At 57.4% G+C, this 225,791-nt stretch carries 212 protein-coding genes and 11 pseudogenes (1 of these 223 running past the window's edge); 127 read left to right on the top strand and 96 right to left on the bottom strand.

All coding sequences use genetic code 11. The features are described 5' to 3' along the window. The 4 genes from ACQZ45_RS18835 to ACQZ45_RS18820 form a co-directional block, all read left to right on the top strand. Positions 1 to 280, top strand: the 3' portion of a protein-coding gene (locus ACQZ45_RS18835; RefSeq protein WP_065689041.1) for a hypothetical protein. Its footprint begins 38 nt before the window's first position; the window shows 280 of its 318 coding nt (coding positions 39–318); its start codon lies beyond the left edge, outside the window; its stop codon occupies positions 278 to 280. Positions 281 to 744: 464 nt separating this feature from the next. Beyond that, positions 745 to 2,310 carry a PAS domain-containing sensor histidine kinase gene (locus ACQZ45_RS18830; RefSeq protein ID WP_065689187.1) on the top strand — a complete coding sequence of 522 codons (1,566 nt, stop codon included), beginning with the start codon at positions 745 to 747 and terminating at the stop codon, positions 2,308 to 2,310. Continuing rightward, complete coding sequence (locus ACQZ45_RS18825; RefSeq protein ID WP_065689042.1) at positions 2,303 to 2,980, top strand: response regulator transcription factor; 678 nt, start codon at positions 2,303 to 2,305, stop codon at positions 2,978 to 2,980. The genes ACQZ45_RS18830 and ACQZ45_RS18825 overlap by 8 nt, the downstream gene beginning before the upstream one ends. Before the next feature lie 34 nt (positions 2,981 to 3,014). Beyond that, positions 3,015 to 3,395 carry a response regulator transcription factor gene (locus ACQZ45_RS18820; protein WP_065689043.1) on the top strand — a complete coding sequence of 127 codons (381 nt, stop codon included), beginning with the start codon at positions 3,015 to 3,017 and terminating at the stop codon, positions 3,393 to 3,395. A gap of 124 nt (positions 3,396 to 3,519) precedes the next feature. Here ACQZ45_RS18820 and moaA read toward each other — a convergent pair whose 3' ends face one another. The 3 genes from moaA to ACQZ45_RS18805 all read right to left on the bottom strand — a co-directional run bounded on the left by moaA (position 3,520) and on the right by ACQZ45_RS18805 (position 6,594). Next, entirely contained in the window at positions 3,520 to 4,563 is a 1,044-nt protein-coding gene (gene moaA / locus ACQZ45_RS18815; RefSeq protein WP_448742430.1) for a GTP 3',8-cyclase MoaA, read from the bottom strand. A gap of 134 nt (positions 4,564 to 4,697) precedes the next feature. Beyond that, positions 4,698 to 5,567, bottom strand: coding sequence for a hypothetical protein (locus ACQZ45_RS18810; protein ID WP_448742429.1), 870 nt, complete (start codon positions 5,565 to 5,567; stop codon positions 4,698 to 4,700). Between the two features lie 112 nt (positions 5,568 to 5,679). Beyond that, complete coding sequence (locus ACQZ45_RS18805) at positions 5,680 to 6,594, bottom strand: LysR family transcriptional regulator (protein WP_448742428.1); 915 nt, start codon at positions 6,592 to 6,594, stop codon at positions 5,680 to 5,682. Positions 6,595 to 6,938: 344 nt separating this feature from the next. Here ACQZ45_RS18805 and ACQZ45_RS18800 point away from each other — a divergent pair, with 344 nt between their 5' ends. The 4 genes from ACQZ45_RS18800 to ACQZ45_RS18785 all read left to right on the top strand — a co-directional run bounded on the left by ACQZ45_RS18800 (position 6,939) and on the right by ACQZ45_RS18785 (position 11,227). After that, positions 6,939 to 7,502: a hypothetical protein gene (locus tag ACQZ45_RS18800; RefSeq protein WP_112495572.1), complete on the top strand. Its 564-nt coding sequence runs from the start codon at positions 6,939 to 6,941 to the stop codon at positions 7,500 to 7,502. Then, positions 7,499 to 8,491 carry an NAD(P)H-quinone oxidoreductase gene (locus ACQZ45_RS18795; protein WP_448742427.1) on the top strand — a complete coding sequence of 331 codons (993 nt, stop codon included), beginning with the start codon at positions 7,499 to 7,501 and terminating at the stop codon, positions 8,489 to 8,491. The genes ACQZ45_RS18800 and ACQZ45_RS18795 overlap by 4 nt, the downstream gene beginning before the upstream one ends. Before the next feature lie 31 nt (positions 8,492 to 8,522). Beyond that, positions 8,523 to 9,362 (top strand): nitroreductase family protein, encoded by an 840-nt coding sequence (locus ACQZ45_RS18790; protein WP_448742426.1) that lies wholly within the window; start codon positions 8,523 to 8,525, stop codon positions 9,360 to 9,362. A 269-nt stretch (positions 9,363 to 9,631) separates the two neighbouring features. Beyond that, complete coding sequence (locus tag ACQZ45_RS18785) at positions 9,632 to 11,227, top strand: Na+/H+ antiporter (protein ID WP_065689190.1); 1,596 nt, start codon at positions 9,632 to 9,634, stop codon at positions 11,225 to 11,227. A gap of 79 nt (positions 11,228 to 11,306) precedes the next feature. On the opposite strand, the gene ACQZ45_RS18780 is transcribed toward ACQZ45_RS18785, so the two are convergent. Continuing rightward, the gene (locus tag ACQZ45_RS18780) at positions 11,307 to 12,356 is read right to left on the bottom strand and encodes an MsnO8 family LLM class oxidoreductase (protein WP_448742425.1); all 1,050 of its coding nucleotides are present in this window, start codon (positions 12,354 to 12,356) and stop codon (positions 11,307 to 11,309) included. Next, positions 12,356 to 13,333: an LLM class flavin-dependent oxidoreductase gene (locus ACQZ45_RS18775; RefSeq protein WP_448742424.1), complete on the bottom strand. Its 978-nt coding sequence runs from the start codon at positions 13,331 to 13,333 to the stop codon at positions 12,356 to 12,358. Before ACQZ45_RS18775 ends, ACQZ45_RS18780 begins: the two co-directional genes overlap by 1 nt. 367 nt (positions 13,334 to 13,700) lie before the next feature. Here ACQZ45_RS18775 and ACQZ45_RS18770 point away from each other — a divergent pair, with 367 nt between their 5' ends. Together ACQZ45_RS18770 and fdhD are read left to right on the top strand one after the other, a co-directional pair. Further along, positions 13,701 to 14,282 carry a response regulator transcription factor gene (locus ACQZ45_RS18770; RefSeq protein ID WP_065689049.1) on the top strand — a complete coding sequence of 194 codons (582 nt, stop codon included), beginning with the start codon at positions 13,701 to 13,703 and terminating at the stop codon, positions 14,280 to 14,282. Next, the gene (gene fdhD, locus ACQZ45_RS18765) at positions 14,279 to 15,094 is read left to right on the top strand and encodes a formate dehydrogenase accessory sulfurtransferase FdhD (RefSeq protein WP_448742423.1); all 816 of its coding nucleotides are present in this window, start codon (positions 14,279 to 14,281) and stop codon (positions 15,092 to 15,094) included. Before ACQZ45_RS18770 ends, fdhD begins: the two co-directional genes overlap by 4 nt. A gap of 45 nt (positions 15,095 to 15,139) precedes the next feature. Here fdhD and ACQZ45_RS18760 read toward each other — a convergent pair whose 3' ends face one another. The 4 genes from ACQZ45_RS18760 to ACQZ45_RS18745 form a co-directional block, all read right to left on the bottom strand. Beyond that, complete coding sequence (locus ACQZ45_RS18760) at positions 15,140 to 15,784, bottom strand: response regulator transcription factor (protein WP_065689051.1); 645 nt, start codon at positions 15,782 to 15,784, stop codon at positions 15,140 to 15,142. Positions 15,785 to 15,837: 53 nt separating this feature from the next. Further along, complete coding sequence (locus tag ACQZ45_RS18755) at positions 15,838 to 18,129, bottom strand: FdhF/YdeP family oxidoreductase (protein WP_065689052.1); 2,292 nt, start codon at positions 18,127 to 18,129, stop codon at positions 15,838 to 15,840. A gap of 123 nt (positions 18,130 to 18,252) precedes the next feature. Next, positions 18,253 to 21,366 (bottom strand): efflux RND transporter permease subunit, encoded by a 3,114-nt coding sequence (locus ACQZ45_RS18750; RefSeq protein ID WP_065689053.1) that lies wholly within the window; start codon positions 21,364 to 21,366, stop codon positions 18,253 to 18,255. Positions 21,367 to 21,369: 3 nt separating this feature from the next. Next, entirely contained in the window at positions 21,370 to 22,557 is a 1,188-nt protein-coding gene (locus ACQZ45_RS18745; protein WP_236736266.1) for an efflux RND transporter periplasmic adaptor subunit, read from the bottom strand. Positions 22,558 to 22,834: 277 nt separating this feature from the next. Between ACQZ45_RS18745 and ACQZ45_RS18740 the strand changes: the two genes are divergently transcribed. From ACQZ45_RS18740 to ACQZ45_RS18695, 10 genes are all read left to right on the top strand, one after another. Next, a complete protein-coding gene (locus ACQZ45_RS18740) occupies positions 22,835 to 23,341 on the top strand; it encodes a DUF992 domain-containing protein (protein ID WP_448742422.1) in 507 nt (168 codons plus the stop codon). A gap of 108 nt (positions 23,342 to 23,449) precedes the next feature. Then, complete coding sequence (locus tag ACQZ45_RS18735; protein WP_198927939.1) at positions 23,450 to 23,902, top strand: hypothetical protein; 453 nt, start codon at positions 23,450 to 23,452, stop codon at positions 23,900 to 23,902. 380 nt (positions 23,903 to 24,282) lie between these two features. Beyond that, positions 24,283 to 24,639 carry a hypothetical protein gene (locus tag ACQZ45_RS18730; RefSeq protein WP_065689055.1) on the top strand — a complete coding sequence of 119 codons (357 nt, stop codon included), beginning with the start codon at positions 24,283 to 24,285 and terminating at the stop codon, positions 24,637 to 24,639. Positions 24,640 to 24,791: 152 nt separating this feature from the next. Then, complete coding sequence (locus ACQZ45_RS18725; RefSeq protein WP_065689194.1) at positions 24,792 to 25,268, top strand: DUF992 domain-containing protein; 477 nt, start codon at positions 24,792 to 24,794, stop codon at positions 25,266 to 25,268. Positions 25,269 to 25,361: 93 nt separating this feature from the next. After that, positions 25,362 to 26,192, top strand: coding sequence for a DUF1003 domain-containing protein (locus ACQZ45_RS18720; protein WP_139104393.1), 831 nt, complete (start codon positions 25,362 to 25,364; stop codon positions 26,190 to 26,192). Positions 26,193 to 26,283: 91 nt separating this feature from the next. After that, complete coding sequence (locus ACQZ45_RS18715; protein WP_448742421.1) at positions 26,284 to 26,853, top strand: HdeD family acid-resistance protein; 570 nt, start codon at positions 26,284 to 26,286, stop codon at positions 26,851 to 26,853. A gap of 75 nt (positions 26,854 to 26,928) precedes the next feature. Next, positions 26,929 to 28,284: a chloride channel protein gene (locus tag ACQZ45_RS18710; RefSeq protein WP_448742420.1), complete on the top strand. Its 1,356-nt coding sequence runs from the start codon at positions 26,929 to 26,931 to the stop codon at positions 28,282 to 28,284. Positions 28,285 to 28,544: 260 nt separating this feature from the next. Next, complete coding sequence (locus tag ACQZ45_RS18705; protein ID WP_065689057.1) at positions 28,545 to 29,060, top strand: Dps family protein; 516 nt, start codon at positions 28,545 to 28,547, stop codon at positions 29,058 to 29,060. 15 nt (positions 29,061 to 29,075) lie between these two features. Continuing rightward, the gene (locus ACQZ45_RS18700) at positions 29,076 to 30,047 is read left to right on the top strand and encodes an alpha/beta fold hydrolase (RefSeq protein WP_065689058.1); all 972 of its coding nucleotides are present in this window, start codon (positions 29,076 to 29,078) and stop codon (positions 30,045 to 30,047) included. 233 nt (positions 30,048 to 30,280) lie between these two features. Continuing rightward, positions 30,281 to 30,571: a hypothetical protein gene (locus ACQZ45_RS18695; protein WP_139104394.1), complete on the top strand. Its 291-nt coding sequence runs from the start codon at positions 30,281 to 30,283 to the stop codon at positions 30,569 to 30,571. Between the two features lie 41 nt (positions 30,572 to 30,612). Here ACQZ45_RS18695 and ACQZ45_RS18690 read toward each other — a convergent pair whose 3' ends face one another. From ACQZ45_RS18690 to ACQZ45_RS18660, 7 genes are all read right to left on the bottom strand, one after another. Then, positions 30,613 to 31,848, bottom strand: coding sequence for a molybdopterin molybdotransferase MoeA (locus ACQZ45_RS18690; protein WP_448742419.1), 1,236 nt, complete (start codon positions 31,846 to 31,848; stop codon positions 30,613 to 30,615). 108 nt (positions 31,849 to 31,956) lie between these two features. After that, positions 31,957 to 33,558, bottom strand: coding sequence for an MFS transporter (locus ACQZ45_RS18685; RefSeq protein WP_065689061.1), 1,602 nt, complete (start codon positions 33,556 to 33,558; stop codon positions 31,957 to 31,959). Further along, the gene (locus tag ACQZ45_RS18680; protein ID WP_065689062.1) at positions 33,555 to 34,667 is read right to left on the bottom strand and encodes an HlyD family secretion protein; all 1,113 of its coding nucleotides are present in this window, start codon (positions 34,665 to 34,667) and stop codon (positions 33,555 to 33,557) included. Before ACQZ45_RS18680 ends, ACQZ45_RS18685 begins: the two co-directional genes overlap by 4 nt. A 118-nt stretch (positions 34,668 to 34,785) precedes the next feature. Then, entirely contained in the window at positions 34,786 to 35,160 is a 375-nt protein-coding gene (locus ACQZ45_RS18675; RefSeq protein WP_448742418.1) for a helix-turn-helix domain-containing protein, read from the bottom strand. A 245-nt stretch (positions 35,161 to 35,405) separates the two neighbouring features. Then, complete coding sequence (locus ACQZ45_RS18670) at positions 35,406 to 36,173, bottom strand: helix-turn-helix domain-containing protein (RefSeq protein WP_236736267.1); 768 nt, start codon at positions 36,171 to 36,173, stop codon at positions 35,406 to 35,408. 295 nt (positions 36,174 to 36,468) lie between these two features. Continuing rightward, on the bottom strand, positions 36,469 to 37,704 hold the full coding sequence (locus ACQZ45_RS18665; protein ID WP_065689064.1) for a sensor histidine kinase: 1,236 nt from the start codon (positions 37,702 to 37,704) through the stop codon (positions 36,469 to 36,471). A 276-nt stretch (positions 37,705 to 37,980) separates the two neighbouring features. Then, the gene (locus ACQZ45_RS18660; RefSeq protein ID WP_065689065.1) at positions 37,981 to 38,832 is read right to left on the bottom strand and encodes a LysR family transcriptional regulator; all 852 of its coding nucleotides are present in this window, start codon (positions 38,830 to 38,832) and stop codon (positions 37,981 to 37,983) included. Positions 38,833 to 38,937: 105 nt separating this feature from the next. Here ACQZ45_RS18660 and ACQZ45_RS18655 point away from each other — a divergent pair, with 105 nt between their 5' ends. From ACQZ45_RS18655 to ACQZ45_RS18615, 9 genes are all read left to right on the top strand, one after another. After that, entirely contained in the window at positions 38,938 to 40,113 is a 1,176-nt protein-coding gene (locus ACQZ45_RS18655; protein ID WP_065689066.1) for an MFS transporter, read from the top strand. Between the two features lie 230 nt (positions 40,114 to 40,343). Next, positions 40,344 to 40,787, top strand: a complete 444-nt coding sequence (locus ACQZ45_RS18650) for a (2Fe-2S)-binding protein (protein ID WP_112495554.1) — start codon at positions 40,344 to 40,346, stop codon at positions 40,785 to 40,787. A 1-nt stretch (position 40,788) separates the two neighbouring features. Then, positions 40,789 to 43,065 carry a xanthine dehydrogenase family protein molybdopterin-binding subunit gene (locus ACQZ45_RS18645; RefSeq protein WP_065689068.1) on the top strand — a complete coding sequence of 759 codons (2,277 nt, stop codon included), beginning with the start codon at positions 40,789 to 40,791 and terminating at the stop codon, positions 43,063 to 43,065. Then, complete coding sequence (locus ACQZ45_RS18640) at positions 43,062 to 44,360, top strand: c-type cytochrome (RefSeq protein WP_065689069.1); 1,299 nt, start codon at positions 43,062 to 43,064, stop codon at positions 44,358 to 44,360. Before ACQZ45_RS18645 ends, ACQZ45_RS18640 begins: the two co-directional genes overlap by 4 nt. Positions 44,361 to 44,659: 299 nt before the next feature. Beyond that, positions 44,660 to 46,096: a cytochrome ubiquinol oxidase subunit I gene (locus ACQZ45_RS18635; RefSeq protein WP_065689070.1), complete on the top strand. Its 1,437-nt coding sequence runs from the start codon at positions 44,660 to 44,662 to the stop codon at positions 46,094 to 46,096. A gap of 1 nt (position 46,097) precedes the next feature. Continuing rightward, a complete protein-coding gene (gene cydB, locus ACQZ45_RS18630; protein ID WP_065689071.1) occupies positions 46,098 to 47,108 on the top strand; it encodes a cytochrome d ubiquinol oxidase subunit II in 1,011 nt (336 codons plus the stop codon). Then, the gene (locus ACQZ45_RS18625; protein ID WP_081308668.1) at positions 47,108 to 47,248 is read left to right on the top strand and encodes a DUF2474 domain-containing protein; all 141 of its coding nucleotides are present in this window, start codon (positions 47,108 to 47,110) and stop codon (positions 47,246 to 47,248) included. Before cydB ends, ACQZ45_RS18625 begins: the two co-directional genes overlap by 1 nt. Positions 47,249 to 47,353: 105 nt before the next feature. Next, on the top strand, positions 47,354 to 49,084 hold the full coding sequence (gene poxB / locus ACQZ45_RS18620; RefSeq protein ID WP_421721648.1) for a ubiquinone-dependent pyruvate dehydrogenase: 1,731 nt from the start codon (positions 47,354 to 47,356) through the stop codon (positions 49,082 to 49,084). Position 49,085: 1 nt separating this feature from the next. Further along, positions 49,086 to 50,438 carry a class I SAM-dependent methyltransferase gene (locus ACQZ45_RS18615; RefSeq protein ID WP_448742417.1) on the top strand — a complete coding sequence of 451 codons (1,353 nt, stop codon included), beginning with the start codon at positions 49,086 to 49,088 and terminating at the stop codon, positions 50,436 to 50,438. A 409-nt stretch (positions 50,439 to 50,847) separates the two neighbouring features. Here ACQZ45_RS18615 and ACQZ45_RS18610 read toward each other — a convergent pair whose 3' ends face one another. The 7 genes from ACQZ45_RS18610 to ACQZ45_RS18580 form a co-directional block, all read right to left on the bottom strand. Next, positions 50,848 to 51,693, bottom strand: a complete 846-nt coding sequence (locus ACQZ45_RS18610) for an NADPH-dependent oxidoreductase (protein WP_139104395.1) — start codon at positions 51,691 to 51,693, stop codon at positions 50,848 to 50,850. Positions 51,694 to 51,739: 46 nt separating this feature from the next. Beyond that, positions 51,740 to 53,548 (bottom strand): ABC transporter ATP-binding protein, encoded by a 1,809-nt coding sequence (locus ACQZ45_RS18605; RefSeq protein ID WP_065689074.1) that lies wholly within the window; start codon positions 53,546 to 53,548, stop codon positions 51,740 to 51,742. 55 nt (positions 53,549 to 53,603) lie between these two features. Further along, complete coding sequence (locus ACQZ45_RS18600; protein WP_065689075.1) at positions 53,604 to 54,455, bottom strand: ABC transporter permease; 852 nt, start codon at positions 54,453 to 54,455, stop codon at positions 53,604 to 53,606. 23 nt (positions 54,456 to 54,478) lie between these two features. Continuing rightward, entirely contained in the window at positions 54,479 to 55,420 is a 942-nt protein-coding gene (locus tag ACQZ45_RS18595) for an ABC transporter permease (protein WP_065689076.1), read from the bottom strand. An 87-nt stretch (positions 55,421 to 55,507) separates the two neighbouring features. Further along, a complete protein-coding gene (locus ACQZ45_RS18590) occupies positions 55,508 to 57,073 on the bottom strand; it encodes an ABC transporter substrate-binding protein (RefSeq protein ID WP_448742416.1) in 1,566 nt (521 codons plus the stop codon). Positions 57,074 to 57,142: 69 nt separating this feature from the next. After that, complete coding sequence (locus ACQZ45_RS18585; protein WP_139104396.1) at positions 57,143 to 57,592, bottom strand: nuclear transport factor 2 family protein; 450 nt, start codon at positions 57,590 to 57,592, stop codon at positions 57,143 to 57,145. Then, complete coding sequence (locus ACQZ45_RS18580; protein ID WP_065689079.1) at positions 57,589 to 59,031, bottom strand: NAD-dependent succinate-semialdehyde dehydrogenase; 1,443 nt, start codon at positions 59,029 to 59,031, stop codon at positions 57,589 to 57,591. The genes ACQZ45_RS18585 and ACQZ45_RS18580 overlap by 4 nt, the downstream gene beginning before the upstream one ends. A gap of 391 nt (positions 59,032 to 59,422) precedes the next feature. Here ACQZ45_RS18580 and ACQZ45_RS18575 point away from each other — a divergent pair, with 391 nt between their 5' ends. Continuing rightward, positions 59,423 to 60,208, top strand: coding sequence for an IclR family transcriptional regulator domain-containing protein (locus tag ACQZ45_RS18575; RefSeq protein ID WP_065689080.1), 786 nt, complete (start codon positions 59,423 to 59,425; stop codon positions 60,206 to 60,208). A 243-nt stretch (positions 60,209 to 60,451) separates the two neighbouring features. Here ACQZ45_RS18575 and ACQZ45_RS18570 read toward each other — a convergent pair whose 3' ends face one another. From ACQZ45_RS18570 to ACQZ45_RS18540, 7 genes are all read right to left on the bottom strand, one after another. Beyond that, positions 60,452 to 64,483 (bottom strand): trifunctional serine/threonine-protein kinase/ATP-binding protein/sensor histidine kinase, encoded by a 4,032-nt coding sequence (locus ACQZ45_RS18570; RefSeq protein WP_448742415.1) that lies wholly within the window; start codon positions 64,481 to 64,483, stop codon positions 60,452 to 60,454. A gap of 124 nt (positions 64,484 to 64,607) precedes the next feature. Beyond that, positions 64,608 to 65,234: a nucleotidyltransferase family protein gene (locus tag ACQZ45_RS18565; RefSeq protein WP_448742414.1), complete on the bottom strand. Its 627-nt coding sequence runs from the start codon at positions 65,232 to 65,234 to the stop codon at positions 64,608 to 64,610. Between the two features lie 31 nt (positions 65,235 to 65,265). After that, entirely contained in the window at positions 65,266 to 66,189 is a 924-nt protein-coding gene (locus ACQZ45_RS18560) for an XdhC family protein (protein WP_065689083.1), read from the bottom strand. A gap of 13 nt (positions 66,190 to 66,202) precedes the next feature. Beyond that, positions 66,203 to 67,420: an MFS transporter gene (locus ACQZ45_RS18555; protein ID WP_448742413.1), complete on the bottom strand. Its 1,218-nt coding sequence runs from the start codon at positions 67,418 to 67,420 to the stop codon at positions 66,203 to 66,205. Next, positions 67,417 to 68,274, bottom strand: a complete 858-nt coding sequence (locus tag ACQZ45_RS18550; RefSeq protein ID WP_448742412.1) for an MBL fold metallo-hydrolase — start codon at positions 68,272 to 68,274, stop codon at positions 67,417 to 67,419. Before ACQZ45_RS18550 ends, ACQZ45_RS18555 begins: the two co-directional genes overlap by 4 nt. 122 nt (positions 68,275 to 68,396) lie before the next feature. Further along, positions 68,397 to 68,723, bottom strand: a complete 327-nt coding sequence (locus ACQZ45_RS18545) for a carboxymuconolactone decarboxylase family protein (protein ID WP_448742411.1) — start codon at positions 68,721 to 68,723, stop codon at positions 68,397 to 68,399. 131 nt (positions 68,724 to 68,854) lie between these two features. Next, entirely contained in the window at positions 68,855 to 69,487 is a 633-nt protein-coding gene (locus ACQZ45_RS18540) for a TetR/AcrR family transcriptional regulator (RefSeq protein ID WP_065689087.1), read from the bottom strand. 159 nt (positions 69,488 to 69,646) lie between these two features. Between ACQZ45_RS18540 and ACQZ45_RS18535 the strand changes: the two genes are divergently transcribed. Further along, positions 69,647 to 69,922, top strand: a complete 276-nt coding sequence (locus ACQZ45_RS18535; protein WP_065689088.1) for a hypothetical protein — start codon at positions 69,647 to 69,649, stop codon at positions 69,920 to 69,922. 388 nt (positions 69,923 to 70,310) lie between these two features. Here the strand turns inward: ACQZ45_RS18535 and ACQZ45_RS18530 are convergent, their stop codons facing one another. After that, positions 70,311 to 71,264 (bottom strand): LysR family transcriptional regulator, encoded by a 954-nt coding sequence (locus ACQZ45_RS18530; protein WP_065689089.1) that lies wholly within the window; start codon positions 71,262 to 71,264, stop codon positions 70,311 to 70,313. 93 nt (positions 71,265 to 71,357) lie between these two features. Between ACQZ45_RS18530 and ACQZ45_RS18525 the strand changes: the two genes are divergently transcribed. Further along, positions 71,358 to 72,317: an MBL fold metallo-hydrolase gene (locus ACQZ45_RS18525; RefSeq protein ID WP_448742410.1), complete on the top strand. Its 960-nt coding sequence runs from the start codon at positions 71,358 to 71,360 to the stop codon at positions 72,315 to 72,317. Positions 72,318 to 72,575: 258 nt separating this feature from the next. Here ACQZ45_RS18525 and ACQZ45_RS18520 read toward each other — a convergent pair. Together ACQZ45_RS18520 and ACQZ45_RS18515 are read right to left on the bottom strand one after the other, a co-directional pair. Further along, positions 72,576 to 72,650, bottom strand: a pseudogene (locus ACQZ45_RS18520) (IS6 family transposase); the annotation flags it as partial. A 45-nt stretch (positions 72,651 to 72,695) separates the two neighbouring features. Further along, positions 72,696 to 73,595, bottom strand: coding sequence for an AraC family transcriptional regulator (locus tag ACQZ45_RS18515; protein ID WP_065689091.1), 900 nt, complete (start codon positions 73,593 to 73,595; stop codon positions 72,696 to 72,698). Positions 73,596 to 73,693: 98 nt separating this feature from the next. Here ACQZ45_RS18515 and ACQZ45_RS18510 point away from each other — a divergent pair, with 98 nt between their 5' ends. From ACQZ45_RS18510 to ACQZ45_RS18500, 3 genes are all read left to right on the top strand, one after another. Further along, positions 73,694 to 74,452: an SDR family oxidoreductase gene (locus ACQZ45_RS18510; protein WP_065689092.1), complete on the top strand. Its 759-nt coding sequence runs from the start codon at positions 73,694 to 73,696 to the stop codon at positions 74,450 to 74,452. 37 nt (positions 74,453 to 74,489) lie between these two features. Then, positions 74,490 to 75,434: an alpha/beta hydrolase family protein gene (locus tag ACQZ45_RS18505; RefSeq protein WP_448742409.1), complete on the top strand. Its 945-nt coding sequence runs from the start codon at positions 74,490 to 74,492 to the stop codon at positions 75,432 to 75,434. A gap of 506 nt (positions 75,435 to 75,940) precedes the next feature. Further along, the gene (locus ACQZ45_RS18500; protein ID WP_065689094.1) at positions 75,941 to 76,192 is read left to right on the top strand and encodes an antitoxin; all 252 of its coding nucleotides are present in this window, start codon (positions 75,941 to 75,943) and stop codon (positions 76,190 to 76,192) included. Between the two features lie 461 nt (positions 76,193 to 76,653). Here ACQZ45_RS18500 and ACQZ45_RS18495 read toward each other — a convergent pair whose 3' ends face one another. After that, positions 76,654 to 77,562, bottom strand: a complete 909-nt coding sequence (locus ACQZ45_RS18495; protein WP_065689096.1) for a nucleotidyltransferase and HEPN domain-containing protein — start codon at positions 77,560 to 77,562, stop codon at positions 76,654 to 76,656. Positions 77,563 to 77,812: 250 nt separating this feature from the next. Here ACQZ45_RS18495 and ACQZ45_RS18490 point away from each other — a divergent pair, with 250 nt between their 5' ends. After that, positions 77,813 to 78,799, top strand: a complete 987-nt coding sequence (locus ACQZ45_RS18490) for an alpha/beta hydrolase (protein ID WP_065689097.1) — start codon at positions 77,813 to 77,815, stop codon at positions 78,797 to 78,799. A 45-nt stretch (positions 78,800 to 78,844) separates the two neighbouring features. Here ACQZ45_RS18490 and ACQZ45_RS18485 read toward each other — a convergent pair whose 3' ends face one another. Further along, positions 78,845 to 79,654, bottom strand: coding sequence for an SDR family NAD(P)-dependent oxidoreductase (locus ACQZ45_RS18485; RefSeq protein WP_065689098.1), 810 nt, complete (start codon positions 79,652 to 79,654; stop codon positions 78,845 to 78,847). Between the two features lie 46 nt (positions 79,655 to 79,700). Between ACQZ45_RS18485 and ACQZ45_RS18480 the strand changes: the two genes are divergently transcribed. The 5 genes from ACQZ45_RS18480 to ACQZ45_RS18460 all read left to right on the top strand — a co-directional run bounded on the left by ACQZ45_RS18480 (position 79,701) and on the right by ACQZ45_RS18460 (position 84,073). Further along, positions 79,701 to 80,081 carry a winged helix-turn-helix transcriptional regulator gene (locus tag ACQZ45_RS18480; RefSeq protein WP_065689099.1) on the top strand — a complete coding sequence of 127 codons (381 nt, stop codon included), beginning with the start codon at positions 79,701 to 79,703 and terminating at the stop codon, positions 80,079 to 80,081. A 9-nt stretch (positions 80,082 to 80,090) separates the two neighbouring features. After that, positions 80,091 to 80,774, top strand: a complete 684-nt coding sequence (locus ACQZ45_RS18475; protein WP_244561990.1) for a TetR/AcrR family transcriptional regulator — start codon at positions 80,091 to 80,093, stop codon at positions 80,772 to 80,774. A gap of 80 nt (positions 80,775 to 80,854) precedes the next feature. After that, positions 80,855 to 82,273, top strand: coding sequence for an MFS transporter (locus ACQZ45_RS18470; RefSeq protein WP_080850540.1), 1,419 nt, complete (start codon positions 80,855 to 80,857; stop codon positions 82,271 to 82,273). Between the two features lie 88 nt (positions 82,274 to 82,361). After that, entirely contained in the window at positions 82,362 to 83,117 is a 756-nt protein-coding gene (locus tag ACQZ45_RS18465; protein WP_448742408.1) for an SDR family oxidoreductase, read from the top strand. Positions 83,118 to 83,383: 266 nt separating this feature from the next. Beyond that, positions 83,384 to 84,073, top strand: coding sequence for an aspartate/glutamate racemase family protein (locus ACQZ45_RS18460; protein WP_065689103.1), 690 nt, complete (start codon positions 83,384 to 83,386; stop codon positions 84,071 to 84,073). Positions 84,074 to 84,124: 51 nt separating this feature from the next. Here ACQZ45_RS18460 and ACQZ45_RS18455 read toward each other — a convergent pair whose 3' ends face one another. Continuing rightward, a complete protein-coding gene (locus ACQZ45_RS18455; RefSeq protein ID WP_065689104.1) occupies positions 84,125 to 85,036 on the bottom strand; it encodes an AraC family transcriptional regulator in 912 nt (303 codons plus the stop codon). Between the two features lie 93 nt (positions 85,037 to 85,129). On the opposite strand from ACQZ45_RS18455, the gene ACQZ45_RS18450 reads away from it, so the two are divergent. From ACQZ45_RS18450 to ACQZ45_RS18415, 8 genes are all read left to right on the top strand, one after another. Next, on the top strand, positions 85,130 to 85,957 hold the full coding sequence (locus ACQZ45_RS18450) for an oxidoreductase (RefSeq protein ID WP_065689105.1): 828 nt from the start codon (positions 85,130 to 85,132) through the stop codon (positions 85,955 to 85,957). A gap of 55 nt (positions 85,958 to 86,012) precedes the next feature. Beyond that, on the top strand, positions 86,013 to 86,603 hold the full coding sequence (locus ACQZ45_RS18445; RefSeq protein WP_003519161.1) for a TetR/AcrR family transcriptional regulator: 591 nt from the start codon (positions 86,013 to 86,015) through the stop codon (positions 86,601 to 86,603). A gap of 76 nt (positions 86,604 to 86,679) precedes the next feature. Next, positions 86,680 to 87,306, top strand: coding sequence for a hypothetical protein (locus tag ACQZ45_RS18440; protein ID WP_065689106.1), 627 nt, complete (start codon positions 86,680 to 86,682; stop codon positions 87,304 to 87,306). A 108-nt stretch (positions 87,307 to 87,414) separates the two neighbouring features. Then, positions 87,415 to 88,269 (top strand): cytochrome b/b6 domain-containing protein, encoded by an 855-nt coding sequence (locus ACQZ45_RS18435; RefSeq protein WP_080850538.1) that lies wholly within the window; start codon positions 87,415 to 87,417, stop codon positions 88,267 to 88,269. Beyond that, positions 88,266 to 89,042 carry a molybdopterin-binding protein gene (locus ACQZ45_RS18430; RefSeq protein WP_013637168.1) on the top strand — a complete coding sequence of 259 codons (777 nt, stop codon included), beginning with the start codon at positions 88,266 to 88,268 and terminating at the stop codon, positions 89,040 to 89,042. Before ACQZ45_RS18435 ends, ACQZ45_RS18430 begins: the two co-directional genes overlap by 4 nt. A 34-nt stretch (positions 89,043 to 89,076) precedes the next feature. Further along, positions 89,077 to 89,406 carry a hypothetical protein gene (locus tag ACQZ45_RS18425; protein ID WP_080850536.1) on the top strand — a complete coding sequence of 110 codons (330 nt, stop codon included), beginning with the start codon at positions 89,077 to 89,079 and terminating at the stop codon, positions 89,404 to 89,406. A gap of 51 nt (positions 89,407 to 89,457) precedes the next feature. Continuing rightward, complete coding sequence (locus ACQZ45_RS18420) at positions 89,458 to 90,042, top strand: DUF308 domain-containing protein (RefSeq protein ID WP_173998372.1); 585 nt, start codon at positions 89,458 to 89,460, stop codon at positions 90,040 to 90,042. 41 nt (positions 90,043 to 90,083) lie between these two features. Continuing rightward, on the top strand, positions 90,084 to 90,380 hold the full coding sequence (locus ACQZ45_RS18415; RefSeq protein ID WP_080850532.1) for a chorismate mutase: 297 nt from the start codon (positions 90,084 to 90,086) through the stop codon (positions 90,378 to 90,380). A gap of 67 nt (positions 90,381 to 90,447) precedes the next feature. Here ACQZ45_RS18415 and ACQZ45_RS18410 read toward each other — a convergent pair whose 3' ends face one another. Further along, positions 90,448 to 91,311 (bottom strand): LysR family transcriptional regulator, encoded by an 864-nt coding sequence (locus tag ACQZ45_RS18410; protein WP_080850762.1) that lies wholly within the window; start codon positions 91,309 to 91,311, stop codon positions 90,448 to 90,450. Between the two features lie 108 nt (positions 91,312 to 91,419). Here ACQZ45_RS18410 and ACQZ45_RS18405 point away from each other — a divergent pair, with 108 nt between their 5' ends. The 8 genes and pseudogenes from ACQZ45_RS18405 (at position 91,420) to ACQZ45_RS18370 (ending at position 96,506) form a co-directional block, all read left to right on the top strand. Next, positions 91,420 to 92,244, top strand: coding sequence for an oxidoreductase (locus ACQZ45_RS18405; protein ID WP_448742407.1), 825 nt, complete (start codon positions 91,420 to 91,422; stop codon positions 92,242 to 92,244). A gap of 46 nt (positions 92,245 to 92,290) precedes the next feature. Continuing rightward, positions 92,291 to 93,139, top strand: coding sequence for an alpha/beta fold hydrolase (locus ACQZ45_RS18400; RefSeq protein WP_448742406.1), 849 nt, complete (start codon positions 92,291 to 92,293; stop codon positions 93,137 to 93,139). A 65-nt stretch (positions 93,140 to 93,204) separates the two neighbouring features. Beyond that, positions 93,205 to 93,735, top strand: coding sequence for a VOC family protein (locus ACQZ45_RS18395; protein WP_448742405.1), 531 nt, complete (start codon positions 93,205 to 93,207; stop codon positions 93,733 to 93,735). Further along, positions 93,732 to 94,466 carry a L,D-transpeptidase gene (locus ACQZ45_RS18390; RefSeq protein ID WP_448742404.1) on the top strand — a complete coding sequence of 245 codons (735 nt, stop codon included), beginning with the start codon at positions 93,732 to 93,734 and terminating at the stop codon, positions 94,464 to 94,466. Before ACQZ45_RS18395 ends, ACQZ45_RS18390 begins: the two co-directional genes overlap by 4 nt. A 107-nt stretch (positions 94,467 to 94,573) precedes the next feature. Further along, positions 94,574 to 95,332: an alpha/beta fold hydrolase gene (locus tag ACQZ45_RS18385; protein WP_333723474.1), complete on the top strand. Its 759-nt coding sequence runs from the start codon at positions 94,574 to 94,576 to the stop codon at positions 95,330 to 95,332. A gap of 241 nt (positions 95,333 to 95,573) precedes the next feature. Further along, positions 95,574 to 95,963: a RidA family protein gene (locus ACQZ45_RS18380; RefSeq protein ID WP_013637179.1), complete on the top strand. Its 390-nt coding sequence runs from the start codon at positions 95,574 to 95,576 to the stop codon at positions 95,961 to 95,963. A 46-nt stretch (positions 95,964 to 96,009) separates the two neighbouring features. After that, positions 96,010 to 96,213, top strand: a pseudogene (locus ACQZ45_RS18375) (ribbon-helix-helix domain-containing protein); the annotation flags it as partial. Beyond that, entirely contained in the window at positions 96,213 to 96,506 is a 294-nt protein-coding gene (locus ACQZ45_RS18370) for a type II toxin-antitoxin system RelE/ParE family toxin (protein WP_081308669.1), read from the top strand. The pseudogene ACQZ45_RS18375 and the gene ACQZ45_RS18370, both read left to right, overlap by 1 nt. A 203-nt stretch (positions 96,507 to 96,709) precedes the next feature. On the opposite strand, the gene ACQZ45_RS18365 is transcribed toward ACQZ45_RS18370, so the two are convergent. From ACQZ45_RS18365 to ACQZ45_RS18355, 3 genes are all read right to left on the bottom strand, one after another. After that, complete coding sequence (locus tag ACQZ45_RS18365; protein WP_313595313.1) at positions 96,710 to 97,540, bottom strand: aldo/keto reductase; 831 nt, start codon at positions 97,538 to 97,540, stop codon at positions 96,710 to 96,712. Positions 97,541 to 97,614: 74 nt separating this feature from the next. Next, complete coding sequence (locus ACQZ45_RS18360; RefSeq protein WP_173998382.1) at positions 97,615 to 98,496, bottom strand: NmrA family NAD(P)-binding protein; 882 nt, start codon at positions 98,494 to 98,496, stop codon at positions 97,615 to 97,617. A gap of 34 nt (positions 98,497 to 98,530) precedes the next feature. Beyond that, entirely contained in the window at positions 98,531 to 99,814 is a 1,284-nt protein-coding gene (locus ACQZ45_RS18355) for a serine hydrolase domain-containing protein (RefSeq protein WP_173998384.1), read from the bottom strand. 190 nt (positions 99,815 to 100,004) lie between these two features. Between ACQZ45_RS18355 and ACQZ45_RS18350 the strand changes: the two genes are divergently transcribed. Further along, positions 100,005 to 100,904, top strand: coding sequence for a LysR family transcriptional regulator (locus ACQZ45_RS18350; RefSeq protein WP_421459920.1), 900 nt, complete (start codon positions 100,005 to 100,007; stop codon positions 100,902 to 100,904). A 460-nt stretch (positions 100,905 to 101,364) separates the two neighbouring features. Here ACQZ45_RS18350 and ACQZ45_RS18345 read toward each other — a convergent pair whose 3' ends face one another. Beyond that, entirely contained in the window at positions 101,365 to 101,796 is a 432-nt protein-coding gene (locus tag ACQZ45_RS18345; protein ID WP_421459922.1) for a winged helix-turn-helix transcriptional regulator, read from the bottom strand. A 127-nt stretch (positions 101,797 to 101,923) separates the two neighbouring features. Between ACQZ45_RS18345 and ACQZ45_RS18340 the strand changes: the two genes are divergently transcribed. The 3 genes from ACQZ45_RS18340 to ACQZ45_RS18330 all read left to right on the top strand — a co-directional run bounded on the left by ACQZ45_RS18340 (position 101,924) and on the right by ACQZ45_RS18330 (position 103,964). Next, entirely contained in the window at positions 101,924 to 102,220 is a 297-nt protein-coding gene (locus ACQZ45_RS18340; protein WP_003519127.1) for a YciI family protein, read from the top strand. 69 nt (positions 102,221 to 102,289) lie between these two features. After that, complete coding sequence (locus ACQZ45_RS18335) at positions 102,290 to 103,069, top strand: SDR family NAD(P)-dependent oxidoreductase (protein ID WP_003519125.1); 780 nt, start codon at positions 102,290 to 102,292, stop codon at positions 103,067 to 103,069. Between the two features lie 79 nt (positions 103,070 to 103,148). Further along, entirely contained in the window at positions 103,149 to 103,964 is an 816-nt protein-coding gene (locus ACQZ45_RS18330) for an oxidoreductase (RefSeq protein ID WP_025591179.1), read from the top strand. Between the two features lie 808 nt (positions 103,965 to 104,772). Here ACQZ45_RS18330 and ACQZ45_RS18325 read toward each other — a convergent pair. Continuing rightward, a complete protein-coding gene (locus ACQZ45_RS18325; protein WP_003519121.1) occupies positions 104,773 to 104,997 on the bottom strand; it encodes an NAD(P)-binding domain-containing protein in 225 nt (74 codons plus the stop codon). Between the two features lie 246 nt (positions 104,998 to 105,243). On the opposite strand from ACQZ45_RS18325, the gene ACQZ45_RS18320 reads away from it, so the two are divergent. After that, positions 105,244 to 105,555, top strand: coding sequence for a helix-turn-helix domain-containing protein (locus ACQZ45_RS18320; RefSeq protein WP_003519119.1), 312 nt, complete (start codon positions 105,244 to 105,246; stop codon positions 105,553 to 105,555). After that, the gene (locus ACQZ45_RS18315; RefSeq protein ID WP_112949178.1) at positions 105,548 to 106,801 is read left to right on the top strand and encodes a type II toxin-antitoxin system HipA family toxin; all 1,254 of its coding nucleotides are present in this window, start codon (positions 105,548 to 105,550) and stop codon (positions 106,799 to 106,801) included. Before ACQZ45_RS18320 ends, ACQZ45_RS18315 begins: the two co-directional genes overlap by 8 nt. Positions 106,802 to 106,877: 76 nt before the next feature. Here ACQZ45_RS18315 and ACQZ45_RS18310 read toward each other — a convergent pair whose 3' ends face one another. Then, positions 106,878 to 107,909, bottom strand: coding sequence for a LacI family DNA-binding transcriptional regulator (locus tag ACQZ45_RS18310; protein ID WP_111799466.1), 1,032 nt, complete (start codon positions 107,907 to 107,909; stop codon positions 106,878 to 106,880). A gap of 164 nt (positions 107,910 to 108,073) precedes the next feature. Between ACQZ45_RS18310 and ACQZ45_RS18305 the strand changes: the two genes are divergently transcribed. The 5 genes from ACQZ45_RS18305 to ACQZ45_RS18285 all read left to right on the top strand — a co-directional run bounded on the left by ACQZ45_RS18305 (position 108,074) and on the right by ACQZ45_RS18285 (position 112,991). Continuing rightward, positions 108,074 to 109,021, top strand: a complete 948-nt coding sequence (locus ACQZ45_RS18305) for a dihydrodipicolinate synthase family protein (protein WP_003519114.1) — start codon at positions 108,074 to 108,076, stop codon at positions 109,019 to 109,021. A gap of 227 nt (positions 109,022 to 109,248) precedes the next feature. After that, positions 109,249 to 110,631 (top strand): MFS transporter, encoded by a 1,383-nt coding sequence (locus ACQZ45_RS18300; protein ID WP_174041379.1) that lies wholly within the window; start codon positions 109,249 to 109,251, stop codon positions 110,629 to 110,631. Between the two features lie 540 nt (positions 110,632 to 111,171). Beyond that, on the top strand, positions 111,172 to 112,248 hold the full coding sequence (locus ACQZ45_RS18295) for a Fic family protein (RefSeq protein WP_236772270.1): 1,077 nt from the start codon (positions 111,172 to 111,174) through the stop codon (positions 112,246 to 112,248). Between the two features lie 195 nt (positions 112,249 to 112,443). Beyond that, the gene (locus ACQZ45_RS18290) at positions 112,444 to 112,698 is read left to right on the top strand and encodes a type II toxin-antitoxin system ParD family antitoxin (RefSeq protein ID WP_013637268.1); all 255 of its coding nucleotides are present in this window, start codon (positions 112,444 to 112,446) and stop codon (positions 112,696 to 112,698) included. Further along, a complete protein-coding gene (locus ACQZ45_RS18285) occupies positions 112,698 to 112,991 on the top strand; it encodes a type II toxin-antitoxin system RelE/ParE family toxin (protein ID WP_080670353.1) in 294 nt (97 codons plus the stop codon). Before ACQZ45_RS18290 ends, ACQZ45_RS18285 begins: the two co-directional genes overlap by 1 nt. Before the next feature lie 137 nt (positions 112,992 to 113,128). On the opposite strand, the gene ACQZ45_RS18280 is transcribed toward ACQZ45_RS18285, so the two are convergent. From ACQZ45_RS18280 to ACQZ45_RS18245, 8 genes are all read right to left on the bottom strand, one after another. Next, positions 113,129 to 113,971: a Pnap_2097 family protein gene (locus ACQZ45_RS18280; protein WP_448742403.1), complete on the bottom strand. Its 843-nt coding sequence runs from the start codon at positions 113,969 to 113,971 to the stop codon at positions 113,129 to 113,131. Then, positions 113,968 to 115,224: an MSMEG_0569 family flavin-dependent oxidoreductase gene (locus ACQZ45_RS18275; RefSeq protein WP_174041381.1), complete on the bottom strand. Its 1,257-nt coding sequence runs from the start codon at positions 115,222 to 115,224 to the stop codon at positions 113,968 to 113,970. Before ACQZ45_RS18275 ends, ACQZ45_RS18280 begins: the two co-directional genes overlap by 4 nt. An 11-nt stretch (positions 115,225 to 115,235) precedes the next feature. Then, positions 115,236 to 115,514 carry an MSMEG_0570 family nitrogen starvation response protein gene (locus ACQZ45_RS18270; RefSeq protein ID WP_013637307.1) on the bottom strand — a complete coding sequence of 93 codons (279 nt, stop codon included), beginning with the start codon at positions 115,512 to 115,514 and terminating at the stop codon, positions 115,236 to 115,238. Further along, the gene (locus tag ACQZ45_RS18265) at positions 115,507 to 116,478 is read right to left on the bottom strand and encodes a sll0787 family AIR synthase-like protein (RefSeq protein ID WP_013637306.1); all 972 of its coding nucleotides are present in this window, start codon (positions 116,476 to 116,478) and stop codon (positions 115,507 to 115,509) included. The genes ACQZ45_RS18270 and ACQZ45_RS18265 overlap by 8 nt, the downstream gene beginning before the upstream one ends. Continuing rightward, on the bottom strand, positions 116,478 to 117,017 hold the full coding sequence (locus tag ACQZ45_RS18260; protein WP_112179042.1) for an MSMEG_0567/Sll0786 family nitrogen starvation N-acetyltransferase: 540 nt from the start codon (positions 117,015 to 117,017) through the stop codon (positions 116,478 to 116,480). The genes ACQZ45_RS18265 and ACQZ45_RS18260 overlap by 1 nt, the downstream gene beginning before the upstream one ends. Further along, positions 117,014 to 118,132: an MSMEG_0568 family radical SAM protein gene (locus ACQZ45_RS18255; protein ID WP_112179040.1), complete on the bottom strand. Its 1,119-nt coding sequence runs from the start codon at positions 118,130 to 118,132 to the stop codon at positions 117,014 to 117,016. The genes ACQZ45_RS18260 and ACQZ45_RS18255 overlap by 4 nt, the downstream gene beginning before the upstream one ends. Next, positions 118,125 to 119,114, bottom strand: coding sequence for a Nit6803 family nitrilase (locus ACQZ45_RS18250; protein ID WP_421415385.1), 990 nt, complete (start codon positions 119,112 to 119,114; stop codon positions 118,125 to 118,127). The genes ACQZ45_RS18255 and ACQZ45_RS18250 overlap by 8 nt, the downstream gene beginning before the upstream one ends. A 68-nt stretch (positions 119,115 to 119,182) precedes the next feature. Beyond that, a complete protein-coding gene (locus ACQZ45_RS18245) occupies positions 119,183 to 119,665 on the bottom strand; it encodes an MSMEG_0572/Sll0783 family nitrogen starvation response protein (RefSeq protein ID WP_013637302.1) in 483 nt (160 codons plus the stop codon). A 260-nt stretch (positions 119,666 to 119,925) separates the two neighbouring features. Between ACQZ45_RS18245 and ACQZ45_RS18240 the strand changes: the two genes are divergently transcribed. Further along, complete coding sequence (locus ACQZ45_RS18240; protein ID WP_013637301.1) at positions 119,926 to 121,296, top strand: aminotransferase-like domain-containing protein; 1,371 nt, start codon at positions 119,926 to 119,928, stop codon at positions 121,294 to 121,296. Between the two features lie 201 nt (positions 121,297 to 121,497). After that, positions 121,498 to 121,965 carry a hypothetical protein gene (locus ACQZ45_RS18235; protein WP_448742402.1) on the top strand — a complete coding sequence of 156 codons (468 nt, stop codon included), beginning with the start codon at positions 121,498 to 121,500 and terminating at the stop codon, positions 121,963 to 121,965. Here ACQZ45_RS18235 and ACQZ45_RS18230 read toward each other — a convergent pair. From ACQZ45_RS18230 to ACQZ45_RS18200, 7 genes are all read right to left on the bottom strand, one after another. Further along, positions 121,852 to 123,135, bottom strand: coding sequence for a putative bifunctional diguanylate cyclase/phosphodiesterase (locus ACQZ45_RS18230; RefSeq protein WP_313593950.1), 1,284 nt, complete (start codon positions 123,133 to 123,135; stop codon positions 121,852 to 121,854). The genes ACQZ45_RS18235 and ACQZ45_RS18230 overlap by 114 nt on opposite strands. A 699-nt stretch (positions 123,136 to 123,834) precedes the next feature. Then, a complete protein-coding gene (locus ACQZ45_RS18225) occupies positions 123,835 to 125,049 on the bottom strand; it encodes a GGDEF domain-containing protein (RefSeq protein WP_111799477.1) in 1,215 nt (404 codons plus the stop codon). Positions 125,050 to 125,112: 63 nt separating this feature from the next. Beyond that, the gene (locus tag ACQZ45_RS18220) at positions 125,113 to 125,295 is read right to left on the bottom strand and encodes an SDR family NAD(P)-dependent oxidoreductase (protein ID WP_041694748.1); all 183 of its coding nucleotides are present in this window, start codon (positions 125,293 to 125,295) and stop codon (positions 125,113 to 125,115) included. A 24-nt stretch (positions 125,296 to 125,319) separates the two neighbouring features. Then, on the bottom strand, positions 125,320 to 126,042 hold the full coding sequence (locus ACQZ45_RS18215) for a PA1136 family autoinducer-binding transcriptional regulator (protein WP_013637296.1): 723 nt from the start codon (positions 126,040 to 126,042) through the stop codon (positions 125,320 to 125,322). Further along, complete coding sequence (hchA, locus tag ACQZ45_RS18210) at positions 126,042 to 126,884, bottom strand: glyoxalase III HchA (protein WP_013637295.1); 843 nt, start codon at positions 126,882 to 126,884, stop codon at positions 126,042 to 126,044. The genes ACQZ45_RS18215 and hchA overlap by 1 nt, the downstream gene beginning before the upstream one ends. A 220-nt stretch (positions 126,885 to 127,104) precedes the next feature. Next, positions 127,105 to 127,740, bottom strand: coding sequence for a DUF1062 domain-containing protein (locus ACQZ45_RS18205; RefSeq protein WP_013637294.1), 636 nt, complete (start codon positions 127,738 to 127,740; stop codon positions 127,105 to 127,107). Between the two features lie 379 nt (positions 127,741 to 128,119). After that, positions 128,120 to 128,452: a recombinase family protein gene (locus ACQZ45_RS18200; RefSeq protein WP_436628394.1), complete on the bottom strand. Its 333-nt coding sequence runs from the start codon at positions 128,450 to 128,452 to the stop codon at positions 128,120 to 128,122. Here ACQZ45_RS18200 and ACQZ45_RS18195 point away from each other — a divergent pair. From ACQZ45_RS18195 to ACQZ45_RS18180, 4 genes and pseudogenes are all read left to right on the top strand, one after another. Then, positions 128,384 to 129,093: pseudogene (locus tag ACQZ45_RS18195) on the top strand (IS6 family transposase). The gene ACQZ45_RS18200 and the pseudogene ACQZ45_RS18195 sit on opposite strands and share 69 nt — an antisense overlap. 250 nt (positions 129,094 to 129,343) lie before the next feature. Continuing rightward, positions 129,344 to 129,955 carry a type IV toxin-antitoxin system AbiEi family antitoxin domain-containing protein gene (locus ACQZ45_RS18190; RefSeq protein ID WP_113292415.1) on the top strand — a complete coding sequence of 204 codons (612 nt, stop codon included), beginning with the start codon at positions 129,344 to 129,346 and terminating at the stop codon, positions 129,953 to 129,955. Beyond that, positions 129,948 to 130,151: pseudogene (locus ACQZ45_RS18185) on the top strand (nucleotidyl transferase AbiEii/AbiGii toxin family protein); the annotation flags it as partial. The gene ACQZ45_RS18190 and the pseudogene ACQZ45_RS18185, both read left to right, overlap by 8 nt. 145 nt (positions 130,152 to 130,296) lie before the next feature. Next, a complete protein-coding gene (locus ACQZ45_RS18180; protein WP_013637289.1) occupies positions 130,297 to 130,536 on the top strand; it encodes a nucleotidyl transferase AbiEii/AbiGii toxin family protein in 240 nt (79 codons plus the stop codon). 176 nt (positions 130,537 to 130,712) lie between these two features. Here ACQZ45_RS18180 and ACQZ45_RS18175 read toward each other — a convergent pair. The 3 genes and pseudogenes from ACQZ45_RS18175 to ACQZ45_RS18165 all read right to left on the bottom strand — a co-directional run. Next, positions 130,713 to 131,255, bottom strand: a pseudogene (locus ACQZ45_RS18175) (IS6 family transposase); the annotation flags it as partial. 102 nt (positions 131,256 to 131,357) lie between these two features. Continuing rightward, positions 131,358 to 132,254: a transglutaminase family protein gene (locus ACQZ45_RS18170; protein WP_025591211.1), complete on the bottom strand. Its 897-nt coding sequence runs from the start codon at positions 132,252 to 132,254 to the stop codon at positions 131,358 to 131,360. Between the two features lie 471 nt (positions 132,255 to 132,725). After that, entirely contained in the window at positions 132,726 to 133,394 is a 669-nt protein-coding gene (locus ACQZ45_RS18165; RefSeq protein ID WP_025591213.1) for a GntR family transcriptional regulator, read from the bottom strand. A gap of 83 nt (positions 133,395 to 133,477) precedes the next feature. Here ACQZ45_RS18165 and ACQZ45_RS18160 point away from each other — a divergent pair, with 83 nt between their 5' ends. From ACQZ45_RS18160 to ACQZ45_RS18145, 4 genes are all read left to right on the top strand, one after another. Then, positions 133,478 to 134,098, top strand: a complete 621-nt coding sequence (locus tag ACQZ45_RS18160; RefSeq protein WP_421415388.1) for a C39 family peptidase — start codon at positions 133,478 to 133,480, stop codon at positions 134,096 to 134,098. A gap of 45 nt (positions 134,099 to 134,143) precedes the next feature. Then, complete coding sequence (locus ACQZ45_RS18155) at positions 134,144 to 135,211, top strand: D-alanine--D-alanine ligase family protein (protein ID WP_025591217.1); 1,068 nt, start codon at positions 134,144 to 134,146, stop codon at positions 135,209 to 135,211. A 189-nt stretch (positions 135,212 to 135,400) separates the two neighbouring features. Further along, entirely contained in the window at positions 135,401 to 135,664 is a 264-nt protein-coding gene (locus ACQZ45_RS18150; RefSeq protein WP_013637284.1) for a hypothetical protein, read from the top strand. An 11-nt stretch (positions 135,665 to 135,675) separates the two neighbouring features. Beyond that, on the top strand, positions 135,676 to 136,374 hold the full coding sequence (locus ACQZ45_RS18145; RefSeq protein ID WP_003519101.1) for a nucleotidyl transferase AbiEii/AbiGii toxin family protein: 699 nt from the start codon (positions 135,676 to 135,678) through the stop codon (positions 136,372 to 136,374). Between the two features lie 215 nt (positions 136,375 to 136,589). Here ACQZ45_RS18145 and ACQZ45_RS18140 read toward each other — a convergent pair whose 3' ends face one another. The 3 genes from ACQZ45_RS18140 to ACQZ45_RS18130 all read right to left on the bottom strand — a co-directional run bounded on the left by ACQZ45_RS18140 (position 136,590) and on the right by ACQZ45_RS18130 (position 138,373). Continuing rightward, positions 136,590 to 136,973 carry a type II toxin-antitoxin system VapC family toxin gene (locus tag ACQZ45_RS18140; protein WP_060642074.1) on the bottom strand — a complete coding sequence of 128 codons (384 nt, stop codon included), beginning with the start codon at positions 136,971 to 136,973 and terminating at the stop codon, positions 136,590 to 136,592. Next, complete coding sequence (locus ACQZ45_RS18135; protein ID WP_013637280.1) at positions 136,970 to 137,170, bottom strand: type II toxin-antitoxin system VapB family antitoxin; 201 nt, start codon at positions 137,168 to 137,170, stop codon at positions 136,970 to 136,972. The genes ACQZ45_RS18140 and ACQZ45_RS18135 overlap by 4 nt, the downstream gene beginning before the upstream one ends. A gap of 399 nt (positions 137,171 to 137,569) precedes the next feature. Then, the gene (locus ACQZ45_RS18130) at positions 137,570 to 138,373 is read right to left on the bottom strand and encodes an AraC family transcriptional regulator (RefSeq protein ID WP_013637278.1); all 804 of its coding nucleotides are present in this window, start codon (positions 138,371 to 138,373) and stop codon (positions 137,570 to 137,572) included. Between the two features lie 74 nt (positions 138,374 to 138,447). Here ACQZ45_RS18130 and ACQZ45_RS18125 point away from each other — a divergent pair, with 74 nt between their 5' ends. After that, positions 138,448 to 139,389, top strand: coding sequence for an NmrA family NAD(P)-binding protein (locus ACQZ45_RS18125; protein WP_111790980.1), 942 nt, complete (start codon positions 138,448 to 138,450; stop codon positions 139,387 to 139,389). A gap of 188 nt (positions 139,390 to 139,577) precedes the next feature. Here the strand turns inward: ACQZ45_RS18125 and ACQZ45_RS18120 are convergent, their stop codons facing one another. Genes ACQZ45_RS18120 through ACQZ45_RS18110 form a run of 3 tightly spaced genes read right to left on the bottom strand, consistent with a single transcriptional unit; the run spans position 139,578 to position 142,707 of the window. Beyond that, positions 139,578 to 140,609: an ankyrin repeat domain-containing protein gene (locus tag ACQZ45_RS18120; RefSeq protein ID WP_013637276.1), complete on the bottom strand. Its 1,032-nt coding sequence runs from the start codon at positions 140,607 to 140,609 to the stop codon at positions 139,578 to 139,580. A gap of 21 nt (positions 140,610 to 140,630) precedes the next feature. Continuing rightward, on the bottom strand, positions 140,631 to 141,641 hold the full coding sequence (locus tag ACQZ45_RS18115) for an alpha/beta fold hydrolase (RefSeq protein ID WP_013637275.1): 1,011 nt from the start codon (positions 141,639 to 141,641) through the stop codon (positions 140,631 to 140,633). A gap of 13 nt (positions 141,642 to 141,654) precedes the next feature. Further along, positions 141,655 to 142,707, bottom strand: coding sequence for a hypothetical protein (locus ACQZ45_RS18110; protein ID WP_013637274.1), 1,053 nt, complete (start codon positions 142,705 to 142,707; stop codon positions 141,655 to 141,657). 54 nt (positions 142,708 to 142,761) lie between these two features. On the opposite strand from ACQZ45_RS18110, the gene ACQZ45_RS18105 reads away from it, so the two are divergent. Further along, positions 142,762 to 143,379: a TetR/AcrR family transcriptional regulator gene (locus tag ACQZ45_RS18105; protein ID WP_013637273.1), complete on the top strand. Its 618-nt coding sequence runs from the start codon at positions 142,762 to 142,764 to the stop codon at positions 143,377 to 143,379. 528 nt (positions 143,380 to 143,907) lie between these two features. On the opposite strand, the gene ACQZ45_RS18100 is transcribed toward ACQZ45_RS18105, so the two are convergent. Further along, positions 143,908 to 144,519, bottom strand: a complete 612-nt coding sequence (locus ACQZ45_RS18100; RefSeq protein WP_013637271.1) for a TetR/AcrR family transcriptional regulator — start codon at positions 144,517 to 144,519, stop codon at positions 143,908 to 143,910. A gap of 148 nt (positions 144,520 to 144,667) precedes the next feature. On the opposite strand from ACQZ45_RS18100, the gene ACQZ45_RS18095 reads away from it, so the two are divergent. From ACQZ45_RS18095 to ACQZ45_RS18080, 4 genes are all read left to right on the top strand, one after another. Beyond that, on the top strand, positions 144,668 to 144,934 hold the full coding sequence (locus tag ACQZ45_RS18095) for a hypothetical protein (protein ID WP_041694747.1): 267 nt from the start codon (positions 144,668 to 144,670) through the stop codon (positions 144,932 to 144,934). Between the two features lie 437 nt (positions 144,935 to 145,371). Next, positions 145,372 to 147,321, top strand: a complete 1,950-nt coding sequence (locus ACQZ45_RS18090) for a methyl-accepting chemotaxis protein (RefSeq protein ID WP_448742401.1) — start codon at positions 145,372 to 145,374, stop codon at positions 147,319 to 147,321. A 773-nt stretch (positions 147,322 to 148,094) separates the two neighbouring features. Beyond that, complete coding sequence (locus ACQZ45_RS18085) at positions 148,095 to 148,682, top strand: DUF1349 domain-containing protein (RefSeq protein ID WP_013637312.1); 588 nt, start codon at positions 148,095 to 148,097, stop codon at positions 148,680 to 148,682. 26 nt (positions 148,683 to 148,708) lie between these two features. Then, positions 148,709 to 149,467, top strand: coding sequence for an SDR family oxidoreductase (locus tag ACQZ45_RS18080; protein WP_111783695.1), 759 nt, complete (start codon positions 148,709 to 148,711; stop codon positions 149,465 to 149,467). A gap of 28 nt (positions 149,468 to 149,495) precedes the next feature. Here the strand turns inward: ACQZ45_RS18080 and ACQZ45_RS18075 are convergent, their stop codons facing one another. Both ACQZ45_RS18075 and ligD read right to left on the bottom strand, forming a co-directional pair. Further along, complete coding sequence (locus ACQZ45_RS18075) at positions 149,496 to 150,260, bottom strand: SOS response-associated peptidase (RefSeq protein ID WP_013637314.1); 765 nt, start codon at positions 150,258 to 150,260, stop codon at positions 149,496 to 149,498. A gap of 59 nt (positions 150,261 to 150,319) precedes the next feature. Further along, entirely contained in the window at positions 150,320 to 151,372 is a 1,053-nt protein-coding gene (gene ligD / locus ACQZ45_RS18070; RefSeq protein WP_142851341.1) for a non-homologous end-joining DNA ligase, read from the bottom strand. Between the two features lie 282 nt (positions 151,373 to 151,654). Here ligD and ACQZ45_RS18065 point away from each other — a divergent pair, with 282 nt between their 5' ends. The 11 genes and pseudogenes from ACQZ45_RS18065 (at position 151,655) to ACQZ45_RS18015 (ending at position 167,277) form a co-directional block, all read left to right on the top strand. After that, complete coding sequence (locus ACQZ45_RS18065; protein ID WP_060642157.1) at positions 151,655 to 152,407, top strand: ImuA family protein; 753 nt, start codon at positions 151,655 to 151,657, stop codon at positions 152,405 to 152,407. Beyond that, complete coding sequence (locus ACQZ45_RS18060; protein ID WP_161986929.1) at positions 152,328 to 153,839, top strand: Y-family DNA polymerase; 1,512 nt, start codon at positions 152,328 to 152,330, stop codon at positions 153,837 to 153,839. The genes ACQZ45_RS18065 and ACQZ45_RS18060 overlap by 80 nt, the downstream gene beginning before the upstream one ends. Further along, complete coding sequence (locus ACQZ45_RS18055; RefSeq protein WP_448742400.1) at positions 153,836 to 157,093, top strand: error-prone DNA polymerase; 3,258 nt, start codon at positions 153,836 to 153,838, stop codon at positions 157,091 to 157,093. The genes ACQZ45_RS18060 and ACQZ45_RS18055 overlap by 4 nt, the downstream gene beginning before the upstream one ends. A 136-nt stretch (positions 157,094 to 157,229) precedes the next feature. Further along, positions 157,230 to 157,574: pseudogene (locus ACQZ45_RS18050) on the top strand (DUF1419 domain-containing protein); the annotation flags it as partial. A 511-nt stretch (positions 157,575 to 158,085) separates the two neighbouring features. Next, positions 158,086 to 158,685 (top strand): hypothetical protein, encoded by a 600-nt coding sequence (locus ACQZ45_RS18045; protein WP_076846236.1) that lies wholly within the window; start codon positions 158,086 to 158,088, stop codon positions 158,683 to 158,685. A gap of 432 nt (positions 158,686 to 159,117) precedes the next feature. Further along, on the top strand, positions 159,118 to 160,050 hold the full coding sequence (locus ACQZ45_RS18040) for an ArdC family protein (RefSeq protein WP_313593961.1): 933 nt from the start codon (positions 159,118 to 159,120) through the stop codon (positions 160,048 to 160,050). 590 nt (positions 160,051 to 160,640) lie between these two features. Then, positions 160,641 to 160,952 carry a DUF736 domain-containing protein gene (locus ACQZ45_RS18035; protein ID WP_003517402.1) on the top strand — a complete coding sequence of 104 codons (312 nt, stop codon included), beginning with the start codon at positions 160,641 to 160,643 and terminating at the stop codon, positions 160,950 to 160,952. 547 nt (positions 160,953 to 161,499) lie between these two features. Then, positions 161,500 to 162,909, top strand: a complete 1,410-nt coding sequence (locus ACQZ45_RS18030; protein ID WP_013637330.1) for a tyrosine-type recombinase/integrase — start codon at positions 161,500 to 161,502, stop codon at positions 162,907 to 162,909. Next, entirely contained in the window at positions 162,906 to 164,708 is a 1,803-nt protein-coding gene (locus tag ACQZ45_RS18025) for a hypothetical protein (RefSeq protein WP_111791067.1), read from the top strand. Before ACQZ45_RS18030 ends, ACQZ45_RS18025 begins: the two co-directional genes overlap by 4 nt. Then, on the top strand, positions 164,705 to 166,855 hold the full coding sequence (locus tag ACQZ45_RS18020; RefSeq protein ID WP_060642150.1) for a hypothetical protein: 2,151 nt from the start codon (positions 164,705 to 164,707) through the stop codon (positions 166,853 to 166,855). Before ACQZ45_RS18025 ends, ACQZ45_RS18020 begins: the two co-directional genes overlap by 4 nt. Before the next feature lie 248 nt (positions 166,856 to 167,103). Beyond that, positions 167,104 to 167,277: a hypothetical protein gene (locus ACQZ45_RS18015; protein WP_013637334.1), complete on the top strand. Its 174-nt coding sequence runs from the start codon at positions 167,104 to 167,106 to the stop codon at positions 167,275 to 167,277. A gap of 52 nt (positions 167,278 to 167,329) precedes the next feature. Here ACQZ45_RS18015 and ACQZ45_RS18010 read toward each other — a convergent pair whose 3' ends face one another. After that, the gene (locus ACQZ45_RS18010) at positions 167,330 to 167,542 is read right to left on the bottom strand and encodes a hypothetical protein (RefSeq protein WP_025591413.1); all 213 of its coding nucleotides are present in this window, start codon (positions 167,540 to 167,542) and stop codon (positions 167,330 to 167,332) included. A gap of 86 nt (positions 167,543 to 167,628) precedes the next feature. On the opposite strand from ACQZ45_RS18010, the gene ACQZ45_RS18005 reads away from it, so the two are divergent. Next, a complete protein-coding gene (locus tag ACQZ45_RS18005) occupies positions 167,629 to 168,054 on the top strand; it encodes a winged helix-turn-helix transcriptional regulator (RefSeq protein ID WP_012478128.1) in 426 nt (141 codons plus the stop codon). 145 nt (positions 168,055 to 168,199) lie between these two features. Here ACQZ45_RS18005 and ACQZ45_RS18000 read toward each other — a convergent pair whose 3' ends face one another. The 7 genes from ACQZ45_RS18000 to ACQZ45_RS17970 all read right to left on the bottom strand — a co-directional run bounded on the left by ACQZ45_RS18000 (position 168,200) and on the right by ACQZ45_RS17970 (position 173,178). Then, positions 168,200 to 169,144: an aromatic alcohol reductase gene (locus ACQZ45_RS18000; protein WP_448742399.1), complete on the bottom strand. Its 945-nt coding sequence runs from the start codon at positions 169,142 to 169,144 to the stop codon at positions 168,200 to 168,202. 175 nt (positions 169,145 to 169,319) lie between these two features. Next, complete coding sequence (locus tag ACQZ45_RS17995) at positions 169,320 to 169,613, bottom strand: hypothetical protein (RefSeq protein WP_168165010.1); 294 nt, start codon at positions 169,611 to 169,613, stop codon at positions 169,320 to 169,322. Next, positions 169,610 to 169,888, bottom strand: coding sequence for an HU family DNA-binding protein (locus tag ACQZ45_RS17990; RefSeq protein WP_013637337.1), 279 nt, complete (start codon positions 169,886 to 169,888; stop codon positions 169,610 to 169,612). Before ACQZ45_RS17990 ends, ACQZ45_RS17995 begins: the two co-directional genes overlap by 4 nt. Positions 169,889 to 169,921: 33 nt before the next feature. Beyond that, positions 169,922 to 170,233: a WGR domain-containing protein gene (locus tag ACQZ45_RS17985; protein WP_448742481.1), complete on the bottom strand. Its 312-nt coding sequence runs from the start codon at positions 170,231 to 170,233 to the stop codon at positions 169,922 to 169,924. A gap of 518 nt (positions 170,234 to 170,751) precedes the next feature. Further along, the gene (gene traG, locus ACQZ45_RS17980; RefSeq protein ID WP_448742398.1) at positions 170,752 to 172,671 is read right to left on the bottom strand and encodes a Ti-type conjugative transfer system protein TraG; all 1,920 of its coding nucleotides are present in this window, start codon (positions 172,669 to 172,671) and stop codon (positions 170,752 to 170,754) included. Then, positions 172,668 to 172,901 carry a conjugal transfer protein TraD gene (locus tag ACQZ45_RS17975; RefSeq protein WP_013637342.1) on the bottom strand — a complete coding sequence of 78 codons (234 nt, stop codon included), beginning with the start codon at positions 172,899 to 172,901 and terminating at the stop codon, positions 172,668 to 172,670. The genes traG and ACQZ45_RS17975 overlap by 4 nt, the downstream gene beginning before the upstream one ends. Beyond that, positions 172,891 to 173,178, bottom strand: a complete 288-nt coding sequence (locus ACQZ45_RS17970) for a TraC family protein (RefSeq protein WP_013637343.1) — start codon at positions 173,176 to 173,178, stop codon at positions 172,891 to 172,893. Before ACQZ45_RS17970 ends, ACQZ45_RS17975 begins: the two co-directional genes overlap by 11 nt. A gap of 222 nt (positions 173,179 to 173,400) precedes the next feature. On the opposite strand from ACQZ45_RS17970, the gene traA reads away from it, so the two are divergent. From traA to ACQZ45_RS17945, 5 genes and pseudogenes are all read left to right on the top strand, one after another. Beyond that, entirely contained in the window at positions 173,401 to 178,020 is a 4,620-nt protein-coding gene (gene traA / locus ACQZ45_RS17965; protein ID WP_448742397.1) for a Ti-type conjugative transfer relaxase TraA, read from the top strand. A gap of 733 nt (positions 178,021 to 178,753) precedes the next feature. After that, positions 178,754 to 180,076: a type II toxin-antitoxin system HipA family toxin gene (locus ACQZ45_RS17960; RefSeq protein ID WP_448742396.1), complete on the top strand. Its 1,323-nt coding sequence runs from the start codon at positions 178,754 to 178,756 to the stop codon at positions 180,074 to 180,076. A gap of 17 nt (positions 180,077 to 180,093) precedes the next feature. Further along, the gene (locus tag ACQZ45_RS17955; RefSeq protein ID WP_003517384.1) at positions 180,094 to 180,372 is read left to right on the top strand and encodes a helix-turn-helix transcriptional regulator; all 279 of its coding nucleotides are present in this window, start codon (positions 180,094 to 180,096) and stop codon (positions 180,370 to 180,372) included. 219 nt (positions 180,373 to 180,591) lie between these two features. Further along, positions 180,592 to 180,767 (top strand): annotated as a pseudogene (locus ACQZ45_RS17950) (DUF4158 domain-containing protein); the annotation flags it as partial. 250 nt (positions 180,768 to 181,017) lie between these two features. Beyond that, positions 181,018 to 182,343 (top strand): alpha/beta hydrolase, encoded by a 1,326-nt coding sequence (locus ACQZ45_RS17945; protein ID WP_448742395.1) that lies wholly within the window; start codon positions 181,018 to 181,020, stop codon positions 182,341 to 182,343. Between the two features lie 210 nt (positions 182,344 to 182,553). Here the strand turns inward: ACQZ45_RS17945 and ACQZ45_RS17940 are convergent, their stop codons facing one another. Beyond that, the gene (locus ACQZ45_RS17940) at positions 182,554 to 183,393 is read right to left on the bottom strand and encodes a helix-turn-helix domain-containing protein (protein ID WP_258114836.1); all 840 of its coding nucleotides are present in this window, start codon (positions 183,391 to 183,393) and stop codon (positions 182,554 to 182,556) included. A 383-nt stretch (positions 183,394 to 183,776) separates the two neighbouring features. Here ACQZ45_RS17940 and ACQZ45_RS17935 point away from each other — a divergent pair, with 383 nt between their 5' ends. From ACQZ45_RS17935 to ACQZ45_RS17895, 9 genes are all read left to right on the top strand, one after another. Beyond that, positions 183,777 to 184,247: a hypothetical protein gene (locus ACQZ45_RS17935; protein ID WP_236769031.1), complete on the top strand. Its 471-nt coding sequence runs from the start codon at positions 183,777 to 183,779 to the stop codon at positions 184,245 to 184,247. Between the two features lie 194 nt (positions 184,248 to 184,441). Continuing rightward, a complete protein-coding gene (locus ACQZ45_RS17930; protein WP_060642143.1) occupies positions 184,442 to 185,059 on the top strand; it encodes a DUF3011 domain-containing protein in 618 nt (205 codons plus the stop codon). Between the two features lie 206 nt (positions 185,060 to 185,265). Next, positions 185,266 to 187,044 (top strand): monovalent cation:proton antiporter-2 (CPA2) family protein, encoded by a 1,779-nt coding sequence (locus tag ACQZ45_RS17925; RefSeq protein WP_448742394.1) that lies wholly within the window; start codon positions 185,266 to 185,268, stop codon positions 187,042 to 187,044. Between the two features lie 216 nt (positions 187,045 to 187,260). Continuing rightward, entirely contained in the window at positions 187,261 to 187,674 is a 414-nt protein-coding gene (locus tag ACQZ45_RS17920) for a lysozyme inhibitor LprI family protein (protein ID WP_060642141.1), read from the top strand. A gap of 52 nt (positions 187,675 to 187,726) precedes the next feature. Next, entirely contained in the window at positions 187,727 to 188,116 is a 390-nt protein-coding gene (locus ACQZ45_RS17915; protein ID WP_156390019.1) for a hypothetical protein, read from the top strand. 70 nt (positions 188,117 to 188,186) lie between these two features. Then, the gene (locus ACQZ45_RS17910) at positions 188,187 to 189,404 is read left to right on the top strand and encodes a transporter substrate-binding domain-containing protein (protein WP_236761982.1); all 1,218 of its coding nucleotides are present in this window, start codon (positions 188,187 to 188,189) and stop codon (positions 189,402 to 189,404) included. Positions 189,405 to 189,441: 37 nt separating this feature from the next. Further along, the gene (locus ACQZ45_RS17905) at positions 189,442 to 190,794 is read left to right on the top strand and encodes an HdeD family acid-resistance protein (RefSeq protein WP_082546172.1); all 1,353 of its coding nucleotides are present in this window, start codon (positions 189,442 to 189,444) and stop codon (positions 190,792 to 190,794) included. Beyond that, positions 190,791 to 191,948: an MFS transporter gene (locus ACQZ45_RS17900; RefSeq protein ID WP_060642139.1), complete on the top strand. Its 1,158-nt coding sequence runs from the start codon at positions 190,791 to 190,793 to the stop codon at positions 191,946 to 191,948. The genes ACQZ45_RS17905 and ACQZ45_RS17900 overlap by 4 nt, the downstream gene beginning before the upstream one ends. Before the next feature lie 20 nt (positions 191,949 to 191,968). Then, positions 191,969 to 192,559 carry a hypothetical protein gene (locus tag ACQZ45_RS17895; protein ID WP_060642138.1) on the top strand — a complete coding sequence of 197 codons (591 nt, stop codon included), beginning with the start codon at positions 191,969 to 191,971 and terminating at the stop codon, positions 192,557 to 192,559. A gap of 13 nt (positions 192,560 to 192,572) precedes the next feature. On the opposite strand, the gene ACQZ45_RS17890 is transcribed toward ACQZ45_RS17895, so the two are convergent. Next, the gene (locus ACQZ45_RS17890; protein WP_236761981.1) at positions 192,573 to 192,779 is read right to left on the bottom strand and encodes a transposase; all 207 of its coding nucleotides are present in this window, start codon (positions 192,777 to 192,779) and stop codon (positions 192,573 to 192,575) included. 59 nt (positions 192,780 to 192,838) lie between these two features. Between ACQZ45_RS17890 and ACQZ45_RS17885 the strand changes: the two genes are divergently transcribed. Continuing rightward, positions 192,839 to 192,982, top strand: a complete 144-nt coding sequence (locus tag ACQZ45_RS17885) for a hypothetical protein (protein WP_236769040.1) — start codon at positions 192,839 to 192,841, stop codon at positions 192,980 to 192,982. A gap of 111 nt (positions 192,983 to 193,093) precedes the next feature. On the opposite strand, the gene ACQZ45_RS17880 is transcribed toward ACQZ45_RS17885, so the two are convergent. From ACQZ45_RS17880 to tnpA, 4 genes and pseudogenes are all read right to left on the bottom strand, one after another. Then, positions 193,094 to 193,975, bottom strand: a complete 882-nt coding sequence (locus ACQZ45_RS17880; RefSeq protein WP_168475430.1) for an AraC family transcriptional regulator — start codon at positions 193,973 to 193,975, stop codon at positions 193,094 to 193,096. A gap of 156 nt (positions 193,976 to 194,131) precedes the next feature. Further along, positions 194,132 to 195,787: pseudogene (tnpC, locus tag ACQZ45_RS17875) on the bottom strand (IS66 family transposase). Positions 195,788 to 195,832: 45 nt separating this feature from the next. Next, positions 195,833 to 196,180, bottom strand: a complete 348-nt coding sequence (tnpB, locus tag ACQZ45_RS17870; RefSeq protein WP_173995491.1) for an IS66 family insertion sequence element accessory protein TnpB — start codon at positions 196,178 to 196,180, stop codon at positions 195,833 to 195,835. Next, positions 196,177 to 196,587, bottom strand: coding sequence for an IS66-like element accessory protein TnpA (tnpA, locus tag ACQZ45_RS17865; RefSeq protein WP_173995492.1), 411 nt, complete (start codon positions 196,585 to 196,587; stop codon positions 196,177 to 196,179). Before tnpA ends, tnpB begins: the two co-directional genes overlap by 4 nt. Here tnpA and ACQZ45_RS17860 point away from each other — a divergent pair. Both ACQZ45_RS17860 and ACQZ45_RS17855 read left to right on the top strand, forming a co-directional pair. Beyond that, positions 196,576 to 196,857, top strand: a pseudogene (locus tag ACQZ45_RS17860) (transposase); the annotation flags it as partial. The gene tnpA and the pseudogene ACQZ45_RS17860 sit on opposite strands and share 12 nt — an antisense overlap. Positions 196,858 to 197,074: 217 nt before the next feature. Then, positions 197,075 to 198,006 (top strand): annotated as a pseudogene (locus ACQZ45_RS17855) (IS110 family RNA-guided transposase). A 98-nt stretch (positions 198,007 to 198,104) separates the two neighbouring features. Here the strand turns inward: ACQZ45_RS17855 and rctB are convergent. From rctB to ACQZ45_RS17835, 4 genes are all read right to left on the bottom strand, one after another. Next, entirely contained in the window at positions 198,105 to 198,416 is a 312-nt protein-coding gene (gene rctB / locus ACQZ45_RS17850) for an SMa0974 family conjugal transfer regulator (RefSeq protein WP_060642137.1), read from the bottom strand. Between the two features lie 316 nt (positions 198,417 to 198,732). Then, positions 198,733 to 199,671 (bottom strand): nucleotidyltransferase and HEPN domain-containing protein, encoded by a 939-nt coding sequence (locus ACQZ45_RS17845; RefSeq protein ID WP_448742393.1) that lies wholly within the window; start codon positions 199,669 to 199,671, stop codon positions 198,733 to 198,735. A 161-nt stretch (positions 199,672 to 199,832) separates the two neighbouring features. After that, on the bottom strand, positions 199,833 to 201,074 hold the full coding sequence (locus tag ACQZ45_RS17840) for an 8-amino-7-oxononanoate synthase family protein (protein WP_448742392.1): 1,242 nt from the start codon (positions 201,072 to 201,074) through the stop codon (positions 199,833 to 199,835). 125 nt (positions 201,075 to 201,199) lie between these two features. Continuing rightward, positions 201,200 to 201,925, bottom strand: a complete 726-nt coding sequence (locus ACQZ45_RS17835; protein ID WP_111783709.1) for a response regulator transcription factor — start codon at positions 201,923 to 201,925, stop codon at positions 201,200 to 201,202. A gap of 320 nt (positions 201,926 to 202,245) precedes the next feature. Here ACQZ45_RS17835 and ACQZ45_RS17830 point away from each other — a divergent pair, with 320 nt between their 5' ends. Beyond that, complete coding sequence (locus tag ACQZ45_RS17830; protein WP_041694754.1) at positions 202,246 to 202,461, top strand: hypothetical protein; 216 nt, start codon at positions 202,246 to 202,248, stop codon at positions 202,459 to 202,461. A gap of 13 nt (positions 202,462 to 202,474) precedes the next feature. Here the strand turns inward: ACQZ45_RS17830 and ACQZ45_RS17825 are convergent, their stop codons facing one another. The 5 genes from ACQZ45_RS17825 to ACQZ45_RS17805 form a co-directional block, all read right to left on the bottom strand. Further along, a complete protein-coding gene (locus ACQZ45_RS17825) occupies positions 202,475 to 203,152 on the bottom strand; it encodes a response regulator transcription factor (protein ID WP_111783710.1) in 678 nt (225 codons plus the stop codon). Positions 203,153 to 203,191: 39 nt separating this feature from the next. Continuing rightward, complete coding sequence (locus tag ACQZ45_RS17820; protein ID WP_111795136.1) at positions 203,192 to 203,971, bottom strand: SDR family oxidoreductase; 780 nt, start codon at positions 203,969 to 203,971, stop codon at positions 203,192 to 203,194. Further along, positions 203,968 to 205,683 (bottom strand): acetolactate synthase catalytic subunit, encoded by a 1,716-nt coding sequence (locus tag ACQZ45_RS17815; RefSeq protein ID WP_013637369.1) that lies wholly within the window; start codon positions 205,681 to 205,683, stop codon positions 203,968 to 203,970. The genes ACQZ45_RS17820 and ACQZ45_RS17815 overlap by 4 nt, the downstream gene beginning before the upstream one ends. Next, positions 205,683 to 207,017 (bottom strand): aspartate aminotransferase family protein, encoded by a 1,335-nt coding sequence (locus ACQZ45_RS17810; protein WP_013637370.1) that lies wholly within the window; start codon positions 207,015 to 207,017, stop codon positions 205,683 to 205,685. Before ACQZ45_RS17810 ends, ACQZ45_RS17815 begins: the two co-directional genes overlap by 1 nt. 120 nt (positions 207,018 to 207,137) lie before the next feature. After that, positions 207,138 to 207,821 (bottom strand): GntR family transcriptional regulator, encoded by a 684-nt coding sequence (locus ACQZ45_RS17805; RefSeq protein ID WP_448742391.1) that lies wholly within the window; start codon positions 207,819 to 207,821, stop codon positions 207,138 to 207,140. A 204-nt stretch (positions 207,822 to 208,025) separates the two neighbouring features. Between ACQZ45_RS17805 and ACQZ45_RS17800 the strand changes: the two genes are divergently transcribed. The 7 genes from ACQZ45_RS17800 to ACQZ45_RS17770 all read left to right on the top strand — a co-directional run bounded on the left by ACQZ45_RS17800 (position 208,026) and on the right by ACQZ45_RS17770 (position 216,618). After that, a complete protein-coding gene (locus ACQZ45_RS17800) occupies positions 208,026 to 209,138 on the top strand; it encodes an ABC transporter ATP-binding protein (RefSeq protein WP_013637371.1) in 1,113 nt (370 codons plus the stop codon). Further along, a complete protein-coding gene (locus ACQZ45_RS17795) occupies positions 209,135 to 210,037 on the top strand; it encodes an ABC transporter permease (RefSeq protein ID WP_448742390.1) in 903 nt (300 codons plus the stop codon). The genes ACQZ45_RS17800 and ACQZ45_RS17795 overlap by 4 nt, the downstream gene beginning before the upstream one ends. Further along, positions 210,027 to 210,884 (top strand): ABC transporter permease, encoded by an 858-nt coding sequence (locus tag ACQZ45_RS17790; RefSeq protein WP_013637373.1) that lies wholly within the window; start codon positions 210,027 to 210,029, stop codon positions 210,882 to 210,884. Before ACQZ45_RS17795 ends, ACQZ45_RS17790 begins: the two co-directional genes overlap by 11 nt. A 27-nt stretch (positions 210,885 to 210,911) precedes the next feature. Beyond that, positions 210,912 to 211,994 carry an ABC transporter substrate-binding protein gene (locus tag ACQZ45_RS17785; RefSeq protein WP_060642125.1) on the top strand — a complete coding sequence of 361 codons (1,083 nt, stop codon included), beginning with the start codon at positions 210,912 to 210,914 and terminating at the stop codon, positions 211,992 to 211,994. Positions 211,995 to 212,496: 502 nt separating this feature from the next. Next, a complete protein-coding gene (locus tag ACQZ45_RS17780; RefSeq protein ID WP_019565700.1) occupies positions 212,497 to 213,156 on the top strand; it encodes an ABC transporter ATP-binding protein in 660 nt (219 codons plus the stop codon). Next, positions 213,153 to 215,561, top strand: a complete 2,409-nt coding sequence (locus ACQZ45_RS17775; RefSeq protein ID WP_162688317.1) for an ABC transporter permease — start codon at positions 213,153 to 213,155, stop codon at positions 215,559 to 215,561. Before ACQZ45_RS17780 ends, ACQZ45_RS17775 begins: the two co-directional genes overlap by 4 nt. Continuing rightward, positions 215,551 to 216,618 (top strand): lipocalin-like domain-containing protein, encoded by a 1,068-nt coding sequence (locus tag ACQZ45_RS17770; RefSeq protein ID WP_111808670.1) that lies wholly within the window; start codon positions 215,551 to 215,553, stop codon positions 216,616 to 216,618. The genes ACQZ45_RS17775 and ACQZ45_RS17770 overlap by 11 nt, the downstream gene beginning before the upstream one ends. 355 nt (positions 216,619 to 216,973) lie before the next feature. Here the strand turns inward: ACQZ45_RS17770 and blcR are convergent, their stop codons facing one another. Beyond that, positions 216,974 to 217,801, bottom strand: coding sequence for an IclR family transcriptional regulator BlcR (gene blcR / locus ACQZ45_RS17765; protein WP_111808668.1), 828 nt, complete (start codon positions 217,799 to 217,801; stop codon positions 216,974 to 216,976). A gap of 55 nt (positions 217,802 to 217,856) precedes the next feature. Here blcR and ACQZ45_RS17760 point away from each other — a divergent pair, with 55 nt between their 5' ends. From ACQZ45_RS17760 to attM, 3 genes are read left to right on the top strand one after another with little or no spacing between them, the layout of a single operon-like run. After that, positions 217,857 to 219,311 (top strand): NAD-dependent succinate-semialdehyde dehydrogenase, encoded by a 1,455-nt coding sequence (locus ACQZ45_RS17760; protein WP_111795140.1) that lies wholly within the window; start codon positions 217,857 to 217,859, stop codon positions 219,309 to 219,311. 20 nt (positions 219,312 to 219,331) lie between these two features. Then, positions 219,332 to 220,492, top strand: coding sequence for an iron-containing alcohol dehydrogenase (locus tag ACQZ45_RS17755; protein WP_019565705.1), 1,161 nt, complete (start codon positions 219,332 to 219,334; stop codon positions 220,490 to 220,492). A gap of 45 nt (positions 220,493 to 220,537) precedes the next feature. Beyond that, complete coding sequence (attM, locus tag ACQZ45_RS17750; RefSeq protein WP_003517310.1) at positions 220,538 to 221,329, top strand: AttM family quorum-quenching N-acyl homoserine lactonase; 792 nt, start codon at positions 220,538 to 220,540, stop codon at positions 221,327 to 221,329. Between the two features lie 335 nt (positions 221,330 to 221,664). On the opposite strand, the gene ACQZ45_RS17745 is transcribed toward attM, so the two are convergent. After that, on the bottom strand, positions 221,665 to 222,381 hold the full coding sequence (locus ACQZ45_RS17745) for a class I SAM-dependent methyltransferase (protein WP_111791112.1): 717 nt from the start codon (positions 222,379 to 222,381) through the stop codon (positions 221,665 to 221,667). 83 nt (positions 222,382 to 222,464) lie between these two features. On the opposite strand from ACQZ45_RS17745, the gene ACQZ45_RS17740 reads away from it, so the two are divergent. The 3 genes from ACQZ45_RS17740 to ACQZ45_RS17730 all read left to right on the top strand — a co-directional run bounded on the left by ACQZ45_RS17740 (position 222,465) and on the right by ACQZ45_RS17730 (position 225,621). Continuing rightward, positions 222,465 to 223,229, top strand: a complete 765-nt coding sequence (locus ACQZ45_RS17740; protein ID WP_060642116.1) for an AraC family transcriptional regulator — start codon at positions 222,465 to 222,467, stop codon at positions 223,227 to 223,229. Positions 223,230 to 224,102: 873 nt separating this feature from the next. After that, complete coding sequence (locus ACQZ45_RS17735; protein ID WP_448742389.1) at positions 224,103 to 224,735, top strand: CatB-related O-acetyltransferase; 633 nt, start codon at positions 224,103 to 224,105, stop codon at positions 224,733 to 224,735. A gap of 130 nt (positions 224,736 to 224,865) precedes the next feature. Continuing rightward, the gene (locus tag ACQZ45_RS17730; RefSeq protein WP_111795143.1) at positions 224,866 to 225,621 is read left to right on the top strand and encodes an alpha/beta hydrolase family protein; all 756 of its coding nucleotides are present in this window, start codon (positions 224,866 to 224,868) and stop codon (positions 225,619 to 225,621) included. A gap of 69 nt (positions 225,622 to 225,690) precedes the next feature. Here ACQZ45_RS17730 and ACQZ45_RS17725 read toward each other — a convergent pair. Next, positions 225,691 to 225,791, bottom strand: a pseudogene (locus ACQZ45_RS17725) (GNAT family N-acetyltransferase); the annotation flags it as partial.

The raw sequence follows: 225,791 nt of genomic DNA, 5'->3' as shown, positions 1-225,791 counted from the left end.
CAATGTCCAAAGGCCGATCCCATTGCCTTCAAAGGACCATCTGCGGTCGCTGACGGTCCACGCACGGGAAACCATCGTCCTCGATCTTTCGCTGAAGCTTGAAGGAATGGCGTCGCTCGCTGACGAGCAGAATCGGCAAGATCTCAAACTGATGTTGGTTGACCTTTCTGCTTCGTTTCGTGGCTCGGCCGCTGAGCTCGCGAACGCGAGTTACGGTCCATTCATGATTGAACGGATGTCAGCGTCCGTGGGCCGGATCGCGCAGAGTTTTGCTATTTGATCAAATCCTGGTCGGTAAGCCTTTACGAGGCGCGCCTGTCCATTTCCCGTCAGGCTCTGCGATTTTGTCGCGGGGCCTTTTTCCTGTCTTGTGGCTGATTTTCTCATGGACTGCGAACGTCTATATTAAACAACACCTAAGTATAGTTCCGCCGCAGCGCCGGCGGCAGTAATCTCCATCTCGTACCTTAGTCGCCGCCCCCAACGACGAGGTCTGTAGCAAAAGCGCTACACGTCCGAGCTTCCCCTCCCCTCGGACGACCTGCGGACCACCGCGATCCGCAATAGGCCGTCTTCCTCCGCCGGAAGGCGGCCTCTTTTTTAAACATGACTTTCCCGGAAATGCAGGCTGCCGCGCGCGGCAGCCGGCCAATCCACTAGACCATTGTATAGGTCCGGCCGAAGGCGCGAACCGATATCGTCAATCTCGAATATTTGGAACCATCCATTTCACAGGTGCTGGAAGTGAGATTCGCAAGGCAGGACGCAGGTCGCCACGACTTTATATTCGCCGGAGGGGCGCTGTTCGTCGCGTTGGCGGTGTTCGCTGTGGATACGTTCACGGGGATTGAGGGCGCGATTGCTGTTCTGTACGCGATCGCACTGTTGCTAGCGGCCGAAGCGGTCAACCGACTTGGCTTGATCTTGCTGACTGCACTATTCATGGTCTTTTCCTTGGCGTCGTTCTTCTTCACACACGCACCCGATCCCGATTTTGCAACCTTCCTGCGTCTTTGCGTAGCGCTTGCTGCTCTTGCCGTGACGACGGCACTGCTCCTGCGCAACGAGCGTGCTCGCAGCGCCTTGCTTCGCACCAACGCGGCATTGCGCGAAAGCGAAGAGCGCTACCGTTCGATCTTCGATCGCACCCGGGTCGCTCTATGGGAGCGCGATTACTCGAAACTGCTCGACTACATCACCGGCCTGAAGTCTGCCGGCGTCACCGACATGAAGGCCTATGTCCAGGATCACCCGCACGTGCTTGGCGAATGTGTTAGCAAAATCGAAGTCGTCGATGCCAATGAAGCGGCAGTCGAGCTTCTCGGGTCATTCACTGCGGACGTTCATGGTGGCGTTATGCACCGCATCATCCCGACGGACAGCTGCACGTTCGCTTCCCTGCTGCAGGCCATTATGGATGGGGCAACCTACTTCGAGGACAATGCCGAGGTGTTCAACGAGGCCGGCGAGCGTCGGCTCGTTCTCCTGGGTATCAGTTTCCCGACAGATCCGTCGGCGTTCAATCGCGTCGTCGTGAGTATGGTTGATGTGACGCAGCGAGAAGAGGCGCGCATGGCCTTGGCCGAGGCGCAGGCGGAGTTGAGCAGGGCTTCCAAGGCCGCAACGGTCGGTGCCCTGTCCGCATCGCTTGCCCACGAGCTCAATCAGCCCCTCGGTGCGATCACGGTAAATTCGCAGACCCTCGTGAGGTGGCTCGAACGCGATCCGCCGGACATCGATGCAGCCAAAAGGTCAGCGGAACGCATTTTGCGGGACAGCAATCGTGCTAGCGATATTTTCAAGAGCACCCGCTCGATGATGCTCTCAACGCCCAAAGAGAGCGAGACGATCGATTTGGAGAGATTGATCACTGATACTCTCACGTTGATGGATCATGATCTGCAGCGCGACCGGACCGAGGTGGAGATCATCCATAAGACGAAGATCCCGCGCTTCAAAGCCGTACGCCTCGAGATGCAGCAGGTCCTGATCAATCTGATTTCCAATGCGGCCCAATCGATGAGTGCGTCGCAATCTCAAAAGCGGCTTGTGACGATTAGTCTCGATTCTCCAGGAGAGGCGGATCACATCCTCATCGCGGTGAGGGACACAGGTGATGGCTTGGGTGACGACGCACAGCAGAATTTGTTCAAGCCGTTCTTCACAACCAAGGATAATGGCATGGGGATCGGCCTTTCAATTTGCAGAAGTACAATAGAAGCCAGAGGCGGTACGCTCGATGGGAACAATCATCCGGACGGCGGCGCTATATTTGAGATCAAGTTACCGAAGGAGACAGCCAATGCTTGAACTGAAATCCAGCAAGCGGAACCCGGACTCCCCCGTCATCTACATTCTTGACGACGATCTCTCGATGCGTGAGTCCTTGGTCGATCTCTTTCTCTCGATGAAGTTCGAAGCGCAGGCTTTCGCAAACCCGAACGAGTTCATGGGTCTGGCCGACCTTAATCGTCCCGGGTGCATCGTCCTCGATGTCCGGCTGCCCGGCATCAATGGTCTCGATTTCCAGGCACAGCTTGAACGCTCGGGCAGTCTGCTTCCGATCGTTTTCATGACTGGTTATGGCGATATTTCGATGAGCGTGCGGGCGATGAAGGCGGGGGCCGTCGATTTCCTTGCCAAGCCATTCCGCGATCAGGATATCCTTGACGCGGTGCTTGCCGCCGTCGAACGCGATGCCACCCGCCGTCGTGAAATGCGGCGCCATCTAGAGGTAACGACGCGCTTTGAAACATTGACCGTAAGAGAGCGGGAAGTCATGGAGGCAGTGGTCGAAGGCTTGATGAACAAGCAGATCGCATTCAGGCTCGGGATTAGCGAGATCACCGTAAAGCTGCATCGAGGCAATGTCATGCGCAAGATGCAGGTCAAGTCGGTCGCGGAACTGGTGCGTGCCACCGAGCAAGCCAACGAACATCTCATACGTGCAGCAAAGCCTGCAATGGTGCGCGTGGCTTAAGGCCGTGGTTAGATATATATGAAAGACGGAATAAGTGCCCCATACCCCTTTAATAGCCATCGTTGATGACGATCTGGCAATTCGTGAAGCACTTGATGACTTAGTGAAGTCACTAGGTCATGAAAGCAAGCTGTTCGATTCTGCGGAAGCATTCCTCGCATTCAAGCCACGTACAGCGATCGATTGCATGGTCGTCGACGTCAAGATGGCAGGCCTGAGCGGCATTGAGCTTCAGGGCCGATTGAACCAGGATGGGGATCGTCCACCGATGATATTCATGACGTCTTATCACGACGAACGAACTCGCACGGCCGCTCTTGACGGAGGGGCCTTAGCGTTCCTCGGGAAACCGGTCGACCTACCGAAGCTGATTGAATTTATCGACGTCGCACTGGCCTTGCCGAAGGCGTCGTGAAAGCTGGCGATCGATTGCTTTAGATCGGCAAGCCGCCAGTGCTCATCGCATCTTCTTGTTTTAGGCAATCGGGATGAAATCCACGGTGTGTCAGCACACGTGGATCCGGCGAGTTTGACAATCTTCAGCCGCCCGTGACACTCATGTGTCGCCCGACGCTCGGTCGATTGCTCGCGCGATCGATGATGAAGTCGTGGCCTTTGGGCTTGCGAGCGATTGCGGCTTCAATGGCGGCCTCCAGGCTCTGAGCGCTCTCGCTTGATCGTAGCACCGACCGCAGGTCGGCCGCATCCTCTTGGCCCAGGCACATATAAAGCGTGCCCGTGCAGGTGAGGCGTACACGATTGCAGCTCTCGCAGAAATTATGGGTCATCGGGGTGATGAAACCGAGCCGGCCGCCGGTCTCGGCGACGGTGACATAGCGCGCTGGGCCGCCGGTGCGATAGGCCAGATCGTGCAAGGTAAACTGCTTCTCAAGATCTGCGCGCAGCTTGGAAAGAGGCAGGTAGCGATCGGTTCGGTCTTCGTCGATTTCCCCCATCGGCATGGTCTCAATCAGGGTCAGATCCATACCCCGGCCATGAGCAAATCGAATGAGTGCCGGGGTTTCCACCTCGTTGAAATCCTTCAGGGCGACGGCGTTGAGCTTGATCGCGATCCCTGCCTTTTGGGCAGCGTCGAGCCCCTCCATCACCTTCGAAAAGTCACCCCAGCGCGTAATGGTGCGAAACTTTTCCGGGTCGAGCGTGTCCAGCGAAACGTTGATGCGGCGAATGCCACAATCGAAGAGTTCATCCGCATGGCGCGCCAGCTGCGACCCGTTGGTCGTCAAGGTCAACTCGTCCAGGCCCTGGCCTATCTGCCGGCCGAGCTGTCGCACGAGATGCATGATGTTCTTGCGGACAAGCGGTTCACCGCCGGTCAAGCGCAGCTTTCGGACACCTCTTTTGATAAAGGCCGAGCACAGACGGTTCAGTTCGTCGAGTGTCAGGAGGTCCTTCTTTGGAAGGAACTGCATGTTCTCTGCCATGCAATAGGTGCAGCGGAAATCGCAACGGTCGGTCACCGATACCCTCAAATAGGTCACCGCGCGGCCGAATGGGTCGACGAGACCGCTATCTGCCGGCGCTTCCCACGACTGACCTGGGTTTTGGACCGTCATCTGCATCGCTTTTCCTTCCGCTTTGGCTCATCAATCCCGCAGACGTAGCGATAGGACAACCATACTGTTGTATAGGTTGGGGTGCTGGGTACAATTGACTTTGCCTGAGAATGGCAATCCGAACTTCTGGCCTGCCCCGGTTATACGAACTTTTCGACGAGCTGAGCTTTAGGCTTTCCAACCACTACCAAGTGTTCCGGGCTCCGGATGCTGGGAGAGAGCTGAATACGGACGACGACATAGGGTCCTGTCGGGCCTCCGGCAGCTTCGCCTGCGGATATCTGAAGAGTATGCGAGGGGTCGCGAGCGAATGGGCCAATCCCCGGCATGTCGCCGACATAAGTTTCCAGGTCATCTGAACGGTTCAAGATTATATCCGTCAGCAGAGGCTCGAATGAATCAACACCGCACTCTGCCACGGCGTAGGCATGCGCCGTCTTTGCAAGAGCGCGGAGATAGTGGTTTCGATTCACGTCTCCTACATGCATTGCTATGCCATTTCGAGCGCCGGTCTCCTTCGCGACCTGGCGGCAAAGTGCTTCAACAGCTGCCTGATCGGTAAAAGTCCAGGGCTTGCTGGGGCGACCATGCGTTTCCTGAAGGATCGCAGGTGGTGGCGATTGCCAGAGATTTATCATCACCGGCGTCTTTTCGATTGGGATTGACCTCACACCCAGGTCTCTGGTGAGGCGCCCGTCGTCGTCTACTTCAGCAAAGTGAATGGGTATAAGCTCGGGACGATCTTTCTTGTTGCGCGTCGGCGCATCGACCTGCGCTCTAAAGACGCCCAGCTGGTGCTTCGGGACCGCCTGCTCATATCGGGTGATCTCTCTGGCTTTGCAACAGGACTTTCCGAGGATCATAGCGTTTGCAGCGAGCGCATAAGGAACGACGTGCTCGTCGGTTAGATCCTCGTTGGGGTAGACCTCATAACAATAAATGCATTTTCCCGGAGCCGGCATACGAGGCAGAGTTTCAGGCTTTGCCAAGTCAATCTCAGTAAGCTGCATTCACTAGCCCTTCGGATCTGCAAGTGGATCAATACATCACAGTCGCACCACCCCAAGCCCTTGATCTAACCACTGAGGAGGATCGTTTTCCCACAGATAGGCGACGGGCTTCTTATCGCTTCTGTTCCCAGTTCGGCGGGTTTCCAATCGAGGCAATGAGCGCCTTCGAGAACGCCTGAACCTTGGCACTCGGCCGGGGTAGAGCGCGAAGCAGGTAGATGCCCGCCGGGTCGTCGTTCCAGCGATCGTGACCGAAAAGGACCTCGACCAGCTTGCCCTGCTTGATGTCTGGACCCACGACCCATGTCGACAAAAATGCTACTCCCATCCCAGCTTCGGCAGCACCGCGCAATGCCTCGAAATCATCCGAGCGGAATGTTACTTGTCCGCGTTCGCCTTCTCCTGCCGGCGAGCCGAGCACCTCGTTCCAGCCTAGGAGATCGGCGCCGTGGAGCTTGTCGAGAAGACGGTGGCCGTGCAAGTCCTCGACGGTTTTGGGCACACCCGCCTTTTCCAGATATACCGGGCTTGCCACAAGAAGCCGACGGAAAGGAGCGAGCTTCGTTCCGATCAATGTGCTGTTGGGCAAAATGCCCATCCGAATGACCAGATCGAGGCGCTCCTGCACCGGATCGGCAAGGCGCTCGGTGAGCTCAAGCTCAATCTTCAAGGCGGGATGCTCGGCCTGCAGAGCGGCAACGACCGGCAGGACATAACGCTTGCCAAACGTTGGGAAACAGGCGACCCGCAGCGTCCCTGAAACCGACCCACCAAAGGCGGCCACTTCGGCACGCGTATCGGCGAGATCGTCGAGAAGCCGCAAGGCACGCTCGTGCAGCTTTTCTCCGGCGTCCGTCAGGGTCAAAGCCCTGGTGGAGCGGATCAGAAGCGCAACCCCAAGATCTTCCTCAAGCAGGTCGATCTGACGCACGACCGCGGACGGGGTAACGGCTCTCTTGCGGGCAGCCCCGGAGAAACTCCCAGCCTGGACAACGTCGACAAAGGTCGAGAGAGATTCTGCTTTCATCTTTGCATTCCGGACAAAGCCGTTTCGAGGAGATCTGGGCTTATACCTCAAGTCCATCTGGTGCAATTTCTTCCACCTCGTTGCGTCATCTTGGGCAAGAGCAAGGATCCTTGCCCCGCCCATGCCGCAGAAGCGCATTCAATCGCATGGCTCCAGCGTGCAAACCAAGACCAAGGTGTAGGGTGGAAACCTATCCGTATAATTGAGGCCGACCGCCCCTGATGGCAATTTCACCCCAGAGCAGACGACGGTTTGCTCTTGACGACCACCCACAGAGCGCCACGAACACTGCCAGCAAGGTTCTGGTTTTCAAGGTGCCGAAATCAGACCGAAAGGAAAAGATCATGAAAGTTCTCACCGACAAGCTGCTCTCGTTCTCGGCTTATTCGCATGAAGTCGACGTACCGTTGGCACAGATTGATATCGCCGATTGGCTCTTCAATCTTCCGGAAGCAGAATATCAGCGTTGCTGCGCGCCGGATCACGTTTCCTGCGGCGCAACCTTTACCGACGACGGACGCAAGATGTCCATCAATGTCGAGAAAATCGGGACCGGCCTGGTCATCCAGCACTATGTCGCCGAGGAAGCCACGCCATCCTATTGCAAGATGAACTCCATCTCCGACGTCTTCACCCCGACCGGCGAACGCACGCAGGTCAACGTGATCTGGGAGCTGAAGGCTGAAGCGATCGACGGCAACCGTACCCGCTACACCAACCAGGTTACGTGCCATCCGACCGATGCTTTCATGGCTTTCATCGAGCAGCACGGCCAGTCCTTCGAAGACGCTGCCGCCGCGCGCCAGGCGGCAGGCGGTGACCACAATCACCGCGAGACACCGCTCTTTGCCGAAAGCATCGCGCGCAAGGCTCTTGCCAAGGCAGCAGCCAAGGTTGCCGCAGAGTGAAGGCGATCATCTATGATCAGTTCGGTAAGGCGGATGTTCTCCGCCTTGCCGACGTTTCGCAGCCCGAGCTGCGCCCGGGAGACATTCTCGTTGGGGTGAAGGCGCTTGGCGTCAATCGCGCCGACCTCCTTCAGCGCCAAGGCTATTACGGCACCCAAACCTACGGAGAAAGTCCTTTGTTGGGATTAGAGCTGTCGGGTGAAGTCATCGCAGTCGGTTCCGATGTCTCGGACGTCGAGCCAGGTGATAGGATCATGGCCATCGTAGGCGGTGGCGCATATGCAGAGTTCGCGCGTGTCGATCGCCGCATGGCCGTCGCGGTGCCAGAAGGTTTCGGCTTTATCGAAGCTGCGGCGATCATGGAATCCTTCGTGACCGCCTGGGAAGCCCTCGTTCATCTGGGCGAGATCGCGCCGGGCAATTCGGTTCTTATCCATGCTGCTGCCGGTGGAATCGGCTCCGCCGCCGTCCAGATCGGAAATGCGATCGGAACACGTGTCTTCGCAACCGCTTCGGCGTCTCGGCGCGATGAGGTTCAGGCGCTCGGCGCCGAACGCGTTTTCGACTATAATTCGGAAGACTTCGAAGCGGGCATCCGAGAAGCGACGGACGGGCAGGGTGTCGATGTTATCGTCGACTTCGTCGGCGGACCCTATCTCGGCCGCAACCTCCGCAGCCTGCGCCCCGGCGGCCGGCTTGTTCAGGTCGGTCTCCTTAGCGGCCAGGACAATACCGACATCTCGCTCGGGCTCGTTCTTCACAACCACCTGAAGATCATCGGCACCGTGATGAAGTCTCGCACGGCCGAGGAAAAGCGGGCGATGGTGCAGCGGTTTGCCGAAGATGGCCTTCCGATGTTCCGCGATGGGCGCCTGCGGCCGGTTATCAGCCAGATCTTCCCGCTTGCGCGCGCAGCGGAAGCCCACAGCTCGATGGAGGCCGGCGGCGGTTTCGGCAAGATCATTCTGACTATCGAGAACGAGGACTGATTTCATCGGCTATATCTCGGGTGATGTGCCCTTGTCGCTCTGGGTGTTCCCGGACGGCAATGGTCATCGCATGAGGATCAATGAGGTTCGATATGGCGAAACCGATGCCACCGTGCGGACCGGCAATGCCGTGGTCGATCACATGCTCATGCATCGGACTATCAGACGCTTCACATCCGACCCGGTGGCGGAAGCCGACATCAGGACCGCCATTGCGGCCGCCCAGTCTGCTGCAACGTCGTCGAACCTGCAAAGCTGGAGCGTGATCAAGATCACCGACCCGGCACACAAGCGCGAAGTCAACCGGCTTTGCGGCAACCAGGGTCAGATCGAGGAGGCGCCAGTGATGCTCGTGTGGCTCGCCGACCAGAGCCGCAACTATGCGATCGGACAAGCCTACGACACGCCGCTTGAGGCGTTCGACTATTTCGAATCAATGATGCTGGGGACGGTCGATACCTGCATTGCCGCGCAGAACTCCGCCCTTGCGTTTGAGGCGTTGGGATATGGCACCTGCTTTATCGGTGCGGTGCGCGACAATGCAGCGGTCCTCTCATCTCTCCTGAAACTGCCGGCCCGCTGCGCCCCTGTCACCGGTTTGGTCGTCGGACGTCCGCATCCAAGACACGATACTGATATCAAGCCGCGTCTGGCCCAGGAGGTTGTCGTCCATGACGAATTCTATCGGATGGCCGGGCGGCAGGAGATCGCGGCCTATGACCACGTCATGAGCCAGTTTCAGGACAAGCAGGGCATGGTGCCCGTCGGCTGGTCGAGCGCTGTTGCGGCTCGCCTCGGAACCAAAGGCGTTCTCCACGGTCGCGACCGCTATATGGAGTTTCTCCGCGCCGCCTACATGGGTGTTCGCTGACGGGGCGTCCTCGGTCTTCCACCGCCAGAAGCAAGCTACCCGCCCCGGGAGACGCGCAAGCATAGTAAACCCCGCGGGCGGTCGGTGCGCGCATATAGGTCGCGTCAGGCAGATCGCACCCGATGCCAGCAATGATAATAAAGGGTCGTGCTTGCGCACCGTCGGCAGGGCAATCCATGCTGTTCGGCCGAAGCCATGATCAGTCTGTGCTTCAACCGTTTCCGCGACGATCGCTCCGTCAGCGCCTTTTGATCTGCGAGACTGCCGACATGTCCATCGAACTCGAATATGACTTCCTGGTTGGCTTGCTCATGGCTGTTCTCGGCCTGGCGCTTGCAGCCCGCCGTCTCAGGCTGCCGCCGGCAGCTGCGCTGATCGGCGGCGGGATCGCTATCGCCTTTATCCCCGGCATTCCAGTCGTGGCGATGGATCCCAACCTCGTCATGGTCGTTTTCCTGCCACCGCTTTTGCTCAGCAGCGCCTATCAGACGGTCTGGCTCGACTTCAAGCAGTATTTCGCAGCGATCTCTTCGCTCGCCGTCGGCGCCGTCGCCTTCACCACGCTGGCTGTCGGTTGCGTCGTCCACTGGCTGCAGCCGAATCTTCCCTGGTCTGCCGCCTTTGCGCTGGGAGCAATCGTGTCGCCGCCCGATGCCGTCGCCGCCAAGGCGGTCCTCGATCGTCTGCGTCTACCGAACCGCGTCACGACCGTGTTGACGGGCGAAAGCCTCGTAAATGATGCAAGTGGCCTCGTCCTTTTCCATTACGCAGTTTCGTCAGCGCGCAGCGGGGTGTTTGATGCACCTGTCGGCGTCGAGACTTTTTTTGCCGTTTCCGTCGGTGGGGTCACGGTCGGGTTCTGTCTCGGCTGGGTCGCGCTGCGATTGTTGCGCCAGTTCGGAAATAGCGAGCTCATCATCACCGGAACACTATTGCTGGCCGCCGTTTCCTACATGACCGCAGATCGGCTGGGTTTCTCCGGCGTGCTTGCAACGGTCACCACCGGTCTGATGCTGGGCTGGCAACAGCACGAGATCTTTTCCGCAGCAACCAGGATTCGCGCCCAGGCCTTCTGGCGTGTCCTGGTCTTCCTTCTTGAATCCCTTCTCTTCATCCTGATCGGCCTTTCGCTACGCCATGCACTCCATCACTTCGAAAGCGTCGGGGATGGCCTTCAAACGCTTGCTCTGCCAGTCGCCGCAGTCGTTGTGACGGTCATCTGTGCGCGCTTTGTCTGGCTCGTCGGTTCGGACCTCGTTTGGACCGTCCTGTCGCGGTTCGGGATCCACCCCAGGCATCTGCCCTCACTGCCGATGACGGTTATCGTCAGCTGGGCCGGGATGAGAGGTGTCGTTACGCTGGCGGCGGCGCTGTCCTTGCCCGTTGACTTCCCAGGGCGCGACCTTATTCTCGCGTCGGCTTTCGGCGTCATCCTCGTCACCGTTCTCGTTCAGGGAACCACGCTCCCGCTCTTGGTCAAGATGTTCCCGTCCGTCAGCCTGAAGAGCAATTCCCAGCTCGCTAGAGATGAAGTGAATGTCCGCAAGAAGGTGGCTGTGATCCAGTATCAGGCAATGCTCGATCATTGCCATGCGACACGGACACGCCGCCGGCCGCGCGTGTCCGACCGGGACCTGTTCAGTGTCGAGGCAGGCCCCCACTTCGATACCGCCCCGGAGCGCCGTCGGCCATTGTCGGCCGATCACTTCGACGCCATTCTCTGCGCCATCCGCGTCGGTCGCGCTGAGGTCCTCAAAATGTATCGTGGGGGTTATGTGTCGGACAGGATCATGAAGAATATCGAGCAGGATCTCGATCTTCAGGAAATCGCCGCGGAACGGCGACGAGACGATCGCGTTCCATAAGCATCGCGGCCATACAACAGAAATACCCCGCCTTGTGCAGGCGGGGTGTTGTGCGTTCAGCCCGAATGTTTGCCTGTTGCTATTGCGGGATACGCTCGGCAAGTGCGGCCAAGGTAAACTCGCGGTTCGGTGCCCGATCGGCCGGCTGCGAGGCATAGGCCGCCACGACAGGGTTGATCATCATTTCCGTGACGCCGAGATCGGCGGCGAGGGTAGCAACGGCCTCTGCGGCACGATCCGGAGAGCCGACGATCCATGAGCGCCGGAACATCTGGACGAGCCCTTCGTGGCGGGTGGGAAACCCCATGCTGTCGGCCTCTTCGACAAGCATCTGAGACTGGACGGGCTCGCCTGAACGGAACGAGGACATGAAGAACAGCTGCGGCCTGGCCAGTCGTTCGGCTTCCGCATCCGTTTCTCCGATGACGACGATGGCCGAAACGAGCACGCGCGGCTCGGCGAGATAGGCGCTTGGCCTGAAGCGCTCCCGGTAGAGCGCAATGGCTTCCTTCGCGCCTTCCGCGCGAATGTGATAGCCGAACGCGTATGGAAGACCGAGCTCGGCCGCCAATTGCGCGGAGTACCAGGACGTTCCAAGGATCCAAGGGCTGGGGGCGCTTGCCGCATTCGGCACCGATCTGAAGGTGAACTCCCGGCCGTCCTCTTCGATCGTCAGTCCTTCTGGCCGATTGAGCGCAAGCAGATTGGTCAAATCCCGGATCATGACCTCGTCCGACTTTTGATCCATGCCGCCGCGCAGCAAAGAACTGGTCGCCCAATCCGCACCGGCCGATCGGCCAATGCCCAGATCGACCCGGCCCGGATAACAGGCCTCGACAAGCCCCATTTGCTCCGCCACCAGGAGCGGCGGATAATGCGCCAGCAAGACGCAGCCACCGATCCTGATTCTTTTCGTGTGAGCGCCGATAACCGGTGCCAAGGTCGCTGTGTGACTGGCGGCGACAGCAGCGACATTGTGATGCTCGGCCAACCAGTAACGGTTGTAGCCAAGCGCCTCGCCATATTTTGCGAGCTCGATCATGGAGGTGAAGCAGTCGGTTGCCGTCTGGTTCGATCGGATAGGGCCGATATCAAGGACGGAAAGTGTCAGTTTTTCGCTCATAGCCATCAGCTCACGATCCTGTCGGCGACCTGGTGGAAGGCGCGGATCTTGTCTTCGATATCGAAACACATGGTTGTCAACATGACCTCGTCGGCATCGTATGCGGCTGCACGCTCACGGATCTGCTTGATCGCATCATCAATCAGGCCGATGACCTCGCGATTGGCGATCTGTTTCAGATAGGCCTGCTGGCTCGGCGAGAATTCCACCTGATCCAACGTTTCGGGTGAGGGCACAGCCTTCGGATAATTGCCGCTGTCGCGCATCAGCCGGAAATAATCCGACGCCTTTTTCAGCTGCGCGAGTTTCTCGGAAGTGTCGGCCGCGATGAAGTTCAGAGCGATCAAAACGCGCGGCTCGGGAAATTCCGGCGAAGGCTTGAAGTTTCGACGGTACTGTTCCACGGCTTCGCGGGTCGCTGCGGGATTGATGAACAGGGCAACCGCAAGGCCCATGCCCTTCTCGGCGGCCATGCTGCCGCTGTCAGGATGTGAAACGGCCGACAACAGCCACAGGGGCGGGGCGCCGCTTACCTTGGGCATCGCGATCGCCCTTTGATGTTCGTCATGGAAGAAACGTTCAAGCTGCCCAACCTGCTGGCTGAATTCTATCCCTTCAGGGGGATTGAGGAGCGCCGTCGAGTAGGGATCGCCGCCGCTGGCGCGGCCGATACCGCAATCGACACGCCCGGGGAACAGAGCCTCGAGAACGCGGAAGTTCTCGGCCACCTTGTAGGCGGAATGGTTGGGCAGCATCACGCCCCCTGAGCCAAGCCGGATCCGATCCGTCTTCGATCCGACGGCTGCAAGCAGCACTTCCGGCGACGATCCCTGCAGGATGCTCATATTGTGATGTTCGGACAGCCAAAGCCGTTCATAGCCGAGATAATCGGCTTCGCGCGCCAGCCAGACGGTGTTCTGGATGGCATCCGATGGCGACCCGTTTTCCGACACGGTCGATTGTTCAAGAATAGAGATTTTCACCGCGGCTCCTTTATATGAACGGTGGCGACTTTCTCCATGCCGGCGGGGTACTCGCCGGTATTTTTTGCAGAGATTGAGTACGCCGGCGCAAATGTTCGCAAGCTGAAGAAATCGGACTCCCGCCAAGGGGCGCTCGGCGGTTCGATTGTCGGAAAGCTAGACGATGCAATGGGGCGCCGTAACTATACGAGAGTGTAGGAATGGCGGAGAGGGGCGCATTGCCCCAAAGTTTGGCCAAGCCGGCGACGCCGGTGTTCTCGTGCGCGGCAACCGAACTGACGACTCGTATGGGCAGACCTACTCCAATGTATAGTTTAGAAACCGCATGGATATTCGTAGCCTTCGATCACCAACTGGAGATCGATTCATGGCAGATAGATTTGATGAAAGAGAGACATCGGGCGGTCGAAGGCGGCCGGCTATTCTGCTTGCAGATCCATCGCTGTCTGCGGACTCGGCATTGGTCCAGACGCTTCTCCACGGCGACTACCAGGTATTAATCGCGTCGGACATAGACACTGCAGCCGAGCACATCATGTCGAGCGACATCCATTTTTGCATCACCGAGCTCAAGTTCGCAGAAGGGACGGGGATCGATATCCTGCGGATGCTGTCGATCCGTCATCCCCGCTGCAGGACCGTCGTCCACAGCGCTCATTGCGACATCGCGACGGCCGTTTCGGTAACGCGAGCCGGCGCTGCTGACGTATTGCCTAAACCTCTTTCAGCAGAGTTCGTCCTCGCAATCCTCATGGAAAAAGATATGGGCTCTTCACTGCAATTGGCGTGCGTGGAAGGTCCAAACGTCGTCCGTGATGAACACATACGACAGACTCTCCTTTCGTGCGGGGCCAATATCACTCGGACTGCTCGCCGACTATCGATGCACAGGCGTACTCTCCAACGGATGGTGGAAAAGTCGCCGTCACTGAGGGCGCTCGTTCGATGACATTTGTGCGGCCGACCCTGCAATCGACACCGACGCGTTCGATCCACGACATCTGGTCTGAGCAAAACAGCATCCGTCTCGTGCCGGAGGAAGTGCCGATCGCGATCTCTTATGGCGGGTCTTCGCATGCCGTGCTGATGGCAACACCAGACGACCTCATCGATTTCGGGATCGGCTTCAGCATGACGGAAGGGGTCATCGACAAACTCTCTCAGATACGGTCGATCGATGTGGTCGAGCAGGACCAGGGCATAGACCTGCAGATCTCGCTCGTCGAGGACGTCAACGATCTCTTGCGGGCTCGAAAGCGTAGCATGGCCGGTCCGGTCGGCTGCGGCCTTTGCGGGATCGAATCCATCGATCAGGCAATGCGAAGCTTGCCGGACCTGTCTTCGGTCGGCACCCGGATCTCCCACACGTCCGTGGTCGCCGCAACCGCCAAACTATACGGCGCGCAAAAGCTTCATCGCGAAACCAGAGCCGTTCACGCCGCCGGTCTCTACATGCCGGACACAGGCCTCGTCGCGGCACGCGAAGACGTCGGCCGGCACAATGCGCTCGACAAACTTTGCGGATTTGCACTTCGCTCTTCCGTCCAATGCGACGAGGGAGCCATTGTCGTGACCAGCCGCATTTCCGTCGAGATGGTGCAAAAGACCGCGATGCTCGGATGCGCCGTCCTGATAGCGGTGTCGGCACCGACAGCGCTTGCGATCCGCACCGCCGAGGCCGCCGGCGTCACACTGATCGCTCTCGCCCGAGGCGAGGATTTCGAGATATTCTCCCATCCGCAGCGTGTTGTTCCGCACTGACCAGTATCTGCACCTGCTCACCCGCGTCATTGGCGGAGGGACCGCCTATGGCTGTTTGCCGTAGCCAAGAGCCTCGCCGACCCGGACAAGGTCGGCCAGCGAGCGGACATCCATCTTTCGCATGACATTGCCGCGGTGCAGTTTGACGGTGACTTCCGTGATGCCGAGCTCGAAAGCGATCTGCTTGTTCATGAGGCCGCTAACGACGAGCTGCATGACTTCTTGCTCGCGTGCGGTCAGCGTCTCATAAAGGCTTGCCGCTGCCTCAAGCACCGTGTCACCCTTGCGGATCTCGGCATCACGTTCGAGCGCGACATTGACTGCATCCAACAGTTCCTTGTCACCGAAGGGTTTGGTCAGGAAATCGGACGCACCGGCCTTTATCGCCTTCACAGTCAAGGGGATGTCGCCATAGCCGGTCATGAAGATGATCGGCATCTTGTTTCCCTTGGCATTGAGATGCGCCTGCAGTTCCAACCCACCGAGATCCGGCAATCGCATATCCAGCAGAATGCATCCCGCCCCGGGCCGGGCGGCTGCGAGGAAGGATGCCGTATCTTCAAAGGCTATGGCGTTCATCGACAGCGACCGGAAAAGGTCGATGAGCGACTCCCGCATCGATTCATCATCGTCGACGATATAAACGATCGGGCCGGGTGGCGAGGCAGGTGGCTTTCGAGAGGCAATCATGGGCTCAGTTTTTCCATTGCCTCCTCAGGCCATGTCAAGGTCGCGTCGAGTTTTCATGCGGCCTGCGAACGCACGATCTTCACCGGCACGCCCTTGTAGGCCGGCGTTCCGGATTTCCGGTCATAGTGACTGAGGGCGACGATCGCGTTCATTTCCGGATAGTAACCGCCGACCGAGCCCTGGGGGAGATCATAGGCCACGGCTGTATATCCGCGGACCGACCGTTCTGGTCCGCTCGTGACGGCATGAACATCGATGAGATCGCCATCCTGCAGGCCGCGCGATTTAAGATCGGCAGCGCTGACGAAGATGACGTCGCGCCGGCCGAACACACCGCGATAGCGATCGTCCAAGCCATAGACCGTCGTGTTGTATTGGTCGTGGCTGCGCATCGTTGCCATCACAAGCGTCTCGGGGTCGTTCAGCCTCGGGTCCTCGTCCAGGCCGCAGGAGATCAGGAAATTCGCCTTACCCGTCTTTGTGCGCCATTCGCGATGGGACGCCGGAACACTCAGTCTAAAGCCGCCACGGACGCGTACCCGCTTATTGAAGTCCTTGAAGTCGGGAAAGACGATTTCGATCTTGTCGCGGATGCGGTCGTAATTGTCGATCATGCCGGCCCAGTCGATTCCGTATTTACCGCCGAGCGTCGCCTGCGCAATGCCGGCCAGGATGGCAGGTTCTGATTTGAGGAAAGGGCTCGGCGGATTGAGAAAGCCACGCGAGGCATGAACCATCGACATGGAATCCTCGACCGTTATCGATTGCGGGCCGGATGCCTGCGTATCGAGGTCGGTTCGGCCGAAGCATGGCAGAACGATACAGGTCTTACCCGTCAGCAGGTGCGACCGGTTGAGCTTCGTGGAGATGTGAACGGCAAGGTCGAGCTTGCGCATGCCTGCGAAGGTTACGGTAGGGTCCGACATTGCCACTGCAAGGTTACCCCCAAGGCAGATTAGCGCTTTGGAGCGTCCGTCAGCAATTGCCTCAATTGCCTCGACCGCATTATGGCCCTTGTCGCCAGTCGGTCGAAAGCCAAAAGCCCGCTCCATGCCGTCCAGAAGTGGTGCATTGGGGATCTCGGTAATCCCGACAGTCCGGTCGCCCTGGACGTTCGAATGGCCGCGGACCGGGCAGATGCCGGCGCCTTCGCGCCCCAGATTGCCACGCAACATCAGGAGATTTGCGGCTTGCTGGACATTATGCGTGCCGTTTGCATGCTGGGTCAGGCCCATGCCGTAGCAGAGGATGACGTTTTTGGCCTTCAGATACACATCAACTGCGCTTTCAATCGAGGCGTGCGACAGTCCGGAATAATGGATGATGTCGTCCCAGCTCGTTTCTTCGATATCACGACGCAGCTCGGCGATGCCCAGCGTGTGTTCCGCGATAAAGGCGCGATCGAGGACGCCGGCTCCGCCATTGGCCAGATCATCTGCATCCCTTTCGAAGATCAGCTTCATCATCCCCTTGAGCGCGGCAAGATCGCCGCCGGTACGAACCTGATGATAAGCGGATGCGATCTCTGTTGAGGAGAAGGTCGCCATCTCGATTGGATCCTGCGGGGCAGCAAATTTTTCGAGCGCCCGTTCCTTGAACGGATTGAAGACGACGATTGGTGTGCCACGGCGCGAGGCCTCATGCAAAGTCGTCATCATACGCGGATGGTTCGTCCCCGGGTTATGACCGAAGCTGAAGATCGCATCGCAATGATCGAAGTCCTCAAGCGTGACTGTCCCTTTGCCGACGCCAATCGATTCCGGCAGGCCTACGCTGGTCGCCTCGTGGCACATATTCGAGCAATCGGGAAAATTGTTCGTGCCGAAAGCGCGCACGAACGCCTGATAGACGAAGGCCGCTTCGTTCGACGCCCGGCCGGACGTATAGAACTCGGCTTCATGCGGGCTCCCGAGCGCATTGAGTTCCTTGCCGATGAGAGCAAACGCTTCGTCCCATTCAATCGGCTGGTAGCGGTCGCTGCCGGCATCATAGATCATCGGGTGGGTCAGGCGGCCCTCATTCTCCAGTTCGTGATCGGTCCATTTCCAAAGTTCGGCAACCGTATGGTTGGCAAAGAAATCAGGACTGACGCGCTTGGCGGTAGATTCCCAGGTGATAGCCTTGGCGCCGTTTTCGCAAAACTCGAAAGAGGAGGTATGCTTCGGGTCGGGCCAGGCGCAGCCGGGACAATCGAAACCTTCGGGCTGGTTCGCCTTTAAAAGTGTAGCTGTCCCCTGAGCGACGACCTGCTGTCTTGTGAGAGTTTCGGCGACTGCTTTCAATGCTCCCCAGCCACCAGCCGGTTCGTTATATGCCTTGATGCCGTCCGGGCGCTTCTTTGTCATTGGGGGTCTCCGCTGTTGTTCGATTGCAAGCCTACCAGCGCAAGGAGATGTCCGAAGCTATACAGAAGCATAGGTCAGACATACACGCCTCATACGGCATGACGTTTGCCGTGTCGGCTTATGTCATGATGGTTTGTTGGATCGCTGTTCTTCTTCCGCATGTGCCTGTCTGGAGAAAGCCTGGCTCAGGCGCTCGAGATAAAGATAGACGACCGGCGTGGTGTAGAGTGTCATCAGCTGGCTGATGATGAGGCCACCGACGACCGTATAACCGAGAGGCTGGCGCAACTCGGATCCAGTGCCGTGACCAAGCATGAGCGGGACGCCTGCGAAGAGCGCCGCACAGGTTGTCATCAGGATCGGCCGGAAACGCTGAAGACAAGAATGCCGGATCGCTTCTTGCGGCGACATTCCAAGGTCCAGCTGGGCTTCCAGCGCGAAGTCGACGATCAGAATGCCGTTTTTCTTCACGATGCCAATCAGCAGGATCACCCCGATCAGCGCGATGATCGTGAAGTCAAAGCCGAAGCCCCAAAGCATCGCAAGTGCTCCAAGTCCGGCCGACGGCAGGGTCGATAGAATGGTGACCGGATGGACGTAGCTTTCGTAAAGCACGCCCAAAATGAGATAGATGACACACAAAGCGGCCAAGACGAGGAGCGGTTCACTCGCCAGTGACGATTGGAAGGCCTGCGCATTTCCCTGAAACGTGCCGTTAAGCGTTGCCGGTGTGCCGAGCTCGTGCTGTGCGGCATTGATGGCAGCGACCGCCTGGCTGAGCGCAACACCCTTCGCAAGGTTGAAGGACAGTGTGACGGAGGGGAACTGGCTTTGGTGGGTGACGGCGAGAACCGCGGTCGGTTCCGTCGACTGCTTCACCAGGAGGTTCAGCGGCACTTGTTCACCGGTCAGCGGTGACTTGATGTAGAGGCTATCAATCGCCGACGGACTGTCCTTGAAGCCGGGACTGACCTCCAGCACGACATGGTAACTGTTTACGTCGGTGAAGAACTGGGCAACCTGTCTCTGACCGAATGCGTCATAAAGCGTGTTATCGATGGTCTGCGCTTCGATGCCGAAACGTGCCGCCTGATCGCGGTCGATCGCAAGGGTAATCGTCGCGCCGCCGTTTTGCTGATCGGAAGCGACGTCTGCTAGTTCCGGGAGCGCCTTGAATTTTTCAAGAAGCTTGCTCGCCCACTGGTCGAGCTCCGCACCGTTCCCGTCCTGCAGCGTATACTGATACTGGGTCGCCGATGCGCGGCCGCCGACATTGATATCCTGGGCCGCCTGGAGAAAGAGTTGGGCTCCACTTATCTCTTCCAGCTTGGGATTGAGCCGGCGGATGATGTCGGTGGCCGATGCGGTCCGCTGGTCGTGAGGCTTCAGCGTGATAAACATGCGGGTGATATTGACCGTCTGTCCGGCGCCGCCGCCCACGGCCATGCCGATCGTCGACACGTCCGGGTCACTTTGAATGATGGCGCCGGCCTGCTTCTGTAGTCGTACCATCTGCGCAAAGGAGATGCCCTGGGAAGCTTCGAGTTGGCCAATCAAAAGCCCAGTATCTTGGGTCGGGAAGAAACCTTTTGGAATTTCGATGAAAAGGAACGCTGTTGCAGCCATAGATGCCAGAAATACCGAGAAGGTCACGGCATGGAATCTCAAGGCCTGATCCAGCGTTCGACGATAGCCGGCAAGGAGAGCATCGAAACCGCGCTCGAAAATCATGAAAACGCGTCCATGACTTGCTTGAGCCTCGGGTTTCAGAAAACGTGCAGCCAGCATAGGGGTGATTGTCAGCGAAACGATTGCCGACACGACAATCGTCATCGTCACGGTGATAGCAAATTCCTGGAACAGCCGGCCTACCAGGCCGCCCATCAGCAGGAGCGGTGTGAAGACCGCAACAAGCGAGGCGCTGATCGAGACGATCGTGAAGCCGATTTCTCCAGCACCGTCGATTGCCGCGTCGCGGGGAGATTTGCCCATCTCGATATGACGCTGGATATTCTCGATCATGACGATTGCATCGTCGACGACGAAGCCGATCGCTATACTGAGTGCCATCAAGGAAAGATTATCCAGGCTGAAACCTGCAACATACATCAGCGCGAGTGTGGCCATCAGCGCCAGCGGTACGGTGACACTCGGAATGGCGGTCGACCAAAAGCTCCTCAGGAAGACGAAAATGACCATGACAACGAGGCCGATCGTGATCGCAAGTGTCGTCTCGACGTCGAGCACTGATGCCTGGATCGTCTCAGTCCGGTCACTGAGGATCGAAATATCGACCGCACCGGGCGAAATTGCTTTTAATTGAGGCATGGCAGCCTTGATGGCGGCCACGGTGTCTATCACGTTGGCGCCCGGCAGTTTGAAAATGGGAAGCAATATCGCCGGCTTGCCATTCGCCCATGCCGCTAGCTGCGTATTCTCGGGCGCGCTGATTGCCTGGCCGATATCCTTGATCCGGACAGGCGCGCCGTTTTTGTAGGCGACGATGGCGTCGTTCCACCCTTCGGCGTCGAGCAACTGATCGTTGTCATAGATCGTGTAGGTGCGGGCAACGCCCTGGATCGTCCCTTTCGGCGCATCGGTAGAGAGGCTGGTGATCGCGCTTCGAATATCCTCCAGCCCGAGATTGCGAGCAGCTATTTCGGACGGATTGACCTGTACCCGGATCGCCGGCTTCTGTTGACCAAAGACCACGACCTGGGAGACACCATCGAGCTGACTGATATGCTGGGCCAATACGTTTTCGGCATAGTCGTCGACGCCAGTCAGCGGGATCACATCAGATGTCAGGGCAAGGATCATGATCGGTGGATCGGCCGGATTGACCTTCCTGTAGGTCGGAGGTGATGGAAGGCCGGTCGGAAGTTGGCCACCGGCTGCATTAATCGCCGTCTGAACGTCCTGGGCAGCGCTATCGATATCGCGAGAAAGGTCGAACTGAAGAATGATCGAGCTGCTTCCCAACGTGCTGGTGGACGTTATTTGCGAGACGCCGGGAATTTGTGCGAACTGGCGTTCCAGTGGCTGCGTCACCGATGTCGCCATGGTGCGTGGGTCGGCGCCGGGGAGTTGCGCGGAGACTTGTATCGTCGGGAAATCGACCTGTGGCAGAGCTGCCACCGGAAGGAATGGATAGGCTGCAATGCCGACGGCAAAAAGTGCGACCATAAAAAGCGAGCTGGCGATCGGTCGCTTGATGAACCACGAGGAGATAGACATTGGCTACTCCTTTGCAGCGGCAATAGCCGCAACTGGCGTGGCATCGACGGTAGCGCCGGGCGAAAGCCGATACTGCCCCGTTATTACAACATTGTCGGTGGCGGCGAGCCCGTTGGCGATCACCGCCGAATGCCCTTCTATCGGGCCGATGGCAACGTTCTTCACCTGCGCTTTGCCATCGGGATCGACGACATAGAGGAAATACCCCTCGGGCCCGCGTTGCAGCGCCGCGGATGGAACGGTCAGGGCGTCAGGAAGGTACTTTTGCAGGATACGCAGAGAGACGGATTGACCCGGCCAGAGGTTTCCTTGCGGATTTGCGAAGGTCGATTTGATCTTTATCGTCCCGGTATCCTGATCGATCTCGTTGTCGATCACCAGAATTTCACCCGTCCCGAGCTCGGTCGTCAGATCGACCGATGAGGCGGTAACCGTGACGGGCCCTGTGGCCAAAGCGCTTTTGACCTTCTCGAGATCGCTCTCGCGCAATGTCGAAATCACCGAGATTGGATCCGTTTGGGTGATTGTGACGATCGGGACGGCACCAGTGGGGGAGACCTGATTGCCGGGATCGATCTGCCGAATGCCGGTTCGGCCGTCGATTGGAGAGCGGATCTGTGTGTATGTCAGCGATATGTCGGCGCTCTCCTTGGCACTCTGGTCCTGCTGCAGCTGAGCGCTCAGCGCATTCACCTGAGCGCGCTGCTGCTCCAGTTCCTCCTGGGTGACGATCTGCTGGCCCGCCAGCTTCGTATCTTTCTCCAGAAGATATTGGCCATTGGCGAGATTGGCCTGATCCTGCGCAATCTTGGCCGCGGCTTCGTTGACTGTCGCCTGAAACGGGCGCGGGTCGATCTCGGCCAAAAGATCGCCCTTGCGAACCTGCTGTCCCTCGACAAAGCTGACGCTCTGAAGCTGTCCGCTAATCTGAGGCGTGATGTTGACGGTGTTTTCCGCCTGAACGAAGCCGAGCCCGTTGAGAAATACCGGCACGTTCTCCCGTTTAGGACTGGTGACCTCTACCGGAACACCGGCAGGCGGCGTGTCTAGGGCGAAAGCGGGCAGGGGGAGAAATTCCAGCGCAACGGCAGAAATAGCGGCAACTCCGACGGAAGCACTTAAGATTCCGAGCAAAGCCATCGTCCGGTTCATTTTGACTTTCTGCCGGCTGCCGCCTTGCGAGGACTTCATCTTGCGCTCCGATTTATTGGGACAGGGGCGCAGTCGGCAAACGGTTGACGAGCCGATGCCGTAATGCGCGTTGGATTTGAAGATACCGAGAGCGTGACCGACCGTAATCTATGCGCAAGTCTAGCTATCCTGTCTGTAGGTAGGGATAAACTCAATCTCTCTCGCAGGCCCTCGGTTGGTTTCGCCAACGAACCAACACCCATGTAGGGGGAGAGGATCTTTAGGGATGATAGTCGCGCAGACGCCTTGATCTTAGGCTTTCGGGACGCGCTTCCACATGCGCGCGTTCAAACATCAGACATTGGAGAGCTCGATGAGCCAAATATCCGTGCGTGTTGCCATTGCTTTATTGTCGGCAGCATCCTTTGCATCTGCCAGCCAGGCGCAGGCATCCGGTAGCCAACCGGTCGGCACTTTGCGTTGTGCAGTCAAGTCGAACGGTGACACCCCCGTTATCGCGAAGGAAGAAGTGGTTTGCGATTTCTTCTCGGCCGCGGACGGCACCGCAACACGCTATGACGGCCGGATCGCGGATGTCGATATTGATGCAGCGGAGGTCGATGATGGCCACATGACCTGGCTCGTAATCGGGGGAACCCCGACCGCTGACTTTGCTGGCTCATACAGCGCCTCTCCCGCCGACCCCGAGCTCAATATGCCAGGACATGCTATCGTATTGAAGAAGACCGATGGAAGCGGTGTTATCCTCCGTCCATATCTCCTCCAGGGTCATGGCCTTAATTTCGCCGTGGGCGTCAAAGGACTGTCGCTCGTCAGCGGGTGAACCGGCAGCGCCCCATACGAACGGATAGGCTGATTGAACACGGGTATGATTTTCACCGTGCTCATAAAGTTCGAACCTCTCCCCGTTCAATTCAAACCGGAGAGAGAAATGCCATTGAAGAAATTTGCCGCGAACAACCGCAGTGCCGGTTTTGCCATCATTGCGACGACTGCGCTGTCACTGGCGCTTGCGTCGTGCCAGACCTCGGCCGAAAGCGTCCAGTATGAGAATGACCTCGCGGCCGCGGGCTTCGTTGCACGGCCAGCAAACACGCCGGCGCGCGCAGCGATGCTGAAACGCCTTCCGCCAAACAAGTTCCTGATGCGTAGCAAGGGCAATACCGTTAGTTACGTCTATGCCGATCCGGTCAATTGCAATTGCCTTTATGTTGGAACGCAGAAGGCTTACGGCGCATATCAGGAAACCAAGAAGCAGGAGCAGATCGCAGATCGCCAACTTCTCGCCGCGCAGACCTATCGTGACGCAAGCTGGGATTGGTCCGGTTGGGGCCCAGATTTCCCGGATTTCTACGGCCCGTTCGGACCCGGCTACGGCTGGTGAGCAATCACAACCCAGCTTGGCTTTGAGGCACCGCTTACCACCGCCGACTTGAGGGCAACGTGGCAGCTACGCCCCACACAGGGGGCTCAGATTCAAGGGCGTGGTTAGAAATGCGCGATCCCAAACGGGGTCGCGCATTTTCTTTTGTCTGGAGCACTTGGGCGAAAGCGATGTCTGGCTGGGCGGTCTGCCATGACAATTATCCGGCAATACATTCGTTGGTCCCGACGCACCAAACCTTGGTCTAGGTCTCAGAGACTTGTGTGTGATTTCGCCGACGCGCCTCACATCATAGTTTTTCCTCACCGCTCACGAGGCGGTCGGGATGCCGCCAGTCAAACCCATCGCGGCTTCCACGATCCACACCGAAAGGAAAAGCTATGAACCGCGTCTCGAAACTTGCAGCTGCTGCAATCCTCTCCTCGATTTCGTTTGCCGGCGTCTCTTACGCCGCTGACAGCGTTGGCATGAACTTGGCTCCGGAACTCGAAAAAACTCTGACGACCTTCAACCAGCCCTTCAATATTGAATACACCAACGACTACAGCGCCAGCGACAGTGACAACAGGAACCCAAATGCTGTCCCTCTGCCGGCGGCGGAAGTCCAGAAGCTCCAAGCTGCGATCGAATCCAATAAGGCGCTTGCCCGTCGCCTCGTGCGCCGTGGTGCGATCCTTGACGATATCGTCAATGCTCAGCAGGCCGCAGACGGCAGCGTTACATTCTGGCTGCGTTAATGGAGCCAGCCTGGTCCAGATCTATGGGCCAGGCCCCCCTCCCTTTGGTCTACCGCGCAACACTCACGATCCAAATTTCGCGGTGGATCCCTTCGCGTTCCTTTCAAAGGATCGCTTTTTATCGACTGATCCATATTCGAAAGGACGATCTTATGCGTAAGACCCTGATCTATTCCGTCACGACCGCCGCACTGCTTGGCCTTGGTCTGACCACTGCCTTTGCTGCAGCCCATGTCGAAGCCGGGCGTCTCGATTGCGACGTCTCCGCCGGCATCGGTGTTATCGTCGGATCGCAGCAGGAAATGAGCTGCGTTTTCACACCGGGCGATGGCGCCGCCAAGGAAGACTACACCGGCAAGATCACTGAATTCGGTCTGGATATTGGCGAAATCAGCAAAGCAAAGCTTTCTTGGCTCGTCTTTGCGCCGGCCTCGCGCGACAGGGCAGCCTTATCTGGAACCTATACCGGTATCGCCGCTGACGCCGCTCTCGGCGTGGGCGTCGGCGCCAAGGTGCTCGGCGGTGGACTGCACGGCACCATCGCGCTGCAGCCGATCGCCCTTCAAGCCGAAGAAGGCGTCAACATCGCTGCGGGCATCACCGCCCTGACGCTGCATTCCGCCCAGTAAAGCGCCCGGGCGTGCGAAAAAAATGTCGCACGCCCGTTTGCCAGCGGCGCCAGGACGGTGCCGGCACCCTTGAGCAATGTTGAGGAACTCAAATTGTCCGCCTTGTCCATGTCCGAAAGCGACGATCTGAAACGGCTGGCTGCGCCAGCAACTGGACAACCGGATACGGTCAGGCCGATCGATGCGGTGACCGGCGTGTTGCTCGAGCCAGGTCAGGAATGCCGGATCGAAGAGCTCAGGCCCGGCGTGGCCGACTATCTGCGCCGGAAATATCCGTCGTTAAAGCCGGACGACACGATCGACAGGGGCAGGATCGAAGAGCTGCGCCGCCAGTCGATACTCGACCTGCTTCGCGAGGACCGGGGTGAACTGACGCCGATCGAAAACGAGGTTGCCAATAGCATAGCGTCTCGCGAGACGCTGGCCGAAAACACCGAACTCGAATTTGATGATACCGAAACGCTCGGAAGCCGCGTTGCCGACCTGGTTGCGGATTTCGGCGGCAGCTGGATTTTCATCATCGGATTTGCCAGCCTTCTGGCAGTCTGGATGGCTTACAACACCTTTGTCGTAGCGAGCGATGCGTTCGACACCTATCCTTTCGTCCTTTTGAACCTCGTCCTTTCGACGATCGCAGCGTTCCAGGCGCCGGTGATCATGATGAGCCAGAGGCGGCAGGAGGCGAAGGATCGGCTCCGCTCGACCAATGACTATAAGGTCAATCTGAAGGCCGAACTGGAGATTCGTAGACTGCACGAGAAGGTGGATCATCTCATCACTCGAGATCGACGGTCGTCCGAAGAGACTGGTGACGGCAAGAACGAGCTTCTCCGTCGGCCCAAACAGCCACGACTGAAGGAGGCTCGGCAGCGTTCCGCGCAACGCAGATCGTCAGCGCTTACTCCGGGCGTAACTGTAAGATGACGGCATCCGCTGCCATCCTCAAAAACTACGTCGGTTGCGAACTCATCACGAGGCCGCCGCATATCTCACCTTTCCCTTCAAGGAGCCTGTCATGACCACTATCACTGCAAACGCCAATCCCGGTATCGCTCTGAAAAGGGCACGCGCCAACTGGGGCTGGTATGTCGCCCTTGGCCTCGGACTGATCGTCGCCGGTTTCGTCGCCAGCATCAACCTTTTCGCCACCACACTCGCATCGGTCATCTACATCGCCGCAATGATGCTGGTCGGCGCGGTATTCCAGATCGTGCATGCATTCTCCGCTGGCGGTTGGCGTCGCCAGACAATCGATCTTTTCAGCGGGCTTTTTTACGGCGTGGCAAGCGCGTTCCTGATCTTCGATCCGATCCTGTCAGCGGTCGATATATCGCTCGTAATCGGCGTCCTTTTGATTGCTGCGGGCGTCTTCAAAATTGCGACCGGCCTGCGGGCTCGTACCAATCGGGGCTGGTGCTGGATCTTGGCAAGCGGCATTGCGACAACGGTGATCGGTATCGTCATCCTTGCAACCTGGCCAGGCGTCGGCCTTGGACTGCTCGGCGCCATGCTGACGGTTGACCTGCTGTTCCAGGGCTGTGGTTTCCTGGCATTCGGCCTTGCCTTGAAGAAACGACACGGCTGAGCGACCACGAAATGTGCCCGCCGCGTCTCTCGCGGCTCACCAGTGCTCGTGTCGGCGCAAGACGAGGGTCGAAGCATGTCGTCACCCGAAAGCCTCAATGAAATGCAGAGTGCGGCCCGCGCCGAGGCCATTCCCCTGCCGCGTCGTGGTCCTGTCTCGGTGCCGCAACCCGTCCGCAATGCCGCTCGAATGATCGCGTTGGCCTGCTGCTGCGGCTTGCTTTCAGGGATTGCGGCAATGTGCCTTGCGCTCACTCTCCGCTGGATCCAGCATGTTGCCTATGGGTACAGCCTCAGCGCCGTCATCGGGCCGGAGAGCTTCGTGCAGGGTGTGTCGGATGCGGCACCGCTTCGGCGTTTCTTCGTTTTATGCGTTTGCGGGCTTGTCGCCGGCGTCGGATGGTGCGGTCTTGCACGCTACGGCCGGCGGCTTGTCTCCGTCCGTGCCGCGACGGATCAGAATTCCATGCCGGTTGCCGAAACAGTTCTTCACGCCGTGCTGCAGGTCGTCACCGTTGCGCTTGGCTCACCTTTGGGCCGCGAAGTCGCCCCGAGGGAACTCGGAGCACTTCTGGCTCAGCGCTTTGCCGCGGGCTTCGACCTAGATCCTGACCAATATCGCCTTCTCCTGTCCTGTGGAGCAGGCGCCGGCCTCGCGGCAGTCTATAATGTCCCGGTCGCCGCGACTGTGTTCATTATGGAAGTCATGATGCGGCAGGCGCGCTGGGCCTTTCTCTGGCCGGCGGCAGCGGCAACTTTCACCGCGGCTGTGGTCGCGAGTTTTGGTCTCGGGGACGAGTTCCAATATACCTTGCCGGCCTATCCCCTGACGTGGACACTCATCGGGATGGGGATGCTTATGGGGCCGGTCTTCGGCACCCTGGGGTTTACGTTTCGTCGTGTCATGGCCAAAGCCTCTTTTGATGCCGCAACTGATTTCAGCGGCGTGATACGCTCGCTCGGGGCCTTTGCCTTCATCGGTATGCTGGCGATGAAGGTTCCGGAAGTCCTAGGCAACGGCAAGGGCCCAGCCGAACTTGCGTTTAACGAGCATATCGCGCCGATGGCGGTACTCAGTCTCCTCACCATCAAGCTGACCGCTATCGCCCTGTCTCTGCGTGTCGGGGCAAAGGGTGGGCTGCTGACGCCGGGCCTGTCGATAGGTGCGCTTTTGGGCCTCCTGCTTGGCAGTTGGCTTTCCGCATGGTTTCCGGGCGTAGAGGGAGGAGCCCTAGCCCTGATCGGGGCCGCAGCATTCCTGTCCTCATCGATGACGATGCCGCTCACGGCGGTCTGCCTGGTCATGGAGTTCACGGACGCTCCCCTGTCGCTGGTCTTGCCGATCGCGCTAGCCGCTGCCGGCAGTGAGTTGGCGCGCCGATGGTTTGATCGCCTTGCTAATCCCACCCAAACGGTCACCGTCGCCTCCTAGCCTTGTAACCAACCGCTGAGGTCGTCGTCGGTCATCTCAGCGCGGTTTTGCGACGACGCCGGCTCGTTTCGATTGCGCTGCCAGGTTCGATCGTGCCAATCGGAGCGGCTTCTGTGCGATCTGTCGGTGCCGTTCGACATCCACCTATACGAAGGTCGAGGCCATCCGATACTTCAATCGGATACTCAGTCGCCCGACATTTTCGTAGCTTCGGTCAGGTTTTCCGCACAGGCGGTAACCACTTCCAACTGGAGATTAACATGAGCAGCTCGTCCCTTGTCAGCCGGCGTCTTTCCCCGCTCGCCACCCCTACCGATCTCGGCACGATCGCACGGCAGGAGATTTCCGCATCTCTTACCGCGCTGCTGGCCGATGTGTTCGCCCTTTACCTGAAGACGAAGAACTTTCACTGGCACATGTCAGGCCGCAATTTCCGCGACTATCACCTGCTTCTCGACGAGCATGGCGCCGAGCTGCTCGCCTTGACCGATGTCATCGCCGAACGGGCACGCAAGGTCGGCGGGACGACGCTTCGCTCTCTCGGTCATGCGGCGCGCCTGCAGCGTATTCTCGACAATGATGCCGATTTCGTCACCCCTGACGACATGCTGGCCGAGCTTCGTGAAGATAACAAGCAGCTCGTCTCGATCCTGCGCGAGCTCCATGGCACCACCGCCGAGCACAATGACGTCGCAACAACCAGTCTGATCGAGACCTGGATCGACGAGGCCGAGCGCCGCGTCTGGTTCCTGTTCGAAATCTCCCGCAACGTCTGAGCCGGCGGTCGCACGATGATCAGCCAGTCGCTTCCCATCAATCGCCGCGGCATCCTGATTTCGGGCGCCGTGACGGCTGTCGCAATGGCATTGCCGTTATCGCCGGCCGCCGCCGCTTCGAAACATCAAGAGACAGAAGGAAACAAAACCATGAGCTATGTGACAACCAAGGACGGCGTCGAAATCTTCTACAAGGACTGGGGTCCGAAGGACGCACAGCCGATTCATTTCCATCACGGTTGGCCGTTGTCTTCGGACGACTGGGGAACCCAGATGCTCTTTTTCCTTGCCAACGGCTATCGCGTCGTCGCCCATGACCGTCGCGGCCACGGCCGCTCACAGCAGGTAAGCGAAGGTCACGACATGGACCATTATGCCGCCGACGCAAACGCGGTCGTCGAGCATCTCAATCTTCGCAACGCAATTCATATCGGCCATTCGACCGGCGGTGGAGAAGTAGCGCGCTACGTCGCGAAATACGGAGAGCCGCAGCGCCGCGTCTCCAAGGCGATCCTCGTGTCGTCCGTTCCGCCGCTAATGCTGAAGACCGTTGCCAACCCGGACGGTACACCGATCGAAACCTTCAACGGCTACCGAACGGCTCTCGCCGCCAATCGCGCCGAATTCTACCGCGATGTTGCATCGGGTCCATTCTACGGCTTCAATCGTCCTGACGCAAAGGTCTATCCGGGCGTTATCGACAACTGGTGGCGTCAGGGCATGATGGGCGGTGCCAAGCCGCATTACGACGGCATCAAGGCCTTCTCCGAGACTGACCAGACCGAAGACCTCAAGAAGATGACAGTTCCTACCCTTGTCACCCAAGGCGACGATGACCAGATCGTGCCCTACACGGATGCGTCGGAAAAGCAGATCAAGCTGCTGAAGAACGGCACGCTGAAGATTTACAAGGGTTATCCGCACGGCATGTTGACGACCCATGCGGATGTCATCAACCCGGACCTTCTGGCCTTCATCAAGGGCTGAACCGGACGTTAATCCCATCCTCCAATCTTGGGCGGGATAATTAAGGAACTATGGCGGGCCAAGGGTCCGCCATATGCCTATATCGGGGTTCGTTGGACCAAGTGGGCGAAGCCGTCATCCAACCTTTCCAGCGAAGCACCAGTCCCTATATCTTCGTATGGTAACGGGCAGGCGGTCGATCCGGTATAGAAGACGACAGACCCACAAGAACCGATTGGCCCAGGAGGCGAACAATGCAACGAGAGCTTACCATGTCCGAAATCCTGACCGATCCGCTGATCCGCGTGATGTTGAAGGCCGACGGAATTTCGCTCAGCGATTTCGCCGAAATCATTCAAATGGCTGCAGCGCGCCTCAAGGCGCCGGCACAGGTCTTCGCGGGTGCCACCCACGCTGTCGCGGCAGAGACGAAGCCGACCATTCCGCATGAACAGGTATGGCACGAACCGTTGCGGTCACACGGCGAGGCTCCCATGGATATTCACCAGCGGGCGTTCTCTCCGCCTGTTCCGGCTTTCGCTTGAACCTCGGACTGCCGTCCTGACGGTCCACGGGCAGGTCTATATCAGCAGCGCCATAACGGAATGACTTCGACCGGATCGCCTGCGCTTACGTCAGCCTGATTGCCACTCAGCACAATCAGATGCGTGGCGAGCGACAGGGAATGCAGGCTGGCCGAACCGCGATCCGGTAACGGATCGGCGATTGTGGTTCCGGTCACCGGGTCGGTGGCGAGCCGACCAGGCAAAATCTGGGTTCGGCCAAACGGCTTCGGGTACGGTTTGGAGATCGGAAGGCGAAGAGTGGTCCCGCTTTTCGTCTTTTGCCCTGCCAGCTGCTCGACGATCGCCTGACCGAATACGGCCAAGCCTGCTGCGGCGGCCAGCGGATTACCCGGCAGGATCAGTATGGGGCAATGATCGACATCGCCAAAGCCGATTGGCTTGCCGGGCCGCATGTCGAGTTTCCAGAATTCCAGATGACCACGCTGGGATACGGTGCGGGTCAAGTGATCGGCAAAACCCGCTGAGGCTCCCCCGGACGAGATGATGAGGTCGTGATCTGAGGCGGCGCCGACAAGTGTTGTCAGCAGATGATCAGGGTCATCGCGAACAATCCCGAGATCCGTAACCTCAGCGCCAGCAGCCTCAAGCATGACTGCAAGCATTGGCCTGTTGCTGTCGTAGATCTGACCTGGTCCAAGCGGGGTAGGGGCGTCGTGCAATTCATCGCCGGTCGACAGCAGCGCGACCTTAGGCCTCGGATTGACCTGGAGCGAACCGACGCCGAGCGCGGACAACAGGACGATATGGCCTGCGCCAATCAGCGTGCCTGCCTCGAGAATTTTGCTTGAGCGCTTGATGTCGTCGCCGATGCGCCGGATATGGCTTTTATCGGGGACCGTTGTGAACAAGCGCACGCGATCGCCGTCCATTCTGGCATTTTCCTGCATGACCACACGATCGGCTTCTTGCGGTAGCATGGCGCCCGTTGTGATACGGGCAGCCTCTCCCGGACCGATTTTGTGTGAAATTGTCTGACCGGCTTGAATTGTTGCGACGATCTTGAGATCGACGCCTCTACCGTCATCTCCAAGGTCGACCGAGCGGACCGCAAAGCCGTCCATCGCGGCGTTGTCGAACCTTGGCAAGGCGGCATCCGCGGCAAGGTCTTCTGCGAGGATGCGGCCAAGCGCCTGCCGGGTTGGTACCGCGACAGGCTTCGGGAACGGCTCGAGATAGCTGAAAATGAACTCGAGCGCTTCGGACAGCGTCTTAGGGGCCGGGCTTTCGATCGTCATGCTGCGAGCCTTGTTGCGATATCGCTTCGTTTATCAATTCGTCCTATCACAACCCATGATGCAAGGCATGCTGTGGAAAGGCCCAGGCGGCGCCATTCGACCCCATCGTCAGGGTTTCGCCTTGCCCCGTGTCTCATGCTCGAAATCAGGATGAAGTGGGCCGTATGGCATTGAAACCATGAACGCCGCGATCAGCAAGCCGGCGATCGCTGCCCAAAACGAAATGAAGAACAGATCGCTGTAGCCAAGAACGGTCGCTTGGTTATGGATCCTTCCGGCAACGGCCGACAAGCTCTCCAGATGGGCTCGAGCCCCGGCGCCGAACACATGCTGCAGCTTTTGAAGCACGACATGAAGTTGCTGGGATGTCGCCGTGATCGGACCATTGAGAATATCGGAGTGGAATTGTTCGCGCTGCCTCTGCAGCGTAGAGAGAATGCTCGTTGCCAGTTCGACGCTACCGAGTCGCACAACTTGGATATAGGCCGAGACAGCAGTTGAGCGGGAAGGATCTGAGTTTCCGATCAGATAGACGATTGTCGCGAAGAAAGCGAAGGATTGACCGGCCGTGTGAAGGATGACGATCGGGTAGAAAGTCCATGGTCCCCAGGCAATCGTCAGTTTCGAGCCGAGAAAGGAACCAAGGGCCATCAGAGCAAGTCCGATAACAATGCCAATACGTGCATCGAAACGGCGTAACAACAGCGCCGCTGTGGCGATGAACAGGAAGACCGGGATGACGGCGCCGGTAAGATAGATCGTTGAGATGGCGATTGGCCGTAGTCCGATGACGTTCTGCAAGAAGCCGGGTACCGAGATTGAGGCACCCGCACTCGAAAGTGCGTAACAAATGATTATCGCATAACCAAGCCCGATATTCCGGCTCATGATCACGCTGAAATGCGCCCAGGGATGCGCGACAAGACTCTCGTTGATCAAAAAGCCGATGGCCAGGATCGAGCCGCCGGCCAGAAGGGCGATGATCGTTCCGGATTGAAACCAGTCAAGCCGATTGCCCTGGTCGAGCCCCACATAAAGCATAGTCATCGATGCCCCAAGCAGCATCATTCCACCCCAGTCAGCGTTCTCCAGAAGGCTTAAATTGATCTGCTCTTTCGGGGCTGCGATAAAGAGAAGGAGCGCAATAAGTGGCGCAACAATCACATCCTGCCAGTACATCCACTGCCAGCCGAGATAATCGCCGTAGAAGCCGACAAGGACAAAGCCCAAGTTCTGCGAAAGAGGCACGCGCAGCACATAAATGGCAATTCCGATAAGCCAGTATCGTTTGTCGAGATTACGGAAAATCACCATGATCGTCGCGGGGATGAAGATCCCGAGGAGAAGGCCTCTGATTGCATGGAGCACGAAGAGCAGGGTGCCGTCATTGACCATCGGAATTTCAAGCGAAATGATCGCATAGACAAGAGCCGTCGGGATCATGATCAGGCGTACGCCGAAAACTGTGGCAAGCCAGGCAACGCCCGACGCAATCAGAATCTGCGGCGCATTTGCAATTGTGCTCAGCCACGATGCTTCGTCTACGCTTAGCGAGTACGCTGCCCGAAGATCGGGCATGCCGACCACAAAGACGCGGGTGTCAAATCCCACGACGAAAGATGCGAGCAGCAGGGCTGCGACAATCAACACCGGCCGAGTGGCGGTTGTTCCGCGGGTAATCGGACCGAACGAGCGAATGACCGTTGTCATTGGCCTACTCTGCCGGGCGTGTCGACGGTGACGATCGCTGACATGCCCGGGAGAAGTTTGCGCAGTAGAGGCTGGCCCGCATCTAAAGCGATCTTCACGGGGACGCGCTGAACGACCTTGGTATAGTTCCCGGTCGCATTGTCGGGAGGCAAGAGGGCGAAGATGGAGCCACTTGCCGGTGACAGGTCTATGACGGTGCCCCGTAGCACCTGTCCCGGGAAAGTGTCGAAGCTGATTTCCGCCTTGTCGCCTGCCGCCATGCGCGCCAGCTGCGTTTCCTTGAAGTTTGCCATCACATAAACGTTCGGAAGCGGAACTTCCGAGACAATGCCAGTGCCAGCGGCGACGAAGTCTCCCTCGTGAACAAGCCGTCGGCCGAGCATCCCGTCGAATGGCGCATAAATCCGGGTATAACCCTTGTTGATCTCGGCTGTGTCGAGATCGCCCTGTGCGGCACTCACCTGCGCACTCAGCAGTGGCTCCTGTCCTCGCAGGACTTTAAGCTGAGCCTGCTGTTGTGCGGTGGAAGCCGCGGTCGAACGGACCAATGCGGCCGCCTGCACCGCGGCGGCTTGGGCCTGTTGGAGGGCCTGCTGGGTCGTGGCGCCGCCTAAATCTTTCTGGCGGCGGTACTCCTCGTCAGCCTGCGTCTGTTGCGCGAGGGCAGAGACGTGTTGTGCTTCGGCAGCATCGATCGCTGCATTCTGCAGTTCGATCTGGTTGGCAAGATTGGCAAGCGTTGCGTTGGCTGATGCAAGGTTGGCCGATGCAACGGTAACCGCAGCCTCATAGGTGCGAGGGTCGATTTCTGCGAGCAGTGTACCCTTGGTCACCTTCTGATAATCGGCAACCGGGACGCTCCTGATGATCCCGCTGACTTGGGCGCTGAGTGTCGAAATGTCGGCATTGACGATTGCATCGTCAGTCCATTGCTGCGCAGAGCCGGCAATCCATCTGTCCCAGTCGATGATGACAGACGCCACCGCCGACCCGACGATCACGACCGCGACGAAGGGGATGGCCACGCGCCGGATAGTAGCTATGACGGCGGAGGGAGGCGGAGCGGGCAAAGCCGGGGCACTGCTCCCCTGGGAAGTCTGGTCGGTCATCGTTGTTGGAACCCGTCGTGATCGGTGCAAAAAGATTCTGCTCCAAAGGTACCAAGGTCGAATGAGGCCCGACACTATACGGATGAATAGGTAGAACGTCCTTCTGTATGGGCTCGGATCAATCGAGTGAACCGCATGTCTCGACGAAGCGTTTATGTTTCCTCCAGGTCGAAGGCGGGATTCCATGCATCTTCCGAAACGATTTCGCAAAATGCGCCTGGTCGACAAAACCGCACTTGGTTGCCACCTCGCTCAAGGGGATCCTTGATCCGGCGAGGAGTTCCGTCGCTTTCTCGATCCGCCGACTTGCAAGCCATCGGTATGGGGAAACACCCATCGAGACTTTGAAAGCATGTGCGAAGTAGGTTGGCGACAGACCGCAACTGCGGGCAATTTCAGTCAGCGTCGCTCGATTTGAGATGCTGTCTTCAAGAAGGTGGAAGGCCTGAGTCAGTCGAAGGGGCGTCAGACCACCCCGCTTGAAAGTCGACATATGCTAGCCGCTGCCCTGTTCTCGTCACTCATCATGGGTTCGAGGATCATCTGCAGTGGATGACGAGGGGGGATAAGCCGGAAAGAAGGCGAAACAGTTTTGCGAAAAAGGCAAAGGTCAGCGGTGAACGACCGTATCATTATTGGTTGAGATTGAACGGTCCGGTTCTGGTGGTATAGGATGAGAGATTGTTTTCAGAGCGGTCGCTTTGTGGAAAGCTCTACTTTCCCGGAAATGAACCTGTACTATTTGCCTGATTTGAGTTTGAAGGTCGGCGACCAAGACACGTTGCGCCGCCAAGCAGCAGGTGAAACACCCTTAGCTTCGCCGAACGCGCGGGTGAAATGAGCCTGATCGGCAAATCCGCAGGCAGACGCAATTTCTTTAAGAGAAAGAACCGAGTTTTTGAGCAGGTCAGTTGCTTTGTCAATCCGCCGATGAGCCAGCCATCTATGCGGGGTTGCGCCCGTTGATGTTTTGAAGGCTCTGGCAAAATAGGACGATGAAAGCCCGCATTGAGCCGCAATGTCGGAAAGGCTTAACTGTGCGTCGAGGTTAGCATCCAGCAACATCGTCGCGCGATTGAGCTGGACTGGCGTGAGGCCACCCCGACTTATGCGAGCTGCGCGGTGCGTGCTGCCATAGGTCGATGCCAGATGAAGAAGAAGACCCGTGCCGACATAATCGAGAAGAAGCTGATTTTCTTCGAAACTACCGTCAAATATCGGCACAAGCGCATTGACGATGTTTTCCACGATCGGGTCCTTGATGTCTGCACCCGGGGCGATGTTGAAGCCATCCAGCTGCTTTGTTCCAATCTCTTCCTCAAGCGAATAAAGAGCTCGCCGAGAGATATGAAAGTTCACACAATCGAATGGCGACTGGAGGTCCGCCCGCCAGACTCTCGAATAGTCGTAAAGCGTGAAATTGCCTTTTTTACTTCCGGAAAAGTCTACTTTGGAGCCATCGACCCACAACTCACCTTGATAGTCGCGCAGCTGAGTGGACAACATAAAGGCGTCCTCCTGCACATGGTCACCCGAAAGCCCGTGCCCGGGCACTTCGCACTTTATTCTCGAAACTGAAAGCAGCCCACCACTCAGGGACGATTTGCCAATATACGGCCCCGTGTCTGCGCGTAGATATTCCATCTCGCGATTGTCTGATGCCCTTGCTTTTCGCACTAGCGTTTTCTCCGGTCGCCGTCGCATTCATAATTCTCATTAGCAATATAGATCGCTTGAGGCCATGCGTTATGGGGCGAGCAGTTTCCGTGCTCGATCAGATCGTGTCGGACAACCTGCTACGCTAGCGGCAGGGGACAGCCGCTGGTAGCTTCAACAGCATCGTCGTAAAATCGGTTGTTGAGCGGGCAATATCGAGTGACCCACCATGCAGCTGCGTGATTGTGCGGGCAATAGCGAGCTTGATACCACGGTTCCCCTGCTTTGAGGTATAAGATGGGTCGAAGATTGCGTCGCGCGCATCAGCCGGTATGGCCTTGCCGGTATTGGAAAAGGACAAAACGCAAAATCTGTCCTCTGTTGTACTCGAAATCGTCAGTATTCGAGCGCCCTCCGCCGCCGCCATCGCTTCGACCGCGATGCTGATCACGCTGACGATCGCCCGCTGGACCTGGTTAGCGTTGGCATGAACGAGAGTGCTCGAGGAAAACTCGCATTGGCACTGGATCTTAGCAACGCTTAGGTCGGTGGTAAGCGACTGAAGCGCGTCGGCGACGATCACCTGTAAGTCCGCCGGTTTCGCGTCAGCAACTCCCGATTTCTGCGCCTTGCGATGTGCCGCGACGATGCCGCCGACCGAGAAGGTCGAAGTGGCGATTTTTCTCAAGGATTGCCGTGCCTTTTCGATCTTCGGCGATTTTTGATTGAGCCAGTGAAGTCCTGCGCCGGCATGGGCGATGACCGCCGATAGTGCGTCGTTGACCTCTATCGCAAGCGATTCTGCCACGCCAGCAAGCACTACCGGATCGACGTCGCCAAGATCCCGTCGCCATTCAGATACCAGGCCCAACCCAGCGACTGGACCGCTTTCGCCAACGCCGTGTTGGAAGAGACGTCCTAAAGCAAACGCATACAGCTCAATCGCTCGGACGACGTGCCCCGGAAAGTCTGCCGTTGAAACGCCAGTTTCCATGTAGAGCAGGCACATGCCTCCGCTTGGTCCAATGATTGGAATCCACATGGAGGATTGATCTTCATCCTTCATACGAAATGCCTTCGTCGGCATATCGCTCCGCAATGTCACTGCCTCTATCCTCTCTGGCGATAACGCGACCTGATCGACGATAGCCGCCTCATACGGATCCAGCTGGCCAGCATCCGGGTGTGTCACGACGGCTTGGCCATCAACGAGCTCTATCCTGGTGTGGACTTCAAACCCCTCGTGCGATTGCACCAACAGATACGCCTTGCGCGCATCCGAAAAACGCACTGCTTCGGTCAGCAGATCTTCTATTTGCGCAGCACCGGCTTGAGCGCCTCTCGTAGAGGACCGTTGCAACTTTCCGCCCGCGTCGATCATTGTCGCCACCCTGTCATAGCATCTGCCTTGGTGGTGATAGAAGAAGCAGACGCCTGCAGTCGTCAATGTGCGGGACCCGTCGAATAACACATTGCGGCGTGTTCGTTCAAACCAGTGTGAATCTGGCGCAGTATCTTTCAAAATCCTTCGATGTCCCTGTGTGTGGCTAATCGCGTTCAGACGGCCCATTGCGCAATCTTGCTCCCACCGCGGGCCCGAAGGCGCGCAAAGATCGCTTCGGTGACCAGGGCTCTTACTGACTCGCCGCTGCGTCTTTCAGTTTGCAAGCATCCTAACCGCAAGATCGACAAACGCGCGCAGCCGTGCCGACCGCCTCACATCACGATGATAACCCATCCAGATTTCCCTTGATGGTGGATCCTCTCCGAGGTCAATCCGCGTTAGGTTCGCCTGCTGGTCACCGACAGGGCGGGGCAACACGGCGATTCCAACACCGGCGCTGCTCATTTGGGCCTGCACACTTCTGCTGTTTGATTTTAACGCAACCTTCGCGCCCGGGAGCTTCTGCTTCAGCCAAGCGATATCCGGAAACATCCCTAGCGAAGTATCCATGGTGACCAGATTAAAACCATCGCCTTTTCCGGGCTGGGGAACCTCCAACCCCTTTGCCAAATAGACACCATAACGCATATCAATAAGCCTACGCTGCACGATGTCTGCCTCTGCGAAGGGTTGGATCCGGAAAGCGACGTCGGCTTCCCTCTGAGCGAGGCTGAAGAGCCGCGTCCCCGTTAGCACCTCAATATCAACGCCGGGATGGGCTCTCGAGAACACCGCCATCACCGGAGGTAGAACCCAAGCTCCAAACCAGTCGGAAGACGATATCCGCAAAGTGCCTTCAAGCTTCTGTTCGTCACCGGCTAGCCGTCGTTCCATCGCAAGCGCAGCTTCCTCCATGTGCTCTGCCATCGCCAGCACGGCAGCACCCTCCTCGGTTAGGACATACCCATCCGCAGTTCGCTGAAAAAGCGTCTGCCCGGTAGCATCTTCCAAAGCCTGCAGCCGTCGGCTGACCGTCGGGTGGCTGATCTTCAGTTGGCGGCCAGCTGCGCCAAGCGTCCCGCTTCTTGCTACAGCAAGGAAAATGCGAACGTCACCCCAATCCATTGTAACCCGTTCAGAATCGTACTTTGACTGTGCAGCAACATCGATTGAGGAACAACATCGTTCGGCAGATAAGCAACGTCATTCTTCCTCGAAAGGAGGTCAGAGATGACTTTCACCACTCAGACGGCTACCGTGCAGAGAATGTCTGCACCACTTACCTTTGCGATGGCGCTGGCCACCGGTGTCGCCGTCGCAAACATTTATTACAACCAGCCGATGCTCAAAATCATGGCGCACGAGCTGCCCGGAGCGGCCAGCCTGGTGTCGCCGGTCACGCAGCTGGGCTACGCAGCAGGCCTGTTCCTGCTGGTACCCCTCGGCGATATCGTCGAGCGTAAACGTCTGATCGTTGCTCAATTCGCTGTCCTCGCGATTGCTCTTCTGGGCCTAGCATTCGCATCAGGCACTGCGGAAGTCTTGCTCGCTTCTATCTTTGTCGGCTTTACCGCGACGGTGGCCCAGCAGATCATTCCATTCGCAGCGCACCTTGCCTCTCCGGAAAAGCGGGGCGCAACGGTCGGCACACTCATGTCGGGATTGCTCGGTGGCATTTTGCTCAGCCGGACCGTTGCCGGCTATATCGGTGGAGGACTTGGGTGGCGCGAAATGTACATGATCGCCGTCCCGGTCGCGATCCTTGGCGCGGTCGGCATGTGGGCGGTCCTGCCTTCTGCGGCCCCTACGAGCCAGCTGCGTTATCCTGCCCTGATTGCGTCGATCGGAAAGCTGTGGCGCGAATTGCCTGAGCTACGGCGTGCAGCCTTCACCCAGGCTCTTCTGTTTGCAGGCTTCTCCGCCTTCTGGACCATCTTGCCCTTCCGTCTGGCAGAACCTCAATTTGGAATGGGCGCAGGAATAGCCGGTCTGTTCGGGATTGTCGGTGCGGTCGGCGTGATCGCAGCCCCCCTTGCCGGAAAGATATCCGACCGGCGCGGTCCGGCGATCGTCGTGAAGCTCAGCGCGATCATCTGCCTGCTGTCGTGGCTCCTGTTTGCGGCATCCCCAACCATCGCCGCCCTTGTGATTGGTGTTGTCACACTCGACTTCGGCATCCAGTCGGCCATGGTTTCCAATCAGGCTATTGTCTACTCGCTGCGGCCTGAAGCGCGTGCTCGCCTCAACACCGTGTTCATGGGTGCGATGTTCCTAGGCGGCGCCGCCGGCTCGGCGATCGGAACCGCAGCCTACAATCACTTCGGCTGGATGGCCGCTACGCTGGTGGCATGTGCAGCTAGCGCCGTCGCCGTCGGTCTTCAGTCGAGCAGGCGGGCTTCTGAATGACCTATGCGATGCGGCGGGCAGATTGCCCGCCGCATCGTCAAACTCAACTATCGCGGAGGGCGAGAACTCAGCCCTGTCCGCGGGGCGGCAAGCCGGCAGCCTACACCTTCGTATAGGCAAGCTAGGCCAACGTCTCAGTTATTCCCGGCCACATTCCCCGTAAAATCACTTAGGCAAACCTGCAATCCCCGTATCGCCACCCCCGATACAATCATCGAAAGCCCATCCTCATGGCGATCTCAGCAACCGTAAATGGGCGTTCCGTTCAACTCGACGGACCGCCGGACATGCCCCTTCTATGGGCCCTTCGCGACCTGCTTGGCATGACCGGCACAAAGTTCGGATGCGGTATCGGTCAGTGCGGGGCGTGTACCATCCAGGTCGATGGCAAGCCGGTGAGGTCCTGCATGCTCCCGATCGGCGAGCTCGATGGCGCCATCACCACGATTGAGGGGATTGGGGAAACAGACGAAGGCCGGCGTATCCAGAAGGCATGGCTATCGCTCGAAGTCGTTCAATGCGGCTACTGCCAATGCGGACAGATCATGGCAGCTTCGGCACTGCTCGCCCGCGACCCGAAACCTGACGACGCGGCCATCGATGCTGCGATGTCGGGCAATATCTGTCGCTGCTGCACGTACCCCCGCATCCGCGACGCGATCAAGGAGGCCTGACATGCGTCTTTTTGGTCTTCTTGACGACAAGAGCCTTCCATCGCCCGGTCGCCGGAAATTTCTCGCTGGCAGCGCCCTCGTGATCGGATTTGCTTTCGCCAACTCGGCGCGCGCACTGGTACCGTCGACCGACCTCGGTCAGGCTGGCGCCCTCGACGCGTCCGCGACCGGCTTTGACGGTTTCGTCCCTGACGGCTTCATACGCGTGGGCGCCGACGGTCAGATCGTTCTGGTCATCCCGAGCGCTGAAATGGGGCAGGGGATCGCGACAACCCAGGCGATGCTTCTCGCCGAAGAGCTCGAAGTCGGCCTCGACCAGGTTGAGGTCGCGCTGGCGCCTGCCGATCCGACGGCCTACAACCAGTCGATCCTTAAGGGCCAGATCACCGGCGGATCGACGTCGGTCCGCGCCTTCTATCTCCCATTGCGACAGGCAGGCGCTGCAGCCCGTACGATGCTGATCAACGCTGCCGCGGGCATCTGGCAGGTGCCGGCCGAAGAATGCAGCGCGGCAAGAGCAGTGGTCACCCACAATCCGACCGGTCGCACGGTAAGCTACGCATCGGTCGCCGAGTCAGCGCGTTCGCAGCCAGTGCCGACAGACGTTCAACTCAAGAAGCCAGGCCAGTTCAAACTTATCGGGCAGCCGCTGAAGCGTGTCGATACCCCTGAAAAGGTGACCGGCGCCGCGAAGTTCGGGATCGATGTCATGGTCGAAGGCATGCGTTATGCCGCAATCACCATCTGTCCGACGATCGGCGGAAAGGTGAAGTCGGTCGATGACAAGGCCACGCTCGCGTCGCCTGGCGTCGTTGACATTCTGCGGATCGAAGACGCGGTTGCCGTCGTTGGCGAGACCTACTGGGCTGCCAAGAAGGGCCTCGACCTTCTTGTCGTCGAATGGGATCTGGGACCAAACACATCGTTCTCGTCAAAGGACCTGTGGGACGCCCTTCGCACCGCCACGGCGACACCTGTGGTCGGCAAGGTCGTCGGTGATCCGGACACGGCACTAGCCTCCGGCGTGCGTATCGAGTCGACCTATGAGCTTCCCTATCTCGCACATGCCGCGCTCGAGCCGATCAACACGACGATCCACATGCAGCCTGACCGCTGCGACATCTGGGTCAGCACGCAGGTGCCCGAGATCGCCCGCCTCGTCGCTGCCGAAATCGTCGGTCTGCCGATCGAAAAAGTGATCGTGCATCCGCACCTGATCGGCGGCGGTTTCGGCCGCAGACTGGCCGTCGATACGATCCAGCAGGCCGCGCGCTTTGGGAAGCTTGCAAACTATCCGGTCAAGATCATCTGGACCCGCGAGCAGGACATCATGCACGATTATTACCGGCCCGCCTATTTCGACAAGGTGGTCGCAACGCTTAACCCGAAGACCGGGTTGCCCGCCGCATTCCATCACCGCACGACAGCATCGACGGTTCGAACTTATTACGATCGCAAGCCGTGGCCCGAAGGCAAGCTCGATCCCGATACGATCGCGGGTTCGGTGGATATGCCTTATGCGATCCCTACCGGGAAGTGGGAATGGGTCCGCCAGGACGGTCCTGTCGCCCTGAACTGGTGGCGCGGCGTTGGCGAGGGACACAATGTCTTCGTCGTCGAGAGCTTTATCGATGAACTGGCGCTTGCAGCCGGCAAGGATCCCATGGAGTACCGGCTAGCGATGCTGCAGGGTAATCCGCGCGCGATTGCCGTCCTAAACAAGGCTGCCCAAGCATCGAATTGGGGCGAGCCACTTGCACCGCGTAGAGGGCGAGGCGTCTCGCTCCACCACAGTTTCGGGACGTTTGCGGCCCTCGTAATGGAGGTCGAAGTCGATCGCTACGGGGAAGTTTTTCTGCGCAACGGGACGATCGCCGTCGACTGTGGCGTGCCGATCAATCCTGACAGCATTGTCGCGCAAATGACCGGCGGGACTTTGTTCGGCCTGTCGGCTGCGCTCCACAACGGCGTGACCTTCAAGGATGGCCGCGTCCAGGAAAGCAATTTCCACGATTACCGGCAGATCCGCATGAATGAAGTTCCGCCTTTCCAGGTCTTCGTCATGCCGAGCACCGAAAATCCGGGGGGCCTCGGCGAGGTCGGAACGGTATCGGCACCAGCTGCGCTCACCAATGCGATCTATGCCGCGACAGGGGTCCGGCTGCGCTCGCTACCGATCGATCGAACGCTCCTGATGGAAAAAGGCCATGGCGATGAGGTCGCCGGCGCTTCCTATCGAGACAAGACCGTCTCCAGCCAGGGGAGCGTGGCACAATGAGGTATCTTCCCAAGTTCCTCTTCGTCATCGCGGCCGTCATAGTCGTTGTGGGTATCGGCGCGCTCGCATTCTTCTTCTGGCCGCATCGGCTTCCGGACGTTGCAGCCAGCGCGTCCCAGCCACACGGATCCGAACTGGTCGCACGCGGAAAATATCTGACGACGGCAGCCGACTGCGAGGCCTGTCATACCGTCCCCGGCGGAAGGCCCTTCGCCGGCGGGCTTGCCTTCAAACTTCCATTCGGAACAATCTTTTCTCCGAACATCACGCCTGAAACCAAGGACGGGATCGGCTCCTGGTCCGACGCCGAGTTCGTGCGCGCGGTTCGTTCCGGCGTTGGCAAACACGGCGAGGATCTCTATCCAGCCTTCCCCTACACATCCTATGCCTTGCTCTCCACCGACGACATTCTTGCGATCAAGGCCTATATGGCGACGCTCGCGCCCGCATCCGGCCCGGCGCCCGAAAACGAGCTCGCTTTCCCGTTCAATAAACGTTGGACGTTGCGCTTCTGGAAGCTCTTGTTTATGCCCTGGGGTCCCTATGAGCAGGACACGTCCAAGACTGCACAGTGGAACCAAGGTGCCTATCTGGTCGAAGCCCTCGCCCATTGCGGCGAATGCCATACTCCACGGGGCCTGATGTTCCAGCGCGAGCAGGGCAAGGCGCTCTCGGGAAGTGTCGTAGACGGTTGGAAGGCCTGGAACATAACGCCCGACAGTGCGACCGGCGTAGGAAATTGGTCAGACGCCGCACTCGCGTCCTATCTATCCAAGGGTTATGCTGCGGGCCATGGCCCGGCTGCCGGCCCAATGCGACAGGCGATCGATCTCAGCCTCAGCAAGCTTCCGCAATCCGATATCGACGCGATCGTCACCTATCTGCGCACGGTTCCTGCCAAGCCGGCAAGCTATGGCGGCCCTTCTGTCAATCCGAGTGCGCCAGCCACCCAAGCGTCAAAACCATGGACGCCTGACACACGGGAGGGAAGCGTCGGGGAGAAGATTTTCGAAGGTGCCTGCGCCAGCTGTCACGGCTGGGACGGCTCCGGTCAGAATATCGCCCGCGCCTCCCTGACTGGATCGCATTCGGTCAACGACCCCCAGGGCTCAAACCTCGTTCGCGTCATTCTGCAGGGCACGGCCGATCAGACGGGCACTCCCGCGACCGCGATGCCTGCCTTTGCAAATGGGTATTCAGATGCCGAAATCGCGGCCCTTGCAAATTACGTGATCGTGCATTTCGGGGGCATGAAAGGCCAAGTAACGCCTAACGACGTTGCAGCGGCTCGCTAACACGAAAATCCTCACCTGCAAGCATACGGCGCGCAGTCAGAAATCTGGCTGCGCGTTTTTCTGTCCCCCCCCCGGAGCCCCGCGCTGCAATGGCAGATGAAGCTGGTCGTGGCGGCCGCATTCCGCCCTCGCTGTTCTTGTGTCCCGCCGCTGCATATCAAGGCATAGCCGAGCTATACCTACGTTTAGTTGCGGGTCAGGCGCCCAGCCGCGATTGTGTTGGCAGACGCTTTCTAGAGCGTTCGACATTCGAACACTTACCGCTCGCCATCAATCACTCAACGCAAAGGAGCGCCTCGATGCTGGGTTTTAGCGCATTGGAACTTGCGCGACTGCAATTTGCCTTCACCGTCTCGTTCCATATCATTTTTCCCGCAATCACGATCGGTCTTGCCAGCTTCCTGGCGGTGCTCGAAGCGCTATGGCTGATCCGCCGAAATCCGGTCTATGTGGAACTCTATCACTTCTGGTCGAAAATCTTTGCCGTGAATTTCGGCATGGGTGTCGTGTCCGGCCTCGTCATGGCATACGAATTCGGCACCAACTGGAGCGGGTTTTCGCAATTCGCCGGTGGTGTCACCGGGCCGCTTTTGACCTATGAGGTCCTGACAGCCTTTTTCCTCGAGGCGGGTTTCCTCGGCGTCATGCTGTTCGGCTGGAACAAGGTCGGACCGGGCCTGCACATGTTCGCTACGGCCATGGTTGCACTCGGTACGCTGATCTCCACGACCTGGATCCTGGCATCCAACAGCTGGATGCAGACACCACAGGGCTTCGAGATCATCAATGGCAAAGTGGTGCCGACCGACTGGCTGGCCGTCATCTTCAATCCATCCTTCCCCTTCCGTCTGGCGCATATGACGCTTGCTGCTTACCTGTCGACTGCCTTGTTCGTCGGGGCGGCAGCGGCCTGGCATCTGTTGCGAGGTCACTCGTCACCGGCGATCCGAAAAATGTTTTCGATGGCGCTGTGGATGCTTCTCTTCGTGGCTCCGGTCCAAATGTTCGTTGGCGATGCCCACGGCCTCAACACGCTCGAACATCAGCCTGCAAAGATCGCTGCAATCGAGGGACATTGGGAAAACGATCCGAATGCCACGAGCCTGCCGCTGATTGCCTTCGGCGTCCCCGACATGGCCGCCGAAGAGACGAAATATGCGATCGAGATCCCGTATCTGGGCAGCCTTATCCTGACGCATACACTGCATGGCAAGATCCCTGGCCTGAAGGAGTTCGCGCCTCAAGATCGTCCGAACTCGACGATCATCTTCTTCACCTTCCGCATTATGGTCGGTCTCGGTCTGGCGATGTTCCTGCTCGGAGCCTGGGGTGCATTCCAGCGCTGGCGCGGTAAGCTCTATGAGACGAAGCTTTTCTTGTTGTTTGCCCTCTGTATGGGGCCGACCGGGCTGATCGCGGTTCTTGCCGGCTGGATTACCACGGAAGTCGGGCGGCAGCCTTGGGTGGTCTACGGAATTCTGCGCACCCAGGACGCGGTATCCAACCACTCGGTTCTGACCCTGAGCATCACACTGGTCATGTTCATCGTCATGTATTTCCTGATCTTCGGCACCGGTATCGGCTTCATGCTGAGGATGGTTGCACATGGACCTGAAGAGGGCCGTGGCAGCAACAACCCTCAAGATGACGGACAGATCAAACGTCCCGCTCGTCCGTTCTCCGCTGTCCCCGACACAATCGACCCCGCGCCGATGCGCGAAACCACGGAGGTTTGAGATGGGTATCGATCTTCCCCTCATCTGGGCGGTTATTATCGCCTTCGGCGTCATGATGTACGTCATCATGGATGGTTTCGATCTCGGGATCGGCATCCTCTTCCCCTTCATCAAGGATCGTCAGGAACGCGATGCCATGGTCAATACCGTGGCGCCGGTTTGGGACGGTAACGAGACCTGGCTTGTTCTCGGGGGCGCCGCAATGTTCGCGGCGTTTCCTTTGGCCTACGGATTTTTGCTCAGTGCGCTTTATCTGCCGCTGATGTTCATGCTCGCGGGCCTCATATGGCGGGGGGTCTCCTTCGAATTCCGCTTCAAGGCTTCCGATCGCCACAAGCCGTTCTGGGACCGCGCCTTTGCCGGCGGATCCTATGTCGCGACCTTTTCGCAGGGTGTGGCGCTCGGTGCTTTTATCAACGGCTTCAAACTCGACGGCACGACATTTGCCGGCACTGCAGTCGATTGCTTTACCCCGTTCAGCATTTTCACCGGCTTCGCCCTGATGGTCGCCTATGCGCTTCTCGGTTCAACCTGGCTCATCATGAAGACTTCGGACGACCTCCAGCGACGGATGCGTAACCTGGCACAGTGGATCGCGATTGCCCTTCTCGTCGTGATCGTCATCGTCAGCATCTGGACGCCTATCATGCACCCGCAGGTCGCGACACGCTGGCTGAGCTTCCCCAATCTGTTCTTTCTGGCACCTGTCCCTGTGCTGGTGCTTGGCGTAACCTGGCTCCATCTGCGGGTGCTACGAAGCCGTGAGGTTCATGCGGCGCCGTTCGTTCTGGCGCTCCTCATGATCTTCCTCGGTTACACTGGGCTTGCAATCAGCATGTGGCCCTTCATCATTCCGCCTTCGATCACGATCTGGGCAGCCGCGTCACCGCCCGAGAGCATGGGCTTCGCGCTCGTCGGCACGCTCTTCATCATTCCGATCATTCTCGTCTACACGACATGGTCCTACTACGTATTCCGCGGCAAGCAGACCGTTGGCGAGGGGTATCACTGATGTCGATCAGGACCTCCGTACCGCAACCGGCCAAGCGGGTCGGCTGGATGATCGCCATCTGGACCATGTCGGTTATCGGCCTAGGCATATTTGCTATGGCCTTCCGCTTCATCATGTCTCTGGCTGGGCTGACCGAATAGCCCCGCCGCGTTCCAAAGATCCCACGAAATTTTAAGCCAATCGCTTGTCTGGGCACACGCTCGATGGCTCGCGATCACATTTATCGACTGACCATCAAGGAGAACATCATGGCTAAGAAGGCAGCAGACGTTATTACGGAAATCCTCCACGCAGCCGGTGTGCGCCGCATCTACGGCGTTGTTGGAGACAGCCTCAATGGCCTTACGGAATCGCTACGGGTTCGCAAGGATATCGAATGGATCCACACGCGGCACGAGGAAACTGCGGCCTTTGCTGCTGGAGCCGAGGCTCATCTTACCGGCGAGCTTGCCGTATGCGCGGGCAGCTGTGGCCCGGGCAACCTTCACCTCATCAACGGCCTCTTCGATTGCCATCGCTCCCGCGTTCCGGTTCTCGCGATCGCCGCGCAGATCCCGTCTGCCGAAATCGGGCGTGGCTATTTCCAGGAAACCCACCCCGATCAGCTTTTCCGCGAATGCAGCCACTTTTGCGAAATGGTCAGCCATCCCGACCAGCTGCCTGGCGTCCTGGAAGCGGCAATCCGAGCTGCTGTCGGCAGGCGCGGTGTCGCCGTCATCGTGATTCCCGGCGACGTTGCCCTTTCCGAGTTCACGGCTAAGATCTCGCAGGCTGCGGCATTTGCCTTGCCTCAGCCGAGCGTCACGCCTCAGCCGAGCGAAATCGTCCAACTTGCCGATATCCTCAACAGCAGCGCCAAGACCACATTGTTTTGCGGCCGTGGCTGCGCGGGAGCGCATGCCGAGCTTCTGCAACTCGCCGACCGCCTCAAGGCGCCGATCGTCCATGCGTTGGGCGGTAAGGAATATGTCGAATGGGACAACCCCTTCGATGTCGGCATGACCGGCTTCATCGGCTTTTCCTCCGGCTATGCCGCCATGCATGATTGCGACACGCTGGTGATGCTAGGCACCGACTTCCCCTACCGCCAGTTCATGCCATCGAACGCAAAGATCGTCCAGGTGGACATTCGGCCTGAAAATCTCGGTCGCCGCGTGGCGCTCGATCTGGCTCTCGTCGGCGACGTTAAATCAACGATCGAGGCGGTGCTGCCGCTTGTTGAGGCGAACGCCGACGCTTCCTATCTCGATTTCTGCAAGGAACGCTACGTCAAAGCGCGCGCGGGTCTCGATGATCTCGCCACCGGCAAGGCCGGCCGGAAGATCCATCCCCAGTATCTGGCAAAACTCATCAACGATCATGCCTCTGAGGACGCGGTCTTCACCTTCGACGTCGGCACGCCGACTATCTGGGCGGCCCGCTATCTGAAAATGAATGGGAAGCGACGAATGATCGGTTCTCTGTCGCACGGGTCCATGGCGAATGCGATGCCGCAGGCAATCGGCGCCCAGTCCGCCTATCCCGGCCGTCAGATCATCAGTCTCTCCGGTGATGGCGGTTTCGCCATGCTGATGGGCGACTTCCTGACGCTCGTGCAGCAGGACCTGCCGGTCAAGGTCATCGTTTTCAACAACTCGACGCTTGGCTTTGTCGCCATGGAAATGAAGGCGTCGGGCTTCCTCGAAACCGGAACGACGCTGAAGAATCCGAATTTTGCGGAGTTTGCCAAATCGGTCGGGGTTCATGGCGTCCGCGTTGAAGACCCTTCAGAGCTGGAAGACGCCATCAAGGACATCCTTGCACATGACGGGCCGGCGCTCCTCGATGTGGTGACCAACACGCAAGAGCTGTCCATGCCGCCGCAGATCAAGGCCGAGCAAGTGAAAGGCTTCAGCCTGTGGGCGCTACGCACGGTCATGAACGGCCGGGGCGACGAGCTGGTCGATCTAACGCTTTCGAACTTCCTGGAGCGCTGACATGATCCTCGAAGCAGCACTTGAACGTTTAATCAAGATTGGCACCCTGAGTGTCACCTTTCCGGACGGGACGGTCAGGTTCTTCGGAACGGGTGGCGAGCCTCGGGCTTCGATGGCGATCAGAAGCAAGAAGGCGCAGCGCCGGCTTGCAAGAAATCCGGCGCTCGCTCTTGGCGAGGCCTATATGGACGGTGATGTCGAATTCGGCGATCGAGATCTGTTTGGCACGCTCGATTTCCTCGCCATGAACTCGATGGAGGGTGGCAGCCATCCCTTCGACAAGTTCATGGAGAAGCTCCGCTGGCTACGCCGCAGCCTCGACCAGCTCAACTCGACCGCCCGGTCGCGGCGAAATGTCGCCCACCACTATGACCTCGACGATCGTCTCTATTCGGTGATCCTCGATCACGATCGACAATATTCCTGTGCCTATTTCGCGGATGGGGATGAGAGCCTTGAAGAGGCGCAACTGAAGAAGAAAGTTCATATAGCCTCGAAGCTTCTACTTGATCGTCCAGGCCTCGAGGTGCTGGATATTGGGTGCGGTTGGGGGGGTATGGCGCTGTTCCTTGCGAAAGAGTACGGCGCGCGGGTGATCGGGCTGACGCTGTCCCAGGAACAATTGTCAGTTGCGCGTCGCCGAGCATTCGAGGAAGGTCTGAGCGGCCTCGTCTCCTTCGAACTAATCGATTACCGCGATTGGGATCAGCGGGTCGATCGGATCGTCTCTGTTGGCATGTTCGAGCATGTCGGCATCAACTACTACAATACCATTTTCCACAAGGTGAAGTCTCTGCTGCGCGACGACGGCGTTGCCGTGATCCACGCGATCGGCCGTGCCGACGGTCCGGGAAGCACGAACCCCTGGATCGCCAAGTACATCTTCCTCGGCGGCTATTCGCCAGCAGTTTCCGAGGTGATGTCGGTCGTTGAGAAGTCGGGCCTATGGGCCTCGGACATCGAGATTCTGCGCCTACATTATGCCCGGACGCTGGAGCTCTGGCGCGAGCGCTTCGACAAGCATCGCAAGGACCTAGCTCGCCTATACGACGAGCGCTTCTGCCGCATGTTCGAGTTCTACCTTATCGGATCGGAATTGGCATTCCGCCGGTTGGGGCACATGAATTGGCAGATCCAGCTAACGAAGGATGTCGCAACGGTCCCGCTGGCGCGAGACTATATAAGTGAGATGGAGAGAACGAAGCTGATTTCGATCGCGTCAAGGAGTAGAATTCCTATCGATGACCCTTCAGGCGGACGAAAATCCGGCGTCGGGCTTGTGCTGTCAAACGTCGATGGGATCCGTGCCTCTAGGGAAAATCGGAGCGTTGCTACGAGTGAACCCGCTGCGTAAATCGCAAAACCTGGCTTCCATGTCCGCTTGGAGGGATCTCACCCGAGGTCGGACGCCGTGCCCCGTACTGCCGTTTCCGTCGATCCCGGTTCCGAGAACTGCCGAATCTTCATTCGCCGGGAATTGGAGGAACTGCAGTCAAGGGTCAAGCCCCAGCGAACTGTCTAGACGTCGCTGGGGCCGATAGAGCTTCAACTCACCCAAGCCTTTAGGGCGGATTTAGCTGCGTCCGAGCTAAGGTGAGAAACCGGGGGTCCCGGTAGATGGGATATCGTCGGGTTTCCGCGGTAGAAAAACTATCCCCTGCACCCAATTGCATAAGAATTGAGAAGATCTCTCACTCGTTGGTTGAGCATCGAAGCGATAGTCGGTCCTCAAAGATCTCCGCAAGCTTCAAGTTGGGGCGGGCCTACAAGACGCCCGCCTTCACGGATCGCAAGAAATCGAAATAGCGATCTCGTCCGTGCAGCGCGGCCTTGCTGCTTAGACGAGCGGCGACCTTCGCAGACCAGTCGATTGGCGTTAGATTTTGCTTCTCCTGAAAGCCGTTCATAACTCGATTGTATTCGCCAATGTCGCTTGGTTTATTCGGTGCATAATATTGATCGTGGACGACCACACCTTGGCTCAGGCGGGGCTTGATATCCGTGTCATGAGCCGGGTCCGGTCGGCCGACCACGAGGCCCGTGACTGGCACGCAACGCTCGGGTAACTTCAATAGTTCGCTTAGCTTCTCCGCATTGTTTCTTACGGCTCCAATGTAGCAAGTACCGTATCCGAGTGCTTCGAAAGCCAAGGCAGCATTTTGAGCTGCAATACATGAATCGACAATCCCAAGCAAGGTGGACTCGAAGTAGTCAAACCCTTCTCTGGGCACCGATTCTTGCTCGCCAATCGCAAAATTGCGGCTCTGGTCGGCGAGCCATACAAGCATAAGCGGCGCGCTCTCTATCTGGCCTTGATTGCCGCAAAGTTTGTTCACCTCGCGCTTGTGCTCAGGGTCAGTGATTTTGACGACGCTCCAACTTTGCAAATGCGATGATGTTGCGGCTGACTGAGCTGCGGCTACCGCTGTCTCGATTGCGTCGGGCGTAACCGGATCGGGTGTAAACTGCCGGATACTACGATGCATGAGCATATGGTCGATAACAGCGTTCTCAGCCACACGTAGACCTGATCCTGCACCATATCGATCAGCCACCATATCGTCGACGGGACGGCAAAAATTAACAGCGTAACTCTCACGTTTAGCCACGGCATTTCCTTACTTGTTAGCGTGTTGCAATCCGATTTTTTTGCGTTCACTCATCAGCCATGACGAAGTGACCGTCACTCACCTGCTTGTAGACCCGTGCCGGGGGGATATAGGTGATATCTCTTACTGGGTTTTTTATCTCGTGAACTGCATCGCGTCTGCGATGACCACGTCGAGAAGGGTCCGCAACCGGGACTGCGCTGAGGAGGCGTTTCGTGTAGGGGTGACGAGCATTCCCCATAACTTCAGCGCGGGGCCCGATCTCAACGATCTCACCTAGATACATAACGGCCACGCGATGGCTTACTCTTTCGACCACTGTCATGTCGTGTGATATAAACAGGTAAGAGAGACCAAGCTTTTGCTGCAGGTCGAGAAGAAGATTGACGATCTGCGCTTTGACCGAAACGTCAAGGGCCGACACAGCCTCGTCGGCGACGATTACCTTCGGTGAAACAGATAAGGCGCGCGCAATGCATATCCTTTGGCGTTGTCCGCCGGAGAATTCATGCGGATAACGAGCCAGCATCTCGGGCTGAAGACCTACGAGGCTGATGAGCTCAGGGAGTTTGGCCTTGGCGGTGACTTCATCGATGCCGGCGCAGATCATTGGCTCCATAAGAGCATTCTCGATTTTGAAACGAGGGTTTAGGCTGGCAAAGGGGTCTTGAAAGACCATTTGTATTTTTTGGCGCTCTCGCCGCATTTCTTGTCCGCTCAAACTACCGATATCGCGCCCGAACAGTTTCACCGTACCTGATGTCGGTTTGACAAGTTGGAGGATTGTGCGGCCGGTCGTCGATTTGCCACATCCGGACTCACCGACCAACGAAAGCGTCTCGCCAGGCTGAATGGAGAAACTGACATTTTCTACTGCGTGGACCTTTCCTACGGTGCGTCGAAACAACTTGTCCCGCACCAAAAAGCGGGTTGTGAGACCGTCGACCGAAAGTGCCGAACCAACGGACATATCGATCGGTTTCGATTGCTCTTCCTCGGCGCGAGAAATCAGACCGTCCTGTCCGTACTCGGCATAGCGGACCGGCTTGGAGGAGAACTTAGACGAATCCAACGGAGCTACCGCTGCCAAGAGCTTTTTGGTGTAAGGCTCGCGCGAGCGAAAGAAGATGTCGGAGGTCTTTCCCTGCTCAACTACATCGCCATTGTACATAACGACCGTCCGGTCCGCGATCTCGGCGACCACGCCCATGTCATGTGTGATGAACATCACAGCCATTTTTTGTTCATCCTGCAGCTCTTTTATGAGTTGGAGGATCTCGTTTTGTATTGTGACATCAAGTGCGGTGGTTGGTTCGTCAGCAATCAGAAGCTTCGGCCGACATGCAAGCGCCATAGCTATCATTACCCGCTGCCGCATGCCTCCAGAGAAATTGTGAGGGAACTCGTCAATGCGCCTGCTGGCGGCAGGTATTTTTACTCGATCCAGGAGCGAGAGTACGTCATTGCGAGCATCGCGGCGCGTGAGGTGCTGATGTCGGATGAGAACCTCGCTTATCTGGTCCCCGATGGACATTGTCGGGTTCAGGCTCGTCATCGGTTCTTGAAAAATCATCGCGATATCGTTGCCGCGTATATCTCGCATCTGGTTATTGCTAAAATCCGAGATGCGCTTCCCGTCGAAGTTGATCGTGCCGGAAATTTGTGTCGATTTCTTAGGTAGCAGCTGCATGATCGATAATGCCGTCACACTCTTGCCAGAGCCGGATTCACCAACGATTGCAACCGTTTCGCCATGATTGATATCAAAGCTGACGGCATTCGTAACCGTTTTCCAGGCTTGGTCGTGACCGAATGCAACACTCACGTCGATAACAGAAAGAAGATTTAGCGTCATTGTCAGGTCCCATCATGCGGGTTCAAATATCATGTTCTTAGGTAGAGCGATGAAGTCAGCGAGCGCGGGACGCGTTGCGCGGATCAAGCCTGTCGCGCCAGCCATCGCCAATGACGTTCACACCAAGAACCGTTAGCGAAAGAAAGATTGCCGGGATCCAAATGTTGTGAGGATAGATTTGAAACAGCGTTCTGCCCTCAGCGATCGTGTTTCCCCACGTTGGCACATTTTGCGGCATGCCCAATCCCAGGAATGAAAGCGTGGCCTCGAGAAGAATGGCTGCACTCATAATGAAAGTCGCTAAAACGGTGAGGGGGCCGATTGCGTTCGGCAGGATATGCCGGAGAAGCAAGCGTCCAGTCGGCACACCAAGCGAAATTGCTGCTTCAACATAGGGCTCCTGGCGCACGGATAGAACAACGGATCTAACCACGCGCACGACCCTTGGCACTTCAACCACTGTGATTGCGAGGATCACTGTCCAGACCCCTGACCCGATAGCGGTCATGAGCGCGATTGCGAGAAGGATCGCAGGGATTGCCATAAGTCCGTCCATCACTCGCATGACGACGCCGTCTATGGACTTAAATGATCCGCATACCAAGCCTAGAAACGTTCCAGTGACAACTGCAACTGCGGTAACGGCGAACCCAATGAGGATCGATGTTTGTGCGCCATACACCATACGGCTGAAAATGTCGCGACCGAGCGCGTCCGTTCCGAACAAAGCGTTCCTAGGCGTCTGGTCCTCAAGAAAGGAGGTATTAACGGGCGACATCGGCGACAAATTACGGTTGAAAGGGTCAACGAAATTTGGATCTATCGATGTCAGGAATGGAGAGAATGCCGCCATCGCGATCACGATCAGTACGATCGCATATGCCAGGGAGAGAATAGGTTTTTTCATTGTCGTATCCCTACAAGCCCGGTTCAGGTGTTTACCCGCGGATCAAGAATTCCATAGGAGATGTCCGCGATCAGATTGATCACGATATAGAACACTGTGAAAATCAGAACGATCGCCTGGACGCTTGGATAGTCGCGCGCGAGAACAGCATCCACCATAAGCCTTCCAAGACCCGGGATGTTGAAAACACTCTCCGTGACGACGACACCACTGATCAGGCTCGCAAACCCCATGGCAATAACGGTGACGATCGGTGCGGCAGCATTCCGCAAAACGTGCTTGATTGTTATTGGAAGCGGCTTAAGCCCTTTCGCTTGCGCGGTACGAACGTAATCGGCATTCAACACTTCCAAAACGCTCGCCCTGGTGATGCGCGTCAACAAGCCGATATAGACGGTCGATAGCGCAAGCGCGGGGAGGATGGCGCTCCTGAGTGTCCCCCAAAAGCCATCGGCTAGTCGCTGGTAGCCCTGGACCGGCGTCAGGCCAAGCTTGATCGAAAACAATCCAATTAACGCATATCCGACAACGAACACTGGGATCGAGAACCCCATGACCGCAAGGGCGGTCGAAAGGTTGTCCGCAACGGAACCTGCTCGATGCGCCGCGGCCGTGCCAAGCGGTATAGCTACGCTTACCGAGATTGCCAGCGTCAGCAAGGCAAGGACCAGCGTAGGCTCGACACGTGACATGATCAGATCCGAAACCGGCATCTTGTAATAGTAGGAAAGTCCGAAATCACCTCGCAGGGCATTTGATAGCCAATGCAGGTATTGCTTCCAGATTGGTTCACCGAGGCCCAATTGGGTCCTGATCGCCTCGATCTGTTCCGGCGTGACGGCATCGCCGCCCAAAATCGCTGCCGGATCACCTGATGAAACGCGAAGCGTCAAGAAAACCAGGACCGAAATTCCGAGCAGGACAGGTATAGTCGTGAAAATTCGCCGTATCGCGTAACTTAACATCAAATGCTCCGATCTAGAGTAAGGGGGATGCCGCATTCCCGTCCCCGGCTGATATGTTCACGCCGGGGACGAACAATAGCGGTGCCACTAATCGGTTTTCTTGATGTTCCAGAATACGGCGGCCGGAGCCTTCAACCAACCTGACACCCGGTCATTCCTGTAGGCGCCAAACACATTGTAGATGCCCATCGGAATGAAATGTGCCTGATCGACGATCCGCTTTGAGATCTTTGCTGAAATTGCTTTGGCCTCTTCCGAAGTGTCTGCGACCTCGAACTTCCTGCGCATCGCCTCAAGCTCCGGATCGCACATCCAGCCGACGAAAGCCTTGTCGCAGGACGCGTCGGTGAAAATGTTATACATCGGGTTAGGCACGTTCGTCATAAGGCTAACAGTGAAGAAAATGTTCCAGCCGCCACTGCTGGCCGGTCCTCGATTGTTCCGCCTGACAAAGTAAGTCTGTGAGTCCATTGATTGGACGTCAACTTTGAACCCAACATTGGTCAGAACGTTGCTAAGGACAGGCGCCAACTTGTTAGAGGAAATCAAGTCGGTTTGATGCAGGACCGCAATCGGAGAACCATCGTAGCCAGATGCCTTCAACAGCTCCTTTGCCTTCGAGACATTGGGTTTGATCATGAGATCTCCGAAGCGCCCCTTTTCGCCGATGTCGCAGCCGAGCGGGTCGTTGCAGGTGCGATAAAATCGGGGATCGCCGTGCTGGGCGATCATGAACATGTCTTGCTGGACTGCGTGCTGGACTGCCCTACGCGCGTCGACATTGTTAAAGGGCGGTTGGAGGTGGTTGAAACGTAGAACGCTCTGTAGCCCCGCTTCATTCCACTGGAAGAGGCTCACGTCCTTCTTCCCTTCGACGACTGGGAAGAGGTCGGGTTGCAAAGCTTCTATGATGTCCACTTCGCCGGCGACCAGAGCATTCACGGCAGTAAACTGGTCGGGCATGGTCACCCATTCGACGCGGTCAACATACGCAACCTTACCGCCAGCGAAGCCCGAGGGTGGCTCGCTTCTCGGCTTGTACGCCTCGTTTTTCACGTAGACGATTTTTTCGCCCGGCTTCCATTCACTTTGAGCGAGTCTGAATGGGCCTGAACCAATGTATTCCTTGATCTGCTCTGTGCCTGGAGTGGCAGCGACGCGAGCAGGCATGATAAATGGGACGTTGGCATCGCCCTTGCCGAGCACCTCGATTACATGTCCGAACGGAGCGTTAAGGACGATTTTGAACGTCTTGTCATCGACGATAGCGAAGTCTTTGACGAAGGCGAGCATCGCGCGTCCAGCCCTGTCCACGGAGGCCCAGCGCTTTATAGACGGCACTACATCAGCTGTCGAGACAGCCGGGCCGTCGTGCCAAGTCAAACCGTCACGCAACGTGATCGTATAAGTTAGACGGTCATCGCTGACATCGTAGCCCTGAGCCATCTGTGGCTGGACAAGGCCCTTTTCATCTGTCGCGAATAGGGTGTCATAAATCATGTAGCCATGATTTCGGCTGATGTAATTGGTGGACCAGATTGGGTCCAGGATCTTCGGGTCGGCATGAGCCACGACCTTCAGCGTAGATGCGTTCGCAGATGCGACCGATACCGCTGAAAGAAGAGCGATCGAAAGCAGCATTTTTCTCAGCATAGTATAACCCTCTGGATTGGTCGGAGGGGCTACGTATCGCGACGTATCCCCCCACCTCACTTGTTTTTATTATTTGACGTCTTTGATGAACGTGTCCTTGCAAAGGACCTGGTTGCCGCGGAAAGTGTAAATGTCGAGGCCAAGCCAATCCAGCTTTTCGCCGGACTTGGTTGTCGCAGTGCGGCGCCATTGCGCTACTATCTTGTCACCGGAGAAAATCGGCTCAGCGGACTCCGTCCAAGCGACATCGGGAGTGTCGGCGAAAAGCTTGGCGAAATAGCCTTCGATTGCCTTGTGGCCCTTGTAAACATCGCCCATCGGAATCTGGCCGCGGCCGTTCACGAACGAGCCATCCTCGCAAAAACGAGCTGCAATCTTCGCCGGATCGCGAGTGGCGAAGGCTTCCTTCATCAGTTGGCGACCTTCTTTTGCGGCTGCTTCCACGTTTGCGTTTGCGTCTGTTTGAATTGACATATCTGTCCCTTTCTCTGGTTGCCGAGTGCTTCTCGGGTAGTTCACATGAATGCTTCACTCATGTATTTGTTGACCATGTAACCTTGGAGACCTTCGATCCCTCCTTCGGAACCGAAGCCGCTCTCCTTGATGCCCCCGAAGGGTGTCTCAGCGACGGTGATCGAGTATTGGTTCACGCCGAACATCGCGACTTCCACGTTCGACGTGACTTCATGGACCGTCTTGTGAGAGTTCGTGAAGACGTAGGCCGCCAGACCATAGGGAAGCCGATTTGCTTCTATCAAAGCTTGCTCAGTCGTCTTGAAGGGGGCCATCAGAGCGATTGGCGAGAAGGGCTCTTCGTTCATCAATCGGGCATCCGGTGCGAGATCGGTGATGACAGTGGGGTTCCAATAGTAGCCAGCGTTACGTTCGGAGGGACCACCTGTGCGCACATGTGCGCCCTTGGAGATTGCATCTTCAACTAGCGCCGAAGTGGCAGCAAGACGTCTTTCGTTGGCCATAGGCCCGACCTCGGTCTCGCTATCTAGGCCATTGCCGACATTCAGTGCCTTGGTTCTGTCGACGAAAGCATTCACGAACCTGTCGTACACACCTTCCTGGACGATGAATCGGGTGGGTGCGAGGCATACCTGGCCGGCATTCCGGTATTTGGCTTTGACGGATAGATCGATGATGGCGTCGACATTCGCATCATCGAAAACGAGAACCGGAGCGTGACCGCCCAATTCAAGCGTAATTGGCTTGATTTGGTCAGCTGCCAACCTACCAAGCAGTCGGCCGACCGGGAGAGACCCGGTAAAGGAGATTTTCCGAATGTGAGGCGATGAAATAAGGTGTTCAGAGATTTCGGCCGGATGCCCGAACAGCACGTTGACTACACCTTTCGGCAGTCCCGCATCGTGTAGCGCCCGTACGATAGCCAAAGCTGTTGAAGGGCATTCTTCTGCGGGCTTGATGATGCATACGCATCCAGCGGCCAATGAGGCAGCAATCTTCCTTGTCGGTGTGATTGCAGGAAAGTTCCAAGGGGCGAATGCGGCTACGGGCCCAATCGGCTCTCGGTTCACGGTCTGCCGGGAACCGGCAATGCGCGAGGGAATTGTGCGGCCGTAAGCACGCTTTCCTTCCTCGGCAAACCAATCAAAGTAGTCAGCCGAGGTGTACACCTCGTAGTGGGACTCGTGGAGCGGCTTACCCTCTTCCAACGTCAGCTGCCGTTTGATGTGATCCGCTCGTTCGCGGATCAATTCAGCTGCACGTTTCAATATCGCGCCACGCGCGAGCGGCGCCATTCTGCTCCAAATACGGTAGGCATCTGCGGCGCTTTCTAGCGCTTGGCTTACCTGTTCGTTCGATGCCAGCGGCACGTAACCGAGCAATTCGTGTGTGGCGGGGTTGAAGACTGGCGATGTGCCACTCTTACCCAACTGCCATTCTCCGTGAATGTAGAGCTTGAGCTCGTCATAACCTTCACCCGCCATCGACCCTACTCCTTGAATGCTTGACGTGAAATTGCACCTTATATAGCCAAATATCGCACAACCGTGCCACACTATGCGCAAAGAGTGCGTTCAGATGTCTAGGCTTGTCAAGAAAATAAATAAGGGATATTGATTTCGAACAAACTTAGCCATTTTGGACTCGGCTAGTGTTGTGCGACGATCGAGATCGGACGCGGAAGATGGAGTTTGCCGTGCGCAAGCTTGAGCATGCGCCTCACTTCGTAGGGAGCCGCACCACTGCTTCGTCGAGAGATTAGGGTTCAAAAAGTGTGCGGTTTCCGAAATGAAAACCGGTGCGCTCATAAGCAGCGTTAGTTTTGATAATAAAGATTATAAAACGATTTCAATCACATAGAGAGCAGGCAGTAGCGTGGAAAATTCGGAATCAGACAAGCAGAAGCCTGGCTACAATTACGTCCAGTCCCTCGCTCGAGGTCTGAACATTATCAAGTCTTTCAACTTCTCGAAGAAAGAGCAAAGTCTCTCCGAGATGGCGGAATTTACTAAGCTGGATCGCTCCGTAGTGCGTCGGAATGTTCTTACCCTGATCAATCTTGGCTACATGATTGGCAAGGGTGGAAAGTACGCATTAACGCCCAAAGTGCTCGATCTAGGTTTCTCCTACATAAATTCCTCCCCGATCTTCAATCTCTCTCAGGGGGTGATCGACCGGTTGGTGAGCCAGTCACGTAATTCCTGCTCCATAGCTGTACTTGATGACTGCGATGTCCTGCATTTGAAAACCTCATCAATTCATCACAGCTCGTTCGGAAGCGCACGTGCAGGGATAAGGGTGCCCGCCTATTGCACATCGATGGGAAGGGTTTTGCTCTCGCAATATGATGACGCCGAGGCGCAGAGGGTAATATCGATATCCGATATCAAGAAGCTAACCGGCAAGACGATAACAGACCACGCAGCGATTCTAGATGAAATCCGGAATGCTCGAGAAAGAGGCTGGAGCTTTGTTGCCGGCGAGATGGAGCATGATCTGGTCGCTCTTTCCGTCCCGATTAAAAACGGCGACGGCCAAATTACGGCGGTGCTGAATATGAGCACTTACGGTGATAAAGTTGCATCGCAGGATTTCATCGACGCTAATCTTGAAAACATGCGAAGGGCGGCACGTGAGATCAGCGTTCTCATAAATGCGTGAAGAACTCGACTTCGTTTGCAATGCGTAAGTAAAGCGGTCCCCGTTGTACTCCTTTTCCCTCATGAGTTGGACTTGCGTATCAGGTATCGGCAAAGCCACGTGTCGCCAAGGCCGATAGCTGATGCGCGGCATCTGTGTTACACCGCAGGATGCGGGTTGATGATTTCTTCTGGGTTACGTGGGCTCGTTAGCCGGCATAAAGGCTCGGATCACTCGGCCGCGTTTGCTTTCTACCATCCCCGACTATGCGGCAGTTTCGGGGTCTTCTCCGGCTGGCTTGGCGGTCAACGGAAGCCGAAATATCATCGTGGTGCCCGAAGAATTTGAACTCCCTACGCTAAGCCCGCCACCGTGCACTTCGGCGATTGTCTTACAGATCGAAAGACCCATGCCAAGCCCCTTGTCCTTCGTTGTGAAGAAGGGGTCGAAGATGGAATCCCTGACCGATGCCGGGATGCCTGTCCCTGTATCTGTGACCGCGAGAATTACGAAGGAATCGCGGACTTCGCTCTCAATCCGCAGGCGGCGGCCGCCAGAATGAGCCTCCATCGCGTCAAGGGCGTTGGTCAACAGATTGAGAACAACTTGCTGAACCTGAATCGGGTCGGCAAAGAGCGCTCCGCCATCTGCGAGCGCGCATTCAATCTCGACGCCATCGGCTCGGCTGTCTGTCTCGACCACGGTCAGGACATCGTCGACCACGTCGTTCAGATCGAGGAACTCAAGGTTGGCCGGCGCCTGCTTGGCGAGCGAGCGCAGGGCAGAGATGATGTTACTTGCCCGGACACCAGATTGCTCGATCTTAGTAAAGTTCGTGATAGCGTTTTCCACCTGCGGAACAGGCTGCTTCAGCCATCGAATGCCCGAATTTGCGAAGGTCACGATGGCCGATAACGGCTGATTCACCTCGTGAACGATAGAGGCGGCCATCCCGCCCAAGACGCTCACGTGGGAATTCTTGATAAGTTCGGCGCGAGCACTGACCCTCGCATTGTCCTGGTTTTTTTGGACGGCGCTGCCTCTCTGCTGCTCTTCAAGCTGCCCCTTCAAACGAAGGGCTTCTGTTGTCGCAACGACGAAAAGCTCGATTGCCTGTTCTATCTCAAGCGAGAAGGCATCGCTAAGCGCGTTGTTCTCGAGATATAGGATAGCAAAAACGCGCTCCCTGTCCTTGAGCGGTACGCAAAGAAGAGATTTGACCGGGCTTTCCTCAAGCGCGGATGCATGCGCGTCGCCTGCTTCGATCGATGCATTGCCGTATCTGAGCGATAAGCCAGATTCAACGACCAACCGGACGATCGAGCTAGGGGCCATCTCGGCGGTCAGGCGCGATGTCTTTGTCGCAACGTTCGTGACGCCGTCACGATGGTGCGTGCTCGCGACCACCGCGAAGTCGTCGCCGTCGACACTGATTAGCTGACCGCGCATGGCGCCCGAATATTTCACCGCTGCGACAATCAGGTCGGCCGTGAGCGAATCTGACCTTTCGATCGGCTGGATGCCGCGGTCCGGAAGTTCGATATCGACAGGAACAGAGAAGACATCGGCAAATTCCGCTCGCAGCCCGTCTGCCAGCTGGTCCGCACCCCATTTCTGATAATGGGCTTGGGCCTGTCGGATATGACCGAAGGCGGCGAAGGACAGGCCTGTCTCGAGAGCAAGGCGTCCCGCACGCTCATGAGCAAGCGCAAGCTCATGGGAGAAGCCTGCTTCCTTCGCAGCTTTGATAGCCCGCTCGTAGTGTCTGAGCGCCTCAATCGTGTCACCGGCAGCGCGCGCGGTCTCGGCGTCCACCAAAGCCAGCTTGTTCGCGAATGTAGTGGGGTTCTGCGTAGCCAGAACGCTCAAGACTTCGCGGTCGTCGCTGTCTGTCCCGCTGATGCCGAGCAACCGATCGGTCAATGCAGTGTAGAAATGAAGATCCACGATATGGATATGGGCGGGGGTGGTCCATTTCCATATCCTTGCCTGTGTGAACGATTTCGAGGCAAGTTCAATTTGCCCGCGATAGAACTGTGATATGCCCTCGAAGAGGTGGCCCCAGAAAACGAGGGGGGACATTTCGGATGTCTTGTCCGAGGTCGCAAGTCCAATAATTGCACCAGACTCAACACTGCAATCCTTCAAACCCTGAACGAAGGCGAGCTGGACCTGCAGGATCCGGATGACCTCTTCGAAGCCGACGCTGCGCGCCATCGCAATCCCGCGATTGGCCTCATTGCTGACAACAGACAGTGGTGCTCCCATAGACAGGAGGTCCGACACGATGTGGTTGGTGGCATAGCATGCCATGCTAACGTCGCCGCTATTTTTACCATGCTCGAACGCCTCCTTGGCGCGCGCAAGCGAGTAGGAAAGCGGCTTTCGCCAGACTGACACCTGGTCGAGTGCCACGAGAGCAGAGGTTCGATAAGCACTGTAGGCGTGCGTGTTCGAAAGCGCTACCGCGGCCTCGGCCATGGCGAGCGCGGTTTCGTAGTCGCCATATTCGCTGGCAAGGCAGACGCCGCACCAAGCGAGACCGTAACATGTCGCCTCGCAGACCCCGTGCGTTGCCGACAGCTCGACGATTTTTGCCGTGTGCAAGAATTTCAGGCCATCGTCGGAGAAGAACGATGACTGGAGCGTGGCCAGGAGATCCATGGCGACGATGATCTTTTCGTCGGAGAGACGGACATTCTCGTCGATTTTGGCTAGCGACAGCTTGTCGACCGAGTTTGTAACCGCCTCATAGGATGCGTCGAGTTCTGCTTTTGCAGGCTTGCGCGACAGCGATATCCCGAGCAGCCGCAGTCCCGCCAGCGCGACCTCTATTGCCTGTTCGAACTGACCCCGCAGAATCAGGACGGCAGCCTGCAGGCGCGCCGCCCGTGCCTGGTCCATCGACGAGCCGGCATGTTCGATGAGGCGGGCAAGCTCCTGATCGTCGATCCCAGCACCGAACTGATCGACTAGGATCGCGCAGCGAAGCTCAGCAAGAATCCAGTGAAATTTGTCGTTCGGATCGGAAAGCGGCACTAGCTCGATGCCTTTTTCCGCGTAGCGAAGAGCACCCTCGAGAGACCCTACGGCCTTGGCGATCTGTGCTGCCTTGACGAGGGCAGCGAGCGCCGGCGCGAGCGATTGAAGCAGAATAGGACTGTTTTTGGCCTTCACGATCTGCTCGGCGACGGCCAGATGATGGTCGGTCGCCGTAGCCTGAAGCGCCAGCATGCTCCGGGCAATCAGGGCGTGCCTGTTTGTCTTTTCATCGCGACCAAGACTGGCACGGATATGCTCGCGAACCGAGTCATGGGTAAACTGGCACCAGTTGCCGTCGGTTCTGATCAACCCAAGCATTTCCGCCGGCTGAAGCAACGGCGTCAGCCCGCCGAGGGCAATCTCGGCGGTCGAGGACAGAAGGGAGTATTCGCTCGCAAAGCCGACGCAGGCCGCGGACTGCAGGATATCGCGGGTTTTCGGAGGCAGTTCGGCAACGATGCGGCTTAAGAGAGCGTCGAGACTCCAGTTTTTCTGATCCGAAACGAACTGGGCAAGGTCCGGTGCGCTCTCTGCACGATCAAGAACATTCAAGATCAGCTGGATATGGAACGGGTTCCCGCCTGCGACCGATTGGACAAGCCTGGCCAAAGGTCCAGTTGTCTCGCCGTAACGCTTCGCGGAGATCAGTCCCTCGACTGCATCGTAAGCGAGCGTTTTGAGCAGAATATTCGTAACTTGAACCGCGGGATCGCCAAGAAAACTTTGGAGGCCGGTTTCTCGAAAGTCCGATGTATCGTCGGTCCTATAGGTGCCGACAAGCACCATGTCTCGAAAGCCGCGTTCTGACAAAGCACGCATCAATTGCATAGAGCTCGCGTCCAGCCAATGCAAGTCGTCGATAAACAGGACGAGAGGCGTCGTGGGCGAGGCGCTCGACTGGATCGCGTCGATCAGCCGATCCTTGACGCGGTTGGTAGCAGAGGATGCTCCAGCGTCCCGTGCAGATGCAAGCTCTTCGATTTCAGCTGCCGAGCGAAGCTGACGCAGGGCCTTAAGAATGGCGCTGTAAGGAACACGCTGGAATGCTTCGTCGGCTTTGCCGATGGCATGTTTGATCTTATCGTTTTTGGCCAGGAACGTATTAACGACGGACGTCTTACCAAAACCCGCAGCGCCGCCAACCAGAACGATTTCGCCGAAACCTGTCTGGCAGACCCGCCGATAGGCCTGGAGGAGTGTATCGAGTTCGCTGTCGCGACCAAAGATCTCGCGGTTACCAAATGCGTATGTCATCAATCTGCCACTAGATGTCCGCTTGCAATCGGTTCGAAAGAACACCTGCCCTGGGTGGTGTCAAAGTGATTTTGCGGCGCAGCATTTCTTTTGGTGAGCATTATTCAAATGACATGCATATCGTTCAACGCCGACCCGGAAATGGAAGGGTTTTCGACAGGCTCATCGTCCCGGTTTGAATATTTCCGCCCGCCAAGAGGGCATCTTCGAGCGTGTCTACATCGGTCAAGGCCGCCGCACCGATATTGGACATTTGAACGGGCAGGGGACTGGAACGGATGATGTGCTGTGCCCCCGTATCCCCGTCAAGGAGCTTCAACTGGTCGATGAGCGGCTTCGGTATAATCACCGGGTGTCCGGGCAGTTCGCCGCTGCTGGCGCGTACGATGACTTGCCGTTTGGCGTTGTTGAACACTTCTACAAGGGAGCGGACATGCGATGGGTGAAGCGCCGGCATGTCGGCCAACACGATGAGCACGCCATCCATTCCAGCCATCTCCGGATACGAGACCCCGAGCGCCAGCGAGGTGCCCATTCCGCTCGAATAGCGATCGTTGACGACGACCGGCATCGGCAGGCCTGAAAGGGCTGCCTCGATTTCCGCGTGGCGGTGTCCGACCACGACGACAGATGCCGCCGGTTGCACCTGAGCCAAGATCATTGCCGATCGCCGCACGAGCGGCATGCCGTCAAATTCGATCAGCAGTTTATGGAGGCCCTTAGCCATGCGGCTCGATCGCCCGGCTGCCAAGAGGACGGCTCCGATCCCTTCCATCGATGGATCAGGCATAGAGCGCCAGCTTTGCGGTGGTCACGTCGGCCAGAACGGAGAGCGCCAGCGAGGAAGAGTCTTTCGTTGGCCCGAACATCCCGATCGGTGCCTTGATCCGCGCGATTTCGGCATCGGTAAAGCCTTCGAACGTAAGGCGATCGCATCGTTTCCGGTGAGTGCGGGTGCTGCCGAGCGCCCCGACATAAAACGCTTTTGATCGCAGTGCCAAGGCAAGGATCGGCACTTCTGCTTCGATGTCATGGTGGAGGAGAGCAACGGCGGTAAGCGGGTCGATCAGCGGGGATAGATCGTCAGCCCGTCCAGGCTCGACGATAACGACATCGATGTTGGCGGTCTTTGCGAGGCGTGCGAGCGCATCGGCCTCGACCGACCGGCTGGTCACGATCAGGCGGAGCTTCGGCAGGAAGACGCAGACGAAATCGCCTTCCACCCAGCCGCTTCGTGCCGGCGGCGTATCGATAGTCAGTGTTTGCCCAGCGCTGCAATAGCGCAGGGCGGAGATCTTTCGCTCGTCAAGTCGGTCAAGGAGGTCGAGAAGGGTATCCACTTCCCTCAAGACATGGATCAGCACGGAGATCCCGCCGCCACAGGGCAAGGTCATGTCGAAAAAGGGCGAGCCGGTGCCGAACATGACCGAGCGATCCTCACCACATTGCATGGCCTCCAATGCTTCGGCCGCGACTGCCGCTTCGACGCACCCACCTGACACGTAGCCGCAAAACCGACCGTCCTCGCTGATCGCAATCTGAGCCCCCAGTGCTCGCGCGGCGCCGCCACGGATTTCCACCAGCGTGGCAAGGGCAACGCGACCGCCCGCAAATGCTTCAACGGCAAATCGCAGGATCTCGAACGGATCGTCTGTGATCATCGCGCGTGACGGAGTTGCCAAGGTGAGATGCTCGCTGACCATCATGTTGCAGACCTTTCTATAGATCGTGATGGGCGCGAGAGCGCGCTGGGCGTGATGCGCGGGCGCGTACGGCATTGAGCAGCAAGGTCGTAATCGCGAGGAATGCGATGAGGGTGACGCCGACGAGGACAGCGTCGGCGAGCCCAGCCAGGCTTGCAATCCGGCCAAGCGAAAGGGCAACGACCGCTTGCGCCAGATAGGCAACCAGGAAAAGCGCTGACAACGTTCCAGCCCTGTGTGTTTTCGGCACGCCGTCATTGATCATCGCTAGGCCGCCCAGCAGAAGGAGGCTATAGGCTATCCCGGCGCCGATCTGCGCCACCGCAAAAACGACGAGAAGCTGCACCTCGGCCGCGAGAGCAAGGCTGGCGGCAGAAAAGATCCCGATGATTGCGCCGGCGCGAAGTATGCTGCCTGGTGAGCGGCCCCGCGTCGCCGCAGTTGCCAGTCCGGTGGCGATAGCGAAGATTGAAATGATGCCGCCATTCACGAGCATGTTCGACGACGCCACGATATCGTGTGCAATCTGCGCTCCCAGAGACAGCGTCATAGCGCCCAGCACATAGGCCGTCGAAACGGCCGCCGTTGCCGTGACGAAGACGGCGAAGAACCCGTTCGGGATGGAAGGTATGCTCGGCCGCCATTTTCCGTGCGGGCGAGAGGCGGTATGATTGGGCAGGTGCCAGGTCGCGACGATCATCATCACCAGGATGACGGTCAAGACCGCAAAGTTCAGCCTTGTCGGGAGCGGCGCGTATTGGATCAGAGCGCCGCCAACCAGTGCGGCTGCGGCCATACCGACCGCCTGTGCCGCCGCCGTCACGCCGGCAGCCTGTTTCACCTTTTCTGGTGCGCTGAATTCCAAGACGGCTGCAGCAGACGGGCCTGCCGACAACCCGACACCGATGCCCATGAAAGCCCGGCCGATAAAGATCCAGTTGATGTCGGGCGCGACAGCAAAAACGAGCGATCCCGCCGTCGAGGCGAGCAGTCCAAGCAGCATCGTCTCACGACGGCCGATATAGTCGGACAGGTTGCCAAACAGTACTAGGACGATGACGACGAAAACCGGGTAGACCGCAAAGATTGCCGTCGTCGCGAACGTCGTCAGCCCCCATTCGCGCGCATAGAGCGGATAGGTCAGCGCCGGCGCGGCGCTGGTCCAGATCGTATGGGCGACAACGGCTGCCGCGGTGAGAAAACTTGCCCGTCGGCTGAATACCCGGTGTCTCATCGAGAAACCTCCCCAACACGGCGGAGCCGGAAGGCCGATCCTGAGCGTTCGGCACGGCCAACGCCCGGATAGTGCCAGCGAAAGCCAAGCAGCTTCGCGCATTCTTCGTCGGCCTGGGCAAGCAGGCGACGGCGTGTGCGTCCGGCTTGCTCGGCATCGAGATCGAACCCGAAACTCCAGTCGGGGTGTTCGAACGAAACGACGTCGCTTGCGACCGCATCGCCGGTGACGATCAAGGGTATATCGCCGTCGAGGATGACCGAGATGTGGCCCGGCGTGCGGCCGGTCGATGAGAGGACACGCAGACCGGGAAGGATTTCGTCACCGTCCTCGACAAGAGTGATCCGTCCGAGAAGGGCCGTGAGGGTCTTTCTCGTGATGCTGCCGGTCAGGTGCTCGTAGTCCGTCGAGGCGGAGTCCTCTCCTTCCATCCAGAACGCCCACTCCGCCGCGCTCATGATACAGCGGGCGTTCTCATACCGAAGGGAGCCGTCGGCGCGAACAAGGCCCCAGACATGGCAGGGGTGGGCATGTGTGAGAATGATGAGCGTGACATCCGACGACGTCACACCGATGCGACGCAGATTGGTTTCGAGCAATCCGGCGTTCTCGCTCTTCTTCTCGCCGGCGCCGACGTCGATCAGAATGACCTCATCGCTTGTCACGATGAGGGGAATGTTCGAGGGGGCAGGCGCGATCTCGTCTGCCCCTGAAACGTCCTTGCTGGGGCTTGTCTCCGAAGGAAGGCTGAGCGCATGAGTATTATCCTCGCCGTGGCTCGACGCGCCGTCGGAGAGCACGGTGATGTCGAAATCACCGTGACGAAAGCTGTAGAAATCAGTCGTTTTTGTCATGACCGTTCCGATCCGTTTGATAGATGACAGATCGGTTGTCGCGCGCGAAATTGAAACAGACGATTCCGGACAGTGAAAGTTCAAGATTGAACCGGCCCCCTAAACGAGATGGCGCTTGAGGGTCATTCAGCGTCGAGGGCCCCGAGCGCTTCCTTTGCAATCGCCGAGGCGCTGATGGCAGCCGGGAAACCGCCATAGAAGGCGAGATGGGTGATCGCCTCGCTGAGTTCTTTCTTGCTCAGACCGTTCTCGATGGCGCGGCGCAGATGCGCGCCGAGCTCGCCCGGCCGATACATGACGACTAAGGCTGCAACGGTAATCAGACTGCGATCGCGCTTTGACAGGCCTTCGCGTTCCCAGACTTTCGAAAACAGCGGGTCATCGACCAAATCGGCAAGTGCCGGGGTGAAGGCCTTCGCCATATCGCGGGGACGGATGTGCTCGGACATCGGGATTCTCCAGTTAAGCGGGGATTGGCGCGAGACTAAGCCCCGCTTTCCGGGCCCGCCATCGAGCCATGGTCTTGTTGGTCCTAAACCTTCGTATAGGTGATGTGGCCATTTCGAAGTTTATTGGTCATTTATTTTCCAGCAAGTATCGCTGGCACACCATTAAGGAAAATCCGCAGTTCCGCGTCGACTATGGAACTAATGTTATCGACAGGCATGTTATAGATGAATTTTCGTACCCCCAGGTAGAATATTGCCGCATGCAATCCCCAGACGGCCTCAATCTCGATTGATGTGATGGCTACTTCCTCAGCAGGCTTTAGCTCATGGTCGAACCTTAACTCATTGATAATCAAACCAAAGATGCGCTGCCGTAGAAGGTCAAGATACCGGGTGTTAAAGTCCAAACCCTTCAGGCCAGAAAACATGAAGAGCCTAACCCATTCGTATGTCAGAATCGCCTTTGAATAATCCCCATAGAAGTCCGTCAGGCGTGCGTGGAGAGGCTTTTTGCGATCAATTAGCAACTCTTCCCAGAAGGGATTCCATCGTCTGAGAAAGACCTCCTGGTAAACTCGCTCGACCAGTGCGTCCTTCGTCGGAAAGTAGCGGTATAGCAGAGGTTGGGTGATCTCGAGGCGTTTTGCGAGCTCTCTAGTTTGGCCCTCAAAGCCGAATTCCGCGAAGAATTTCACGGCCTCCCGAACAATCTCCTGCTCCCTTTCTTCAGGTGACATCCGTCTCCTTGCCTGTGTGGTTTCCATCTAGCCTCCAATGTTGATTCAATTAATTTATCAACTGCATCGAAGAGTAGCAAACACAACATGCTGGAGTTGTGCGAAAAAAACTAGGAAAACTCACTTGACGTTTCTCAAAATGTCTATCAGTTTATCGAGCGATAAATAGTGGATCTGGAGGATCAAATGTTAAATCGACGTCAAGTTTTGGCTGGGGCAACAGCTTTTGCCGGCACCCAGCTCGCAACGCCCGCCCTCGCTCAAAATGCACCGATCCGCATCGGAATGCTCAGCGTGAAGTCCGGTGCGCTGGCAACCGGTGGAAGGCAGATGGAGGATGGCTTCCAACTTTTCTTGAGAGAACGTGGAAATTCGATCGCGGGGAGACCCGATGGAACGAACCGCCGAACTTTGGGTCAGAAAGAAATCCTCGCGGAGGAGAAAAGCAGCACGTTGTTGTGAAGCGAGCGGGCAGTCTGAGAGCGGCTAGTCAGGACGAGGGAACCGTTCGTGTTACGCAAACCGCTTCCAGGATAGCTTCAGGCGACTGAGTTTTGGCCATAGTCTTAAAACGCACCCAATAAATGCAATCCTTGAGATCCGTCGACCTGCACCGGATGAAAGGACCAGAAGTCACGGAGGACAACCGTCCTTTCCGGTCAGCGCCCTAGGTGCCGATGGTGGAAACAACACAACGCTCAAACACAAGTGAGTATCTATTCTCCCATACGCGTTTAAGATATCTTGTAATTATTTAATATTTTCAATTATTTGAGTTTATTTAACGCGTCGCTGGTTCGAGTCCCTTCAAGGTGTTAGGACTTCAGACACATGCTGATCGCCACGCCCGTCACGCCGTAATATCCGCGGCGTTGCTCCCATTTGTTCTTAGCATCGCCTGACGGATTTGTTGCCGCAACCATGCGCAGCCAAGATCGCTTTCCATATGAAGCGGCCAAACCATTGCCACGGGCGGAAAAGAAAGTGCCAGTGGCACCGGGCTGACCTCAAGTCCCAACAGCGGCCCATAACGAAGTGCGATGCGCGAAGATACGGTGGCAATCACCGCAGACGAACGCGCCGTGGCCAATATCGACATGAAATCGGGAGCCGCCGCCACCACTTCCAGCTCTACACCCGCATGCTCCAGAGCATCCTTGACGCAGCCATGCAGGCTGTCGGTCTGCGAGATCACCGCATGTTGTGCGGCCAAATAGGCATCCATGCTCACCGGGTTGGTAAGCGTTAGCAATTGCGGATTGAAACAGCACAAGACGCTGGATTGATAAAGCGGTTCGCAATGGTGCCGTGAATCCGGGAGATAGCTGCATCCCACAGACAGGTCGACGACGCCTGAATCCAGCATCGCCTCGATCTCCAGTGCATCGCCGCCACGAGCCAGAATACGAATGCCCGGCGCGATATCGCGCAACCGAGCGGTCAGGTCAGGCAGCAACAATAGTTCCACCTCGCTGGACAGCCCCAGCCTGAATGTACGCCGCTCGGTTGCCGGATCGAAGGCATCCGTCATCAACATCGCCGCTTGCGCCTGTCGCAGAGCCTGCCGCACCGGGCCAGACAAATTGAGCGCCCGCGCCGTCGGCTTCATCACCTGCCCGACACGGATGAACAGCTCATCCTGAAACAGCGTGCGCAGGGTGGCTATGTTATGACTCATGGCGGGCTGCTGGATTTTCAATCGTTGTGCTGCACGCGTTACACTCATCTCTTCCATCATCGCATCGAAGGCGACGAGAAGATTGAGGTCGAAGGAACGAAGATTGAAATGATCGATGACCTGCATGAGTTGTATCGATTTGATTGCTGACTAGCGCATCCTTAGCTGATGGGCAGGAACTTGCAAGCCGTTCCGCACCACAACGTAAGGAGCAAACCCATGCCATCTCGTCGTTCCATTCTCAAAAGCGCTCTGACTGGCTTAGTCGCAGCGCCCTTTGTTGCGCCATCAATCGTCTTCGCCAAGGCGCCTTATGCCGCTGTTCAGGCACCGGGTTTCTACCGGCTGAAGATCGGCTCCGTAGAGGTCACAGCCCTGTCGGACGGCACAGTTGCCCTGCCGCTCGCCAAGCTCTACACCAACACTAGCGAAGAACACGCGCAGGACGCTCTGAATGATGCTTTTCTGCCGGAAATCGTACCAACTTCCGTCAACGCATTCCTGGTCAACACCGGCGAAAGACTGGTGCTGATCGACGCAGGCACCGGTACCTATTTGGGCCCATCGCTCGGCAAGCTCGTGTCCAACATCGAGGCTTCCAGATACAAGGTAGGTGACATTGACGATGTCATCCTCACCCATATTCATACCGATCATTCCGGTGGGTTGATGAGCGAAGGCAAACGCACTTTCCCTAACGCCACATTACGGGTCAATGAGCGGGAGGCGAAATTCTGGCTGAGCCCGGAAAACGCCAAAGCGGCGACCGGCATCGTCAAGCAGCATTTTGCCGAGGCAGACCAGTGCGTGACGCCTTACTTGCGAGCTGGAAAATTTGAAACCTTCGGAGATAACCAAGCACCCGTCCCGGGTCTGGGCTCGATTCTTTATGCGGGACATACGCCGGGTCACAGCGCCATCACGCTGGAAAGCGAAGGCCGGAAGATCGTTTTCTGGGGCGACATCACCCATGGCGATATCCTGCAATTCGATGAGCCCGGCATCGCCATAGAATTCGATATCGAACAGAAGGCCGCCGTTGCTGCCCGCGACGTCGCCTTCAGGCAGGCTGTGGAAGGGAAATACCTTGTGGCAGGCGCACATATTGCGTTCCCCGGAATCGGCCACGTGCGTACAGATAGCACCAATTATGACTGGCTCCCGGTCAACTACTCCTAGGATTGCCCCCGGATTGAGCGATGGGAAGACTGGGCTCGGGATAGCCCCGTCTTCCGCAGCGACAAAGGTCGTTTCCTACAGGTCGGCCGGCCGGAACCAACTCGCAACTGGTCCGGGTCGAGCGGACCGGAAATTAGAAAAATCTATGGGTGCTCGGCAAGACGCACCCAGCCCGTTGTCGCCACGAGTGCTCGGGGTGTGTCGTGCCTGTTGCAAACTTTCAGTGAAGTCAGCATGACCCCAAAGCGGGGCCTGCCTTCAAGCTTTGTTAACCTTTTGAAGTCCGAAGAGGCGTGCGAGTAGATCGTTCTGATCGTTGACGGCCCAATCGCCACAGGGCCGCTGGCCGCCTATATCGGCGGGTAAGGTTCGGAAGCGTTAAGCCGCACCAACTGCCCGCGAATAGACGCCGGGCGGCATTCCCACATGCCGATTGAAGGCGACGCTGAAAGCGCTGGTCGATCCATAGCCGACGCGCTCGGCAATGTCCGCTATGGGTATATCCTCGCGGAGGAACTCCTTTGCCAGTGCCATACGCCATCCCGTCGCGTATTCCATCGGTGCTACACCAACTTCCTTGCGGAAACGATCGAAGAAGGTCGAGCGAGACATGGCAGCCTCCTGAGCAAGCGTCTCCACCGTCATGCTACGACCCGGATCTGCGTGTATCCGGCGCAAGGTCGGCGCCAGCAGCGGATCGGCCATGCCACGCAGGAGACCCGGCGGCGCCTTGGCGCTTGCTGCCGATCGTAACGCGTCGATTAACAACACATCGAGCAATCGGTGGAGGACCATTTCGCGCGCGGCACGATCAGCCCTCGTCTCCTCGTTGATCATTCGGACGAGAGCGATCAGTCGCTCTTCACCATGAACATGGATGACTTCCGGCAGCAGAGATACGAGAAGGGCTTTGTCATCCGAGCCGAAAGTGCAATGCCCGACCAGTGCCTTGATCTCCGCCGACGCTTCCGGGTCGCCCAGGCGAAAGACACCGGGGCTGGTTTCCAGACGTTGGGGAAGTGCGCCGCGTGGTGGCGGCTCCATGCTGCTCATCGTGAATGAGAAGATCTTTGGGACCAGGACGAAGTCACCCTCAGTGAGCACCATTGGCTCACGACCGGCAATCGTCATCAGGCAACGGCCCTCGACCACGGCGCAGTAGAAGGGGCTTCCGACCTCCGTACGCTCAACGAGCCACCGACCGCCGCCCGTCACCAGCTTTGATATCGACGGGCTCGGCTTCAACAAGGAAACAACTTCGGCAACCGGATCGGTCATCAATTCGGACTTCCGCTAAACAATCTCGGACATGCGCATATAGCAGGTCCGGTTGATCAGGTCCATCTTCAGCCTTGTTAAATGTCAGGAGACGGAACATGCCAAAGATCCTCATCACCGGTTGCTCGTCCGGTTTCGGCCTCGCCATCGCACAAAAATTCTTGAACACCGGGTGGGACGTCGTCGCAACCATGCGCACGCCGCGAAGCGACCTTCTTCCTTCGAACGACAGGCTCGAAATCCTGCTGCTGGATGTCACCAGCGCGGACAGCATTGCTGAGGCAGTCGAAACCGCCGGCACGATCGATGCTCTGGTCAACAATGCCGGGGTCGGCCTGCTCAATGTGCTTGAAGGCACGGAGATGTCGAATATTCGCGAACTGTTCGAGACAAACGTCTTCGGTGCGATGGCGATGTCAAAAGCTGTCCTTCCGCAGATGCGGTCCCGTCGCTCAGGCGTCATCGTTAACGTCAGCTCGGCCGTCACGATAAGGCCGTTGCCCGCGCTTTCGGTTTACAGCGCCAGCAAGGCAGCACTCAATGCCTTCACGGAGAGCCTCGCGCTCGAGGCGGCGCTGTTCGGCATCCGCGCTAAACTCGTCCTACCTGGCTCTGCACCGACGACCGGCTTCGGCAAGAATGCTGTCTCGCGCATGGGCATGGAAATCCCCGAGCCTTACCAAGCATTCGTCCAAGACTACCTGACGAAGTTGAGATCCGGGACTGAAGTCACGACGCCGGATGAGGTCGCAGAGGCTGTCTGGAGGTCTGTGACAGAGAGCGATGCGCCAATGAAGATCCCGGCCGGAGCGGACGCGGAAACCTCATATCGCGAAGCCGGTCATTCGCTCGCCTAACATCATCACCCAAATCAACCTTTGAAGGTCCAGACCCATGAATAATCTGATCAATCTCGCGATGCATATTCCGACACCTGAGGCCGCTCTCACCGTAGCCTACACGCCGATCCGTCTTTCGATGCACGGCCGCCAGCCATTGGAACTGCGTCTGACCGCCCCCGCTACGGGGGCCAAGCTTCCGATCGTGCTGCTGTCGCATGGCTACGGCCCATCCAACTACATTCCGTCAAAGGACGGTTACGCTCCTCTTGTCCAGTTTTGGGCCGAGAGAGGGTTCGTGGTGATCCAGCCGACGCATGCGAGTTCTCGCGTCGGTGGCCTGCCGTCAAATTCATCCGGCACGCCATTCTTCTGGCGCGAGCGTGTCAATGAGATGAAGGCGATCCTTGACCAGTTGACCGAAATTGAACGGGAGGCGCCAGCCGTTGCTGGCCGGATGGATCATTCACGCATCGGCGCGGTCGGTCATTCCTTTGGCGGCCACACCGTTGGGCTCCTGCTCGGCGCGCAGGTGGATGGTGAGGATTTTTCCGATCCAAGAATCTCGGCCGGCGTTCTCCTGACGACACCGGGCCGCGGCGGCAAGGACATGACGCCTGAGAGTGCTGCCCGTTTTCCGTTTTTCGACGTCGATTTCTCGACGCTCTCGACACGCAGCCTCGTCGTTTGCGGTGATATGGACAATCCGCATTTTACAACCCGCGGTCCTGAGTGGCATGCAGATGCATTCCACGATGCACCGGGCGCTAAAGAAATGCTGATGATGCACGGGGTCGGTCATGGTCTTGGCGGCATTGCAGCTCTCGACGCAAAGGAAACAGACACTGAAGCACCAGACGTGCTGGAAGCGACCCGACGTCTTGCGCTCGCCTGGCTTCAGACCGCGCTCGGCGCGGACAAGGGCGCTTGGCCGAGAGCTTGCCTCGCACTTAAGGGTGAGGTCGCAACGCTTGCGGCGGTCAGAGAGAAGCAGATCTAGACCTGGGGGCGATTGTTTTAGGCATCGTCGGGACTGATCTTGTTATGCCCGCTTTTACCGAGATCGCTCGCGATATTGGTGGCGACCGCTTCAACGCAGGCGACCCTCGCGGCTTACGTCGCGGGCACGCGGGTGGGGCTACTCGCCCGTACCTGTTGATCTGGTCGCTCTTCCAGATCCGCGCTGTTCATAGTCCCACCGCCGCCGCGCATTGAGTATTTCCATGACAGGCGATTACGCCGCACTACCAATCCACGTACGTTAAATCAATCAATAATTCAGTTAGCTATTATGTCTGATTGGCAGGTCGCAGGTTCGATTCCGCTTAAGTGCTTAATACGCACACGTCCATTGATCGGTAGGGATTGTGCTTGAGCGGAGGAAGGTAGGGGGATCAGAGTCTCCGAAATAGCAAAGCCCTCCAAGCGACATCGGACAAGCATCAGTGGTGGCTACAAAACTACATATGTGTTAATGTGGGTTTTCTTAGATTTGGACTGCGTTAGATGAGCCGATTGACGATCGACATAACGGATCAACAACATCAAAGCCTGAAGGCGCTGGCAGCATTGCAAGGCAAGACAATCAAGCAGTATGCGCTTGAGCTCCTCTTCCCCGGTGACGCAGACGCAGAGCGAATCTGGGGGGAGTTGAGGACGTTGATGAACATGCGCGTCAATGAGGGGCTTGCCGGGAGACTGTCGACCAAAACTGTAGGGGAGATCCTTGACGAGGAGGTTTCCGAGGGTCGCGTTTAACTGCCTATATTCTTACCGCGGAAGCGGAATCAGATCTACCTTCGGTAATCCGCTACACATATACGCAATGGAGTGCTGCGCAGGTACGCCGCTAGTCTCGGGTTTGGAGCGAGGTATCGCAACCCTTGCCGAAGGCAGAGGTTCGTTCAAGGATATGAGTGCGCTTTATCCGGCGTTAAGTATGGCGCGATGCCAGCACCACTACGTCTTTTGTCTGCTTCGTGAGGATGCGCCCGCCCTTATCGTAGCGATTTTTCACGAACGAATGGATCTGATGAAGCGTTCGGTGGATCGTCTGAAAGAATGACGTTTGGGCGGAGGCGAGATTATGTGAGCCCAAGACCGACGAATCGTCGTTGTTGCGTGGCCGAAACATGGGTCGTCAGTTCTGATCCCTTCAAGAGCGAAACCGGCCAAAACCAGGCGGTTGTGCTATCCCGGCAGCCGTTGCATCACCGCCGTCAGGACTTCGCTACCTGCTGCAGTTTGTTTATGTGCTCGCGGCAGAGCGCCTCGATCAGGGCGTGAAGTTGTGCCGTTCGGTCCTGAAGCCAGGCGAGTGCCTCTTCGGAAATTTCGAAACGCTTCGAATAGCGCGCTTTGACGTAGGCCTCGTTGAGAACGTTGTACCATGCGGTAAAACGCTGATGGTCGCGTGGCCAGATGTCGACCAGCCGCTGATCACGATCCTCTGAAAGGCCTCGGAGGAATTTGAGGTTGTGTGACGCAGGTGAATAGTTTGTCACTGTCAGGAGAAAGCAGTTGTAGGCCGTCTCGACCGCCTGATGAAGTTGGAAGGCCGCGATGTTGGCATTGTTATCCTTAAGGGCAAACCCAGCCAACCTGATGAAGGTTTGAGCATCAGGAAAATGCCTGCGGAAATGCTCCTCCGCCACCCTGAGTGCATCGGCAGGGCTGAGCGGTTTCGCTTCAGCCAACGGCCGGTCGTCGAATTCATAGAGCACGACACCTTCACGGGCGAGATCGACGAAGAAGGCTTGGCCATCATGCAGAAAATTGCTGATCTCGCGTGCTCCATGCACGATGAGACCAACGGGTGTCTCGATCTCCTTGTCCCACATCAGCCGGTCGGTTGCCTTGTCCCAGTATTTCGGATCGGCCAGTTCCTTGTTGCTAACGATGACGAGAATATCGAAATCCGATCGATAGCCCTTTGACGTGTGCGGCTCATCCACCCAAGTGCCACGGGCGTAGGAGCCGAACAGAATGATTTTGAAAATCTGCCCGTCTTTCTTGGCCTCGGACTTCGAGCGCTCGACAATGCCGGCGAACTCTTCGTGGATGATCCGGACCACCCTTCCCAGTTCGCGCTGCTTTGTCTGCGGAAGATGTCCGATATCCGTTTTCATAGCCTCACCATCGATTCTTCTGAACGGATATTCTAGCCGTGATCGGGTGGCGATTGCTACTCCACATTGTTGTAGGGGTTGAGGGGCTAGGACGCCATTTTTCGGTTTAGGATCGAGGTCTGTCGGAATAAGAATACATGAACTACCTCCTGGTGGTCCAAGTCTCGTCCACATCCCGCCCCGCCAGAACCGTCAATATTCCATGCCGAAACACAGACATGTCGATATTCCACCAATGACAGAGCAAGAAATGAGCGATTTTACAGGCAGCGCAGCCATCCCTTCACGGACAATTCACCCCCCACAGTCCATCAGCGTCGAAGCGCAAGCGTCACTGTCGCGCCTGGTCGACAAGGACGGCAGTCCCATCAATGCGCAGTATGAAATGCCCTCTCCGGAGGACTTTTCCGGCTGGATGAATAAAAAAGCCGTAGTAGATGCGCATTACGCCGCCGCGGCAAAAGATCTTGCCGGGAGTTTGCAGTCCACAGTCGAGACAATTGTAGTCGAACAAGCAACGATCCATGTCGCGACGCCGCACGGACAATTTGATGCTCGTGGCGCACTGATCGATCTGCATGGCGGCGCATTGGTGTTCGGAGGCGGTGAGGCCTGCCGCGTCAGTGCGCGTCGACAGGCGCACCAGCATGTCGTTCGATGCTACGGCGTCGACTACCGGATGCCGCCTGAGCATCCATATCCGGCCGCTCTTGATGACTGCTTGGCCACGTATCGCCATGTCTTGACTGGTCATTCCTCCGACAAGGTGGTCATCTTGGGTCGATCGGCAGGCGGCAATCTGGCGACCGCCATGCTGCTGCGGGCGAGAGATGAAGGCATGCCAATGCCCGGCAGATTAGTCTTGCTCTCGCCACAGGTTGACCTCACCGAATCGGGCGACAGTTTCCAAACAAACCAGATGATTGATCTCGTTCTGCCGCGCCCGCTCAGATCAAACAACCTGCTCTACGCCGGTGGTGCTGATCTTTCCAATCCCTATCTATCACCGCTCTTCGGCGATTTGGCGGGCCTTCCGCCGACATTCCTGCAGACCGGCACGCGTGACCTGTTCCTATCGAACACGGTGAGGATGCATCGAGCCTTGCGAAAAGCTGGCGTGGAAACAGAATTGCACGTCTTTGAAGCGATGCCCCATGGTGGCTTCATGGGTGGGACACCGGAAGACCAGGAACTCGAAGCGGAGATCCACCGGTTCGTCATGGCAAACTGGAACTGAGGCGGGAAACCCACACAGGTTTGGCGCAGCCCCTCTGTTGACCTGCTACATCCCTGGCCACATTCCTCCGTCAAGTCGGAGGTTTGCTCCTGTGATATAGCCGGCACGGGGGCTCGAGAGAAACGCAATCGCATCCGCAATCTCCTCGAGGGTTCCGACCCTTCCAAGGGGCACCTGAGCAAACATTGGCAGGATTTCTCTCTCTATGTCATTCCAGGGGGCGTCAATGGCCATCCCCTTCTCAATGGCCTTCTTACGGAATGCGGTATCCAAACTGATGCTATGCACCGTTCCAGGCGAAACGGTGTTTGCGGTGATGCCGTGTGCAGCAACGTCTTTTGCGAGCGACGCCGTCATCGCGATCATGGCTGCTTTGGCGGCAGAGTAGTCCGGTCGACTTGCAGGCGGCATCAGGGCCGCTAGGCTTGAGATGTTTATGATCCGACCCCACCGCGACGCTTTCATTGCGGGCAGAACGAGCGAGATGATCCTCACAGATGCGAGCACATTCCTGTCATAGACAGCGGCCCACGTTTCAGAGTTTGTCGAGGTCCAATCCTCCGCCGGGGCAGATCCGCCGGCATTGTTGACCAGGATGTCGATCGAGCCTGCTGCAGCCTTTGAATCACGAACCAGACGATCAACCTGATCCGGCACTGTCAGATCGCCGAATACCGCGAAAGCATGACCTCCAGAGGATATGATATCATGGGCGACCTCCTCTGTTTTCATTCTGTCGCGACCGTGGACAAGAACGGTTGCCCCTTCCTTTGCGAGGCCTCTGGCCACGCCCTCGCCAATCCCCTTACTGCTTCCCGTGACCAGTGCAACCTTGTTTTGGAGTTGTAAGTCCATGATATTTCATCCGTGTTATCGTCTCCTGCAGATATGAGGTTCGTTGATGAAACAGGCAATTACGCACTTTAAAGTGCCTGTCGAGGACAGGGCGACATGCCTCGGAGCCGACGGATCTGTCTCTCATGTGAGCAGGGTGCTTCGGATGATCACAGGACGTTGGAAACTGCCGATCCTTTTCCGATTGTTCGCCGAACCATCATTGCGGGCATCGCAGTTCATGAGAGACATACCTGGCATATCCCAGAAGATGCTAACGCAACATCTCAGGGAACTGGAAAATGACGGCCTCATAATCCGACACGACTTTCAAGAGCAGCCTCCTCGAGTCGAATACTCGCTGAGTTCAGCAGGCCACGGGCTTATGCCGATTTTGATGGCGGTCAGGGAATTCTCTCGGGATTATCCTGTCGAACGGCGTCGATAACTAACTTGGGTGCCGAACGCTTGGCGCAACATTCCGAAAATATCGCTTGTATTATGGACTGAATGGTTCCATATTGACTCCATGGTCAAGCGCACTCAAATATCCGCGTCCGTTGGTCGCCCTCGAGAATTTGAACTCGATGAAGCAGTTCGAAAAGCAATGCAGGTATTTTGGGATCGTGGATATCACGATGCATCACTTCCCGACCTGCTTGAGGGCATGGAGCTTTCCAGAGGCAGCTTTTATAAGGCTTTCGTCGACAAGCGAGGCGTCTATCTGCGTGCCCTCGACGCTTACATCGAGGAAGCCGTTCGCTCGGTCGGTGAAACGCTGCATTCCAATCCGTCGCCCAAAGCCGCAATTCGAGACGCTTTTTCTCAACAAGTGGATCAAGCATCGGGAACGGAAGGTCTGCGTGGATGCCTTGTCGTCTTTGCAGCTGTCGAAATGCTACCAGAGGATAAAGAGGTCGCACCACGTATTTCCCGGCTGTTCAGACGGTTGCAAGATCTTTATGCGGCGGCGATCATAAGGGCCCAGGGCTTGGGCGAAATCGATCCAGGGCTGGATGAACGAACGCTCGCCAGGTTCCTCGTGTGTCAGATTCAGGGCATGCGGGTCCTGGCCAAGGCAGGAGCGGATCGCGCTGAGACGAGGGCCATGGTCGAACTGGCACTGAAGGCACTTGGCTGACCCAAATTTGGAACCAAATAGTTCCAAATACTTAACATTGCAAACCGTCGATCGATTTTTTGGTCGATGTGGAGAGACTTATGAGAGACACCAGCAATCCCGATGACAAACTCGATCCACGTCGATGGATAGCACTGGTCATCCTTTTGACCGGCGCCTTTTTGCCACCGCTCGACTTCTTCATCGTCAATGTGGCGCTGCCCTCGATCCGGGAGGATTTCAGGGCCTCTGCGTCAACGATGCAGCTGATTATCTCCGGTTACGCCACCACCTATGCTGTGATGCTGATCACTGGGGGCAGGCTTGGAGATCTCTATGGTCGACGAAATGTCTTTCTGGCTGGAATGGTCGGGTTTGCAGCCGCATCTGCCTTATGCGGTTTTGCCTGGTCTCAGGCCGCGTTGGTCGCTGGCCGTATCCTTCAGGGGTTTGCAGCGGCAATCATGGCACCGCAAGCCTTGGCTTCCATCAATGCGATTTTCCCAGACCACGAAAAATCAAAAGCCCTCAGCTTTTATGCCCTGACATTCGGGGTTGCATCGATGGTTGGTCTGTTTCTCGGTGGTGCGTTGATTGCGCTTGATATCCTTGGACTTGGATGGAGAGCCATCTTCCTCATCAATCTGCCAGTTGTCGCGGTCGCTGCGCCGTCGGCCTTCATCATGTTGCGGGAAACCCGATCTGAGCGCCCAAGCAAACTGGATCTTGGCGGAGCATTGTTGATCGCGATTGCGCTATCTGCGCTGATTGCGCCGCTGATCGAGGGGCGGGAGCAGGGGTGGCCGATCTGGCTAATCCTGATGCTTGCCACGTCCCTCCCGTTTTTCCTCCTGTTCTGGCGGCATGAGAAACACCTGGAGTCGGCGGGGAGAGATCCGATTCTTGCACCTAGCCTGCTGCAAAACCGTGGACTAATGCGCGGGCTGCTGGCTGCATTGTTCTTCTACTCGCTTGCGGCCTTCTGGCTGATATTCTCGGTCTATCAGCAGGGTGGCCTTGGTCTGACGCCTTTCGAGGCCGGGCTGGCGATCCTTCCTGCGGCCGTCGGCTTCGTCCTTGGTCCTTTTGCAAGTGAGCGCATCCTCCGCGTCTTCGGAAGATTTTCCGCCGGCGCCGGCATGGTGCTGCAAGCTGCAGGGTTGTTTGGAACGGCGGCCTTGATTTCGAATGGCCTTCCGCAATTCCTTTTTGCTGCGCTTTTTCTTATCGGAGCGGGGCAGGGGATCGCCCTTCCAAACCTGGTGAAGAGCATCGTGCAAAGGGTGGACCGGACGCAGTCAGGATTGGCCTCTGGTCTGGTCAATTCGATGTTTCAGATTGGCGGTGCGTTGGCAGCCGCAATCGTTGGCGGATTGTTCTTCTCGATCTTGGGGTCGGCCACAGACGTTCAATCCATTGGCCGAGCATACAGCGTTGCAGCCGTTGCAATTGCCATTTGTCTTCTCATCGCGGGATGGCTTTCCGTCAGCCTGACATCGCCCCAACCGTTGCGTCGATGAGCGGCGCGATAGCAGCGCATCACTAGCCGATCGCGCTGAAACGGCGTGAAACTCCCGAGCAAAACAGAGACATTCAGAGGTACTCTCCATGAACAACATCTCCACATTACCTCTTTCCGGCAAGCGCGCGCTGGTCACCGGTGCGGCACGCGGTATCGGTGCGGCAATTGCGCTAAAACTGGCCGAGGATGGTGCCGACGTTGCGATCACCTATGAGAAGTCGGTCGAGAAAGCGGAAGCTCTCGTTGCCAAGATCCGCGCCATGGGTCGAAATGCGATCGCCATCCATGCCGATGCCGCGAGCACATCCGCCGCCATGGCTACCGTCGAACAAACTGTCGCTGAGCTCGGCGGCCTTGATATTCTCGTCAATAATGCCGGTGTCCTTTTCGCAAGTGATTTCTCCATGCAGCCACTTGAGGAGATTGATCTTCAGCTGAACGTCAATGTTCGCGGCGTCTTTCTGATCACCCAGGCAGCGCTGAAATACATCCCCAACGGAGGTCGCATCATCAGTACCGGCAGCAATGCGGGTCTGGCTGTGCCGTTCGCGGGGATCGCGGTCTATGCCGCGACCAAGTCTGCGCTGGAAAGCTTCACGCGCGGTCTCGCACGTGAGCTGGGCTCTCGGGAAATTACCGTCAATCTGGTTCGACCAGGTCCGATTGATACTGACATGAACCCTGCCGATGGCGCGCTTGCAGCCGCTATTCTGCCAAACCTGTCGATTGCTCGATATGGTAAAACCAGAGAAGTCGCTGAGGCCGTCGCCTTTCTTGCGGGGCCCGGTGCAGCCTACATCACCGGCTCAGGCATTCTCGTCGATGGCGGCATCAGTGCCTGAGCATTAATACGAGGCGGTGCCTCGCCGCTCTGTCCTGTAGGTGATAACGCGGAATTTGGGCGCGCATGGGCTGCGGAGTTCCCTCCGCTGCACTGTGCGCGTAAATTTGGCGAAGCGGGCGGCGGCCATCATCCAGGAATTTCTCCACTCCGTTGGTGGTTTTCCTGCGTTGCAATCGTACCTAGGTAGCAAATATGGGTGGCCTGGTTTCTGCTCAAGCGCCCGTTGAGCGGTAACATACCTAACGTATGAACATGGAGAAACATTTGAAGACCATCGGCATACTTGGCGGAATGTCCGCGACATCAACCCAGATTTATTACCGAGAACTCTGCAGGCTTACCCGCGAGAGCCTGGGAGGACTTCATTCTCCCGAGCTTCTCATACGGTCTGTCGACTTCGACGAAATCGAAAAATTGCAGGCATCCTCCGATTGGGACGCGGCGGGCCGAATCCTCAATGAACATGCTATCGCGCTGCAGCGCGGCGGCGCCGACCTCCTCATCCTTGCGACAAACACCATGCACAAGGTGGCGGACAAGATCGTGGGCGGGGTGTCGATTCCCTTCGTGCACATCGCGGACGCAACTGCAACCGCTATCGTCGACCGCGGTTTCCGGAGACCGGGTTTGATGGCAACCGCCTTCACCATGGAACAGACCTTCTATACCGACCGTCTCATCGCTCAGGGGCTGTCGCCAACGATCCCTGAAGCTGATGATCGAGCTGAAACCCATCGTATTATCTATGAAGAGCTGTGCCGCGACATCGTTCGCGAGGAGAGCCGCTTGACCTATGAACGGATTGCGCAGCACCTGGTCGACAAAGGCTGCGACTGTCTTATCCTCGGCTGTACCGAGGTGGGTATGCTGTTAAACCAGGATCACGTAGGCGTTCCCGTCTTCGACACGACCCTCATTCATTGCAAAGCCGCCCTTCAAGCTGCTTTACAATGACATGTTGTGTTCTGACGGTCGATCGATCGTGAGAACGGTGAGGGGCAATGGTCAAACCTGTTCGCCCAGGTGATGCCGGACCCACTTCGCTTCTTCCGATGCGGTACGCCCGAAATGCCGTCTGAAGTCGCGGCTGAATTGCGCCGGGCTGACATAGCCCACTGACGCCGCCACCTCTGCAATTGTTCCAGTCTGGCGGGCGATCATCAGTCTCGCTTCATGGAGCCGCATCGCCTTCACATATTGCATGGGACTTGAGCCTGTCAGCTCCTTGAAATGGACATGGTAGGAAGGAACGCTCATGCCCACCGCTCTGGCAAGGTCCGCGACGGTGATTTCAGAGCCGTAGTTTTTGCGCAGCCATGCCAGGCTCTCGACCAGTTTTCCCGACGTCCCTTTCCGCTGCAGGGCCGCGATCACTGCGCCGCCTTGCGGCCCTGACATGACCCGGTAATGCAGCTCACGCAGGATGGAGTGTCCAAGGACAGCGACCTCAACCGGACTGCCAAGCGCCGTGAGCAAGCGGAGCAGGACGTCTTCGATACTGCTATCCATCCTGCTCGAGAAGAGCCCTTTTGGCTTGACGCTTGCAGGACCGGCGAGTTTTTCGAGCTGCGTGGAGATCTCGGCCGCCATCTGCATGTCGAACTCTAAATAGACCGCGAGCAGTGGCCGCCTTGGACTGGCTGTAGATGTCATCCGGAAGGGAACGGGCACCGAAACGGCAAGATAGTGGTCTTCGTCGTAGAGGTAGATTTCCCCGTCCAGAATGCCGTGTTTGCTCCCCTGCAATACGAACACGGCACCCGGCTTATAAAGAACCGGAATGTCATTCAGCACTGCTTCCGTGCGTAGGATACGGATACAACCGAGCCCGGTCTGGTTGTAGCCAAGACGAGGAGCGAGTTGTCCGGCCAAGGCGGCACACTGGTTATCTGTAGAGGGCGGCGTTTTACAGTTCATAGGAATTGGCAAAACTCTAAAAGGATCCGCAATCGAACCCGCGTTGTCTCCAGACTATCTGTCACATCAACGGGTAATCAAGGAGTTTCAGAAATGTCGAGCAAAACGTTTTTCATAACAGGGGCGAACTCGGGCTTTGGGCTGGCCATCGCCACTGCCGCAATCGAAGCCGGTCACAGGGTCATCGGGACTCTCCGATCCGAAGCTTCGCGTGAAGCGCTGGCAAAGGCCCTCCCGGAACTGCGCCCGGTCCTCTGCGACGTAACCGATTTCGACCGCATCCCTGACGTCGTTCAGCAAGCGGAGGGCGAACACGGGCCAGTCGATGTGCTGATCAACAATGCCGGATACGGTCACGAGGGTGTGCTTGAGGAATCGCCGATCGAGGAGATGCGCCGCCAGTTCGACGTGAACGTGTTTGGCGCCGTTGCAGTCGCCAAGGCGTTTCTCCCGAGGTTCCGTGAGCGCCGAAGCGGCTTTATCGTCAACGTCACGTCGATGGGCGGCATGATCACCATGCCCGGCATCGCCTATTACTGCGGCAGCAAGTTCGCGTTGCAGGGTATTTCAGAAGTCATGCGTTTGGAAATGGCGCCGTTCGGTGTGCACGTAACAACCCTTTGCCCCGGCTCGTTTCGGACGGACTGGGCAGGCCGTTCCATGGTCCGCACAGAGCGTTCCATTGCTGACTATGATACCCTGTTTGATCCGATCCGCGAGGCGCGTCAGGCAGTGAACGGCAAGCAGCTCGGAAATCCGCAAAAGCTCGCCGACGCGGTGCTTACCCTCATCGAATCTGACAATCCCCCGCCGCAACTTCTCCTTGGCAGCGATGCGCTCAAACATGTAACGGCGCGGATCGAACGCCTGACCCAGGAAATCGAAGCTTGGAAGGGCGTGACTGTCTCCACGGACGGCTAACGCAACCCAAAAATTTGCTGTTGACGATCTGCCTACTAGAAGGTAGACAAGCTGCATGAGCAATCTTTCGACCACCTCGGACGACATTCTTGCGTCCACCCGACACCTTCTGATAAGCGGCGGCTACAATGGCTTCAGCTACGCCGATATCTCGGAGATTGTCGGTATCCGCAAAGCAAGCATTCATCATCATTTTCCCAGCAAGGTCGATCTGGTGCGTGAGCTGGTCAAGCGTTATCGGGAGGATGGCCAGGCAAGCGTGGCAGTCCTTGAGCAGAAGGTTCCGAATGCTCTGGACATCCTCAAGGCTTATGCAAACCACTGGGCTGCATGCATTGAGGATGCCAGCAGACCCTACTGTGTCTGTGCTATGCTTGCCAGTGAACTGCCATCCCTCCCCACGGAAGTCGCAACCGAGGTTACGAACTTTTTTCGCTTCATCTCCTCGTGGCTGGCTTCGGTCATGGAGCGAGGTTCCAAGCAGGGCGAACTGAGTCTTACCAGTGCGCCGCATGTCGAAGCCGAAACATTTCTGGCAACCGTCTACGGGGCAATGCTTTCGGCGAGAGCCAATGGGAAGCCGGAAGTGTTCTCAATGATACTCGAACCTGCCCTCAATCGTCTCACGCCGACGGTTTCTCACTAATCCTGCGTGGCAAGGCTACTCGGGTCAATCGCGTCAATCGCGTCAATCGAAACTACCAACTAGTAGGAAGATAAAAATGAGAAATACTTTCCCAGCCTTGGCCCTCGGGCTGACCAGCATCCTTGCTGTAACTGTCCTTTCGGCACCCGCATCTGCCGAAGATAAGAAAGCCGCGCCGATCCATGTCCGCGGCAGCATCGTCGACTACCAGGCGTCAACGCTCAAAGTGAAGACCCGCGAAGGTGAGACCGTCGACGTCGCCCTTGCCGACGAGTGGAAAGTCGCCAGCGTTGCCAACGCAAAGGTCACCGACATCAAGCCGGGCGATTTTGTGGGTATCGCATCATTGCCAAAGGCCGACGGCGGCGATGGTGCGCTTGAGGTCCTTATTTTCCCGCCGGCAATGAAAGGCACAGGCGAGGGGAGCTACGGTTGGGATCTGAAGCCCGACAGCAGCATGACCAATGCGACAGTCGCGGATGCCGTTAAAGGCGTCGATGGCCGGACTGTCACCGTGACCTATCATGGCAAGGAAAAGAAGATCGCCATTCCGGATGGGACACCGGTCGTGACCATCGCCGCGGCCACCAAGGATGATCTCGTTCCTGGCGCCGTTGTCTTCATCACCGCCGAAAAGACTGCAACAGGCCCTATCGCCCATCAGGTGGTCGTCGGCAAGAATGGCGTGGTTCCACCCATGTGAAGACCACGCCGTCACTGGCCGGAGCAGCCGCCTTACTGCTTCGGCCAGTGACTACAGATCGACGCTGCTTGGTGTGCAGCCGCTAATGCACAGATGAAAGACGCTGAGATGAGCGCAGACGCTTCCAATGACAATGTTCAATACCCTCGGACGATCTTTATCCGCCGCCACTCAGTTGTGACTCGGCTTACGCACTGGCTGAACGTGCTTTGCCTGGGCTTCCTTCTTTTGAGCGGGCTTCAGATCTTCAATGCCCACCCGGAGCTTTATTGGGGTCATTATGGCGCGAACGGCGACCCTGCCATCCTGACAATCGGCTCAGATGATGGCGGTGGTCAGCCGCGCGGTTTCGTTCGTATTGCCGGGCTGGAGATCCCCACGACGGGCCTGCTTGGCGTTTCTCAGGCTGATGGCGAACAAGTCTCACGCGCTTTTCCCTCCTGGGCAACCATCCCTTCATTCCAGGATCTTGCGGCCGGACGTCGCTGGCATTTCTTCTTCGCCTGGCTGTTTGTGATCAACGGCATTGTCTATCTCGGCTTCAGCGTGCTGAGCGGACATTTCCGCAAAGACCTCGCGCCAAAGCCCCATGAGATCTCGCCGCGCCACCTCGGCCGCGAAATCCTCGACCACGCTCGGCTCCGCTTTCCGGAAGGGGAGGAGGCCAAACACTACAACGCGCTTCAAAAGCTCACCTATCTGGGGGTCATTGTCGTTCTGCTGCCGCTGATGGTGCTGACAGGTTTGACAATGTCGCCGGGCGTCGATGCCGCTCTGCCGTCCCTTGTCGATATTTTCGGCGGACGCCAGTCCGCGCGCACGATCCATTTCATCACAGCGTCGGCGCTTGTCATCTTCGTCATCGTGCACGTGGCAATGGTGGTCCTTTCCGGGACCTGGAACAACATCCGCTCGATGATCACCGGACGCTATGCGATCCAGGAGAAAGGCCAGAAATCATGAGCAAGCTTTTCACCCGACGCCGCTTTCTCATCGGCGGCACGCTCGGGGCCAGCGCCCTTACTCTCTCGGGTTGCGACCTCTTGGACCAGAACGCAGACGTCGCAAACGTCCTTCGCTCAGCTGAGCATCTGACCATGAAAGCCCAGAGACTGCTTCAGGGGCGCGATTCACTGGCGCGCGAGTTTGACGAAAAGGACATTTCCCCCTCCTTCCGTGTCAATGGAACGAGTGCTCCCGACAGCGATGAATATGCGGAGCTGTTGGAAGGTCACTTCACAAACTGGCGACTGAAGATCGACGGTCTTGTTGATCGGCCTCGAGAGATTTCGCTCATAGATCTGAAGGCGCTTCCTTCCCGCACCCAGATCACCCGCCATGACTGCGTCGAAGGCTGGAGCGCCATCGCCAAGTGGAGAGGCGTTCCGCTCGCCCATCTGTTGCGCCTTACTGGCGTCAAGCCGACGGCGCGATATGTCGTCCTGCATTGTGCCGACGAACTCGAAAAGACGCTCGACGGAAGCGGCCGCTATTACGAGAGCATTGATCTCATCGACGCGGTTCATCCGCAAACCATCCTCGCCTACGAGATGAACGGCGAGGACCTTAGCGTTGGTCACGGCGCGCCCTTGCGTCTCAGGGTCGAGCGGCAACTGGGGTACAAACAGGCCAAGTACATCATGCGCATCGAACTGGTCGACAGCTTCGCCGGCCTGTGGGGCGGGAACGGCGGCTATTGGGAAGATCGCGGCTACGAATGGTACGCCGGCATCTAAGGCCACCAAATGGCAAACCACAGGAAAACAATCCATGAGCCGACGCAAAGTCCAGAATGCGATGCCGATTTCAGCAATTGCACCTTCACGACAGGTCGAAATCAACCAAACCAGTTCGATCCTCTCGGATCCTGACGGCCGATGGGCGGCGAGGCACCAAGAGGCGATCAGCGATGCCTTCGAGAAAAGTGCGCGCATCAAGGGTTCCCACGGCGGCGGGGCAAAGGTTTCCTCTCAAGGCGGCTCGCATGACCTCGATAGTTCCGAGATGTCAGCCGGGAAACTCTCCGGCGAAAGCGATCGGATCGACCGTACTGAATGGGACGAGAACACCCTCTTCGGCAAGCATGTCGTCTTCATCTGACGACGCTAGCGCAAACCATCAATCAACCAGTTCAGAAAGTGGAAGAAAACAATGTCGCACAACCAGACCTCCCGTGCCCCGCGCGGCAACGACCAGTGGCTCAAGCAGTATTACTTTACCAGGGCGGCCTTCTCAGTGCTGTGGGTCGCGGCTGCGTTGACTGCCGGACGACATTCCTTTGCGGTGGCTGCCGCACTGCTGATCATCTATCCCGCTTGGGATGCAATCGCGAACGTTATCGATGCCGCAAGGAGCGGTGGTCTTGCCGCCAACCGGAGCCAAGCGATCAACGTCGCAGCGAGCTCGGTTATGACGATAGCCGTGATCCTGGCGTTGACAATGAACATGAACTGGGTTCTCGGCGCTTTCGGTCTATGGGCGATTTTTTCGGGGCTGTTGCAGCTTGGAACTGCCGTGAGGCGTTGGATAACGAGTGGAGGGCAGTGGGCGATGATTTTGAGCGGTGGCCAATCCTCTTTGGTCGGTGCACTCTTCATCTTTCAAGCGCAAATGCCGCAGGAACCTTCTATCTCAACGGTTGCGGGCTACGCTGGCGTCGGGGCATTCTACTTTCTGGTTTCGGCAATTTGGCTGTCGATCGCCCTGTCGCGTCGCAGTACGCAACCCATCTCGTAAGCGCTACCTCGCGCCAATGAAACCGCTTGGAAGATATTCAAATGATGACAGATGATGCGGCAGGGCAACTTGCTTCCTATCGGAGGACCATCGACAACCTGGATTCAGCTCTCCTCTATATCCTGGCCGAACGCTTTCGCTGTACCGAGCAAGTCGGCCATTTGAAGGCTAAGCAGGCGTTGCCGGCAATCGATAATGAGCGAGAGCGACGCCAATTGGATCGACTGATGAGCATCGCTAGTGATGTTGGCCTCAGTGGGCACTTTGTCGAACGGCTGATGACAATGATCGTGGGTGCTGTGGTGGAGCGGCATAGGGAGATTGCGGCCAAGAAGTAAGTTGTCTGTCGCGCCTGTGCTACCGCAGCCGTGGATCGGAGTGGAAAATCGATCTTCTTTGGGCGGCTTACCATGCAGCGGTTTTTGTGAGGTGGTCCGAGACGGTCGCGATAAACGCCCGAAGACGCTGAAGACGTCGCAGGTCCCGGTGATATCCCATCCAGATGTCTCGCGCCGGCGGGGGCTTAGGTAGTTCCAGTCTGCGGATACCCGGGATCTGATTGCCCACGACGCGGGGCAGGACGGCGATCCCAACGCCCTGCTTGCACATTCGTGCCTGGACGTTTCGGTTGTTTGATCGCAGCACGGGTCTCGCGTTCGGGAAACTCTCGGCGAGCCAGGCTATGTCGGGGAATTGCCCTGTCGAAGTATCGTGGGTGATCAGCCGGAAACCTGTCCCGTCGCCATATTTAGGGTCAGGCGAATCCTCGGCGATGTAGACGTCGTATTCGAGCCTGAAGAGCCGCCGTTGAATGACATCTGCAGTGTCGAACGGAACGATGCGAAAGGCGACGTCGGCCTCCCTTTGGGCGAGGTTGAACAGGCGAGTGCCGGTCAGGATTTCGACGTCTACATTGGGGTAGGCTTTCGAGAATTCTGCCAAAATGGGAGGCAGGACATAAGCCCCGAACCAGTCTGCTGATGAGATGCGCAGATTGCCTTTGAGATTTTGCTCCTGCCCGGCGAGCCGGCGCTCCATGGCAAGCGCGCCTTCTTCCATCTGCTCGGCCAGGGCGATGATCCCATGGCCCTCCTCGGTCAGCACGAGACCGTCCGCGGTCCGCTGGAAGAGCGTGTGGCCGATCGCCTCCTCAAGGGCACGCAGCCGTCTGCCGACGGTGGGATGGCTTGTGTGAAGAGCACGTGCAGCGCCGCCGAGCGTTCCGGATCGCGCAACCGCAAGGAAGATTTTCACGTCACTCCATTCCACGGCCAAGCCCTAACAAAAATGAACATTGAAAATACAAAACTGTCACTTCAAGTACAAATCTAAACATCTAGATTCAAGTCAAATTTCGAAAACAAGCGGAGAAACGTCATGAGAACTTGGTTCATCACAGGCTGCTCGAGCGGCTTTGGACAACGGCTCGCGGTCGCTGCAGCACAGCGGGGCGATCAGGTTGTCGCTACTGCCCGAAACGTCAACTCGATCGAAGACATGGCTCGGCCATTCGACGGCCGTATGATCACCTTGCCGCTCGACGTGACAGATGCGGCGGCGGCAAATACCGCGGTCGCAAAGGCCGTCGAGACATTTGGGGGTTTTGACGTGCTGGTGAACAATGCCGGCTACGGACTGTTTGGGGCGCTCGAGGAGGGCACGCCCGAAGAATATCGACCGATGTTCGAGGTGAACGTTTTCGGTCTTATCGAAACCACCAGGGCAGCCTTGCCTGCACTGCGACATTCGGGCGGAGTGATCGTCAACATGTCTTCTGGTGCAGGGATCGCGGGCAGTGGCGGCGCAGCATATTACAATGCAGCCAAGTTTGCGGTTGAAGGGGTTTCCGAAGCACTCTCCGGCGAGCTGAAGCCGTTCGGTATCCGAGTGCTGATCGTCGAGCCTGGGCCATTTCGGACCGACTTCCTTGGACGTTCGATCACGATGGCGGCCAAAGAGATGCCGGAATACGCCGCAAGTTCGCGCAGGCATTATCGCGAAACCAATAACGGCAAGCAGGCAGGCGATCCCGACAAGGCGGTTGCAGCGATCCTGAAGGCGGTCGATGCGGATGACGCTCCGCTTCATCTGCCGCTCGGCCCGGTCGCGCATTCGATCGCTGAGCGGAAGTTGGCTTCGTTTCGCCGTGATATCGACACCTGGCGCGACATCTCGATCGCGACCGATTTCGATCAGCCCTGAGCTGATCGTTAGCTCTCTTTAACCTCAACATCGACGGAAAAGAGTTATGATCCCAACATTGGAAGGGTTTGCCCAGCAGCTGGTGCCGGTCAATGGCATCAAGATCAATGCCGTCACGGGGGGCTCCGGCCCACCGATCCTCCTGCTTCACGGTTGGCCGGAAACCTGGTGGGAATGGCACCACGTCATGCCGCTGCTGGTCGAAGATTTTAGCGTGGTGGCAATTGATCTGCGCGGTGCGGGTTTTTCCGACTGCCCGCTTGACGGCTATGACAAGGCGACGATGGCGCGCGATGCGCACGAAGTAATGCTCGCCCTTGGGCATAATCGCTATGCCGTGTGTGGCCATGACATTGGCGGAATGGTCGCATTGACGCAGGCCGCTATCTATCGAGATTCGGTTACTCACCTTGCTGTCCTCGATGTTCCGCTTCCTGGCTGGAGCCAATGGGAGGCGACGACGGCAAAGATCTGGCACTTCGCGTTCCATGCTAATCGGGATCTTCCGGAACGCCTGATTTATGGCCGCGAATATGACTATGTTTCGGCCTTCATGGCGGAGCGGTTTTACGATCACAGCACCTTTAATCCTGAAGACGTCGACATATATGCGAAAGCCATGGCCCTCCCTGGCCGCACGCGCGGTGGCATGGAATGGTACCGCACACTGACCGCCGACCATGCGGCCGCGCTCGAGTACAAGAAGCGACCGCTTGAGATACCCGTTTTAGGTCTCGGCGGGGAGCAGCGTTTCGGTGCTCATATGGTCCCGATGCTCGAGGAGTTCGCCACAGATGTTACGGGCGGCTCGATTGCCCGCTGCAGTCACTATGTGGCTGACGAGCGCCCGGATGAAGTGGCCGCTGCTCTCATCGATTTCCTCAAGGCCAAGTGAACTCTGCGATCCGGGCAAATTGGGCCCGATCGCGTTCATCGATTCAACAAGAAAGGAAAACTATAATGACCGCACCTCAAATTCGCGGCGTCAACCATATCGGCATCACGGTGCCCGACATCGAAGCGGCAAAATCGTTCCTTGTGGAAGCTTTTGGTGGCCAGGTGATCTATCAGTCCTTCGGACCTCAGGATCCTCCACGGCAGGGAACCGAATTCGAACGGGCCACGGGCGCATTCCCTGGAACGGTGATCCGTGCACAGGCGATGGTCAAGATCGGTACCGGGCCTGACATCGAGCTCTTCGAAATGCACGGTCCCAAGCAAGCGCAACCGGTTACACCGAGCGACTTCGGCATTACCCATTTTGGTGTCTATACCGACGACATCGACGCATCGGTAGAGCGCTTTGAGAAGGCCGGCGGAACCCCCCTTACGGCGCCACGCGCTATTCCGTACGCAACCGAAAAAGGGGACGGAAACAAGGTCTGCTATTGCCGCACGCCGTGGGGCACGATGATTGAGTTTATCACAACGCCCGATCGCATGGCCTATCATGACCAGACGGATCTGCGCAGGTGGCAGGACGAGAAATGAGCGTGAGCTTCGATACCACGTTATCCCGCCGCAGCCTCCTGTCGCTTTCGGCGATGGCTGCGGCCTCCGCTCTGGCGGGGTGCGCCTCCACCGCTGGCACCGGTTGGATGGTGGGGCGACAGTCGACGCCGCTCCCGGATCCGATCGGCCCTGTCCACATCGCAGCTGTACCGACAGATGCCGAATTGGCTGTCATGTACGGTCCTATCGAGGATGGCGGCTTTCTGATCCCGGCGGTTCCCTACAAACAGATTGATTCGCGCTACTATCGCCAGCAGGTCCTCGACCCAACTGGCGAGGCGCCCGGCACCATCGTCGTCGACACCCCCTCCCGCTTCCTCTATCTCGTCCAGCCGGGTGGGACCGCGATGCGCTATGGTGTTGGCATCGGCCGCGAGGGCTTTGCCTGGCAGGGCAACGGCGTCATTAAGTGGCGTCAGAAATGGCCCCGCTGGAAGCCGCCGAACGAGATGGTCGCGCGTCAGCCGGAACTGGCGAAGTATTCGATCGAGAATGGTGGCATGGAGCCGGGCCTGAAAAATCCGCTCGGTGCGCGAGCGCTCTACATCTACTCCGGCGGCCAGGACACACTCTATCGTCTGCACGGCAATCCGCAATGGCGCTCGATTGGCAAGGCCGTTTCGTCAGGCTGTGTGCGCCTGCTCAACCAGGACATTATCGACCTCTATGAGCGTGTGCCGATCAAGGCGCCAATTGTCGTCAAGCAGTAAGCGCAAGCTATCACCACCGTCTCTCCCTGGATAGAGGAGAGACATGTCCTTCAGGCGATTTCAAAGCCTCAGTTAATCCACGCACAAAACTCAAGGAACTACCGACCATGTCGAACTTCAGTAAAGTGGCCGTTTGCCTCGTTGCCGCGCTTTTGTCTTCCGTAGCCGTAACAGCCCCAGCCTTAGCGGACGCGCGCAACATCGTCCTTGTCCATGGCGCGCTCGTGGATGGTTCGGGCTGGCGCGGCGTTTATGACATCCTGACCCGCGACGGCTACAATGTCAGCATTGTCCAGCAGCCACTGACACGCCTCGACCAGGACATTGCAGCCACGATGCGCGTGGTCGATCAGCAGGACGGAGATGTCGTTCTCGTCGGTCACAGCTACGGAGGCACGATCATCACGGCAGCAGGTGATGATCCTAAGGTCAAGGCACTTGTTTATGTCGCAGCGCTCCAACCTGAAAAAGGTGAAAGCACAGCACAATTGCTCCAGTCTATGCCGTCACCCACCAAGGATATTAAGCCGTCGAAGGATGGGTTCCTTCTTATAGACCGGTCAAAGTTCGCTGCGGATTTCGGGGCAGATCTGCCCAAGGATCAAGCCGAGTTCATGGCCCGGTCGCAAATGCCTGTCGCCGTCGTCGCCACCGATACACCGGTTTCGGCCGCAGCTTGGCACGAGAAGCCCAGCTACGCAATTGTAGCGAAGGACGATATGACGATAAACCCCGACCTGGAGCGCTGGATGTACAAGCGTGCCGGTTCAACGGTGACAGAGGTAGAGGGCAGCCACGCTATTTACATCTCTCAGGCGGCTGCAGTCGCAAAGGTTATCGAGGAAGCAGCCAAAGCTGCCAAATAGCGGCGGCATGCATTATGCAAAAGGCGCGTGTCTCGATCAACTTGCTAGCTGCGTCACGTCCGGGACGTGATGCAGCATTTTTGAGACACGTACCGGCGCCCGGGAAAGAGCCGTGCCGGCGGGCGAAGTCAAGGACTGTCCGACATCGCTGGCGTTTGTACTTTTTCATCCAACGGTGCTTAAAACTTCGCGACGCTTGTATCAGTGCCGCTAGCAACCAGCAAAGATTGCGAGGACCACTATGGATCGAGAGATCATTATACCCGACGAGATGCAGGAGATCGTCAGCCGAGCCGGCTATGCTCCCGCGGTTAAAGTCGGAGACACAATCTACGTCGTCGGCCAAGTTGGGCGGACCAAGGATCTCAATATTATTCGCGATCCTTCAGAGCAATTCAGAGCTATGTGGGACAATTTACGAATTGTCCTCGAAGCCGCTCAATGCACGTTCGATGACATCGTGGAAATGACAAGCTATCACGTCGAAATGTCCAAGCACATGGACGTGTTCCGGACTGTCAAAAACGAGGTGTTTCCGAAGGGAACCTATGCGTGGACCCGGATAGGTGTCTCTGAGCTCGCGCACCAGGGGCTCCTCGCTGAGGTGAAATGTGTTGCCGTAAAGCGATGATGGAACCTATTTGTCGCGAACGAACCCCTCCACGCTGAGCATATAAGCACAAGCAAAGACAGGTCGGTACTCGAATGCGAGCGATTATGTCCGGGACCTGATCCGCAGAGACCAAGCGCGTACGGATAAGATTGCCGAGATGCAGCGATTTGTCGACGACGGAATCAGAAGCGGAGTTGGGAGCCGTTCAACGGAAGAGTTGTTTGCTTTAGCCACTTCTCGAGCTGACATCAGCCGCGGACGCGCTTAATGCCATTTAGCCTATCTGTCCAAGCGGAAGAGGATATTATTTCCATTGCGGAAGAAGGCATCCGCATCTTCGGAGCACTAGTCGCCAGACAATATCACGATGAGCTTTTTGCCTTGCTCGAACTCATCGCCACCAACCCAAGAATGGCACGCGAACGCCATGAGATTTATCCTCCTGTCAGGATCCATCCTTTCAAGGCTCACCCTGTCGTGTACCGCATCACTGAAGACGGGAGCGTATTCGTCATCCGCATACGGCACAGCCATGAAGATTGGGCGGGAGATTCTTTCTAACCAACCACTTCGCCGAATTTATAACATATTGGTCGTAAGTGCGAATCTCATCAAGGCGACAGCATTACAATCTGCGAAGGCTTAGGCAGCTATGCGCGCCCCATTTCGGTTGTTCCTGCCAATAGTCTTGGCTCCAACCAGCGCACGTTGCTCGGCTAGATCGAGAGGTATCCTGCGTAGCCCGAGATTAAGGACCCCCCATTTCAGAGCGTTGCAGCCTCCCAGTGTGGAGCAAAAGGTGGATCAACGTAGCGCACGTCCTTCGGCAGAGCCGCGATAGCCGCGCGGTCCTCCTCGTCGAGGTGAATATTGAGCGCATCGAGATTGGCTCGCTGGCTGGAGGGGCGAGCGGCTTTGGGGATAGCGATGACGTTTTCCTGATCCAGAAGCCAGGCTATGGCGATCTGGGCTGCGGTGGCGCTGTGCTTCTCACCGATCCTAGCGAGAACGGGATCCTTTGCCGCCCGGCCTTGCGCAAGCGGCGCATAGGCGGTCATCGGAATACCCCTGCGGCGAAGGTAGTCCAGCATCGGCGTCTGCGACAGGAACGGATGATATTCCACTTGATGAACGGCGATGGGGGCGCCGATTTCCTCGATCGCATGCCGGATCATGGGCAGGTTGAAGTTGCAAACGCCGATGGCGCGCGCCAACCCTTCCTCCTTCAGTTTGGTGATGGCGTCGAGCGTGGCGCTTATGTTCATCTTCGCTGATGGCCAATGCACGAGGAAGAGATCGATATGGTCGAGGCGAAGCTTGCCGAGGCTCGTATCGAAGGACCGTCGCAGGGCATCGGGGGAGAGCTTGTCGTGCCAGACCTTGGTGGTGACGAAGAGGTCAGCGCGGTTTATGCCGGAGGCCGTGAGCGCGGCGCCGACGGAGGCTTCATTGTCATACATGGCGGCGGTATCGACGTGGCGAAAGCCGAGTTCAAGCGCACTTTCGATCACCGGTCGGGCGGCATCGCCCGGCATCCTGAAAGTCCCCAGTCCTAACCGGGGTATAGCGACACCGTGAGTCTCAATCGTTTCCATGATCAAACCTTTCGAGTTGCGAGGGACGCGACGGCAGAGGCAGAAGCCGTCCCCCGCCCGTTCTCCCGGCGCGTTCACGCGGTCTCGCTCGCCGCTGCTTGCCGGACCAGCGCTTCGATCACCTGCGCAAGCGACGTCTTGCCCCTGACACGGTTTCCGCCGTCGGCTTTGAAGTCGATCCAGCCTTCGTTGAAACCGTCGAGCATACGCATGCGCGGCTGCGGGTGACGCGTACCCTGGGCACGGAATAGGCCGTCCCAGCGTTCCCGCGGGACGATCTCCACCCGTACCGGATGCCCGAGCACTATCGCGAAGGCATTGGCGAGATCGTTGGGGGAGACCCGTGCCGGGCCTTCCAGTTCCACCACCCGCTTGCCGATCCATTGCTCGCGAATAAGATCTGCAGCAAGCTCGCCGATATCCTGCGTCGACACCATGGCGAAGGTCTTGTCGGCAGGCTGGAGGAAGCTGTGGAGCACGCCTTCGTCGCGCGCCGCGACCACGTCCCAGACCGCATTTTCCATGAACCAGCCAGGCCGCAGGAAGGTGACGTGAAGATCGAGGTCGCCGAGGGCTTTTTCCAGCATCGTCCTCTGGCTCAACAAATTGTCGACTTCCGCGTCGGCGCCGATGGTCGAGAGGCAGACGACCCTTTCCGGGCGGGCAGCAAGGAGAGCGGTCGTCAGCGCCTCATTCTGCTTTGCCGCTTCCGGATAGCCGGGCGCCGGATCGAACTCCGACGGCGGTAGGATGAAGACGCCCTTGGCGCCCTTGAACGCGTTGGCGAGCTTTGTTGCGTCGCCCATGTCGGCAAAGGCGATTTCGCAACCGCGCTTGCACCAGATTTCCGCCTTGGCGGGATCGCGCAGCACCGCGCGGACCGGTTCTCCGGCTTCGATCAGGGCGTTCGCAAGCGCGCCGCCGACCTTGCCGGTAATTCCTGTAATCGCATACATGATATGTCTCCTGGTGTTCAGGTTGGGGAATGGATCAGGCGAGGCCGTCGTAGAGACTGCGCTCGAATGTGCCGTAGAGCTGCACGACCTTTTCGTCGTAGAATGGGAGAAGCTGGGTGAAGATGGCGCCGGTCACCTGCCGGGCCGGGTCGAGCCAGAAATAGCAGTTGAGCAGGCCAGCCCAGGAAATGCTGCCGACCGACCGACCGTTCGGACCGGGCAGCGTATTGATGTCGAACGAGTATCCCCATTTGTGGGGTTCACCGGGAAACTGGTCGAAGCTCTGCGAATAGGCGGGTTGGGCCGTCGTCATGGCGCGCACGTCGAGGTCGCCGATTTGGTTTCGCATCATCGACGCGACCGTTTCCGGCTTCAGCACGCGCACGCCCTTATGGGAGCCGCCGTTCAACAGCATCCGCAGGAAGGCCATGTAGTCGCGTGGCGTGCTGAAGGCGCCGCCGCCGCCCAGGAAGAATTCCGGCCGTTGTGGCATCTCAAAGGGCGCGGGCGTCAGTCCGCCGTCCGCGTTCCTCTTGTGGAAGGTGGCGACCCTGGCCTTCTGCTTGCTGCCGATCAGGAAGCCTGAATCGGTCATGCCGAGCGGAACGAAGATGTTTTCGCGGAAATAGACCTCCAGCGACTGGTCGCTGACCGCCTCCACCAGCTTTCCGATCCAGTCCATGCTGATGCCGTATTGCCAGCGATCGCCGGGATCGAACTCGAGCGGTGCCAGGAACCCACCGTTTTTGCAGGTCGCTATGTCCGGCATTCCTGTAACCTGCTGATAGCGGGTCAGCGCATCGCTCCAGATCGAATAGGTATAGCCGGAGGTGTGGGTGAGCAGGTGCCGCACCTTGATGGCCCGCTTGGCCGGGCGCAGGCGCGGCTGGCCATCGCCGTCGAAACCCTCCAACACCATCGGATTGGCGAGTTCCGGCAAATGTTTCGCCGCATCGTCCTCGGGATCAATCTTACCCTGCTCGATGAGTTGCATGCAGGCCGTGGCGGTGAAGGCCTTCGTCATCGATAACAGCCAGAACACCGTATCGGCGCGCATTGTCGCTCCGGTCACTGTATTGGCCTTTCCGAAGGTCCCTTCGTAGATCATGCCGTCCGGTCCCGCGGCTGTGGCAACGATCCCTGCCACGGTTCCGTCCCGAACGGCCTGCTCCATCGCCATGTCGATCGGTTTGAAATTTCCGGACCGCGCTTGCGGTTTGGCTGTCAGCGCATGAGCCGGCGTATTTGCAGCGACTGTACCGGCTGCCAGCAAGAGGCCGCCGCGCGCCAACAGGCTTCTGCGTGAGATCGCATTCATGGATGAAGTCCTTCTCTGCAAGGCCGGAGATTTCCACGGTTCCGGCATGCCGCTGGCGCCGCGCGGGCGCTAAGTAACTATTTACGGGATGAAGAAAGATGATTCACGCGCATTAAAATCAAGGATAAGATGACTTCAAATCATCATGACAAGACGGTCGGCGAAGACCGACCTTGCGGCGGAGAGGTGCATGAGTTTCGACACGCGGCTGCTGACCGGGGTCGGCGTTTTCGGGGCGGTGATGGAGGCGGGCAATTTCGTGCGGGCCGCGGATGTTCTCGGCCTCACGCCATCGGGGGTAAGTCGTGCGATAGCGCGACTCGAGCAACGCGTCGGCGTCAGGTTGTTCGACCGCAGCCCGCGTAAGGTTACGCTGACGGAAGAGGGCGTCCGCTTCCATGCCAGGATAATGCCGTTGCTGGCCGGGCTGGAGGAGGCGGCCTCCGAAGCCGCCGGTTCGGCGGCGTTCGTCGGTGGGCGGATCAGGGTTTCGATCGATCCCTGGTTCGCGCGCATGGTGCTGGCGCCGAGGATCGGTGAGTTTCTAGCGCTCTATCCCGCCCTGACGCTCGATCTGACCACCAGCAACTACCGCGAAGAGATGATGAGCGGCGCTGATGTCGCCGTGCGTTTTGGTCCGCCGGACGAATCCTCGCTGATCGCGCGCAAACTGCTGGACGTACCGGTGCTGACCTGTGCCGCACCAGGCTATCTCGACCGTCACGGAGTTCCAGTCACGCCCCACGACCTGATGCGCCACGATTGTATTCTCTTTCGCGACCCGCAGACCGGGCGACCGTTCACCTGGGAATTCCAGGGGGATAACGGCGCCATCGAGATCAAGGTGGCCGGGCGGTTGGTCATGGACGATCCCTCCGCTGCGGTCGCGGCCTGTCTCGCGGGGCAAGGCATATTCCAGAGTTTTGCCATCGGCCTCGACGAGTGGCTTGAGAGCGGGGCGCTCACGACGATCCTGACGGAATGGTCGGGCGAGCGGTTTCCACTTTACGCCTATCATCCGTCACGCCACATGCCGCCGGCCAAGGTGCGGGCTTTTCTGGATTTTGTTCAACGAATCGCGGTGACATAGCGCGGGGTGCATTCTTGCCGCTTCGCACGATTGGTGTTGCATACCGGCCGTAAGAGCCGGAGGGGAGTAGATCAGTCCCCGATGACGGGTCAAATCCGCGCACCAGTTGGGATCGTGCCGCAATGCTGTTCCCAACGAACAGTGCTTACGGTTCGATTCCGTTCAAGGCATCGGAACCGGAAATGGCCATTACGCGGAAATAATTTCCGCTTCCGGCGGGTGCACGGGTTCACATCCTGTCGCACGACAGTTTACCGGACGACCATCTTTATTACTCAACAGCGAAATCGGTCGACACCGAGACGGTGCGCTATTCGGAGAGAATGGCAGGGCTTCTGTCGCTCGCAGTCCTCGTGTCCACGATACTGCTCTCGACCGACGTGCTTGTGAGGGCCGCCGCGCGCTCACGCAAGCGGTGACATGCGGAAGCACCAAGTGAAAAGATCGCCATAGATCGATGTCAGCCAGGCATCACGATCTTGATGGGACGCGTCCCGACGGGTTCGCCCGTGGTTCTATCGATCATAACCGGCTCGATTTCGGTGCCCAAGCCTTCATCGAAGAAGCGGGTGAACTCGCCACCGCCGCGATGCTTTCCGCCCCAGGCCGCGAGCGCGAAAAGAACCGGGAGAAAGTCCCGCCCTGCATCGGTGAGGACATACTCGTCGCGAGGTGGGCGTTCCGAGTAGCGGCGCTTTTCGAGAAGTCCTTCTTCCGTCATGGCCGCCAGACGTGTCGCCAGCGGTGTCGGCGCAATTCCGAGGTTTTTGCGAAACTCGTCGAACCGCGTGGACCCGGCGTGGGCGTCGCGCATGATCAGCATGCTCCATGCATCGCCTACGAGAGCAAGGCTCCGGGCAATGAGGCATGGCTGGTCCGAAAGATTTTTCATGTGGATCTCATTTTGGTAGTGACTTACTCTTAAAATGATAGTAACCATTTATCCATCGACATTCCAGCGTAAATTTCTGTTGGCCGTCGAAAACAGCCGGTGCCCAATCCCCATCAGGAAGACGACGATGAAGTTCTATCTCTGCAAATACATACCCCCGCGCCCGGATTTCCTCGCCACGATGACGACCGACGAAAAGACCTGGATGGGCCAGCACGGCACTTATCTCGACAGGCTTCTCGGGGAAGGTAAAATCGTGGCGCACGGGCCTGTCATGGACCCCGCTGGCGGTTACGGCGTCTCGCTTTATCAGATTGAAGACGACGAAAATATCGAGGCGCTGACCTCGCTTGACCCGATCGTGCAAAACGGCGCTGGCCACTACGAGCATTATCCCATGCTTCACATCAAGCATCGCGGCTGAGTCCGCAAACCCCATGTCTCCTCATGCCACCAATTATCGGCCGTCACGCGACCGACGGAAGGAACCTCTATGACCATCGCACTCATTACCGGAGCGTCCAGCGGTATCGGCGCCGTCTACGCACGACGGCTAGCCGCTCGGGGACATGACCTCGTTCTCGTCGCCCGGGCGACCGATCGCCTCGAAACGCTGGCCGCCGAACTTAGCCTGGCATATGGCATCGCCGTCGAGAACATCACGGCCGACCTTACAGACCCGACGCAACTCGGCACGGTCGCCGAACGCTTGAAGGCAGAGCCGTCTATCGACATTCTCGTCAACAACGCCGGGGCAGGATTGCTCGGCGGATTCACGTCGGCCGATCCTGCGGCGATGGAAACACTGCTTCGTCTCAACGTCGTCGCTCCGACGCTACTGGCTTCCGCGGTAATCGCGGGCATGGTGGAGCGGGGCAGCGGGTCGATCGTCAACATCGCCTCGGTGCTGGCGCTTTTACCCGAATATTCCCACGGCATCTATGCCGCCACCAAGTCCTATGTGCTTACCATGTCGCAGAGCCTAGCCGCAGAAGTCTCTTCCAAGGGCGTATACGTCCAGGCTGTCCTGCCCGCCGCGACACGTACGGAAATCTTCGAGCGGGCAGGAGGTGACATCAACCGTGTCCAGAACCTGATGGAAGTGGAAGACCTCGTCGACGCGGCGCTGATCGGGTTTGACCGGAAAGAGCTGGTGACGATCCCGCCCGTGCCCGACGTCGCCGCATGGGATGCCTTCGAGCAGGCGCGTGGCGTCTTGGCCGCAGGCTTTAGCAACTCCGAACCCGCCGCGCGATACCGCTCCAACTCATGACACTTCGACCTCGCGGGGACCACTTGCAACTCCCGCGCCATCAACACCGCCCTGTATCGGGCGAACGAAAGGAATTGAAATGAACACGAACAATCGTAGCGTCGCCGTCGTCACTGGCGCGGCATCCGGGATCGGTCTTGCCACGGCCAAGGCTCTGGTGTCGGCCGGCTACCAGGTCTTTGGAACAAGTCGGAAGGCGAGGACGGGGACGGTCGCGGGGATCACGATGCTTGAATGCGACGTGACCGACAGCGCTTCGGTGGCTGCAATGGTCGCCGAAGTCGTCAGCCGCACTGGCCGTATCGACATCTTCGTTAACAACGCGGGCGGGGCCCTCATCGGTGGCGCCGAGGAATCATCCGTTGAACAGGCGCAGGCTATTTTCGATCTCAACGTGTTCGGGATCGTCCGGACGACTAACGAGGTCCTACCGATCATGCGCAGGCAGCGTAGCGGGCGCATCATAAACATCAGTTCGGTGGTTGGCTTCATTCCCAGTCCGTTCAGCGCGCTTTACACCGCCACGAAACATGCCGTCGAGGGTTACTCGGAGTCTCTCGATCACGAAGTCAGATCGCTCGGTATCAGGGTCCTCCTGGTCGAGCCTGCCTTTACGAACACGGCGCTTGACCACAACGCGAAACAGCCCGACCGCATGACGAGCGTCTACGATGCGGGCCGCAAGACAACGGAAGCCGTGTGGAACAGTGCCATCAAGGCAGGCGATGCGCCGGAGCTTGTCGCGGAAGCCGTCGTGAAGGCGGCGACAGTAAAGTCGCCGAAGTTGCGCTACCCCGCCACCAAGGCGGCGCGGCAACTGCATTTCCTGCGACGCTTCGTACCCGCAAGCGCGTTCGACAAGAGCCTGCGCAAGCAGATGAAGCTGCCTGCCTGACGACGGTGGCACTCGGGAAGACGCCTCCTGACGATGGAAACGTCTTCAACTCAGCGACGATAGTGGATATCCGAGGGCGTTGTGGGCAGCGAGATCTGTCGGTTGATCCATGGCTATCGGCGGAACTGGGCCGGGTTGCTATGAGCGAAGCCGCATAAGCAGAAGTTGATGGAGCGTTTTCGCCGGGGTAGTCGGTCCCGCCTTCCGCGATGCGGCGCTTCTCTAATCGGCGGGTTGAGGTCAAGCGCTTTCGCGCTTACTTAAAGCGAAACGAGTTCGAGCAAAGTCCAATTTCGCCCATAGCGGACAATGAGTGCACCTAACATTTTCACTCCGAAGGTCGCGAATTCAAGTGGCGGCCCCTTCGTTGAGCCGCCCCTTGTTGGGCTAACGCCTCCACGACCCCTCTGGGAGTTCCTTATCCCGTTCCTCCGCAGCGAGTGCCGCAATGACACCGTCCTTATCGAGCGGGATGCAGTAAGCGGGCTTGGCCCGCTCAAAACGCCAGCTATCAGCGAGGGGGCCGACGTCTACAGTATCGAACCCGAACTCCGCTTGTAGGGTGGTCACAATCACCTTGTTGGCGGCATCGTCACCCCCAATCGGCAAGGCACACTTAGCTCTGTTTGGAAGTGCAACAGGATCGAGGAGGTCGTTCTCCAGAATGGCCTTGAACGCCTTGATGATCGTCGACCCTTGGAATTGGTTTGCGATCGGTTGCGACGTTTTCGTCTCGCGCTGGTCGAGCGCATCGATACTTCCATCCCTATCCCGGTAGTAGTTGTTCGCATCGATGACAATCTTGCCATCAAGGAACTGCGGTGCAAGCTGCGAACGGCACTGTGAGAACCATCACATCGCTGGACGAGGGCACGTCGGATACAACAGCGGCCTGACAACCAATTTCGGCCGCTGCCTCGCGCAGGGGTTCTGGTCCGCGCGAATTGCTGAGCGTCGCGGTATGTCCGTTCGCGACTGCAAGCCGGGCCAGTGCCTTACTGATGTGCTCGGCCCCGATGAAGCCAATCCTCATGCCTTGTCTTCCTGCTCGGCAGGCATGTTGCCCGGGGGATAGGAGCGGACTTTTAAAGAAGGGTGTATTGCGGGGTGCTTCCAGTTTCGTTGCCCAGATTGTCTCAGTGGAGGAAATAAAATTGATCTGTAAGAAGATCTTTTAGTCTGATATGATCCCTATAAGCGGCATTTAGTTTGACATGAGCAGATGCTGTGAGATACGTAAACATATCATAACGGGAAAGATGAATCGTTAAGGTATCATATGAAGTCGGGTTCGGAGGCTCTTCAGGACATAGGGCGGCTGCTCAAGACGTCGCGCAAGACTTTGGGCCTCACCCAGGAGCAGGTTGCGGATATGGCGGGTATATCGCGACCGCGGTACCGCGAGATTGAGGCCGGAGCCAGCGCTGCCCGTACGACCACTCTGATCAACATTGGTCGTGCGCTTGGTCTGGAACTGATGCTCATCCCTCAAGCGATGGTCCCGGCGGTTGAAGCTTTACTGCAGCCAGGTGGCGCCGAAGATGACCTTGCTGCTTTCGTCGCCAGTCCTGATGGTGATGGCAATGTCTGATGCGCCTCTTGATCCAAGATCTATAACCTCAATGGACGTGCTGCTGAATGACCTGAAGGTCGGCATGATCGTGAGGACGCCGGGAGACTTCAACGCGTTCAGCTTTGAGGAGAGCTATCGACAGACGGGTGGTTTCCCAGTGCTCAGTTTGTCATTTCGCGCGGCACATGGGGGTTTGCGGAAGGACCCGAAGCCTGTCGCAAGGGCTTTGCCATCGTTCTTTGCGAACCTTCTTCCAGAGGATAAACTGCGCGAGGCGATGGAGAAGCACCATTCAGGCAGCGTGCGAGCAGGAAATGATTTCGACCTGCTTGCAACACTCGGATCCGATCTGCCGGGGGCTGTCCGAATTGTGCCGAGCGAAGGCAGCGTTGTTTGTAATGAGGGTTTGACACCCCCGAGACCGAAGGCCCGGTTTTCGCTCGCCGGCGTGCAAATGAAACTCTCCGTCATCAAAAACACAGGCAAGGGCGGCGGTCTGACGATCCCCTTAGGCGACGAGCAGGGTTCATATATCGCCAAGTTTCCATCGACATCATTTCCCGGTGTCTCGGAAAACGAATTTGCAAATCTCGCATTGGCCGAAGCGATTGGTATGGACGTGCCGGAACGCGAGCTCGTGGAACAATCGCAGTTCGAGGGTATCCCGGAGGAGTTTGAGACATTGTCCGACGGCAAAGTCCTCCTCGTCAAACGTTTCGATCGCGTTGCCGGTGGTGAACGCATCCATATCGAAGATTTCGCACAGGTATTCGGCGTCTATCCGTCTCGAAAATATGAGGGGGCCTCATATCATGATATCGCTGTGGCTATTGGGGTCGCCGTTTCTTCAGCTTCAGCCCTCGAGTTCGTCCGACGACTGGCTTTGGCAGTCCTGACAGGAAATGGCGACATGCACCTCAAGAATTGGTCGCTGATTTATTATGGGAAGGGCAACAAGCCGGCACTCGCCCCAGTCTATGATGTGCTCTCGACAGTCCCTTACATTCCGTCGGACGCCATGGCACTGTCGCTGGCCGGTGAAAGGCCGTTCAAGGCAATGAACGCCCAGCGATGGAAAGTCTTCGCGCATCGTGCGCGACTGCCTGAAGCTGCTGTGCTGAAGGCTGTTACGGAGACCGTCGAGCGCGTCAACCAGTCTTGGTGGTCTCTGCCTGAACGAGCTGTTCTACCCGATAGAGTGTTGGAGCGGATTGATGCCCACATCAAGCTGATGTCGCCGATCCTCGGCACGTGCGCGAATTAGCAATTGGTGTTTTTGCGTAACTCGTTAGCAGTTTCATAGCCCACCAAAACCGATAGGGTTGCTGGTTCGAATCCGTTCAAGAAGAAGGTTTGGTCGAGCTCTTTCTGGGAATGAGCGTTGGAGCGGAGATGCGGATTCGATCTTCGCTTGAAATTGTTCCGCTCGCCAGAAGATCCAGAGCATTCGAAGCAATCTGATCAAAAGGCACACGCAGCGTCGTTAGTGGTGTTGGAAGGTGGCTGACGATGGGAATGTCGTTGTATCCGACAACGGAAATATCGTCAGGCACAGACAGCCCCATACGCGACAGACCGGACAAGGCCCCGATTGCGGTGTTGTCGTTCACGGCGAAGATTGCCGTAGGACGATCATCTAGGCGCATAAGCTGCTGTGCTGCATCCGCGCCAGCATCGATACCGAACGTCGAGGGGATGATGTAATCCAGGCGGACAGCGATCCCTGCCTCTTCAAGAGCCTGGCGATAACCTTCGACACGTCCAAGTGAGCTGGAAGCATAGGACGGTCCGGCGATTACACCGATGCGTCGATGCCCCAGATCCAGCAGATGTCGTGTTGCGAGATATCCACCCAATCGATCGTCACCGACCGAGGAAAGGCTTCGACCATCACTGCGGAGAGCTAAAACAAAAGGTATCCCTCGAGCCGTGAGTACCTCTGGGAAATCGTCGTCCTCGCGGGCTGTCGACAAGATCAATCCGTCCACGCCTCTTTTGAGAAGAGACTCTGCCGCAAGCCTGTCAGCTTTAGGCTTGTCGTCGGTCGTAGCGACAATGGCGAAGCGTCCCGTTTTGCTGCACGCCTTGGCCAGTGCTTCATACAGCATCGCCATAACAGTATCCGTCAACCGAGGCACGATCACACCAACCGTCATGGTATTGCCGCGCCTGAGGCTCGCTGCCGAGACGTCGCGCATGTAGCCCATATCCTCTGCGACTTTGCGCACTCGCCGCGATGTGGCGTTGTCGGACTGAGGCAAACGTTCATCTAAAATGCGCGACACCGTCGACTTTGACACGCCCGCAGCAGACGCAACATCGTGGATAGTTATGCGCGTTTGGCGACCCGTCTCTTTGACCTCTGATTTCATTTCTGTTTTCCGCGCCACGGTACCCTCACATTCGCTAAGGGTGAACATGCATCAAAAAAACTATTGACTCCAGTAAAATCCAGCTCGATAGTGGGAACGTTCCCATTAACGATCCCACCACTGGTCGCGAGGCGGACAGTGGCTATCTGAGGAGGAGATATCCCATGCAAGCAATGGACATGAGAGGCCTGAGCCCGGCGCCGGTCACTGCATTTACTCGTGACGGCGAGGTCGATTACGCCGCTAATGCCCGCATTGCCAAATGGCTTGCCGGAATGGATGGCGTGAAGAGCCTGGTTATTCTCGGCCACGCCGGTGAAGGCACATTCCTAACGGAAGAAGAGCGTCTCAAGCTCATCCACACATATGTCGACGCTGTCGATGGTCGCATCCCGATCATTGCCGGCATCACCGGTGAAGGAACGAGGGTTGCCGCACAAGAGGCAAAGAAGTGCAAGGCTGCCGGCGCGACAGGCGCGCTCGTCTATCCAAACCATGGCTGGCTTCGCTTTGGTTTTCAAAAAGGCGCACCGCAAGATCGTTACAAGGCGATCTGGGAGGAATCCGGTCTGCAATGCATTCTGTTCCAATATCCTGATGTGACCAAAGCCTCCTATGATCTTGATACCCAGCTTGCGATCGCGACCCAGGAAGGGGTCGTCGCAACCAAGAACGGCGTGCGCAATATGAAGCGCTGGTACGTTGAAATCCCGGAACTGAAAAAGGCCAATCCGAAACTTCAGGTCTTGAGTTGCCATGACGAGTGGTTGTTGCCGACCATGTTCGATGTCGATGGTTTGCTCGTCGGCTACGGCAATATCGCACCGGAACTGCTGATCGACCTGATCAATGCTGGTAAGGCACAGAACTACCCAGAAGCCCGAAAGATATTCGAACGTTTGCTTCCCGTCACGCGCGCCGTGTATCACAGAGGCTCTCACATGGAGGGTACCGTTGCACTGAAACTTGGTCTCGTTCACCGTGGCGTGCTGGACCATGCAACCATCCGCGAGCCGCTCAAGAATCTTGGCGAAAAGGCTGAAGCTGAAATCTTCGCCGCCTTCGACGCTGCTGGTATCGGCCGTGTCGACCAACTGATGGCGGCAGAATAATAACAACAGCCCCTGCCTGAAAGGCGGGGGCTGTTGAAACAAGGGGAGGGGATATTGCTGCACATCGGGGGTGACGTGCCGCAATCGCACGTTCGTAACGACGTGCATGCCTCACCGATATGAGCGATGCCTTCCGACTATCGCCGCGGACGATTCCGGAAGCTGAGACGATCAATCCGTCAGGTTCGACGCCAGGCCGGGAGTGGGCTAGGCAAAGGGAGGAAATCATGAACATGGAACAAAGGTTGACGGCGTCTACGCCGCTCGTCGATCCGCAAGCTGAAATCAGTGCACGCCTTGAACGACTTCCGGTAACCCGCGAAGTTTTCTGGGCTCGTAACATCGTTGGTGCTGCAACATTTTTCGATGGTTATACGGTCATCGCAATCGCCTATGCCATGCCGGTTCTGGTCCGTGAATGGAATCTCACGCCCGGCCAGACCGGCATGATCCTGTCTATGGGTTATCTGGGACAACTCATCGGAGCGGTGTGCTTCGGCTGGTTGGCGGAAAAGATTGGACGTCTCAAGGTCCTGCTGTTTACGATCCTGCTTTTCGTCAGCATGGACATCGCTTGCCTCTTCGCAGCCGGCGCTGGAATGATGATGGCTTTTCGATTTGTTCAGGGAATTGGAACGGGTGGTGAAGTTCCTGTGGCCAGCGCCTACATCAATGAACTGATTGGCTCCAAAGGGCGCGGTCGTTTCTTTCTTCTGTACGAAGTGATGTTTTTACTCGGCCTCGTTGGTGCGGGATTGATCGGATACTTTATGGTGCCAGTTTATGGCTGGAAAGCCATGTTTGTGGTCGGCCTTGTTCCTGCGCTCCTGATGATCCCGCTGCGTTGGTTCCTGCACGAATCCCCCCGCTGGCTGGTTGCCAACGGGCGCTATGAGGAAGCCGACAGAATCGTGACCAAATTTGAAAACAGCGCACGCTCGTCTGGTCACGAGTTGCCTGAACAAAAGATCGTAGCGGCTCCCTTGCACCGCAAATCCGACTGGCGTGAACTGTTCCAGGGCATCTATCTCAAGCGCACGCTGTCTATCTGGGCTATGTGGTTCTGTGCCTATATGGTCGCCAATGGCACGATCACATGGCTCCCGACCCTGTATCGGCAAACCTTTAACCTGCCGCTCGAAACCAGTATATTTTACGGCTTCATGACGTCAGTCGGCGGTGTGATCGCAGCGATTATCTGCGCACTGCTCATCGATAAGGTTGGACGCAAGCGTTGGTATGTGGGAGCGCTGCTGCTCGCACCCATTCCGCTCGTCGTTCTCGCCTGGTTGGGGGCCACATCGGCAACGCAGGTTCTTATCCTTGCCGGACTGGCCTATGCCATCCTACAGACGGTGACGTTTTCGCTCTACCTCTATTCGGCAGAAATTTACCCGACCCGTCTGCGTGCCATTGGCACCGGGACAGGCAGCGCTTGGCTACGCCTTGGGTCGTCAGCGGGGCCGATTGCGGTTGGCTGGGTGATGTCATCGATGGGTATTCAGTATGTTTTCGGCGCATTCGCAGTCATATTAGTCGTTGGAGCTCTGGTAACGGCCGTGTTCGCAGTGGAAACCAAGGGTAGGGTTCTGGAGGAGTTGTCCCCATAAAAATTGACCCTGACCGCCTATCATGATTGACCCTGCATGAAAGTGCCGGGTCAATCATGCGTTTCCGACACTAAGTGATCAATGCAGGCTGATTCGCTTTGTTTTTCTTATCTGATATCTCATGGTCGTCAGTTCGGCTCCCATCAAGGCGGGTAAACTAATATGAACATCGCAGTGGAAAGGCCAGAAGTTCGCAAAGATTTGCCAGGAACCGAGTGTCATTGCCCGAGTTCTTTTTGGTGATTGGGTGGGTCATGTCTTGATGACGGGGCTATAGTACTCACGACAACATCGGCCAAAAGATCGGCCAAATGTGATGGTAAATCGACAAAAATCCCATATATATAAATGATATAAGGAAACTGGATATCGGCCAAAATGACTGTCTAAGTAGCATCTACCCGCATCGAACCGGCGCGTATCGAGCATCCCAGCGGCGAACTGCTGGACCTTTCGCTTGAGATTGTCGCTAGGGCCGAACGACTTGGCCGGGCCCTCCATCCTGAAACCGCAGCCCAACTGGCCCGCACCGTCAGGATCATGAACACCTACTATAGTAATCTGATCGAAGGCCACAACACCCGGCCACGTGAGATCGAGCGGGCCCTGCAGGGAATTAAGCCCGAGGACGATCGGCGCGACCTCAAGATCGAAGCCGTCGCCCACTATCGTGTTCAGCAGGAGATCGACGAGCGAGAGGCGGCAGGGATGTTGCCTGATCCTGCATCGATAGAATTCATCCGCTATCTTCACCGCGCCTTTTATGATGGCGCAACAGTAAAGATGCTGACGATTGTCGGTAACCACCACAGCTTTGTTATGACGCCCGGCGAATGGCGGCGAGGGGAGGAGCAGGACGTCGAGGTCGGCAGACATTTGCCTCCCGCGAGCGATCGCGTGCCCGATTTCATGGCCTACTTCCATCAGCGGTTCGCCTTCCAGCCGGCTCCAGGAGAAGCGATGATGGCAGTCGGGAGCAGCCGTAGCGCCCGCCTTTTTGCGATGGCGACCTCGCATCACCGTTTCAACTACATCCATCCGTTTCCAGACGGCAACGGCCGAGTTAGCCGTTTGATGAGTCATGCGATGGCACAAGCGGCCGGAGTGGGAGCTCATGGTCTCTGGTCAGTTTCCCGCGGCTTGGCTCGAGGCTTGGCGGGGGGGCCTGAAGGACGCGCCGAATATAAGCAGCATATGGCTTGGGCAGACGAGCCACGTCAGGGCGACCGCGATGAACGGGGCAACCTGTCGCTCAAGGGACTGGAACTGTTCACCAGTTGGTTTCTGCGCGTGTGTCTCGATCAGCTCGAATACATGGACAGCCTGTTTGACCTCAAAACACTAGGGGGACGCCTCAAGCGTTATGTCTATCGTCAGGAAACTTTGCCTGACGAGTGCGCGCCCTTACTTCAGGAAGCCCTTGTGCGCGGAGAATTTGAGCGGGGAGAGGCTTCGCGTATCACTGGCCTGCCAGATCGATCGGCGCGGCGCGTTCTAAAGGCGCTGACGGATGAGGGCCTGCTTGCGTCAGTTACCGAAAAGGGGCCTGTGTCGCTGCGCTTTCCAGTCCAAGCGCTCGATACCCTTTTCCCTCGTCTCTATCCCGAGGACGTATGACTATTTCGTGTACTGGCGGACCCCTCACCGCTGCCTGAGAAGCGTCCAGAGGAGGATTAATGATACGCCAAATAGCAGCTTAGCCGAATTAAGGGTGCAGCGTTCGGTTCCCATCAAGAGCTGTAATTGCGACCTCATCGTTAGTTTGACAAACTTTGCCATCAGCGAGTATGTTGAGGCATTAAGGAGACTCGAATGGCGACGATGAATGTATCCCTGCCAGACCCCATGAAAGATTGGGTTGAAGCACAGGCCAAGACTGGTCGATACTCGAATGCGAGCGATTATGTCCGGGACCTGATCCGCAGAGACCAAGCGCGTACGGACAAGATTGCCGAGATGCAGCGATTTGTCGACGACGGGATCAGAAGCGGAGTTGGGAGCCGTTCAACGGAAGAGTTGTTTGCTTTAGCCACTTCTCGAGCTGACATCAGCCGCGGACGCGCTTAATGCCATTTAGCCTATCTGTCCAAGCGGAAGAGGATATTATTTCCATTGCAGAAGAAGGCATCCGCATCTTCGGAGCACTAGTCGCCAGACAATATCACGATGAGCTTTTTGCCTTGCTCGAACTCATCGCCACCAACCCAAGAATGGCACGCGAACGCCATGAGATTTCTCCTCCTGTCAGGATCCATCCTTTCAAGGCTCACCTTGTCGTGTACCGCGTCATTGAAGACGGGAGCGTATTCGTCATCCGCATACGTCACGGCCATGAAGATTGGGCGGGAGATTCTTTCTAACCAACCACTTCGCCGAATTTATAACATATTGGTCGTAAGTGCGAATCTCATCAAGAGCTAGACTAAGCAAGACGTTATCGCATGAGTTGCCGTAGCAGCATTTGAAGCCGACATTTCTTTTCGACCGCGTCGCGTTGTTAAGCGGTTATAGAGCTGTCGTTCCCACGGTCGAAACGTACGCGCATCAACGCCAAAGGTCGACAGTCTTGGCCGTTCAGGAAGACTTCATACCCTGAAGGCAGCTTCTTGAAGTTGATCTCCATCCATTCTCCGGGCTCTACATTACCCAGATAAACTACATTCCGTGAGGCGATCATCCCGGTATGCGTCTCTCCTGCTTGGAACAATCCCCGGTCAGCTAAAGCGCTGTAGCTCGGGAAATAAAGAAGTCTGGCGGCATTGAAGTCTGTCGCCGGGCAAGGCAGGACAATCTGTGTCTGTGACATCCCGGAGAGTTTAAAATGGTTGTTGCGAATGTCTCGCGTGGCGGCCGAGGCCATCTCGGCAACGCGACGAACCGCGAGGGGCGCCTCGGGCGGCATCGCTAGCGCTCGCGGGCTCCGCCGGACGACAGATCGGTTGATCCCCGGTTCGGAACGTCCCACAAAGGTCGAGACCAAAATCATGCGGCCTACAGTATCGCCGCCAGCGGTGACGCGGATAAGTGACGCCAGACGCCCGTGGCCGACGCGGTAGAGATCCGCAGCCAGTGTCATCTCCCCGCCCAATCGTGGAAGATGAGGTCTTACGAGCTGCAAGCTGGTCGCACAAAAAGCCGCATAAAGTGGTGCGCCCTCTGAGCAAGTGAAAACAGCATCCCGCTGTCCCATGGCGCGCGCGATGAGCCGCCAGTGCAAATCACCGGCGCGTCGCTTGAGCCATTGCTCCGAAATGCCGCTGTAGCCCATTTCCGCCATTCCTAGCACGTGGCGTTCGATGAGCTCCGACCCCTCGTGCCTGGCGAGCTGAACAGTGCTCATGCGGCCAGCCTGTTCTTTTGAAGTGCTACTATTTGTTCGGCGAGATAGCGGCTGTCCTCGTCGATGCCAAGAAATCGGCCGGAGCCCCATGTGTTCAGCCAGCCAAGACCAATAAAGTACAGACCAGGTGCATCGGTTACACCGCGACGGAACACCGGCTTGCCTCGCTGATCCAGGCAGTCGACCTTCAGCCACGAATAATCCGGACGGAAACCGATCGCCCAGATGATCGATTTTATGCCTGCCTCCGCCAAATCAACTTCGGTGATTTCTTGAACGGGACGCCAGACCTTTTCGAATGGGGGCTCCTCTGGAGCATTAATTGCGTGCGCGGCGATCCATGCATCGATCTGCTTGCGAATACCCATATAGCTCCGGTCAGCGTCATCGAGGTTCTTTTCGAGGTCGGGCAGGAATGCCATCATCGTGCCCGAGGCACCCGCGACAGATCCGTACAGCCGCACCCCCTCCAGTGCATATTTGCGCAGATCGATCTCCTTGCCGCCGTCGCGCCCGGACATGTAATGGTTGGTCTGGGTCAAGGCTTTGATGGGATCGGGATGGGTATCGATCGTGACGGCATACGTTCCTGCATCGTAAAGCCAGTCGGTTGCGTCGCGCCCGCGGTATTTGCGCGGGCTGCGCGGAGCGGGCCCTACCGCCAGGTGCACTGGACGACCTTCCAGATGAAAGTCGTCCATGATCTGCACGCCAGATTGCCCTGTGCCCACAATCAAGGTTCCGCCATCTGGTAGTTGCGACGGACGCCGGTAATCGCGCGAGTGCATCTGTAGGATAGTGGCGTCCAGATCTGCTGCGTAGGACGGCACGATTGGATTGTCGTACCCACCTGTCGCAACCACAACCTGGTCCGCAGTCAAGTTGCCAGAGCTAGTCTCGATCCAGTATCCACCACTGTCGCGAGGCGAGACATGCGTGACGTCCGTCCCTTCGCGGATCGGTGGGCTGAAGCTTTCTGCAAAGCCATCCAGATAGTCTACGATTTCTTGTCTGAGCATGAAGCCATTTGGATCCGCTCCCTTATAGTGCCAGCCGGGCAGCCGGCACTGCCAGTTTGGTGTGACCAGACAGAAACTGTCCCAGCGATTGTTGCGCCAGCTTTCGAACTTTCGGTGGCGCTCGAGAACGATATGCTCGATCCCTTCCTGCATCAGATACCAACTGACAGAAAGACCAGCCTGGCCGCCTCCGATGATGAGAACTGGAACGTGCGGTACAGTATCGTCGGTCATAACAAACCCTTTCATGACATCGAGAGGCAGGTGACCTTGGCGTCAGCCGGCTGAGCGGCAGCTGTCGTTTCGATCTTTGCCAGTTGGTCGAGTGCGGATGAGCAGGCGAAGCCGAATTTCGCCGCGACGCGGTCTGATGCCTCGTTCAGCCCGGTGCGTGCACGTTCGACAAATTCAGTCAGCGGATAGGTGCACCCGGCTTCGAGATGGTGCGTTATGGCGGTCGAGGGCGAGTAGCAGCTCTCCTCCGTCCCATCAGGCCATCGGATTGTAAAGCGTACTTCAGGCATGGGCTATCTCCTTTGCAAGCGCGATATAGGGGGCTGCCGCGTAGTCCCAGAACGTTGCCCTGGCGCCACCGCTCGTCAGATCGATCCGGGAGCTGTCCGTTGCGTGACCGATGGCAGCTGCGCTGATGTCCCGAGCACCAAATACTGAGCAGACCTCGTTTGCACGTTCCCGCCGAACTGAAAGGAGGAAGCCAAAACTCGGAAATGTGCGCAGCCAGCGGTCGACTGCAACACCTGCCGGAAGCGGGATATCGGCAAGCTCGATGTCGAACCCGCAGCGAGATGATTCGGCCAACATAAGCGCGGTGCCGACAATGCCGCCCTGGCTGATGTCTTTTCCTGCATCCACCAGACCAGCCTCGGCAAGCTCCGGCAGGATCTCGTAGTCGCCACGCAGTCGTTCATGAGGTGCATCAAGGGCCGCGCACCAGTTGTCGAAGCTCGGCCGGTAATGCCCGCGATGATCGACGGCTGCGATAAGCACATCTCCAGGGGCGGCTGCAAAGCTGGAAATCAGCCTCTTCGCGCGTCCTGTCACGGATACGGCAAGATTGAGATCTTTGCTGCGGAGGTTCGTATGCCCACCGACGATCGGTACGCCGTAGGCAATCGCTGCATCCCGTAGACCGGTAAGCAGGGGTTCCGCAGACGCCGCGTCCGGTGCCCACACCGCATCGAGCAGCGCGGTCGCACGCCCTCCCATGGCAGCGATATCCGATAGATTGACCATCACGCCGCACCACCCGGCGAACCACGGATCGTCCTGCACGAACTGCGGCATGAAACCTTCCCCCGCAAGCAAATCCCAGGTGCCATCCGGAGCTGGAGTTGCGGCGGCATCGTCGCCCGGCATTCCCGGTGTTCCGGAAGATAGCGAAAGCGCGCGTGTCGTGGCCGCGATGTCGAGCTTGCTGCGGATCGATGGATGCTCTGCAAGCGCTGTCGCCAGGGCGGAGGGTTCCATTACGATCTCCGTGCTCTTGCCGACCAGCCGATGGCCGGGTCGCATATGGGGGGATAGTGCTCGAGTGAAGCCAGCATGTGCATGTGCCGCACGCCATGCAGGTCGATCTCTCCTTGCGGCTCCCAATGCAGCCGGCGAAAAAGAGGTACGTTCTGAAGCTGGACATGGGCGTGAAATTCTAGGCATCCGATGCCGTTGGCGGTGCTTACCGCAAGCCTGATCAGCTCCGCACCCAATCTTCCGACTTTGCGATATGCGGGAGCGACCGCAAGGCGCGAACCCCACCAGATGCCGGGTTCTGGCTCATGGATCCTGACAGTGCCCACGACGTCCGCAGGCTCGGCCGCCAACGTGGCGATTACCGCAAGGGGGATGGCACGAGCGTCGATTTCGTCGTGGTCGCTGCCGACGAAGATGCGCTGTTCCTCTACAAACACCTGGCGTCGAAGACGAGATACCCCTTGAAGTTCCCAGGTTTCAGTTGCTGCCCGGATGATGAATTCAGGGCAGATGAAGGTGGAGTGATCCATGAGGCTCATGCCGGGATCCTCAGTTTCTCGTAAGTTGAGAGCGCCGAGCACGCACCGCATTTTCCGCAACCGGCCTTGATATCCGAGGCCTTAAGTCCGCCGTCGATGATGATCTGCGACAGGGGAGCCAGGATGGAGGCCATGAAATCGGATTTCGGTGCGGGGTGACTTTCTAGCGGTGTGCCTGAGATAGGCACGAACGGGACGACAAATGGGTAGACGCCCATTGCGACCAATCGCGTGGACATATCCAGGATGGCTTCGCGCGTATCGCCCAGACCGGCGAGGATGTAGGTCGAGACCTGACCCCGCCCAAACACTTTGACTGCGGCCTCAAAGCTGGAAAAGTATTTTTCAAGCGGAACGCTTGCCTTGCCCGGCATGATCCGATCGCGGACTTCAGGTGTCACCGCTTCAAGGTGCATCCCCAATGCGTCTGCACCCGCGTTCTTCATTCGCTCATGCCAGACATCGTCTTCCGGAGGCTCGCATTGCACCTGAATCGGCAGGTCGACGACGGCCTTAACCGCGCGCGCACTCTCTGCCAAAACGGCAGCACCGCGGTCCTTGCCCGCAGGTGTGCCAGTGGTCATTACCATGTGCTTGACGCCGTCGAGTTCGACGGCAGCCTTTGCGACCTCTGCCAGTTGCGCGGGAGTTTTGTGCGCGACAGTCCGGCCGGCGGCAAGGCTTTGGCCGATCGAACAGAACTGACAGGTCTTCTTGCGGCTTTCATAGCGAATGCAGGTCTGCAGAATGGTCGTGGCAAGTACGTCGCGGGAATGAAGAACTGCGATCTTGTTATACGGAATGCCGTCTGCCGTGATCAGATCGTAAAAACGTGGCCGATTGGGAAATCGAATTCGGGCGACTTCTGATCCTTCCTTGGTGATGCGCGCCCGGCCCTCGGCATCGGGCGCTTCCACGAGATAGGGACTGTCGAATGCGGGTGCGGTATGTACCGGCACCATCACGGTTGTGTCTCCGAAATTGACCGCCTTATGGTCGGAAGGACCTGCGCCACCGCGCCTGCTCTCGTGGCCGGCACGCGGATCGACGAGACGCATTCCTCGTGTCTGGAGGTCGTTGATGAGTTCCGGATCTATCGATGGCAGCTCACGCATTATGAACCTCCTCAAATAGCTTGTCTTGCTCCGCATCGGGAAAATCGCCTGAAAGGCCGACCTGCTCGCGTGCGCGTGCGGGCGTCGTGTCATGGACAAGGTGCAGCAGTTCAGGCCGAGCATAGTGTCCGACCGAATCCATCATCCGCTTGCGCTTGGTAATGAGCCCCATGTCCAGATCGCCGATCAGGATGCCTTCGCCCGAGGTCAGCGGCGGTACGACATGGCGTCCTTCCGGCGTGATGATGCAGGTCATGCAGCCATCGCGCAGCCCCTTTTGCAAGGCGGGGTCCGGATGAATAGATGCGATCTGCTCCTCGCTCAGCCAGCCGGTGGCATTGACCACGAAACAGCCCGATTCCAACGCGTGGTGGCGCATGGTGACTTCGATTTGCTCGCCGAATATCGGGCCGACCAGTGAGCCCGGGAAATGAGAGGCGTGAATTTCCTCATGCTGGGCCATCAAAGTATAGCGGGCCAGAGGATTGTAATGCTCCCAGCATGCCAGGGCACCCACGCGACCGACGGCAGTGTCGACAACCTTCAGGCCGGCGCCATCGCCTTGGCCCCAGATCATCCGTTCGTGATAGGTCGGCGTGATCTTGCGACGCTTGAGTTTCAGGCTGCCATCCGCGTCGAAGATCAGCTGAGTGTTATAGAGCGAGCCGTGGTCGCGCTCATTGACGCCAAGGACGATAACCGCATTGCGTTTGCGCGCGGCGTCCGCGACGGCCCGTGTTTCTGCTGATGGTACCGTGACTGCTTCCTCATAAAGCCGAAGATGCTCAGGGCCTTGCTGGACAGGTGGCAGAACGAAACTGAAATAGGGATACCAGGGCACGAAGGTCTCGGGAAATACGATCAGCTCGGCGCCTTTGTCAGCAGCTTCGGCGATTGCATTGAGGACCCGCTCGACGGTGCCGGCGCGTGACGTCAGGTCGGGCGCGATCTGGACTGCTGCGGCACGTACTGTTTTGGGCATGACTGGCTCCTTTGAATAACCTGGAACGGCGCACCCCGTTCGCTGCCGAACGGGGTGTTGAGGTCAAATCAGACGGTCCATGTGTCGATGATCAGGGCGTTGGCCTTTTTGTGCAGAAGCACGCAGTCCAGGACGTCCTGAGGCAGGATCGGGATGATGCCGGGGATCAGAGCCGGTTCGCCGTGCCCATAAAGGGCCTGCAGAGCGAAACGACACGCATAGACCTTTCCGCCCTCCTTCATGAAGCGCTCAAGGTTCTTGTTGAAGTTCAGATGGCCCGGGAACGCTTCATCCCCGAGCTTGGGGAAACCTCGCTGGATCCCCAGTGTGACGCCCGGCCCGTAAAGAAGGATCGAAGTCTCATAGCCTTTCCGCTGCAGGCGGATGGCATTGAGAATGTTCACAAGCCCGATAGAGCCTTCGAACGCCACGGTGTGGAAGGTAACAAGCGCCTTTTCACCAGGATCGGCTTTTACGTCCTCAAAAACCTTGGACTCGTAGTCGACAAAGAAGTCACCATCCTTGTGCGGCGGCTGCGTTACTTCAGGCATGTCTGCATCTCCTTATGCGGGGTTGATGCAGAAACGATACGAAGGAAATTGAATGAATCAATAATCAGTTCAATGTCCATACAATAATTTTTCTCAAACTTGTAATTTTGCATTCTCAATATGCGAACTGCCTAAGAAAACAGCGTAAACGACGGATATTTGCTAAAATTCTGGGCGAGTTATTGTCTCGAATTTCAGCTTGAAAACACAATTTTCTATCCATACAATATGAAACAATCTTAACTCGGACGCGAAATAAAATGTTGAAATGGATCCCGCAACTCCGCCCTGACGGCAAGCCACGTTATCTTCAAATAGCAGATGCGATAGAACTGGCGATCAAGCGCGGCGATATCGCGGCCGGTGACCGACTGCCACCACAGCGCACGCTCGCCGAGCGTCTTGGGATCGATTTCACGACCGTCAGTCGCGCCTACAACGAGGCGCATTCGCGTCGCCTTGTGGAGAGCCATGTCGGGAGGGGCACCTTTGCCCTTGGTCGGCCGAAGGAGGAGCATCGGATCGATCCACGTCGGGCCAGCGACGAGGATTTGTCAATGAACATGCCTCCCGAACCTCAGGATCCGGACCTTGTGGCGCGGATGCAGGATGGGCTGCAGACTGTCTCAGCCAACCTGATCTCTCTTCTCCGTTACCAGTCCACGACCGGAGGCGAACAGGATAAAGCGGCAGCGTCTTCATGGCTTTCAAAAAGAGGGATGGTGCCAAGTCTTGAACGGATTGCAATAACACCCGGAGCGCATGCGACGATGACGGCGGTTCTTTCAACGATGACGAGACCGGGCGATGTTGTCCTGTGTGAGGCTGTGACGTATCCCGGTCTGAGAGCGATCGCAGCTCGTATGGGATTGCAACTCGTGGGAATTCCGATGGATGCTTCTGGCGTTATGCCGGATGCGCTTGACGCCGCTATTCATTTGCACCAGCCGAAGGCTCTTTATCTCAATCCGACGGTTCAAAATCCCACGACGTTGACCGTTCCACGGGACCGGCGCATGGAAATTGCCGAAGTGCTTCTACGCCACAGGCTCCCCTTGATTGAGGATGATGCATATGGCTTCATTCCTGCCGCAGCACCCGTTCCCTTTGCTACTCTGGCTCCCGACCTCACCTGGCACATCGGCGGTTTGGCAAAATGCCTTGGCGCGGGCCTGCGCCTCGCCTATACCGTTTCGCCTAGCGCAAAGGCTGCGTATTCCCTCTCCCAGGCAATGCGAGCTAGCGCTGTAATGCCGTCACCGATCTGCATGGCGCTCGCGACGCGGTGGATTGAGGACGGAACAGCCGACGCCATTCGCCACTTTGTCCGTTCGGAAAGCGCAGCCCGACATAAGATCGCCATCGAAGCGCTCCCGGACTTAGATGTGAGAGGCGAACCGGAGGCTTTCAGCATATGGCTAAAGCTGCCCAAGGGCTTCAGCAGGGCGGAACTCATGGGACGGATGGCCGGTCGTCATGTCGGGCTGATGCCATCAGACGCATTTACTGTTCTCGGCGCACCTGACGAACATGTCAGAGTGTGTCTTGGGGGCATCGTCAACCGCGAACAGCTGCGCGCCGGATTGCTATTCATGGCGAACTCGCTTTCTGACGCTGGCTGGATGGGCTGACGACATTCTCGAATCGGACGATACCTTTCATTGGATCGGCGGCGGCATCGACCCGCCGGACTTGGCAGTCGCCCTCAGCGAGGAAGAGTTTCGCGAAGCGAGGCAACGTGAACGGTTGTGGTAATTGCGACCACGCGGGCCCGCGATCTTCTCGTAATCCCCGATCTGCCAGGAGCCTCGTCGCGCTCGTGATCCAGGGTCATGGATCTGGGACAAAAGCGCCTGAATGAGCTTCAAACTGACATGCTGCCTGTTCCTGAAGTAACCACTGCTAATGTCCTGACCAACGGGCAGACCGATGCCATTTTCATCGCCGAGCGCGAGCGCATTGTCGCAGCCTCGGAACCCATCCTCCGGGATCTTCCGAGCGAGCGCGATCCTGACCGCAACGCAGACACGATAGACAGTTTTGTCGTGGATAGCACCTCGGACGGACTACGAATCATCCGAGCAGGCGCCCTGCGCGGTAGCGTACTTCACAAGCTGATGGAGGAGCTTCTTAATGGCGAACTGTCCCAAGGCGAGGAAGACGTCACTCGGCGGGCCGGACAATTGCTAGACCAACTGCAAGCCGCAGTGGATACCCAACCATCTATTCAACTCCTCGCGCGGCATCGGCTGGGCGAACAAGTAGCCTTGGAAGTGGTCGCAACCAAGTCGGGTCAATAGTTCCCGCTGGTCAGGCGTCTCCACACCTTCGGCCAAGGCACACATATCCATGACATGCGATATCTCGATGATTTTTCCGAGAAGCCGCTGAGCGCGCTCTTGCCTTGTGGCCTCGATAAGGAACTGCCGATCAATCTTTAGCTTGCGCACCGGTAGGGTACGCAACGTTGCCAACGAGGAGTATCCGGTTCCAAAATCGTCAAGCGCCCAAGAGGCGCCACTGGACGCCAGCACTTCCATCCGCTCAAGCACAGCCGCAGTATCGGTCGCCAGTGCAGTTTCGGTAAGCTCGAACTCCAGCAAGGACGGATCAATGCCCGCCTCACGAATGATCCTCGAAACCGACGACACTAACGAAGGATCCTGTAGCTGGACAGGACTAATGTTCACTGCCAGGCGTAGCGCTTGCGTGCGTGGGTTGTCGGACCAGTGCCTGAGGGTCTCGCAGGCCTGACGAAGCACTTCCAACCCAATCTCGCATATCAGAGTGCTTTCCTCCGCGAGATCGATGAAGGCATCGGGTGACAGCAGCTTACCGGACGGATGCCGCCAGCGCACGAGCGCCTCGGCACCAGTTACAATGCCACTACCACGCACCTGTGGCTGAAAGTACACCTCGATCTCACCGTTACGGACAGCTCGACCCAACTCGCGTTCCAGCCGCAGGCGCTTTCCACTATCGATGCGGTAGATGCCAAACACCATGGCCAGCAGCAGCATCGACGTCGTCGTATTCAGCTTTGCGCCCCATGCGCGCACCTCCAGTGGCGGCGAGATAGCTGGTGCGAGGGGGTCTAGCGCGCCCATCGCGAACGCAACAAAAGCGGCGATGCAAATCAGGGGGAAGATCAGCGTTCCATAGCGCTCGTGTCGCTCAAAAGTAAAAGCCGCTCCAGCGGCAAGCGGAAGCAGAAATAGGTGGGCCGACCGAGGAACCCAGGCGATGGGTGCATCGATCAGCGAAATGGCGCAGACGACCACAAAAACCCCGTGGGCAACGACAAGGAGCGATGAGCTATCGCTTCGCTTGCTGCGATGGAGGGCGAGCACGCCCACGCAGGTCAATCCGATGAACACTACCGACAGCTCGTAGCGACCAAAATAGAGGTAGCAGAGCGTCCACGCCAGCCCGAGACCGATGCAGGCCACGCCAGCCAGCTTGAGGATCACCGCCACCTTCTGTCTTCGCGGCTCGCTTTGCAATCTCATCTGAAGCGGAGGTAAGCCCGCCGGGGACCCATCTTTTTCTCTTCTCACCATTCGTCGAGGCACCTTTTGTCGCGATTCAAAGGTGATATCTCCAACCGCCGCGGGATTCACCGGCGCGAGTGTCGACTACAAGACTATGGCCGTATCCGCCAACCCAGATAGCTGGATTTCTACTGTGCGACCAGTTCCTGATCTGATCAGGGCTAACGAAGACTTTTATCATAGAAGCAAATTTCATCTAATCAGGTGCCCTGGGCTGCTGAGAAGGAACGGAATTGTCAACGGCGGAGTAAAGACCTCCCACGGGGTGGAGAAAAAGTTGGCCACTTTTGCGCCCCACCTTCGCGACTGAGACGATACTCATACGATTGTCGGCACGTCGCGCTTCTTTGCGCCAAGGCAATGCGGACATGACAAAAGGGCTGTCGCATGAAGAGGTTGATATGCTGGTGTCGCTACTTCGCCAGGTGCTTGATGACGTTGGGACACCTGAGACGTGACTAGCTCTCCAAGTGCCTTTACTAGGAAAGTTTCATTCGTGCTGGCAGCCTAAAATGCACGTCATGTGCAGCGGGCTATTGAGCACAGTCGCAGCAGGGTGCCTTGCTCCACCGGCTCACCGGATTTCGACACAATCAATGACCCAAAAGCTACATCGAATCAGGGCACCCCGGTCGCCACTAACCGCAAATGATGAGGCACGGGATTGGCTGAGGGCTGTTGCCTCGATTCGTTTGACCGTGCTACCTCAACCCGGTTCCGCCCAAGGGCTTTCGCCCGGTACAGCGCGCCGTCGGCGCTTGCAAGCATCCCGGCGAGGTCGTGGCAGTCAGGTGCCGCAAGGCCGATACTGACGGTGGCCTGGGTTTCCAAGCCCTCTGCCCGAGCGGCTGCTTTGGCGAACCGGCTTGCGATCGCCAAGCCGCGACTGAGAGCTTGGGAATGGTCGCACCGTGGCAGAAGCGCAGCGAATTCCTCACCGCCTAGCCGGACAATAAGCGCGTCGGGCCCCGCTTCTTCGCGGGCGGTTTCGGCGAACAGCTGCAAAACCTTATCTCCGGTTTGATGTCCATGACGGTCGTTGATCGCCTTGAAGTGGTCGAGGTCGAAGGCGAGCAGTGACACGGGGTCATCATGCCGCTCCCGGAGGATCCGAGATGCCTGCTCAAAAAAGGCGTGACGGTTTGCAAGCCCGGTCAACTGATCGGTTTGTGACACGCGGAGCAGGTGGAGCTTTTCCTCCTCTCGAATAATCATCAGAAAGGACATCGGCATCGCTACCGAGTACAAGACGGCCTCGTACATCGTCGCCTTCGCGACGATGGAGATAATATCTTGCCCGTACCGCTCAAGGAGAACAGGGGCAATGAACGCTCGGCCAAGGTAGAACACGGCATGGACGGCCGAGATCGATACTGCGATCGGACGTGAGCGCAATCGCTGGACCGTGCGGCTGCGCAGAAGTGTCCATGCTGTCAGGCCGCAGGTCAGCGCGATGGGGATAGACGAGACATGGTTCCAGAAGGCGGCCGGGAAGTGCGTGCCAGCGATCGCCCAGGCGATGGCTAGAAAGCTTAGCGCTGCGACGGACGACCAGAGATACCGGTGACCGTCGAGGCCAGCGATGGCGTTAAGGACAAGAAGGTAGCCCAACATCATTAGGATGTTGATCGCCCCCATGCCGAGCGCGACCGGAAAGTGGCTGCGGTTCATTGCAAGCATGCAGCCGAGAACGAACGCGAAGAGTGCTGCGGCCAGAACACCGAGCGCGCGTGAGCGACCTGGATGAGCCTGCCTTTCCCAAAGGAGAAGCGACGCTGACACCAGGAGCGTTCCGACTGTTAAGTACCAAAGGGTTTGTAAATCGATCTGCATCGCTCTGCCTGCCTTACGTCAAAGCCTACAGGGTGGTCCTTATAAGATTCTTTATGTCGCCTCTCATATTACCGACATGGTTGGCGTAGCGTTAAACTCGCTGTTGAGTGCCGGCACTGAAGCTCGGGGTGCTTGCGGCCAGATCTGGCAGCCCGCGATCACCCGTTCACCAGCTTTCGCCAAGCCAAAAGCAATGCCCCGGCCCAAGCCCGAAGCCGCACCGGTGATGAGTATCGTCTTCGACATGTTCAATCTCCTGAAAGCTAATGGTCAGATTGTAATCTCACCATTTCGAATCGCTATCCTGATTGCTTGTGCTGTCGTACTCACGCCCAGCCGATGACGGATACGCCGCAGATGGTTTTCGATTGTTCTTTCCGAAAGCCCCAGTGTCGCAGCAATCTCGAATTGCCGCCTACCCGCTGCTGTCCAGGTGAGGACTTCACGCTCTCGGTCCGAAAGGACTGCTATTGCAGACGCAACGGGCGCCTCAATCAATTTGCGTGCGGAGTAAAAAGCGGCCACGGCCAACAACGTCAAAATCCACTTCGTCGTTGGCGACGCATTGATCTGCGTCCCCCCCAGGCTCATGGCACCTTCAAGTCCCGAAGGGCCAAATACGGGAACTTGCAGTCCGTGAATGCCGGGCCCGCGCGGCAGATTGACGACGCGATATAGTTCGCCGTTCTCACGAAATGTTTTTGTCCAAAAAAACGGCTCCCGGGCACCGAGGATATGACGCGTTATTGCGCACCGCCGGATATATGTTTCTTCGGTGACTGGATCGCCATTTCCAAACCAATCTCCCTCAATCCAATAAATACGTTCTATTGGCTCCTCTCGCGCGGCGGACGCTGAGAACAGTACAAAGCGGTCGTAGCCGAACGGCGCGACGAGAGAGCGAACCTCGGTCTGAATCGTTTGGAACGTTTCGGCGGCATCAATCGCCAGAACGCTCTGAAACACTCTGTCTGCCGCGCCGGGGGCCTCCATCAGTTAGAAAATTCCTTCAGCATCGCCTGTGCGGCCAACTTTCCAAGATTATTACCCGCCATCGGGCTATCACCCGTCAGGAGTTTGCGATCCTGATGAACCGCGCCGGAGATATCATCGTTCAAGATTTCAAATCCGAGGGCTTCCAGCTTCTCGCCGAACTTCCATGTCAAATGACCGGGCATGTACCCGATATCAGGCGTCTTCGCGTCAATCGCGTCCGGGAAAGCGCAAATCTTGTAACCCTTGTAGATCTCACTGTTCTCTCCGACGGCAAGGAACCCTGCGGGCCCATGGCAGAGAGAGATCACGAATCTGTCGCTCGTTGCTGCCCATTTCAAAACCTCCCCGACATCCTTGCTCTCAGGAATGCCGATCAGTGCGCCGTGACCGCCTGGGATGAAGATGGCAGCATAGTCGTCCAAACCGCTGGCGATCACGTCCGCAAGCTTCAGGGGCTTTTTGAACTGTGGATGATACTTTTCGAAAAACCTCTTAACCTCGGTGTCTTCTGAAGGCATGGCCCAAAACTCGAACTTGACAGGATTGCCCGAGACGGTGGCGACATCGAAGGCAAAGCCGGCCTTATCCAGATGATACATTGGCAACAGCGTTTCCACTGGATGGTTTCCGGTCGAGAAAAAGCTGCCATTATCGGTCAGTAGATAGCGCTCATCGGCGCCGATCATGAGAACTTTCTTATCACCTTTATAGGCATTGGGATAATCAGCTCCGCTAAGATCGGACTTGGGTGAGGTAAATTGACTCAGCGAGTAAGGGGAAGGAAAGAACGCATTTTCCTCTGCCGGGTCGGGACGCGGATTTTTACTTTCGTTTTGCATTTCAGCCTTTTGGCCCTCCTGAACGATTAAGATGCCGATATTGTAACCCTCGTTCCCAAGACGGCAACGAGGGGTTTCCCTCAAAGCATTGGAAGGGGCGATGTCACGTTGTTCGCTTAATCCCCGACAAGAGGGCGTCGCGTTGATTTCCCGCTAAACAACGGCAGAGGTGAACCGTCATGGACGAAGGCCTGAGGATTTCAGGCCTCCGCCACTGCGTCTAAAGCGGTCCACCCGTCGCCAAAGGCTTCCACGATTGCTCTCGATCCGACTCGTCGGATAGATCGATGGTGACCACCGTGCCGGTTTTTATATGCCGGCGCATTGCGTTGGCGCGGTCAGAGGTTGCCTGGAGGAAACCACGTTCGTTCAGCTTCTGAAGCCGCAAGCGTGAAATCCTCAACTCCGACGCAAGTAAACGATCAAGGCGTGTACTGGTCGGAATAGGAGTTACCAGGTCGATCACCAATTTCGTCCAGTACTCGGCTTCACGCAGCGTGGTTTTTTCGATGGCGTAATCATCAAACTCATCAACCCTTTGCGCCTTCCGCTTCAGAGGTTCCAGGTTAAACGCCTCTGCCCGGACCCACTCAGGATCATTGGACTGCAACGCTACAAGGGTGTCGGGATTGATGTCGCGAACATTCTGCCGCTCGAAAATCGGCCGGTTCCAAGTCTTTTCGCATGCCAGGCATTTGTAGATGAGCCATGCATCGAGCTTGCGGCCGTTGGCGTTGAGCCGGATTTTGCCACTGGATTGAAATGCTCTCATGCCACCACATCCGCTGCATGCGATCCACGGCTGGGGAGGTGTTGTGGGTATAATGGTCCATTGGACCTGAAGTGTATTGCACATACCGTCTTGGTCTTCCGCTCGGAAGCCCACCAAGATGGTGCATGAGAAACCCCTGAAGGGCACGGTGTGGCGATGCTATTGGGCGGCTGAAGAGCTGAGACAGCGGAGCTGCACTGGCACATTGTAACAATGCCAAACCGGTCTCTTGCCGCCACCCGATGAACAGAATTATACACCGACAGCATATCGCTATCCGGCAGTAAGGGTGAAACTGGATTGAGACCGGTATTTACTTAGGCAAAGTCTACCTCGATGCGCCAACGCTCTTCAACCAAGAGCTATACCAAATGACCGGTTTGATTCGGAGTCCTTAACGGCAGTGGAAAGCTGAAACCTGAGGTGTTGCGGCTTTTTTGCAACTTCCGATGATGCGATTTGATCAGGCCGGTCGTTGGATACCCAGACGACGCATCTCACGATAGACAGTAGAGCGCCCAAGCCCAAGCTGCCGGGCTGCTTCCGTCGGAGATGTTTTTGCTTCGCTAAGTTTGATTGCCGCTTCGACCCTTTTCATGTCGAGCGGTTGCCGGCCTGGCAACTTCCCTTTCGTCCTTGCGGCGGCGATACCGTCCTTGGTACGTTCCGAAATCAACCTACGTTCAAAATGAGCGATGGCGCCGAAGGGCGTCGTCAACTTAACGGAATGTGGTTCATAACAGACCGTGACCCACTCTATCGCCGCCATCGCTTTCCCGCCGAGATCATCGCCCATGCGGTTTGGCTCTATTTCCGTTTCCCTCCGAGCCTGCGAATGGTTGAGGACTTTCTGGCTGCCCGTGGGATCGCTGTCTCGCACCAAACCGTCAGGCTGTGGGCGGAGAAATCCGGTCGTGCCTTCGCCAACGAGATCCGACGCCGATCATCCGGTCGGCTCGGAGATAAATGGCACCTCGATGAGGCCGTTGTTTCAATTTGCGGCAAGAAGCATTGCCTGTGGCGTGCTGTCGATCAGGACGGTTTCGTCCTGGAGGTTCTCGTTCAAAGCCGCCGAAACGCAAAGGCGGCGAAACGCCTGATGCGCAAGCTGTTGAAAGGACAAGGTCGCTCACCGCGTGTGATGATCAGTGACAAGCTGCGATCCTACGGCGCAGCAAAGCGAAAGATCATGCCCGGTGTCGAGCACCGTTCGCATAAAGGCTTGAACAATCGGGCAGAGAATTCTCACCAACCAATCCGGCGGCGAGAGCGGATCATGAAGTGCTTCAAGTCACAGCGACATCTACAACGCTTCGTCTCTATCCATGATCCAATTGCCAACATGTTCCACATCCCCGACATGACATCTCCTCCAGCCATCATCGCGAACTTCGTTCGCAGGCAATAGACCTGTGGGCGCAAATCGCTCGAATGTAAGCGGTACAACGCGGCCGGCGTCATCCTATTGCTTCTCGGCCGTTAACTTTACGATGCCGGTGGGCCAGTTGCGTTTCATTCATGCCGCGCCGGGGCAATTCTCGACTTTCGCTAGCGCCGAATGGATCGAAAAGACATTCCGGCAGATAATGTGAGCTCGCTGGAGGCTGGCCGTCTATTATTCGCTAATGCAGGCATGACGCGTGACAAAACCTCTGATAAGATCGCAAACCATTAGAGGATTTGTAACATGCCATCGTCGCAAAAAGCAAAGCTCAGAAGCCTGCTTGCTGCGCGCAGCATGATGCATGCGCATGAACTACGCAAGGCTGGCATCAGCGGACAAACGATCGCGCGCGCCGTCGAGGTCGGTGAAATCGAGCGTATCTCGCGCGGCGTTTATCAGAAGCGTGACGCGGAAGTCGAAGAGAACCAGATACTTGCTGAAGCCATCATGCGAGCGCCCAAAGGCGTGATCGCTCTGGTGTCGGCGCTCGCCTTCCACGGACTGACCGACCAGATGCCGCGGCGTGTCTGGATAGCGATCGGGACGAGCGATTGGGCGCCCGTGCAGTCCTATCCCCCGCTGCGTATGGTCCGCTTCACGGAACCCTATCTGCGACAGGGCATCGAAAATCAAGTGATCGCCGGCATTGACGTTCCGGTCTATTCGATCCCGAAAACCCTTGCTGACCTGTTCCGAAACCCCAAGCTGGTGGACCGATCGGTTGCTGTCGAAGGACTGCGTGCTGCTCTCCAGCAACGTAAGGCAACTCCAAGCGCAATCGCCCAAGCCGCGACGGCCGGCGGCGCCTGGAAGGTCATGCAACCCTATCTTGAGGCTCTCACCTCCAATGGCTAAAGAAACAGCGAACATAGCGAAGTCGGTCAAGGATCGGCTGCTCAATATCGCCCGCAAAGAAAGTCGCGCCTTCGACGTCTTGCTGGTGCGGTTCGCGCTCGAACGGCTGCTGTATCGCCTGTCAATCTCAGTGCATAGGGACCGCTTCGTCCTGAAAGGCGGTATGTTGGTCACGGTCTGGGTGGCCGACGACAATCGGGTGACGCGGGATGCGGACTTTCTCGGACATGTGGACGGAGATCCTGCCCGCCTGATCGCTGACTTCGCGTTCGTCTCAAGACTGCAGCCTATCTCGAAAGAACCCGCATCCCATTACAATCGACATCGGCTTCGGAGACGCTATGGCCGATGCGACGCAGCGGCTCGACTATCCAGCCCTGCTAGATTTTCCCGCTCCGCAGGTTCGTTCCTATCCGCCTGCAACGGTGATCGCCGAGAAATTCCAGGCGATGGTGGCGCTTGGTGTTCTCAACGGGCGCATGAAAGACTATTACGACCTGTGGGCGATACCGCGCGCGATCGACATTTGCTTACGCCGCATCGCTCGAACTAGACGCTGTTTCGCTGGAATCGATCATTGAACGCATTTGGGAGTTGGTCAGCCCGTCATGCGCGCGGATCGTAGCAAGAAACGAGAGTGAGGCATGACCGAGGGTATCACCATCATTGACGTCTGGGACGTCGAAACCTTCGACAGCGAGCTGCGCGGCGACCTCGACGCCCACGCCGATGTCATCCGCGATTACATGCTCACCTCACGCCACTCTCGCCGTCGCACTACAAGATGAGAGTTCTCAGCTCGGTTGTTCAATCCGTTATGCGAACGATGTTCGACGCGCGGCATCAACTGGGATTTTGCGGCCGAATAGGAACGCAGCTTGTCGGTCACCATCACGCGCGGGGCGGTCCCCTGGTGCTTGAGCACCTTTCTCATCAGCTTTAAGGCGGCCGCCTTGTTCCGTCGGCTTTGCAGCAGAGCGTCGAGCACGTAACCGTTCGCGTCGATGGCGCGCCACAACCAATATTTCTTTCCCTTGATCGTCACCACCATCTCGTCGAGCTGCCACTTGTCGTAGAAATGGCCTCGTGAACGGTGCCGCAGCAGATGAGCAAATTTCAAGCCGAATTTCGCCGCCCATTCCGAGACGGTCTGGAATGAGACGTTGATGCCGCGCTCAGCGAGCGGATCTTCAATGTCACTGAAGCTGAGCGGGAACCGATAATAGAGCCATACGGCATGAGCAATGATCTCAGCGGGAAATCGGTGGCGTCTGAAGTGGGCGAGAGGGGCTTCGGTCATGAAAACCCGATATCAGGTCATTTCGAACAGGCAGTTAAGGCGACGCCACCTTGCCGTGAGACAGCTTGGGCGGAAAACGCCGGAATAGGCAATGCGTTCCGATCAGTTGAGCATAGTTTCGATGTGATTATCCGTTGTGACGTTGACCTGGACTGACATGCCCTCGTAGTCAGCGCCCGTTCCGTCGTAACTTCCCCACAAAGGAACTGCCTGCTTCGGATCCCGCGCCACCCCAACACGGATAAGATCACGGTTGCCCACGATACCGTTGGTTGGGTCGAACTCAGCCCAACCGGCGCCCGGCAAATAGATCTGGCACCACGCATGGGTGGAACCGCCGCCAAGGGTGATTGATCCGTCTCGGTCTGGAACGTAGATATAGCCCGTGACGAACCTGGCCGCGAACCCAAGTGATCGAGCGGCCTCCATCATAAGTAGCGCGAAGTCGCGGCAGGTTCCCTTGCGAAGCTGCAGCGTCTCGGTCGGCGCTTGCGTTCCATGCTCTTGTCGTCGGGCATAGATGAAACTTTCATGGATGGCGTAGCACAACGTCATCAGCAGGTGCCCGGTTTCAGTGGGTTGCCCGATTCGCACGAATTGGCGCGCCCATTTACCGACCTGATCATGTGGATCAGCGTAATGGCGCTGGATGGTTCGTTCCAGATCCAGCGCTTCGTCTGGATCATATGAAAACGGGTAAGTCAAAGCGTCCTGATCGATTTGCAGATCAATTGCGACATAGGGTGTATGGTCAAGGCGAATGACGGTTTCGAAGCGGAGCTCACGTGAGGGTTGAGCAAAGCCTATGACTGCGACGCAGTTTCCGAACACATCATGGATCCAACGAAGATAGTCCGGTTCCGGGTCGATGAGGAGTCGGGAGCTCAGCAGCGTCTGATCGAAACTGTCTCTCGGTCTGAACAAAAGTCTGTGCTCTCCGAACTCAACCGGCCGTTTATAACGATAGGACGTGACGTGTCGGACGGTAAATATTGTCATCGATCACCGGGGGTACGAGGTCCAGGACGGCTGGTACCGTATCACTCTAAAGAAGCACATGCATTGTTACATCGTTCCAGCTGGCATGAGATAATCCGCGCGGGCGATGGCCCCCAACCTATTGGTGACAATCCGGCTGAGGTTGAAAACCGTGATGCAGCCTATCAAATGTCCCGAAGAAGCCCACGCCTAATCCACCTTGAGCCCGCCCGATGCGTTCGCGACGTTAAGCTAAAATCACTCTTTGTCCACTTTCAGCCGAAGCGAAAGATAGTTTTAAGTCGAAACTTCCGAAGAGGTCGTGATAACGCAACGGTCTGTCAGGGTAGATTCCTACTTCCGCGGTGTGGGGGTCAGCGGTTCACCTCTCATCAAGAGCAAAAAATGAACCTGTTACCCGTCTCAACGGCAGCGAATCTCCTAAGTCAAGCGTACTTTCGCCCGTCTCGAACGCTGAACCGGCGAGCCGCCTTAGCTCGACTGGGCGGCCGTGCTGAGCTTGCGACTTCCTTCAAGCAAATGACGCTGCAAAATTGCACTTGCAGCGTCGATATTCCGATCTCTGCAAGCCTTTAGCAGAGCACGGTGCTCCTCCTGCGATTGCTGCTCATAGTCCAAGCTGGATAGCAATACACGTACGTAGCGGTCGGCTGCATCATGGTGGGTAGCGATAAGGCCGATGAGCCGCTCATTTTGGCAGGCGCCGTAAAGTGTCATGTGGAACTGCTTATTCAGCGTCCCCCAACGTCCCACATCCTTCTCAGCGTCGATCTGGGCGAGAAATGTTGCCGCCCTGTCCAAATCGGCTGTCGTCAGCCCTACATATGATAGGCGCAAGGCTTCCGTCTCCAGTAGCGAGCGAATGGAATAGATCTCCGCAATCTCCTTGGCATCTATTCTTGCCACGAAGGCCCCCTTTGTCGGGTGAATGGTTACGAGGCCCTCGCTTTCCAGAAGCCTCAAGGCATCACGCACAGGCATGCGGCTGAACCCAAATCGTGCGGCCAGCTCGTCTTGTCGGAGCGCGACGCCACTGCGAAGCTCTCCACCGGAAATCGCTTCCCTGAGAACCCTTGCGATACGATCCGCCACGGTCTCCGGCCGGATGGTTTCAACATTTATTGCGACGAAATCGTTCATGGCCAACCTTCTCCGAGACAGCAATCATCTTGATCATGCCAAGCAACCTCGTATACGAGTATACCGCTCAGGAGATTTTTGCCATGCCCTTATCAACAGGCGTCGTTCCTTATTTCAGTCAGTGGGAAACACCGGAGATGACATTGCCCGTGCTTGCCGAAGGATCTGCGGCGCTGCTGCGCGATCCGCTCTGGCGGCAATCGGGTGCCGAGACGATCGAGGAATACGCGCGCTGGGCGGTCAATGTCTGCGGCATGGCCTGCCTGAAGATGATCCTGGCAGCGCGCGGCGACCTGCTTCCGACGCTTGCTCTCGCCCGTGCCTGCACCGCCTATGGCGGCTATGTCGTCAACGAGCTGGATGCTTCGATCAAGGGACTGATCTATGCGCCCTTCGTGACCTATGTGGGCGAGCGCTTCGGGCTCTCGGCAGAAACGATGACGGGTGTCGCAACAGAGAGCATCCCCGGTCTGCTCGCTGAACGCCCGTTCTTCATCGCCTCGGTCAATAGCGGCATATGCTGGCCGGAACGCATGCCGCCCTCAAAAGGCGGGCATCTCATTCTGGTGACGGCAGCCTCGGCTGATACGGTCCGTTTCCACAATCCATCCGGTCATGATGCTGCGAGCCAGGCGGATGTGCTGCTACCGCTTGCCATATTCGACCGCTTCTTTGCCAATCGCGGCATCGCGATCGGCTTCTGACATCTATTTAGACTATTTAGACACCAGATTATTTTGGGGGTTTTCATGACATCTTCCCGCGGCAAGCTGCGCATCGCCGTTCTCTTCGGCGGCCGCTCGGCCGAACACGACGTCTCCGTCATGTCGGCGACGAATGCCGTGGGGGCACTGGAGCCCTCGAAATATGAGGCGGTGCCGATCTTCGTGACGCGGGAAGGCGAGTGGCTGCTCAGCCATTTCGAAAATGGCGTGCTCGCCAGGCCGGCAAACGGCACCGAAATCGCATTGGTGCCCGGCGGACGTGGGCGGATGATCGCCATCGACGGCGGCAGGATGAGCGATGCCGGGAAGATCGATATTCTGTTCCCGGTTCTGCATGGTATTTTCGGTGAGGATGGTTCCGTGCAGGGACTGGCGGAGGTGGCCCGCGTGCCACTGGTTGGCTGCGGCATCCTGGGTTCAGCGACAGCGCTTGACAAGGATATCGCCAAGCAGCTGCTGCGGGCGGCGGGGTTACCGGTGGCGCGTGCTGTTACCGTGCATGCGGATCGGGTGCCGTCCTTCGACACGCTTGAGATCGCGTTGGGTTTGCCGCTGTTCGTTAAGCCGGCGCGTCAGGGGTCTTCGGTCGGCGTGCGCAAGGTTTCCGGCAACCAGGAATTTGCGCCAGCGCTCGCGGAGGGCTTCAAGCATGACCGCAAGCTGCTTGCCGAGGAATTCATCCGCGGCCGCGAGATCGAGTGCAGCGTGCTCGAGGACGCCAAGGGTGGCCTGTTCGTCTCTCGCCCGGGTGAGATCATCCCGGCCGAAAGCCATGGCTTCTATAGCTACGATGCGAAATATATCGACGACGATGGCGCGGCGCTGACGGTTCCGGCAGAGCTTCCGCCAGAGGTTGAGACGAAGATCCGCGAGACGGCAGCACTCGCCTTCCGGGCGCTCGGTTGCGACGGTATGGCGCGCGTCGATTTCTTCCTGACCGAGGACATGGCTTTTTTGGTCAACGAGGTGAACACCATTCCGGGGTTCACCGATATCAGTATGTATGCGAAGGCGATGGCGGCAAGCGGCGTCAGCTATCCTGAGGTAATCGACCGGCTCGTTGAACACGGTTTTGCGCGCGCCGGCCTCTGAGCCGCAAAATGCCTCTTCCCGGTGTAGTAGACATGCACCGGGAAGAATAACGCCGCAGCTTCGTCTGCTCTTGTGACAAGAACTGGAATAAGCCGGATTAATTGCCGTTGCATGCCTGCGTCTGCTGTGTTTCTTGCGTTTTTGGCGGGTATGTATTACATAACTTATTGAAAATTGGTGGTGATAACGATGTCTAGCGTTGCGATTAAGGTTCTGTCGACGGTGAACGCCCCTTACGGGACGAACCTTTCGGCTGAGCAACTCGCTTCGAAGATTTCGGATTTTGCGAGCGTTGAGAATTTCGATGCTTCGGCATTCTCATTCTATTCCGAAGTGAAAGCCGAGCTCCAGCACCAGTTTCTGGATGAGATGGAAATCGACCACGGTACAGCATCCGAGATTGCCCAGAAATTCTCGCAGCTAGCTGGATATCCCCTCGCCCTAGCCGCCTGAGGGTTGTCCTGATGAGCCAATGGGAAAGCCTTTTCGACCAGGCTGCGTCAATTATCAATCAGGCGAACTCTTCTTTTAAACTCCTCGATAGCTGGACTTTCGGGGGTGGCACCGCCCTTATGCTCCAGATAAACCATCGTGAAAGCTTCGATATCGACATTTTCGTCGATGATCCGCAGGTCCTCCCATATCTGAACCCGACAACACAGGGCTATACCCTGCAGGTGAACCCAGATGAATATGTTTCGGACGGGACGCATGCGTTGAAAATCGTGTTCGCGGGCATCGGTGAAATTGACTTCATTTGTGCTCCAAGTCTGACCAACGATCCAACATCCCGCGTCGCAGTACGTGGAATCCAAGTTGACCTTGAGACCCCGGGCGAAATCATCGCGAAGAAGGTTCACTATCGAGGATCCTCTCTTCAGCCACGTGACATGTTCGATATCGCGTGCATCGCCAAGGCATGCGGCGATGGATACGTTCTCGAAGCTCTCTTGCCATTCAAAAACAGGGCCGCCGCTGCATTGGCCGTCGCCGAGAGAATGGATGCAGGCCTCGCTAGCACAGTTATGGGGAAGCTTCAGTATAGAGAAGGATATGCGGATATTTCGAAAACTGCTCAAGCGACGACAATCTCGCTTTTGAAAGCGGTGTGCGATCACAAGCCAGCGGTATCCGCAGCGCCTTCCTCTACGTCTCCGCGCTGATTTCTCCGCAACTTGGCGACCTTAGCTATACCGCCGTTCGGTCGATCATTCTTTCGGTGCGCATCATTCCGATTAGCCAGCAAAACCAAGTTAGGGCGGCGCCAGCGAGTGTGAATGAATTGCGTCGCAAAATGCTTAGCCAATCCACGACGCGTGGACGACGGTTCGAATCCGTTCAAGAGCCACAATATTGCTGGGCGTCCTGCGTTGCTGGGCTAACGAGAGGCTTGCGCGTGCGTGTAAAGTGCCACACCAACTTTTTGTGCTGCGGCCGCTAGGCGCTTATCTCTTGTCCACAAGCTTGATCGCCGGTCGAGCAACGTTGAAGTAAGTAAATGCGCATCTGTGTAACCAATCCCCATGCTGAATATCGAATGACGATCAATGATCGTCATTACTTCTGCATGGGTCGCGATTAGCGCCTCGCGTTGAGCTGCTAGGAATTCTAAAACTGCAGCCCTCTCTCTTAAGCTGCCGAGCGCCAATTCGCCCACAACGAATGGGTGGCAGAGCAACTGGTCATCATTGATGATTTTTCGTAGTTCTGAGTCATCGTATCGAAAATGATTTATCCAGATCGAGGTGTCTACCAGGATCACTTTGCCACGTCGCTCCGTCGGCGAGGCGACGCTTCAGCCTCAGGCATAGAGCCGCCAAGCGCGATCAGCCGTTTGCCGGATTCCACACGCACGAGTGTCTCCAGCGCTTGCCGCACGAGAGCTGCTGTTTCCTTGGTGCCCGTGAGGGACTTGGCCCGTTCCATAAGATTGTCGTCGATATTTATGGTTGATCGCATGTTCCAGCCCCCGTAAATGAGTAGCTCATATAGCACCATTTGGTGCGAAAATCCACGACTCATCGCGTGCGGCTAACATCTTCATGTTTCACGGATGGTTGATTCGTATCCGTTCAAGGCGTGGGTATTGGTGTTTTGGGGACATGCACTTAGAAGTAACGCGCATCCTCTCAATAGCTTCAACGCCGAAAATCCAAATGATTGATACAAAGGGGGGCTGTCGATCCCGGATCCCAGCGCTACCGTCGCCTCTCTGATCGGCTGGGTGAGGTCGAGCCCTTTTTCGACCTTGTTCCTGAGCGGGACGACGCAAGATCCATCGTCCGTAGTAGGCCCATTGTAGTCACGGCACGTGCTGCAAGGGCCGACCAGTGTTGAGAAATTCGACTACTCGGAAAATCACCTCGCGAAGTAGCGGGTCGGTGTTGTTCCCAATGCCTTCTTGAACATGACGATAAAGGCGGTAGGGGATTCGTATCCCAAGTCGCTCGACACCCTCTGGACCGTCGCGCCGCTGGCCAGTTCGCGCAACGCGATGACCAGATGCAGTTGCCGCCGCCATCGGCCGAAGGTAAGTCCCGTTTCCTGGACCATCAGCCGCTTCAAGGATCGCTCACTGATGGCAACGTGTGTCGCCCAATCCACGAGCGTGCGACGATCGCTCGGGTCCGCCATCAGGGCAGCGGTGATCGCGGCGATTTTGGGATGGCTGGACGCGGGTAAGTCCAGCCCCTGTATCGGCATTTGCGCGAGTTCGTCCAGCAAGACCTGCACCATACGGCCGACATGATTGTCCGGAGGAGAATTGACGGGTACATCCGCCAGTCGGAGGATCATCTCGCGGAGCATCGGTGACACAGATAAAGTACAGCACTCATGAGGCAGTGTCGCTGCGCCTGGTTGAACGAACAGATAGGACAGGCGTGCGTTGGACGTCACCTGGTTGCTGTGGGGCACGCCGCCGGGTATCCAGACTCCGCAGTCTGGTGGGACAATCCAGATGCCATTTTCCGTCTTGCAGGTGACGGCCCCATGCAGGGCCAAGATGAGCTGCCCTTCCTTGTGCTGGTGCTGGGGTACTTCAGCCTCATAGTCATTGAAGTCGAGGCGAACAGCGAAGGCCGGACGATCCGACTGGTCGAGATCAATGTCATCGTAGCAGGAACGCAGCAGTTTTGCGGATTGGCCCGATTTCGAGATCATTTGGCACTATCTCCAAATTCGTACGCACAGCAATAGTCTACTAATCGGCGATCAACAACCGCAAGGAGACTGTCATGCGAATTTCTGTCGTCGGTGCCACGGGACGAGTTGGCGCTAAACTTACCCGGAACTTACTGAAGGCCGGGCATCAGGTTAGAGCATTGTCGCGAGGTGGCCCCGCGCTGGGCGCGCTGGTCGAGCTTGGTGCAGAGCCATTTCTGGGAAGCTTTGACACCGGAGAGGGAGACCTTGACCAATTTTTTCAGGGGGCAGATGCCGCGTTCCTGATGGTGAAGACCGATTGGAACAACATCGAGGGGCATTACCCCGCTGTCGCCAAGCGCTTTGTCGATGCGCTCGAAAAATCCTCTGTCAAACTGGCCGTGAACCTGACGGCCATGGGTTCGGACGTGAAGGGGAAAACGGGCCATTTCGAATGCTTCCACGATCTGGACGAAAAGTTAAACGAACTCGGCAACATCGATTTGGTCCACCTGCGCGCCGCTTGGTTCATGGACGACGTATCGGCGTGGACGGGGCCGGTTGCCAAATACGGTCGAATTGCCTGGTTCTGCAAACCCGATTTGAAAATGCCCTGGGTGGCGACCGATGACATTGCGTGGCTGGCGGCCAAGGAATTGACCAATCCGAGGGGCAGACACCGCGTATACCTCGAAGTAGGCTCGGAAGATGTCTCGATGAACGAACTGGCCGAAACCATTGGCAAGAAGATCGGCAGGCCGGTGGATTACCGATACATCGAAACGACCCGTAAAGACGTCGAGGCTGAATTTCTGGCACGGTTCGGGACGCTGGAGAAATGGCAGGACGACACCCTCAGTGCTGACGCTTTGAACAGTGGCATCGTAAGGTTCCATGGGGAGCACGAGTATCGTCCGAAATTGCCCACGACGATGGAGACGTTCATTGGTGATGTCTGGAAGACCCGCTATCTGGACGCGGTCAAAGCGGGAGAACAGCGAGAAACGTTTTTCATGTGGGCTGCCAGAGACTAGCTATGGCGGCTCTTTTGAACCCTCCCCCACGCGTTCCACCATCCAGGATGCTACCGCAAATTGTTGATGTGCGGTAGCTAAATGAGCGAAATTTGCGCAGCTTGGCCATCAAACCGAGATCACACCACTGCACTACGGATCAGTCTTTAATTTCCATCGCCGCGCCCTTGAGAGCTCAACGAGTTAACTCAAAGGATTTCTGGTTGGGATCCAGTCTGCTGACTGTCGCTGCTCAGCATTTCAACGATCGGTTCATAGCCGTAGAGAGTAGCGAGGCTCAGTGGTGTTAGGCCCGAGTGAGTTTTCAGATCACGGCGAGCACCAGCGCGCACAAGGGATGCAACTGCATCTACGTATCCATGCCAAACAGCATCGTGCAAAGCGGTCAGGCCATTGTAAGGACCCTGCGCATCGAGCTCAATCTGTGTGTCCCCCTGTTTTGCTGCTGACGTCAGAATATCGATGTGATCCGCCTTCCCAAAATAGGCAGCATCGTGAAGTGGCGAACCGCGCATGAGACCGATGGTGCGGCGAGGATCTGCCCCAGCATCCAGCAATAGGCGCACGATTTCGGCATGACCTTCGCGAACTGCAAGACCGAGAGGCGTGTAGTCGTCATCGAACGTCCCGGTTATCGGCACCCGAACCTCAAAATCCGCGCCATCTGCGATCAGCCACTTCACCTCCTCAATATTTCCGGCCTTGACTGATGAGATGATTGACAAGCTGGCGATGTGCTTTTCATCCGCCTCATCTCTTTCCTCAATCAGCGCTGCGATTGCTTTCAGGTCGTCATACTTGGCGATGTCGAGCGCGGTCTGTTGCCAGTAATTCCGTATCGTGGTGCGCGCGCGGCGCGACAGCAAAACCCGCACAACAGCTTCGTGCTTGTGAAGCACGGCATCCATCAATGCGGTATTGCCAAGAACTGGCGATTGCTGATTGATGAAGGCTCCGTGGTCAAGCAGAATCCCGATCACGTCGGCGCTGCCGGACTGTGCCGCTTTGTGGATTGCCGTTGCTCCCATTCGAGGGTCCGCCGTCAGCACGTCCGCGCCGGCAGTAAGGAGCAAAGCAACAGCTTGTGCCTGCCCAAGCGCAGACGCGATCATCAACGGCGTGAGACCATCGGGGCCTCTAGCGTTAACGTCCGCCCCGGCGTCGATAGCTTCTTTAACCGAAGCAAGATCGCCTGTACGAAGTGCGTGAGAAAGTATCATGGTTCTATGTTCCTTGATCGATTAGACAGTTGCTGAAACGGCGGCATTCAGGCCGTTCAGGAATTTGATGATTTCGGCATTCACGCGTTCGCGGGCCTCATGATGAGGCCAGTGACCTACACCTTCCAGGCGCACGACATCGACGAGCCCGGGCGCTGTCTTGCGCATCTCTTCCACGGTTGGTGGGACCGGGTGGAACAGTCGGCACAACCCATCTGCATCGCCCCAAATATAAAGCGATGGCTGCTTGATCAGTACGTCCTTGTACGCGGCGAGATGCTCAAACGTCGCCTGCACGCCACGGTACTGGTTCAGACCGCCTCTGAATCCCGTTCGCTGGAACGTGTCGATGTTGTGCTTCACATAGGCTGGATCGGCCCAAGTCGGCAGCACGTCAGGGGCAGGTCGAAACATATTCCGCTTTGCGTCGATGGGGTCCCAGCCGGTTCCTTCGGCGGGTTCGCCCGAGAGCCAATAAAGTGCACTCGGAATAGTCTTGCTGGCATCACGGATACGGTCATCCGTCTCTGGCTTCATCATGTCGAAAGCATAATAGAGATCGCCGAGACCGCGACTGCGTAGCAAGTCCCATGTACTCAGCTCGCCACGCGGCAGGAACGGGATGCCGAGCGTTATGATGCCGTTGAAACGATCCGGTCGCATGACCATCGCCCGTTGTCCGTGGTCGGCACCCCAGTCATGGGATATGATGGTTGCGGTAGGCACCTGCAACGCATCAAGGATGCCAATCAGGTCGCCAACAATTAGGGCCCCGCTGTAAAGTGCGGGATCGTTCGGGGCATAGCTGTCGCCGAAACCCCTCATGTCGAGCGCGATCGCGCGGTATCCGTTTTCTGCGACAACTTGCATCTGGCTACGCCACGTTTCCACAGTATCTGGAAATCCGTGCAAGAAGAGCACTACTGGACCGCGGCCTTGTTCAACCACATGGAAAGAGGCTCCGTTGGCCTCGATTTGCGAATGGTGTACGGGATGATCCGTGGCGGCTGATACTTTATGAGTGTGGTTCATTTTCTGCTCCAGGTTATGCTTGATCCGAGCCTTGCAGCGCGTGTTGGATCGGCTCCAATTCAATGACTTCACCGCCTGATGCGCGAAGCCGATCAAAGTATGTGGAGTGGTCGATGAGCTGGGCTGGGAAATAGAGGCCCGGTCGGGGCGTATCGCCCGCGAGACCAGCCAAGCGTTCAAGAACGAGCGCGACACCCAGACCCGTTAGCGGCATCTGCCCGCCGGGGTGAACGATCGCGTGACGTTTCCGAAGCTGCTGCCCGGCGTGATCCAGGCCCGAAAGGTTGATAATGATTTCAGTCGATACCGGTCCGCCATTCCGGCGGGTGGAGCTCATTCCAATGGCCAGGTCGAACCGAATATCGGGAGCGCCGGTTGCGTTTGCCAACAACAAGACGTCGTTTGGCGAAAACACGTTCGCGTCCAACTCGGTGCCGTCGATTGCGCGCACCTTGGATCTGGTCTCGGCGCCATGGTACCATCGCCACGCGCCAACCGTTCTCAAAAGAGCGGCAGCACCCGCATACATCTGGCGCTCAAGATCTGCATTCGCTGCAGGTCCGAACGCATCCTGTTCATCGAGCACTGCCTCGATATGAATGTTTTCCAGACGACCAAATTCTCGGGCGAACAAGAGTGACGGTACGCTTGTCGCACCAACGAGCCATTCTGTACCAAGGACGACTGGCGCGGCGGTAGGTCTCTGCATGAATGTAGCAGTTTCCAAGCCCAGCTCGCTTATGCTTGGTGAGATGTTGACGTGCCCAACGCCCAATTGTTGGGCCCAGCGGAGAGCTGCCCCGGTTTTGTCCGTAAAGAGCGTTGCGACCGCCGAGACACGTTGCTCGCCTAGCCCCAGGTCAGAGGCAGTGAGGTCCACTACCACCGCAGACGCGCCGTCGACAGCTGCTGCTGCTCGTATCGCGCGTTGCTCGTCGCGACCGCCAATGAGGATTGGTACATCAGGATATTGCTCACGCAAGAAGCGTGTGGCCCATCGCCCAACCTCGCCGGCGCCGCCGATAATAAGTATTGGGTCGTGGAGACTTCCAGAAGCTTGTAACATCACGATACCTGTGGTTTACTGATTCCTACACATGGTAGGTTACTAAAAGTAGGTATGCAAGTGGAAAAGCAAAAAGCTGCCATCGACAATAGGACTAAAGGCCGACTTTCGAAGTCCGAGAGGCGTCAGCAGCTACTAGAGACGGCGCGCCTAATCGTTCGGGAAGAAGGTGCTGATCGGCTGACACTAGGTCACCTGGCAGTGCGGGCGGGCGTTTCCAAACCTGTGACCTACGAGCACTTCGAGACCAGGACGGGTTTGTTAATTGAACTCTATCGTTGGATAGACACCGAACGCATTGCCGCGTTTCGCACACTTATGGCTCAGGGAAATCGACCGGCGAAAGAGACTATATTGGCTTTGGCTAAAACTTATCTGGCCTGCGGAACCGACCAAGGTGACGAATTTCATGCTGTCGGCGCAGCGCTTGCAGGAAGCGAGGAGAAAGCCAACGTGTACCAAGAGCTAGTCGATGCTGTGATCGAAATGTTCATTGATGTTTTACGGCCTCACTCAAGCTTTCAGCCGGAATCGCTGGCATTGGCCTGCGCGGCATTGGTTGCGGCAGGAGACGCGTTGACAAGCGCTGTTACACGGGGAAACTGCTCCGCTTCCGAGGCCGAGGGGGTGTTTTCGAATCTAATTGGAGCTGTGGCCCAGGGTAAAGCGTAGGTAGAGGTGCCGCTTCATATGGCCGAGAGATAGCCGAGTTGGGGAAGAGCATTCGCTGCCGAACTCTTCGGACATATTTATACGAGATAACACCCAGCGCTGGCTCCTATGATGTCGACCTCCATAGAGCCGTCCTACGGACCGACTGCATCGGGAAGAAAGAAGCGTGCCAATGGTTGAAATCCTCTCAAGAGCCAAGGCATAAGCTTGCAATGTAGTGGCCCCATAAATATCCGTAGAGTCAGTCGCACTAAGCTGCCGAACCAAATCATATTGCTAATGCACGACCTTGGTCCTCTCTTGACAGCAAGTATGTCATAAAATGAAGTTGCTGCGATTATAGATATGCACGAAACCCATTTTCGCTAAATTGGCGTTCGAGATGTTGGCCTTTTCGGCCGATGGCACTTCGGTCTCCACCACGAAAGTCGACACGCCACGGTCTGCGCCTTCCTTTCCCAAATCTTATTCAACGCCCGTTTAACGTTACACTGCCTTCAGTAGCACTTCCTTCTTGCGCCACCAGGTTCAGGCAGAAGCCTGTGCACCTAGACCAAACGAGACCATCGCAGCTTCACACGCACGCGTAAACCGCATCGACGGACCTTCTTTGCCGGCGGCAAGTTTGCTGACGCGTGCTCCCTCTAACAGCATGGATAGCGTATCAGCCAAAAGTTCAGGATCGCTTACACCTGTCGAACGACAAAGATCGGCAAGCCGGGCATGCTGTTCCATCTTCAACGTTTCTATTATCGCATGTGCAGGGTGCCCTTGCTCTTTCAACTCTACCGCAGCATTGGCCAAATCGCATCCAAAGGGCTCGCTGGAAAGACATTGTGCGCGCGCTTTAACCCATGCCGTGAGCTGAGCCCTCGGGTCGCCCGGGTTCTCTTTTTCGAGATCTTCCCAGGCTTTATCGAGCGTTCGAGAACTGTGCTTGAGCGCTTCACACACAAGATCGTCCTTGGAACCAAAATGTCGGTATAACGTCATCTTGTTGGTTGAGGCGGCTTCGGCAATGGCGTCAACACCGATGCCGCGTATCCCATGTTCACGAAACAGTTGGCAGGCCGTTGACACAATCCGGTCACGAGGTGCGATTTTCTGCTCAGAAGCACGATCAGATGTCTCGGATTTCATGAGTTTAATTTTTACCCTCAAGCGGTGTTGACATGCGTGTTACCGATCGGTAACTATCACAAAAGTTACTTACCGGTAACACCTTGGCGCGAGCCCGTCAAGCAATCGCCCGCTTTCACAGCGTAGGAATTATCGAAAGGAGACTGAGATGAGACAGACGATAGACGAGATGACGCTCGCCGAGATTTTCGCAGATCCGCTGATCCGTTCAGTCATGCGCGCCGACGACGTGGGCCTGGACGATTTCAAAGAGTTGATGGATTCGGCGGCGACGTCCTTGACGACACGCGATGGCGCAGCATTTGCTGGACAGTTTGAAACGAGCGGGCCTGCAGCTTCATCGAAGCGTACACTCGTAACCGCCGTACAGCCCTTGTTCGCAGGTTTCTTTAAGCCTTGCGCTGCCAATATGTGAATGTGGCCTGCATCACCATCCCGCAAGTCGGGCTTATCCGTGGTGGGATGGCTAATCACACGCTGATCTTTCAGATATTGGTATCTCCTGCGCCCGTTTGGGCATGAAGAAATTGTAAAGTATTTAACTATAACTAATCGCAAGAAAACCAGCGAAGCACGGCCGTGGAACAATCGGTTCTTGTCCGTGTTTTGCGAAATGCGGCCCGGCGTTTCCGCCTGTTGGCGGGGCTGTCGTTTCGCCCGCGGAATGGTGACCTGCCCGTATTTGAAGGGGGCGGGCCGGCGTTTTTCGGCGCATGCATGATGCAGTTGCGATCAGAGCCGATGATGCGGCTACCGAAGCCTTGATGATCGAGGTTACGCGACGTGCAATGTCAGTCTTGCCGAACACCTCCGGCACGGGGAAGGAGCGGTATTCATGCCCTGAGGTTATCCGTGTCATTTCTCCAGAATGCCAGTATCCGCACCAAAATTCTGTCGCTCATTCTACCGCTCTGCATCATCGGTCTGGGTGCAACAGTATATATGTCCGCCCGTTACAAAAACGCGGACACGCTCTATTCAGAGTTCATTGCCGGTGATAATGCCGCGCTTGTCGAGCTTTCTCGTGCCAACCGCAATCTTCAGGCGGTGGCTTACGGTGCTTATCAGGTAATGGCATATGACACCTCCATTCCGGATTTCGCCATCGCCAAAGGCGAGTATAATACCGACAAAGGCGAACTGATCTCGCGATTGAACAACGTCAAGGCCATATTCCCGGAAGAGACGGCCACAATCGACAAACTGCTCAAACAATCTCAGAGCATTATCACAAGCACGGATAAGGCCGTCGAGCTTGGCTCCGCTAATCGTAATCAAGAGTCCGCGGCGGAACTCCTGAAGGCTGATGGGCAAATTCGCGCGGCCGGAAACGAAATAGGCTCGTTGCTGGACAAGCTTACCAAGGGTGTTGCAAAAGGCAGCGACGATCTGACGGATCAGACGAATTCCACGATCCTGACCTCGCTTGTTGTGGTTGGCATCAGCTTTGCAGCCGGCATCATTCTCGCACTTCTCGTGGCCTCGCGTGGCATCACAACGCCGATTGCCCGCCTGCGGGAGCGTATGGTGTCGCTGGCAGGCGGCGATACGGCAGCCGAGATCGATGGCATGGACCGCAAGGACGAAGTCGGCCAGATGGCGGTTGCCGTTCAGGTGTTCCGCGAAAGTGCGATCGAGCGCATTCGTCTCGAACAGGAAACCGAAGCCAATCGCAGCCTTTCGGAAAAGGAACGCATCGCGCGCGAGCAGCAGAAGGCCAAGGAAGCTGCCGACGTCAAATTTGCCGTCGACAATCTTGCAACCGGTCTTTCGAAGCTTTCGGATGGCGATGTGTCCTACCGCATCGGCCAGCCGTTCACGGCGACACTCGACGGCGTTCGTAACGACTTCAACATGTCCGCCGAAAAGCTGCAATCGGCATTGACCCGGGTTGCGCAGAATGCCGGTGGCATCGGCGCGGGCGCAAACGAGATCAAATCGGCCGCCGACGATCTGGCCAAGCGTACCGAACAGCAGGCAGCAGCCGTGGAAGAAACCGCTGCCGCTCTGGAGGAGATCACCACGACCGTGAAGGATTCCACCAAGCGCGCGCAGGAGGCAGGCCTGATCGTCAGCCGCGCCAAGGCAGGCGCCGAACAATCCGGCGAAGTGGTACGCCGCGCCGTGGTCGCCATGGAGCAGATCTCCAAATCCGCCAACGAGATCAGCAACATCATCGGCGTGATCGACGAAATCGCCTTCCAGACCAACCTTCTTGCGCTGAATGCCGGCGTGGAAGCTGCGCGTGCGGGCGAGGCGGGCAAGGGCTTTGCCGTTGTCGCGCAGGAAGTGCGCGAACTGGCGCAACGCTCCGCCAATGCGGCCAAGGAGATCAAGGCGCTGATCACCACCTCGAACGATCAGGTGCAGCAGGGCGTTCAGCTGGTGGGCGACACCGGCAAGGCGCTGGCGACGATCGTATCGGAAGTGCAGGAAATCAACCGGCACGTCGTCTCCATCGTGGAATCCGCGCAGGAGCAATCCTCCGGCCTCCAGCAGATCAATACCGCGGTCAACCAGATGGACCAGGACACGCAAAAAAATGCTGCCATGGTGGAAGAGACCAACGCCGCCAGCCACAATCTGGCCAAGGAGGTCGCTTCGCTCAACCAGCTTCTCGCGCAGTTCAAGCTCGCCGATACCGCCTATCAGCAGAAGAGCCAGCCCGCTCCGGTTCGCAATGCCGGCGGCAACGACAGATACGTGGCATCCCCCGTACGCGCGCTTGGCCGCAAGATTGCATCCGCATTCTCCGGTAACGCTGCTGTCGATACGTCAAAGGACGACTGGCAGGAGTTTTGATCGGCGATCGGTCAACGACATGAGCATCGGCGGGGGATATCCCCTCCGCCAATCAAGGACTATGCCACGCAATCGGAAATCGTTTGCGTGGCATAGTTTATGCCATAGGGGGTGACCAACATGCCTGGCAATCTTCGCAATACATTGTCCTTCACGCAGCGCGTTGCGACTATGGCCGTGGGTATCTTTTTGGGCTCTGACTCATTCTCGATGATGTTTCGGATTCAATTGGTGTGATTTCCGAAGGAGAATCAGCGCCATGCGAGCCCAGTTTTACTTCCGACCTAATCCCGGCCAGTTTGAACGTTGAATCGATGCATGATGCCACCGATGCGATCGTTGTCACTGCGTCCGCCGGGTCAACGGACTCCATATGTCCCCACTGCGGGACCTTTTCCGTCGAGTTCATAGCCGTTCCCCTCCGGTGATCGGTGATCTGCCGTGTCCGGGTCGACGGATCGAATTGCATCTGACCGTCAGGCGCTTTGTCTATAGTGCTACCAACTGCCATCAAAAGATTTTTGCCGAGCGCTTCGGTGACGGTGTGACCGCACGCTCCCTAACCAACTTCACTGCCTCAAGCTTTTACTCGCGGCTGAACTTCCTTCGTTGCATTTATGCACTCCAGTTTCATTGGAAGCACCTCAACTTGGTGTCCACGTAACCGGCAGCAGGCCAACACTCACTTTACCAGGTTTATGATCACAGGTATCCGTTGAGTCGGGCAATAGCCCCACCAGCAGTGATGCAAGGGCAATTCCGGAGACAGTGCCGTGGACGTTAATCTCAAAGAAGCTGAGTGGCTGAATAAACCTGTAGTGTGGGAAGCCACCGAGACGGGTCTCTCTTTAACCACCGAAGCAAACACTGACTTCTGGCGTGAAACGCATTACGGCTTCACGCGCGACAGTGGCCATTTCCTAGGCGTAACGGTCGTGGATGGTTTCACAGCGAGTGTCCGCGTCCAAGGCGAATTCCGGTCTCTCTACGATCAGGCCGGTCTTATGGTGCGCATTGACGAAAATCGATGGGTGAAGTCAGGCGTTGAGTTTACAGATGGCGAACGGTTTCTCAGCACAGTCATCACCGATGGAAAATCCGACTGGTCAGTGTCCCAGCCCTTCAAGGAACTTGAAGATTTCTATATCCGGATCACATTGAAGAAAGGCACGATGCGTATTCAGGCATCCTCCAATGGGAGCATTTGGCCGTTGCTGCGGCTTGCTCCGTTTCCTAAAGTTTCCCATTATTTCGTTGGGTTAACTGCATGTACGCCTGAGCGTGGCGGACTGGATGTCCGGTTTTCGGAGTTTTCAGTCGGTGCGGCGATCACTACCGATCTCCACGACCTGTCCAGCTAGCAGCTATTTAAGGGAGTTCTTCACAAATGCCGTCTCGATCTATCGTCCTTGTAACAGGTGCCAGTAAAGGGATCGGTGCAGCAACTGCAATTGCGTTTGCGCGGGCAGGATATGATGTGTGTGTGAACTATCACTCTGACGCTGAAGGCGCATCTGCGACCGCCGGGCGTTGCGAGGCCGAAGGCGCGAAGGCAATCGCTGTTGGCGCTGATGTCTCGGATCGCAACGCGGTAAAAAATCTCTTCCGCACTTGCGATGAATTACTCGGCCCGATCGACTGCCTTGTTAATAATGCCGGGATCATCGGAGGAACGTCCACGCTCGAAAGTTTGACCGAGGGTGCCCTGCAAGCCACTTTCGCGACCAACCTTTTTGGCACGATTTATTGCCTCCAGGAAGCGATAGAGCGGATGGCGTCCGATCGTGGTGGTGCGGGTGGCTCGATTGTCAACATGTCGTCCCTCGCGGCGACGCTTGGTAGTCCAGGGGAATATGTGCATTATGCGGCTTCCAAAGGCGCGGTGGAAACACTGACGATCGGTGCCGGCAAGGAGCTTGGTTCCGTTGGAGTTCGCGTGAACGCGATCCGCGTAGGCACGACGGCGACAGATATCCACGCGCGTGAGGGCAACCCAGATCGACCCGGGAAAGTTGCGCGTGCCACCCCGTTGGGGCGCATAGCCGAGCCGGAAGACATCGCAGATGCGGCGGTCTGGCTCGCGTCACCAATGGCCAGATTTATTACCGGGACGATATTGACCGTTGCTGGCGGAATCGCACCGTGAACGCACTCACGGTCAGACACGACACAAATCAGTCTTGGCCAACCGGTTCGCCCGATTTCGACACGACGGTGGACCCGTACGGTTCTCGCGACGAAATAATCAACGCATCGTTCTGAAGCGGGCGGACAAGATGTTTTGCCTCGTCCCACGGCGCCCGCATCCAGATGTCCGTGTCCTCCTTCGTCAGCAACAGAACCGGCATGGCTTTCTCATGGATCGGTTTAACGAGATCGTTGGGGTCTGTGGTCAGAAAACCATAGAGGTCGTCGATCGTGAGTCCGTCCCGAACCTTCCGGACGCTCTTCCATTGCGGCACATGGATGCCGGCAAAAAACATCAGCGATTTCTCGTCATCGCGGGCAAACCAGGCATTGGGCACATTTCCGCCTTCCTCTCTGCTCGCCGGATCCGGTTCGGCGAAGCTGGTGACTGGGACAAGGCATCTGTGTTCGACGTCGAACCATCGCGTCCAGTGCGGGAAATTGAGCTTACGCACGTTTGTCGTGCCGCGGTCGGCCTCCATGCGGATTAGCTCCTCGAGATCAAATGGCTTGCCCTTGGCCGCGAGCTTCTCGGCCCTGGCTTTGGCCGCTTTCTCCAAGGCGAAGCGAGGGGACGGTAATCCCCATCGCGCATGCACAAGCTGCTTCTTGCCTTCCGCCGTGTTGCGGACGATCGGCCCCATTTGGTCGGGGTTCATCTGATAGGCTGGCATCAGGTTGATCAGGCTTTCGGCGTCCTGAGCCCATTTGGAGACCCAGTCCTTGTCTTCCATCCGATAAAGGTTGCACATGCTGGAAAGCCCTCCGCTTGAAGCAGATGCCGTGTGTTCACGGCATCGCGCCTACTTCGCTACTGGAGCCTGTAAACGTCGGCATTGTCTTGTCGTTCCCGCAATCCCTTGTAGGAAGCATGGCGTAGCTTGCCGTCCGCCGTCCAGGCCCGAAACTCGATCTCGGCAATCAAAGTCGGCTCGACCCAAACGATGTCTGCCTTTTCGGCATAGGGAACAGGCGGCTGTTTCCGATTCCAGCGCAGCCTGTCGATCATCTTGCGCAGCCTGTTCATCTCGGCTTGCCTGAAGCCCGTCCCGACGTTCCCGACATGAACGAGCTCGTCACCGCGATAGGCAGCAAGCACCAAAGAGCCGAAGCAGTCGGGAGATGCCGTCGATGGCTCGTAGCCAACAACCATGAAGGCTTCGCTCTTAACGCACTTGATCTTGACCCAGTCGCCGGTCCGGCCGGAGCGATAGGGTTGATCCAATTGCTTGCCGACAATGCCCTCGAGACCAAGGCTGCCAACGTGTTCCAGCAGGATCGCGGGATTGGCGTCAATGGTTTCCGAAAGGCGGATCGCGCCGTCGTGCCCCTTCAGCGTATCCTCGAGAAGATGCCGGCGCGAACGGTACTCCACGTTGCGCAGGTCATGGCCGTCGAGATAAATAAGATCGAACGCGTAGAGGATGGCGTCCGAAGCTCGGTTGCCAGCCGTCTTTCCAGACGCACCCAACGATTTCTGCAGCAGCCCGAAATCCGGCCGCCCTTCATCGTCAAGCACAACCGCCTCGCCATCAATGATCATCGTTGCCGGGCCAAGCGCCCGGGCAGCCTGCTCGATCGCCGGAAACCGGTGCGTCCAGTCATGGCCACCACGCGTGAGGATGCGGACCCCTGTCGGCTCGATATGGATAGCCAGGCGATAACCATCCCATTTCAGCTCCCAGCTCCATTGGTCGCCTTGTGGAGGGTGCGCCTTCAATTGGGCGAGCGCCGGCTCGACGCGATCGGGCATCGGATCAAACAGCAGCTGTGGCTGTGCGGGATTGCGCTTCCGACGCGGCTTTGACCGTAGCGGAGCTTCGGTATCACGAAGGAGCGGCTTTGATCTCGGTGGCTTCGTCATGCAAACGAGTTCAGCACGAAAACCTTAAGAAGATTGTGACGCCGTTCATCTATCCCCGCTATCCACCGTTTTAAACCCGACGGACGCAAGGGCTGCAAAAATTTCTGTTTCCCCTTACCTCCTTGAATCCTATTCGAATCTTCGACTTTGCTAATACTGGGATAATATTCCTCAACCATGTGGTGCTTGACTCTTTTGCATTACGAGAACAAACAATGAACATATAGCCCGTACGACATAATGTCGATCCTTTGAACACGACCTTGAAGGGAGCCGTGAACGATGACTGCTGCCCGCCAGAGGGTGATTTGCGACTTGCGAGACCGCATCGCGTCGATGGAAGGGGTATCCGCGAAGCGGGCCGGAACACTTTCTTTTGGCGTTTCCGAGATCGATGCGGCCTTGCCTGGCGGGGGCCTCGCCTATGGCGCGCTGCACGAGTTTGCAGGCGGTGGCTCCGGTACTGTCGATGGTGCAGCGGCCGCCCTTTGTGTTGCCGGCATTGCCGCAAGAACAAAAGGCCCCGTCATCTGGTGTCTGACGCGGCCGGATCTTTTTTTTCCAGCTCTTGCCCATGTGGGTCTGCATCCCGACCGCGTCATCTTTGTTGAATCCGACAAGGAAGAGGATGTGCTGGCCAATATGGAGGAGGGCCTTTCCTTCGGCGGACTTGGTGCCGTCGTCGGTGAACTTGTTCGCCTGCCTATGGTCAGTTCCCGCCGCCTGCAGCTTGCAGCCGAGCGAACCGGGACCATGGCGCTCGCGGTCCGCCGATGGCGGCGACAGACGGAGGCCAATGACTTTGGGCAGCCGACGGCCTCGACCACGCGGTGGCGTGTCAGCGTGATGCCGTCAGAGGAGTTGCCGGTACCCGGGGTGGGCAGACCTCAATGGTTTCTGGAATTGATGCGCGTGAAAGCGGGTGAGTGTGCTGAGTTTCTCGTGAGGGCGTGCGATGACAAGGGTCGTCTCGATCTATCTTCCGGATCTGCCGACGGATCGCATTCGTCGGGCCGATCCGTCTATTCCGCCTGAACAGCCAATCGCCGTGATCGCGAGAAGCGGTTCGAAGCGATGGGTGTCTGCTGCCGATCCGGCTGCCAGAAAAGCGGGCGTGCATGCCGGCATGGCGGCGGCAAAGGCGCAGTCGCTGTTTCGCGGCCTGATGCTGGTTGACGCAGATTCGCAAGCCGATCAAGCCGCGCTGGAGCGCATCACGCTCTGGGCGCTGACGATCTATTCGCCGATCGTCGCCGTCGACGGGATTGATGGTATCGTCATGGATACGGAAGGCGCCGATCATCTGCAGGGTGGTGAACTGCCGATGGTGACGAAGATCGCCAACCAGTTTCTTGCCCGAAAACTGACGGCGCGCGTGGCGGTTGCCGACAGCTGGGGTGCTGCCCATGCTTGCGCCCGCGCAATCAATCGCGAAACGATTGTCGTTCCTCCGGGCGAGACGGCCCGTGCCGTCGAAAAGCTGCCGATTTCGCTTCTGCGCCTGCCGTCAAAGATCGTCTCTGATCTGCGCATTCTCGGTTTCCAGACAATCGGCGAGCTTGCCAACACCCCGCGGGCGCCGCTGACATTGCGCTTCGGTCCGGAGGTCGGCCGCCGTCTCGACCAGATGCTCTGTCGTGTCGCCGAGCCGATCGAACCGATCCGGACCACAGAGCTGGTTGAAGTCTCCAAGGCCTTCGCCGAACCGATCGGGGCTGCGGAAACAATCAATAAATATGTTGGCCGTCTGGTCGTCCAACTCGTTGACGAACTCCAGAAGCGCGGGCTTGGCGTTCGCCGTGCCGACCTGATCGTCGAGAAGGTCGATGGCACGAGACAGGCCATCCGCGCCGGAACCGCCAGGCCCGCCCGAGATGTCGCCTGGCTGACAAAACTGTTTCGGGACCGGACGGAAAAGATCGAGCCGGGCTTCGGGATCGAAAAGCTGATCCTGCTCGCCGTGATAGCCGAGCCTCTCGAGGAGGCTCAGAAAGCCTCTGCTCTGGTCGAGGATGACGTCACCGATGTCACGCCGCTGATCGACCTCTATGGAAACCGGGGGCAGAGGGTCTATCGCGTCGCACCGGTCGCCTCCGATGTGCCGGAACGCTCTGTCCAGCGCATCAGCCCCGTCGCCGAACCGATCGCCGTTGCCTGGGTCAGCCATTGGCGCCGCCCCGTTCGTCTCTTGCCGAGACCTGAGTTGATCGAGGCGATCGCGCTGATGCCGGACCGGCCCCCAGTCTCCATCGTCTGGCGTGGCAAACGCCGCAAGGTCAAATGTGCCGACGGCCCGGAACGCATTTTCGGGGAATGGTGGCAGCGAGATGCCGAAATGGACGCCGTGCGCGACTATTTCGTCATCGAGGACGAATCCGGTGAGCGCCTTTGGGTGTTCCGCTCCGGCGACGGTATTGATCCGGATACCGGGTCACACCGCTGGTTCTGCCACGGGATATTCGCATGAGCTATGCCGAGCTCCAGGTCACGACACATTTTTCGTTTCTGCGTGGTGCCTCGTCGGCGCAGGAGTTGTTTGATACTGCAAAACTCCTTGGGATCAGTGCGATCGGCGTCGTCGATCGTAATTCGCTCGCAGGCATCGTCCGCGCCCTTGAAGCATCCCGAGCGACGGGTCTCCGCCTCGTCGTTGGCTGTCGCCTCGACCTCGCCGACGGTATGTCGTTGCTGGTCTATCCGATGGATCGTCCGGCATATTCGCGCCTGACCCGGCTCATCACGCTTGGCAAGTCGCGCGGCGGCAAGAACAACTGCATTCTGCACTGGGACGATGTCATGGCTTACTCGGAAGGCATGATCGGCATTCTGGTGCCGGATCTGCCGGACGCCACATGCGCCGCGCAGCTTCGCAAGTTGGCGCACGTTTTTGGTGATCGAGCCTATGTATCGCTTTGCCTGCGCCGGCGACCCAACGACCAGATGCGGCTCCATGAGATTTCCAACATGGCGGCACGGTTCAGGGTCAAAACCGTCGTCACCAATGACGTGCTGTTTCATGAGCCGGGTCGGCGGCAGTTGCAAGACATCGTTACCTGCATCAGGCACAATACCACGATCGACGATGTCGGCTTCGAGCGCGAGCGTCATGCCGACCGATATCTGAAGCCTCCGGAAGAAATGGCTCGCCTATTTCCGCGCTATCCGGAGGCCCTGGCACGAAGCATGGAGATCGTGCGTCGTTGCAAGTTCTCGCTTGAGGAACTGACCTACCAGTACCCGGAGGAAGCCATTGTGCCGGGCAAGGATGCGCAGGCCTCGCTGGAGCATTATGTCTGGGAATGCGCGCCTGACCGTTATCCGGAAGGCCTGCCACCGGATGTTTTAAAGACCGTTCGGCACGAGCTCGATCTCATCCGCACCATGAAATACGCGCCGTATTTTCTGACGGTGTTTTCGATCGTGCGCTTCGCCAGAAGCCAGGGCATTCTCTGTCAGGGCAGGGGATCGGCGGCCAACAGCGCTGTCTGCTATATTCTCGGCATCACATCGATCGACCCCTCGACCAATGACCTCCTGTTCGAGCGTTTCGTCAGCCAGGAACGCGACGAGCCACCGGATATCGATGTCGACTTCGAGCATGAACGGCGCGAGGAGGTCATCCAATGGATCTACAAGACCTACCGACATGACAAGGCAGCCCTCTGCGCCACCGTTACGCGGTATCGTGCCAAGGGAGCGATCCGCGATGTCGGCAAGGCGCTCGGCCTGCCGGAAGACGTGATCAAGGCGCTGTCATCAGGCATGTGGTCCTGGTCGGAGGAAGTGCCCGACCGAAATATCCGGGAACTCAACCTCAACCCCGACGACCGGCGCTTAGCGCTCACCCTGAAATTGGCGCAGCAGCTGATGGGGGCGCCGCGACATCTTGGCCAGCATCCTGGCGGCTTTGTCCTCACCCATGACCGGCTGGACGATCTCGTACCGATCGAGCCGGCGACGATGAAGGACCGCCAGATCATCGAATGGGACAAGGATGACGTCGAGGCGCTGAAGTTCATGAAGGTAGATGTGCTCGCACTCGGCATGCTCACCTGCATGGCAAAGGCGTTTCATCTCATCCGTGAGGATAAGGGCGAGAATCTCGATCTGTCTACGATCCAGCAGGAGGACGCAGCCACCTACGCAATGATCAGAAAAGCCGATACTCTCGGGACCTTCCAGATCGAAAGCCGCGCCCAGATGGCGATGTTGCCGCGCCTGAAACCCCGCACCTTCTACGATCTCGTCGTGCAGGTGGCGATCGTCCGGCCCGGTCCTATCCAGGGCGACATGGTGCACCCCTATCTTCGCCGCCGCGAAGGCAAGGAGCCGGTCGAATATCCCACACCCGAGCTTGAGGCCGTGCTCGGCAAGACGCTGGGCGTGCCGCTGTTTCAGGAGAGCGCCATGCGCGTCGCCATGGTCTGCGCCGGTTTTACCGGTGGCGAGGCCGACCAGCTGCGCAAGTCGATGGCGACCTTCAAGTTCACCGGCGGGGTCTCCCGCTTCAAGGAAAAACTCGTCTCCGGCATGGTCAAGAACGGTTATTCGGCGGAGTTCGCCGAAAAGACCTTTTCCCAGCTCGAAGGTTTCGGCAGCTACGGTTTTCCGGAAAGTCACGCGGCATCTTTTGCGCTGATCGCCTATGCATCGAACTACATCAAATGCCATTATCCGGATGTCTTTTGCGCGGCGCTTTTGAACAGTCAGCCGATGGGTTTTTATGCTCCAGCCCAGATCGTCGGTGATGCGATCAAGCATGGCGTCGAAGTGCGACCTGTGTGCGTCAACCGCTCGCGCTGGGACTGCACGCTGGAAAAAATCGGCAGCATTGATCGGCATGCTGTCCGGCTCGGATTTCGGCAGGTGAAGGGACTGGCTGTCGCTGACGCAGCGCGGATCGTGACGGCACGAATGAATAGTCCTTTCTTATCCGTCGATGACATGTGGCGCCGGTCCAGCGTGCCGACGGAGGCCCTTGTCCAGCTGGCAGAGGCCGATGCCTTTCTGCCATCGCTCAAACTCGAGAGGCGCGACGCGCTCTGGGCCATCAAGGCGCTGCGTGATGAGCCATTGCCGTTGTTTGCCGCCGCGACTGAGCGGGAGATGGCGGCAATTGCTGAGCAGCAGGAGCCGGAGGTCGCCCTTCGGCAGATGACGGACGGGCACAACGTCATCGAAGATTACAGCCATACGGGCTTGACGCTACGGCAGCATCCGGTTGCGTTCCTGCGCAGGGACCTGTCGGCACGCAACATCATCCTTTGTGCGGAGGCGATGAATGCTCGGGATGGGCGATGGGTTTATACTGCAGGTCTGGTGCTGGTGCGCCAGAAGCCCGGGTCGGCCAAGGGTGTCATGTTCATCACCATCGAGGACGAAACAGGCCCTGCCAACATCGTCGTCTGGCCGTCACTGTTCGAGAAGCGCAGGAGCGTGGTGCTCGGATCCTCGATGATGGCAATCAATGGGCGGATTCAGCGGGAAGGGGAGGTCGTGCATCTTGTCGCGCAGCAACTCTTCGACCTGTCAGCGGACCTTGTCGGTCTGGCTGATCGGGATACCGGGTTCAGGCTGCCGGCGGGGCGGGGCGACGAGTTTGCCCACGGCGGCGGCGGGCCGGATTCGCGTGATCGACAAAAGCCTGTTGTCCCGCGGGACATGTTCACACCCGATCTCCATATCGATACGCTGAAGATAAAAAGTCGGAATTTTCAGTGATTTTTCGCTATCCCGGGAGCCGCGTCGCTTGGCGTCCCTCGAGGGCCCCGCAGCATTTTTGGGAAAACAGTAGAGTTGGCGTGCAGCCATGGGTGCCACATCAGCGCGATAATTACCGAACGAGGCTGAGCATGTATGGGAGTGGGACGACAGCGCGCTCTACAGCGGCGAATGGTTCGAGATCGCCGAGGCATCCCACGACTACACGTTGGAGATACTGCCGCCGCTCTCGATCAAGGCCGGGATATTCGCCATGCGCGAATTCCCGAACGGTTTGGTCACCAGCATCCTCTTCTCTCTGCCGGTCGACGGGTGCATCCGGCACTTCCGCGGTTATTGCGACATGGCCGACAAGAGCTCGCCCGAACGCATGCAAAGCGCTGTCATCGAACGCGAATCCAGGCCCTCCCTTGTGATGACGCACGACGAGAAGCTGGAACATATCTGGTCGAGCACCGCCGACGATTATCGCGGTTATGCGGCGTAATCCCTCCGTCGATGGACTTTCGTGAACGCTCGCGCGACAGGAGGATGCAATCGCATCATTGCGTGCCCGTGCACATCTGCCGGGTGGCTCAGGCCAAACGGGACCACGAGCCGATAGTGACGTCGGCGGTTGTGATGACTGGGCAAGCTGCGGCTTGGACGTTGGATCGGCGCGGCCTGGCGCAGGTCTAGCGTGGTTTCCTCTCAGCTTCGGCATCCGAGGTTTGCCTCTGGCCGTTCCGTCCTTCGGTTTCGTGGCGTCTGAACCGGCGCCCGTTCGGTTCAAGGCCGCTGTCGCGCCGCGGGGCGGCCGGTCATGCCGCTCTCGACAAAGCAGGCACGCGGGCTTCGCAAGGGCTTGTCACCCCTGCTTGACCGCCTGCCTGCTTCGCTCGATCTGGCCTGCCCGGGCCCTGATCCGCCCGGATTGCGCCTGTTCCTTTCGACCGCACCGAAGGACAGAACGGCCAGGGGGCCGACACTTCGGCGAAGCAAAGGAGACCACCATGGCAAAGTCAGCAACCCAATCCCGTCAATCAATCCGCCAATCCGCCCGCGTCGTGCCGCTGCGCAGAGGCGCCACCCTCGAAATGGTCCGCCTTTCATGCCCCGATGAAACACAGGCGCTTCGGATCGCCGAAAGCTTCGGGATCGCCATTGTCGACAGCGATGGCATCCGTGGCATGCACGAGCGCCTGATCGTCGAAACCGCCACCGCACTTTCCGATGGCCTTGGCGACCGGGCGATGCAGATCCATCTGCAGCGCATCGTCGGGGCCTATGTCGGATCGGCCCATGGCGCCGGCCAGTTCTACTCCCGCGCCGTCACCGAGGCGCGGAACGCCACCGCCAAGAGCGCTGCGGATGCCCGCGACGAGGATCTCGACGGTCCGGTCGGCTATGAGAGCGCCGCCCAGCGCAAGCGCGAATTCGCAGCCGACATGGGCATCCAGGCACATGCGCTCAGAATGGCGGCCGTCGGCGCTGTCGCAGCCTATGAGCAGGTGGTGGGCGAAACATGGAAGCCCTTCGACCGGCCGGTCGAAAATCCCGGCCAGACGCTCGACCGCAAGGCGGCAGCAGTCCAGCTGTCAGCCTTCGAATAACATCCATCACGGCGAGGCTCCGGCCCCGCCTTTGTTTACGTCGACGAACGTGTCCTGTTCTCGTCAGCTCGAAGTAACGAGGGCCTGTGCCGGCCACCGCCTTCGGATCAACGACGGGACGCGACTTCAATGCGTCGACAGAAGGTCCCAACCTCAACCGCGCCGTTGCTAAGATTCCATCGGCTACCGTGCGGCAGAAAGTGGTCCTGCTGGCGAAGCCCTCGCATTGGCTGCGGATGAAGATCGGGAATCTGTCCATTGCGACCCCGTCCCGCCTTCGGTCTGCCGGGCCGAGGGTCTCGCGCAAGGGCTTCGCCCTCCTTCACGTTGTTACGGCGCGTTCCGCGTGCGCTCATCCCTGATCTCCCCGGCTTTTGACCGACGTGACGGGGTCGCGATGGTCGCGACCTCCGAAAACGGAGGTTCAAGGATATGAAAAGAAAAGGGCAGGGCGAGCGCGCCGATCTCTATGCGCGGATCACCGACAGGATCGTTGCGGATCTGGAAAAAAGCGTCCGTCCGTGGATGAAGCCCTGGTCGGCCGCAAATACGACCGGACGGATCACCCGGCCGCTGCGCCACAACGGCGAAGCCTATAGCGGTCTCAACGTGCTGCTGTTGTGGTCGGAGAGCACAGCGAGGGGCTATGTCTCGCCGACATGGATGACGTTCAAACAGGCCTTGCAGCTGGATGGAGCTGTTCGCAAGGGCGAGACCGGAACGACGGTCATCTATGCAAGCCGCTTCACCAAGTCGGAGACCGACAGCAATGGCGGCGAGGTGGAGCACGATATTCCGTTCCTTAAATCGTACACGGTGTTCAACGTGGCGCAGATCGACGGCCTGCCTGACCACTATCATGGCGTACCCGAACCGCTCCTGAGCCCGATCGAGCGCATCGGTCACGCCGACGAGTTCTTCCGCAATACCGGCGCAGTCATTCGGCACGGCGGCAACCAGGCATACTACTCTCCGGCCATGGACTATATCCAGATGCCACCGTTTGAAGCCTTCCGCGATGCCGCCGGGTATGCGGCAGTCCTCAGCCATGAGGCGACCCACTGGACGGCGGCAGAACATCGCGTGGGACGCGACCTGTCGCGCTATGCCAAGGACCGGACGGAGCGAGCGCGGGAAGAACTCATTGCCGAACTTGGCAGTTGCTTCCTCTGCGCTGACCTCGGTATCGCGCCGGAACTTGAGCCGCGGCCGGATCACGCGTCCTATCTGCAGTCATGGCTCTCGGTGCTGGCCAACGACAAACGGGCAATTTTCCAGGCGGCCGCGCATGCGCAGCGGGCGGTCAATTATCTCCACGGTCTTCAGCCAAGGGCGGATGCCTGCGCGACGAGGGAGGCAGTGTAATAGCGCCCCTCTCTTTTTGGAGCGTCCTTTGGTACTGCTCCCAAAATCTGAATCCGGGCAGCGCGGATTGACCGTTCGGGAGGAAAGCGAAGGCGATCTTGTTCCGTGCGGGCGCGAGCCAGTTTTGCTGCGACCGGCCCTCATGCGTTGCGCATCAGCAACAGGTCATGTTTGCGGATACGAGCAAGCATGGGCGACATGTGCCCGATTGAAAACCGGAGCCGCCATCGAGAAGGAAAGTTCGGCGACGCTCACCGGACTTGTCGCATTGGCCCGGCAATGCCCAAACGATCGATGTGGCCATTGCTGCCATCCATTCGGGCATAGGAAGTGGGCGCGGCCAACGCGGCCTCGATTTGACATGTCTGATCGAAGAGCGGCTGCGCCTCGATCGTTCTCCCGCAACGGCATCGCCCCCTTTCTTCCCCTGCGACCTGCGTTCGCATTCCTCGCGGTCCAAGAAAGCCGTCTCCCGCCGCCCTCCATTGCATTCCGGTCCCTTAAGGATGCGGTCCGATCGTCCCCGATCAGTTCGACAGTCATCGAGGACGCGATGGTCGCGGCCCGATCAAACCGAAAGGATCACGACAATGGCAATCATCGGCGAATTCACCACCAACGGCAACACCATCCTCGGCCACGTACGCACTCTGACGGTCTCCATGAAGGCCCGCCTGAACCCGATCGAACGCACATCCCGCGACGCTCCCGACTTCCGGATCATGTCCGGAGCGGCCGAAGTCGGCGCCGCCTGGAGCCAGGTTTCCGGCGACGGAGAGCCCTACATCTCGGTCAAGCTCGACGATCCGAGCTTTCCGGCCCCGATCAATGCGGCACTTTGGCCGACCGAGAGGGAAGGCGACTATACGTTGGTCTGGAACCGCCCGAAGCGCGACGCCTGATCAAAGACGAAGCCCTGCCGGAAACGGCGGGGCTTTTCCCTTGTTCAAACCAAGAAGGAACCGGGCATCTAGCCCGCTTCTTCTTCTGGTCGCGATACGGAGAGGCGGGGTCTGCTCAGAGTGACCAATCGTGCCGCGAGCAAATGCCGGCCTCAAGGACTTCGCGTGGCCCCCCGATTTTGCTTCCGCTCCGGTTCCCTGCGCTTCAACAAAACCGGCACCCCACTCGCCGCCTCTGGCGGTCGCCGACGCGATCCCTGACCCCGTCATTTCCTCACGCCCCGCGGCGTCATCTTTCTCAAACGTCAAGGAGATGACGATGTTACTGGAACAACATATCGAAGAACTGCGCGCCTTATCTTGACAGTCTGCACCGACTCTAGCGACTTGGCTACGTCGATGCGTATGCTGAGGGAAGGCGCTTTCCAGGCCGGTCGCAGCGCTCCCAAATAGCTGGCGGAGGCCGGCCTGGAGAGTGCCGGCGGCTCTAGCACCTCCCTTAGACGCGGGCTCCCGGGTGGGGGTCTGGGGGAGGGTTGGACAAACTATGCATATTTTTGACACTTCATCAAAGGTCACGCTCGAAGAACGGCGGGCCGCCGATGGCCTCGATGCCTATGTGCCGCGTATTTTATACGACGGTGAACTGTACGACGCCGACGTTGATCGCTTCTTTCTCGACCTGCCGCTCAACGGGGTCCGCTCCCGTCACTCTCTTCGCGCCTACGGCTACGACATCATGGTTTGGTTGCGCTTCCTCACGGAAGTTTGCGACAAGACCGTGTGGGGAGCTGCCCGCGCTGATGTCGTAGTCTTCCACCGCATTCGTAGAAGGGGCGAGCCGGGAAGTCGGATCTCGGCGTCGTCGTGGAACAGATCCATCGCTGCAATCGACAAGCTCTATGAGTGGGGAGTGCGCGAGGGACTTCTACCTTCGAGCCCTTTTTCGCATCGGGAGATCTGGCGACGCAATCGGACGCGGGGTCAGGGTAGGTTAGTCACGCGGAATGGTGCATTCGAAGGACGTGCCAATCAAAACACCATTCGCTTTGTCACGCTTGAGGCCTTTCGGCAGTTTCGGGATGTAGGGCTACGCGGCCTTACTGCCGACGGAGCCGAGCGGCCGGGAGCGCGCGACAGGAATGGACTTCGCAACGTGTTATTTGCGGAGTTGCTGGTGGTAACAGGCTTGAGGCTCGAAGAGGCGTCGTTTCTTCTGGCATTCGAGCTGGACGCTTTGCCCGCGGCGAACGCGTCTCGTGGTCAGACATGGCTCAATCTGCCGGCAGGTCTCACCAAGGGCGAACGCGGACGAGCAATCCTTATTCCCGATGATTTGATTCACCGGCTCCGGACCTACGTTCGTGTTGAACGCGCCCACGCAGTCACAAAATTCAAAGCTCGCCAAGGTTGGGATCTCGTGGAGCGTCCAATCCTGGTGCGGCGGCCGAGCGCCGGGTCAGGCAATCTTTCGCTCCTTGACGGGCGAGCAGTTCCGCTGGAAGTCTTCTCGCCGGAGGAACGGGGCCGTTTGGTCATCTGTGAGGCGGATAACACGCCAATCGAACCAGCGGTTTTGTGGTTGACGGAGGTCGGTCAGCCGGTGCGCCCAAATTCCTGGGAAGTCGCATTCGCCCGGGCCTGCCAGCGCTGCCAGGCGAATGGATTTCCGATCGACATTAGCCCACACCAGCTCCGGCATACCTTCGCGGTCCATATGCTCGCAATGCTGATCCAGCGCCAACTCGGACGCCGATCCTTGGAGAGTTCGGCCGGACCGGCGGAAGGCTATCGCAGGATCCTCGGAGATCCTCTGCAACAGGTGCAGCGGCTTCTGGGCCATGCAAGTCTCGAGACCACTTCTATATATCTGGATCATATCGCCACGCGCGCAGATACAGTCGACACAGCCGTCGCCGAACTACTCGCGCTGCTGCCAGGCGGAGGTCGCTTATGAACAATCGACCCCGCAGGGGCCGGCCTGTCACATTCGGCCGCGAGTTCGTCGTCCCACTACAGGTATCGGCAGACGTGGTGTCAGGTCTACGATTTGATATCCAGACGCAGGATGGTGGAGAGGTTTCGCTTGACTACGCTCATCTGAAGCCGCGCTGGCTGGCCCTTGCATTCGCGCGTGCGCTACGTCGACTTGCTGGTCTTGGTGGACCCCTTTCCGTCAGATCGACTGTGGTCGTCTACGTCCGGACCCTGCCGCTGTTTTTCGCGTACATGGCCGAGACAGAGGATGTGCCTGACGCTCCCGAACTCCTTCAGGCGGGTCATGTCGATGGCTTCGAGGCCTGGTTGGCGGCAAAAGGAAAGTCGACCATCCACCTGCTGTTTATTTTGACGAAGATCATTGTTGCGCTGCGAGAGGTGGCATCCGAAGGGGCTGTTACATTTTCCGAGCAGCTTTGCGATCGGCTGGCCTATGTGACGCTGAGACCGATACCACCATCGCGTCCACGCGATGCATACAGCCCTTACATTGCACGGCAGCTTCGCGATGCTGCCCGGGCGGATATCATGGGGATCGTGCAACGCCTTCGCGATCCTAAGCCAATGAACTCGCACAGCGGACTGCTGGCTATGGAGAAAGAGATCCATGCGCACATCGAAGCCAAGGGTATTGTCCGCCACACAGATCCAAAATACCACGTTCTCAATGATGCCCGAAGGGTGCATGGCCTCTCATCGGAAAGGCTCTGCCATCAGCTTCACGAACGGCACTATTTGACGTTTCACGACGTCATCCCGCTCATGGTGTTTCTGGCGCTTGAGACCGGCCTGGAGCCCGAGTTCTGCAAGAGCTTGAGGGTTGATTGCCTCAGGAACCCTGCAAACGGCACGGTCGAGATTGCTTATGTCAAACGGCGGGCTCGTGGCGCTGAGCATAAGACACTTCGTGTGCGCGACGGCGGTCCGCGAACGCCGGGAGGACTTATCCGCCACGTGATCGCCTGGACCGCCACCGCCCGTAAACACCGCTCGACCGACTGCCTTTGGCTGTACTATGGGCTCGGCGGGCTAAAGTCGGGGGTCAATCATCCCCAGCAGCGCATCGACGCATGGACGACACAGCACAACATTCGCAATGATGACGGGCGGCCGTTCCATCTAACGCTTTCGCGACTTCGGAAGACCCACAAGGCGCTTTGGTATCTAAAGACCGAGGGACACATGACGCGTTTTGCCGTCGGTCATACCAAAGAGGTGGCCGCACGGCACTATGCCAATGTTCCAGCACTCCTCCCGCTGCACGAAAGCACGATCGCTGATGCTTTCACCGAGGCAGTCACGTCGGCTCTGTCGTCCACCGTTTTGACGCCAGAACAGGAGGAGACCTGGCGGGACGATCCGGTGCTCGCTTCAGAGGCGGCTCCAGCGGGATGCGATCCGATCTCACTTCTCGATGGAAAGCAGGATATCTGGCTGGCAAGCTGTGGCGGTTTCTTTTCCGGCCCCTATGCCGATCCCGGCTCGCCTTGCTCACAACCCTTTTGGGGTTGTCTCGAATGTCCGAACGCTGTCATCACCGCCCGCAAGCTTCCCGCCGTCCTGTCGTTTCTTGCTTTCATTGAGGACCAGAGGCTCTCGCTTTCCGCCAGCCATTGGGCGGCGAAGTTCGCAACCGCGCACGCTCGCATCACCATGCAGATCCTGCCAGCGTTCGGTCCGGCGACCGTCGAGGAGGCACGTCGTGTGCTCGCCAGCGAACCGGTATTCAACTACATGCCACCGGAGGCGTTACAGTGAAGGCCATCGCCAACCTTCCCATCGTCACTACTGATTTCGACAGCCGTCCCGTGCTGGCCACCGCAGCTCTGCGCCCCGGTTTCGAGCGGTCGAGCCTGTCGCGCTATGGCGACGACAGATGGGATTTGAACCCTGCGGTTTTTCGAGAGAACGTCCGCAGCTCCGACGCCACGGTGGATTTTAGTGTTGTCGACGATCCGAAGATCGCCGAGGCTCTTCGAGATTACCTGTATGTCCGCCTGAACACCGATCTGCCGGGATGCAAGTTGCGAGCGACACCGGTAAATGTCCGCCGTCTTTTTCGTTCCGCGCGCAGCTTCTTCAATTTTGTCAAGGCGGCCTACGGCGTCTTCGACCTCTGCCGCGTCGACCAGGCCCTGCTTGACGATTTCGCCAGGTTTCTTCGTCGAGGACGACGGCCGGTCATTGTCATGCAATTATTGGGCATTGTCTTCGACCTGTATATCTTCCGGAATCAGTTGACCGTGGCGAAGCTCTCCTTTGAGCCATGGGATGGTCGCAAGCCCGCCGAGGTCGCCGGATATAAATTCAGGGCGGAGGAGAACCGTACGCCACGGATCCCGGAAGCGATCATCAAACCGCTGCTCGCATGGTCGCTCAAATATGTGACCGTGTTCGCGCCCGATATTTTCGCTGCACGCAAGGAACTACTGGCACTCGAACAGCAGCACAAGGCGCTGACTGCTGAAGATGCGCTCGCCCCTCGCAACCAACGACGGACGCGCCGTCAGGCTCGCTTGCATGCATATCTCGATGAACGTCGTCGGCAGGGGCGCGGCATTCCAATCTGGCCTGCCCGGATCGGCGCGCCAGGATCATTCTCGGGATTCGAACCGCCTTTAAACTGGCAATTGATCTACCTGCATGTCGGCGCCGACGCCAATCTTCAACGATCTGCTGGCGGTCAACCCAATGACGAGATGAGGCGCATCGTAGAAGCTGCGGTCGGCGAACTAGGGACCGAGCTCGGTGGAATGGACACCGAGATTTCGATCGATCCTGATACCGGTCGTCCCTGGCGGCCTCGCTTTGACGCGCGGGCGTTGGCGATAGAAGAGCGAATGCTGCAGGCCGCCTGCTATGTCGTCTGCGCCTATCTGACCGGCATGCGCGACAGTGAAGTGCAGGCGATGCGTCCCGGCTGCTTGTCGGTCCGTCGTAGCGAGGACGGGCTGATCGACAGGCACCGCGTGAAGTCGGTCGCTTACAAGGGAAAGGAAGTCCGAGGCGAAGAGGCTGAATGGATCACCATCACGCCCGTGGCGACGGCAATTTCAGTCCTCGAACACCTTAACGTCCGCTCTGTGCAACAGCGAGGCACGGCGACGCTTTGGCCAGTCCTGTCCCTCGCCCACGCTCGAAAGCAGGCACTTGCAACGGACATTGTCACCAGACTGAATCAGTTTCGCGATTATCTGAACGAGCGATTTGGAACTGAGGCCGAGCCGATCATACCGCCGGGCCCCGATGGCCGACCGTGGCAACTCACAACACGTCAGTTTCGTCGAACAATTGCCTGGCACATTGCCAACAGGCCCTTCGGAACGATCGCAGGAATGATCCAGTACAAGCACGTCTCAGTCGCGACGTTTGAAGGCTATGCGGGCTCCAGCAGGTCGGGGTTTCTCGCAGAGGTCGAGACTGAACGGCGTCTCGGACAGATGGACGACATTCTCATCTATTTCGATGACAGGCAGCTGGGTTCGGGACTTTCCGGTCCAGCTGCAGTACGCATCGCCAAGTCGCTCGACGGCGCGGCGTCCCAGTTAAAACCGCTTCCCGGCATGATCGCTGATCGTGGTCGCCTCCGCGTCATGTTGGCCGACACGGCATGCACCCTCCATGTCGGCGTGTTGGCTGATTGCTTTTTTGATCCTGCTACCGCCGTCTGTCTTCGCCATGCCGCTGGCGACCAGGCTTCACCGATGATCTCGCTGTGCGAACCGTCGAGATGCCCTAACGCCTGTATAACAGTACGCCACCGCCCCGCATGGGCGGGCGCGGCGGAGAACGCCAGGAGCGTGCTGAAGGAGAAGCGATTGTCCGAACTTCAGCGCCTGGCTGTCGAGCAAGATCTTCAGAGGATCGAGAAGGTTCTCTCCGATATCGACGTCACAAGAGGATAGTTCATTAGGAATACGGTCGCGACCCCTGATCGGGGGCGCGGGTTCTCTTCTTTCTGCCGTCCTACTTTACGGCTACTCAGCCCGCCTCAAGGACGAGCGTGGGCCCCCGATTTTGCCTCCACTCCGTTTCCTGCGCTCCGACAAAACCGGCACCCCACTCGCCGCCGCTGGCGGTCGCTTCGCGCTCCTTGACCCGGGCTTCGTGCGCACGTCGCCCCGTTGACGTCATCAAAAAGGAGACGATCAACATGACTACTCTCGATCAAATCAACGAACTGCGCGCGGAGCTTCGGAGCTGCTATTTCACGAAGACCGAGCGCGCTATGGCTGAGGCCGAGCTTGCCACTCTTGTCGCCAAGGCACAGGCCGAGAACGAGCAGTTCGCAAGCGACATCGCACTCTATCTCGCTGACCTCGAATGAGGTCGCGATGATCTGGGAGGGGTGCCCCCTCCCAATTTTCAAACCCCTCGGGCTACACCTCAACCAAGGTGTCAGCTCGTCGGTGATGCATCAGCCGACCGATCCCAAGGAACGCCAGAACTGCGAGTGCGCCGAGCGCGGTCGTGATCGCGAGCGACCAGGTCGCGCCGATATTGGCCATGGCAAACGCCAAAGCGAACGGTGCGGTCGCAGAGACGATCAGCCTCGCGGCCATGACCTTGCCCTGAAGCCTGCCGAACTCCATTCACGTTCCAACACGCAGGAGAGACAGGTGAAATGCCTTCTGAAGGCTGGTAAGACGAAAGGACAGGTATACCGGAGGCAAGAGTAATGACCAGAGAAGAGATGCTTTCCTATTCTCAAGCAGTTTGTGACGGCCTTCGCGAGGATGAAGACGGTGTTAGACGTGAGGTTCTCACCCACGCGGGGAACAGATGGTCGCTCGGGGTCATACATACTCTCGGCGTCTATGGCAGGCTTCGTCACGCGGATATCGGTAGACGGATGCACGGCGTCACGCAGAGGATGCTCACTCGCACGCTACGCCAACTCGAAAGAGATGGCCTCGTCACGCGTCACGATCTCGTTGAGGTGCCGCCTCGGGTGGAATACGAACTCACAGAGCTCGGAATGGGTCTTCTCATTCGTATGATCCCGTTGTGGACGTGGGTCGTGGAGAATTCCGAGCAGTTTCGAAAGTCGCGCGAGGATTTTGATGTCCGTCCGCCAGAAAAGCCGTCCTGGCAGACGTTTTAACAATCGAAACATGCCGCCGCTCCGCTGATGTCGCCACGGTGTTCGACCGCGTAATGATATTGCTGCGGATCAACTCTTATTGGGAGTGCGGCTATACCGCACTCCCCATTTATTATCTTTTGTCGTTTGCACCTTAAAGGCCATATTACTTGCCAATCAGGTTCGCGTTGATCCAATCGGACACATCCGTCACCTTGATGCCTTCGCGTGCGTTGAACGTGCCTGCCTTGTCCCATGCCATTCCTCGCCCAATACCAAAGGCTGCGCGGTACTTGCGCATCATGTTTTGGGGGTCATTTGCCAGTTCTTCCATAAGGACGGGAACAGTCCATTCGGAGCGGTTGAAGGGCCGGTTCAAACTCGCCTCAAGCTTGTCCGCAAGCTCGCCGTAGGTGACGGTGTCGCCCGCCAGGAAGACGATCTCGTTGCTGATGGTCGGCTCGTAGAAGACGATCTCAGCAGTGAGGACACCGATGTCGTCAGGCGTCGTCAGCGTAACGGCCGTATCGTAGCTCCCGAGGGCTCTGACGGCGCTCTTTTCCAAATCAACGACACCGAACTCTGGTTCAAAAAGATAGCTCATGAACATCCCGGTGGAAATGATGACCCACTCGGTTTTGCTCTGAGAACGCAGGAGTTCGCGAACATCGAGTTGAGCGTCAAAGATGTCCTGCGGACCGCCTCGACCAATCGCCTCGAAATCGACACCAAACTGCCAAGGAAAATAGCGGGGCATACCGGACTGCACCGCCGCCTTGGCCAGCTTCATCGGTGTATGAATCCCAGCAGCATAGCCAGCGCAGCCAATCACGGTATCGTAGTGTGAAAACAGAGATGCGAGTTCATCGACTGAGCTATTTACCAAATCGCCTGCGACGATCTCGATATGCAAGTCGCGGATTTCGGCGACGTCGCGCTGCTTAATCGATGAGTCTGATTTTATGGTACTGGCGCGAAGCAAAACGCTTACCTTTGCGTCATCAATGCCCCTGGCGCGACGGGCCAGATTGCGGAGGACGGGCATGCCGAGTTCCCCGGCCCCGAGCACGAGAATATTTCGTGACTTCACGTTGGAAACTGTCTGGTTCATCGATTTCAATCCTTCAAAACTCTATGTCACCGCTATTTGGCAAGGCGGGACCACGAAGAGAAGAAGGTACACGGATGATACTGCTACAAAATATAAAGACGATAATCCCGTTGTATTACTCTTACGCAGATATCCGTCTGCTTAGGGGGCCAGAAGCGACCTTGATCCTTGACTGTCAGGATAACGCGCCGAGATGAACCATTGCCACCCAGACGAGCGTCGCCAGATTGCCGCGGAGCTGGAACTGGCTCTGGCCGAACTGGCCGTTATCATGGCCGAGCAGGACGGTTCCGTTGACGCCGTGCCGCCCTTCTGAGGGTGGCATACACCCGCAATGCTGCCACCACCGTCCGATTGCCATCGAGATCGAGATCAGCTTAAGCGTGATGGCAAGCAGCGCCGATGACGCTGCGCCGTCTGCCTTTGGCGGCTCCCCCCTGATGACCCCGCTTACCGCGGTGCGGCTCACTTGTTCAGCACATCTTTCAGTGCTTTGGCAGGCTGAAACGTAAGCTTCTTCGCAGCGGCAACCTTGATGGTGGCGCCGGTTGCCGGATTGCGAGCCTCACGCTCCGGGGTATCCTTGATCTTGAACTTGCCGAATCCCGGGATAGATGTTTCCGCTCCGGACGTGGCTGCCGTCGTGATCGACGCGAAGACGGTTTCGACGATCGATTTCGCCTGGGCTTTGGTCAGGTTCTGTTCGGATGCGATCTTTTCGACGATTTCATTGGTTGTGGTCATGACGGTTTCCTCGTTAAAGACGGGAAAACCCTTTCAGGCGATCGTTACGTTGTCATGCGGCGTTGTCCTTAGAGTGGCGCTCCTGCAGGGGTTTCCACAGCTTCTTGCCGGTTGATAGCCCCTTTTGCGCTTCTGCAGTAACAATTCGAGAAAGCGCGATATCGCATCATTCTCATTGCCGAACACCTCGGTCATCTCCCCGCCAGCCTTGCTGATCCGTCCCCAGCTTCGCACGACGGCTATTTCACCAAAAAGGGTTGGCCGGATCGCAAGCGCGTAATATCGGGCCATGTTCCTGTTGGCGTCGATCCTCTGGCAATAAAGCTGGTAGTGGTGTGTTCCCATCCCCGCATGATCGGCGATGCTCGCGATCTGGTCCAACGAGACTTATGAATCGAAAGGTCGCTTCCGATTCATTTCTGTGATGGATGCCTGTTGCGGTTTCGGCAGTGTCCGATCATCCTGACGCTCAAGCTTCCCGGTCTGAACGGTACGTCCGGGCGCGATCGTCGAGGTGAGCACAGCCGGTAAATCAGATGGCGAGCTGTCTTCGCTTCCAATCGTCAGTAGGTCCATGTTCAGGCATCGCATGTTTTCGAAAAAGGAGGATCAAATGGCACCCTTTGAGGAAGCGGCGGCCGCGACGACTACGATACAGGAGCATCTGTCATCTACACTGGAGAGGCATTAGGACGGGTTGAGCTAGCACATCGTCAGTTCTTCGGTGTCCATGCTCATCCTTCAACGAGACACAACGACCTGATCGAAGCGCTAGAAGGCGATCGACGCGGCACTGGCGCTGATGAAGGCAACGAAATGGCCAATAGAAGCCGAATACGGTCCGCAAGAAATCGCCTGGGCCGTCAAGGTCCCAGCTTGGCAAACCTGTTGGGCCTGGCGTGCCTATCCATGTCCTTCCGCCTGAAATAGATCGCCCGTCCGCAGCGGATCGGACTGTGGCCCTGGACGATGATGATCTGCTCGTCCTTGCGCATCGATTGGGTGATTTCGTGCGGCATTATCAACGGGCGGCGCTGGAAATTGATGTTTTCTGATTTGAGCGATGCGCTGTTTTTCGCACCCCAGCCGAGATTGCGAGAACTGCCTTTGACTTCGACAGTCATTTCTCCACATTGGGCAGAGACGTTGCGGGCGGTATCCAGTGCCTTGATCGCGGCGTAACTCGCGAAAGCGCAGCCGTCGATCCACGACACCGCACCGTCTTTTCCGAAGTGCCGTTCCAGTTGCCCGACGGACTGGTACATCAGCATCATGCTAACGCCATACTTGCGACCGCGATCGCGCGCCTCTTCAAGCACGCGCATGTAGCCAAGCAGATCGACTTCGTCCAAAATGAACAACGCTCGCCTCGTGAACGCACCATCCGCTTCGATCATCGCGTTGATCAGCGAGCCGATGATCACCCGACCGATACCGGGATAGGACCGCAGGATCGATGCGGAGATATTGATAAAGACGTCTTTCTTTCCGCCAGCGATCTCGCTCGATTTGAACGCGTTGCCGCAAACCAGTGCCGCGTAATTATCGAGCGACAGCCATTGCGTATCCTTCGATGCCGTCGAATAGACGCCTGAGAATGTTTGCTCGGTCATGTTAACAAAGACGCCGAGCGTTTCGCGGATGAAGGCGGACGCGGAGTGTTCCTGTACGTCGCGCAGCATGGCAAGCACGGAGGTTTCCGGCTCGGAGACGATCTGGCGCAGGCTGCGCAGGTTTCGCCGTCCTGCATATTCCGGTGACAGCATCACATGCGCTAGAAGACCAGTCAGCAGATTGTGCGCCTGCGATTGGAAGTAAGAGCCAGTCGACGATTCGAAGCGCAAGCTTTCCGAGAGTAACATGTGCGCAATGCCGACAATGTCCTCTTCCTTTTTTAGCGAGTGCTCGATTCCGTCGAGCACGTTAAATCCCATGACCGGATTTGCCGGATCGAGCACAACAACCTCTCGGTTGAGTTTATCTCTTCGGTGGTCAACGACCATCGGGGCCACCTCGGTGGACGGATCCAGGCAAATGAGCGGACCCGTATATCTGAGCGCCGTCGGCACGACGTTGCTGGTGGTCTTGAAGCCACCGGAGCCCGCGAAGAAAAGCATGTGAGTCGAATCGAAATCCTGGGAGTAGGTCAGCAGCGGGGCTTTGCCACCACGTCCCCAGGTGGCCGGATCGTTCGGATCGAACGGCAACTCATGGACGAGTTCCTTGTCGACCCTGTAGCGCTCGCCGATGACGATTTCGCCATCATCGGGAAACAGCCGTGCCGCCGCCGACATCGGCAGCCAGTCTGCATCTCCGAATGTTCCGCGCCTGGCGCGCGTCACCTGTTCGGGCACGACGCTGGAGATGCGCGCCGCGACCGCGGCCGCCATGAATCCCATCGCTGCGCCAACGACCGCAATCATGTCGACGAATGATAGCGCCTGATCCCAGGTCAGCACACCGCTCTCTACGAGCGGCTGAAGCCGCCCGAACTCGCGCATCCCGTAAAAGCCGGCCATCAGGAGAAAGCAGAGAAAGCTTGCCAATGCCACGGGCCTTCGCCGATGGAGGGGCAGCGCCCAGACCGCCAGCAGTCCAGCCAGCGGCCCGAACAAAAGGACGGGCAACGGTGACGCCCGAAGGAACCAGTATTGCGTCTTGCCTGTGATGCCGGTCGCCAATTCAGGCCAACGCCAGTGGGCGACGTAAAAGGAAAAACCGGTGACGGCGATGGGAATGATGATAAGCAAGAGGCTTGGACGAGGTTTGGCCTTTCCCTTCATTCCGACGCCTTCGCAAAGCGTTCCACCCTGCCGCTGGATGCCGCGGCCCTGAAGGCGAGCTCCCCGATATCGCGAATACGCCGATGTTCAGGTGTCCCCGGCACGACCCGCTTCATTTCGAGAAGTCCGCCAAGCAGGAAAGCCCGATCGGCGTTCGAAAGGCCCGCGCGAACGACAATGTCACCGAGCAAGAACTTTTCTCTCGCTCCCTTCTTTCGGTCAGATGTCATGAGGAACCTCCGTTTCGTTACCAGTCGCTCCATTTGCCTGTCCACGCGGCGAAGCAGGTGAGCCAGCGGCTTGCTTCTTCTCGCCGTTGCGAAATCGCGCTGCGATCTCGTCGAAGATGCGATCCACCTCCTCGTCAGCGATCTCCATCTCCGCCAATCCCGACTTCGTCGCCGCACGCGCGAAACGATCAGCTGATTTTACTATTAAAGTTTTTCTTCGTTCGCGAAGCTTCTCGATTTGAGCATCAATATCCATGAGCGCAGGCTTGGTAGCCATAATCAAGTCCTCTCAACCTATTTGGAAATTTCCATTCCGTCATTTAACTGACTAGAAAATGTTAGTCAAAAGGGCTACCGTACACAAGCCCCCAAACGTCGATATTGGAAATCCCAGCAGGGCCGTCTTCCGGAAAAGCAGCATCGGTCTTGTCAGGCCGATTGATTTGAGGGCGCAATATACGTCGCTGACGCGACGTGCCTGGAAGGGCTGGAGACGTTAGTGGCGATCATGTTCGTCAGAGCGCAGGTGATCAGCAGGGGAGCGGGACGCAGTATCGTCTCGGCCGCCGCATATCGTCATCGGGCGCGGATGATGGACGAACAGGCCGGAACCTCCTTCAGTTACCGTGGCGGCGGCGCCGAACTGAAACACGAGGAGTTGGTGCTGCCGGACCAGGTACCGGCCTGGCTGCGCGCGGCTATCGATGGGAAGAGCGTCGTTGCGGCCAGCGAGGCGCTTTGGAATGCAGTGGACGCATTCGAAACTCGTGCCGACGCGCAGCTTGCCCGCGAGTTGATCATCGCGCTTCCGGAAGAGTTGACGCGATCAGAGAACATCGCCCTTGTGCGCGAGTTCGTCCGGGACAACCTGACGTCCAAGGGCATGATCGCCGACTGGGTTTATCATGACAGGCAAGGCAATCCACACATCCACCTGATGACCGCGCTTCGACCTCTGACGGAACAGGGTTTCGGGCCGAAGAAAGTGCCGGTGCTTGGCGCCGACGGCGAGCCTTTGCGGGTCGTCACGCCGGACCGACCGAAGGGCAAGATCGTCTACAGGCTCTGGGCCGGCGACAAGGAAACTATGAAGGCATGGAAGATCGCCTGGGCGGATACGGCCAATCGGCATCTGGCGCTTGCCGGCCATGAGATCCGCCTCGACGGGCGTTCCTATGCCGAACAGGGGCTCGACGGGATTGCCCAGAAACATCTTGGGCCGGAAAAGGCAGCGCTCGCCCGCAAGGGTGTCGCGATGTATTTCGCGCCGGCCGATCTCGCGCGCCGGCAGGAGATGGCCGACCGGCTGCTGGCCGATCCGTACCTACTCCTGAAACAACTCGGCAACGAGCGCTCCACCTTCGATGAACGGGACATCGCCAAGGCACTGCACCGCTATGTCGACGATCCCGCTGATTTCGCCAACATACGCTCCAAGCTGATGGCCTCTAATGATCTCGTACTGTTGAAGCCGCAACAGGCGAACCAGCAGACCGGCAAGGTGGCCGAACCTGCGGTCTTCACCACACGCGATATCCTGCGCACCGAATACGACATGGCGCAGTCGGCGGAAGTTCTGGCCCGGCGCAAGGGCTTCGGCGTCGCCAACGCGAAAATTGCGACGGCTGTCAGAACCATAGAAACCGGCAATCCGGAAAATCCGTTCACGCTTGATCGCGAACAGGTGGAGGCTGTCCATCATGTCGCCGGCGACACTGGCATCGCCGCTGTGGTCGGGCATGCCGGTGCGGGAAAATCGACGCTGCTTGCCGCGGCGCGCATCGCCTGGGAGAGCGGCAACTACCGCGTCTTCGGGGCGGCGCTTGCTGGCAAGGCGGCCGAAGGGCTTGAGGATAGTTCCGGCATCAGATCGCGCACGCTCGCCTCATGGGAACTAGCCTGGGAGAACGGACGCGATCTCCTCGACCGGCGGGACATCTTTGTCATCGATGAAGCTGGCATGGTCTCGTCGCAGCAGATGGCGCGTGTGCTCAAGCGCGCCGAGGAGGCCGGAGCCAAGGTGGTTCTGGTCGGCGATGCAATGCAGCTTCAACCGATCCAGGCCGGCGCAGCCTTTCGGGCGATTTCCGAACGGATCGGTTCTGCCGAACTTGCCGGTGTGCGGCGCCAGCGTGAAGAGTGGGCGCGAGAGGCCTCCCGTCTTTTCGCCCGCGGCAAGGTCAAGGAGGGGCTGGATGCCTATGCGCAGCGGGGGCGTATCGTTGAGACGGAGAGCCGGGCTGAAGCTGTTGAGCGCATCGTTACAGACTGGACGCGCGCTCGCCGCGACCTCATCCAGCAACATGCCGATAAAGAACAGCCGGCCCGCTTGCGTGGTGACGAACTGCTCGTTCTCGCCCATACCAATGACGACGTGAGGCGGCTCAATGAAGCGCTACGCATCGTCATGAAAGATGAAGGCGCCCTGACCGTTTCTCGTGAATTTTACACGGAGCGAGGCGTGAGGGAGTTCGCCGTCGGCGACCGGATCATCTTCCTCGAGAACGCCCGGTTCCTCGAGCCGCGCGCGCAAAGGCTTGGGCCTCAATATGTCAAGAACGGCATGCTCGGCACGGTCGTCTCCACCGGCGACACGCACGGCGGCCCACTACTATCGGTCCGTCTCGATAATGGCCGCGAGGTTGTCATCAGCGAAGACAGCTATCGCAATGTCGATCACGGTTATGCCGCGACCATTCACAAGTCCCAAGGCGCGACCGTCGACAGGACGTTCGTGCTTGCAACCGGCATGATGGATCAGCACCTGACATACGTGTCGATGACCCGCCATCGCGACCGGGCCGATCTTTATGCCGCTCGCGAGGACTTTGAGCCGAAGCTGGGATGGGGAAAAAGATCCCGGGTTGATCACGCCGCCGGCGTCACGGGCGAGCTGGTCGGAGCCGGCAATGCGAAGTTCCGGCCGCAGGAAGAGTATGCCGATCAAAGCCCCTATGCCGATGTGAAAACGGACGACGGAACCGTGCATCGGCTTTGGGGCGTGAGCCTGCCAAAGGCCCTGGAGGAGGGCGGCGTGTCGGAAGGCGATACGGTGACGCTGCGCAAGGACGGCGTCGAACGCGTGACGGTGACGGTATCCGTCATCGACGAGAAAACCGGAGAGAAGAGGTTCGAGGAACGGACGGTCGATCGAAACGTCTGGACTACCAAGCAGATCGAAACGGCAGAGGTTCGCCGGCAGCGCATCGAGGAGGAGAACGATCGGCCGGAACTGTTCAAGCAGTTGGTGGAGCGTCTTGGCCGCTCCGGCGCCAAGACGACGTCGCTCGATTTCGAGAGCGAGGCCGGCTACCGGGCGCACGCCCGCGATTTTGCCCAGCGTCGCGGTATCGATACGCTCTCTGGGGTCGCAGCCTGGATGGAGGACGGAGCGGCGCGGCAGCTGGCGTGGCTGGCGCAGAAGCGCGAGCAAGTGGCGAAGCTTTGGGAGCGGGCGAGCGTGGCGCTCGGCTTCGCGATCGAAAGCGAGAAGCGTGTTTCCTATAGTGAGGAACGAGCCGAAACCCGGACGGCAAAAATTCCGACGGATCGACAATATCTCATCCCGCCGACAACATTGTTTTCCCGTAGTGTCGGCGAGGATGCCCGCCGAGCGCAGCTTCGCTCGGATCACTGGAAGGAACGCGACGCCATTCTTCGCCCAGTCTTGCAAAAGATCTATCGCGATCCCGAAGGTGCGCTTGCAAGACTGAACGCGCTTGCCTCCGACGCGCGGATTGCGCCCCGCGAGCTTGCCGACGATCTTGAGGCCTCGCCGCAGCGTCTCGGCCGTCTGCGTGGATCGAATCTTCTTGTCGATGGCCGCGCGGCCCGCTTCGAGCGCGATGCGGCGGTGTCGGCCTTGTCCGAATTGCTGCCGCTGGCGCGTTCCCATGCCACAGAGTTCCGCCGCCAGGTCGAACGCTTCGGCATGCGAGAGGAGCAACGGCGCGCGCATATGTCGTTGTCGATCCCGGCGCTTTCCAAACCGGCTATGGCGCGCCTTGCCGAAATCGAAGCCGTACGCGAGCGCGGTGGCAAGGATGCCTACAAGACGGCCTTCGCCTACGCGGCGGAGGATCGCCTTTTTGTTCAAGAGGTGAGGGGGGTCAACGACGCTCTCAACGCTCGCTTCGGCTGGTCCGCCTTCACCGACAAGGCAGACACTGTTGCCCAGCGCAACATGATCGAGCGCATGCCGGACGACCTTGACCTCGACCGGCGCGAAAAGCTCAATCGTCTTTTTGCCGCCATACGCCGCTTTGCCGAAGAACAGCATCTTGCCGAAAGGAAAGATCGCTCCAGGATCGTTACCGGCGCCAGCGTCGTGCCCGGGAAAGAGACGGTGCCGGTGTTGCCAATGCTTGCAGCTGTAATGGAGTTTGAAATCCCGATCGACCACGAGGCGCGGGAGAGGGCGCGAGCTGTTCCTCACTACAGTCAGAATCGCGCCGCCCTTGCGAACGCGGCAGCGCGTATCTGGCGCGCTCCGGCAGGTGCTGTCGGAAAGATTGAAGATCTGATCCTGAAGGGCTTTGCCGGTGAGCGGATCGCTGCGGCCATCGGCAATGATCCCGCTGCCTACGGCGCGTTGCGAGGCTCCGGCCGTATCATGGACAAATTGCTCGCTGTCGGCCTGGAGCGGAAGGAGGCTTTCCGTGCCGTCCCGGAGGCGGCAAGCCGTGTCCGGTTATTGGCCACCTCATTTAGGGCCGCATTTGATGCAGAGAGGGAGGCGATCACTGAGGAGCGCCAGCGCATGAGCATTGCCATCCCGGGACTGTCGCCGTCCGCTGAAGATGCACTGACAGAACTCTCAGTGGCGATGAAGAAAAAGAACGGCAGGCTCGACGTTGCTGCCGGCTCGCTTGATCCCGCCATTAGTAAGGAGTTTGCAACCGTCAGCCGCGCCCTCGACGAGCGTTTCGGCCGCAATGCCATCCTGCGTGGAGAGCTGGATGTTTTCAATCGCGTGCCGCCTGCTCAGCGCCGTGCGTTCGAGGTAATGCGGGAACAGCTGAAGGTGCTGCAGCAGGTGGTCCGCATGCAGGCAAGCCACAACATCGTAGCAGAGCGCCAACGGCGTGTCCTCGACCGCGCCCGCTGCGTTATCCGCTGAAACCAATGAACCGAAAGGAGATGAATATGGCTGAACAGGAGTTTTCTAACGACGCAATCGTCCGCGCTGAGGTCGACGCCCAGTCGCGTCATATGCCTTGGTGGTACTCTGGATAGCCGCGATGCGTTGTTCAATTTCGACAAGCCGCGCCTCATCTGTCTCAATAGCAGGGTCGCCTTCAGCGGAGGCTTCGATCTGCGCCTGCAATTCATCGAAGGTCTCCCCAAGAGCCTAAAGCTCGGCCTGTTCTTCCTCTGTGAGCTCTCGTGTTTGCGGATAAATCTGCCCGTAGCCGTCTACGGTGACACCGTCAACATCGCCGCGCGGCTTGAAAGAGTTGCCGAACCTGGAGGCATAGGTGTCTCGCGATCCATCAGAGATCACGTCGTGAAGCAAAGAAGAAAGCTAAAGTTTGAGGACGCTGGCTTTCAGTACGAGCCTTTCAAACCAGTACGATTTCGGGATGGTCTTCTTCGCTGCGATCGGCGAAGTCTTGCTCATTGTGTTCGAACGGAGAAGCGATTCCGATGCTTGGCTAACACCTGTGCTGAGCTTGTCCCTCATGCTGTTCGCTTGCGGCAATGCGTCTCGTGGCCGGAAGATGGTCAGCCGAATCAGGAGCTTTAATGATCGCTTCGGTAGCTGGCAGTTTCAAGGGCACTTATTTAACCCACTTTGATGGGTTGAATAAATTGAAAATATGCTTTATTTGAACCATTGAAAGGGTCAATTAATGCGCCTGACGCTTCAAACCCATTTTTATGGTCAGTGGCATCACGCCGCGACGCTAGAACTTAAGGACGACGCGGCCGGCTTCCAAGGCGCGTCCATCGTCGATTACGATCTCGACTATTTCGTAACAGTTGCATCTGCGGAGTTCGCGGGTGGAAAAACGGTTCGCGACCATCGCGCGTTATCTGTTCGATATCCCGTTGATCTCGAAAATCGATATAGCCGCCGCTGGCCGCCCTTCCTCTTGGATCTTATGCCCCAGGGGCATGCAAGGCGAAAGCTTGCCGAGCATCTCAGTCTTGCTGAAGGCTCGCGCGCTTCCGATCTCCCGCTGCTTCTGCGATCGGCGACGGGCGGCATAGGCAATATCCGGATCAAAGAAGCGGCGGAGGCCGAGACGGAACGGCTGCGCGGTGTTGAGCGCCAAGGGGTTACAGAAGCGGAAATCCTTGAGCGCTCGGATCATTTCATGGAAGTCGCCGATCGCTTCGGAATGCTCGCCTCTGGCTCAAGCGGCCTGCAAGGCGAATGGCCTAAGGTCTCGATGACCCAAGCGAATGACGGTCTCTATTATCCCGACAGCTTCGTGACTGATGATGAGGCCGTGCGCCACGTCATTGTCAAGCTGGTCCGCAGCAACGAGCCCGTGGACCGCCTTATACTCGAAGGCGAAGCCCTCTATTCGCGGATCGCTCAAGAGATCGGCCTGAATGTGGACGAACCTTCGACCTATGCCGAAAGTGTCCTGATCATTCCTCGGTTCGACCGGAAGAAAAAAGAAAGTGGCGGAACCGTTAGGCTGGGCCAAGAAAGCCTGGTATCCGCGATCGGCGTTGCTGATTTCGGTCATGTCGGCTCGCACGAGGCCTACATCGACGTTTTGCGCCAATATTCTGCCAATCCCTTCGCGGACATTGTCGAATACCTGAAGCGGGACATCGCCAATTTGGCGCTCGGCAATCCCGATAATCACGGCCGAAATTCTGCACTGAGTAAGCACCAGGACGGCACGATCCGCCTGTCTCCGCTCTTTGATTTCGCGCCAATGCGGCTTGCCAAAGAGGGGATCGTTCGTTCAACCCGCTGGGCCATGATGCGGGACGGTGGTCGCGATCACCTTCCTGATTGGAAACGCATTTGCGCTGAACTGATCCCTGATCCTGATGAGCAGAATGCGCTCGCAGCTGAGCTTTCCGTGTTTGCCGAATGCCTCCGGCAAACACCGGCTATGGCGAAAGATATGGGTGGGTCTCCGGAAATTCTGGAGCGTGCAATGGGACGCTGCATTGAAATCGCGGAGAGCGTTCTGGCGGCGTGCCAGTGATGCCGGAGGACAGCTAAATGGCTCGATGGAGAAAGCCAACGAAAGAGGAAATTCTTGAGAACCGGCGAACACTGGCGGAACGCGCTCGGACTGGCGACTTGAGGTTACCTGAGGCTGTTGTTGAAATCCGAAGAGGGCTTGGTTTGACGCAGGACGAATTCGCCAAGACGCTATCGCTCACCAGGCGCCAAGTTGCTGAGATCGAAGCCGGGACGGCGAATCCAACGCTCGAAACTTTAGGGAAGATTGGCCGATTGTTCGGATTTACTGTGGGTTTTATTCCGAAGGCGCAATGATGGCTGAATTTTCCCGGGGGATGGGCGTTGGTACTAAGGGTCGAATAAGAGCAGTCCGAAATCGTACGATAAGGTAGATCGGAGCATGAACAACGTCGTAGGCTAGATCTTGCGCATTGGATCTTTGTGGATTGCCATTGACATACGCCAGTTTTCATTTTTCTGTCCGGCCCGACACGACAACGCGCAGCGCAGATTGGTCAGGGATGGAATCGGGCGATGGCAAAGCGCAAGCTTCCCAACGATCAATGTCGACAGAAGCTTGTCGACATACCAGTCGACGAGGACAGCCTGATCCCACAAATTCGTTGTCATTGGCGGATCGCCTGGAGATCGAACTGCGGAGACGTGATCACAACCGGCAAGGCTTTGCCATTCCGCTATGTCTGATGCGATGCCGCCGCTCTTGATTTCTCGCCTGCATCATTGCCCATGCCGTGTGTCTTTTAGCCCCGGAATCCGAAACGAAAACGAAAACGGCGAAGGAAACACATTCTTGCGACTAAGCGCAAACTATCCCATAAACATCATCTTGCATTTGGTCACTGGTCATCGTTCTGTTTCAGCTCATCGGTCTGACTTCATAAAATGACAGGCCCCGGTGAGGTGGACGGATGGATGTTGTTTGGCAGGAGTGACTTAAACTTGGGGCGACATTTTCGTAGAGTGGATAAACGCAACCCACATCATTGGTTGCATTTGCCGTCAGTCATAACACTCAGTCTGACGTTGCTCAATGCATGCGCCGGTCGCCCTACCGGTGTTCTTGAACCTGTGCCAGCCAGCCCGTCAGCCGCTCGTGTCGAAATGTTGGTCGCCACTACTCGAGATCGGGCGGCAACACCGGGCGAGATGTTCAGTGGCGAGCGAGCACGCACTCCAAAATTCGCAGACATCACGGTCTCTATTCCCCCTAAGACAGTTCGCAGGGTGGGTGAAGTCGATTGGCCGCGCAGGCTGCCGGCGAATCCGGCGACGGATTTTGCGACGCTCAAAGCCGACGAGATCGACCGTGACGCGGCGGAGGATTGGTTAGGTAGTCATGTGCGCAAGAGCTCTGACCGCAGCGTTCTCGTCTTTATCCATGGCTTCAATAACCATTTCGAGGATGCAGTATTCCGTTTCGCGCAAATTGTTCACGATTCGGGAACGGACAGTGTGCCGGTGCTCGCGACGTGGCCGTCACGCGGGAGCCTACTCGCTTATGGCTACGACCGCGAAAGCACCAACTATACTCGCAATGCAGTGGAACACTTGTTCCAGTCCTTGGCGCAAGATTCCGACATCAAGGAAGTATCGATACTGGCTCATTCAATGGGCAATTGGCTGGCGCTGGAGTCCTTGCGGCAGATGGCCATTCGAAACGATGGTTTACCGAAAAAGTTCAAGAATGTGATGTTGGCGGCGCCGGACGTCGACGTTGACGTATTCGGCTCGCAGATCGCCGACATGGGTAAACAACGGCCGCGTTTCACCCTCTTTGTCTCTCGCGACGACCGTGCGCTGGCCGTTTCCCGCCGAATCTGGGGAAATGTCTCCCGGCTGGGGGCCATCGATCCGGAGCAGTCACCTTATAGAGAAGAACTGGCAGCAAACGCGATCACCGTCATCGATCTCACTAAGGTCAAGGCCGGCGACAATCTACACCACTCCAAGTTTGCAGAATCGCCCGAAATCGTCCAGCTGATCGGTCGCCGCCTGTCCGACGGCCAGACTCTCACCGACAGTCGTCTTGGACTTGGTGATCATGTCGTCACGGCGACCGCCGGGGCGGCTCAAACCTTAGGAACCGCCGCGGGCCTGATCTTGTCGGCACCGGTGGCTATCGTCGATCGAAACACACGGGAGAATTATTCCCACCACGTTAAGACACTAGTCGGACTTTCCGACGGAGCAAGGCCGCGCAACGCCGCCACGACCCCCCTCGGTAAAGCAATACATGCGCACGGTGGCAGATCTGCTCGGAATTGACATGGTCCGGCCACTCTAAATAGCTTTGACGGTGGTCGTTGATAACTTGGTACGCCTTATCTTCACCGGGTTCCTTCAGTCAGCCATGCGCCATTGCCTGCGTTTCTAAACGTCGTGCTCACATTACCGCATTTTGGGCCAAATACGATCAGATGCACGCGTAGTACGATGTCGCTATTGGAAATAACATTCCTCATAATACGTAGTCTTTCAGTATGGACGGCGCAACTCAGAGGGAGTAATGCCCCAAGCGCGTTTCATCTGTGACGTCATGTGACTGTGGCTTGAAAAGCCAACCGCGGTCGCGATCTGATTCAGAGGTAAATCGCGACCAAGGATGAGTTTTCTTGCCTCATCAAGACGTGCGTTAAGTATGTATTGGTGAGGAGTCTGGCCCGTCGAATGTTTGAATGCGCGAATAAAATGACTGGGCGAAAGGGCTGCGACCGTGGCCAATTCTTCCGTTGTAAGAGTTCTTGTCTTATTCGCGTGGATAAAATCTCTAACCTTTCGCAGCGCCAACGGAGACAGTCCTCCGCTCGGAATTTTTCGTCCTGTCAGCGTCGAATAATTGCGAAGCACGTGGGTGTAAGAGACGGTGATTAATGCGTCCAGCAATTCTGGACTAAGAGCATCGCCGTCGTCGAGTTCCTTCAACATCCACAACGCAAGCGTATGGAGTTGTTTGTCGATGAAGCCAAATTGCGGGGGCTGAAGCTCAAATGAGCTATTGCTGAATTCCGCACCCGCCAACCGCTCAAGCCGCATGGGATCGATGTCAATACGGACGCCGTCGATTGTTCCCGTCCAAGTGCCCAAAACCTGACTGTTGCACGGGATTACGTCTACAGCTCCTGGCAAAATAGCGCCCGTATACTTTCGATCGGTATTTACCGCTAAGTTCCACCCCGAATCCGGCGACAGGTGTATAACCAACGCGTGTGCGTTCTGAATGTAGTTTATCTCATTGGAGCCGGTACGGGTATAGCATACGGCCGCACCGTTCAATACAATCTGAGGCCCCCAAGAGAGTGATCTACCCTTTAACATTGTTGTGCCCAAAATTTTTAGACGGCTACTAACGATAAACTCAGGGATTGGCCGGATTCGATATGGCAATGCGCTGCGGCTGGGCTGGCCATCTCGGCTTCGAGATACACTCCTAGCGCAACAATTACGACGATTACATCACCCCTCATCCTTCATACAACTCGATTTTGCGGATTATGTAAATATATCATTATGATACGGATCTCTACACAGAGCCAGCGCTATCAAGATTTTACCATTTTTCCACGTTCTTACCATTATGTGTTGCCCAACTCGCTCTGAGGGGATGATCCCTGACACTTTATGTGGTCTTTCTTATCCAAAAAATCGAAGCACCGCTTTGGCGGCTTCCATTCCTTTTTCCAGGGACAGAAGGAGAGAGCATGAGCGAAAGACAGGTTTGGTTGTCGAAAGTGAACATGTCTAATATTATCAGGCATGTTGGAAAACGAGCCAAGATCCTCGCTGTTAGTTTTGTCTGCCTGGGGCTTATGGTCCCATCTGCGTCGGCGGCGACCAAAGATTGTGATGGCGTCGAGCTTGAGCTAACAAAAGTGCGCAAGCAAGATTATGCCGCTGTGGTTGCATCGGCGGTCGATCACAAAGTCAAGCCTGTGCAGGTGGAATTCAATGCCATTCTGGAGAGTGACGACTGGGCTGCGGCGTATGTTTCCACGCCCATCGCCGACGACGGCATGATGTTTTTCCAGACCGTCAACGGAAAGAAGCAATTTCGAGACGTCTGGGCTGGATATGCTGACGATTCAGATAGGCCGGATCTGATTAAATGGGCGCGGAAACTTGGAGCTCCTGAGAAACTGGCCCGGTGTTTCGCCCAGATTGTTACTGACTGAACTTTCAGGAACCTGGTTCTCCTGCAGCCGCTGGCAGAGAAGTTGCGAGAAGTTTGCATAGCGCCCTGGCCTTTATGTGAATTGGCAAAGTATTCGATAGGCGTTGGAAAGGCTTGGCCTGAAGTCGGGGATGCCCCCCCATCGTTGAAATCAAAGCGGTTAACGATCGATATCATTTCTGGGAGCAAGTCCAAATGTTCAGATACGCCCTGTTGGCGGCACTTTTTTTCGGTGCGCCGTTGACAAGTTTCGAGGCCAAGGCGCAATCGACGGTCGAGTGTCAGTCACGCAATTATCAATATGATGAATGCTGGGCAGGACCCCTCGCGAAACCTCAGCTAATTCACCAAGTTTCTGGTGCTCCTTGCATTTTAAACCGCACTTGGGGCTACAATCCCAAGTCGAAATACATTTGGGTAGCTCAAGGTTGTCAAGGCGTCTTTGCCGACGTCTCCGGCTACCACCATGGGCGGGGGGACACCTTCGATCAAAATGCGCGCATGTATGATCAGCGAGGACACGACGCGGGTGCCGTGGTTGGTGGCGCTATCCTTGGTGCTCTGATTGAAGGCATGACGGACGACTCAAAGCGTAAGCATCACCACACGACGAGCAACTACCGGGGAGACGATGGCTATAACGGCTGCCACGGCGTTGGCTGTATGGTCGACAACCCGGATCGAGCTGCCGATGATACGCCGCAATTTGACAACGAAGGTGAGCCGAATTTCGATACCCACGGCAACTATCAAGGATGCCATGGCGCCGGCTGCCTGGTTGATGATCCTGGAGATTCAGACAATTCGGAATGAGGCAAATTTAACGCGGTTCGTGCGGGTAGATACTTGCACTCCTTACACCTCGAGGGGCAGGACCTGCGTTGAAGTTTATCTTGGTTGAGTGAACCGATAGTCCCCTCCGCTGCACTCATCAATTTGGCAGTGGAGCTATCGCGCGTGGGCCTTCTATATTTGCGGCCACGTTGCTACGGGATTTGCATGGTTTTCAAGGGGAAATTATGAGCGCAGAAGTAGTGGAAGCAGTAAACAACTCCGGAGCACACGGTGGCCCGGACCTGATCGCGGTTGTGGTCTTGCTCGCAGCGGCGGTCATCGCTGTTCCTGTATTCCGGCGGCTCGGTCTTGGCTCAGTTCTTGGCTATTTGGCAGCGGGCCTTGCCATAGGTCCCTTTGGAATGGGGTTTTTCCACGAGGCGCAATCGATCCTCCATGTCGCGGAACTGGGAGTCGTCCTGTTTTTGTTCATCATCGGCCTTGAAATGCAACCTTCGCGACTTTGGGCTATGCGTGCTGATATCTTCGGGCTAGGGCTGCTACAGGTCGGAATAGCGATCGCGGCACTCGTCTGGGTCGGGTTGGCGCTCGGCTATCCAGTTGTTCCAAGCTTCGTCGCCGGCACAGGTTTCGTGCTCACCTCAACCGCGATCGTTATGCAGATGCTGACCGAGCGAAACTCGATGGCGCAGCCCAAGGGGCGGCGCATGGTGGCGATTTTGCTGCTTGAGGATCTGGCGATCGTCCCGCTCCTGGCGCTCGTGGCCTTCCTTGCTCCAGGTGGGGCGGAGGCGACGCTCTCGGACCGACTGACGAGCGTGGGTATCGGGCTCGCGGCGATTACAATTCTGGTCATTGCGGGACGTTATCTTCTTGATCCCATGTTCCGGCTTTTAGCCCGTTTCGGCGCGCGTGAGGTGATGACCGCCGCTGCGCTGCTGGTCGTGTTCGGTGCGGCGATTCTGATGCAGGCAGGCGGGTTGTCGATGGCCATGGGTGCGTTTTTGGCAGGGGTGCTCCTATCCGAAAGCAGCTTCCGCCATCAGCTCGAAGCAGATATCGAGCCGTTCCGGGGCTTGCTGCTGGGTTTGTTCTTTCTGAGCGTCGGCATGGTGTTGGATCTCGATACCATTGTGGCGAACTGGGGCGTAATCGCGATCAGCGTTCCGGCCTATATAGTGCTGAAAATGGGGGTCATATACGCCGTTGCAAGAGCGCTGAAAACCGAGAAATCGGAAGCGCTTGAGCGAGCCGTGCTAATGGCGCAGGGTGGCGAGTTCGCATTCGTCCTTTACGCGACAGCCACCCAGTTCGGAATTCTGACACCCGAATGGAATGCCAACCTGACGGCGGTGATCATCTGCTCAATGGCGTTGACCCCTCTAATGATCATCCTGCATGATCGGTTCGCGCCTAAACCAACGGGTTCGATGGACGGCGTAGACGCTGTGCGAGAGTTGTCCGGAAATGTCCTGTTAATCGGGTTCGGCCGGATGGGGCAGATTATCAGTCAGCCGCTCCTGGCACGTGGGTACACCCTGTCGATAATCGATACTGATGCGCAGGCAATCCAAGATGCAAGCGTTATAGGTTTCAAGGTTTGGTACGGTGATGGGGCACGGCTCGACATCCTTCACGCGGCCGGGGCGGCGAACGCGAACCTGATCATTGCAGCGCCCAATGACAGGGCCGCTGTGACAAAAATTGTTGAATTGGCAAAGCATGAATTTCCGATGGTCCCCGTACTGGCGCGGGCTTATGACCGTCAGCATGCGCTGGAGCTTGTACAGGCCGGGGCGGAGTTTCAGCTACGCGAGACCCTTGAAAGTTCGTTTGCTATGGGGAAGCAGGCATTGCTGGCCCTCGGCGTCGATCCGAAGATTGTCGATGAGGTAATGGAGACGTTTCGCGAGCGGGATGTCGAACGTTTCGCTCTGGAATGCGTCGGAGGGATCTTCGCAGGGCGCGACCTAATCATCGGGAATAGCAAAACCCGGCACTGACAGGGGATCCTGTTGTGAACTGATCGAAACTTCAGAATGTCAAACGTGGATCGCGAGGTTTTCTTCATGGCCTGTTACGTTCGGGCCGCCACGTCCGTCTGTCTCGGGCCGCCATGATCGCACTCGAAGCAGCGGTTGCAGCCCGCCTGCCGCACGCACCACTCAAAAGGTCGCTCCGACTCCAGACGGCGCCGCTTGCTATGAAAGGTTTTAAAAATGAAACTTCGACTGTTGATGTTGGCCACTGCCGTGGTTTGGGCAACCCCGGGGTTCTCCTTTGCGGCAGACAAGTGCGCCAATGCCGAGGACCAGGCGACTTTGACCCAGTGTGCCGAGGCTTCGTTCAAGAAATCCGACAAAAAACTCAATAATCTTTACAAACAGATAGAAAGCCGCCTGAGCGACGACACAGATATCAAAAATCTTCTGGTTCAGACACAGCGTGACTGGGGGAAGTTTCGTGATGCCGAATGTGCTTTCCAAACCGCAGGGGCGGCCGGAGGGAGCATGATGCCAATGCTTGTGCTGATATGCCGGGATAGTTTGACGCAATCGCGCGTCAAGGACTTTGAAGGTTATCTGCAATGTCAGGAAGGGGACATGAGTTGCCCGGTTCCGGCAGCCAACTAAAAACTTCGAAATTTCTGAGGCCAAGATACCTGGAAAACAAGCACCCAGCACATTGGCTATTATGGTGCGGGATGCCTCGTCGCTGATCCGGGCGACACCGAGCAGTCGTATAAACGGTAAGCCTGCGGCTTTTGTTCAAGGAAAAAACAAATTGAAAAATATCGTGATTTATACGGCACTGTCTACACTGATCGTCCTCACGGGGTGCGTTAACAACGACAAGCCTTGGGTCAAGGATGAATCGGCCCGCTCCGAGACCGATCAGGCCATTGCTGAATGCAAGTACCAGGCCAAGGCCGCAACAATCGGGATCGGACAGGGCCAACAGTACAAATCTTTCGGTAGTGCAATCGCAGCCGGTATCGATGACGGTATAGAACAAGCCGTCGATCAGAAAGAACTTATTGCTGATTGCATGAAGGCCAAAGGCTTCAATCAGTAAGCGGGAAGTTTATGACAATGAAGATCAGGATAGGGTTGCGCAGTGCTGCAACACGCCGACGGTGGAAACGATGAGAGAACAGAAGCGACCGACAGGACAGGCAGCATGTAATACCCTACCCGTCTTTTCGGGTATATCCCGCATCCGTTTTGTGCATCTCCTGCGTTCGCCTCCGCTTTGCGTGCTCATGTTCAAGTCATTCAATGCTGTGGTTGTGTTGATTGCAGGACTTGTAATCTTCCCGTTCATAACGTCGGCAGCCAGCGCACAAGCACAACTCTCCGAGGCACGTCTTGTTAACGTTGGTGTCTATGTCAGTCCGCCTTTCGTCGTCGCCGACAACAATAGATATGATGGTATGGCAACTGATTTGTGGGAAGCTGTTGCTAGTGACCTGAATCTGGCAACCCGTTATGTGGCCTATCCCACATTGCGTGAGCTCGTGGATGCGACGAGCAATGGCGAGGTGGACGCCGCTGTTACAAACCTCACTATCACCAGTGCCCGTGCTCAACTTCTGGCCTTCACTCAGCCTTGGTACGACGCCGGCTTGCGTCTCATGGTGCCGAGTGTGCGTTCATCCGGATTTGATCGCCTTCTGTCAGGGCTTTCAGATGCTGGCCATTTGCAGGCTTATGGTTGGCTTTTAGCTGTTATCGCTGCGGCGACGATTGGTTTTACATTGTTTGACCGGAAGTTCGATCCGGAATTTCCCAAGCGCTGGCATGAAGGTGCAGCGGAGAGTTTTCACCATGTCATATCGATCGCGACCAAGGGAAAGACAAGTGGCAGAAAAAATTTGTTCGGGTGGATCGGCCGTATCTGGCAAACGGTATGGATGCTCGTGGGCGTCGGTATAATCGCCTACGTAACGTCCTCAATCACAAGCGTCATGACGACGGTCGCCATCGAAAGAGGCATACATTCCGTCGCTGACCTGCCGGGAAAGACAGTTGGAGTGTTCAAGGGGAGCGCCTCCGAGGAGTTCATCGCTGCAACAGGGATCGTGTCCCGTTCTTACCAGGATATAGATGCAGCTGTGTCAGCAATGAACAAGGGAGAAATCGACGCTATCGTCGGTGATGCTCCGGTCCTCGAGTATTATGTACATTCCAGACCATTTGAAAACGTAGCAGCCGTCGGCAAAATCTTCCATCCGGACAAATACGGCTTTGCGTTTCGCGCCGACAGTGATCTCGTGCAACCGGTGACGTTGCAGCTGCTTAAACGCATGGAGGACGGTACTGTCGAAAAGCTGCGCAACCGATACTTTGGAAATACCGATTAACCCGGCCAGCGTTGATTGGCATGGAACGGAAAATCATATGATTCGTCTAGTTTTTCTTCTGCTTGGAGCACAGGCACTCAAACCTATCTGGCGTTTGTTGGCTGCGGCGGGCATCGTATGGATTCTCCTGGGCGTAGCTATCCTGTTTGACCTTAGCGATGGCGCTCTGTCAGTCGTACTTGATACTCTTGCCATATTCCTGATCGTCGAGGGATTGGTGGAGATCGCTGCAGCTGCCTCGCTTGGCCTTCGCCAACACTGGATCGATGCCATGCGTGGAGCAAGTTTTCTTGTTGCTGCATTTTTGGTGTTCAACGTTCCCTGGGATGACAATATCGGTGCAGCGATGGTGTTTGGCACTGCGTTTCTGATTGACGGGCTCTTTCGGATCGGCACAGCTTTCGTTGTCCATAGCCCGCGCTGGCGTGTCGGCATTGCAGCGGGCCTGATTGAAGTTGCACTGGCGACCGGAATTTTGATGTCATGGCCTGTGCCGCATCATCTTACAGTTCCGTTCTGTTTTGCGCTGTTGTTGCTGACCTCCGGCTATGGACTGGTGCGGTTGGCTCTTCCTTTGCGGCAATTGCCGGAAGGTGGCTCTGTAACATCACTGCCCCTTTATGCCGCGCGCAATTGGCAGGGAGGAGTTTCCCGGCCGGCTATTCCAGGAGGCGACGAGGCAGGGGATCTGAATAGCCATGCTTTGAATGTCTATGTCTGGACCGCAGTCGGTTCCATAAAGGATCCGGAGCGACGAATTCTGATAGACCGTTATATCGCAGCGGTCGACACGGATGGTGTAATCTCTACCGGACACGCGGCGCTTGAACTGGAGCCCGATCTTTATGTCAGTCACTATCCCGCTAGTGATATTGATCACAGTCCCGACGATTTTCGAGCTCTTCTTTCAGCAGGACATGAAAACGATGTTCCTGGAAAATTCAATGCATCGCTGGTTCAGGAAGCAGCCGACTGGTGCTTTCCGGATCAAAAAGTGACATTCCATAAATTCAATGCGACCGCGCTGCGTGCTTTTTGGGCGGCCTATTCGCAGGACAATACCTATAACTTGACAGCGCGTAATTGCTCGACGAGTGTCATCCAGGCACTTGATGCAGCTGTCGAGGGTGCCTCTTACACTGGCCATATTTGGCGGGACCTGTGGAAAATAACTAGTAATCCGCAATTTTGGTTACTCCGGATTGTCCGCGGCCGTGCCGAAGCCATGACGTGGACGCCCGGATTGGTTCTCGACTATGCACGCTTATTGCGCAGTACCGTGGAGCACAGCGACCGGCGCTGGCGAAGCAGACTTTCCGATGCCATTCACACGAGCCGGGATCTGGCCTCTGTAGCAGAAAGCAGCGAGAGCGAGGCCGTAGCCAAATGAGCGGATATATACGCACCACCAGTGTTGTCATTCTCACCGCAGCGATTTTCGGCCTGACGTACGGCCTCAGCGCCCCCCTGATCGCACTGGAACTGGCGGAAGCCGGCTACTCTGAAGGTTTTATCGGAGCCAACGGTGCCATGTACGCGATCGGCGTTCTTCTGGCAGCGCCCTATCTTCCGCACCTTGCACAACGATTGGGTTTCTCGGCCCTGGCAAAGGGTGCGCTGCTGGCATCGAGTGGCTTTCTTGTCTTGTTTCCTTTAGCTCCATTTTTGTGGATATGGTTTCCATTGCGTGCAGCGCTCGGAGCAGCATCCGAAACATTGTTTGTGGTTTCGGAAACCTGGCTGAACCAGCTCGTCGCGCAGAAAAACCGCGGTAGAATGATCGCCATCTACGTCACGGCTCTTTCGTGCGGGACTGCTCTGGGTCCTGCCATCTTGACCTTGGTGGGTCGACAGGAATCCCTCGCGTTCTTTATCGGCGCGGCAATCGCGCTTTTGGCCTGCGTCATTTTGTTTGTGGGTAAGCCAAAGGCAACGTCGCCCGCCCGAGAGGAAATGGGCAATCCATTCCGATACCTCAAGCTTGTGCCCGTGGCAGTGGCTTCTTCGGCGCTCAATGCTGCGCTCGAAGCTGCCGGTCTCACCTTGCTACCACTTTATGCAATGCGGCTTGGCTGGACAGAGGATTCGGCGACGCTACTTCTGACCGTCCTGTTAATAGGAGCGATCACATTGCAATTGCCGATCGGATGGCTTGCTGACCGGCTGCCCCGCCAACGCGTGTTAATCGTGCTGTCTATCGCATCTGTCATCGGGGCTCTTGTGTGGCCCATCGCGTTTTCCAACCCTTGGCTGGCCTATCCGCTGCTCTACTTCTGGGGCGGAGCCTTCGTTGGCATCTATACGACGACCATAGCCATTCTTGGCGACGCCTACAAGGATAACGAATTGCTTGGCATCTACGCCTTGCTGTCCGTCTTTTGGGGCATAGGTGCACTTTTGGGACCATTGGTTGGCGGGTTGGTAATGGAACTTTCTCCGCACGGCCTTCCCATCTTCGCAGCCGCCATCTGTGCCGCATTTACGTTGTTCTGCGCTTATCGCCAAAGAAAGAACAAGCTAGGCTCAGCGCGGCCGGGCATTTGACTGAAAACAGGAACGATTAAATGGAAACACCCGTCCCGCATCCTGAGGATTTTGCCCACGTTCGCATTATCATGGGAATGGTGCTTGGTCTCAGTCTCGCGCGTCTCGTCAATGGTCTGACGCGTTTTGTCCAGCACCCGGGAAGCATTCCAGTATACTCCGTACACATCGGCTGGGTGATATTCCTGCTGATCTCAATCATGCATTTCTGGTGGTATGAATTTCACCTGTCTTTCGTTCGTGCGTGGACATTCCCCATATATTTCTTCCTGATCGCCTATGCGATGATCTTTGCGGCTCTGACTGCGCTACTGTTCCCGGACCAGATGAATGAGTACAAAGGATTTGAAGACTATTTTGAATCCCGTAAACGCTGGTTTTTCGGGCTTCTATCCATCACGTTCCTCGTCGATCTCGTCGATACCTTCGTGAAAGGAGGCGATTACTTTCGCTCGCTCGGTGCCGAATATCCTATACGACAGGTGATATTTTTTGGGTTGGCCATTGTCGCGATGTTTCTTAAAAGCAAACGCCACCAGCTATGGCTAGTTGGTTTGGCTATTGTATATCAGGTGAGCTGGATTTTACGTACATACGATTTTCTACAGTAGCGTAGCATTTTGTTCAGAAGCGTACCCTCGATTCAACTGGAGCGCGGTGCAGAAATTTTGTTGACCGAATTTGAGCCGCCCAAACCGACGTGCGTGCAAATAGCGGCTCCGGGTGATCTGGGTCGCTGTCGCTCTGGGCATCGCGACGCCAGCCAAATAGCTGCGATGGACGAATTCCGATGCGATGTGCAATCGCTGAAACACAGGCACCCGGTTCCATCGCCTCTGAACCGCACCGGGTTGGCCGGAGGCTCCAACTTCTGAGAAAGTGGAGCCGACATGAGCAAGACAACAAACAAGTTTTCACCCGAAGTCCGCGAACGTGCCATCCGCATGGTGCTGGATCACGAGGCAGAGCATCCATCGCGATGGGCTACCGTTTCATCGTACCTATCCGGTGAAGGCCGCTACGGTTTCGCCTGATGGAATGCCCACGTTTAGCGAACGCGCTGTTTAGCCGGATCGGGAGTTTCGGGTTGAAAGCTGCTTGTCCGCCGCCGTGGACAGAAACGGACAAGCCGCCACAGAGGTTCGCTATTTCAGCGGCAGGAAGAGCTCTGCCACCGCCGCATGTTCAGGTGCTTCGGGAAAGAATGTGAGACGCTGGCAGTACAGGGGGAAATCCCTCGCTTCCTCGCCACTGGCCGGCAGCCAATCGCGATAGAGGTAAAGCGCGGCAGGCTCCAGATCATCAGTATTGCCGACGACTTTCAGCACGGCGCAACGGCCGCCGGGGATCATGCCCGCCTCGATATGCTCTCCATTCGTCTTGATCGGCTGATCAGTGCTGACACAAAGGTCCAGTCGATACTCGTCCGGAGACGTCACCCGCGGATCGGAATGGAAGATGTTGAAAGTCAAACTGGTCTTCGGATTCAGGCCAGTGGCTTTGCGCCATGCTATGAAACGTTTGATCGTGTCGCCGATCCTTGCCGGATCACCTCGGTGTTTCATGATCGCGACAGGGGTCGGAGACACCTCGCGGATTTCGATGTCATTTGCTGCAAATGTCCTTTGCATAAGCTTACTCCTTGCTTGGTTGAGAGGCCCGAGGGCGGCAAGCCACGGTTCCCAATCGGGAGATTTCCTGAACTGCGAAGGCGACTGGCTGAACCGTTGCCGAAATGCGCGGGCAAAGGCGTCAGGAGCTTCGTAGCCGGCATCCATCGCTATCTCGGTCACGCTGTCTACGTCCCTGTAGGCCAGCCTGTAGGATGCCCGCTTCATGCGGACGAGTTGGATATAGCGATGCACAGACAGCCCAAAGGCCGCCGCGAACTGCCGATGGAAATGAAACTTGGAGAAGGCGGCCACGCAGCTCAACTCGTCCAGGTCCAGATTGCGGTCGAGATGCTGATCAATGTGATCTAGGACCCGTTGCATCCGGGCATGATAGTTTCGAAGCGTCGTCGTCATTATCCTGTCCTTGCCGTGGCAGGACCAAATAGCCCCGCCCAAGTGCTGTGCGCTCGACCGATCTTGCGGATTATCAGGCTTGGCTGCTCAGCAATAGCGTCGGCCTATGAGGTAGCCATCCGGCAGGGGGTGTCGGCATCCACTGTGGAGCGCAGATTATGCCGCCTGAGCGTTCAGCGTCTTCGGTATCCAATTCCACGGTAGCAATTGCTCCAGCCTGCTGATCGGCGTGTCCGCAATGTTGGCGAGGACGTCGGCGAGCCAGGCCTGCGGGTCGATGTCATTGAGCTTGGCGCTCATGATCAGTGTCGCCATGAACGCCGCACGTTCAGCACCACGATCCGATCCGGCAAACAGCCATGACTTCCTGCCGAGTGCAAAGCCTCTGAGCGCTCGTTCGGCAGCATTGTTCGTCAGGCAAATCCGGCCGTCATCGAGGAATGACGTAAAGCCATCCCATCGCTTGAGCATGTAATCTATCGCCTCGGCGACGGGAGAACTGCGCGAAAGCTTTGCCCGCTCGGTTTGGAGCCAGCCATGTAGTTCTTCGACGAGCGGCTAGCTGTCCTTGCTTCGGTGCTCCAGTCGTTGCTCGGCGCTAAGGCCGTTGATCTCGCGTTCGATGTCGAACAGAGCGTCGATCCGTTTGACGGCCTCCAGCGCCATCGGCGAGATCGGCGCAGCTTTGCTGCCACGTTTGGCGTTCGCGGCGATGTCGGCCAGCACGAAGAACTTGCGGCGTGAATGTGCCCAGCAGAGTGCTTGGCGCAAAGGCGCGGGATCGCGATCTACCTTGAACAGCGGATTGTAGCCGCCATAGGCATCCGCCTGCAGAATGCCGAAGAAGGTCTTCAGGTGGCGTTCGGGATGCTCCTGTCGCCGGTCTCGCGATGCGTAGAACAAAGCCGCAGGCGGTGACAGCCCGCCAAACGGCCGGTCATCCCGGACATAGGTCCAGATGCGGCCCGTATCGGTCTTTCCCTTCGCCAGGATCGGCACGGTCGTGTCGTCGCCATGCAGTCGCTCGGCGGCCAGGACATGTGCCTCGATCAACGAATGGATTGGCTTCAGGGCCGCGGCACACGCGCCGACCTGATCGGCAAGCGTCGACAGGCTGAGGTCGATCCCCTCGCGGGCATAGCGCTCGCTCTGACGGTTCAGCGGCTGATGCTGGGCGAACTTCTCGAACAGGATCATAGCCAGAAGGTTCGGACCGGCAAAGCCGCGCGGCGTCACATGGAAGGGTGCTGGCGGTTGGGTGATCTTCGCGCATTCGCGGCAGGAGAACTTCTCCCGCACGGTCTGAATGACCTTCCACTGACGCGGGATGACCTCCAGCGTCTCTGTGATATCCTCACCGAGCTTCGACAGCTTGGCCGAGCCGCAGCAGAAACAGTTTGTTGGGGCAGCAATGACGACACGTTCGCGTGGCAGATGCTCGGGAAACGGCTTGCGTGAAGGACGCTTGCGCTCGAAGGCCCTGACGGTCGAGCCCTTGGCAACCATCTCCGCCGCGAGTTCGTCTTCGCCTGCATCAGCTTCGAGTTCTTCGAGTTGCAGTTCCATCTGTTCGAGAAGCCGCGCTTTGCGCTCCGAGCGACTGCCATAGAGCTCGCGGCGGACCTTCTCGATCTCCAGCTTCAGCCGCGCGATCAGCGCCTCGGAGTGCGATACGAGCGCCTTTGCGCTTGCGGCTTCCGCCTTGGCAGTCGCCGCTTCTACCTCGGCAGCAACACGCAGGGCACGCTCCGCCGCCAGGGCCGCAAGTGCGCTGGCAAGGTCGTCGGGAAGCTGTTCGGCCGTATCGTTCATGCACTGATGGAATCATATTCGACCCCGTCATTCCAGCGTTTTTGCTCATCCGGCTGAGGTCGGTCGCCAGGTTTTTTGTGGCATCCGCCAGTCGATCCCCTCCAGCAAATACCCGAGCTGCCCAGGGGTAATCACGACCGAGCCGTCGGTCGCCGACGGCCATATGAAGCGTCCCCGTTCCAGCTTCTTCGTGAACAGGCATGCTCCCTGGCCATCATGCCAGATGACCTTGATTAGGCCACCGCCACGACCGCGGAAGACGAACAGATGCCCGCACATCGGATCGCGCTTCAGCGTCTCTTGCACCATTAGCGATAGACCGGGAAAGCCTTTGCGCATGTCCGTATGGCCGGTTGCCAACCAGACCTTCACACCAGCAGGAACAGGGATCATCGTCGCCCCAGCACACAATCGAGAATACGGCCAAGTGCCTCCGTGTCGATGTCGCTGTCCACACGGACACGACGACCGCGGCCCAGCTCAATCGTCACATCGCTACGCTTCCGGCGGGACTGCGATGGGGCTGGCGCTTCTAAGGCGGCGGGCTGGGCTGCCGGCGCGGCCTCCGACACGATCACGGGCACCAAGGTGTTCGCCACCTGAAGTGACGGCTCCTCGATCCGGCAGAGTTCCTTGCGCCACCGAAAGAGCTGGCTCACATGGATGCCGGCCGCACGGGCAATCTCGGAAAGAACCGCACCAGGCTCAAGGCAGGCTGCAACGAGCCGCTCTTTGTCCTCGCGAGACCAGCGCCGCCGGCGCTCCACAGACGTGATGACTTCAATCGGATGCTTGGTCATAGGACTACTCCTAGTGTTTGCACTAGGACTTCCAATGTTCGCATCAACCTCGCAAGACGGCCCTCACCGGGGGCTTACGTTTCATCTATCGCGGCCAAGATCGGCTGCTCGGCAGCTACGCTGCACGAATGGGTGAAGAAGAGCGAGGTCGACAGCGGCAAACGAGCGGGCCTGCCGAGCGATGCGGCCGAGAAGATGAAGGCTCTTGAGCGGGAGAACCGTAAGCTTCGCCAAGCCAACGAGATTTTGCGCAAGGCATCTGCTTATTTCGCGATGGCGGAGCTTGTCTTATGGAATTCTTGGCTCCTGAGGCAAAAAGGAGCCGCTGCCCAGCACCGCAAATTGCGGGGCAGCGGCGGGGGCGGCGTCGTGCGGAGCTTGGTCTTGCAGGAGCGCGGTCGAGTTTGACGAGCCCCCGTCTTTTCTAACGACCTGAACAGATACGTGGGCTGCGGGCCCGAACGACAAGCATAGGTAGGAAGAAAAGATGGCTAAGGATACCATCGGTATTGACGTTTCGAAAGACAGTCTTGACGCATTCTGGCATTCCCGGACGGAGGCGTGCTGCTTACCCAATACGCCTGAAGGCTTCAGGCAATTGTACGACTGGCTGGCAAATGAGGAAGACTTTCTCATCGTTTTCGAGGCGACCGGTGCCTATCCCCGGGGGCTTGAGTGGTATCTCAGCTTGGCAGAACTGCCCTTCATCAAAGTCAATCCAAAGCAGGCGCGGCGCTTTGCGCAGGCCATCGGGCGACTGGCAAAGACCGACAGCGTCGACGCCAGAATGTTGGCGCGCATGGGCGTTGTGCTTGACCTGGCGCCTCAAGTCGTCGAGGGCGAAGATGTTCATGATCTCAGAGAGTTGCTGACTGCCCGCCGCGCTTTGGTCAAAGATCAGGTGACTGCGAAGACGCGGCTTGCTACTGCACTGGACCCGCTCGCGCGAGAGCAACTTGGTCGCCGCATTGAAGACATCGGTGCCGATATCCAAGCGCTTGATGAGGTCATCGCCCAGATCGCCAAGCAGCGAGGTGAAGAGCGCATCTGCCGTTTGATGACCATCCTGGGGATTGGTCGGCTGACCGCGACCACCATGCTTATTGATATGCCAGAGCTTGGGCAACTCGACGGCAAGAAGATCACTGCTTTAGCAGGACTTGCGCCAATGTCCAGCAATCGGGAAAGTGGCAGGGCAAGGAGAGGGTCACCGGGGGTCGGTCATCAATTCGGCGCGCGATCTACATGCCCGCACTTGTCGCCATCCGCTTCAACCGGGACCTTCACGACAAGTATCAGCAACTACTAAAGGTCGGTAAAGCCAAGAAAGTCGCCATTACCGCCATCATGCGGCGCATCATCATCCTTGCAAACACCTTGCTGCGCGAAAGGCGAGATTGGCTGCCTGACCGCCCTTGACCAAGACAGATACTTGTCTTTCCGGGAGAGTTGAGAGGCTCCCTGATCCGAAGCCATCTTGTGTTATCCTCAGCGGGCGCTCCCTCCCTGGGGCCCCGTCACTCGAGTGTCTCGCCATCGGCGCGGTGCCATTCGAGCTCCGGGAGCATATGGGTAGCGACCTGAGAGAAGGTTGCCTGCAGCACGGACCGCATCCCGAGGAGTGTCAAAGGTTCCTCGGCCTCAATACGAAGGTGAAGGCCACCGACTGCGTGGGTGATGATGACGCGCCCGTCGTCAAAGGCAATAAGTGGTTCGGAATGATTGGTGGTGATTGAAAAAGACCAGCCGCGCAGGGTAGCGCACAGCAGATCGAGCGTCCGATCCGGATCCGGGATCGACACGAACGTTTCGGAAATGTGTTTGGCCATAAGAAATTCTCGGTGACGGGTCAGACAAATAGCAAAGCCGGAGCAGGGGCAGCGCGTGACGCGAACAGCGGTCGGCGATAAAGTGGCTCATACACTTGGAGTTTTCCGCAAATCGCAGCGAGGAGGCTGCATGAAACCTTTGATGCGACGCACCAGACGATCAAAGGCACGGAAATAACCGTTTGACGTTCATTATTCCTTCCTGGATTCTTCATTCGGCACTCCACCAAGGCGCGGCTAGTGAACGACAGTGCTGCTAGCCGCCAAGGTTCACCACCAACATGAAGGTACTTTCGGAAAGCGCTTTAGCCCGGCATTATTCAGCCACGTCTTGCTCGGCAGTCTCACGAGCGGCGTCTGCCTGAAGTGCCGATATATGGTCACGGCATACCTCGTCCACCAGACTGAGCAGTACCGTTGCTCTCTCGCCAATCCAGTCAAGCGCTTCCCGACTGATTTTGTACTGGCTTGAGTAGCGTGCCTTTACGTATGCTTCGTTTATCGTATTGAACCATGCTCTCTCCCGATGGTGATCGCGAGGGAAGGCCTCGATCAGGCGACGATCCCGTTCTTCTGCGAAGGATCGCAGGACTTTCAGGTTGTGAGACGCCGGCGTGTAGTTCGTCAGCGTTAAAAGAACACTGGCATAAGCTTGCTCGATCGCCTGATGGAGGAGGAATGCAGCTTCACTGATCATGTCTTTTTGTAAAGCGGCTTCAGAAAGCGCCGCAAAGTTTCTTCCCGCGCCAAAACGCTTCTCAAAATGCTCTGTTGCCACTCGCAATTGCTCTTCCGGTGTCAACATCTTGGGCTCTGCGAGAGGCTTGTCGTCCAACTCGTAGAGAGCGATGCCTTCCTTTCGGATGTCGGAAAAGAAATGCTGGCTCTCCTGCAAAGATGTATTCACTTCTCGCAGCGAGTGGACGATGATCTGCACGGGTCTCTTTATCATCTTATCACGGATCAACCTGTCGGCAGCCTTGTACCAATACTCCGCAAAATCCGTCAGCTTGCGGTTGTTGACGATCACAAGAAGATCGAAATCAGATCTATACCCCTTGGATGTGAACGGTTCGTCCACCTGCGTACCCCTGGCATAGGATCCGAAGAGGATGATCTTCAGGATGCGGCCACGCTTCTTGAATTTCGCCGTGCCGCCCTCCAGGGCATCCTCGAATTCTTCGTGAATAATCTCCAGCGCGCGCTGGAGCTCCTGTTGTATTTGCGGGGGAATATGGTCGAGCGATGTTTTCATGGTCGGCAAATGTCTTCTCTTCTCCGCAACAGGCTGGATTCGTCCGCCTCAATCTGTAGTTTACATCACACTTTGCTGGCAACAAATGTTGCTGTCCGCAAACCCGCCGCTCATTCTCTTGGCAAGGCCGGCCTTCTGAGAGACTGCAGCCCGATGCGGACTTACGATATTGCCTGGTCATCCATGATCTCTGACAGGGCTGCGCAAAGTGCCTTGATTTCCTCAGGTGTATGGTCCGAGGTGACACAAACGCGAATGCCGGCCTTCCCCTTCGCAACTGTCGGGAAGAATATCGCCGAGCCATAAATTCCCCGATCGAGCAGCGCCCGGGTCCCGTTGACGGCGCGCTCTTCGGTGCCAAGGTTCACCGTCCGAATTGGCAAGGGTGCTCCGCTCTGCTCTGTTGCCAACATCGAGTCCAAAAGTTCGATATTGGAACTGAGAGCCAGCTGTCTTCGCAAAAGCTCGTCGCTGCGGTGTATTGTCAACGAACCTGAAACTGCACCAATTGCCGCAACATTCAGTGACGCAGAAAAAGCGTGCGCGACAGCAAAACGACGGAATAGTTCTTCCTGACGCGCCGTACCAAGCATCAACATTCCGCCCGAGGCGCCAAAACCCTTTCCGAGCGACGCGGCTATGATAGTTCGCTCGCCGAGTTCGTTTCCGTATTGTGACCTCACAAATCCTTCACCGTTCTTCCCGCAGATTGATACGCCGTGGGCGTCATCGATGTAGAGAAACAGGCCATATCGGTCCTGCAAATAGCGCAGATCACAAATGGGCGCATTTCCACCCATCGAGTAGACGCCGTCGCAAATATAAGCCACAGCCCTGTTAGACCGGCACAACTCCTCCAATGCGTCTAGATCATTATGGGCCAACGTACGGACCTGCGTTTCCAGAGCGATTGTGCCCTTGTGAAATGCGAGCGTTGCGTGCGCATGGCGGTCAAAAGCCATCATCGGCCTGATGCCGCCGGTGAGGTGTCCGGAGGCGACGATAGGTAATGCTCCCATGTTCGCCGCCAGCACGGTTGTGTAGGTGATGACCCTCGCCTGGAAGAGATCTGAAAGCGAATTTTCCAAGTCGCGCAGGATTGCAAAATTCAGTCGCGTCCTTGCACATGACCAGTGCAGTGCCCGGTATTCCTCAATCGCCTTGATCGCGCCGTCTATGACGAGCGGGTGATTGTCGAGGCCCAGATATGAACAACGCACGAAATCAGTTATGCGCTGTGATGGAAAGCCGTCAAAAACGATGTCTACCTGCCTCGCAGCCCTTGGCCGCGCATATAGGGCCATCAAGCCCTGCTGGTGAGCCGCGTTGAAGTAGTCTTGCGCATGATCTATCAATCCCCCGGTGTTTCGGCTTGCGTGCTGCTGCGATTTGTCGGTCGACATTTCTCAGGTCCCCTAACCAAAAAGATGCATGCAGGATCGGCAAATTATCGCAAGTATCAACAAACGCTCTCGGAAGATTTTGAGAAATCTCTGTAAACCTTTGGCGTCATAAACCAGAACGGCGCTTACGCCGGCTGCGCGGCTACATCGATGGCGTAGCCGCTTGATCTCGCAGTTCTGATGATGTCGAAGCCCGCCGCTTTCTTCAGGTGCCGCCTGATACGGCCAATGTGAACGTCAACCGTCCGTGGTTGCACGTAAACCTCATTCGGCCACGCCGCTGTTATCAACTCGTCTCGACTGAACACTCTCCCGGGAGCCGTAAGAAGGTGTTCGAGCAATTTGAACTCGATCGGTCCCAAAGTGAGCTCGACGCCGCTAACCAAAACGCGTTTGCGTTCTGGCCAAAGCTCGATTTCGCCCAGTTTAAGGGATGCGTTTTGTGACGTTGTCGCGACTGGCTGTTGCCGTACAGGGTTTATGCCTTCGAGAAAGTCCAGCAGATGTGGCGGCCAGAATGGGCGGATCAGGCACTGATCCGCGCCTGCACGCATGAGTTCCATATAGGCTTCGGTGTCGCCGTTGGGAATGATGGCAAGTACTGGCAGTTTTTCCGTCTTGTCACACGATTTGATGCGTTGGCAGATGATGGCTGCCCCATGGTGATCGCGATCCACATCGAGGATCAGTCCGACGATGTCCGGCTGGGCAACTTTGTCGCCGATTTCGTTTCTATCGCAGAGAACCGCCCGCGTGCCCTCCGTAGAGAGAATGTGCTTGAGCATCGCAAAATAGTCCGCGTTCTCCGTAAGAATTGCGACTGCGGCTTTGGTTTCTATCCCGTGCTGCATCTCAGATCCTCAATACATAACGTCTGTTCGTAGCCGTCATATGATGTCACAAAAAATAATGCAATCACTGGTAGTCATTTATGTAAAATAGAATAATCAACAAATTATCCTCGATATTCCGGCAAGTCGCTTGAAGTCGGAGCGTATTATGTGACATCATAAAGATGCTTTCTTGAGGCCCATTGCGCTTTATGGGCGGGAAAGCCGTGACCTGATCGAATAGCCATGGGCGAACATGCAGGCGCTGCGCTCTGCATCTCTGAAACGAGCCTGAACGCCCGGCATATTCGTTGTTCCGCGCCGGGTGGCTCGGAGGTTACATGCGTAGTTGGAAAAGTACAGGCATTGCCGATAGCGCCGGCGATGACATTCTCACGTCTTGCGATGAAGCCGACGCCACGGCAATTGCCAGAGTGATTTTCGGTACAGATGCCGCGCTCGCCGTCGCCTTCAGTGCTATTGATGCACGCCTCGACGGGAGGGATCGCGATTTTCTTTTTTGGGCCAGAGTTTTTCGGTCGCTTACTGACGTATGAATTGTGCGCCGGATTATAATTTTGTGGCCGAATATCCTGCGGAGCGCACGGTTCTGATGACGTTATGGCCGTGTCGGTTCAAAGACCGTCTTATTTTGCCGATGTGAATGTCCACCGTACGCGGTTCGACATCGGCATCCTCGGGCCAGCAATTCCGGATGAGTTCGTCACGGCTGACGACCCTGTCTGTGTTTCTTGCAAGATACAACAGGATCCTGAAATGCAGGGGCGAAAGACTGATGTGCGTCTCACCCCGCCGGACCCGGACGGATGCAACATTGATTTCCACGTCATCGACAAAAACGCTGACATCAGTTGGTGCGGTTGTGTTGCAACGCAGGCCAAACTTGAGAAACTCAAGCAGGTTGCCTGGGTCAAAAGGGCGCCTGACCAGATAGTCAAATACGGATGATTGAACGCCGTCTATCTTTTTATTGTCAAGTGGGAAGCCGACAACTCGAATGTCGGGCTGTTCTTTCTTTATAAGAACCGCTGAGCGGAGCAGATCGTCCATTGCAAGGCAGATCAGTACCGTGCGGCGTTGTGGCTGACTATTAGCATCATCCGGTAAAAACATGTCGAGTTTCGGCAGCAGGTCGACGTCGTGGCCGGCCTGCTCGAGAATGTAACGCAAAATCAGGTAGAGCTCCGGGTCAGTCGTGTGGATTAAGATCGAGTGATGCACGAGCATCTCCCTTCGCTTTGTTTTCTGCGTCTGACAATTTGTGGGTTAGGCGGGCGTGTACTCGCCGCCGTTGATGTCTATGATCGCTCCATTGATGAAAGCGGCTTCATCGGAGACTAAAAAGCCGACCAGCCGTGCCACTTCTTCAGCCTCTCCTAGTCGCCCGGTGGGTATTCGTTTTGCTGCGTCGAGATTGACTGGCGTCGCCGCGGTTCCCGCCATTGGCGTCAAGATGCGACCCGGAGCGGCGACATTGATTGTAATCCCGTCGGCTGAAAATTCGCTGACGAGCGCACGGGCCAGGCCAGCGAGCCCGGCTTTTGATGCTGCATATGCCGCGCCGGCGATCATAGGCCGTGTTCGACCTGCGAGCGAGCCGATGAGGACAATCCGGCCAAATCCCATGTCGACCATACCTGGTAAGGCTGCTTGACAGCAGAGCATGGCGCCCGTCAAATTCACGTCCAGCACATCATTCCACTCGTCCAGGCCAACCGAGGTAAATCGCTTGGCCACACCGTCCGTTGCTTTCGGCGAAATGCCCGCGCAATAAACCAGTAGCGCAGTGGACGACCACAAGGTTTCGACATCGCGAAAGAAATCGGCAACCTCGCCTGGATTTCTGACGTCGCAACAACCGACCAATAGCTGGTTAGATGTTATCTCAGCCTCGAAGGACGAGCGCGCGGCCTTCGCCGCGCTTTCTGTCTGCCCAAAAACCGCGACCTTGTGGCCAATACCGAGTAAATGTCGTGCAACCGACAGTCCGATACCTGACGTGCCTCCGGCGACCACTGCGACTCGGCTCTGGCGATCCCTCGTCATGCCGCACTGTCCATCCGAGCAAAGAGAGAAAGTGCCGGGTGAGCTTCGGGATCGGTAATAACCTCTATCAGCAACGGCAACTTTCTTTTCTTGACCTTTTGCATATGGGCCTTGAGGTCCTGCGGTTGCGTGACCCGGACCGCATCGCATCCGCACGCGTGTGCAATCTTGACGTGATCGACCTCTGCAAAATGGCAGGCGGTTGTGTACCTTCCGAATTTTACAGTTTCGGCATCACGCTGGAAGCCAAGAATTCCGTTGTTCAGCACGATGATCGTGATCGGAATTTGCATGCGGACCAGTGTTTCAAGCTCGGCCCAGCTGTGCGCAAATCCCCCATCTCCCACCAGCGCTACAACATCGCTCTCAGGTGCGGCGACCTTGGCTCCGATTGCAAGGGGAACTCCCCACCCAAGTCCTGCAAGACCCCGGGGGGTGAGCACACGTGTCCTTTCGGAAGAAATTCTGAGTTGTCCGAGGACCCACATCGATGAATAACTTGCGTCCGCCACCACTGTGGTGTTTTCATCGATAACCCCCTGAAGCTCGGCCATAATCCGTTCGGGACGAAGCGGTGAGGCCTCAGAGCTGTAATAGACTCGGCGATCATCATTGAATTTCCTCCAGCTTTCCCGAAGACGGTTGCAGACGGCCTCTCGGGAAACGGTTCTGAGGCGCAAGTCACAAAGCCTGATCGTTTCGCGTAGGCCGGCCAAGGTCTCCCGTGCGTCACCAACAAGACGAATTGCCTCAAAATTTCGGCCGACCTCCTGTGGATCGGTATCTATGTGAATAATCTGGGCATCGGGACTATACTGGCGCCAGTTGTCTGTTCCATTCTGGTTCGTCCTCGTGCCGATTAAGACGACAAGATCCGCTTCGCGAACGATCTCGACCGTGTGTTGACCCAGTGACTTCGGACCGACAAGAGATGCCAGTACGCCTCCTGAAAGAGGGTGCCACTCATCAACTGCGCCCTTGCCCATATTCGTTGTGAACACAGGTATCGAGCATTCGTCCTGCAGCAGTCGCAACTGCTGGGCAGCCCCGGAGGCGTGGATGCCGCCGCCTGCTATCACGACAGGTGCGCGTGCGTTCGCAATCGCTTTCGCAGCGATATCAAGATCTTTGTCGGCGGGACGTGATCTGTCGAGCGGCCAATGGCCGAGATTGTTCGTTCTTCTCCTTGAAGGGGTAGTAGATACGGATCGCAAAAGATCCGCAGGAAAAAGCAGGACTGCGGGACCTGCTCTGCCAGACGAGGCGGCGGTGAACGCGGCATCGATGTAATCGTCTACCCGCTCTTCCACGGAAACACGACGAACCCATTTTGTGCATGACTGAAAGAGGCTGATGTGATCGAGGTCCTGAAACGCGTTCCGATCAGTCTGATCACGCTCCACATCCTGGACAAGTGCAACGACCGGGACGCTAGCCTTGAGTGCTTCAGCCAGCGGAGCAACCAGCAGCGCCGCCGCGGGCCCGTTCTGGGCTGCCACGATCCCGATTTTGCCCGAACGCCTGGCGTAACCATCGGCCATGGCGCCACCCATGTTTTCCTGACGATAGGCAATCTGCGTTATACCGATCTTTTCGGCCGCCAAAATGACCGCCGACGGAAGGCTTTGTCCAAAGATCACCTCCACATCATGGCGCCTCAACGCTTGGGCAATACGCTCAGCGACGGTTGTTTCATGAACTGCAGTATCCATTATGCGGCCTCCCAGGCATGTCGATCGAGATTTACGAGGAAATCGTCAAAGACGGAAACAATGTCACCCATGTCATTGTCCGTCATGGGCGTTGATAGCGACGCAGCGGCGCCGTAGGGCATCAAGATCCCATTGTTTGCAAAGTGTCTGCGCAGCAGTTTCAGAACGACGTCTTCCGAAGCTGTCGGAATGCTGTCCTGGTAAGAAGCCGGCGCCACTTTCTTGGCGTGTATTCGAAAAAGCGAAGCCGCTCCCGTCACGCTCAGATTTGCGCCGTGACGTTCGATGCGTGACCTCAACCCCTCGCGAACCAGGTTGCCCATATGTTCGAGACGTTGGAAAGCATCTTGCGTCAGGGCTTCCATCGCAAGACGGCCAGCGACCATCGACACGGGATTTGCAGAAAAGGTTCCGCCTTGCGTCAATGGTGCCTTGCTTCCTTGCTTGCCAAAGGCCGACATGATCTCCTGACGTCCACCGACTGCCCCTACTGGAAAGCCACCGCCGATGATCTTCCCCATTGTGACGAGATCCGGCTCCAGACCGTAGCGCGCTGACGCTCCAGCGAAGCCCTGGCGGAGGTTCAGTACTTCATCCGCGATAATGACGATCCCATGTTGCTTCGCCACCTTGTTGATTGTTGCGATGAACTCCTGTGTCGGCTCTATGAGACCTGCCCGGCTGGGCATCGGATCGATAAGAATAGCGGCAAGGCGCCCGGCATTCATCGCGATCTGTTGCTCCAACTGCGCGGGGCAGTTAAATTGGAGGAGCACGACGTCATCTATGACGCTTGCTGGCATGCCTGGATAGGCGGCGCGGGGCGTATTCGACGATGCGTGCTGGCCCGCCTCTGCCCAGTCATATGCGCCGTGGTATGCACCCTCCACCCGAGCGATTGCGACCCGGCCGGTCGTTGCTCTAGCGGCTTTGATGGCAAACATGACCGCTTCCGTTCCACTCGCGACGAAGCGGACCTGCTCAACAGCCGGAATCCTGCCTACTAGCAATTCGGCCAGATCGATTTCATGGTTCATCGGATTAGCAAAGCAACTGCCTGTTCTTAGTAGTCCGGCGATCGCTTCAGTTATTGGGGGATAGGCATGTCCGTGGATCAGGGTCGTGAAGTTATTGTTTAGATCCAGCATACGGTGTCCGTCGACGTCGGTCACAAACGCGCCTTCCCCGTAGGCAACAAAGATCGGGTGGGGATCCAGCTCAATTGTCGCGCGTGTGACACCGCCTGGAAAAACGGTGGAGGCGCGTTCAAAGAACGCGATGGACGTTTGCCGGTCGGTGGGACCTGTTAGCGGGGTATTCGACGATGACAGCATTGAACCATAAAACCCTTGTCCTGGAGGAAGACAGGCACACTGCGCCGGTCATTTGCAATTTTGTTGCAACAAAAATTTGATGAGTCAATATGTGACGTCAATTTTAAGTTCAGGTTATAATTAGTCTGTCACCGAAACGGCGTTGCGAAGTTTGCGGTAACCCTCCCTGATATCGTTCTCTATCGCCGCCCGCACACCGGCCGGGTCTTTGTCAATAAGAGCCTCAATCGCGACCATGTGATTGTGGACACCCTGGCGGTTTTGCGCGTACTCGGGGTAGAGGTTGAGAAGTGTAGGGCCAATGCGCGCCCACAGAGTTTCAATCATGCTGAGCAGGCCGGTCAGTCCGGATAGATTATAGATGGCAAAGTGGAATTCCTTGTTGTGCCACAGAGCATCGTGATACCGGCCCGCCGCTAAATTCTCGTTTATAACTCTTTGTATATCAATGAGTTTTCTATTTGTCGCTTCGTCGGGATTCCTTGCTCCGTATTCCGCGGCGGTTCCTTCTAGGGCGATCCTCGTAACGGTGATATCGCGTAATTCCGCCTTTGTGAGCGTCGGAACGATGAGCGTCTTGGGGCCGGAAAAAACAAGTACCGATTCGGTTGTCAGGCGGTTCAACGCGTCGCGCGCAGGCGTCGTGCTCACGTCGAGTTCGCTGGCTATCCCCCGGACAGTAAACTTGTGCCCGGGAGGGTAGCTGCCGCGGATCATTCTCTCCCGTAGCACGTCATAAACCATGCTTCCCATTCGCTGGCCTTGGGCGCCGGTATCGCTCTCATCACGTAAAATGTCGATCATTTTCCCCTCTTGTTCCGTTGACTCACCACATTTTTGATGTCACAAAAATGGAATGCAAAGTTTTTGCGAACGCTATGTGACATCATAAACGCTACTAGCATCTAATCTGTTACGCGTCGCTGGCTTGGCAAGATAATCTTGAAAGCTGCTCCGAGCACTCGTTTTCACGTTCGTCGCGGCATTAAAAAACGGAGGGGTGAGGTATTGATAGGTGAGACTCTAAATCTTGACGGGCTCGCGAAGAGCTATGGCAACGTCGTTGCAGTCGCTGGTGTTGACGTCCGCGTGGAGCCAGGCGAGTTCGTGTCAGTGCTGGGCCCATCTGGGTCAGGCAAGACCAGCGTCCTGACCATGATTGCCGGTTTTGAGCGTCCCACGGCAGGCAGGATCGTGATCGGCGACCGAGACGTGACCGACCTTGCGCCGAATAAGCGAAATATCGGGATGGTCTTTCAGAAATACGCGCTTTTCCCCCATCTCACTGTCCGTCAGAACATTGCTTTCCCGCTAAAGCTCAGATCGCGGTGGCGCTCCGGATGGAAGAAGCGGGCAGACGACATGCTTGACCTCGTTCACCTGGCCGGTTTTGCTGACAGGTTTCCTTCTGAACTGTCGGGTGGCCAGCAGCAGCGTGTGGCGGTCGCAAGAGCGCTTGCGTTTGAGCCGCCCGTTATGCTGATGGACGAGCCCCTCGGCGCGCTAGACAAGAAATTGCGTGAAGCCATGCAGTTCGAAATCAAGCGCATCCAGAGACAGGTGGGAGCAACCGTCCTTTATGTAACGCATGATCAGGAAGAAGCGCTGACGATGTCCGATCGCGTTGCGATAATGCAGGGCGGAAACATCGTTCAGATAGGGGCTCCTTCCAGTCTTTACCACGCGCCCGCAACCCGTTTTGTTGCTGATTTTGTCGGAAAAATGAGCTTCGTCGGAGGAGAGATTGTTTCTTTTGAAGACGACGGGATGCTCGTGCGATTGGCCGACGACGTATTTGTCCGGACCGCTTCTGTCGATGCGGCACGGGCGGCACTCCGGCTTGGTGACGAGGTAATTCTTGCCATGCGTCCCGAGAGGATCGCCTTGAAAAAACGAGGTCCTCGAGGTTTTGGGGCAATACCAGCTGAGATCGAGAGTCTTGCATTCGTTGGATCATTCCATGCGTTCATGGTCCGTCTGGACCTGCCAGGATCACCGCTGGTGGAGGTTCAGGTCGTCACCGGAAGTGAGGTAAATTTCCGCGCCGGCGATACGGTCGATCTCGTACCGGACCCGCAGGCTGTCAGCTTTTTTTCAAAAGAGGAGACGTCTGCGGCATGAGCGCTTCTTCACCCGCTTCCAGAGCACTCGCCAATTTACAAAGTGTGATGTGCTCTACGCCCTCTGCAAAAACATATTCCCATGCAGGCGCATTGCTTTTGCTTCTGCCAGCTGCACTCATGCTTTTGATAGGGTTCGTTTATCCTCTGGCAAGGCTCGTCGCACTCAGTATGCCGGACATGAGCCTCGAGCTGTACATCCGCATCTTTCGCGACCCGCTTTATCTAAACGTCCTGTTCTCCACGACGGTCGTGGCACTTGCGGTTATGTGCTGCTGCCTGCTCCTAGGCTTTCCTGTAGCCTACGCGATGGTCCGGATCAAACACCCCTGGGCCCTCATATTGACGGGATGCGTGCTCATTCCGCTCTGGACATCGGTCCTGGTCCGATCATATGCCTGGATTGTGCTGCTTCAGAGAACCGGCATTATCAACCAGGCACTTCTCTCGAGCAAGCTCATCGACGAGCCCCTGCACATGATCTACACACAGGGTGCGGTCATCGTCGCAATGACCCATGTCCTTCTTCCCTTCATGATCATGCCTATTTTTGCGGCACTGCGGGCTATCCCTCCGGAGTACGTTCAGGCGGCAATGAATCTTGGCTCAACACGATTGCACGCTTTTCGCGCAATCATTGTTCCTCTGAGCCTTCCTGGGATATTTGCGGGCTGCGTTATCAGTTTCGTTCTTGCACTTGGTTTCTACGTCACCCCGGCGTTGGTAGGGGGAGCAGGATCGCTCATGATGGCAACGCTCATCGGTCAACAGACGACTGTCCTGCTCGATTGGCCTTTTGCGGCTGCGCTCTCAACCTCACTGCTGGTCGTCACGCTTGCCGTCGTAATCATATTTCGAAGAACTCTTTCGCTAAGCAAGGGGCTGAACAGTGGCATCTGATAGTTCAACATTTCCGGTCCGGCCTTCTTTGGCGCGGCCACTGCGCAATGCCGTCGGACGGTATCGCAATATCGTACGGATCTATACCGCAGGCTTCTTCGTCTTCCTGATAACGGTATTCTTGATCCTGCCGACATTTCTCGTCATCCCGATGAGCCTGAATGACGGCAGCTACCTTGCGTTTCCACCGCAAGGCCTCACTTTAAAATGGTATAGGGCGTATTTCTCTGATCCTGACTGGATGTCGGCAACATTGTTCAGCCTGCAGGTCGCATTCGCGACAGCTATCGTGGCAACAACCATTGGCACGACAGCAGCGCTAGCGCTCGCAAAGAGCAGATTGCCTTTTAAGGGGCTTCTGCAGAGCCTTGCGCTTGGGCCAATGATCGTCCCGCACGTGGTTCTGGGTGTATCGCTTTACCTGGTGTTCTCACCGTGGAGAGTAACGGGGACGTTTGCAGGCTTTGTTCTCGCGCACACAGTTTTAGCCATCCCCTATGTCATGATCGTGGTGGGTGCTGCGGTGCAGAAGTTTGACCCTTCGCTCGAACTCGCGGCTCTCAACTGCGGCGCAAATCGATTCCAGAGCTTTTTCCTCGTGATGCTGCCTAATATTGGCCCGAGCGTCGCCGCGGCTTCGGTCTTTGCATTTCTTGCGTCGTTCGATGACGCGACGGTTTCGTTCTTCATCTCTGACATTGGCGGGAAGTCGATTGGACGCAAGATGTTCGAAGATATCGATTTCAATCTCACGCCAGTGATCGCCGCCGCGTCAACCGTGCTCGTCGCGATTTCGCTCGTGCTCATGACGGCGGCGCAACTTCTGACTACTCGAAGCAGACACTAACTCCACAGTAACTGAAGGGGATTTGAAATGATCAGATCGGATCAGACGCCGAAGGCTTGCCTGAAATCCGCGTTTTACGTGTTCGTCGCCTTTGCTCTCATGTTCGCTCTTGGGCTTGAAAAGGCGAGTGCCGAGCAACGTGTGGTCATTGCTACGACGGGAGGTACCTACGAAAAGGCCCTGCGTGAAGCGTGGTTCGAGCCCTTCACGAAAGCGACAGGAATAAAAGTCGTCACTGTTTCTGGAACAGATGCCGAGAAGCGGGCGAAGGTCACTGCTATGGTTCAAACAGGCAACGTCACCTGGGACCTCTATCTGGATGGCGAGATTCAAGCTGGATCCGACGCACACTTCGCCATAACGGAAGACCTGTCAGACTTTTGCAAGCAGTTCATTAACAGCACGGACCTGCTGGCCGACTCTTGTACGCGCGGCGGGGCAAAATTGCAGTCAACCTCCACCCTTTTGGCTTACAAACTGAATGAGAACGGCAGCAACCCTCAAACTTGGGCTGACATGTGGGATCTGGCGAAGTTTCCGGGTGCTCGAAGTTTTCCTAATTTTGACGATCCATGGCGAGTGTTGGCCGCAGCATTGCTCGCGGACGGAGTGCCGAGAGAAAAACTTTTCCCACTTGATGTAGATCGAGCATTTCGCAAGCTTGATGAAGTCAGGGACAGTGTACAGGTTTGGTGGAGGACGGGAGATCAAAGCGTTCAGGCGTTTCGCAATGACGAGTATCGCGTTGGACAGATCTGGTTGACGCGCGCGAAGGCCTTGAAAGCAGAAGGTTACAAGATAGGCTGGAGTTACGATGGCGCATTTCTTGTGGGCGATCGAATAGCGCTCGTGCGTGGCGCACCGAATCGGGAAAATGCGCTGAAGCTCATTGAGTTCTGGCTAAGGAATCCTGCGGTGCAGGCCAAAGCCTGCGAAACGCTTTCTTGCACTCCTCCAAGTCAGAAAGCGATTTCGCAGATGTCATCTGAGGCTCGCGCCACCCTCCCATCTGCGGCAGATGTTGAAAACCGGATCATCGTCCCTGATGCACAATGGATCAACGCGAACATGGGCATGCTGGTGCAGCGCTGGAACTCATGGATACGCTGAAAAAACCGAGGGAGCCAAGGCACCTTCCTTGAGGCTGCGAGCAGATGCGCAGACGGCTCTCTTTGGGCGCCTGCGCCGACCGCGTCACCGCATTCGCAAGACCACAGCAGAGCAAGAGCGGGTTCAGACGTCGCATCTCTCTTTTATGCAGAAGAGATTTTTGCGCGATGAACCCGTCATTGTGCAGTCCGCTGTCCGGATGGTGCCCGGCTCAGAAATGATCTAAGGGGCCGCGACATACACCGTCACGTTGATCATGTAGTTCGTCGGTCAATCCGGCCCCCTGGAGCCGCCATGACTGTCGGAAGGCTACGGCGAGTGTTTTTTGTGTCGGGTGCCATCTCACGCTCGGAACGGGAGGGGGGAGACGCCAGAGGGGAGGGCGACTTTACAGGCAGAAACGGTGCGGTCGTTTAGGCTGCGCGTCGAATATCGGTATCTAAACCGGTTGAGATCCGCCAGCATATCGGTCCATATAGGACGAAGCAGAGATCGAAGAGCCATGGTCCTTTCACTTTCCGGCATCAAGAAATCCTACCAGACAGCCGAAGGCATTATCCCGGTCCTGAACGGCGTCGACCTTTCACTTGAAGCCGGCGAAAGTCTTGCCCTGACGGGGGAATCCGGCAGCGGAAAGAGTACGCTTTTGCATCTGGCCGGCGGCCTTGATTTGCCCGACAGTGGCATTATCACGGTGAGGGGTCGGAAAATAACCGATCTCGACGAGGCCGGTCGAGCGAGCTTCCGACGCCGGGAGGTGGGCTTAATCTTCCAGCAGTTCAATCTCATTCCGAGCCTCGATGTCGGATCCAATATCTCGTTTCACGCCCGGCTGGCGGGCCGATTCGACCCGGTCTGGGAAAAAAGCCTGGTCGAGGCGCTGGGGATCGGAGAGCTGCTTGCACGCTATCCCGAACAGCTCTCCGGCGGTCAGCAGCAAAGGGTGGCGATCGGACGTACGCTTGCGGCAAGACCGCCCCTCATTCTTGCCGATGAGCCGACAGGTAATCTCGACGAGGCGACGGCTGATATCGTCATCGATATTATGTTGAGACTGACAAAGTCCGCGCAGATCACACTCCTCCTGGTGACCCATTCCAGCCGGCTGGCGGTAAAACTCGATCGGCGTATCGCGCTGAGTGGCGGGAAGGTTTCGCAATGAACTGGACCGCCTTCCGGGCGCTGCTCTCACACTGGCGCTACCGACCGCTTCAGCTTCTCACCCTCATTGTCGGCGTCACGCTTGCAACCGGCCTCTGGTGCGCGGTCCAGGCAATCAATGCCGAAGCCAGAGCAAGTTATGACCGGGCGGCCTCGGTCCTGGCGCAAAACCAGCTGGATCAACTGGTGGCAAAGGACGGCGGCAGAATTTCCTCGCAAACATATGCCCGGCTTCGAAGGGCAGGTTTGCACGTCTCTCCGATCATTGAAGGCGATTACAGGTTTGGTGCGACGCGTATCAGGCTTATCGGCATCGACCCCCTGACCATGCCATCCGACGGAATGGTGCCTGCACCATCTGATCCGTCCGGGCTGGTGGAATTCGTCCAGACGCCCGGACAGATGATCGTTTCGCCTGCAACGGCTGCCACATTGAAAGATACCTCTGGCCTTTCCCTTAAGGCACGAGCGGATCTCCCCGATGGCGCAGCATTTGTCGATATTTCCACAGCTGACCGCCTGTTGAAACGCAATGGTGAACTGAGCCGGCTTATCGTTTCGCCATCGCAAGACCCCGATCTTCCGACGATCGGAAACATAGCCCCTGAACTTTCCCTCGAACAGGCAAGAAGCAGGCCCGACGTCGCAAGCCTCACGGACAGTTTTCATCTCAACCTGACGGCTTTTGGTTTTCTTGCCTTCGTTGTCGGTCTCTTCATCGTGTATTCGGCAACGGGCCTGTCGTTCGAGCAACGGCGTGGGTCGTTCAGGACCATGCGGTCGCTCGGGGTCTCGCTTCGCTCCTTAACCGTGATGCTGGTTATCGAAACCGCGCTTTTTGCGCTGGTATCGGGAGCGCTGGGCGTTGTCGTCGGCTACGTTGTCGCATCGGCTCTATTGCCGGGCGTGGCCGCGACCCTGCGTGGTCTTTACGGGGCCAGTGTTGCCGGTTCACTCTCGCTGCGGCCTGAATGGTGGATCGCCGGCCTTGCAATGGCGCTGGTGGGGACCGGGCTCTCCTCGCTCCAACATCTCCTGCGCGTCTGGAAGATGCCGATACTGTCCACGGCACAGGGCAGGGCGTGGGCGATGGTGTCCACGAAAAGCCTCCTCCATCAGGCGGCCGCCGGGATGGTTCTGCTTTTTGGATCCGGCGCGCTTGTGCTGCTGGGTGGCGGGCTCATTTCAGGTTTCGCAGTGCTTGCAGCGCTTCTTCTGGGCGCTGCACTCATTCTTCCAACCTTGCTGGCACTGGGCATGAGAGCGGCCGAACACATCTCCGGACACGGACTGACCCGCTGGTTTTTCGCCGATACGCGCCAGCAACTGCCGGGTCTTTCCCTGGCGCTAATGGCATTGCTGCTCGCTTTGTCGGCCAATATCGGGGTCGGCACCATGGTCTCAAGCTTCAGGCAAACCTTTGTCGGATGGCTCGATCAGCGCTTGGCCGCAGAGGTCTATGTGACGGCCCGTGACGAGGCTGAAGCTGCGCGTCTGCGGCAGTGGTTTCCCCACCACGCAAGGGCGGTTCTACCCATCTGGAGTACGGAAGGGGAAATTTCGGGGCAGAAGGTCCGCATCTTCGGCGTCGCTGACGATGCGACATATAGGGATCATTGGCCGTTGATTTCGGGTGCGCCCGCAACATGGGACCAGATCGCGAGCGGGAAGGGTGCGCTGGTCAACGAACAGTTCTGGAGGTCAGGAAAGGCGTCGCCCGGCGCAGAGATAGAAATGCCAGGTGGCTGGAAAGCCCGCGTCGTCGGGGTGTTTTCCGACTATGGCAATCCGAGGGGCGAAATCATCATTGGTCTTGATGCCCTTGTCCAGCACTACCCGGACGTGGAAAAGCTGAGATACGGCCTTCGCATGGAGCCACAGGAGATTGCGGGCTTCAGACAACGCCTCATGACGGAGTTCGGCCTGCCCGAAGCCAATATTGTCGACCAGGTCTCGCTGAAACGGCAGTCTGCTGCAATCTTCGAACAGACGTTTGCGGTCACCGGCGCGCTTAATGTGCTCACGCTCGCGGTGGCGGGTTTTGCCATGTTTTCGAGCCAGCTAACGCTCGCTTCGCTTCGATTGCCGCAGCTTGCTCCTGTCTGGGCACTTGGACTTCGTCGCCGCGACCTTGCGATGCTGGAAGTTCTGCGAACTCTTGCGTTATGGCTTGTGACCTTCATTGCCGCCATCCCTGTCGGGCTGGGACTGGCCTGGGTTTTGCTGGCAATCATCAATGTGGAGGCTTTCGGATGGCGACTGCCGCTGATCCTGTTTCCGCTGGACTGGCTGAGGCTGGGTCTTGTTGCGCTGTTCGCCGCCATCATTTCGGTCCTGATCCCTGTTCGAAGGCTTGCTAAAACCGCGCCGGCCGATCTTCTGAGGATATTCGCCAGTGAACGCTAAAGCCGTCCTCCTGCTCCTTTGCGCTTCATGCACTTCCTTGCCCACGCCGGTCATGGGGCAAGGCTTTGCGGGCCTCGGGTCAAATGCCGAAGGCTTCAGCATTCCCACACGAGGCGTTGAACTCGTCTTTCCAAAAGACCACAAGGCACATCCCGGTTTCAGGATCGAGTGGTGGTACGTTACTGCAAATCTGCGGACGGCCGATGGACAGCGCATGGGCGTCCAATGGACACTCTTTCGTTCTGCGCTTGAACCTGTCGAGCGCCCCGGATGGTCCGACCCTCAAATCTGGATTGGCCACGCAGCCGTGACGACTGCGAGCCGCCACCATGTTGCCGAACGGCTGGCGCGGGGAGGCGTGGGACAGGCGGGGGTCAAAGGCGAACCCTTCGACGCCTGGATTGACAATTGGCAAATGAAGGCAGGAACTGACAATGCACGGGACGACCTCGATCAGCTTGATTTGAACGCCAGTGGCGAGAGCTTCCGATATCGTCTGAAACTTCAGGCCCACGGGCCTTTGGTGCGTCAGGGGGACAACGGCTACTCGGCTAAATCGGCAGAGGGCCAGGCAAGCTATTATTACTCCCAGCCATTCTACAGTGTCAGCGGCAGCGTCTTTCTTGATGGTGAAGCCCATGAGGTAACGGGCGAGGCGTGGCTCGATCGGGAATGGTCGTCGCAACCGCTAGCCTCGAGCCAGACGGGATGGGACTGGTTTTCCCTTCACCTTGCATCCGGCGAAAAACTCATGGCCTTCCGTCTGCGTGACGACAAAAGCGGCTACATCTCCGCCAACTGGATTTCCGCCGATGGCAGGCCGTCTCCCGTCGATCCGAAAGACGTCTTGCTCAGTCCGTTGCGGACCGCAGATATCAACGGAAAGAGCATTCCGGTCGAATGGAGCGTGAAGATACCCAGCCGTGGCCTAGACATAAAGACGAAGCCGCTGAACGAGAAAGCCTGGATGGCGACGTCAACCCCCTACTGGGAGGGGCCAATAGAGTTTGATGGAAGCACCTCAGGACAAGGTTATCTGGAGATGACCGGATATTAGCCTGTCCCACTGTCCCAGACGAGATATCGGCTGGAACGGTGCCTGAGCTTACAGACGCCGTCTTATTCGGGTAGGCGCGACACCCCGGACACGCTCCGAAGTAGCCGTCATGTGATGACAACCCATTGTTCGGCTTCGTCCCAGTTAGGAACAAGGCAACGCGGTGGATCGTGCATCTGCGGACCGAAGTCTTTTCCCTTGGTGCTCAATACATCGATGATGTTTTTTATGTTCTCGACCGGAACTGCGCTCGGCGCAGCCGTACTCGGGACAGGGGCTACCTAGGGTATCGGTGCACTGGCGCATACAGCAAAGCTGGGCTGGTCGGCATCGTCTATACCGCTACGGGTTACGACTAGTCTTTCTGCGATCGGTACCCAAGCTTTTCAGAAAGCGCGTTGGCAGTGGTGCGAAGCTCCTCACCAAGGCTAGCGATTTTTTCGTCGCTGGCTTCGCTGCGGATCAGACTGATTGCAATGCCGGCAGATGCGGCTCCCGAGTAATCGCGTATCGCTGCGCCAATGCAAAGCATACCTTCGCGGATCTGACCATCGTCGATGGAGTAGCCGCGAGCGCGCGTCAAAGCCAGTTCCTCTTCAAGCTGCGAAAGGCCAGCAACGCTCCTTGATGTCAGAGGCTGTGGAAACTGAGAGAACAGCATCCTCAATTCACCGGCCCCGAGATCGGACAGGAGGATCTTCCCGGTGGCCGTGAATGGCGCCGGCAGACGCATACCGATCCGAAACGTGTGTCCAAGCGGCTGGGCCGAGTTGCGACAGCCGATGTAAACGACTTCGCCACCCTCGCGGACGGTGAGGGTCACCGTGTAGGGATCGAGGTCGTGGCGCTGGGCGAGATGGTCGTTGAATGTCGATACGATATCGAGGTGCGATAGAAAACCATTCGCCCATCTGAGCGAGTGGGGTCCAATACGCAGGGTTCCATCGGCAGATCGCGCCAGAAGATCAAGCTCAGTCATCACCGCAAGCAAGCCATGCGCGCTGCTTTTGGGCAAATCCAGAAATCGTGTCAGCTCGGCGGCTGTAAGGTCCCGCGGCGAACCTGCCACAAGATCCAGAATACGCACGGCGCGTCTGAGTGCCGGTACAGTGTCTGATATTTGCGACGATTGTTGATCTTCAGCCATGCACCTTCCTTGACACACTTGGCCCCTTTGGCCCATAGTTCACTCTAATGATTCAAGTTCAATTAGTTGAACTTTAGTGCGGGAGAGGTCGATGATCAAGCTAAAAAATGCGGCGCTGTTACGTGATGCCTGCCTGGTGAATGGTCGCTGGCTGAAAGCTGCGGATGGCAAGACGATTGCGGTGGAAAATCCCGCCAACTCGATGATCATCGGTCACGTTCCTTCATTGTCGGCAGATGAGGTTGAAGCTGCAGTCGAGTCAGCAGGCAAGGCATTTTCCGAGTGGAGCCGCCGTGCTGCGAAGGACCGCGCTGCCATATTGCGTCGATGGTTTGATCTCATGGTGGCGAACGCTGACGATCTTGGTGCGTTGATGACTGCGGAGCAGGGAAAGCCGTTTGCGGAAGCAAGGGGCGAAGCCCTTTATGCGGCATCTTTCGTGGAATGGTTCGCGGAGGAAGCCAAACGTGTTTATGGCGATACCATTCCTTCGCCGACCACGGACAAGCGCATTACCATCCTGAAGCAGCCGATCGGTGTCTGCGCCGCGATCACGCCATGGAACTTCCCGGCCGCGATGATCACCCGCAAGGCGGCCCCGGCACTTGCCGCAGGCTGCACGATGATCGTCAAACCGGCTGAGCAGACCCCTCTCACCGCACTTGCTCTGGGTGTTCTCGCCGAAGAAGCGGGCGTTCCCGCCGGTGTCTTCCAGGTGGTGACGGGCGCCGCACGCGATATCGGCAAGGTATTTACCGAAAGCGACACGGTGCGAAAGATCTCCTTTACCGGATCGACCGAAGTCGGTCGTCTGCTGATGGCGCAATCGGCCCCGACGATCAAGAAACTGTCGCTGGAACTTGGTGGCAATGCGCCGTTCATCGTCTTTGATGATGCCGATCTGGATGCGGCCGTTGAGGGCGCGATCGTTTCGAAATACCGCAATGCCGGACAGACCTGCGTGTGCTCCAACCGGATCTATGTCCAGGATGGTGTTTACGACGCATTCGCGGAAAAGCTGGTCAAAAGGGTCGAAAGCCTGTCCGTCGGTGAGGGCACCGAACCTGGTGTTCTGATCGGTCCACTGATCGACCAGGATGCCGTGGCAAAGGTCGAGGATCACGTTGCTGATGCCCTTGGCAAGGGAGCAACGATCGTCACCGGCGGAAAGCGCCATGCTCTTGGAGGCACGTTTTACGAACCAACGGTTCTGACCGGTGCAACCCAGGCCATGAAGGTTGCCCGTGAGGAGACCTTTGGACCCGTCGCCCCGCTCTTTAGGTTCGGGACGGAAGACGAAGCGGTCGCCATGGCGAACGACACCGAATTTGGTCTGGCGGCCTATTTCTACACCGAGAATGTCCGCCGGACATGGCGTGTCGCAGAAGCGCTCGAATACGGCATGGTGGGCCACAATACAGGCCTCATCTCCAACGAAGTCGCACCATTCGGTGGCGTGAAGCAGTCCGGCTTGGGCCGCGAAGGCTCGCACTACGGCATCGATGAATATCTTGAAATCAAATACCTGTGCTCGGCCATCGGCTGAGATCACGCTGGGAGGATCAGATGACCATCAACCCTTTCGAATTCCGCACCGTTCCCTCCATGCAGGTTGCCTGGGGTGGCGCCCAGCGTCTTGGAGAGATTCTCTCCGGCAGGTTTCAGGCGCGCAAGGCGCTGCTGATTACCGATGCAGGTCTCATCAAGGCCGGCCTCATCAAGCCGATTGCTGACGCTCTTGCGGCGAGCGGCTTTAACGTCACCATCTTCGACAAGGTCGTTGCTGATCCGCCAGAGCACATCGTTGCCGACTGCGTCGAGTCCGCAAGGCAGATCGGAGTCGATATCGTCATCGGTCTTGGCGGGGGCTCATCGCTCGACATCGCCAAGCTCGTGGCTGTCCTTCTGATTTCCGACCAGACGCTTGCCGACATGTACGGGATCGGCAACGTAAAGGGATCACGCCTGCCGCTCGTGCTGGTGCCGACCACGGCCGGTACCGGTTCGGAAGTCACAAACATCTCCATCATCACCACGGGAGAAACCACCAAGATGGGGGTTGTTTCTCCGCAGCTTTACGCTGATTTCGTTCTTCTGGATGCTGAACTGACGGTGGGACTGCCGCAGGTCCATACGGCTGCCACCGGTATCGATGCCATGGTGCATGCCATCGAGGCTTACACCAGCAAACACAAGAAGAACCCGCTATCAGATGCTCTGGCGCGCGAGGCACTACGTCTGCTCGGTGCAAATCTGATCGCCGCCTGCAAGGACGGCACCGACCGGAAAGCCCGTGAAGGCATGCTGTTGGGTGCGACATTGGCAGGTCAGGCTTTCGCCAACTCACCGGTGGCCGCCGTCCACGCGCTCGCTTATCCGCTGGGCGGCCATTATCACGTGCCACACGGGCTTTCCAATGCCCTGATGCTGGGGCCGGTTTTACGCTTTAACGCGAAGGCTGCCGCGTCGCTTTATGCGGAGCTTGCCGACGTGCTGGGTGTTCCGGGTGAAGGGGATGCGGCAACCCGTTCGGATGCGTTCGTTCAGCATATGGAAACGCTGATGGACGAAAGCGGCGCGCCGCGACGTCTGCGCGATGTCGGCGTGACGGACAACACGCTCGCCATGCTTGCGTCCGACGCAATGAAACAGAGCCGTCTGTTGGTCAACAATCCGGTCGAAGTCCGCGAAGAGGATGCGCTTGCGCTCTACCGCGAGGCGTTCTGACCCATTTCTTACAGCAATATCTTCAGTCCCAAGGGAGGAAAACGAGTGACCGATATCAGACTTTACATGCTTCAGTCGGGTACGCTGAAATGCAAGGTACACAACATCAAGATGAACCAGGGGAACGGTGCGGACTATGAGATCCCCGTTCCGTTTTTCCTGATTACCCATCCTGCTGGGCACACCGTGATCGACGGCGGCAACGCGATTGAAGTTGCAACGGATCCGCGTGGCCATTGGGGCGGCATCTGCGATGTCTATTGGCCAGTACTGGACAAGGACCAGGGCTGCGTTGACCAGATCAAGGCGCTTGGTTTCGATCCGGCCGATGTCAAATATGTTGTGCAGTCGCACCTGCATCTCGATCATACCGGCGCCATCGGTCGCTTCCCCAACGCAACCCACATCGTGCAGCGCTCTGAATATGAGTATGCCTTTACGCCCGACTGGTTTGCTGGCGGCGGCTATATCCGCAAGGACTTCGACAAGCCGGGTCTGAAGTGGCAGTTCCTCAACGGTACGCAGGACGATTATTACGACGTTTACGGCGACGGCACGCTCACCACGATCTTCACGCCCGGTCATGCGCCCGGCCACCAGTCCTTTCTGGTGCGCCTGCCAAACAGCAAACCGCTTCTCCTGACGATCGATGCTGCCTACACACTGGACCACTGGGAAGAGAAGGCTTTGCCTGGCTTCCTTGCCTCGACCGTTGACACGGTCCGGTCTGTTCAGAAGCTCCGCACCTATGCCGAAAAGCATGATGCGACAGTCGTCACCGGCCATGACCCTGACGCCTGGGCGAACTTCAAGAAGGCTCCCGAATTTTACGCGTAAATAGAACGCGCAAGTCAACGGCCAGATACGGCGAGGTTGCATGCAGCCTCGCCGATTTTTATCATATGAGCCAAGGGCACCGAGCCGAGCGGGACCGTGTATTTCGGCGCATCGGCCTTTTCCGGATATACGCCTTCGTTCAAGTCGCTCGCGTTGTCGCTTCGAATGCCTGAAAGCTATCCTCTAGCTGCGCGAGTGTGCTCATACGACGTTTTTCGCCCCGGCGTTACGTTGAGCCATCAGGGTTCCGGCTGACAATTTGCCAATACCGGATGGCTTAGAGTAAACTTGTCTTTTTGGTCCAAACTGTCTGCAAATGGAGCAGATCATGGCGCTCACTTAGCGTTCCCCACGTGTCGGGCCAGCCATGCTCCCCAAAACAGGCTTGCAAAAAACCGAAGCGGTTCGTTGAAACCAACGCCTTCCAGCAATGAAATGACCTCGTCTTCCGATCGGGGTGGCTCCGCACCCTGCAGAATCTTGCCCATTTTGGCCTGGACCTCTTCTGGCCCGGCGCCGTTCATACGCCAGCGTGCTGCCCATGCTGCCATGAGCAGGGGCTGCGACGCATACGCCCGATAATTCCCCGCCACAATCAGGGGCGCGTCAGGATACAGCCGCATTGCAATCTGCGCCAGAACATCCTGCTTTGCGGCGTTCCCTGGCAAATGGTGCAGCACGCCGATCATGATTGCAGCGTCAAACGATGGAGCTCTATCCAGATCGGAGACGGTTCCGAGGACGGTCTCCACCCGGTCAGACACTTCGGCCCTGACCAGATGATCGCGTGCAAGGTTGAGCATCGGTGCTGAAGGATCGACGGCGACAAAGGACCATTGCGGTTCCAGCCGAGCGGCGGCGATGATTTCGCCCGCCGTACCGCCGGCCCCGACAACCAGAACCCGTGCCGCCGTTCCTTCGCCCAGAGCTGCCGACAGCATGCAGGCGGAAAGCTCGTGGCAGGCGTCATATCCGGCCAGCGCTATCCTGCTCTGTCGTGCGTATTCCCCTGCGCGGGAGGCGTCAAATTTAGCTGCAGAATCCTGTGTCATGCTGTCTCTTGTCTGTTTAGACGTGCTGGCGTGCTTCGCTCAAGAAGGATACAAGATTTGCGATCAGGAAAGGGAGGAAATACATGACTGAAAGTTCAGATTCCGGGCGAAAACATGATCGGTTGACGGCTTTCCTGAAAGCCTTTCATCTTGGCGCATCACGTTGCGATTGTGCTGAAGCCGCTAACCTCCTGATCATCAATGTCCATGGCGCAGGTGAACCGACCCATCTGCTTTATCGCGCCAGATCCACGGCGTCGCTGCCGGATGGCGCAGCTATATGCGCTGGCGCCACAGTGGATTTTGGCGGTAGTGCCAATCCGTTGGTCGGTGCACTGCCAGACGAATTGTGCCTTTCACTGGCCAACGAACCGGAATTGCGCGGTTTGTGTCAACTGATGGTGGCCGAGGTCGAGGTCGCCCGCTGTGGTGGCGGTACTATCGAGGCGCGTCTATGCGAGATCATCGTCGTGCTTGCGATCCGCAAGGCAATAGCGATCGGCACGGTCGATGCGGGATTACTGGCGGGTCTGGCGCACCCCGCACTGCATCCCAGCCTTGTGGCCATACATGACAATCCGGCGCGAAATTGGCGGATTGCGGACCTTGCCGCCATAGCGGATATGTCGCGCGGACAATTCATTTCCACCTTCACGCAAACCGTTGCCCAGTCGCCTATCGCCTACCTCAATGGCTGGCGCCTGGCGCTTGGACGAGCAGAACTGCGCGCCGGACGAAGTGTCAAATCGGTCGCCACCGGGGTCGGCTTCGGCAGCGCCGCCGCATTTTCCCGCGCCTATTCCCGCAAGTTCGGCTCACCGCCGGCCCAGAGCAAACCACGACCATGAGGCAGAGGATATTAGTTCCCGACAGTGCTCCTGCCCTCTCGGCCAATACTGAGGCCACTTTCCAGGGCACGACCGCCGATGCTCGTGTCGAGTGGCACAATCTGGGAGAGTTTCCCAGAGGAACGTTCGATTTGGCGACCGTCATGTTTCTCACACGAGACCTTGGGGAAGCTGCGAGCGCGGCATAAGGACGGAGCGCAAGGCAAGCTTTTAGATTAGTTGCTCGCGGCAGCTTTTGGGCGTTGGCGTTCTGGCGCCAAACGGCCAGAATGGGATCGGGTCTGGCAAGCTGGCAAAGCGGCTTCAATCGGTCGTTCGGCCCGCATTAAGTTCACGGAAGCTTCCGTTCGCTAAACCAGCCGATCCTCACAGACGCATCGGTTCACCTTTGAATGCGAGCTAACTAATGGCGTCGACGAGGCGACCCATCGGTTCCTCTTCAGGCGCGCGATCGACTTGCGCGAGAACGCGGAAATGGCAACGCTGCTCTATTGCATGCGTCGCTACCTTTACAGCTAAGGCCCCCCCGCGATGATTGCTTCCGGGAAGTCAGCCCGCATAGTGAACGGCGATAATGGGGCGGCTCCGGCCAGTCGGCAAAGCGCCTTCGTGTCGGTCACAGAGGCCATCATGGGACGCGCCTGAAAGCAGGCAACGCTTCGCAGCGGCGTAACACGTCACCTGTGCGCCAGAAGCGGTCATTGGCGCACAAACACTCGCCAAGCCATTATAAAAACCATTCATGGCAGCGATAAAGGCGGCACGGTGGCTTCCGTGGCTTGGAAGGGATATCGTCATTCCGATCACGTCAATCTAGCCTACTCAACACGCCCGACCTCGTGTAGCGTCGGAATGGGCAGTAAAAGGTTCACCATGTCGCTCCTCGATCCCGACGCAATCCATCCCATCATCCTGCCTGACGGCAGGGTTTATTCGGACACGGTGTATCTAAAGAACGTCGTCGACCATCCTCGTATCGAGGTCGGCGAATACAGCTACTTCACGCATTCTGGAACCCCAGAAGAGACAGCCCAGATACTGGCCCCTTATCTCGGTCACACATGTCGCGAGCGGCTGCTGATCGGCAAATTTGTACAGATTGCTAAGGGTTGCTACTTCATAACCAGCTCGGCCAATCATCCGATGACTGGTTTCACGACATATCCATTTCGAATCTTCAAGCCCGAGACGTTTGGCTACAAGGAACTGCCGGTCAAAGACACGGTCGTCGGTCATGACGTTTGGATCGGCCACAACGCGGCTATCATGCCTGGTGTGCGCATTGGCGCGGGTGCTATCGTGGCCGCAGCCTCGGTCGTTGCTCGCGATATCCCGCCTTACGCCGTGGTTGGCGGCAATCCCGCTACCGTCATTAGGATGCGTTATCCCGCTGAGGTGATAGATGCCTTGCTTCATATTGCTTGGTGGGACTGGCCAATCGAGAAGATTGAAGCCAATTTAGCATCTCTGAGTAATGGTGACCTTGACGCTCTCAAAATCGCCTAGCGCCGGGCTCGCCATCTCGTAATGTTCGCAATCGGCCCAAGGCTGTCATGTCGCAGAAGCGCCATTTGGGGACCTTGACGGTAGGACATCCCGCCGTATCCTCACCCGCAGTTGCAACGGGGTGACCGCCATGGCTGAGGTAACAGAACACACCATAGATCGGGGCGATGGCGCTCGTGTTCAGCTATTCCAGGCGCGTGCTTCGGATCGACGAAACGGAGCGATACTGTTCGTTCACGGTAATCAGGGAGGACTTCTTTTAGGTGGACAGGAAGCGGTCGAAGATGGATCGCTCGTACGGTTCTCCTCGCGCCTCGGCATAACAGCGGCCGCCGTATCGCAGCCTGGTTTCGGCACATCGGACGGACCAGCGGATTTCTGCGGACCGTCGACACAGAAAGCGATTGTCGCGGCGTTGGATTTCCTCAAGCGGCAGCCATCGGTCGATCCAGAGCGTATCGTACTTTATGGCAACAGCCGTGGGGCTGTCGCCTCTGCCATGGTGGCAACCAAGGTGGCCGATCTCAAAGCGATCATACTGACGGGAGGCGTCTATGACTTGAGAGACGCCTACAAGACAAGTGCACGAGGCCTGCAAGAGGCTATCCGAAACGAAGCAGGTATCTCAGACGAGGCCTTCCTGGATAGATCCGCACTCTATCATGCTCATAGCATCCGATCAGAAACCCTACTTCTCCACGGCAAATATGATGATCGTGCATCGGTCGATCAGGCTGAACGATTTTCCGAGGCTCTTGCAAGGTCGGGGGTCCCTGTACGTTTTCACGCGCTTGATGGCGGTCATCGGCTTCCCCGCGATCAGGTCACTCCCATTCTCCGCAATTTCCTTACCCGAGTGTTCGCACCGATGGCGACTATTCATTGATGGTCGTCCGCTTAGGGCCGACTGCCGTCTTCCGCTTTGCGCCAATTGCGGCCGTTTTGCAAGCTCGTTTCAAGGTTCAGCCGAAGTAACCCGATATGCCATTCCCAGCGATCGCGGAGCAGTTTCTTTGAAGCCAAATTTTTCGTAGAGTTTGTTCGCCGGAACGTCGG

Source organism: Agrobacterium sp. 16-2014-1-2a (assembly GCF_053522705.1).
The sequence above is the reverse complement of the archived record's forward strand: the minus strand, read 5'-3'. Positions and strand labels throughout refer to the sequence as shown.

What these genes read in the sequence shown, in the direction of transcription:
- ACQZ45_RS17910 (WP_236761982.1), top strand. Translation starts at nt 188,187, where the DNA reads ATGAGAGAACAGAAGCGACCGACAGGACAGGCAGCATGTAATACCCTA.
- ACQZ45_RS18025 (WP_111791067.1), top strand. Translation starts at nt 162,906, where the DNA reads ATGAACAATCGACCCCGCAGGGGCCGGCCTGTCACATTCGGCCGCGAG.
- ACQZ45_RS17730 (WP_111795143.1), top strand. Translation starts at nt 224,866, where the DNA reads ATGGCTGAGGTAACAGAACACACCATAGATCGGGGCGATGGCGCTCGT.
- ACQZ45_RS17805 (WP_448742391.1), bottom strand. Translation starts at nt 207,821, where the DNA reads ATGATCGACATTTTACGTGATGAGAGCGATACCGGCGCCCAAGGCCAG.
- ACQZ45_RS18035 (WP_003517402.1), top strand. Translation starts at nt 160,641, where the DNA reads ATGGCAATCATCGGCGAATTCACCACCAACGGCAACACCATCCTCGGC.
- ACQZ45_RS18420 (WP_173998372.1), top strand. Translation starts at nt 89,458, where the DNA reads ATGTCGCACAACCAGACCTCCCGTGCCCCGCGCGGCAACGACCAGTGG.
- ACQZ45_RS18060 (WP_161986929.1), top strand. Translation starts at nt 152,328, where the DNA reads ATGACAAGGGTCGTCTCGATCTATCTTCCGGATCTGCCGACGGATCGC.
- ACQZ45_RS18710 (WP_448742420.1), top strand. Translation starts at nt 26,929, where the DNA reads ATGTCGTCACCCGAAAGCCTCAATGAAATGCAGAGTGCGGCCCGCGCC.
- ACQZ45_RS18490 (WP_065689097.1), top strand. Translation starts at nt 77,813, where the DNA reads ATGAGCGATTTTACAGGCAGCGCAGCCATCCCTTCACGGACAATTCAC.
- ACQZ45_RS18605 (WP_065689074.1), bottom strand. Translation starts at nt 53,548, where the DNA reads ATGACGCTAAATCTTCTTTCTGTTATCGACGTGAGTGTTGCATTCGGT.
- ACQZ45_RS18535 (WP_065689088.1), top strand. Translation starts at nt 69,647, where the DNA reads ATGTTAAATCGACGTCAAGTTTTGGCTGGGGCAACAGCTTTTGCCGGC.
- ACQZ45_RS18700 (WP_065689058.1), top strand. Translation starts at nt 29,076, where the DNA reads ATGATCAGCCAGTCGCTTCCCATCAATCGCCGCGGCATCCTGATTTCG.
- ACQZ45_RS17895 (WP_060642138.1), top strand. Translation starts at nt 191,969, where the DNA reads ATGGAAACACCCGTCCCGCATCCTGAGGATTTTGCCCACGTTCGCATT.
- ACQZ45_RS18155 (WP_025591217.1), top strand. Translation starts at nt 134,144, where the DNA reads ATGACATCTTCCCGCGGCAAGCTGCGCATCGCCGTTCTCTTCGGCGGC.
- ACQZ45_RS18220 (WP_041694748.1), bottom strand. Translation starts at nt 125,295, where the DNA reads ATGTCGAAGACGATACTCATCACCGGTGCGGCTTCGGGCTTGGGCCGG.
- ACQZ45_RS18680 (WP_065689062.1), bottom strand. Translation starts at nt 34,667, where the DNA reads ATGACCGACCAGACTTCCCAGGGGAGCAGTGCCCCGGCTTTGCCCGCT.
- ACQZ45_RS17880 (WP_168475430.1), bottom strand. Translation starts at nt 193,975, where the DNA reads ATGACGACGACGCTTCGAAACTATCATGCCCGGATGCAACGGGTCCTA.
- ACQZ45_RS17745 (WP_111791112.1), bottom strand. Translation starts at nt 222,381, where the DNA reads ATGACACAGGATTCTGCAGCTAAATTTGACGCCTCCCGCGCAGGGGAA.
- ACQZ45_RS18200 (WP_436628394.1), bottom strand. Translation starts at nt 128,452, where the DNA reads ATGGGCGATGATCTCGGCGGGAAAGCGATGGCGGCGATAGAGTGGGTC.
- ACQZ45_RS18365 (WP_313595313.1), bottom strand. Translation starts at nt 97,540, where the DNA reads ATGGAAACGATTGAGACTCACGGTGTCGCTATACCCCGGTTAGGACTG.
- ACQZ45_RS17755 (WP_019565705.1), top strand. Translation starts at nt 219,332, where the DNA reads ATGACCATCAACCCTTTCGAATTCCGCACCGTTCCCTCCATGCAGGTT.
- ACQZ45_RS18540 (WP_065689087.1), bottom strand. Translation starts at nt 69,487, where the DNA reads ATGGAAACCACACAGGCAAGGAGACGGATGTCACCTGAAGAAAGGGAG.
- ACQZ45_RS18120 (WP_013637276.1), bottom strand. Translation starts at nt 140,609, where the DNA reads ATGATACTTTCTCACGCACTTCGTACAGGCGATCTTGCTTCGGTTAAA.
- ACQZ45_RS18290 (WP_013637268.1), top strand. Translation starts at nt 112,444, where the DNA reads ATGGCGACGATGAATGTATCCCTGCCAGACCCCATGAAAGATTGGGTT.
- ACQZ45_RS18110 (WP_013637274.1), bottom strand. Translation starts at nt 142,707, where the DNA reads ATGTTACAAGCTTCTGGAAGTCTCCACGACCCAATACTTATTATCGGC.
- ACQZ45_RS18785 (WP_065689190.1), top strand. Translation starts at nt 9,632, where the DNA reads ATGTCCATCGAACTCGAATATGACTTCCTGGTTGGCTTGCTCATGGCT.
- ACQZ45_RS18055 (WP_448742400.1), top strand. Translation starts at nt 153,836, where the DNA reads ATGAGCTATGCCGAGCTCCAGGTCACGACACATTTTTCGTTTCTGCGT.
- ACQZ45_RS18760 (WP_065689051.1), bottom strand. Translation starts at nt 15,784, where the DNA reads ATGATTGCCTCTCGAAAGCCACCTGCCTCGCCACCCGGCCCGATCGTT.
- ACQZ45_RS18355 (WP_173998384.1), bottom strand. Translation starts at nt 99,814, where the DNA reads ATGAATGCGATCTCACGCAGAAGCCTGTTGGCGCGCGGCGGCCTCTTG.
- ACQZ45_RS18065 (WP_060642157.1), top strand. Translation starts at nt 151,655, where the DNA reads ATGACTGCTGCCCGCCAGAGGGTGATTTGCGACTTGCGAGACCGCATC.
- ACQZ45_RS18225 (WP_111799477.1), bottom strand. Translation starts at nt 125,049, where the DNA reads ATGCAGATCGATTTACAAACCCTTTGGTACTTAACAGTCGGAACGCTC.
- ACQZ45_RS17825 (WP_111783710.1), bottom strand. Translation starts at nt 203,152, where the DNA reads ATGCTCGTGCATCACTCGATCTTAATCCACACGACTGACCCGGAGCTC.
- ACQZ45_RS17920 (WP_060642141.1), top strand. Translation starts at nt 187,261, where the DNA reads ATGAAACTTCGACTGTTGATGTTGGCCACTGCCGTGGTTTGGGCAACC.
- ACQZ45_RS18655 (WP_065689066.1), top strand. Translation starts at nt 38,938, where the DNA reads ATGACTTTCACCACTCAGACGGCTACCGTGCAGAGAATGTCTGCACCA.
- ACQZ45_RS18010 (WP_025591413.1), bottom strand. Translation starts at nt 167,542, where the DNA reads ATGGAGTTCGGCAGGCTTCAGGGCAAGGTCATGGCCGCGAGGCTGATC.
- ACQZ45_RS17940 (WP_258114836.1), bottom strand. Translation starts at nt 183,393, where the DNA reads ATGTTAAAGGGTAGATCACTCTCTTGGGGGCCTCAGATTGTATTGAAC.
- ACQZ45_RS18295 (WP_236772270.1), top strand. Translation starts at nt 111,172, where the DNA reads ATGAACACCTACTATAGTAATCTGATCGAAGGCCACAACACCCGGCCA.
- ACQZ45_RS17985 (WP_448742481.1), bottom strand. Translation starts at nt 170,233, where the DNA reads ATGGGAACACACCACTACCAGCTTTATTGCCAGAGGATCGACGCCAAC.
- ACQZ45_RS18695 (WP_139104394.1), top strand. Translation starts at nt 30,281, where the DNA reads ATGCAACGAGAGCTTACCATGTCCGAAATCCTGACCGATCCGCTGATC.
- ACQZ45_RS18170 (WP_025591211.1), bottom strand. Translation starts at nt 132,254, where the DNA reads ATGACAATATTTACCGTCCGACACGTCACGTCCTATCGTTATAAACGG.
- ACQZ45_RS18080 (WP_111783695.1), top strand. Translation starts at nt 148,709, where the DNA reads ATGCCGTCTCGATCTATCGTCCTTGTAACAGGTGCCAGTAAAGGGATC.
- ACQZ45_RS18725 (WP_065689194.1), top strand. Translation starts at nt 24,792, where the DNA reads ATGCGTAAGACCCTGATCTATTCCGTCACGACCGCCGCACTGCTTGGC.
- ACQZ45_RS18480 (WP_065689099.1), top strand. Translation starts at nt 79,701, where the DNA reads ATGAAACAGGCAATTACGCACTTTAAAGTGCCTGTCGAGGACAGGGCG.
- ACQZ45_RS18510 (WP_065689092.1), top strand. Translation starts at nt 73,694, where the DNA reads ATGCCAAAGATCCTCATCACCGGTTGCTCGTCCGGTTTCGGCCTCGCC.
- ACQZ45_RS18435 (WP_080850538.1), top strand. Translation starts at nt 87,415, where the DNA reads ATGAGCGCAGACGCTTCCAATGACAATGTTCAATACCCTCGGACGATC.
- ACQZ45_RS18780 (WP_448742425.1), bottom strand. Translation starts at nt 12,356, where the DNA reads ATGGCTATGAGCGAAAAACTGACACTTTCCGTCCTTGATATCGGCCCT.
- ACQZ45_RS18750 (WP_065689053.1), bottom strand. Translation starts at nt 21,366, where the DNA reads ATGTCTATCTCCTCGTGGTTCATCAAGCGACCGATCGCCAGCTCGCTT.
- ACQZ45_RS18525 (WP_448742410.1), top strand. Translation starts at nt 71,358, where the DNA reads ATGCCATCTCGTCGTTCCATTCTCAAAAGCGCTCTGACTGGCTTAGTC.
- ACQZ45_RS18240 (WP_013637301.1), top strand. Translation starts at nt 119,926, where the DNA reads ATGTTGAAATGGATCCCGCAACTCCGCCCTGACGGCAAGCCACGTTAT.
- ACQZ45_RS18125 (WP_111790980.1), top strand. Translation starts at nt 138,448, where the DNA reads ATGCGAATTTCTGTCGTCGGTGCCACGGGACGAGTTGGCGCTAAACTT.
- ACQZ45_RS18245 (WP_013637302.1), bottom strand. Translation starts at nt 119,665, where the DNA reads ATGCCTGAAGTAACGCAGCCGCCGCACAAGGATGGTGACTTCTTTGTC.
- moaA (WP_448742430.1), bottom strand. Translation starts at nt 4,563, where the DNA reads ATGCAGATGACGGTCCAAAACCCAGGTCAGTCGTGGGAAGCGCCGGCA.
- ACQZ45_RS18485 (WP_065689098.1), bottom strand. Translation starts at nt 79,654, where the DNA reads ATGGACTTACAACTCCAAAACAAGGTTGCACTGGTCACGGGAAGCAGT.
- fdhD (WP_448742423.1), top strand. Translation starts at nt 14,279, where the DNA reads ATGACATTTGTGCGGCCGACCCTGCAATCGACACCGACGCGTTCGATC.
- ACQZ45_RS18800 (WP_112495572.1), top strand. Translation starts at nt 6,939, where the DNA reads ATGAAAGTTCTCACCGACAAGCTGCTCTCGTTCTCGGCTTATTCGCAT.
- ACQZ45_RS18430 (WP_013637168.1), top strand. Translation starts at nt 88,266, where the DNA reads ATGAGCAAGCTTTTCACCCGACGCCGCTTTCTCATCGGCGGCACGCTC.
- ACQZ45_RS17970 (WP_013637343.1), bottom strand. Translation starts at nt 173,178, where the DNA reads ATGGCTACCAAGCCTGCGCTCATGGATATTGATGCTCAAATCGAGAAG.
- ACQZ45_RS18115 (WP_013637275.1), bottom strand. Translation starts at nt 141,641, where the DNA reads ATGAACCACACTCATAAAGTATCAGCCGCCACGGATCATCCCGTACAC.
- ACQZ45_RS18465 (WP_448742408.1), top strand. Translation starts at nt 82,362, where the DNA reads ATGAACAACATCTCCACATTACCTCTTTCCGGCAAGCGCGCGCTGGTC.
- ACQZ45_RS18570 (WP_448742415.1), bottom strand. Translation starts at nt 64,483, where the DNA reads ATGACATACGCATTTGGTAACCGCGAGATCTTTGGTCGCGACAGCGAA.
- ACQZ45_RS18150 (WP_013637284.1), top strand. Translation starts at nt 135,401, where the DNA reads ATGTCTAGCGTTGCGATTAAGGTTCTGTCGACGGTGAACGCCCCTTAC.
- ACQZ45_RS18715 (WP_448742421.1), top strand. Translation starts at nt 26,284, where the DNA reads ATGACCACTATCACTGCAAACGCCAATCCCGGTATCGCTCTGAAAAGG.
- ACQZ45_RS17830 (WP_041694754.1), top strand. Translation starts at nt 202,246, where the DNA reads ATGCGTAGTTGGAAAAGTACAGGCATTGCCGATAGCGCCGGCGATGAC.
- ACQZ45_RS18730 (WP_065689055.1), top strand. Translation starts at nt 24,283, where the DNA reads ATGAACCGCGTCTCGAAACTTGCAGCTGCTGCAATCCTCTCCTCGATT.
- ACQZ45_RS18665 (WP_065689064.1), bottom strand. Translation starts at nt 37,704, where the DNA reads ATGATCGACGCGGGCGGAAAGTTGCAACGGTCCTCTACGAGAGGCGCT.
- ACQZ45_RS18405 (WP_448742407.1), top strand. Translation starts at nt 91,420, where the DNA reads ATGAGAACTTGGTTCATCACAGGCTGCTCGAGCGGCTTTGGACAACGG.
- ACQZ45_RS17760 (WP_111795140.1), top strand. Translation starts at nt 217,857, where the DNA reads ATGATCAAGCTAAAAAATGCGGCGCTGTTACGTGATGCCTGCCTGGTG.
- ACQZ45_RS18625 (WP_081308668.1), top strand. Translation starts at nt 47,108, where the DNA reads ATGTCGATCAGGACCTCCGTACCGCAACCGGCCAAGCGGGTCGGCTGG.
- ACQZ45_RS18735 (WP_198927939.1), top strand. Translation starts at nt 23,450, where the DNA reads ATGCCATTGAAGAAATTTGCCGCGAACAACCGCAGTGCCGGTTTTGCC.
- ACQZ45_RS18810 (WP_448742429.1), bottom strand. Translation starts at nt 5,567, where the DNA reads ATGCAGCTTACTGAGATTGACTTGGCAAAGCCTGAAACTCTGCCTCGT.
- ACQZ45_RS18320 (WP_003519119.1), top strand. Translation starts at nt 105,244, where the DNA reads ATGAAGTCGGGTTCGGAGGCTCTTCAGGACATAGGGCGGCTGCTCAAG.
- ACQZ45_RS18425 (WP_080850536.1), top strand. Translation starts at nt 89,077, where the DNA reads ATGAGCCGACGCAAAGTCCAGAATGCGATGCCGATTTCAGCAATTGCA.
- ACQZ45_RS18000 (WP_448742399.1), bottom strand. Translation starts at nt 169,144, where the DNA reads ATGAACCAGACAGTTTCCAACGTGAAGTCACGAAATATTCTCGTGCTC.
- ligD (WP_142851341.1), bottom strand. Translation starts at nt 151,372, where the DNA reads ATGACGAAGCCACCGAGATCAAAGCCGCTCCTTCGTGATACCGAAGCT.
- blcR (WP_111808668.1), bottom strand. Translation starts at nt 217,801, where the DNA reads ATGGGCCAAAGGGGCCAAGTGTGTCAAGGAAGGTGCATGGCTGAAGAT.
- ACQZ45_RS17885 (WP_236769040.1), top strand. Translation starts at nt 192,839, where the DNA reads ATGAGCAAGACAACAAACAAGTTTTCACCCGAAGTCCGCGAACGTGCC.
- ACQZ45_RS18180 (WP_013637289.1), top strand. Translation starts at nt 130,297, where the DNA reads ATGGCCGATGCGACGCAGCGGCTCGACTATCCAGCCCTGCTAGATTTT.
- ACQZ45_RS18235 (WP_448742402.1), top strand. Translation starts at nt 121,498, where the DNA reads ATGGATCTGGGACAAAAGCGCCTGAATGAGCTTCAAACTGACATGCTG.
- ACQZ45_RS17845 (WP_448742393.1), bottom strand. Translation starts at nt 199,671, where the DNA reads ATGAAAACATCGCTCGACCATATTCCCCCGCAAATACAACAGGAGCTC.
- ACQZ45_RS18285 (WP_080670353.1), top strand. Translation starts at nt 112,698, where the DNA reads ATGCCATTTAGCCTATCTGTCCAAGCGGAAGAGGATATTATTTCCATT.
- ACQZ45_RS17925 (WP_448742394.1), top strand. Translation starts at nt 185,266, where the DNA reads ATGAGCGCAGAAGTAGTGGAAGCAGTAAACAACTCCGGAGCACACGGT.
- hchA (WP_013637295.1), bottom strand. Translation starts at nt 126,884, where the DNA reads ATGCAAAACGAAAGTAAAAATCCGCGTCCCGACCCGGCAGAGGAAAAT.
- ACQZ45_RS18805 (WP_448742428.1), bottom strand. Translation starts at nt 6,594, where the DNA reads ATGAAAGCAGAATCTCTCTCGACCTTTGTCGACGTTGTCCAGGCTGGG.
- ACQZ45_RS18640 (WP_065689069.1), top strand. Translation starts at nt 43,062, where the DNA reads ATGAGGTATCTTCCCAAGTTCCTCTTCGTCATCGCGGCCGTCATAGTC.
- ACQZ45_RS18015 (WP_013637334.1), top strand. Translation starts at nt 167,104, where the DNA reads ATGACTACTCTCGATCAAATCAACGAACTGCGCGCGGAGCTTCGGAGC.
- ACQZ45_RS18300 (WP_174041379.1), top strand. Translation starts at nt 109,249, where the DNA reads ATGAACATGGAACAAAGGTTGACGGCGTCTACGCCGCTCGTCGATCCG.
- ACQZ45_RS18555 (WP_448742413.1), bottom strand. Translation starts at nt 67,420, where the DNA reads ATGAGACACCGGGTATTCAGCCGACGGGCAAGTTTTCTCACCGCGGCA.
- ACQZ45_RS17955 (WP_003517384.1), top strand. Translation starts at nt 180,094, where the DNA reads ATGGCTCGATGGAGAAAGCCAACGAAAGAGGAAATTCTTGAGAACCGG.
- ACQZ45_RS18045 (WP_076846236.1), top strand. Translation starts at nt 158,086, where the DNA reads ATGGCAAAGTCAGCAACCCAATCCCGTCAATCAATCCGCCAATCCGCC.
- ACQZ45_RS18030 (WP_013637330.1), top strand. Translation starts at nt 161,500, where the DNA reads ATGCATATTTTTGACACTTCATCAAAGGTCACGCTCGAAGAACGGCGG.
- ACQZ45_RS18395 (WP_448742405.1), top strand. Translation starts at nt 93,205, where the DNA reads ATGACCGCACCTCAAATTCGCGGCGTCAACCATATCGGCATCACGGTG.
- ACQZ45_RS18515 (WP_065689091.1), bottom strand. Translation starts at nt 73,595, where the DNA reads ATGACCGATCCGGTTGCCGAAGTTGTTTCCTTGTTGAAGCCGAGCCCG.
- ACQZ45_RS17820 (WP_111795136.1), bottom strand. Translation starts at nt 203,971, where the DNA reads ATGACGAGGGATCGCCAGAGCCGAGTCGCAGTGGTCGCCGGAGGCACG.
- ACQZ45_RS18360 (WP_173998382.1), bottom strand. Translation starts at nt 98,496, where the DNA reads ATGTATGCGATTACAGGAATTACCGGCAAGGTCGGCGGCGCGCTTGCG.
- ACQZ45_RS18270 (WP_013637307.1), bottom strand. Translation starts at nt 115,514, where the DNA reads ATGCCTGAAGTACGCTTTACAATCCGATGGCCTGATGGGACGGAGGAG.
- ACQZ45_RS18100 (WP_013637271.1), bottom strand. Translation starts at nt 144,519, where the DNA reads ATGAAATCCGAGACATCTGATCGTGCTTCTGAGCAGAAAATCGCACCT.
- ACQZ45_RS18445 (WP_003519161.1), top strand. Translation starts at nt 86,013, where the DNA reads ATGAGCAATCTTTCGACCACCTCGGACGACATTCTTGCGTCCACCCGA.
- ACQZ45_RS18215 (WP_013637296.1), bottom strand. Translation starts at nt 126,042, where the DNA reads ATGGAGGCCCCCGGCGCGGCAGACAGAGTGTTTCAGAGCGTTCTGGCG.
- tnpA (WP_173995492.1), bottom strand. Translation starts at nt 196,587, where the DNA reads ATGACCAAGCATCCGATTGAAGTCATCACGTCTGTGGAGCGCCGGCGG.
- ACQZ45_RS18095 (WP_041694747.1), top strand. Translation starts at nt 144,668, where the DNA reads ATGAGACAGACGATAGACGAGATGACGCTCGCCGAGATTTTCGCAGAT.
- ACQZ45_RS18205 (WP_013637294.1), bottom strand. Translation starts at nt 127,740, where the DNA reads ATGTGCAATACACTTCAGGTCCAATGGACCATTATACCCACAACACCT.
- ACQZ45_RS18505 (WP_448742409.1), top strand. Translation starts at nt 74,490, where the DNA reads ATGAATAATCTGATCAATCTCGCGATGCATATTCCGACACCTGAGGCC.
- ACQZ45_RS18550 (WP_448742412.1), bottom strand. Translation starts at nt 68,274, where the DNA reads ATGACAAAAACGACTGATTTCTACAGCTTTCGTCACGGTGATTTCGAC.
- ACQZ45_RS18580 (WP_065689079.1), bottom strand. Translation starts at nt 59,031, where the DNA reads ATGGCGGGTGAAGGTTATGACGAGCTCAAGCTCTACATTCACGGAGAA.
- ACQZ45_RS17935 (WP_236769031.1), top strand. Translation starts at nt 183,777, where the DNA reads ATGAGCGAAAGACAGGTTTGGTTGTCGAAAGTGAACATGTCTAATATT.
- ACQZ45_RS18590 (WP_448742416.1), bottom strand. Translation starts at nt 57,073, where the DNA reads ATGCTGAGAAAAATGCTGCTTTCGATCGCTCTTCTTTCAGCGGTATCG.
- ACQZ45_RS18135 (WP_013637280.1), bottom strand. Translation starts at nt 137,170, where the DNA reads ATGCGATCAACCATAAATATCGACGACAATCTTATGGAACGGGCCAAG.
- ACQZ45_RS18345 (WP_421459922.1), bottom strand. Translation starts at nt 101,796, where the DNA reads ATGAAAAATCTTTCGGACCAGCCATGCCTCATTGCCCGGAGCCTTGCT.
- ACQZ45_RS18040 (WP_313593961.1), top strand. Translation starts at nt 159,118, where the DNA reads ATGAAAAGAAAAGGGCAGGGCGAGCGCGCCGATCTCTATGCGCGGATC.
- ACQZ45_RS17835 (WP_111783709.1), bottom strand. Translation starts at nt 201,925, where the DNA reads ATGCAGCACGGGATAGAAACCAAAGCCGCAGTCGCAATTCTTACGGAG.
- ACQZ45_RS18415 (WP_080850532.1), top strand. Translation starts at nt 90,084, where the DNA reads ATGATGACAGATGATGCGGCAGGGCAACTTGCTTCCTATCGGAGGACC.
- ACQZ45_RS17900 (WP_060642139.1), top strand. Translation starts at nt 190,791, where the DNA reads ATGAGCGGATATATACGCACCACCAGTGTTGTCATTCTCACCGCAGCG.
- cydB (WP_065689071.1), top strand. Translation starts at nt 46,098, where the DNA reads ATGGGTATCGATCTTCCCCTCATCTGGGCGGTTATTATCGCCTTCGGC.
- ACQZ45_RS18400 (WP_448742406.1), top strand. Translation starts at nt 92,291, where the DNA reads ATGATCCCAACATTGGAAGGGTTTGCCCAGCAGCTGGTGCCGGTCAAT.
- ACQZ45_RS17795 (WP_448742390.1), top strand. Translation starts at nt 209,135, where the DNA reads ATGAGCGCTTCTTCACCCGCTTCCAGAGCACTCGCCAATTTACAAAGT.
- ACQZ45_RS18385 (WP_333723474.1), top strand. Translation starts at nt 94,574, where the DNA reads ATGTCGAACTTCAGTAAAGTGGCCGTTTGCCTCGTTGCCGCGCTTTTG.
- ACQZ45_RS18160 (WP_421415388.1), top strand. Translation starts at nt 133,478, where the DNA reads ATGCCCTTATCAACAGGCGTCGTTCCTTATTTCAGTCAGTGGGAAACA.
- ACQZ45_RS18325 (WP_003519121.1), bottom strand. Translation starts at nt 104,997, where the DNA reads ATGAGGATTGGCTTCATCGGGGCCGAGCACATCAGTAAGGCACTGGCC.
- ACQZ45_RS18255 (WP_112179040.1), bottom strand. Translation starts at nt 118,132, where the DNA reads ATGCGTGAGCTGCCATCGATAGATCCGGAACTCATCAACGACCTCCAG.
- ACQZ45_RS17890 (WP_236761981.1), bottom strand. Translation starts at nt 192,779, where the DNA reads ATGGAACCGGGTGCCTGTGTTTCAGCGATTGCACATCGCATCGGAATT.
- ACQZ45_RS18305 (WP_003519114.1), top strand. Translation starts at nt 108,074, where the DNA reads ATGCAAGCAATGGACATGAGAGGCCTGAGCCCGGCGCCGGTCACTGCA.
- ACQZ45_RS18250 (WP_421415385.1), bottom strand. Translation starts at nt 119,114, where the DNA reads ATGCCCAAAACAGTACGTGCCGCAGCAGTCCAGATCGCGCCCGACCTG.
- ACQZ45_RS18755 (WP_065689052.1), bottom strand. Translation starts at nt 18,129, where the DNA reads ATGACAAAGAAGCGCCCGGACGGCATCAAGGCATATAACGAACCGGCT.
- ACQZ45_RS18545 (WP_448742411.1), bottom strand. Translation starts at nt 68,723, where the DNA reads ATGTCCGAGCACATCCGTCCCCGCGATATGGCGAAGGCCTTCACCCCG.
- ACQZ45_RS18310 (WP_111799466.1), bottom strand. Translation starts at nt 107,909, where the DNA reads ATGAAATCAGAGGTCAAAGAGACGGGTCGCCAAACGCGCATAACTATC.
- ACQZ45_RS18745 (WP_236736266.1), bottom strand. Translation starts at nt 22,557, where the DNA reads ATGAAGTCCTCGCAAGGCGGCAGCCGGCAGAAAGTCAAAATGAACCGG.
- ACQZ45_RS18770 (WP_065689049.1), top strand. Translation starts at nt 13,701, where the DNA reads ATGGCAGATAGATTTGATGAAAGAGAGACATCGGGCGGTCGAAGGCGG.
- ACQZ45_RS18660 (WP_065689065.1), bottom strand. Translation starts at nt 38,832, where the DNA reads ATGGATTGGGGTGACGTTCGCATTTTCCTTGCTGTAGCAAGAAGCGGG.
- ACQZ45_RS18645 (WP_065689068.1), top strand. Translation starts at nt 40,789, where the DNA reads ATGCGTCTTTTTGGTCTTCTTGACGACAAGAGCCTTCCATCGCCCGGT.
- ACQZ45_RS18740 (WP_448742422.1), top strand. Translation starts at nt 22,835, where the DNA reads ATGCGCGCGTTCAAACATCAGACATTGGAGAGCTCGATGAGCCAAATA.
- tnpB (WP_173995491.1), bottom strand. Translation starts at nt 196,180, where the DNA reads ATGATCCCTGTTCCTGCTGGTGTGAAGGTCTGGTTGGCAACCGGCCAT.
- ACQZ45_RS18105 (WP_013637273.1), top strand. Translation starts at nt 142,762, where the DNA reads ATGCAAGTGGAAAAGCAAAAAGCTGCCATCGACAATAGGACTAAAGGC.
- ACQZ45_RS18675 (WP_448742418.1), bottom strand. Translation starts at nt 35,160, where the DNA reads ATGTCGACTTTCAAGCGGGGTGGTCTGACGCCCCTTCGACTGACTCAG.
- ACQZ45_RS18690 (WP_448742419.1), bottom strand. Translation starts at nt 31,848, where the DNA reads ATGACGATCGAAAGCCCGGCCCCTAAGACGCTGTCCGAAGCGCTCGAG.
- ACQZ45_RS18530 (WP_065689089.1), bottom strand. Translation starts at nt 71,264, where the DNA reads ATGCAGGTCATCGATCATTTCAATCTTCGTTCCTTCGACCTCAATCTT.
- ACQZ45_RS18145 (WP_003519101.1), top strand. Translation starts at nt 135,676, where the DNA reads ATGAGCCAATGGGAAAGCCTTTTCGACCAGGCTGCGTCAATTATCAAT.
- ACQZ45_RS18005 (WP_012478128.1), top strand. Translation starts at nt 167,629, where the DNA reads ATGACCAGAGAAGAGATGCTTTCCTATTCTCAAGCAGTTTGTGACGGC.
- ACQZ45_RS18190 (WP_113292415.1), top strand. Translation starts at nt 129,344, where the DNA reads ATGCCATCGTCGCAAAAAGCAAAGCTCAGAAGCCTGCTTGCTGCGCGC.
- ACQZ45_RS17740 (WP_060642116.1), top strand. Translation starts at nt 222,465, where the DNA reads ATGACTGAAAGTTCAGATTCCGGGCGAAAACATGATCGGTTGACGGCT.
- ACQZ45_RS18560 (WP_065689083.1), bottom strand. Translation starts at nt 66,189, where the DNA reads ATGATGGTCAGCGAGCATCTCACCTTGGCAACTCCGTCACGCGCGATG.
- ACQZ45_RS17905 (WP_082546172.1), top strand. Translation starts at nt 189,442, where the DNA reads ATGATTCGTCTAGTTTTTCTTCTGCTTGGAGCACAGGCACTCAAACCT.
- ACQZ45_RS18470 (WP_080850540.1), top strand. Translation starts at nt 80,855, where the DNA reads ATGAGAGACACCAGCAATCCCGATGACAAACTCGATCCACGTCGATGG.
- ACQZ45_RS18600 (WP_065689075.1), bottom strand. Translation starts at nt 54,455, where the DNA reads ATGAAAAAACCTATTCTCTCCCTGGCATATGCGATCGTACTGATCGTG.
- ACQZ45_RS18390 (WP_448742404.1), top strand. Translation starts at nt 93,732, where the DNA reads ATGAGCGTGAGCTTCGATACCACGTTATCCCGCCGCAGCCTCCTGTCG.
- ACQZ45_RS18635 (WP_065689070.1), top strand. Translation starts at nt 44,660, where the DNA reads ATGCTGGGTTTTAGCGCATTGGAACTTGCGCGACTGCAATTTGCCTTC.
- ACQZ45_RS18455 (WP_065689104.1), bottom strand. Translation starts at nt 85,036, where the DNA reads ATGAACTGTAAAACGCCGCCCTCTACAGATAACCAGTGTGCCGCCTTG.
- ACQZ45_RS17775 (WP_162688317.1), top strand. Translation starts at nt 213,153, where the DNA reads ATGAACTGGACCGCCTTCCGGGCGCTGCTCTCACACTGGCGCTACCGA.
- ACQZ45_RS18165 (WP_025591213.1), bottom strand. Translation starts at nt 133,394, where the DNA reads ATGAACGATTTCGTCGCAATAAATGTTGAAACCATCCGGCCGGAGACC.
- ACQZ45_RS18075 (WP_013637314.1), bottom strand. Translation starts at nt 150,260, where the DNA reads ATGTGCAACCTTTATCGGATGGAAGACAAGGACTGGGTCTCCAAATGG.
- ACQZ45_RS17810 (WP_013637370.1), bottom strand. Translation starts at nt 207,017, where the DNA reads ATGCTGTCATCGTCGAATACCCCGCTAACAGGTCCCACCGACCGGCAA.
- ACQZ45_RS17780 (WP_019565700.1), top strand. Translation starts at nt 212,497, where the DNA reads ATGGTCCTTTCACTTTCCGGCATCAAGAAATCCTACCAGACAGCCGAA.
- ACQZ45_RS18615 (WP_448742417.1), top strand. Translation starts at nt 49,086, where the DNA reads ATGATCCTCGAAGCAGCACTTGAACGTTTAATCAAGATTGGCACCCTG.
- rctB (WP_060642137.1), bottom strand. Translation starts at nt 198,416, where the DNA reads ATGGCCAAACACATTTCCGAAACGTTCGTGTCGATCCCGGATCCGGAT.
- ACQZ45_RS18670 (WP_236736267.1), bottom strand. Translation starts at nt 36,173, where the DNA reads ATGTTGTCCACTCAGCTGCGCGACTATCAAGGTGAGTTGTGGGTCGAT.
- ACQZ45_RS17990 (WP_013637337.1), bottom strand. Translation starts at nt 169,888, where the DNA reads ATGACCACAACCAATGAAATCGTCGAAAAGATCGCATCCGAACAGAAC.
- ACQZ45_RS18450 (WP_065689105.1), top strand. Translation starts at nt 85,130, where the DNA reads ATGTCGAGCAAAACGTTTTTCATAACAGGGGCGAACTCGGGCTTTGGG.
- traG (WP_448742398.1), bottom strand. Translation starts at nt 172,671, where the DNA reads ATGAAGGGAAAGGCCAAACCTCGTCCAAGCCTCTTGCTTATCATCATT.
- ACQZ45_RS18380 (WP_013637179.1), top strand. Translation starts at nt 95,574, where the DNA reads ATGGATCGAGAGATCATTATACCCGACGAGATGCAGGAGATCGTCAGC.
- ACQZ45_RS18650 (WP_112495554.1), top strand. Translation starts at nt 40,344, where the DNA reads ATGGCGATCTCAGCAACCGTAAATGGGCGTTCCGTTCAACTCGACGGA.
- ACQZ45_RS18440 (WP_065689106.1), top strand. Translation starts at nt 86,680, where the DNA reads ATGAGAAATACTTTCCCAGCCTTGGCCCTCGGGCTGACCAGCATCCTT.
- ACQZ45_RS18265 (WP_013637306.1), bottom strand. Translation starts at nt 116,478, where the DNA reads ATGGAACCCTCCGCCCTGGCGACAGCGCTTGCAGAGCATCCATCGATC.
- ACQZ45_RS18315 (WP_112949178.1), top strand. Translation starts at nt 105,548, where the DNA reads ATGTCTGATGCGCCTCTTGATCCAAGATCTATAACCTCAATGGACGTG.
- ACQZ45_RS18260 (WP_112179042.1), bottom strand. Translation starts at nt 117,017, where the DNA reads ATGAGCCTCATGGATCACTCCACCTTCATCTGCCCTGAATTCATCATC.
- ACQZ45_RS18330 (WP_025591179.1), top strand. Translation starts at nt 103,149, where the DNA reads ATGAACACGAACAATCGTAGCGTCGCCGTCGTCACTGGCGCGGCATCC.
- ACQZ45_RS18595 (WP_065689076.1), bottom strand. Translation starts at nt 55,420, where the DNA reads ATGTTAAGTTACGCGATACGGCGAATTTTCACGACTATACCTGTCCTG.
- ACQZ45_RS17960 (WP_448742396.1), top strand. Translation starts at nt 178,754, where the DNA reads ATGCGCCTGACGCTTCAAACCCATTTTTATGGTCAGTGGCATCACGCC.
- ACQZ45_RS18340 (WP_003519127.1), top strand. Translation starts at nt 101,924, where the DNA reads ATGAAGTTCTATCTCTGCAAATACATACCCCCGCGCCCGGATTTCCTC.
- ACQZ45_RS17785 (WP_060642125.1), top strand. Translation starts at nt 210,912, where the DNA reads ATGATCAGATCGGATCAGACGCCGAAGGCTTGCCTGAAATCCGCGTTT.
- ACQZ45_RS17735 (WP_448742389.1), top strand. Translation starts at nt 224,103, where the DNA reads ATGTCGCTCCTCGATCCCGACGCAATCCATCCCATCATCCTGCCTGAC.
- ACQZ45_RS17975 (WP_013637342.1), bottom strand. Translation starts at nt 172,901, where the DNA reads ATGACATCTGACCGAAAGAAGGGAGCGAGAGAAAAGTTCTTGCTCGGT.
- ACQZ45_RS17815 (WP_013637369.1), bottom strand. Translation starts at nt 205,683, where the DNA reads ATGGATACTGCAGTTCATGAAACAACCGTCGCTGAGCGTATTGCCCAA.
- ACQZ45_RS18275 (WP_174041381.1), bottom strand. Translation starts at nt 115,224, where the DNA reads ATGACCGACGATACTGTACCGCACGTTCCAGTTCTCATCATCGGAGGC.
- ACQZ45_RS17930 (WP_060642143.1), top strand. Translation starts at nt 184,442, where the DNA reads ATGTTCAGATACGCCCTGTTGGCGGCACTTTTTTTCGGTGCGCCGTTG.
- ACQZ45_RS18705 (WP_065689057.1), top strand. Translation starts at nt 28,545, where the DNA reads ATGAGCAGCTCGTCCCTTGTCAGCCGGCGTCTTTCCCCGCTCGCCACC.
- ACQZ45_RS18130 (WP_013637278.1), bottom strand. Translation starts at nt 138,373, where the DNA reads ATGATCTCGAAATCGGGCCAATCCGCAAAACTGCTGCGTTCCTGCTAC.
- ACQZ45_RS18825 (WP_065689042.1), top strand. Translation starts at nt 2,303, where the DNA reads ATGCTTGAACTGAAATCCAGCAAGCGGAACCCGGACTCCCCCGTCATC.
- ACQZ45_RS18370 (WP_081308669.1), top strand. Translation starts at nt 96,213, where the DNA reads ATGCCATTTAGCCTATCTGTCCAAGCGGAAGAGGATATTATTTCCATT.
- ACQZ45_RS18335 (WP_003519125.1), top strand. Translation starts at nt 102,290, where the DNA reads ATGACCATCGCACTCATTACCGGAGCGTCCAGCGGTATCGGCGCCGTC.
- ACQZ45_RS18280 (WP_448742403.1), bottom strand. Translation starts at nt 113,971, where the DNA reads ATGAGCACTGTTCAGCTCGCCAGGCACGAGGGGTCGGAGCTCATCGAA.
- ACQZ45_RS18350 (WP_421459920.1), top strand. Translation starts at nt 100,005, where the DNA reads ATGAGTTTCGACACGCGGCTGCTGACCGGGGTCGGCGTTTTCGGGGCG.
- ACQZ45_RS17840 (WP_448742392.1), bottom strand. Translation starts at nt 201,074, where the DNA reads ATGTCGACCGACAAATCGCAGCAGCACGCAAGCCGAAACACCGGGGGA.
- ACQZ45_RS18495 (WP_065689096.1), bottom strand. Translation starts at nt 77,562, where the DNA reads ATGAAAACGGATATCGGACATCTTCCGCAGACAAAGCAGCGCGAACTG.
- ACQZ45_RS18500 (WP_065689094.1), top strand. Translation starts at nt 75,941, where the DNA reads ATGAGCCGATTGACGATCGACATAACGGATCAACAACATCAAAGCCTG.
- ACQZ45_RS18685 (WP_065689061.1), bottom strand. Translation starts at nt 33,558, where the DNA reads ATGACAACGGTCATTCGCTCGTTCGGTCCGATTACCCGCGGAACAACC.